189 protein-coding genes, 1 tRNA gene, 2 other RNA genes and 2 riboswitches (1 of these 194 cut by a window edge) are annotated in these 227,808 nt (G+C 38.5%); of the genes, 115 read left to right on the top strand and 77 right to left on the bottom strand.

Annotation, left to right across the window (positions count from 1 at the left end):
• The first annotated feature begins 43 nt into the window (after nucleotides 1-43).
• The 12 genes from C3K47_RS13200 to C3K47_RS13140 all read left to right on the top strand — a co-directional run bounded on the left by C3K47_RS13200 (nucleotide 44) and on the right by C3K47_RS13140 (nucleotide 25,969).
• Nucleotides 44-7,141, top strand: coding sequence for a SprB repeat-containing protein (locus C3K47_RS13200; protein WP_207765297.1), 7,098 nt, complete (start codon nucleotides 44-46; stop codon nucleotides 7,139-7,141).
• A complete protein-coding gene (locus C3K47_RS13195; RefSeq protein WP_103789606.1) occupies nucleotides 7,104-7,718 on the top strand; it encodes a SprB repeat-containing protein in 615 nt (204 codons plus the stop codon). Before C3K47_RS13200 ends, C3K47_RS13195 begins: the two co-directional genes overlap by 38 nt.
• A 2-nt stretch (nucleotides 7,719-7,720) precedes the next feature.
• Nucleotides 7,721-9,670, top strand: coding sequence for a SprB repeat-containing protein (locus C3K47_RS13190; protein WP_133159386.1), 1,950 nt, complete (start codon nucleotides 7,721-7,723; stop codon nucleotides 9,668-9,670).
• On the top strand, nucleotides 9,637-10,671 hold the full coding sequence (locus C3K47_RS13180; RefSeq protein ID WP_449441365.1) for a SprB repeat-containing protein: 1,035 nt from the start codon (nucleotides 9,637-9,639) through the stop codon (nucleotides 10,669-10,671). The genes C3K47_RS13190 and C3K47_RS13180 overlap by 34 nt, the downstream gene beginning before the upstream one ends.
• Nucleotides 10,659-15,770, top strand: a complete 5,112-nt coding sequence (locus C3K47_RS13175; protein ID WP_103789603.1) for a beta strand repeat-containing protein — start codon at nucleotides 10,659-10,661, stop codon at nucleotides 15,768-15,770. Before C3K47_RS13180 ends, C3K47_RS13175 begins: the two co-directional genes overlap by 13 nt.
• On the top strand, nucleotides 15,661-17,067 hold the full coding sequence (locus C3K47_RS13170) for a SprB repeat-containing protein (protein ID WP_394341688.1): 1,407 nt from the start codon (nucleotides 15,661-15,663) through the stop codon (nucleotides 17,065-17,067). Before C3K47_RS13175 ends, C3K47_RS13170 begins: the two co-directional genes overlap by 110 nt.
• A 40-nt stretch (nucleotides 17,068-17,107) precedes the next feature.
• Nucleotides 17,108-17,971 carry a hypothetical protein gene (locus C3K47_RS13165; protein ID WP_449441364.1) on the top strand — a complete coding sequence of 288 codons (864 nt, stop codon included), beginning with the start codon at nucleotides 17,108-17,110 and terminating at the stop codon, nucleotides 17,969-17,971.
• On the top strand, nucleotides 17,958-18,626 hold the full coding sequence (locus tag C3K47_RS13160; protein ID WP_103789600.1) for a SprB repeat-containing protein: 669 nt from the start codon (nucleotides 17,958-17,960) through the stop codon (nucleotides 18,624-18,626). Before C3K47_RS13165 ends, C3K47_RS13160 begins: the two co-directional genes overlap by 14 nt.
• Entirely contained in the window at nucleotides 18,589-20,979 is a 2,391-nt protein-coding gene (locus C3K47_RS13155; protein ID WP_103789599.1) for an Ig-like domain-containing protein, read from the top strand. Before C3K47_RS13160 ends, C3K47_RS13155 begins: the two co-directional genes overlap by 38 nt.
• Before the next feature lie 135 nt (nucleotides 20,980-21,114).
• Nucleotides 21,115-23,037 carry a right-handed parallel beta-helix repeat-containing protein gene (locus C3K47_RS13150; RefSeq protein WP_103789598.1) on the top strand — a complete coding sequence of 641 codons (1,923 nt, stop codon included), beginning with the start codon at nucleotides 21,115-21,117 and terminating at the stop codon, nucleotides 23,035-23,037.
• Between the two features lie 113 nt (nucleotides 23,038-23,150).
• Nucleotides 23,151-25,442 carry a patatin-like phospholipase family protein gene (locus tag C3K47_RS13145; RefSeq protein ID WP_103789624.1) on the top strand — a complete coding sequence of 764 codons (2,292 nt, stop codon included), beginning with the start codon at nucleotides 23,151-23,153 and terminating at the stop codon, nucleotides 25,440-25,442.
• Nucleotides 25,439-25,969, top strand: coding sequence for a hypothetical protein (locus C3K47_RS13140; RefSeq protein ID WP_103789597.1), 531 nt, complete (start codon nucleotides 25,439-25,441; stop codon nucleotides 25,967-25,969). The genes C3K47_RS13145 and C3K47_RS13140 overlap by 4 nt, the downstream gene beginning before the upstream one ends.
• Here C3K47_RS13140 and tamL read toward each other — a convergent pair.
• Nucleotides 25,966-28,332 carry a translocation and assembly module lipoprotein TamL gene (tamL, locus tag C3K47_RS13135; RefSeq protein ID WP_103789596.1) on the bottom strand — a complete coding sequence of 789 codons (2,367 nt, stop codon included), beginning with the start codon at nucleotides 28,330-28,332 and terminating at the stop codon, nucleotides 25,966-25,968. The two genes, C3K47_RS13140 and tamL, sit on opposite strands and share 4 nt — an antisense overlap.
• On the opposite strand from tamL, the gene C3K47_RS13130 reads away from it, so the two are divergent.
• The 3 genes from C3K47_RS13130 (at nucleotide 28,323) to C3K47_RS13120 (ending at nucleotide 29,561) form a co-directional block, all read left to right on the top strand.
• Nucleotides 28,323-29,084: a TrmH family RNA methyltransferase gene (locus C3K47_RS13130; protein ID WP_103789595.1), complete on the top strand. Its 762-nt coding sequence runs from the start codon at nucleotides 28,323-28,325 to the stop codon at nucleotides 29,082-29,084. The two genes, tamL and C3K47_RS13130, sit on opposite strands and share 10 nt — an antisense overlap.
• A 135-nt stretch (nucleotides 29,085-29,219) precedes the next feature.
• Nucleotides 29,220-29,290, top strand: a tRNA-Cys gene (locus C3K47_RS13125).
• Between the two features lie 91 nt (nucleotides 29,291-29,381).
• Nucleotides 29,382-29,561 carry a spore protein gene (locus tag C3K47_RS13120; protein WP_103789594.1) on the top strand — a complete coding sequence of 60 codons (180 nt, stop codon included), beginning with the start codon at nucleotides 29,382-29,384 and terminating at the stop codon, nucleotides 29,559-29,561.
• 446 nt (nucleotides 29,562-30,007) lie between these two features.
• Here the strand turns inward: C3K47_RS13120 and C3K47_RS13115 are convergent, their stop codons facing one another.
• Entirely contained in the window at nucleotides 30,008-31,039 is a 1,032-nt protein-coding gene (locus C3K47_RS13115) for a quinone-dependent dihydroorotate dehydrogenase (RefSeq protein WP_103789593.1), read from the bottom strand.
• A 169-nt stretch (nucleotides 31,040-31,208) separates the two neighbouring features.
• Between C3K47_RS13115 and abc-f the strand changes: the two genes are divergently transcribed.
• Nucleotides 31,209-33,131 carry a ribosomal protection-like ABC-F family protein gene (gene abc-f, locus C3K47_RS13110; RefSeq protein ID WP_103789592.1) on the top strand — a complete coding sequence of 641 codons (1,923 nt, stop codon included), beginning with the start codon at nucleotides 31,209-31,211 and terminating at the stop codon, nucleotides 33,129-33,131.
• A 377-nt stretch (nucleotides 33,132-33,508) separates the two neighbouring features.
• On the opposite strand, the gene C3K47_RS13105 is transcribed toward abc-f, so the two are convergent.
• Nucleotides 33,509-34,078, bottom strand: coding sequence for a Crp/Fnr family transcriptional regulator (locus C3K47_RS13105; RefSeq protein WP_103789591.1), 570 nt, complete (start codon nucleotides 34,076-34,078; stop codon nucleotides 33,509-33,511).
• 201 nt (nucleotides 34,079-34,279) lie between these two features.
• On the opposite strand from C3K47_RS13105, the gene C3K47_RS13100 reads away from it, so the two are divergent.
• The 8 genes from C3K47_RS13100 (at nucleotide 34,280) to C3K47_RS19685 (ending at nucleotide 43,759) form a co-directional block, all read left to right on the top strand.
• On the top strand, nucleotides 34,280-35,836 hold the full coding sequence (locus tag C3K47_RS13100; protein ID WP_103789590.1) for an alkaline phosphatase D family protein: 1,557 nt from the start codon (nucleotides 34,280-34,282) through the stop codon (nucleotides 35,834-35,836).
• Between the two features lie 82 nt (nucleotides 35,837-35,918).
• Nucleotides 35,919-37,208 carry a type IX secretion system plug protein gene (locus C3K47_RS13095; RefSeq protein WP_103789589.1) on the top strand — a complete coding sequence of 430 codons (1,290 nt, stop codon included), beginning with the start codon at nucleotides 35,919-35,921 and terminating at the stop codon, nucleotides 37,206-37,208.
• Nucleotides 37,209-37,354: 146 nt separating this feature from the next.
• On the top strand, nucleotides 37,355-37,753 hold the full coding sequence (locus C3K47_RS13090) for an HYC_CC_PP family protein (protein WP_103789588.1): 399 nt from the start codon (nucleotides 37,355-37,357) through the stop codon (nucleotides 37,751-37,753).
• 77 nt (nucleotides 37,754-37,830) lie between these two features.
• Nucleotides 37,831-40,053, top strand: a complete 2,223-nt coding sequence (locus C3K47_RS13085; protein WP_103789587.1) for a TonB-dependent receptor plug domain-containing protein — start codon at nucleotides 37,831-37,833, stop codon at nucleotides 40,051-40,053.
• Between the two features lie 26 nt (nucleotides 40,054-40,079).
• Nucleotides 40,080-40,994, top strand: coding sequence for a heavy-metal-associated domain-containing protein (locus tag C3K47_RS13080; RefSeq protein WP_103789586.1), 915 nt, complete (start codon nucleotides 40,080-40,082; stop codon nucleotides 40,992-40,994).
• Between the two features lie 485 nt (nucleotides 40,995-41,479).
• Nucleotides 41,480-42,691: a parallel beta-helix domain-containing protein gene (locus C3K47_RS13075; protein WP_103789585.1), complete on the top strand. Its 1,212-nt coding sequence runs from the start codon at nucleotides 41,480-41,482 to the stop codon at nucleotides 42,689-42,691.
• Between the two features lie 32 nt (nucleotides 42,692-42,723).
• Nucleotides 42,724-43,626: an SO2930 family diheme c-type cytochrome gene (locus C3K47_RS13070; RefSeq protein WP_207765296.1), complete on the top strand. Its 903-nt coding sequence runs from the start codon at nucleotides 42,724-42,726 to the stop codon at nucleotides 43,624-43,626.
• Nucleotides 43,616-43,759, top strand: a complete 144-nt coding sequence (locus tag C3K47_RS19685) for a hypothetical protein (RefSeq protein ID WP_207765295.1) — start codon at nucleotides 43,616-43,618, stop codon at nucleotides 43,757-43,759. The genes C3K47_RS13070 and C3K47_RS19685 overlap by 11 nt, the downstream gene beginning before the upstream one ends.
• 61 nt (nucleotides 43,760-43,820) lie before the next feature.
• Here C3K47_RS19685 and ychF read toward each other — a convergent pair whose 3' ends face one another.
• Both ychF and budA read right to left on the bottom strand, forming a co-directional pair.
• Nucleotides 43,821-44,918 (bottom strand): redox-regulated ATPase YchF, encoded by a 1,098-nt coding sequence (gene ychF / locus C3K47_RS13065; protein WP_103789584.1) that lies wholly within the window; start codon nucleotides 44,916-44,918, stop codon nucleotides 43,821-43,823.
• Nucleotides 44,919-45,021: 103 nt separating this feature from the next.
• Nucleotides 45,022-45,819, bottom strand: coding sequence for an acetolactate decarboxylase (budA, locus tag C3K47_RS13060; RefSeq protein WP_207765294.1), 798 nt, complete (start codon nucleotides 45,817-45,819; stop codon nucleotides 45,022-45,024).
• A gap of 131 nt (nucleotides 45,820-45,950) precedes the next feature.
• On the opposite strand from budA, the gene C3K47_RS13055 reads away from it, so the two are divergent.
• Nucleotides 45,951-46,964, top strand: a complete 1,014-nt coding sequence (locus C3K47_RS13055) for a N(4)-(beta-N-acetylglucosaminyl)-L-asparaginase (protein WP_103789583.1) — start codon at nucleotides 45,951-45,953, stop codon at nucleotides 46,962-46,964.
• A 66-nt stretch (nucleotides 46,965-47,030) separates the two neighbouring features.
• Complete coding sequence (locus tag C3K47_RS13050) at nucleotides 47,031-47,606, top strand: TetR/AcrR family transcriptional regulator (RefSeq protein WP_103789582.1); 576 nt, start codon at nucleotides 47,031-47,033, stop codon at nucleotides 47,604-47,606.
• A 58-nt stretch (nucleotides 47,607-47,664) separates the two neighbouring features.
• On the opposite strand, the gene C3K47_RS13045 is transcribed toward C3K47_RS13050, so the two are convergent.
• Together C3K47_RS13045 and C3K47_RS13040 are read right to left on the bottom strand one after the other, a co-directional pair.
• On the bottom strand, nucleotides 47,665-47,988 hold the full coding sequence (locus C3K47_RS13045; RefSeq protein WP_103789581.1) for a DUF3276 family protein: 324 nt from the start codon (nucleotides 47,986-47,988) through the stop codon (nucleotides 47,665-47,667).
• A gap of 190 nt (nucleotides 47,989-48,178) precedes the next feature.
• On the bottom strand, nucleotides 48,179-49,972 hold the full coding sequence (locus C3K47_RS13040; protein ID WP_103789580.1) for an ABC transporter ATP-binding protein: 1,794 nt from the start codon (nucleotides 49,970-49,972) through the stop codon (nucleotides 48,179-48,181).
• 229 nt (nucleotides 49,973-50,201) lie between these two features.
• Between C3K47_RS13040 and C3K47_RS13035 the strand changes: the two genes are divergently transcribed.
• The 9 genes from C3K47_RS13035 (at nucleotide 50,202) to C3K47_RS13000 (ending at nucleotide 56,417) form a co-directional block, all read left to right on the top strand.
• Complete coding sequence (locus C3K47_RS13035; RefSeq protein ID WP_103789579.1) at nucleotides 50,202-51,302, top strand: Glu/Leu/Phe/Val family dehydrogenase; 1,101 nt, start codon at nucleotides 50,202-50,204, stop codon at nucleotides 51,300-51,302.
• Between the two features lie 120 nt (nucleotides 51,303-51,422).
• Nucleotides 51,423-52,361: a transcription antitermination factor NusB gene (gene nusB, locus C3K47_RS13030; RefSeq protein WP_165784701.1), complete on the top strand. Its 939-nt coding sequence runs from the start codon at nucleotides 51,423-51,425 to the stop codon at nucleotides 52,359-52,361.
• Nucleotides 52,362-52,377: 16 nt separating this feature from the next.
• Nucleotides 52,378-52,797, top strand: coding sequence for a DUF1573 domain-containing protein (locus C3K47_RS13025; protein ID WP_103789578.1), 420 nt, complete (start codon nucleotides 52,378-52,380; stop codon nucleotides 52,795-52,797).
• A gap of 23 nt (nucleotides 52,798-52,820) precedes the next feature.
• Nucleotides 52,821-53,141, top strand: a complete 321-nt coding sequence (gene yajC, locus C3K47_RS13020; RefSeq protein ID WP_103789577.1) for a preprotein translocase subunit YajC — start codon at nucleotides 52,821-52,823, stop codon at nucleotides 53,139-53,141.
• Between the two features lie 81 nt (nucleotides 53,142-53,222).
• Entirely contained in the window at nucleotides 53,223-54,182 is a 960-nt protein-coding gene (locus tag C3K47_RS13015) for a CdaR family protein (RefSeq protein WP_103789576.1), read from the top strand.
• On the top strand, nucleotides 54,182-54,778 hold the full coding sequence (gene coaE, locus C3K47_RS13010) for a dephospho-CoA kinase (RefSeq protein ID WP_103789575.1): 597 nt from the start codon (nucleotides 54,182-54,184) through the stop codon (nucleotides 54,776-54,778). The genes C3K47_RS13015 and coaE overlap by 1 nt, the downstream gene beginning before the upstream one ends.
• Nucleotides 54,771-55,709, top strand: a complete 939-nt coding sequence (locus C3K47_RS13005; protein WP_103789574.1) for an MBL fold metallo-hydrolase — start codon at nucleotides 54,771-54,773, stop codon at nucleotides 55,707-55,709. Before coaE ends, C3K47_RS13005 begins: the two co-directional genes overlap by 8 nt.
• Nucleotides 55,710-55,880 (top strand): DUF5522 domain-containing protein, encoded by a 171-nt coding sequence (locus tag C3K47_RS19570; RefSeq protein WP_165784700.1) that lies wholly within the window; start codon nucleotides 55,710-55,712, stop codon nucleotides 55,878-55,880. It begins immediately after the preceding gene.
• 90 nt (nucleotides 55,881-55,970) lie between these two features.
• Nucleotides 55,971-56,417: a MarR family winged helix-turn-helix transcriptional regulator gene (locus tag C3K47_RS13000; protein ID WP_103789573.1), complete on the top strand. Its 447-nt coding sequence runs from the start codon at nucleotides 55,971-55,973 to the stop codon at nucleotides 56,415-56,417.
• Nucleotides 56,418-56,446: 29 nt separating this feature from the next.
• Here C3K47_RS13000 and C3K47_RS12995 read toward each other — a convergent pair whose 3' ends face one another.
• The 3 genes from C3K47_RS12995 to C3K47_RS12985 are packed head-to-tail and all read right to left on the bottom strand — an operon-like array spanning nucleotide 56,447 to nucleotide 58,490.
• Nucleotides 56,447-57,184, bottom strand: a complete 738-nt coding sequence (locus C3K47_RS12995; RefSeq protein ID WP_103789572.1) for a ZIP family metal transporter — start codon at nucleotides 57,182-57,184, stop codon at nucleotides 56,447-56,449.
• The gene (locus tag C3K47_RS12990) at nucleotides 57,171-57,746 is read right to left on the bottom strand and encodes a phosphatase PAP2 family protein (RefSeq protein WP_103789571.1); all 576 of its coding nucleotides are present in this window, start codon (nucleotides 57,744-57,746) and stop codon (nucleotides 57,171-57,173) included. The genes C3K47_RS12995 and C3K47_RS12990 overlap by 14 nt, the downstream gene beginning before the upstream one ends.
• A gap of 3 nt (nucleotides 57,747-57,749) precedes the next feature.
• Nucleotides 57,750-58,490 (bottom strand): class I SAM-dependent methyltransferase, encoded by a 741-nt coding sequence (locus C3K47_RS12985; protein WP_103789570.1) that lies wholly within the window; start codon nucleotides 58,488-58,490, stop codon nucleotides 57,750-57,752.
• A gap of 187 nt (nucleotides 58,491-58,677) precedes the next feature.
• Here C3K47_RS12985 and glmM point away from each other — a divergent pair, with 187 nt between their 5' ends.
• Together glmM and C3K47_RS12975 are read left to right on the top strand one after the other, a co-directional pair.
• The gene (glmM, locus tag C3K47_RS12980) at nucleotides 58,678-60,057 is read left to right on the top strand and encodes a phosphoglucosamine mutase (protein ID WP_103789569.1); all 1,380 of its coding nucleotides are present in this window, start codon (nucleotides 58,678-58,680) and stop codon (nucleotides 60,055-60,057) included.
• Between the two features lie 113 nt (nucleotides 60,058-60,170).
• Nucleotides 60,171-61,307 carry a cysteine desulfurase family protein gene (locus C3K47_RS12975; protein WP_103789568.1) on the top strand — a complete coding sequence of 379 codons (1,137 nt, stop codon included), beginning with the start codon at nucleotides 60,171-60,173 and terminating at the stop codon, nucleotides 61,305-61,307.
• Nucleotides 61,308-61,450: 143 nt separating this feature from the next.
• Here the strand turns inward: C3K47_RS12975 and C3K47_RS12970 are convergent, their stop codons facing one another.
• On the bottom strand, nucleotides 61,451-63,172 hold the full coding sequence (locus C3K47_RS12970; protein WP_103789567.1) for a BamA/TamA family outer membrane protein: 1,722 nt from the start codon (nucleotides 63,170-63,172) through the stop codon (nucleotides 61,451-61,453).
• A 295-nt stretch (nucleotides 63,173-63,467) separates the two neighbouring features.
• Between C3K47_RS12970 and C3K47_RS12965 the strand changes: the two genes are divergently transcribed.
• The 6 genes from C3K47_RS12965 to C3K47_RS12940 all read left to right on the top strand — a co-directional run bounded on the left by C3K47_RS12965 (nucleotide 63,468) and on the right by C3K47_RS12940 (nucleotide 65,992).
• Nucleotides 63,468-64,034, top strand: coding sequence for a helix-turn-helix domain-containing protein (locus tag C3K47_RS12965; protein WP_165784699.1), 567 nt, complete (start codon nucleotides 63,468-63,470; stop codon nucleotides 64,032-64,034).
• A gap of 97 nt (nucleotides 64,035-64,131) precedes the next feature.
• On the top strand, nucleotides 64,132-64,344 hold the full coding sequence (locus C3K47_RS12960; RefSeq protein ID WP_103789565.1) for a general stress protein CsbD: 213 nt from the start codon (nucleotides 64,132-64,134) through the stop codon (nucleotides 64,342-64,344).
• A gap of 128 nt (nucleotides 64,345-64,472) precedes the next feature.
• A complete protein-coding gene (locus C3K47_RS12955) occupies nucleotides 64,473-64,886 on the top strand; it encodes a hypothetical protein (RefSeq protein ID WP_103789564.1) in 414 nt (137 codons plus the stop codon).
• An 84-nt stretch (nucleotides 64,887-64,970) separates the two neighbouring features.
• Nucleotides 64,971-65,126: a lmo0937 family membrane protein gene (locus tag C3K47_RS12950; RefSeq protein WP_103789563.1), complete on the top strand. Its 156-nt coding sequence runs from the start codon at nucleotides 64,971-64,973 to the stop codon at nucleotides 65,124-65,126.
• A 96-nt stretch (nucleotides 65,127-65,222) separates the two neighbouring features.
• On the top strand, nucleotides 65,223-65,735 hold the full coding sequence (locus C3K47_RS12945) for a DUF1003 domain-containing protein (RefSeq protein WP_243392549.1): 513 nt from the start codon (nucleotides 65,223-65,225) through the stop codon (nucleotides 65,733-65,735).
• Nucleotides 65,736-65,755: 20 nt separating this feature from the next.
• Nucleotides 65,756-65,992 carry a hypothetical protein gene (locus tag C3K47_RS12940; RefSeq protein ID WP_103789561.1) on the top strand — a complete coding sequence of 79 codons (237 nt, stop codon included), beginning with the start codon at nucleotides 65,756-65,758 and terminating at the stop codon, nucleotides 65,990-65,992.
• 171 nt (nucleotides 65,993-66,163) lie between these two features.
• Here C3K47_RS12940 and accD read toward each other — a convergent pair whose 3' ends face one another.
• The gene (gene accD, locus C3K47_RS12935) at nucleotides 66,164-67,012 is read right to left on the bottom strand and encodes an acetyl-CoA carboxylase, carboxyltransferase subunit beta (RefSeq protein ID WP_103789560.1); all 849 of its coding nucleotides are present in this window, start codon (nucleotides 67,010-67,012) and stop codon (nucleotides 66,164-66,166) included.
• Between the two features lie 266 nt (nucleotides 67,013-67,278).
• Here accD and fbaA point away from each other — a divergent pair, with 266 nt between their 5' ends.
• The 8 genes from fbaA (at nucleotide 67,279) to C3K47_RS12895 (ending at nucleotide 79,026) form a co-directional block, all read left to right on the top strand.
• Nucleotides 67,279-68,370 (top strand): class II fructose-bisphosphate aldolase, encoded by a 1,092-nt coding sequence (gene fbaA / locus C3K47_RS12930; protein WP_103789559.1) that lies wholly within the window; start codon nucleotides 67,279-67,281, stop codon nucleotides 68,368-68,370.
• Nucleotides 68,371-68,569: 199 nt separating this feature from the next.
• Nucleotides 68,570-70,423, top strand: coding sequence for a glycoside hydrolase family 13 protein (locus C3K47_RS12925; protein ID WP_103789558.1), 1,854 nt, complete (start codon nucleotides 68,570-68,572; stop codon nucleotides 70,421-70,423).
• Nucleotides 70,424-70,500: 77 nt separating this feature from the next.
• Nucleotides 70,501-71,169, top strand: coding sequence for a beta-phosphoglucomutase (gene pgmB / locus C3K47_RS12920; protein WP_243392548.1), 669 nt, complete (start codon nucleotides 70,501-70,503; stop codon nucleotides 71,167-71,169).
• A gap of 83 nt (nucleotides 71,170-71,252) precedes the next feature.
• A complete protein-coding gene (locus C3K47_RS12915) occupies nucleotides 71,253-73,580 on the top strand; it encodes a glycoside hydrolase family 65 protein (protein WP_103789556.1) in 2,328 nt (775 codons plus the stop codon).
• Nucleotides 73,581-73,673: 93 nt separating this feature from the next.
• Complete coding sequence (locus tag C3K47_RS12910) at nucleotides 73,674-75,512, top strand: alpha-amylase family protein (protein ID WP_103789555.1); 1,839 nt, start codon at nucleotides 73,674-73,676, stop codon at nucleotides 75,510-75,512.
• Between the two features lie 135 nt (nucleotides 75,513-75,647).
• Nucleotides 75,648-76,958, top strand: coding sequence for an MFS transporter (locus tag C3K47_RS12905; RefSeq protein WP_207765293.1), 1,311 nt, complete (start codon nucleotides 75,648-75,650; stop codon nucleotides 76,956-76,958).
• Between the two features lie 215 nt (nucleotides 76,959-77,173).
• Nucleotides 77,174-77,596, top strand: coding sequence for a GNAT family N-acetyltransferase (locus C3K47_RS12900; RefSeq protein WP_103789554.1), 423 nt, complete (start codon nucleotides 77,174-77,176; stop codon nucleotides 77,594-77,596).
• Nucleotides 77,597-77,613: 17 nt separating this feature from the next.
• Complete coding sequence (locus tag C3K47_RS12895; RefSeq protein ID WP_103789553.1) at nucleotides 77,614-79,026, top strand: alpha/beta hydrolase family protein; 1,413 nt, start codon at nucleotides 77,614-77,616, stop codon at nucleotides 79,024-79,026.
• Nucleotides 79,027-79,093: 67 nt separating this feature from the next.
• Here the strand turns inward: C3K47_RS12895 and C3K47_RS12890 are convergent, their stop codons facing one another.
• Nucleotides 79,094-80,149, bottom strand: coding sequence for a class I fructose-bisphosphate aldolase (locus tag C3K47_RS12890; protein WP_103789552.1), 1,056 nt, complete (start codon nucleotides 80,147-80,149; stop codon nucleotides 79,094-79,096).
• A 60-nt stretch (nucleotides 80,150-80,209) separates the two neighbouring features.
• Nucleotides 80,210-82,723 (bottom strand): cation-translocating P-type ATPase, encoded by a 2,514-nt coding sequence (locus tag C3K47_RS12885; protein WP_103789551.1) that lies wholly within the window; start codon nucleotides 82,721-82,723, stop codon nucleotides 80,210-80,212.
• A gap of 199 nt (nucleotides 82,724-82,922) precedes the next feature.
• Between C3K47_RS12885 and C3K47_RS12880 the strand changes: the two genes are divergently transcribed.
• The 6 genes from C3K47_RS12880 to C3K47_RS12855 all read left to right on the top strand — a co-directional run bounded on the left by C3K47_RS12880 (nucleotide 82,923) and on the right by C3K47_RS12855 (nucleotide 93,289).
• Nucleotides 82,923-84,524, top strand: a complete 1,602-nt coding sequence (locus C3K47_RS12880) for a DUF6377 domain-containing protein (RefSeq protein ID WP_103789550.1) — start codon at nucleotides 82,923-82,925, stop codon at nucleotides 84,522-84,524.
• A 222-nt stretch (nucleotides 84,525-84,746) separates the two neighbouring features.
• The gene (locus tag C3K47_RS12875; protein ID WP_103789549.1) at nucleotides 84,747-87,722 is read left to right on the top strand and encodes a SusC/RagA family TonB-linked outer membrane protein; all 2,976 of its coding nucleotides are present in this window, start codon (nucleotides 84,747-84,749) and stop codon (nucleotides 87,720-87,722) included.
• A gap of 20 nt (nucleotides 87,723-87,742) precedes the next feature.
• Nucleotides 87,743-89,341 carry a RagB/SusD family nutrient uptake outer membrane protein gene (locus C3K47_RS12870; protein ID WP_103789548.1) on the top strand — a complete coding sequence of 533 codons (1,599 nt, stop codon included), beginning with the start codon at nucleotides 87,743-87,745 and terminating at the stop codon, nucleotides 89,339-89,341.
• 74 nt (nucleotides 89,342-89,415) lie between these two features.
• Nucleotides 89,416-90,489 carry a SusE domain-containing protein gene (locus C3K47_RS12865; protein WP_103789547.1) on the top strand — a complete coding sequence of 358 codons (1,074 nt, stop codon included), beginning with the start codon at nucleotides 89,416-89,418 and terminating at the stop codon, nucleotides 90,487-90,489.
• Nucleotides 90,490-90,604: 115 nt separating this feature from the next.
• Entirely contained in the window at nucleotides 90,605-92,014 is a 1,410-nt protein-coding gene (locus C3K47_RS12860) for an alpha-amylase family glycosyl hydrolase (RefSeq protein WP_103789546.1), read from the top strand.
• A 117-nt stretch (nucleotides 92,015-92,131) separates the two neighbouring features.
• Nucleotides 92,132-93,289 (top strand): acyltransferase family protein, encoded by a 1,158-nt coding sequence (locus C3K47_RS12855; protein ID WP_103789545.1) that lies wholly within the window; start codon nucleotides 92,132-92,134, stop codon nucleotides 93,287-93,289.
• Between the two features lie 125 nt (nucleotides 93,290-93,414).
• Here the strand turns inward: C3K47_RS12855 and C3K47_RS12850 are convergent, their stop codons facing one another.
• Together C3K47_RS12850 and C3K47_RS12845 are read right to left on the bottom strand one after the other, a co-directional pair.
• Nucleotides 93,415-93,681 carry a hypothetical protein gene (locus tag C3K47_RS12850; RefSeq protein WP_103789544.1) on the bottom strand — a complete coding sequence of 89 codons (267 nt, stop codon included), beginning with the start codon at nucleotides 93,679-93,681 and terminating at the stop codon, nucleotides 93,415-93,417.
• Nucleotides 93,682-93,844: 163 nt separating this feature from the next.
• Nucleotides 93,845-94,201: a hypothetical protein gene (locus tag C3K47_RS12845; RefSeq protein WP_103789543.1), complete on the bottom strand. Its 357-nt coding sequence runs from the start codon at nucleotides 94,199-94,201 to the stop codon at nucleotides 93,845-93,847.
• A gap of 135 nt (nucleotides 94,202-94,336) precedes the next feature.
• Between C3K47_RS12845 and C3K47_RS12840 the strand changes: the two genes are divergently transcribed.
• The 5 genes from C3K47_RS12840 (at nucleotide 94,337) to C3K47_RS12820 (ending at nucleotide 97,959) form a co-directional block, all read left to right on the top strand.
• Nucleotides 94,337-95,050, top strand: coding sequence for a YqjF family protein (locus C3K47_RS12840; RefSeq protein ID WP_103789542.1), 714 nt, complete (start codon nucleotides 94,337-94,339; stop codon nucleotides 95,048-95,050).
• A gap of 115 nt (nucleotides 95,051-95,165) precedes the next feature.
• Nucleotides 95,166-95,555: a VOC family protein gene (locus C3K47_RS12835; protein WP_103789541.1), complete on the top strand. Its 390-nt coding sequence runs from the start codon at nucleotides 95,166-95,168 to the stop codon at nucleotides 95,553-95,555.
• A 9-nt stretch (nucleotides 95,556-95,564) separates the two neighbouring features.
• Complete coding sequence (locus tag C3K47_RS12830; RefSeq protein ID WP_103789540.1) at nucleotides 95,565-95,918, top strand: hypothetical protein; 354 nt, start codon at nucleotides 95,565-95,567, stop codon at nucleotides 95,916-95,918.
• 18 nt (nucleotides 95,919-95,936) lie between these two features.
• Nucleotides 95,937-96,785: an SDR family oxidoreductase gene (locus tag C3K47_RS12825; protein WP_103789539.1), complete on the top strand. Its 849-nt coding sequence runs from the start codon at nucleotides 95,937-95,939 to the stop codon at nucleotides 96,783-96,785.
• Nucleotides 96,786-97,188: 403 nt separating this feature from the next.
• Entirely contained in the window at nucleotides 97,189-97,959 is a 771-nt protein-coding gene (locus tag C3K47_RS12820) for an alpha/beta hydrolase (RefSeq protein WP_103789538.1), read from the top strand.
• A gap of 18 nt (nucleotides 97,960-97,977) precedes the next feature.
• On the opposite strand, the gene C3K47_RS12815 is transcribed toward C3K47_RS12820, so the two are convergent.
• The 3 genes from C3K47_RS12815 to secDF all read right to left on the bottom strand — a co-directional run bounded on the left by C3K47_RS12815 (nucleotide 97,978) and on the right by secDF (nucleotide 103,354).
• A complete protein-coding gene (locus C3K47_RS12815) occupies nucleotides 97,978-98,838 on the bottom strand; it encodes a hydroxymethylglutaryl-CoA lyase (RefSeq protein WP_103789537.1) in 861 nt (286 codons plus the stop codon).
• Nucleotides 98,839-98,900: 62 nt separating this feature from the next.
• Nucleotides 98,901-100,229, bottom strand: coding sequence for an NAD(P)/FAD-dependent oxidoreductase (locus C3K47_RS12810; RefSeq protein ID WP_103789536.1), 1,329 nt, complete (start codon nucleotides 100,227-100,229; stop codon nucleotides 98,901-98,903).
• A 152-nt stretch (nucleotides 100,230-100,381) separates the two neighbouring features.
• Complete coding sequence (secDF, locus tag C3K47_RS12805; RefSeq protein WP_103789535.1) at nucleotides 100,382-103,354, bottom strand: protein translocase subunit SecDF; 2,973 nt, start codon at nucleotides 103,352-103,354, stop codon at nucleotides 100,382-100,384.
• A gap of 292 nt (nucleotides 103,355-103,646) precedes the next feature.
• Between secDF and C3K47_RS12800 the strand changes: the two genes are divergently transcribed.
• Together C3K47_RS12800 and C3K47_RS12795 are read left to right on the top strand one after the other, a co-directional pair.
• Nucleotides 103,647-104,552: a C1 family peptidase gene (locus C3K47_RS12800; RefSeq protein ID WP_103789534.1), complete on the top strand. Its 906-nt coding sequence runs from the start codon at nucleotides 103,647-103,649 to the stop codon at nucleotides 104,550-104,552.
• Nucleotides 104,553-104,722: 170 nt separating this feature from the next.
• Nucleotides 104,723-105,031, top strand: coding sequence for a protease inhibitor I42 family protein (locus tag C3K47_RS12795; protein WP_133159383.1), 309 nt, complete (start codon nucleotides 104,723-104,725; stop codon nucleotides 105,029-105,031).
• A 3-nt stretch (nucleotides 105,032-105,034) separates the two neighbouring features.
• On the opposite strand, the gene C3K47_RS12790 is transcribed toward C3K47_RS12795, so the two are convergent.
• A complete protein-coding gene (locus C3K47_RS12790; protein ID WP_103789532.1) occupies nucleotides 105,035-105,520 on the bottom strand; it encodes a dihydrofolate reductase in 486 nt (161 codons plus the stop codon).
• A 29-nt stretch (nucleotides 105,521-105,549) separates the two neighbouring features.
• Nucleotides 105,550-106,344, bottom strand: coding sequence for a thymidylate synthase (locus C3K47_RS12785; RefSeq protein ID WP_103789620.1), 795 nt, complete (start codon nucleotides 106,342-106,344; stop codon nucleotides 105,550-105,552).
• A gap of 182 nt (nucleotides 106,345-106,526) precedes the next feature.
• Between C3K47_RS12785 and ispE the strand changes: the two genes are divergently transcribed.
• The 13 genes from ispE (at nucleotide 106,527) to C3K47_RS12725 (ending at nucleotide 122,481) form a co-directional block, all read left to right on the top strand.
• A complete protein-coding gene (gene ispE / locus C3K47_RS12780) occupies nucleotides 106,527-107,330 on the top strand; it encodes a 4-(cytidine 5'-diphospho)-2-C-methyl-D-erythritol kinase (RefSeq protein ID WP_103789531.1) in 804 nt (267 codons plus the stop codon).
• A 120-nt stretch (nucleotides 107,331-107,450) separates the two neighbouring features.
• Entirely contained in the window at nucleotides 107,451-108,269 is an 819-nt protein-coding gene (locus tag C3K47_RS12775) for an energy transducer TonB (protein WP_103789530.1), read from the top strand.
• Nucleotides 108,270-108,564: 295 nt separating this feature from the next.
• Nucleotides 108,565-109,272, top strand: coding sequence for a phosphoadenylyl-sulfate reductase (locus C3K47_RS12770; protein WP_103789529.1), 708 nt, complete (start codon nucleotides 108,565-108,567; stop codon nucleotides 109,270-109,272).
• Between the two features lie 95 nt (nucleotides 109,273-109,367).
• Nucleotides 109,368-110,258: a sulfate adenylyltransferase subunit CysD gene (gene cysD, locus C3K47_RS12765; protein ID WP_103789528.1), complete on the top strand. Its 891-nt coding sequence runs from the start codon at nucleotides 109,368-109,370 to the stop codon at nucleotides 110,256-110,258.
• Between the two features lie 93 nt (nucleotides 110,259-110,351).
• The gene (locus C3K47_RS12760) at nucleotides 110,352-111,599 is read left to right on the top strand and encodes a sulfate adenylyltransferase subunit 1 (protein ID WP_103789527.1); all 1,248 of its coding nucleotides are present in this window, start codon (nucleotides 110,352-110,354) and stop codon (nucleotides 111,597-111,599) included.
• Nucleotides 111,600-111,689: 90 nt separating this feature from the next.
• Nucleotides 111,690-112,103, top strand: a complete 414-nt coding sequence (locus tag C3K47_RS12755) for an OsmC family protein (RefSeq protein WP_103789526.1) — start codon at nucleotides 111,690-111,692, stop codon at nucleotides 112,101-112,103.
• A 140-nt stretch (nucleotides 112,104-112,243) separates the two neighbouring features.
• Nucleotides 112,244-112,351: riboswitch (SAM riboswitch) on the top strand.
• Nucleotides 112,352-112,479: 128 nt separating this feature from the next.
• Nucleotides 112,480-113,661, top strand: coding sequence for a trans-sulfuration enzyme family protein (locus C3K47_RS12750; RefSeq protein WP_103789525.1), 1,182 nt, complete (start codon nucleotides 112,480-112,482; stop codon nucleotides 113,659-113,661).
• Nucleotides 113,662-113,897: 236 nt separating this feature from the next.
• Nucleotides 113,898-116,828 (top strand): TonB-dependent receptor, encoded by a 2,931-nt coding sequence (locus C3K47_RS12745; protein ID WP_103789524.1) that lies wholly within the window; start codon nucleotides 113,898-113,900, stop codon nucleotides 116,826-116,828.
• A gap of 218 nt (nucleotides 116,829-117,046) precedes the next feature.
• Complete coding sequence (locus tag C3K47_RS19565) at nucleotides 117,047-117,190, top strand: hypothetical protein (RefSeq protein ID WP_165784698.1); 144 nt, start codon at nucleotides 117,047-117,049, stop codon at nucleotides 117,188-117,190.
• 280 nt (nucleotides 117,191-117,470) lie between these two features.
• Nucleotides 117,471-119,573 carry a HEPN domain-containing protein gene (locus C3K47_RS12740; RefSeq protein ID WP_103789523.1) on the top strand — a complete coding sequence of 701 codons (2,103 nt, stop codon included), beginning with the start codon at nucleotides 117,471-117,473 and terminating at the stop codon, nucleotides 119,571-119,573.
• A gap of 23 nt (nucleotides 119,574-119,596) precedes the next feature.
• Nucleotides 119,597-120,388: a uroporphyrinogen-III C-methyltransferase gene (gene cobA, locus C3K47_RS12735; RefSeq protein ID WP_103789522.1), complete on the top strand. Its 792-nt coding sequence runs from the start codon at nucleotides 119,597-119,599 to the stop codon at nucleotides 120,386-120,388.
• Nucleotides 120,379-121,932, top strand: a complete 1,554-nt coding sequence (locus C3K47_RS12730; RefSeq protein ID WP_103789521.1) for a TSUP family transporter — start codon at nucleotides 120,379-120,381, stop codon at nucleotides 121,930-121,932. The genes cobA and C3K47_RS12730 overlap by 10 nt, the downstream gene beginning before the upstream one ends.
• 102 nt (nucleotides 121,933-122,034) lie before the next feature.
• A complete protein-coding gene (locus C3K47_RS12725) occupies nucleotides 122,035-122,481 on the top strand; it encodes an RrF2 family transcriptional regulator (RefSeq protein ID WP_103789520.1) in 447 nt (148 codons plus the stop codon).
• A 57-nt stretch (nucleotides 122,482-122,538) separates the two neighbouring features.
• On the opposite strand, the gene C3K47_RS12720 is transcribed toward C3K47_RS12725, so the two are convergent.
• From C3K47_RS12720 to tgt, 6 genes are all read right to left on the bottom strand, one after another.
• Nucleotides 122,539-122,805, bottom strand: a complete 267-nt coding sequence (locus tag C3K47_RS12720) for a hypothetical protein (RefSeq protein ID WP_103789519.1) — start codon at nucleotides 122,803-122,805, stop codon at nucleotides 122,539-122,541.
• 62 nt (nucleotides 122,806-122,867) lie between these two features.
• Nucleotides 122,868-125,717: a TolB family protein gene (locus tag C3K47_RS12715; protein WP_103789518.1), complete on the bottom strand. Its 2,850-nt coding sequence runs from the start codon at nucleotides 125,715-125,717 to the stop codon at nucleotides 122,868-122,870.
• Between the two features lie 543 nt (nucleotides 125,718-126,260).
• Nucleotides 126,261-127,154: a DMT family transporter gene (locus C3K47_RS12710; protein WP_103789517.1), complete on the bottom strand. Its 894-nt coding sequence runs from the start codon at nucleotides 127,152-127,154 to the stop codon at nucleotides 126,261-126,263.
• Entirely contained in the window at nucleotides 127,141-128,256 is a 1,116-nt protein-coding gene (locus C3K47_RS12705) for an LptF/LptG family permease (protein ID WP_165784697.1), read from the bottom strand. The genes C3K47_RS12710 and C3K47_RS12705 overlap by 14 nt, the downstream gene beginning before the upstream one ends.
• A 90-nt stretch (nucleotides 128,257-128,346) precedes the next feature.
• Nucleotides 128,347-129,627 (bottom strand): LexA family transcriptional regulator, encoded by a 1,281-nt coding sequence (locus C3K47_RS12700; protein ID WP_133159382.1) that lies wholly within the window; start codon nucleotides 129,625-129,627, stop codon nucleotides 128,347-128,349.
• A 55-nt stretch (nucleotides 129,628-129,682) separates the two neighbouring features.
• On the bottom strand, nucleotides 129,683-130,813 hold the full coding sequence (gene tgt / locus C3K47_RS12695; RefSeq protein WP_103789514.1) for a tRNA guanosine(34) transglycosylase Tgt: 1,131 nt from the start codon (nucleotides 130,811-130,813) through the stop codon (nucleotides 129,683-129,685).
• 123 nt (nucleotides 130,814-130,936) lie between these two features.
• Between tgt and C3K47_RS12690 the strand changes: the two genes are divergently transcribed.
• The 5 genes from C3K47_RS12690 to C3K47_RS12670 all read left to right on the top strand — a co-directional run bounded on the left by C3K47_RS12690 (nucleotide 130,937) and on the right by C3K47_RS12670 (nucleotide 135,835).
• A complete protein-coding gene (locus tag C3K47_RS12690; RefSeq protein ID WP_103789513.1) occupies nucleotides 130,937-132,067 on the top strand; it encodes a glycosyltransferase in 1,131 nt (376 codons plus the stop codon).
• Nucleotides 132,058-132,663, top strand: coding sequence for an RNA polymerase sigma factor (locus tag C3K47_RS12685; protein ID WP_103789512.1), 606 nt, complete (start codon nucleotides 132,058-132,060; stop codon nucleotides 132,661-132,663). Before C3K47_RS12690 ends, C3K47_RS12685 begins: the two co-directional genes overlap by 10 nt.
• Nucleotides 132,663-133,286: a 16S rRNA (guanine(527)-N(7))-methyltransferase RsmG gene (rsmG, locus tag C3K47_RS12680; RefSeq protein ID WP_103789511.1), complete on the top strand. Its 624-nt coding sequence runs from the start codon at nucleotides 132,663-132,665 to the stop codon at nucleotides 133,284-133,286. Before C3K47_RS12685 ends, rsmG begins: the two co-directional genes overlap by 1 nt.
• Nucleotides 133,287-133,298: 12 nt before the next feature.
• On the top strand, nucleotides 133,299-134,396 hold the full coding sequence (gene dprA, locus C3K47_RS12675; RefSeq protein ID WP_103789510.1) for a DNA-processing protein DprA: 1,098 nt from the start codon (nucleotides 133,299-133,301) through the stop codon (nucleotides 134,394-134,396).
• A gap of 89 nt (nucleotides 134,397-134,485) precedes the next feature.
• Nucleotides 134,486-135,835 carry an ammonium transporter gene (locus C3K47_RS12670; protein WP_103789509.1) on the top strand — a complete coding sequence of 450 codons (1,350 nt, stop codon included), beginning with the start codon at nucleotides 134,486-134,488 and terminating at the stop codon, nucleotides 135,833-135,835.
• 61 nt (nucleotides 135,836-135,896) lie between these two features.
• Here C3K47_RS12670 and C3K47_RS12665 read toward each other — a convergent pair whose 3' ends face one another.
• From C3K47_RS12665 to sppA, 4 genes are all read right to left on the bottom strand, one after another.
• Nucleotides 135,897-136,388, bottom strand: a complete 492-nt coding sequence (locus C3K47_RS12665; RefSeq protein WP_103789508.1) for a SixA phosphatase family protein — start codon at nucleotides 136,386-136,388, stop codon at nucleotides 135,897-135,899.
• Between the two features lie 43 nt (nucleotides 136,389-136,431).
• Nucleotides 136,432-138,111, bottom strand: coding sequence for a DNA polymerase/3'-5' exonuclease PolX (locus C3K47_RS12660; RefSeq protein ID WP_165784696.1), 1,680 nt, complete (start codon nucleotides 138,109-138,111; stop codon nucleotides 136,432-136,434).
• Nucleotides 138,112-138,240: 129 nt separating this feature from the next.
• Nucleotides 138,241-138,651: an OsmC family protein gene (locus tag C3K47_RS12655; protein WP_103789507.1), complete on the bottom strand. Its 411-nt coding sequence runs from the start codon at nucleotides 138,649-138,651 to the stop codon at nucleotides 138,241-138,243.
• 32 nt (nucleotides 138,652-138,683) lie between these two features.
• Nucleotides 138,684-140,456: a signal peptide peptidase SppA gene (gene sppA / locus C3K47_RS12650; protein ID WP_103789506.1), complete on the bottom strand. Its 1,773-nt coding sequence runs from the start codon at nucleotides 140,454-140,456 to the stop codon at nucleotides 138,684-138,686.
• A 139-nt stretch (nucleotides 140,457-140,595) separates the two neighbouring features.
• On the opposite strand from sppA, the gene folK reads away from it, so the two are divergent.
• A complete protein-coding gene (folK, locus tag C3K47_RS12645; RefSeq protein ID WP_103789505.1) occupies nucleotides 140,596-141,081 on the top strand; it encodes a 2-amino-4-hydroxy-6-hydroxymethyldihydropteridine diphosphokinase in 486 nt (161 codons plus the stop codon).
• A gap of 116 nt (nucleotides 141,082-141,197) precedes the next feature.
• On the opposite strand, the gene purS is transcribed toward folK, so the two are convergent.
• The 3 genes from purS to rho all read right to left on the bottom strand — a co-directional run bounded on the left by purS (nucleotide 141,198) and on the right by rho (nucleotide 143,913).
• Complete coding sequence (gene purS, locus C3K47_RS12640; protein WP_103789504.1) at nucleotides 141,198-141,449, bottom strand: phosphoribosylformylglycinamidine synthase subunit PurS; 252 nt, start codon at nucleotides 141,447-141,449, stop codon at nucleotides 141,198-141,200.
• A gap of 50 nt (nucleotides 141,450-141,499) precedes the next feature.
• Entirely contained in the window at nucleotides 141,500-142,204 is a 705-nt protein-coding gene (locus C3K47_RS12635) for a CDP-alcohol phosphatidyltransferase family protein (RefSeq protein ID WP_103789503.1), read from the bottom strand.
• A gap of 89 nt (nucleotides 142,205-142,293) precedes the next feature.
• Nucleotides 142,294-143,913 carry a transcription termination factor Rho gene (gene rho, locus C3K47_RS12630; RefSeq protein WP_103789502.1) on the bottom strand — a complete coding sequence of 540 codons (1,620 nt, stop codon included), beginning with the start codon at nucleotides 143,911-143,913 and terminating at the stop codon, nucleotides 142,294-142,296.
• 318 nt (nucleotides 143,914-144,231) lie between these two features.
• Between rho and pyrF the strand changes: the two genes are divergently transcribed.
• The 3 genes from pyrF to C3K47_RS12615 all read left to right on the top strand — a co-directional run bounded on the left by pyrF (nucleotide 144,232) and on the right by C3K47_RS12615 (nucleotide 146,663).
• Nucleotides 144,232-145,062, top strand: a complete 831-nt coding sequence (pyrF, locus tag C3K47_RS12625) for an orotidine-5'-phosphate decarboxylase (protein WP_103789501.1) — start codon at nucleotides 144,232-144,234, stop codon at nucleotides 145,060-145,062.
• A gap of 105 nt (nucleotides 145,063-145,167) precedes the next feature.
• Nucleotides 145,168-146,454, top strand: a complete 1,287-nt coding sequence (locus C3K47_RS12620) for a DUF2851 family protein (RefSeq protein WP_103789500.1) — start codon at nucleotides 145,168-145,170, stop codon at nucleotides 146,452-146,454.
• Nucleotides 146,400-146,663, top strand: coding sequence for a PspC domain-containing protein (locus C3K47_RS12615; RefSeq protein WP_394341686.1), 264 nt, complete (start codon nucleotides 146,400-146,402; stop codon nucleotides 146,661-146,663). The genes C3K47_RS12620 and C3K47_RS12615 overlap by 55 nt, the downstream gene beginning before the upstream one ends.
• 4 nt (nucleotides 146,664-146,667) lie before the next feature.
• Here C3K47_RS12615 and C3K47_RS12610 read toward each other — a convergent pair whose 3' ends face one another.
• The 4 genes from C3K47_RS12610 to C3K47_RS12595 form a co-directional block, all read right to left on the bottom strand.
• Entirely contained in the window at nucleotides 146,668-147,318 is a 651-nt protein-coding gene (locus C3K47_RS12610; protein ID WP_103789498.1) for an ankyrin repeat domain-containing protein, read from the bottom strand.
• A gap of 114 nt (nucleotides 147,319-147,432) precedes the next feature.
• Entirely contained in the window at nucleotides 147,433-148,674 is a 1,242-nt protein-coding gene (locus C3K47_RS12605) for a homoserine dehydrogenase (protein ID WP_103789497.1), read from the bottom strand.
• A gap of 157 nt (nucleotides 148,675-148,831) precedes the next feature.
• A riboswitch (SAM riboswitch) is annotated at nucleotides 148,832-148,946 on the bottom strand.
• A 179-nt stretch (nucleotides 148,947-149,125) separates the two neighbouring features.
• A complete protein-coding gene (locus tag C3K47_RS12600; protein WP_103789496.1) occupies nucleotides 149,126-151,168 on the bottom strand; it encodes an OPT family oligopeptide transporter in 2,043 nt (680 codons plus the stop codon).
• A 31-nt stretch (nucleotides 151,169-151,199) separates the two neighbouring features.
• Nucleotides 151,200-151,619, bottom strand: a complete 420-nt coding sequence (locus C3K47_RS12595; protein WP_103789495.1) for a DUF1761 domain-containing protein — start codon at nucleotides 151,617-151,619, stop codon at nucleotides 151,200-151,202.
• Between the two features lie 126 nt (nucleotides 151,620-151,745).
• Here C3K47_RS12595 and C3K47_RS12590 point away from each other — a divergent pair, with 126 nt between their 5' ends.
• Complete coding sequence (locus tag C3K47_RS12590) at nucleotides 151,746-152,234, top strand: D-glycero-alpha-D-manno-heptose-1,7-bisphosphate 7-phosphatase (protein ID WP_103789494.1); 489 nt, start codon at nucleotides 151,746-151,748, stop codon at nucleotides 152,232-152,234.
• 3 nt (nucleotides 152,235-152,237) lie between these two features.
• Entirely contained in the window at nucleotides 152,238-153,335 is a 1,098-nt protein-coding gene (locus tag C3K47_RS12585; protein WP_103789493.1) for a DUF3810 domain-containing protein, read from the top strand.
• 234 nt (nucleotides 153,336-153,569) lie between these two features.
• On the opposite strand, the gene fsa is transcribed toward C3K47_RS12585, so the two are convergent.
• From fsa to C3K47_RS12565, 4 genes are all read right to left on the bottom strand, one after another.
• Complete coding sequence (fsa, locus tag C3K47_RS12580) at nucleotides 153,570-154,235, bottom strand: fructose-6-phosphate aldolase (protein ID WP_103789492.1); 666 nt, start codon at nucleotides 154,233-154,235, stop codon at nucleotides 153,570-153,572.
• 89 nt (nucleotides 154,236-154,324) lie between these two features.
• Nucleotides 154,325-154,418, bottom strand: an RNA gene (gene ffs / locus C3K47_RS12575) — signal recognition particle sRNA small type.
• Between the two features lie 71 nt (nucleotides 154,419-154,489).
• Nucleotides 154,490-155,155: a YdeI/OmpD-associated family protein gene (locus C3K47_RS12570; protein WP_103789491.1), complete on the bottom strand. Its 666-nt coding sequence runs from the start codon at nucleotides 155,153-155,155 to the stop codon at nucleotides 154,490-154,492.
• Between the two features lie 4 nt (nucleotides 155,156-155,159).
• Nucleotides 155,160-155,690 carry a TrmH family RNA methyltransferase gene (locus tag C3K47_RS12565; RefSeq protein ID WP_103789490.1) on the bottom strand — a complete coding sequence of 177 codons (531 nt, stop codon included), beginning with the start codon at nucleotides 155,688-155,690 and terminating at the stop codon, nucleotides 155,160-155,162.
• Nucleotides 155,691-155,871: 181 nt separating this feature from the next.
• Here C3K47_RS12565 and ygiD point away from each other — a divergent pair, with 181 nt between their 5' ends.
• Nucleotides 155,872-156,690 carry a 4,5-DOPA-extradiol-dioxygenase gene (gene ygiD / locus C3K47_RS12560; protein WP_103789618.1) on the top strand — a complete coding sequence of 273 codons (819 nt, stop codon included), beginning with the start codon at nucleotides 155,872-155,874 and terminating at the stop codon, nucleotides 156,688-156,690.
• 23 nt (nucleotides 156,691-156,713) lie between these two features.
• On the opposite strand, the gene C3K47_RS12555 is transcribed toward ygiD, so the two are convergent.
• Nucleotides 156,714-157,571 (bottom strand): hypothetical protein, encoded by an 858-nt coding sequence (locus tag C3K47_RS12555; RefSeq protein WP_103789489.1) that lies wholly within the window; start codon nucleotides 157,569-157,571, stop codon nucleotides 156,714-156,716.
• Nucleotides 157,572-157,777: 206 nt separating this feature from the next.
• On the opposite strand from C3K47_RS12555, the gene C3K47_RS12550 reads away from it, so the two are divergent.
• Both C3K47_RS12550 and mutS read left to right on the top strand, forming a co-directional pair.
• On the top strand, nucleotides 157,778-158,077 hold the full coding sequence (locus C3K47_RS12550; RefSeq protein WP_317043031.1) for a four helix bundle protein: 300 nt from the start codon (nucleotides 157,778-157,780) through the stop codon (nucleotides 158,075-158,077).
• A gap of 184 nt (nucleotides 158,078-158,261) precedes the next feature.
• Nucleotides 158,262-160,883 carry a DNA mismatch repair protein MutS gene (mutS, locus tag C3K47_RS12545; protein ID WP_394341685.1) on the top strand — a complete coding sequence of 874 codons (2,622 nt, stop codon included), beginning with the start codon at nucleotides 158,262-158,264 and terminating at the stop codon, nucleotides 160,881-160,883.
• A gap of 60 nt (nucleotides 160,884-160,943) precedes the next feature.
• Here mutS and C3K47_RS12540 read toward each other — a convergent pair whose 3' ends face one another.
• Together C3K47_RS12540 and C3K47_RS12535 are read right to left on the bottom strand one after the other, a co-directional pair.
• A complete protein-coding gene (locus tag C3K47_RS12540; protein ID WP_103789488.1) occupies nucleotides 160,944-162,515 on the bottom strand; it encodes a M28 family metallopeptidase in 1,572 nt (523 codons plus the stop codon).
• Nucleotides 162,516-162,650: 135 nt separating this feature from the next.
• Complete coding sequence (locus C3K47_RS12535; protein WP_103789487.1) at nucleotides 162,651-163,685, bottom strand: TolB family protein; 1,035 nt, start codon at nucleotides 163,683-163,685, stop codon at nucleotides 162,651-162,653.
• Between the two features lie 27 nt (nucleotides 163,686-163,712).
• Here C3K47_RS12535 and C3K47_RS12530 point away from each other — a divergent pair, with 27 nt between their 5' ends.
• Together C3K47_RS12530 and C3K47_RS12525 are read left to right on the top strand one after the other, a co-directional pair.
• On the top strand, nucleotides 163,713-164,288 hold the full coding sequence (locus C3K47_RS12530) for a C40 family peptidase (RefSeq protein WP_103789486.1): 576 nt from the start codon (nucleotides 163,713-163,715) through the stop codon (nucleotides 164,286-164,288).
• Nucleotides 164,289-164,336: 48 nt separating this feature from the next.
• A complete protein-coding gene (locus C3K47_RS12525) occupies nucleotides 164,337-164,831 on the top strand; it encodes a YdeI/OmpD-associated family protein (RefSeq protein ID WP_103789485.1) in 495 nt (164 codons plus the stop codon).
• A gap of 6 nt (nucleotides 164,832-164,837) precedes the next feature.
• On the opposite strand, the gene C3K47_RS12520 is transcribed toward C3K47_RS12525, so the two are convergent.
• From C3K47_RS12520 to rnhA, 4 genes are all read right to left on the bottom strand, one after another.
• Nucleotides 164,838-165,299 (bottom strand): cupin domain-containing protein, encoded by a 462-nt coding sequence (locus C3K47_RS12520; protein ID WP_103789484.1) that lies wholly within the window; start codon nucleotides 165,297-165,299, stop codon nucleotides 164,838-164,840.
• Between the two features lie 117 nt (nucleotides 165,300-165,416).
• Complete coding sequence (locus C3K47_RS12515; protein ID WP_103789483.1) at nucleotides 165,417-167,699, bottom strand: TonB-dependent receptor; 2,283 nt, start codon at nucleotides 167,697-167,699, stop codon at nucleotides 165,417-165,419.
• 194 nt (nucleotides 167,700-167,893) lie between these two features.
• Nucleotides 167,894-169,174 carry an MATE family efflux transporter gene (locus C3K47_RS12510; RefSeq protein ID WP_243392547.1) on the bottom strand — a complete coding sequence of 427 codons (1,281 nt, stop codon included), beginning with the start codon at nucleotides 169,172-169,174 and terminating at the stop codon, nucleotides 167,894-167,896.
• Between the two features lie 49 nt (nucleotides 169,175-169,223).
• Nucleotides 169,224-169,685, bottom strand: coding sequence for a ribonuclease HI (rnhA, locus tag C3K47_RS12505; protein ID WP_103789481.1), 462 nt, complete (start codon nucleotides 169,683-169,685; stop codon nucleotides 169,224-169,226).
• A gap of 387 nt (nucleotides 169,686-170,072) precedes the next feature.
• Here rnhA and C3K47_RS12500 point away from each other — a divergent pair, with 387 nt between their 5' ends.
• From C3K47_RS12500 to miaA, 3 genes are all read left to right on the top strand, one after another.
• A complete protein-coding gene (locus C3K47_RS12500) occupies nucleotides 170,073-171,380 on the top strand; it encodes a BamA/TamA family outer membrane protein (protein WP_103789480.1) in 1,308 nt (435 codons plus the stop codon).
• Between the two features lie 81 nt (nucleotides 171,381-171,461).
• The gene (locus C3K47_RS12495) at nucleotides 171,462-172,307 is read left to right on the top strand and encodes a hypothetical protein (RefSeq protein WP_103789479.1); all 846 of its coding nucleotides are present in this window, start codon (nucleotides 171,462-171,464) and stop codon (nucleotides 172,305-172,307) included.
• Nucleotides 172,307-173,227, top strand: a complete 921-nt coding sequence (gene miaA / locus C3K47_RS12490; protein WP_103789478.1) for a tRNA (adenosine(37)-N6)-dimethylallyltransferase MiaA — start codon at nucleotides 172,307-172,309, stop codon at nucleotides 173,225-173,227. Before C3K47_RS12495 ends, miaA begins: the two co-directional genes overlap by 1 nt.
• 11 nt (nucleotides 173,228-173,238) lie before the next feature.
• Here miaA and C3K47_RS12485 read toward each other — a convergent pair whose 3' ends face one another.
• The 6 genes from C3K47_RS12485 to C3K47_RS12460 all read right to left on the bottom strand — a co-directional run bounded on the left by C3K47_RS12485 (nucleotide 173,239) and on the right by C3K47_RS12460 (nucleotide 180,758).
• A complete protein-coding gene (locus C3K47_RS12485) occupies nucleotides 173,239-174,015 on the bottom strand; it encodes an enoyl-CoA hydratase/isomerase family protein (RefSeq protein ID WP_103789477.1) in 777 nt (258 codons plus the stop codon).
• A complete protein-coding gene (locus C3K47_RS12480) occupies nucleotides 174,016-176,106 on the bottom strand; it encodes a ComEC/Rec2 family competence protein (RefSeq protein ID WP_103789476.1) in 2,091 nt (696 codons plus the stop codon). It lies immediately after the preceding gene.
• 2 nt (nucleotides 176,107-176,108) lie between these two features.
• Nucleotides 176,109-178,145 carry a hypothetical protein gene (locus tag C3K47_RS12475; protein WP_103789475.1) on the bottom strand — a complete coding sequence of 679 codons (2,037 nt, stop codon included), beginning with the start codon at nucleotides 178,143-178,145 and terminating at the stop codon, nucleotides 176,109-176,111.
• The gene (locus C3K47_RS12470) at nucleotides 178,135-178,944 is read right to left on the bottom strand and encodes a PorV/PorQ family protein (RefSeq protein ID WP_103789474.1); all 810 of its coding nucleotides are present in this window, start codon (nucleotides 178,942-178,944) and stop codon (nucleotides 178,135-178,137) included. The genes C3K47_RS12475 and C3K47_RS12470 overlap by 11 nt, the downstream gene beginning before the upstream one ends.
• A gap of 502 nt (nucleotides 178,945-179,446) precedes the next feature.
• Entirely contained in the window at nucleotides 179,447-179,785 is a 339-nt protein-coding gene (locus tag C3K47_RS12465) for a MerR family transcriptional regulator (RefSeq protein ID WP_103789473.1), read from the bottom strand.
• A 1-nt stretch (nucleotide 179,786) separates the two neighbouring features.
• Nucleotides 179,787-180,758 (bottom strand): M23 family metallopeptidase, encoded by a 972-nt coding sequence (locus C3K47_RS12460; protein WP_103789472.1) that lies wholly within the window; start codon nucleotides 180,756-180,758, stop codon nucleotides 179,787-179,789.
• A gap of 380 nt (nucleotides 180,759-181,138) precedes the next feature.
• On the opposite strand from C3K47_RS12460, the gene alaS reads away from it, so the two are divergent.
• Both alaS and C3K47_RS12450 read left to right on the top strand, forming a co-directional pair.
• Complete coding sequence (gene alaS, locus C3K47_RS12455) at nucleotides 181,139-183,805, top strand: alanine--tRNA ligase (RefSeq protein ID WP_103789471.1); 2,667 nt, start codon at nucleotides 181,139-181,141, stop codon at nucleotides 183,803-183,805.
• Between the two features lie 116 nt (nucleotides 183,806-183,921).
• Nucleotides 183,922-184,353 carry an META domain-containing protein gene (locus tag C3K47_RS12450; protein ID WP_103789470.1) on the top strand — a complete coding sequence of 144 codons (432 nt, stop codon included), beginning with the start codon at nucleotides 183,922-183,924 and terminating at the stop codon, nucleotides 184,351-184,353.
• A gap of 5 nt (nucleotides 184,354-184,358) precedes the next feature.
• On the opposite strand, the gene C3K47_RS12445 is transcribed toward C3K47_RS12450, so the two are convergent.
• Nucleotides 184,359-184,703 carry a diacylglycerol kinase family protein gene (locus C3K47_RS12445; protein WP_103789469.1) on the bottom strand — a complete coding sequence of 115 codons (345 nt, stop codon included), beginning with the start codon at nucleotides 184,701-184,703 and terminating at the stop codon, nucleotides 184,359-184,361.
• A 15-nt stretch (nucleotides 184,704-184,718) separates the two neighbouring features.
• Nucleotides 184,719-186,059 (bottom strand): sensor histidine kinase, encoded by a 1,341-nt coding sequence (locus C3K47_RS12440; RefSeq protein WP_165784695.1) that lies wholly within the window; start codon nucleotides 186,057-186,059, stop codon nucleotides 184,719-184,721.
• 178 nt (nucleotides 186,060-186,237) lie between these two features.
• Between C3K47_RS12440 and gatB the strand changes: the two genes are divergently transcribed.
• The 5 genes from gatB to C3K47_RS12415 all read left to right on the top strand — a co-directional run bounded on the left by gatB (nucleotide 186,238) and on the right by C3K47_RS12415 (nucleotide 190,967).
• The gene (gene gatB / locus C3K47_RS12435) at nucleotides 186,238-187,704 is read left to right on the top strand and encodes an Asp-tRNA(Asn)/Glu-tRNA(Gln) amidotransferase subunit GatB (RefSeq protein ID WP_103789467.1); all 1,467 of its coding nucleotides are present in this window, start codon (nucleotides 186,238-186,240) and stop codon (nucleotides 187,702-187,704) included.
• Between the two features lie 67 nt (nucleotides 187,705-187,771).
• Entirely contained in the window at nucleotides 187,772-188,305 is a 534-nt protein-coding gene (locus tag C3K47_RS12430) for a TlpA family protein disulfide reductase (protein WP_103789466.1), read from the top strand.
• A gap of 101 nt (nucleotides 188,306-188,406) precedes the next feature.
• On the top strand, nucleotides 188,407-189,093 hold the full coding sequence (locus C3K47_RS12425; RefSeq protein ID WP_103789616.1) for a response regulator transcription factor: 687 nt from the start codon (nucleotides 188,407-188,409) through the stop codon (nucleotides 189,091-189,093).
• Complete coding sequence (locus C3K47_RS12420; protein WP_103789465.1) at nucleotides 189,090-190,127, top strand: sensor histidine kinase; 1,038 nt, start codon at nucleotides 189,090-189,092, stop codon at nucleotides 190,125-190,127. Before C3K47_RS12425 ends, C3K47_RS12420 begins: the two co-directional genes overlap by 4 nt.
• A 120-nt stretch (nucleotides 190,128-190,247) precedes the next feature.
• Nucleotides 190,248-190,967, top strand: a complete 720-nt coding sequence (locus C3K47_RS12415; RefSeq protein ID WP_103789464.1) for an RluA family pseudouridine synthase — start codon at nucleotides 190,248-190,250, stop codon at nucleotides 190,965-190,967.
• A 73-nt stretch (nucleotides 190,968-191,040) separates the two neighbouring features.
• Here the strand turns inward: C3K47_RS12415 and C3K47_RS12410 are convergent, their stop codons facing one another.
• Nucleotides 191,041-192,132 carry a mannose-1-phosphate guanylyltransferase gene (locus C3K47_RS12410; protein ID WP_103789463.1) on the bottom strand — a complete coding sequence of 364 codons (1,092 nt, stop codon included), beginning with the start codon at nucleotides 192,130-192,132 and terminating at the stop codon, nucleotides 191,041-191,043.
• 537 nt (nucleotides 192,133-192,669) lie between these two features.
• On the opposite strand from C3K47_RS12410, the gene recQ reads away from it, so the two are divergent.
• Nucleotides 192,670-194,859, top strand: coding sequence for a DNA helicase RecQ (gene recQ / locus C3K47_RS12405; protein WP_103789462.1), 2,190 nt, complete (start codon nucleotides 192,670-192,672; stop codon nucleotides 194,857-194,859).
• 5 nt (nucleotides 194,860-194,864) lie between these two features.
• Here recQ and C3K47_RS12400 read toward each other — a convergent pair whose 3' ends face one another.
• The 14 genes from C3K47_RS12400 to C3K47_RS12335 all read right to left on the bottom strand — a co-directional run bounded on the left by C3K47_RS12400 (nucleotide 194,865) and on the right by C3K47_RS12335 (nucleotide 210,696).
• Nucleotides 194,865-195,269 (bottom strand): thiol-disulfide oxidoreductase DCC family protein, encoded by a 405-nt coding sequence (locus C3K47_RS12400; protein WP_103789461.1) that lies wholly within the window; start codon nucleotides 195,267-195,269, stop codon nucleotides 194,865-194,867.
• Between the two features lie 5 nt (nucleotides 195,270-195,274).
• A complete protein-coding gene (locus C3K47_RS12395; RefSeq protein ID WP_103789460.1) occupies nucleotides 195,275-195,709 on the bottom strand; it encodes a DUF6526 family protein in 435 nt (144 codons plus the stop codon).
• 14 nt (nucleotides 195,710-195,723) lie between these two features.
• On the bottom strand, nucleotides 195,724-197,643 hold the full coding sequence (locus C3K47_RS12390) for an OmpA family protein (RefSeq protein ID WP_103789459.1): 1,920 nt from the start codon (nucleotides 197,641-197,643) through the stop codon (nucleotides 195,724-195,726).
• A gap of 99 nt (nucleotides 197,644-197,742) precedes the next feature.
• Nucleotides 197,743-198,366 carry a 7-carboxy-7-deazaguanine synthase QueE gene (locus C3K47_RS12385; RefSeq protein ID WP_103789458.1) on the bottom strand — a complete coding sequence of 208 codons (624 nt, stop codon included), beginning with the start codon at nucleotides 198,364-198,366 and terminating at the stop codon, nucleotides 197,743-197,745.
• A gap of 172 nt (nucleotides 198,367-198,538) precedes the next feature.
• On the bottom strand, nucleotides 198,539-199,420 hold the full coding sequence (locus tag C3K47_RS12380) for a bifunctional 5,10-methylenetetrahydrofolate dehydrogenase/5,10-methenyltetrahydrofolate cyclohydrolase (protein WP_103789457.1): 882 nt from the start codon (nucleotides 199,418-199,420) through the stop codon (nucleotides 198,539-198,541).
• Between the two features lie 82 nt (nucleotides 199,421-199,502).
• On the bottom strand, nucleotides 199,503-201,290 hold the full coding sequence (lepA, locus tag C3K47_RS12375) for a translation elongation factor 4 (protein WP_103789456.1): 1,788 nt from the start codon (nucleotides 201,288-201,290) through the stop codon (nucleotides 199,503-199,505).
• A gap of 131 nt (nucleotides 201,291-201,421) precedes the next feature.
• A complete protein-coding gene (locus C3K47_RS12370) occupies nucleotides 201,422-203,629 on the bottom strand; it encodes a DUF4954 family protein (protein ID WP_103789455.1) in 2,208 nt (735 codons plus the stop codon).
• 17 nt (nucleotides 203,630-203,646) lie between these two features.
• The gene (glmS, locus tag C3K47_RS12365; protein WP_103789454.1) at nucleotides 203,647-205,482 is read right to left on the bottom strand and encodes a glutamine--fructose-6-phosphate transaminase (isomerizing); all 1,836 of its coding nucleotides are present in this window, start codon (nucleotides 205,480-205,482) and stop codon (nucleotides 203,647-203,649) included.
• Between the two features lie 491 nt (nucleotides 205,483-205,973).
• Nucleotides 205,974-207,350 (bottom strand): sigma-54-dependent transcriptional regulator, encoded by a 1,377-nt coding sequence (locus C3K47_RS12360; protein ID WP_103789453.1) that lies wholly within the window; start codon nucleotides 207,348-207,350, stop codon nucleotides 205,974-205,976.
• A 56-nt stretch (nucleotides 207,351-207,406) separates the two neighbouring features.
• Nucleotides 207,407-207,821, bottom strand: an RNA gene (gene rnpB / locus C3K47_RS12355) — RNase P RNA component class A.
• A gap of 13 nt (nucleotides 207,822-207,834) precedes the next feature.
• Nucleotides 207,835-208,257: a c-type cytochrome gene (locus C3K47_RS12350; RefSeq protein WP_103789452.1), complete on the bottom strand. Its 423-nt coding sequence runs from the start codon at nucleotides 208,255-208,257 to the stop codon at nucleotides 207,835-207,837.
• Between the two features lie 25 nt (nucleotides 208,258-208,282).
• A complete protein-coding gene (locus tag C3K47_RS12345; protein ID WP_103789451.1) occupies nucleotides 208,283-208,945 on the bottom strand; it encodes an SCO family protein in 663 nt (220 codons plus the stop codon).
• Nucleotides 208,926-209,396, bottom strand: coding sequence for a hypothetical protein (locus tag C3K47_RS12340; protein WP_103789450.1), 471 nt, complete (start codon nucleotides 209,394-209,396; stop codon nucleotides 208,926-208,928). The genes C3K47_RS12345 and C3K47_RS12340 overlap by 20 nt, the downstream gene beginning before the upstream one ends.
• Before the next feature lie 403 nt (nucleotides 209,397-209,799).
• Nucleotides 209,800-210,696: a LysR family transcriptional regulator gene (locus C3K47_RS12335; RefSeq protein ID WP_103789449.1), complete on the bottom strand. Its 897-nt coding sequence runs from the start codon at nucleotides 210,694-210,696 to the stop codon at nucleotides 209,800-209,802.
• Between the two features lie 101 nt (nucleotides 210,697-210,797).
• Between C3K47_RS12335 and C3K47_RS12330 the strand changes: the two genes are divergently transcribed.
• Complete coding sequence (locus C3K47_RS12330) at nucleotides 210,798-211,418, top strand: NAD(P)H-dependent oxidoreductase (protein ID WP_103789448.1); 621 nt, start codon at nucleotides 210,798-210,800, stop codon at nucleotides 211,416-211,418.
• A gap of 179 nt (nucleotides 211,419-211,597) precedes the next feature.
• Here the strand turns inward: C3K47_RS12330 and C3K47_RS12325 are convergent, their stop codons facing one another.
• Complete coding sequence (locus C3K47_RS12325) at nucleotides 211,598-211,771, bottom strand: phosphatidate cytidylyltransferase (RefSeq protein WP_103789447.1); 174 nt, start codon at nucleotides 211,769-211,771, stop codon at nucleotides 211,598-211,600.
• Between the two features lie 213 nt (nucleotides 211,772-211,984).
• On the opposite strand from C3K47_RS12325, the gene C3K47_RS12320 reads away from it, so the two are divergent.
• The 7 genes from C3K47_RS12320 to C3K47_RS12290 all read left to right on the top strand — a co-directional run bounded on the left by C3K47_RS12320 (nucleotide 211,985) and on the right by C3K47_RS12290 (nucleotide 218,219).
• Nucleotides 211,985-212,350 (top strand): DUF2200 domain-containing protein, encoded by a 366-nt coding sequence (locus tag C3K47_RS12320; RefSeq protein ID WP_103789615.1) that lies wholly within the window; start codon nucleotides 211,985-211,987, stop codon nucleotides 212,348-212,350.
• Between the two features lie 80 nt (nucleotides 212,351-212,430).
• Nucleotides 212,431-213,291 (top strand): CPBP family intramembrane glutamic endopeptidase, encoded by an 861-nt coding sequence (locus tag C3K47_RS12315; RefSeq protein WP_103789446.1) that lies wholly within the window; start codon nucleotides 212,431-212,433, stop codon nucleotides 213,289-213,291.
• A gap of 4 nt (nucleotides 213,292-213,295) precedes the next feature.
• Nucleotides 213,296-214,327, top strand: a complete 1,032-nt coding sequence (locus C3K47_RS12310) for a serine hydrolase domain-containing protein (RefSeq protein ID WP_103789445.1) — start codon at nucleotides 213,296-213,298, stop codon at nucleotides 214,325-214,327.
• A 158-nt stretch (nucleotides 214,328-214,485) separates the two neighbouring features.
• Nucleotides 214,486-214,710, top strand: a complete 225-nt coding sequence (locus C3K47_RS19560) for a hypothetical protein (protein ID WP_103789444.1) — start codon at nucleotides 214,486-214,488, stop codon at nucleotides 214,708-214,710.
• 416 nt (nucleotides 214,711-215,126) lie between these two features.
• The gene (locus C3K47_RS12300) at nucleotides 215,127-215,558 is read left to right on the top strand and encodes a hypothetical protein (RefSeq protein WP_103789443.1); all 432 of its coding nucleotides are present in this window, start codon (nucleotides 215,127-215,129) and stop codon (nucleotides 215,556-215,558) included.
• Nucleotides 215,559-216,132: 574 nt separating this feature from the next.
• On the top strand, nucleotides 216,133-217,128 hold the full coding sequence (gene tdcB / locus C3K47_RS12295; RefSeq protein WP_103789442.1) for a bifunctional threonine ammonia-lyase/L-serine ammonia-lyase TdcB: 996 nt from the start codon (nucleotides 216,133-216,135) through the stop codon (nucleotides 217,126-217,128).
• 632 nt (nucleotides 217,129-217,760) lie between these two features.
• Nucleotides 217,761-218,219 (top strand): tungsten formylmethanofuran dehydrogenase, encoded by a 459-nt coding sequence (locus C3K47_RS12290; protein WP_103789441.1) that lies wholly within the window; start codon nucleotides 217,761-217,763, stop codon nucleotides 218,217-218,219.
• A 698-nt stretch (nucleotides 218,220-218,917) separates the two neighbouring features.
• On the opposite strand, the gene C3K47_RS12285 is transcribed toward C3K47_RS12290, so the two are convergent.
• A complete protein-coding gene (locus tag C3K47_RS12285; RefSeq protein ID WP_103789440.1) occupies nucleotides 218,918-220,327 on the bottom strand; it encodes a phosphohexomutase domain-containing protein in 1,410 nt (469 codons plus the stop codon).
• Nucleotides 220,328-220,543: 216 nt separating this feature from the next.
• On the opposite strand from C3K47_RS12285, the gene C3K47_RS12280 reads away from it, so the two are divergent.
• The gene (locus C3K47_RS12280) at nucleotides 220,544-221,857 is read left to right on the top strand and encodes an aspartate kinase (RefSeq protein ID WP_103789439.1); all 1,314 of its coding nucleotides are present in this window, start codon (nucleotides 220,544-220,546) and stop codon (nucleotides 221,855-221,857) included.
• A 7-nt stretch (nucleotides 221,858-221,864) separates the two neighbouring features.
• Nucleotides 221,865-223,019 (top strand): diaminopimelate decarboxylase, encoded by a 1,155-nt coding sequence (gene lysA / locus C3K47_RS12275; protein WP_103789438.1) that lies wholly within the window; start codon nucleotides 221,865-221,867, stop codon nucleotides 223,017-223,019.
• A gap of 115 nt (nucleotides 223,020-223,134) precedes the next feature.
• Here the strand turns inward: lysA and ruvB are convergent, their stop codons facing one another.
• The 3 genes from ruvB to C3K47_RS12260 form a co-directional block, all read right to left on the bottom strand.
• Complete coding sequence (gene ruvB, locus C3K47_RS12270; protein WP_103789437.1) at nucleotides 223,135-224,160, bottom strand: Holliday junction branch migration DNA helicase RuvB; 1,026 nt, start codon at nucleotides 224,158-224,160, stop codon at nucleotides 223,135-223,137.
• Between the two features lie 236 nt (nucleotides 224,161-224,396).
• Nucleotides 224,397-225,362 carry an MlaD family protein gene (locus tag C3K47_RS12265; RefSeq protein WP_103789436.1) on the bottom strand — a complete coding sequence of 322 codons (966 nt, stop codon included), beginning with the start codon at nucleotides 225,360-225,362 and terminating at the stop codon, nucleotides 224,397-224,399.
• A 219-nt stretch (nucleotides 225,363-225,581) separates the two neighbouring features.
• Entirely contained in the window at nucleotides 225,582-226,379 is a 798-nt protein-coding gene (locus C3K47_RS12260) for an N-acetylmuramoyl-L-alanine amidase family protein (protein ID WP_243392546.1), read from the bottom strand.
• Nucleotides 226,380-226,472: 93 nt separating this feature from the next.
• Between C3K47_RS12260 and C3K47_RS12255 the strand changes: the two genes are divergently transcribed.
• A protein-coding gene (locus C3K47_RS12255; RefSeq protein ID WP_133159381.1) for a putative LPS assembly protein LptD crosses the window boundary here: on the top strand, nucleotides 226,473-227,808 show its 5' portion. It continues 1,289 nt past the right edge of the window; only the first 1,336 of its 2,625 coding nucleotides appear in the window; the start codon lies at nucleotides 226,473-226,475; the stop codon falls past the right edge of the window.

Genomic DNA, 227,808 nt, shown 5'->3' with positions numbered 1-227,808 from the left:
AATTACGATTAACCTGAATGATCAGAACGGTCCAACGGTTTCGGTGGATAACCAAACGAATGTGAGCTGTAATGGCGCATCGGATGGGGCGATCAATGTGACTGTTAGTGGCGGTACTGCTCCATATACCTACAGCTGGTCGAGCGGACAGTCGACCGAGGATTTAGCAATATTAGCTGCAGGAACGTATACGTTGACGGTAACGGATGCTAATGCTTGTCAGGCCACGGCCAGCGTAACGCTTACTGAACCTTTAGCAATTAGTCTTTCAGAAACCCATACTGATCCTTCTTGTAATCTCTCAAACGGTTCGATTGATATCAGCGTAGTTGGAGGAACCGCGCCTTATACTTATAGCTGGTCTAGTGGTGAAACTACCGAAGACCTTTCGGCAATTGCTGCAGGCTCGTATACCTTAACCGTGACCGACGTGAATAACTGTTCGCAAATTATTACGGTGAACCTGAATGATCAGAACGGTCCTGTTATTACGGTGGATAATCAAACAAATGTCAGCTGTAACGGCGCAGCAGATGGCGCGATCAATGTGACAGTCAGCGGCGGAACGGCTCCGTATACCTACAGCTGGTCGAGCGGCCAGGCGATAGAAGACTTAGCAACACTAGCTGCAGGCACCTACACCTTGACGGTAACCGATGCGAACAACTGTCAGGCAATGGCCAGTGTGACACTAACTGAACCTGAGGTAATCAGTCTTTCAGAGACTCATACTGATCCGGCTTGTAACCAGGCAACAGGAGCAATTGATATTTCGGTAACAGGTGGTACAGCACCGTTCTCTTATGCCTGGTCAAGTGGTGAAACTACCGAAGACCTTTCGGCAATTGCTGCCGGGGCGTATACCTTAACCGTGACCGACGTGAATAACTGTTCGCAAATTATTACCGTGAACCTGAATGATCAGAACGGTCCTGCTATTACAGTGGATAACCAAACCAACGTCAGCTGTAATGGAGGAAATGATGGAGCGATCAATGTAACGGTAACGGGCGGAACGGCTCCGTATACCTACAGTTGGTCGAGCGGCCAGGCAACAGAGGATTTAGCAACACTTGGTGCAGGCACCTACACCTTGACGGTAACCGATGCTAACAACTGTCAGGCAATGGCCAGTGTGACACTAACTGAACCTGCAGCGATCAGTCTTTCAGAGACTCATACTGATCCGGCTTGTAACCAAGCAACAGGAGCAATTGATATTTCGGTAACAGGTGGAACCGCGCCGTATACCTATGCTTGGTCAAGTGGTGAAACTACCGAAGACCTTTCAGCTATTGCTGCCGGGGCGTATACCTTGACAGTGACCGACGCCAATAACTGTTCGCAGTCAATTACTATTAATCTGAATGATCAGAACGGTCCGGCTATTACAGTAGACAATCAAACGAACGCGAGCTGTAATGGCTCTTCGGATGGCGCAATCAATGTGACTGTTAGTGGCGGTACGGCTCCATATACCTACAGCTGGTCGAGTGGAGAGGCGACTGAGGATTTAGCAACACTTGGTGCAGGCACCTACACCTTAACGGTAACCGATGCTAACAACTGTCAGGCAATGGCCAGTGTGACACTAACTGAACCTGCAGCGATCAGTCTTTCAGAGACTCATACTGATCCGGCTTGTAACCAAGCAACAGGAGCAATTGATATTTCGGTAACAGGTGGAACCGCGCCGTATACCTATGCCTGGTCAAGCGGTGAGGCCACCGAAGACCTTTCGGCTATTGCTTCTGGAAACTATACACTGACTGTGACCGACGCGAATAATTGCGTGCAAAGTATTACGGTGAACCTGAATGATCAGAACGGTCCGGCTATTACAGTAGACAATCAAACGAACGCGAGCTGTAATGGCTCTTCGGATGGAGCGATCAATGTGACTGTTAGTGGCGGTACGGCTCCATATACCTACAGCTGGTCGAGCGGCCAGGCGATAGAAGACTTAGCAACACTAGCTGCAGGCACCTACACATTAACGGTAACGGATGCTAATAACTGCCAAGCTACAACCAGCGTAACCTTGACTGAACCTCAAGTGATCAGCCTTTCAGAAACTCATACTGATCCGGCTTGTAACCTGGCAACAGGCACAATTGATGTATCGGTTACAGGTGGTACAGCACCGTTCTCTTATGCCTGGTCAAGTGGCGAGGCTACTGAAGATCTTTTGGCTATTGCTTCCGGAAATTATACGCTGACTGTGACCGACGCCAATAATTGCGTGCAAAGTATTACGGTGAACCTGAATGATCAAAACGGTCCTGCTATTACGGTGGATAACCAAACGAACGCAAACTGTAACGGCGCAGCAGATGGCGCGATCAATGTGACAGTCAGCGGCGGAACGGCACCTTTCTCTTATAGTTGGTCGAGCGGACAGGCAACCGAGGACTTAGCAACATTAGCTGCCGGAACGTATACGTTGACGGTAACCGATGCTAATAACTGCCAGGCCACGGCCAGCGTAACGCTAACTGAGCCTTTAATAATCAGTCTTTCAGAGACCCATACTGATCCCGCTTGTAATCAATCGACTGGAACCATTGATGTTTCGGTTACTGGTGGCACGGCACCATATTCTTACAGCTGGTCAAGTGGCGAGGCTACTGAAGATCTTTCGGCTATTTCTGCCGGGGCGTATACTTTAATCGTGACCGATGCGAATAACTGCTCGCAATCAATTACCATCAACCTGAATGATCAGAACGGTCCGGCTATTACGGTGGATAACCAAACGAATGTGAGCTGTAATGGCGCTTCGGATGGCGCAATCAACGTAACCATAACGGGCGGAACGGCACCTTTCTCTTACAGCTGGTCGAGCGGACAGGCAACCGAGGACTTAGCAACATTAGCTGCCGGAACGTACACCTTAACGGTAACCGATGCGAACAACTGTCAGGCAATGGCCAGCGTAACGCTAACTGAACCTCAAGTGATTAGCCTTTCAGAGACTCATACTGATCCCGCTTGTAACCAATCGACTGGAACCATTGATGTTTCGGTTACTGGTGGCACGGCACCATATTCTTACAGCTGGTCAAGTGGCGAGGCTACTGAAGATCTTTCGGCTATTTCTGCCGGGGCGTATACTTTAATCGTGACCGATGCGAATAACTGCTCGCAGTCAATTACCATCAACCTGAATGATCAGAACGGTCCGGCTATTACGGTGGATAACCAAACGAATGTGAGCTGTAATGGCGCTTCGGATGGAGCGATCAATGTAACGGTAACGGGCGGAACGGCTCCGTATACCTACAGCTGGTCGAGCGGACAGTCGACTGAGGACTTAGCAACACTTGGTGCAGGAACGTATACGTTGACGGTAACCGATGTTAATAACTGTCAGGCTACAGCTAGCGTAACCTTGACTGAACCTGCAGCGATCAGTCTTTCAGAGACCCATACAGATCCTGCTTGTAATCAATCAACTGGAACCATTGATGTTTCGGTTACTGGTGGCACGGCACCATATTCTTACAGCTGGTCAAGTGGTGAAACTACCGAAGATCTTTCGGCTATTGCTGCCGGGGCGTATACCTTGACCGTGACTGATGCCAATAACTGTTCGCAGTCAATTACGATTAACCTGAATGATCAGAACGGTCCAACGGTTTCGGTGGATAACCAAACGAATGTGAGCTGTAATGGCGCATCGGATGGGGCGATCAATGTGACTGTTAGTGGCGGTACTGCTCCGTATACCTACAGCTGGTCGAGTGGAGAGGCGACTGAGGATTTAGCAACACTTGGTGCAGGCACCTACACCTTGACGGTAACCGATGCTAACAACTGTCAGGCAATGGCCAGTGTGACACTAACTGAACCTGCAGCGATCAGTCTTTCAGAGACTCATACTGATCCGGCTTGTAACCAAGCAACAGGAGCAATTGATATTTCGGTAACAGGTGGAACCGCGCCGTATACCTATGCCTGGTCAAGTGGTGAAACTACCGAAGACCTTTCGGCTATTGCTTCTGGAAACTATACACTGACTGTGACCGACGCGAATAATTGTTCGCAGTCAATTACGATCAACCTGAATGATCAAAACGGTCCTTCAATTACGGTGGATAACCAAACGAACGCAAGCTGTAATGGCGCATTGGATGGCGCAATCAATGTGACTGTTAGTGGCGGTACGGCTCCGTATACATACAGTTGGTCCAGCGGACAGGCGACCGAAGACTTAGCAACATTAGCTGCAGGCACCTACACCTTAACGGTAACCGATGCTAATAACTGCCAGGCTACAGCCAGTGTAACACTAACAGAACCTGCAGCGATCAGTCTTTCAGAGACTCATACTGATCCGGCTTGTAACCAAGCAACAGGAGCAATTGATATTTCGGTAACAGGTGGAACCGCGCCGTATACCTATGCCTGGTCAAGTGGTGAAACTACCGAAGACTTTTCGGCAATTGCTGCAGGCTCGTATACATTAACCGTGACCGACGTGAATAACTGTTCGCAAAGTATTACCGTGAACCTGAATGATCAGAACGGCCCTGCTGTTACGGTGGATAACCAAACGAACGCGAGCTGTAATGGCTCTTCGGATGGCGCAATCAATGTGACTGTTAGTGGCGGTACGGCTCCATATACCTACAGCTGGTCGAGTGGAGAGGCGACCGAAGACTTAGCAACATTAGCTGCAGGCACCTACACCTTAACGGTAACGGATGCTAACAACTGCCAGGCAATGGCCAGTGTGACACTTACCGAGCCTTTAGCACTGGTACTTTCAGAAGCCCATAATGATCCGACTTGTAATCTCTCAAACGGTTCAATTGATATCAGCGTAGTTGGCGGAACCGCGCCTTATACTTATGCCTGGTCAAGCGGTGAGGCCACCGAAGACCTTTCGGCTATTGCTTCTGGAAACTATACACTGACTGTGACCGACGCGAATAACTGCGTACAAAGTATTACGGTGAACCTGAATGATCAGAACGGTCCGGCTATTTCGGTGGATAACCAAACGAATGTGAGCTGTAATGGCGCATCGGATGGCGAAATCAACGTAACCATAACGGGCGGAACGGCTCCGTATACCTACAGCTGGTCGAGCGGCCAGGCGATAGAAGACTTAGCAACACTAGTTGCAGGCACCTACACATTAACGGTAACGGATGCTAATAACTGCCAGGCTACAGCCAGCGTAACCTTGGCTGAACCTTTGGTGATCAGTCTTTCAGAGACTCATACTGATCCCGCTTGTAACCAATCGACTGGAACCATTGATGTTTCAGTTACTGGTGGCACGGCACCATATTCTTACAGCTGGTCAAGTGGTGAAACTACCGAAGATCTTGCAGGCAAAGCCTCCGGCTCGTATATCTTGACCGTGACCGATGCCAATAACTGTTCGCAGTCAATTACGATCAACCTGAATGATCAGAACGGTCCAACTGTTTCGGTGGATAACCAAACAAATGTCAGCTGTAATGGCGCATCGGATGGAGCGATCAATGTAACGGTAACGGGCGGAACGGCTCCGTATACCTACAGTTGGTCGAGCGGACAGGCGACTGAGGACTTAGCAACACTAGCTGCAGGCACCTACACCTTAACGGTAACCGATGCGAACAACTGTCAGGCCACAGCCAGCGTAACCTTGGCTGAACCTTTGGTGATCAGTCTTTCAGAGACTCATACTGATCCGGCTTGTAACCTGGCAACAGGCACAGTTGATGTATCGGTTACAGGTGGTACAGCACCGTTCTCTTATGCCTGGTCAAGTGGTGAAACTACCGAAGATCTTTCAGGCAAAGCCGCTGGCAGCTACACTTTAACCGTGACCGATGCCAATAACTGCTCGCAATCAATTACGATCAACCTGAATGATCAAAATGGTCCTGCTATTTCGGTGGATAACCAAACGAATGTGAGCTGTAATGGCGCATCGGATGGCGCAATCAACGTAACCATAACGGGCGGCACAGCACCTTTCTCTTATAGTTGGTCAAGTGGCCAGGCAACAGAAGACCTAACTGGTCTTTCTCAGGGAGCCTACACCTTAACGGTAACCGATGCGAACAACTGTCAGGCCACAGCCAGTGTGACACTTACAGAGCCTTTAGCATTGGCACTTTCAGAAACTCATACTGATCCGGCTTGTAACCTGGCAACAGGCACAATTGATGTTTCGGTTACTGGTGGCACGGCACCATATTCTTACAGCTGGTCAAGTGGTGAAACTACCGAAGATCTTGCAGGCAAAGCCTCCGGCTCGTATACCTTGACCGTGACCGACGCCAATAATTGCGTGCAAAGTATTACGGTGAACCTGAATGATCAAAACGGTCCTACAGTTACGGTGGATAATCAAACGAATGTCAGCTGTAATGGCGCATCGGATGGCGCAATCAACGTAACCGTAACGGGCGGAACGGCACCTTATACATACAGCTGGTCGAGCGGCCAGGCGACTGAGGACTTAGCAACACTTGTTGCAGGAACGTATACGTTGACGGTAACCGATGCTAACAACTGCCAGGCTATGGCCAGCGTAACGCTAACTGAACCTGCAACGATCAGTCTTTCAGACACTCATACTGATCCTTCTTGTACACAGTCAAATGGCGCGATAGATATTACCGTAGGTGGGGGAACCGCACCTTATACTTACAGCTGGTCAAGTGGTGAAACTACCGAAGATCTTTCGGCAATTGCTGCAGGCTCGTATATCTTGACCGTGACCGACGCCAATAACTGTTCGCAGTCAATTACGATCAACCTGAATGATCAGAACGGTCCCATCGTTACGGTGGATAATCAAACCAATGTGAGCTGTAATGGCACTTCGGATGGCGCGATCAATGTAACAATCAGTGGTGGCACAGCACCTTTCTCTTACAGTTGGTCGAGCGGACAAGCAACAGAAGACCTAACTGGACTTTCTCAGGGAACCTACATCTTAACAGTGATCGATGCCAATGCTTGTCAGGCTACAGCCAGTGTAACCTTGACTGAACCTGCAGCGATCAGTCTTTCAGAAACTCATACGGATCCTTCTTGTGCACAGTCAAACGGATCAATTGATATTACTTTAACCGGCGGCACAGCACCTTATACGTATGCCTGGTCAAGTGGANCAAACGAATGTCAGCTGTAATGGTGCATCGGATGGTGCGATCAATGTAACGGTAAGTGGTGGTACCGCTCCGTATAACTATAGCTGGTCGAGCGGTCAGGCGACAGAAGACCTAACCGGTCTTTTTCAGGGAACCTACACCTTAACGGTAACGGATGCTAATAACTGCCAGGCTACAACCAGCGTAACCTTGACTGAACCTTTGGTAATCAGTCTTTCAGAGACTCATACTGATCCTTCTTGTACACAGTCAAATGGCGCCATAGATATTACCGTAGGTGGGGGAACCGCACCTTATACTTATAGCTGGTCAAGTGGCGAGGCTACTGAAGACCTTTCGGCTATTGCTTCTGGAAACTATACACTGACTGTGACCGACGCGAATAACTGCTCTCAAAGTATTACGGTGAACCTGAATGATCAAAACGGTCCTGCTGTTACAGTGGATAACCAAACAAATGTCAGCTGTAATGGCGCATCGGATGGAGCGATCAATGTAACGGTAACGGGCGGAACGGCTCCGTATACATACAGTTGGTCGAGCGGACAGGCGACTGAGGATTTAGCAACATTAGCTGCAGGCACCTACACCNTTTGACCGTGACCGACGCCAATAACTGTTCGCAGTCAATTACGATCAACCTGAATGATCAGAACGGTCCAACGGTTTCGGTGGATAATCAAACAAATGTCAGCTGTAATGGCGCATCGGATGGAGCGATCAATGTAACGGTAAGTGGTGGAACAGCTCCGTATACCTATAGCTGGTCGAGCGGCCAGGCGACCGAAGACTTAGCAACATTATCTGCAGGAACGTATACGTTGACGGTAACCGATGCTAACAACTGCCAGGCTATGGCCAGCGTAACGCTAACTGAGCCTTTAATAATCAGTCTTTCAGAGACTCATACTGATCCTTCTTGTACACAGTCAAATGGCGCGATAGATATTACCGTAGGTGGGGGAACCGCACCTTATACTTACAGCTGGTCAAGTGGTGAAACTACCGAAGATCTTTCAGCTATTTCTGCTGGGGCGTATACCTTGACCGTGACCGACGCCAATAACTGCGTGCAAAGTATTACTGTGAACCTGAATGATCAAAACGGTCCGCAAGTTACGGTGGATAATCAAACAAATGTCAGCTGTAATGGCGCATCGGATGGCGAAATCAACGTAACCATAACGGGCGGAACGGCACCTTTCTCTTACAGTTGGTCGAGCGGACAGGCGACTGAGGACTTAGCAACACTTGGTGCAGGAACGTATACGTTGACGGTAACCGATGCTAATAACTGCCAGGCTACAGCCAGCGTAACACTTACCGAACCTTTAGCATTGGCACTTTCAGAAACCCATACTGATCCTTCTTGTACACAGTCAAATGGCGCGATAGATATTACTNCGATCAACCTGAATGATCAAAACGGTCCTGCTATTACGGTGGATAATCAAACCAACGTCAGCTGTAATGGAGGAAATGATGGCGCGATCGATGTAACGGTAACGGGCGGAACGGCTCCGTATACCTACAGCTGGTCGAGCGGACAGGCGACTGAGGACTTAGCAACACTTGGTGCAGGAACGTATACGTTAACAGTGACCGATGCGAACAACTGTCAGGCCACGGCCAGTGTAACACTAACTGAGCCTCAGGTGATCAGTCTTTCAGAAACTCATACTGATCCGGCTTGTAACCTGGCAACAGGCACAATTGATGTATCGGTTACAGGCGGAACTGCACCTTATACTTATAGCTGGTCAAGTGGCGAGGCTACTGAAGATCTTTTGGCTATTGCTTCCGGAAATTATACGCTGACTGTGACCGACGCCAATAATTGCGTGCAAAGTATTACGGTGAACCTGAATGATCAAAACGGTCCTGCTGTTACAGTGGATAATCAAACGAACGCGAGCTGTAATGGCGCATCGGATGGAGCGATCAATGTAACAATCAGTGGTGGCACAGCACCTTTCTCTTATAGTTGGTCGAGCGGACAAGCAACAGAAGACCTAACTGGTCTTTCTCAGGGAACCTACATTTTAACGGTGACCGATGCCAATAACTGTCAGGTCACAGCCAGTGTGACACTTACCGAGCCTTTAGCACTGGTACTTTCAGAAGCCCATAATGATCCGACTTGTAACCTCTCAAACGGTTCAATTGATATCAGCGTAGTTGGCGGAACCGCGCCTTATACTTATGCCTGGTCAAGCGGTGAGGCCACCGAAGACCTTTCAGCTATTGCTTCTGGAAACTATACACTGACTGTGACCGACGCCAATAATTGCGTGCAAAGTATTACGGTGAACCTGAATGATCAAAACGGTCCTGCTGTTACAGTGGATAATCAAACGAACGCGAGCTGTAATGGCGCATCGGATGGAGCGATCAATGTAACAATCAGTGGTGGCACAGCACCTTTCTCTTATAGTTGGTCGAGCGGACAAGCAACAGAAGACCTAACTGGTCTTTCTCAGGGAACCTACATTTTAACGGTGACCGATGCCAATAACTGTCAGGTCACAGCCNTGGAGCGATCAATGTAACGGTAACGGGCGGAACGGCTCCGTATACCTACAGCTGGTCGAGCGGACAGGCGACTGAGGACTTAGCAACACTTGGTGCAGGAACGTATACGTTGACGGTGACCGATACTAATAACTGCCAGGCTACAGCCAGCGTAACCTTGACTGAACCTTTGGTGATCAGTCTTTCAGAGACTCATACGGATCCTTCTTGTACACAGTCAAATGGCGCCATAGATATTGCCGTAGGTGGGGGAACTGCACCTTATACTTATAGTTGGTCAAGTGGTGAAACTACCGAAGATCTTGCAGGCAAAGCCTCCGGCTCGTATACCTTGACCGTGACCGACGCCAATAACTGCGTGCAANTAGCACTGGTACTTTCAGAAGCCCATAATGATCCGACTTGTAACCTCTCAAACGGTTCAATTGATATCAGCGTAGTTGGCGGAACCGCGCCTTATACTTATGCCTGGTCAAGCGGTGAGGCCACCGAAGACCTTTCAGCTATTGCTTCTGGAAACTATACACTGACTGTGACCGACGCGAATAATTGCGTGCAAAGTATTACGGTGAACCTGAATGATCAAAACGGTCCTGCTATTACGGTGGACAACCAAACGAATGTCAGCTGTAACGGAGGAGCAAATGGCGCGATCAATGTAACGATTAGTGGGGGCACAGCACCTTTCTCTTATAGCTGGTCGAGCGGAGAGGCGACTGAGGATATTTCGAGTCTTTCTCAGGGAGCCTACACCTTAACGGTAACCGATGCTAATAACTGTCAGGCCACAGCCAGTGTGACACTTACAGAGCCTTTAGCATTGGTACTTTCAGAAGCCCATACTGATCCGACTTGTAACCTGGCAACAGGCACAATTGATGTATCGGTTACAGGTGGTACGGCTCCTTTCTCTTATGCCTGGTCAAGTGGTGAAACTACCGAAGACCTTTCGGCAATTGCTGCCGGGGCGTATATCTTGACCGTGACCGATGCCAATAACTGCTNATGGCCAGTGTGACACTAACTGAACCTGCAGCGATCAGTCTTTCAGAGACTCATACTGATCCGGCTTGTAACCAAGCAACAGGAGCAATTGATATTTCGGTAACAGGTGGAACCGCGCCGTATATCTATGCCTGGTCAAGTGGAGAAACTACCGAAGACCTTTCGGCTATTGCTTCTGGAAACTATACACTGACTGTGACCGACGCCAATAATTGCGTGCAAAGTATTACGGTGAACCTGAATGATCAAAACGGTCCTTCTATTACGGTGGATAATCAAACGAACGCGAGCTGTAATGGTGCATCGGATGGCGCAATCAACGTAACGGTAACGGGCGGAACGGCTCCGTATACATACAGTTGGTCGAGCGGANCGGCACCTTTCTCTTACAGCTGGTCGAGCGGACAGGCAACCGAGGACTTAGCAACATTAGCTGCCGGAACGTACACCTTAACGGTAACCGATGCGAACAACTGTCAGGCCACAGCCAGTGTGGCTCTAACTGAGCCTCAGGTGATCAGTCTTTCAGAGACTCATACTGATCCCGCTTGTAGCCAATCGACTGGAACCATTGATGTTTCGGTTACTGGTGGCACGGCACCATATTCTTACAGCTGGTCAAGTGGTGAAACTACCGAAGATCTTGCAGGCAAAGCCTCCGGCTCGTATATCTTGACCGTGACCGACGCGAATAACTGTTCGCAGTCAATTACGATCAACCTGAATGATCAAAACGGTCCTGCTATTACGGTGGATAATCAAACCAACGTCAGCTGTAATGGAGGAAATGATGGCGCGATCGATGTAACGGTAACGGGCGGAACGGCTCCGTATACATACAGTTGGTCGAGCGGACAAGCAACAGAAGACCTAACTGGACTTTCTCAGGGAATCTACATCTTAACAGTGATCGATGCCAATGCTTGTCAAGCCACGGCCAGCGTAACGCTAACTGAGCCTTTAATAATCAGTCTTTCAGAGACTCATACTGATCCTTCTTGTACACAGTCAAATGGCGCGATAGATATTACCGTAGGTGGGGGAACCGCACCTTATACTTATAGCTGGTCGAGTGGTGAAGCAACAGAAGACCTTTCAGCTATTGCTTCCGGAAATTATACGCTGACTGTGACCGACGCCAATAACTGCGTGCAAAGTATTACGGTGAACCTGAATGATCAGAACGGTCCGACTATTACGGTGGATAACCAAACGAATGTGAGCTGTAATGGCGCATCGGATGGCGCAATCAACGTAACCATAACGGGCGGAACGGCTCCGTATACCTACAGCTGGTCGAGCGGCCAGGCGATAGAAGACTTAGCAACACTAGCTGCAGGCACCTACACCTTAACGGTAACGGATGCTAATAACTGCCAAGCTACAACCAGCGTAACCTTGACTGAACCTCAAGTGATCAGCCTTTCAGAAACTCATACTGATCCGGCTTGTAACCTGGCAACAGGCACAATTGATGTATCGGTTACAGGTGGTACAGCACCGTTCTCTTATGCCTGGTCAAGTGGCGAGGCTACTGAAGATCTTTTGGCTATTGCTGCCGGGGCGTATACCCTGACTGTGACCGACGCCAATAATTGCGTGCAAAGTATTACGGTGAACCTGAATGATCAAAACGGTCCTGCTATTACGGTGGATAATCAAACGAACGCGAGCTGTAATGGCGCATCGGATGGAGCGATCAATGTAACAATCAGTGGTGGCACAGCACCTTTCTCTTATAGTTGGTCGAGCGGACAAGCAACAGAAGACCTAACTGGACTTTCTCAGGGAACCTACATCTTAACAGTGATCGATGCCAATGCTTGTCAAGCCACGGCCAGCGTAACGCTAACTGAGCCTTTAATAATCAGTCTTTCAGAGACTCATACTGATCCTTCTTGTACACAGTCAAATGGCGCGATAGATATTACCGTAGGTGGGGGAACCGCACCTTATACTTACAGCTGGTCAAGTGGCGAGGCGACCGAAGACCTTTCGGCTATTGCTTCTGGAAATTATACACTGACTGTAACTGACGCGAATAATTGTTCGCAGTCAATTACGATCAACCTGAATGATCAGAACGGTCCTGCAGTTACGGTGGATAATCAAACGAATGTCAGCTGTAATGGCGCATCGGATGGCGCAATCAACGTAACCATAACGGGCGGAACTGCTCCTTATACCTATAGCTGGTCAAGCGGCCAGGCAACAGAAGACCTAACTGGTCTTTCTCAGGGAGCCTACACCTTAACGGTAACCGATGCTAATAACTGCCAAGCTACAACCAGCGTAACCTTGACTGAACCTCAAGTGATCAGCCTTTCAGAAACTCATACTGATCCGGCTTGTAACCTGGCAACAGGCACAATTGATGTATCGGTTACAGGTGGTACAGCACCGTTCTCTTATGCCTGGTCAAGTGGCGAGGCTACTGAAGATCTTTTGGCTATTGCTGCCGGGGCGTATACCTTGACTGTGACCGACGCCAATAATTGCGTGCAAAGTATTACGGTGAACCTGAATGATCAAAACGGTCCTACTGTTACGGTGGATAATCAAACGAACGCGAGCTGTAATGGCGCATCGGATGGAGCGATCAATGTAACAATCAGTGGTGGCACAGCACCTTTCTCTTATAGTTGGTCGAGCGGACAAGCAACAGAAGACCTAACTGGACTTTCTCAGGGAACCTACATCTTAACAGTGATCGATGCCAATGCTTGTCAAGCCACGGCCAGCGTAACGCTAACTGAGCCTTTAATAATCAGTCTTTCAGAGACTCATACTGATCCTTCTTGTACACAGTCAAATGGCGCGATAGATATTACCGTAGGTGGGGGAACCGCACCTTATACTTACAGCTGGTCAAGTGGCGAGGCGACCGAAGACCTTTCGGCTATTGCTTCTGGAAATTATACACTGACTGTAACTGACGCGAATAATTGTTCGCAGTCAATTACGATCAACCTGAATGATCAGAACGGTCCTGCAGTTACGGTGGATAATCAAACGAATGTCAGCTGTAATGGCGCATCGGATGGCGCAATCAACGTAACCATAACGGGCGGAACTGCTCCTTATACCTATAGCTGGTCAAGCGGCCAGGCAACAGAAGACCTAACTGGTCTTTCTCAGGGAGCCTACACCTTAACGGTAACCGATGCTAATAACTGCCAAGCTACAACCAGCGTAACCTTGACTGAACCTCAAGTGATCAGCCTTTCAGAAACTCATACTGATCCGGCTTGTAACCTGGCAACAGGCACAATTGATGTATCGGTTACAGGTGGTACAGCACCGTTCTCTTATGCCTGGTCAAGTGGCGAGGCTACTGAAGATCTTTTGGCTATTGCTTCCGGAAATTATACGCTGACTGTGACCGACGCGAATAATTGCGTGCAAAGTATTACGGTGAACCTGAATGATCAGAACGGTCCAATCGTTACGGTGGATAATCAAACGAACGCGAGCTGTAATGGCGCATCGGATGGAGCGATCAATGTAACAATCAGTGGTGGCACAGCACCTTTCTCTTATAGTTGGTCGAGCGGACAAGCAACAGAAGACCTAACTGGACTTTCTCAGGGAACCTACATCTTAACAGTGATCGATGCCAATGCTTGTCAAGCCACGGCCAGCGTAACGCTAACTGAGCCTTTAATAATCAGTCTTTCAGAGACTCATACTGATCCTTCTTGTACACAGTCAAATGGCGCGATAGATATTACCGTAGGTGGGGGAACCGCACCTTATACTTACAGCTGGTCAAGTGGCGAGGCGACCGAAGACCTTTCGGCTATTGCTTCTGGAAATTATACACTGACTGTAACTGACGCGAATAATTGTTCGCAGTCAATTACGATCAACCTGAATGATCAGAACGGTCCAACGGTTTCGGTGGATAACCAAACGAATGTGAGCTGTAATGGCGCTTCGGATGGAGCGATCAATGTAACGGTAACGGGCGGAACGGCTCCGTATACCTACAGCTGGTCGAGCGGACAGGCGACTGAGGACTTAGCAACACTTGGTGCAGGAACGTATACGTTGACGGTGACCGATGCTAATAACTGCCAGGCTACAGCCAGCGTAACCTTGACGGAACCTTTGGTGATCAGTCTTTCAGAGACCCATACTGATCCTTCTTGTACACAGTCAAATGGCGCCATAGATATTACCGTAGGTGGGGGAACCGCACCTTATACTTATAGCTGGTCAAGTGGTGAAGCAACAGAAGACCTTTCAGCTATTGCTTCCGGAAATTATACGCTGACTGTGACCGACGCCAATAACTGCTCTCAAAGTATTACGGTGAACCTGAATGATCAGAACGGTCCGACTATTTCGGTGGATAACCAAACGAATGTGAGCTGTAATGGCGCTTCGGATGGAGCGATCAATGTAACGGTAACGGGCGGAACGGCTCCGTATACCTACAGCTGGTCGAGCGGACAGGCGACTGAGGACTTAGCAACACTTGGTGCAGGAACGTATACGTTGACGGTGACCGATGCTAATAACTGCCAGGCTACAGCCAGCGTAACCTTGACGGAACCTTTGGTGATCAGTCTTTCAGAGACCCATACTGATCCTTCTTGTACACAGTCAAATGGCGCGATAGATATTACCGTAGGTGGGGGAACCGCACCTTATACTTACAGCTGGTCAAGTGGCGAGGCGACCGAAGACCTTTCGGCTATTGCTTCTGGAAATTATACACTGACTGTAACTGACGCGAATAATTGTTCGCAGTCAATTACGATCAACCTGAATGATCAGAACGGTCCAACGGTTACGGTGGATAACCAAACGAATGTGAGCTGTAATGGCGCTTCGGATGGAGCGATCAATGTAACGGTAACGGGCGGAACGGCTCCGTATACCTACAGCTGGTCGAGCGGACAGGCGACTGAGGATTTAGCAACATTAGCTGCAGGCACCTACACCTTAACGGTAACGGATGCTAATAATTGCCAGGCTACAGCCAGCGTAACCTTGACTGAACCTGCAGCGATCAGTCTTTCCGAGACTCATACTGATCCTAGCTGTAACCAGTNATGGCGCGATAGATATTACCGTAGGTGGGGGAACCGCACCTTATACTTATAGCTGGTCAAGTGGTGAAGCAACAGAAGACCTTTCAGCTATTGCTTCCGGAAATTATACGCTGACTGTGACCGACGCCAATAACTGCTCTCAAAGTATTACGGTGAACCTGAATGATCAGAACGGTCCGACTATTACGGTGGATAACCAAACGAATGTGAGCTGTAATGGCGCATCGGATGGCGCAATCAACGTAACCATAACGGGCGGAACGGCTCCGTATACCTACAGCTGGTCGAGCGGCCAGGCGATAGAAGACTTAGCAACACTAGCTGCAGGCACCTACACCTTAACGGTAACGGATGCTAATAACTGCCAAGCTACAACCAGCGTAACCTTGACTGAACCTCAAGTGATCAGCCTTTCAGAAACTCATACTGATCCGGCTTGTAACCTGGCAACAGGCACAATTGATGTATCGGTTACAGGTGGTACAGCACCGTTCTCTTATGCCTGGTCAAGTGGCGAGGCTACTGAAGATCTTTTGGCTATTGCTGCCGGGGCGTATACCCTGACTGTGACCGACGCCAATAATTGCGTGCAAAGTATTACGGTGAACCTGAATGATCAAAACGGTCCTGCTATTACGGTGGATAATCAAACGAACGCGAGCTGTAATGGCGCATCGGATGGAGCGATCAATGTAACAATCAGTGGTGGCACAGCACCTTTCTCTTATAGTTGGTCGAGCGGACAAGCAACAGAAGACCTAACTGGACTTTCTCAGGGAACCTACATCTTAACAGTGATCGATGCCAATGCTTGTCAAGCCACGGCCAGCGTAACGCTAACTGAGCCTTTAATAATCAGTCTTTCAGAGACTCATACTGATCCTTCTTGTACACAGTCAAATGGCGCGATAGATATTACCGTAGGTGGGGGAACCGCACCTTATACTTACAGCTGGTCAAGTGGCGAGGCGACCGAAGACCTTTCGGCTATTGCTTCTGGAAATTATACACTGACTGTAACTGACGCGAATAATTGTTCGCAGTCAATTACGATCAACCTGAATGATCAGAACGGTCCTGCAGTTACGGTGGATAACCAAACGAATGTGAGCTGTAATGGCGCTTCGGATGGAGCGATCAATGTAACGGTAACGGGCGGAACGGCTCCGTATACCTACAGCTGGTCGAGCGGCCAGGCGACTGAGGACTTAGCAACATTAGCAGCAGGCACCTACACCTTAACAGTTACGGATGCTAATAACTGCCAGGCTATAGCCAGCGTAACGCTTACTGAGCCTTTAGCAATTAGTCTTTCAGAAACTCATACTGATCCAGNGCGAGGCTACTGAAGATCTTTTGGCTATTGCTTCCGGAAATTATACGCTGACTGTGACCGACGCCAATAATTGCGTGCAAAGTATTACGGTGAACCTGAATGATCAAAACGGTCCTGCTGTTACGGTGGATAATCAAACGAACGCGAGCTGTAATGGCGCATCGGATGGAGCGATCAATGTAACCATAACGGGCGGAACGGCACCTTTCTCTTACAGCTGGTCGAGCGGACAGGCGACTGAGGACTTAGCAACACTTGGTGCAGGAACGTATACGTTGTCGGTGACCGATGCTAATAACTGTCAGGCCACGGCCAGTGTAACACTAACTGAGCCTCAAGTGATCAGCCTTTCAGAAACTCATACTGATCCTAGCTGTAACCTGGCAACAGGTACAATTGATGTATCGGTTACAGGTGGTACAGCACCATATTCTTATAGCTGGTCAAGTGGAGAAGCCACCGAAGACCTTTCGGCTATTGCTTCTGGGGCGTATACCTTGACTGTGACCGATGCCAATAATTGCTCGCAGTCAATTACGATCAACCTGAATGATCAAAACGGTCCAACGGTTTCGGTGGATAACCAAACGAACGCAAGCTGTAACGGGGCAGCGGATGGGGTGATCAATGTAACCATAACGGGTGGCACAGCTCCTTATTCGTATAGCTGGTCGAGCGGTCAGGCGATAGAAGATTTAACTGGACTTTCTCAGGGAGCCTACACCTTAACAGTGACCGATGCGAACAACTGTCAAGCCACAGCCAGTGTGACACTTACCGAGCNCGGCACCTTTCTCTTACAGCTGGTCGAGCGGACAGGCAACCGAGGACTTAGCAACATTAGCTGCCGGAACGTACACCTTAACGGTAACCGATGCGAACAACTGTCAGGCCACAGCCAGTGTGGCACTAACTGAGCCTCAGGTGATCAGTCTTTCAGAAACTCATACTGATCCGGCTTGTAACCTGGCAACAGGCACAATTGATGTATCGGTTACTGGGGGCACGGCACCATATTCTTACAGCTGGTCAAGTGGTGAAACTATCGAAGATCTTGCAGGCAAAGCCTCCGGCTCGTATATCTTGACCGTGACCGATGCCAATAACTGCGTGCAAAGTATTACTGTGAACCTGAATGATCAGAACGGTCCAATCGTTACGGTGGATAATCAAACCANCACCGAAGACCTTTCGGCTATTGCTTCTGGAAATTATACACTGACTGTGACCGATGCGAATAACTGCGTACAAAGTATTACGGTGAACCTGAATGATCAAAACGGTCCTTCTATTACGGTGGACAACCAAACGAATGTCAGCTGTAATGGCGCTTCGGATGGAGCGATCAATGTAACAATCAGTGGTGGCACAGCACCTTTCTCTTATAGTTGGTCGAGCGGACAAGCAACAGAAGACCTAACTGGACTTTCTCAGGGAACCTACACCTTAACGGTAACGGATGCTAACAACTGCCAGGCAATGGCCAGTGTGACACTTACCGAGCCTTTAGCACTGGTACTTTCAGAAGCCCATAATGATCCGACATGTAACCTCTTNTGTGAACCTGAATGATCAGAACGGTCCAATCGTTACGGTGGATAATCAAACCAACGTCAGCTGTAATGGCGCTTCGGATGGCGCGATCAATGTAACCATAACAGGCGGAGCAGCTCCATATACGTATAGTTGGTCGAGTGGACAATCATCCGAAGATATAAATAATATACCTGGAGGAAATTACACCTTAACAGTAACTGATATCAATGGATGTAAGGCTACTGCTGATGTGATAATTACTCAGCCAGAGATTCTTAGTGTTTCAGAAATACATACAAATTCAATCTGTACCCAAGACAATGGTACCATCAATATTTCGGTTGTGGGAGGTACTGAGCCGTATGTTTACAGCTGGTCGAACGGACAAACAACCGAAGATCTGAGCAATCTTTCGCTGGGTACCTATACCATTAATGTAACTGATGCTCATAATTGCTCGGCAGATCTAACAATAACTATAATTGATGAAAATGGGCCTGAGATTACTGTCGTTAAAAATGATGTAAGCTGTAATGGCAAATCGGATGGTTTAATTACTGTTAATGTTACTGGCGGTAAAGCGCCGATTGAGTATTCAATAGACGGAGGTTCATTTAAAACCGCCAATATTTTCGATAACCTTGTTGCAGGCACCTACAATTTATTGGTCAGAGATGCTAATGGTTGCCAGGCTCAAATATCCACCCAAATAATTCAGCCTGAAATAATAACTATTTCATCTGTTACAACTGCTGCCGGTTGTAATGGCGAAAGTAAAGGAGCTGCGATTATAGATGCTATTGGAGGATCTGGCTCTTATGTATTTGGTTGGACTGGGCCAAACGGATTTACAGCTTCAACAAAAGATATTTCGAATGTTAAGGCGGGCAATTATACTTTGAAAATAACGGATGCAGGAAAATGTGAATATTCATTTGATATTACGATTGTTGAATCAGAATCGTTTCAGGTTAATGCCAGCATAACGGATGCGGCTTGTAATGGAGCTGCCACCGGAGCAATATTTTTAACAGTTTCAGGAGGAAAAAGCCCGTATAGCTATAAATGGTCGGATGGAACAAGTGCTTCTAATTTGCAAAATCTTGCGCCAGGCTCATACTCAGTTATTGTTTCCGATGCAAACGGTTGTGAATCGACAATGGATGCTGTTGTGAGTATAAATAAAATTTATCCAATAGCAACAAATGATCAGTACTCGGGCTTGGAAAACAATCCTATTACTGGAAATGTAATCGTTAACGATTTTGATACTGATGGTCAGATAGTAAGCGTGGATCTTATATCAAATCCACAGAATGGGACATTAACGATCGATAAAACGGGGGCATTTCAATATAAACCGAATACCAATTTTAATGGTACCGAAACATTCAGTTATTATGTGACCGATGATTGTGGATTACGGGATACGGCCATCGTAGACATAAACATTAAGCACACAAATCATGCTCCTATAGCGGTCAATGATACTTACTCGACAGAAAAAAATGAGACTTTAATTGTTCCGGCCTCTAAAGGCACCGTAATAAATGATTTCGATGAAGATAAAGATCAGTTATCTGCCACTTTAGTTAGTCAAACGCAGCATGGTTCATTGATATTTAATGCCGATGGATCATTCACTTATACACCGGATAAAGATTTTGTGGGAACAGATACCTTTACCTATACGGTAAGTGATGGGGCCTTGACCAGTAATGTGGCAACAGTAGTAATTAATGTGTTAGAAGTGAAGGTTGTTACTATGGATCTGGCAATCAAGAAAACTGCCGAAAGCAAGGAAGTTGTTGTGGATGATATATTTTCTTACACCATAGTTGCCAGCAATTTATCAACGGCTACGGTCAGCAGTATTTTGGTAAAAGATATTATTCCTGAAGGGCTGGATTATGTAGATGCATCGTCGTTAAGTGGAGTTATTACTTATGATGCCGCCGAAAGAAGGTTAGAGTGGACAATTGATAGTTTAAAAGCTGGCGAACAGCTAACCTTAAACTTAAGGGTGCGGGTGAAGGAAGTTGGTACATTTACAAATGTGGCTACCATTACCGCTCCGGGCGAGGATAAGAATTTGAGCAATAACGTTTCTTCGGCGCGTAAGACAGTTTTGGGCTTTATTATTCCAAATGCATTTTCACCTAATAACGACGGTATCAATGATTTCTTTGTCATAAAAGGAATTGAAACTATGGATAGTGAACTAACAATCTTCAATCGTTATGGAATAGAAATAATCAGAAAACGGAATTACCAGAATGACTGGGATGGATCATCGCTTCCTTCTTCAACCTATTATTACGTATTAAGCATTAGGGATGAAAATAATAAAATTGAAAAGTTTGCAGGTGCTGTAACCATCGTTAGGTAAGTACTTACATTTAAGAGGCACTTTTAATGGTTTTAAAAAAGAAAATTTTTGGGTAAATTTAATAGAGCACTTCACCTCTGTATTAAGCTTTAAACCACTCAAGAATTTTCTTTTAACTATTAAAAACCAATTCAAATGAACTCACCTATACCTACTCCTCAAGAGTATCAAATGAAATTAAATGAGCTGGGAATTTATCCTCCTAAGCAACAACCTGATAATCCAAAGGAGTCAATTCCAAATTATGGTGTGCGTCCGGAGCAGTTTGGCGCGGTTGGAAACGGGCAAACAAATGACACCCAGGCAATACTCGATGCTATTAGTCTTGCCAAATCAATAAAGGAACCAGTGATTTTTTCCGGAGGCAAAACTTACAAATTTCTTCCAAGTTCAGTAGTTGATATAACCGGTATTCCTGAATTTATTGGTTATGCTACTATTGATTGTACAGGAGTAAATACAGGTTCTGTTAAAGCGCTGTTTCAAATTAAAGGAACCGCTCAAACGATTGCAACAGGAATTAGAATAACAGCTTTAACCCTCAGCGTAAATATTGGCTCAGGAAAAGACCTTAAAACTTCTGACTTTATTTATGTGACCTCTAATGAGATAAATGATAACCCTGACAGACCTAATTATTTGAGAGGCATGCTCGTTCAGGTTAAGTCATATGACAAGGCTACTGGTATTTTAGTGCCTTTTGAAGCCTTCCGAACATCTATCGTTTCAGCCACTCTGCAAAAGGCAACTTATATGCCTTCTTTTAAATGCGATAAAAATCTTACTTACCGAACTACTGAAAATGCTTTTATGGATTGCTATAAGGTTGATATGGCAAACGTAGAAATACATGGTGATTATTACAATTTTGGCGATGCGACTTTGTATATAGGCTATTCACTGGCTCGTATTACAGCTAATATCTTCAATCCCTTTGCATCGGGTCAAAACACCAATTATGGAATTGTTATAGTGGACCTTTCAAAGGTGATTATAGATAATTGTTATGTTGTAGGAGGGCGGCATGCTGTTGCCGGAGGCGGCACCTATCCCTGTGATTACGAAATCAGCGGTGGCGCTTTTGTTGTGTATAATAATAGTGGTTGTATTGATGCTCACGGTAATGTTTGGTCGATCAAATGTTCTGATTGTATTATCTACGAAGGGGTAGTGGTAGCAGCTAACTATGCCTATTTTTCAAATTGTAATATTCTTTTTGATCAGGGCGAAGGTTTTACTATTGCCAGCATCACTTTACTTGATCGTAGCTGGGGGCACTATGATATTATTGATTGCTCAATCACAAGTGTCGGGCCAACTTCAATGGGTGCTTTTAATTGTAAGGTTTCATCACTCACCAGATTATATATTAGTAATTTACGTGTTAAAACTGACCATAACAGCACAAACTATCCTTTCAAAATAACAGCCGATATTGATGATCTTGAGATTAATGGTTTAAATTGTTATGTGCAGAATGCACCGTCAGGTGTTGTTAACCTTATAAATGTTTATGCAGCTCACACTGTTTGTAACAGGTTAGTAGCTTCCGGTTGCGAATTTAGGTTTATATCCAAAAATAGTGATGTTATACTACTTGTAGAAAATTGCCGGTTTTCGGGATCACCCACCTATGGTGTTTATTTCGATTCCTTCAGGCTTGTAGAGGTAATTAATTCGTTTATGACTTTGAATGGATCTTCAGGAGCATACATTCTAAATTGTGTGACCGCAATTGTTAGAGGCACAGTTATGAGAAATAATGCTAATACTGTTTCCAATACAGCCAATAAAACAGGGGCGTTTATAAATGGACAAACAGACGTGGTAATCCAAAATAACATGTTTCAAACAACCAATAGCCCATCTCCTAATGTGGGGCAATGTTTTGGCGTTTACTGCAATAACACTAAGTCGTATATATTACAAGGCAACGATGCCCGCGGATGTAAAGGCGGAAGTGGTTCATTGGCCAATTCCTTTATTATGGCCGGAACGAGAATTTCGCAATTGGGCAATGTTGGTGAGTATCCTATTCCTGATTTTATAAAGACCTGATATGTTTCGTTTTTTAATATAAATAGAATTACAAAGGCCGGTTTATTCGGCCTTTTTGTTGATATTCATATTTTGTAACATTGGCAAATAACATTTTAGAGCGTTACTTTTTAATGAAGCATTACCTTTTTCTTTTTTTATTTTTCATCAGTTCAACTGTTTTTGGCCAAAAAGTGGGCTTGGTTTTAAGTGGAGGTGGGGCAAAAGGCCTGGCCCATATAGGTTTACTTAAGGCTTTGGAAGAAAATAATATTCCGATTGATTATGTGGCGGGAACCTCAATGGGGGGAATTGTGGCCGCCATGTATGCCGCCGGTTACTCTCCCTCACAAATTGAATATGTCGCCACCAGTCCTGATTTTCAAAACTGGGTAAATGGACGATTAAAAAGTGATTACAAGCTTTTCTATCAAAATAAACCTGATAACCCCTCATTCATTACCGCACGGATCGCGGTTGATACCGCGTTTCAGGTTAAATTACAGGCCAATCTGATCAATGATGTTCCATTAAACTTTGCCTTGTTAGAATTGTTGTCGCAGGCATCGGCAAGTGCTAAATATGATTTCGATAGTTTGTTTGTTCCCTTCAGGTGCGTGGTCTCCGATATCCTTTCGCAGGAACCGATCATTTTGAAAAAGGGTAATCTGACTGATGCGGTAAGAGGAACCATGAGTGTTCCATTTGTTTATCGACCGATAAAAATTGATAATAAATATGTTTTTGATGGAGGTGTTTACAACAACTTTCCGGTTAATGTGGTTAAGGAAGATTTTAATCCCGATGTTTTAATTGGCTGTAATGTTTCTTCAAAAGTTTATAATGATTATCCGAAGGAAATTGATGAGCGGTTGATGTCGAGATTTGCCGTTTTTTTGTTTTTGTCTAAGTCCGACTCTACCCAACTAGGGCAGAACGGGGTTTATATTCAGCCCGATCTTAAAGAATTCAGTGTAACCAATTTTGAGCCTGTTGCGGCCCTGATTCAGCGTGGTTATGAGGCGGCGATGAAAAACATGCCGACAATAAAAGCCCGAATCTCCAACCGGACTACTGCTGATGGCCTTGAAGCCAGAAGAGCTGCCTTTCGTAAGAAAAATAAGATCTCCTTTATTCAGGATGTGGTAATCTCAGGGGTAAATAGTAAACAACGATCGTATATTAAAGATGTTTTGGGCAAGAGCGCGAAAGAGTTGAGTATGTCTGATCTGAAAAAAGGGTATTATAAATTGATGGCTGATGATATTTTCGAAACTGTTTATCCGCGCATTGAATACGATTCAACAAAAAAAGCCTATGACTTTCATTTGGGTATTAAACCCGATCGGAATTTTAAAATTGATTTCGGAGGTAACCTGGCTACACGACCAATCAGCAATATCTTTTTAGGCCTTCAGTATAATTTTGTAAACCGTGAAGCATATACGCTTTGTGCCAATTTCTATTCGGGCAGGTTTTACGAATCTATGCAATTGGGTTCACGAATTGATATTGGAGGGCATTTTCCATCATTTGTTGAATTGGATTACACCTATAACCATTGGAACTATTTCAGAACTTCAGAGATCTTTGTTGAAGACTTAAATACAGTTCCACTGGATCAGTCGGACAAAAAGCTGGCACTGCGAGTAGGTTTTCCATATAAAGGAAATACCCGGTTGGTTTTTGAAGGTGCCCTTTTTAGAAATTTTGATAAATTCAGTCCAACCGAAAATTTTTCTACTACCGATATTTTGGATCAAACCAAGTTTGAAGGACAAAAATATTCGTTTACGATTGAGCGAAAAACCTTTAACCGCAAGCAATATCCAACACAGGGTTCATGGACCTACTTATCCGTTGGCTATGTCAATGGTTCGGAAGATTTTAGTCCAGGTTCGGTTTCAACGGTACCGACTGTAAATAACAAATTTCAAGAATGGCTATTTATGCGGGCAATCTCCGAGCGGTATTTCAAAATAAGTAAACGTTATACGTTAGGATATGCTTTGGAGGGGCTTTTATCCAATCAATCCACTTTAACTACTTACAGAGGTTCACTGATTGAACAACCAGTTGCTTATCCTATCCAAGATTCAAGGTCCTTGTTTTTAACCAATTTCCGGTCCTATAATTATATCAATACGGGCATAAGAAACGTCTTTACCTTTCGCCGAAATCTAGATTTCAGAGTAGAGGCTTATGGTTTTATTCCCTTTGATCAGCTGCAGGAAAAGAATAATCAGCAGGCATTTATAACTGATCCAAGCCAGTATTTTCGATTGGCAGCCACCGCGGGTGCGGTGTATCGCAGCTTCATCGGACCTATTGGTTTAAGTGTAAATTATTATGACGATCCCCAAAAAAGATGGGGAGTTCTGTTACATTTGGGCTTTCTGTTATACAATAAAAAATCACTTGAATGAGATTATTGGCAATTACCTGCACCCTTTTTTTGTTAACCATTACCACCAGTTTTGTTTCGGCACAATCGAAAGAACAAGAAAAAATTGAAGATTTTAAGCTTGTAGAAGAAAATGGTAAGCTGAAAATTAAGGCTTTGGAAGAATCGGATGAGCAACAGGTGAATGAAAAAGTGAATGGTGAATATATCTTCGGAATAAACGGAATGGATGTGGCTTTAGAATTCAGAAGGGGAGAAGCTAACCTCAGTCAACAGTTTTCGGGTTCAACATTTGTATATTTTAGTCCGAAACACCAACCGGTAAGTTCAGTAAAACTCTATTACCTTCAGGAAATAAGCGATTATTATGGGCCCTTTAAAATTCCTATTTCGTTATTGCTCATAATTCCATTGATCTTTATTATCATAGGTTATTTTGTGAGAAAGCTGATTTTTCTTTTTATCGGGATATTGGTTGCTTTCTTTCTGTTTAACAAAGGCCTTGATATCGGCAATTATTTCGCAGTGCTATGGAGTTGGTTAACTTAAAAAGGGTAACCAATTCCGATGTTATAGTTCATAAACCTAAAGCTTGGGTATTGATCCTTGAAACGTTTATCAAAGATCTTATCAATTACCCAACGATCATTCTTGAATTGCGGGTCATGAAGTTTTAGGCCTGCGTCAACCCTAAATATTAAGAAACTCATATCTAAACGAAGTCCTAAGCCTGTTCCTACGGCCAGTTCTTTATAGAAACTATTAAAACGGAATCTTCCTTGCGGATACAGCTCGTCAAAATAACTGGTGATATTCCAAACGTTTCCTGCTTCCAGGAACGTGGCTCCATTTAGTTTGAAACCAAATAAGTTATTGGTAATGTTAAACCGGTACTCCACATTGGCCTCAATTTTCATCTCGCCTATTTGTTCCAGCTGTATAGCCACACTGTCGATAAAATTGTTGGGCTTAATATCATTTCTAGGAAAAGCCCCAGGTCCGACCTGTCGAGCTCTCCAGCCTCTTAAGCTGTTTGCACCTCCTAAACCATAAAGTTTTCCGTAGGGCATTGTTGGCGTATTGCCGTAGGCAAAACCTGTTGCAATATTAAACCGTGTAACAAGTTGGCGCTTATTAATTAGTTTATAATTACGTATTTCAAGCTCCGGACGGGCATATTGGTAAAATGGGCGACCCAATGTTTGATATTGGCCCTGTTTATTCTTTTTCGCATTGAAAGCCTCATAACCTAAATATAAAAGGTTGCCTGCCAAATCAAGGCTTCCTTTGAAGTAGGTGAAATTCCCTCCAAAACGTAAACGATAATCATTCAGTAAAAAAGTGTACTGGCTGCTTAGTGAAAAGTAAGACTCGTAACGGCTTAGGGCGGCCCTGTTGCCTGATAGAATATATGCTGCAGCAACAGCACTGTCAAGTGTTGAGTTTACAAGCGATACATTGATAGGCGTGTAATAATGGCTTTTTTGTAAAGTTTCTTTCCACTCATATTGTATGTTTGTGTAGGTATTACCGGTGGTAAATAAATCTTGCCTGCCCTCGAAGGTAAAACCAAGGGTAACCTTTGTTTTAGGAAGAGAGTATTTACTGATATTGATGTTAAAAGGAGCCAGCAAGCGCGGAAATAAAATACTGGCGCTGGTTTCGAATGTTTTTTCGCGTATTGCCGGCTGAGGAACCCCGTTGAAATTGGTGGGCTGAAACTCCAAACCACCTTTTATCCGGTATTCAAAGATCTCCCCACCGCCAAAAAAGTTCTTATTTAAATAGGAAATTCCGGCGTTTCCTCCTAAATAGCTACCACTTAATGTAATTTCTCCTTCTACCGTTGCCGACTTTTTCTTAGCCGGTATCAATTCTATATAGGTGTCCAGTTTTGAACTATCTCCTTCAACGGGCCTAAACTCCGGATTGATAAACTTGAATACGTTCAAATCGCCAAGACGTGTATACGTTTTTAAAAAGTCTTCACTGTTGTATAAGGTTCCTTTCTTAAAAAAGATCAGGTCCGAAAATCTTTTAGGTTTAAAACGGCCCTCTTTGTCAAGGAAATAGAGATCTTCACGAGCTTTTAAGGTATCGGCTTTTATTTCCCTTCTTCGTACCCCTGGAGTAATAGTTACATAGGTGTCGTTCATGGTGAACACCTGGTGATGATCTTTTCCTTTTGGGTTATTGATATTAGTTATAATATCAGTTTGATGGCTTTCTTTTCCAGTTTGAATTCGCAAGCTGTCATTAAAGAGGGTATCTGCTTTAAACCTTACGTATGATTTTTCAAAATCTTTATAGCCGTTCTTTTTAAATAAATTGTTGGCACTATTCACTTCACGTTCAAGCAAATAGTAATCGTAATATTTGCCCGAATCAATAGGCGTTTTGTAATTCTTTAGGTAAAGGGAATTTAATGCGGTATCAGGTATGTTAACCTTAAATTTTCTTATTGTAAACCTGGGGCCCTCATTAGCTTCATAAACCAGTTTTATCTTTTTTTTGCCCAGGGAATCAATTTTAACACTTACCTTATTGTTGAAATAACCCCTGTTTTGCAAATATCTACTCATCTTTTGTGCTGCCTGTATGGCTTTTGCGCTATCGAAGATGGCAGGGGGCTGACCAATGTTTTTTGGTTTGGTTTTGTATTGACCATTTTTAGTGTTGAAAGTATTGTAAAGCCCTAATCCCATTTTTTGTCCCAGGATCTTTGAGTTTGCCTTAGGGATAAATGATTTAGCATCTTCTTCCAGAGCTTTGTCAACACCTTTTACTTCAACCTTATCAATTAATGATTCATTCTGTTTTAAATAGCGAGAAGGTTTACATCCCAGAACAATTACCGGGATTAAAAATATAAGTATAGTTTTGTTTAAATTTTTCGATGTAAATGATTTCAAAGTCGCAATTGAGTTTTATTAAATCACTTCATAATAAAAAATACCGCGATGAACACGGTGTATTTATTGTTGAAGGCGTTAAAATGGTGAATGAACTGCTAGATTCCTCTTATCGTATTCAATCTGTTTTTTCGACTGAAAATTATTTAAAAAACCTCACAAATATAACTCAGGCGGGTAAAAAAATCGAGGTTAATTTAGTTTCGGAAGCTGAATTGCAAAAGATAAGCTGTTTACACACTCCAAATGAGGTTTTAGCGCTGGTTGAAGTGCCAAATGATTTTAAGGCTAATACATGGAATGCCGTTGATATTGCAGGGAAATGGACTATAATGCTGGATGATGTACAGGATCCGGGCAACTTGGGCACTATTATCCGCATTGCCGATTGGTTTGGTATTAAAACCCTGATTACCTCACTAAATTCGGTAGAAGCCTATAATCCAAAAGTTGTACAATCAACCATGGGTTCCATTTTTCGGGTAAATGTATTAAGAGTTGATATTGAAGAGGTGCTTTCGGGTATTCAGGTTCCGGTTTACGGGGCGTTGCTAGAAGGGGAGAATCTCTACAATGCCGAATTTAATGAGCCGGGAATTATTCTGATGGGTAATGAATCAAAAGGAATTTCCGATCGTATAAAAAAATACATTACCTCACCCTTGTCAATTCCGGCGTATGGCAAAGCCGAGTCGCTGAATGTTGGAATAGCAACGTCTATTTTTTGTTCTGAAATGCGCCGGCGACAATAAAATTATGGGTATTTCTTAATCAGTATAAAACTTAAAATAAAATAGTAGTTTGATAATCAATGAGACAGAAAATATTTGAAAACAGCTCTTGTCAAACAAATTTTAATTCTTAAATTTGCAACCTCGTTGAAATAAGGTCGGATGGCCGAGTGGCTAGGCAGAGGTCTGCAAAACCTCGTACAGCGGTTCGAATCCGCTTCCGACCTCAACTTGTTAATCGATGTGGTGAATTGTTAATTTAATAGAAGTAAACCGCGATTAACATTAACTATTAACAATATTAACTTCAGGGAAATCATGGCAGTTACAAGATTAAAAAGAAAAGACAGAAAGAATAAAACTGTTTCGCGTTTAGAGGTTCAACATTTGAAATTAGCTACTAACATTGAGTTAGGTAGCCGTTCATTAGAAAAAGCGACTAGTCAGGTTGTTAAAAACCGTAATATCATCGCTGAGCTAGAAAAAGCTGCGAAATAATTTCTGCTTTAAAATGATACTTTGAATCCCGGTCAGTTTTTGATCGGGATTTTTTGTTTTACAACCACAGGGTCATACAGTGTTACACAAAGTGTTATTTTCTCTGAGAAACTCTGTGCTACTCCGTGGTTGAATTATTAAAATTAAAAAAGGAGCAATGTGATTTCTGCTCCATAACAATACTTTGAATCTCGGTCAGTTTTTGATCGGGATTTTTTGTTTGAATTATATTGTCAAATTGCTGTATTGTTAAAATTGTTTAAATGTTACCCCAACAATGAAACAATAAAGCCTTGAAAAAAATAGCCACAGAGTCACACTGTGTTACACAAAGTATTATTTTCTCTGAGCAACTCTGTGTTACTCCGTGGTTTTAATTACTGTTAAAATCGTTTCATTGTTAGGTTTAACAATCCAACAATAGAACAATTTATCAATTAAACAATTTATAACCCTTGTTCCAAAATCTTCTGATTGATCTCCCTCACCAGTCCCGGACCTTTGTAAATAAAACCGGTATAGATTTGAACCAGGGAAGCTCCGGCTTTTAATTTTTCAATAGCATCATCGCCACTGTGAATACCTCCAACACCAACAATAGGGAACGATTTATTCGACTTTTGCGACAGATAACGAATAACTTCCGTTGAGCGATCTTTCACCGGTATGCCGCTTAATCCACCCATTTGCTTTACCAGTTCTGGGTTTGATTGTAAACCATCGCGTGAAATAGTGGTGTTGGTAGCAATTACACCTGCAATTTTCGTATCCTGGACAATCTCAATAATATCGTCAAGTTGTTCATTGGTTAAATCAGGAGCGATTTTTAATAAAATAGGTTTTGATTTAACTTTTGCCTGGTTAAGCTGCTGTAAGCGGAAAAGTAGTTTTTTCAATGGTTCTTTATCTTGTAAATCGCGCAAACCAGGGGTGTTTGGCGAACTTACGTTAACCACGAAATAATCAACATAATCAAAAAGCTTTTCAAAGCATTTTACAAAATCTTCATCAGCTACTTCATTAGGTGTAACCTTGTTTTTGCCAATGTTTCCACCAATAATTAACGAACTGTTTTTACGGTTTTTTAATCGGATAACCATTTCGTCAACACCTTCGTTATTGAATCCCATTCGATTGATCAGCGCTTCATCATCAACCAAACGAAACATACGAGGTTTATCATTTCCTGGTTGACCCACCGGCGTAATGGTTCCCACCTCAATAAAGCCAAAACCAAAATTGTTGAGCTCTTCAAACAATTTGGCATCCTTATCAAATCCGGCAGCTAAACCAACCGGGTTCTTAAACTTGATCCCAAATACTTCACGTTCCAGCTTTTTGTTTTCTAAACAATAAATTCCCCTGATAACTGAGGATACTCCTGGAATTTTGTTAACAGTTTTGATCCAGTTAAATACCTTATGATGAATTACTTCCGGATCATATTTAAAGAAAATAGGCTTAATTAGATTATACATGGCGCAAATATACATGATTGAGCGAGAGATTAACAGAATGATTGAAGGAGAGAATGAGAGAATGATTGAATGAGAGAATGATAGAATAAGCATATAATTGATTAAGATTTTTAAACTCAATTTTTCAAATTGCCTCATTTTCAAATTGTATAGCCCTATCTTTGCGCCAATGATTGCACTGAACGACATTACGTTTGAATTTGGAGCCCGAGCACTGTATGATGAGGCTAGCTGGCATATTAAACCGGGAGAGAAAATTGGATTGATTGGTGCCAATGGAACTGGTAAAACTACTTTGTTAAAATTACTGGTAGGGGATTACAAACCAACAAGTGGAACTTTATCTAAGTCTAAAGACCTTAAAATAGGTTATCTGAACCAGGACCTGCTTTCAGTTCACTCTGACTTTAGCATTTTGCACGTGGCAATGGAGGCTTTTGAGCGCCAAAACCAGTTACATGATGAAATTGAGATTTTACTTAAAAAGCTCGAAACCAATTATTCTGATGATCTACTTCATAAATTAAGTGATAAGCAGCACGAGTTTGAAAACCTCGATGGCTATAATATTCAGTATAAAGCCGAGCAGATCTTAGCCGGTTTAGGTTTCAGTGCTGAAGATTCAATTCGTCCATTAAAAGAGTTCTCAGGAGGGTGGCGCATGCGTGTAATGCTGGCAAAGATTCTTCTGCAACAACCTGATCTGTTATTACTCGATGAGCCTACCAACCACATGGACTTACCTTCCATTAAATGGTTAGAGAATTATTTGACAAGTTTTGAAGGCGCTTATATCATTGTCTCTCACGATCGATATTTCCTTGATCGAACTGTTCAAAAAATTGTAGAATCAAAAGGCGGACAGCTGATTCAATATGCTGGTAACTACAGCTTCTATCTTGAAGAAAAAGCGCTACGTGAAGAAATTCAACGTGGTCAGTTCAAAAATCAACAACAAAAAATAAAGGAGGAGGAACGTTTAATTGAACGTTTTCGTGCTAAAGCATCTAAAGCAAAAATGGCTCAATCACGCATTAAAGCTTTGGACAAGATGGAACGTGTTTCGGATGTTGACGATGATAATCCATCAGTTTCTTTCCGTTTCAGCTTTTCGCGTCCTTCCGGCCGTAGTGTTGTGCAGTTGAGAAATATATCAAAAGCATATCCAGGACTTGAGTTGCTCAAGAATACCAACGGTGATATTGAAAAAGGCGATAAAATTGCATTGATAGGTGCCAATGGTAAAGGAAAATCAACCTTGTTACGTCTTGTGGCAGGAACCGATAAAGCTGAAGGTGAAATTAATAGGGGCCATAACGTTTTCCAGTCATTCTTTGCGCAGCACCAATTAGAGTCGTTGCATTTAGAAAATACCATTTTAGCAGAATTACAGGCCTTTGCTCCAACGCGTACCGATACGGAATTACGCTCATTATTAGGTTGTTTCTTATTCACCGGTGATGATGTATTTAAAAAGATCAAGGTATTGTCGGGAGGGGAAAAGTCACGGGTAGCATTGGCTAAAACCTTAACCTCTGATGCTAACTTTCTGATTCTGGATGAGCCTACCAACCACCTGGATATTCAGTCGGTCAATATTCTTATTCAAGCGCTACAACAATATGAAGGAACTTTTATATTGGTTTCGCACGATCGTTACCTGATCGAGAATGTGGCCAATAAAATATGGTTCATTGAAAACAAGGAAATAAAGGAATATCCGGGCATTTATCATGAATATGAAGAATGGCAGGAGAAACGATTGAAAGAGCAGTCGAAAGAGTCTCAAGAGCCGAAAAAGCAAGCTGAACAAACAAAGGTGGTGAAACAGGACAATCGTTTGGAGAGCAAAGAGAAATCAAAGGAGCTTAAAAAACTGAATCAGGAACTTGAGCGATTGGAAAACTTAGTGATGGATTTGGAGAGTAAGAAAAAAATCCTTGAAGAAGAAATGGCGAAAGAAGAGGTGTTTTCTGATAGTAAAAAATTAAGTGCCGCCAATACTTCATATGAGGAGGTGAAAGATCAGTTAGTTACTGCACAGGCCGAATGGGAAACGCTGGCTGAAAAAATAATGGAGCTGGAAGCGTAGTTGTTAAAAAGTTTAGTTATAGGTTTCTATATATCAAAAATGCTCTTGATCATTCATCAAGAGCATTTTTTGTAATTCTTCTCCCATAAAAAATCCCTGCTAGCCCAGACCAACAGGGAACCCATCTATAATTACCCGATTACGAGTTATTTTAATTCACTAATGTTTTACAATTGTAATATTCTCGTTCTTTGTATTGCTTTGACGCTGGATCATTTTGGATATTATAAAGGCCACCAAAATCACACACAAAAAAAACGCTGAATACTTGTTCAATACTTTCCGAAGCTGTCTCATACATTTTACCTTGAACAGGTCAAAAGTATGGACAAGCGGAATGGTAATAAATGATTTAAATCATTTATTCAAAAAACACCTTAAATTTTAGCCCGGATACGGCTTAGGGTTTCTGGGGTAATATTTAGATAAGACGCAATAAATTTTAAGGGAGTACGCTGAATCATTTCAGGTTCATGTTCAATCAGGTACCGATATTTCTCTTCAGGTGTGGAGTAATGTAAAATTTTAATGCGACGATAAAGCCGCTGTACGTTCGCCTGGCTTATCAAACGACTGATGCGTTCAATTTCTGGATATTCATTAAGTAATTTGAACCAAGCCTCATAAGATATATAAGTGATTTCAGAAGGCTCAACCGTTTCAATATTAATTTCACTGGGAATTTGTTGAAAGAAGCTTTCTGAATTACCAAAAGGACTGGGCTCATAATTAATCCATAAAGTAACTTCCCGGTCGGCCATATGAAAATATCCTCTTACTAAACCTTTATTCAGATGGAAAATATCTTTTTCAACGCTTCCTTCGCTTAGGAGCGTGCTTTTAGCAGGTAAGGATTTAAATTTAGAAACATTTGATATAGCATCTTGCGCCTCTTTACTCAATGGTTGGAACAAGGATAAATAAGAATCGAATCCAAAAGAAACCATAAATAGAATTAAGTGTATATGAATATACAAAATAGAATTTAAAGGATTTTATCACTTTTTTTTTAACTAATTATTATTAAAAATGCTTTTTAGTTGATAAAAAGGAAACAATATGATAACTAAATAATAAATATTTATAAATTTCAACTTAACATACAATAGGGAAGTTTGTATTAAAAACAGGAAGCAAACTTCTCGCTCATGAAACATTTTACTAAGTCCTTATCATTCTACATTCTCTTCGTTTTTTTATTTGCTTATAACAGCTCTTTTGCTCAAATCAGACACATTTCTTATATCGATTATCTTCGAAATCAGGGTTTTCAACTAAATGACGATTTAGCTCCATTTTACCATGGGGTTGCGTCTGGCGATCCTTTGTCAGACCGGGTTATCATTTGGACAAGGGTTACTCCAGACAGAAATGAGGCCTCCAATACCAATTGGAAGCTGGCTTTTCCGGTTAGTTGGAAAATAGCGACTGATACTGCCTTTACTCAAATTGTTAGATCAGGTGATATTGCAACCGATGTGTTAAAAGATTTTACCGTAAAAATTGATGTAACCGGTTTATTCCCAAACACTATTTATTACTATCAGTTTGAAGCCTTTGGAAAAAAATCGATGATCGGAACCACAAAAACACTGGGAGATGAAGAGTCGATGGAGCCGGTTAAGTTGGTACTTGTGGACGGTAACAATTATTCCGCAGGTTATTTTAATGCGTATCAGCGAATTAACGAATTAAAAAATGTTGATGCTGTAGTTATGGTTTCAGGCTATATAAATGAAGGAGCAACTGATGAAGCTATTCTAAACCGCAGGGAGATTCCTGCAGCTGAGCCCTCATCTCTTCAGGATTTTAGATTTAGATATGCACAATATCATCTCGACCATCAACTGATGAAAACACATGCTAAGCTGCCTTTTATTGCCATTTGGAAAAATCAAGTCGTAAATAAGGCAACCCCTCAGTCATCAAACTGGGATAATAAACAACAAGCTGCAGAGCAAGCTTTTCTTGAATGGATGCCTGTGCGAGTTAATAATGGTGAGCTTCAACGTAAAATCAGTTTCGGTAAGCTGCTTGATTTAGTGATGATGGATACCAACCCGACATTGCAAAACGGAGTTGTGGCAAGCACTGAAGCTTCAGTCGAAAAGGTTGCCCCTTTTATGGAAGCATCACATTACGATTGGTTAAGTAAGCAATTGATTAATTCAGACGCAACCTGGAAAATTTTGACCACCAACAGCTTTTTTGGTTCAGTATACAATGCAGGCCTAGATTCAGGAACGGGAACTGATGTTGATCGTTGGGATAATCACCTAAATGAAAAAAACAGAATTTTGGAAATGCTGCAAGCCTTTAACTTAAAAAATATTGTTGTGGCATCTTCTGGTTTTAAAACGGCAATGGCCAATGAAGTGGCCGAAAGTCGGTCGAGCTATAACCCGGCAGCCGGTAAGTATGCTCAGTTGGTCGAAGTGTCGTTGCCTACGGTTAGCTCACCCGGTTTAATTGATCCCTATTCCTCTTCAGGTATCCAAACGGAGATCCGTAGTCAAAATAAAACCGATAACCCACATATTAAATTGGCCAATTTTAAAGATCACGGTTTTGTGGAAATGAATATTTCGATGAAAAAAATCGATGTTAAATGGAACTTCATGAAAGATATTACAGTAGAAGATCAGTCAAAACCGAAATCAACGGTTCTGTTAAGTATTCCAAGTGGTAAGTCAATCTTAGAATAAAAAATCAATTACCTGACCCTAATGTAAACCGTTGTCGTTTGATAGCGGTTTTTTTATTAGGTTAGCTAAAATTTCTGCTGTAATGAAACTAAAGCTAGCTTTCTTTATCCTAATTTTTATTTCAGTTTATGCAAAGGCTCAAAACGAAGATCTAAAGTATCAGGATTGGGTATATAAACCTTATATAAAAACCGTTCGGTTCGATAATATTACCAGCCAGGATTCCCCGGCCCCGGTGATCCCTTTAGTAAGTTCTGAAAAGCTATTACTTCAGTTTGATGACTTAAATGCAGGTACGCAAGATTATTACTATACCATCGTACATTGCACTGCCGATTGGAAACCCAGCAACATTTCGTCAATTGATTACCTGGAGGGGTATACCGAAGACAGGATCATTGAGTACAAATATTCATTTAACACCATTCAATCGTATACGCATTATGGCCTGGTGTTTCCTTCAAGTACCATGAAGCCTATGATCCCGGGTAATTACCTGTTAAAGGTTTACCTGAATAATGACCCCAACGATTTGGTGTTAACCCGAAGATTTTATGTAAACCGCCAACAAGTAAATATTATACCCGAAGTAGTTCGTGGAACAGTAATTAAAAGCCGAAATCAAACACAAAAGGTCAACTTTACTATTCAGCATCCGGCGCTGAATGTTTCTAATCCAATGGCCGAGATCAAAACGGTAATCACCCAAAATGATCGACCGGATAACATGATCCTGGGAATGCGTCCCACCTTTATTCGCACCAATGAATTGGTGTATAACGATATGGATTTTGGCACATTTACCGGAGGAAGTGAGTTTAGGAATTTCGATACCCGAAGTTTGCGGTTTTTCTCACAGCACATCCAGGATATTCAAAAGGAAAAAGGTCGTACTGATGTTTATCTTTTTGGAGACGATAATTATAGCCAAACAGCTTATTCGACCCTGGCCGATTTAAACGGTAACTACGCTATCCGAAATCAGGATGGGGGAGGAGATGCGGAGGTTGATGCCGATTATACACGTGTGCATTTCGCTTTAGCCAAAACAGAACCTTCAACCACGGGCGACTATTACTTGTTTGGAAAACTTACAGATTATCAGATCAAAGATGATTATAAGCTTTATTTTAACGAAGTAACTCGCGCTTTGGAAACCCAGCAAATGATTAAGCAAGGTTATTATGACTATTCGTATGTGTTTGTTCCAAACGGACAAAAGGTGGGAGATGAGTGCGCCTCCGAAGGTTGCCATTATGAGACAGATAATGTGTACACCATCTATGTTTATTTTAAACCGCCCGGTAAACGTTATGATGAACTGGTAGGAGTGAGAAGGTTTAATTCAAAGATGTTTTTTATAATAAGGTAAGAATCTGCAGCTTAGAGAATAAAAATATAGTATAAGTTAGGATCTTTTTTTTATTGTTTATTTTGAAAAGAGCCTTCCTAAAACACTTATTTTCAGTAACAAAAACATTACTTTCTTATAATTGTATAATTTTTAGTTTTGGGCCGATGAAAAAAATTGTAGCCATAATAATGTGTTTATTCTTTCTCCTTAATACAATAGGAGTAGGTGTATACACGCATTATTGCGGTACTACAATGCAGGATACAAGCATTGCTGTTAAGCCTGAATGTTGCTGTAGCAAAGGTGATGATGATAAAGATAGTAGCGTCCCTGAGGATGACTGCTGTCGTAACGATGTTAAAATTGTTAAAATTGAAGACAGTTATCTTTCATTAGCACATGCTGAAACGGTAAAATTGTTTCCAGTACAGTTGTTTTTAGTTGCATTCCATTTTACGCTTGATGCACAATTAGCGCCTGAAACACTCGTTTCATTTAATTTAAAGAGTCCTCCTCTCCGAAGTTGTTCTATTCGGCATCTCACACAAGTATTTCTTATCTGATCATTTCTGTTTTAAACTTTAGGGTAAACCTTATGGACTTACCTGTATTTTATTGTTAAAACAGAATTTGATTTTTAATGAAAAGATTTTTAGCTATTCTTTTATGTTTAGTTGCGTTTGGGTTTGAGGTTTTCGCGCAACAAACAATAAGCGGCACTGTGTTCGAGCGCAACGCCAGCAAAAAGGAACTTCCCCTTGCAGGAGCAAGCATTGTTTGGATAAACTCCAATGTGGGAATCCTGTCTGATACCCATGGCAAATTTGTCCTGAAAACAACTAATATTACCGATCGCAGATTAGTGGTCTCGTGTTTGGGCTATCAACCTGATACTATAAAAGTAATCTCTAATACTCCTCTGCGCATTGTTTTAATTGAAACAGGAAAGCAGTTAAATGAAGTGGTTATTACGCAGCAGCGGGAAGCTTCAATGGTTTCTATTCAACCGCGTAAAACCGAGATCCTTACTTCGAAAGAGCTTAAAAAAGCAGCCTGCTGCAACTTAGGCGAAAGCTTTCAAACCAATACCACGGTAGATGTTACCTATCGCGATGGGGTTACCGGCAGCAAGGAATTGCAGGTGTTAGGTTTGGCTGGAGCCTATACCCAATTATTAACTGAAAATGCACCGATTATTACAGGCTTAGGTTCTACGTATGGCTTGTATGGAATTCCGGGAACACAAATTGATCAAATTCACGTGGTAAAAGGCCCCGGATCTGTGATTTTTGGCCCCGAGTCGATCAGCGGAATGATCAATGTAGAGTTGAAAGATCCGATGCGTGCCGATAAGCTTTTTGTAAATGGTTATGTTGATGGTTTTGCCCGTGCCGAATTAAATGTGGATAAAACACTTAAGGTTACGAAAGATCTTAATACTTTATTCTCGTTTCATATCGATCGTTATAAGCAAAAAATGGATCAGAACGGCGATTCATTTTTGGATAACCCGATGCTTCAAAACATCAATGTGCTGAATAAGTGGAAATATGAGTCTGGAAATGGCTTGTTTTCGCAAAACTCTATTAAGTACTTGCATGAGGATCGTCAGGGCGGACAAGTGGATTTTAACTTTGATCAACCTCATGCTGATCATTCTATGTATGGCCAGCAATTGGTTACCAACCGTCTCGAGTTTTACGGTCGTACAGGATTTGTGATGCCATCAGATAATTATAAAAGCCTTGGCTTGCAATACACCTATGTAATGCATAACATGGATGGATATTATGGTTTAAGAGAAGATGATGGCCAGCAACAAAGCTTAAACCTACGCTTGATCTACAATCAAAACCTTGGTAAATATAATTCAGTAAATTTTGGAGCCAGCTATCGTTTAGATAAGATCAAGGAGCAATTTGGTGATCTTTATCTCAACAATGATTTAAGTATGCCCGGTGTATTTGCCGAAAATACCTTTACAAGTAAAGGTAAGCGCCCGGTTTCAGTTATTGTGGGTTTGCGTGCTGATGTAGCTAACGGTGAATTGGTGTTTACTCCTCGGGGTAATGTAAAATGGGAGTTTGATAAAAATACTGATGTTCGATTTTCAGTAGGAACCGGATTCAGATCAGCGAATATTTTGGCTGAAAACTCCAACATCAAGGTAAGTAACCGGGAAATTGTAATCACAGAACCTTTAGAACTTGAAAAGGCGTTGAATTATGGTTTTAACATCAACCGAAAATTCGAACTTAATTATCGCAAGGGTAGTTTAGGATTGGATCTTTACAGAACGCAGTTTGCTAATAAAATCATTCCTGACTATGATACGGATCCAACCAAAGTGTACTTCTCAAATTTAAGTGGGCACTCCTTTGCTAACAATGTTCAGGTTGAAGCTTCTTATTATATCTTAAAACCTGTAGAGCTTAAACTTGCTTATAAATACCTTGATGTATTCCGTGAATCTGATGGCGTTCGAATAACTGAACCTTATGTGCCTCGTCATCGCGCGGTTGCTTCCTTATTTTATGAATCTTTCAATCGTAAATGGAATGCCAATGTTACTTGGCAGTGGTTTGGCAGCAAAAAGATGCCATATTTGGATGAGGCTTATCGTGGGGAGATCAGTAACTATAAGGAGCTATCAAGACCATATTCAATGGTTAATTTGCAGTTAACCCGCCATTGGAAAAATTTTGAAGTGTACTTAGGTGCTGAAAATCTATTTGACTTCCGCCAGCAAAACTACATTGTGGGAGCATCTAACCCTAATGAGGGCTTCTTTGATGCTTCTTACATTTGGGGGCCTTTGGAAGGAAGAAGAGTGTACACCGGTTTCAGATATAAAATAAATTAATTAACAAAGATTAAGAAAGATATAAAATGAAGAAGATAAAATTTATAGCATCGGTTATCATTGCCTGTTTTGTTTCTCAACTAGCTTTTGCTCAAGAAGTAAAAACCGAAAGTTTTAAAGTGTGGGGCAATTGCGGTATGTGTGAAAACAATATTGAAGGAGCTGCCAAGAAAGTTAACGGTGTAGTTTCAGCTGATTGGGACAAAAATAGTAAGCAATTGAAGGTGAGTTTTTCTGCTCCGGCCAATAAAGCTGTTATTCAAAAAGCGATTGCGGCTGTAGGTTACGATACTGAAGGTGAAAAAGCAACTACAGAAGCTTATAGTAAATTACATCAATGCTGCAAATATCCACGTGATGGCTTTCAAGAAACTTCAGTTGCTCCAGAGAAACAGGATGGCAATACCGAAAGTTTTAAAGTGTGGGGCAATTGCTCAATGTGTAAGAATAATATTGAAGGAGCAACCAAAAAAGTAAAGGGGGTTACTTCAGCAGATTGGGATGAGGAAAGTAAGCAATTGAAAGTGAGTTATGTGGCTCCTGCAAATAAAGTAGCAATTCAAAAAGCTATCGCTGCTGCAGGTTACGATACAGAAGGTGAAAAAACAACTATTGAAGCTTACAGTAATTTGCATTCTTGCTGTCAATATCCTCGTGATGTACAAGCAAGTTCAGCGACCGTTATTCCTGCTTCAAAAGGAAAAATCCAAACGGTATATTTTAAAGTAGGAGGCATGACTTGTGCTGATGGTTGCGCGAAAGGTATTGAGAAAATGTTGTACAAGCAAAAAGGAATTAAGTTTAGTGAAGTGAATTTTACAACCTCAATAGCAAAAGTAATTTATGATTCTACAAAAGTTTCTGCTGATCAAATGAAAAAGCTTATTCAGGAGTTTAGTACTCCTGATGGTAATAAGTACACTGCTGCGGTATTACAGTAGAGGGTTTGCCGAATGGCGTTTGAGTTTTCTTAACAGTCATTCAAAACCTCAATTACTCAAAAGGCCATTCTTGTAATAGAGGAATGGCTTTTTTAATATCGACTTAGTACCTGTAAATAGTAGTTTAATACCTTTGAAAGAGAATTTAGCTGTTCAATGGGAGTAATTAGTACTTCGGAAGGAGAATTTAGTGCCTCGAAGGTATTAATTAGTACTTGAGAAAGAGGATTTAGTACTTCCGAAGTATTAATTAGTACTTAAGAAAGAGAAGTTAATACTTCTGAGGTATTAAATTGTTGTCCGGAACAGGATAATAATTTATCAAGCAAGCAATTTAACATTCAAATGTAACTGAAGCTCAAATAGATGAACTGATAGTTGAAATAATGAAATACAGTGAAGAAACCGTTCTTTTATTGAAGCGATTGGAACTCACAAAACAATGGATATATTTACCCCTTAACCAATTTATTGTAGCCAACTTTATGAATAGAGTTTTACTATCCGTATGCTTTCTCGCTCTTACTATTCCTGCACTTGCTCAGAAAGATGTTCAGAAGAAACTTCAAACAAAATTTATAGAAGCTGAAAATGGCAGCGTGATTGAATTGGAAGAAGGAACCTTTCATTTTGATGCGAGCCTTTCAATTGATGGGAAGAAAAATCTGACCATTAAAGGAAAAGGAATGAATAAGACCATTTTATCATTCAAAGGACAAATTAGTGGTGCTGAAGGTATTAAAGTTACAGATGGTTCAAACATCGTTTTGCAGGATTTAACTGTTCAGGATTCTAAAGGCGATTGCATTAAAACCCAAAAAGTAGATGGAATAGTTTTCAGAAACATAAAAGTGGAGTGGACAGGTGGCCCAAATAAAGATAATGGGGGTTATGGTTTATATCCGGTGCAATGCAAAAACGTATTGATTGAGGGTTGCGAAGCGATAGCAGCATCCGACGCAGGTATTTACGTTGGTCAGTCACAAAATGTAATTGTTCGTAACTGTAAAGCGCATGAAAATGTAGCAGGTATCGAAATTGAAAATACCCTTTATGCTGATGTTTACGATAATGAAACAGTAAATAATGTTGGAGGTGTTTTAGTATTTGATTTACCGGGTTTGATGCAAAAGAAAGGCGGATTTGTTCGTGTGTTTAACAATAACATCCACGATAATAATCATGTGAATTTTGCTCCTAAAGGAAATATTGTTGCCAGGGTACCTCAAGGTACGGGTGTAATGATCTTAGCAACGAACAATGTGGAGATCTTCGATAATAAAATCATCAATAACCGCACTGTTAGTACAGCCATAAGTAGTTATTACATTTCTGAAATTCCTATCAAGGACAAAGAATATTACCCTTATCCAACCAATATTTATATTCATGATAATGTGTTCGAACGCAAACACGAGCGTACTACAATGAAAGGACGGATGGGTAAAATGTATCGTTTTAAATTGAAGTTTGGTAAAGATGTTCCGTTCATTCAATACGATGGAATTGTTGATGCTAAATTTAAAAATGAAGACGGGAGCTTAAAACCGGAACTGGGTATATGTATTCTTAATAATAAGAATCAATCCTTTGCCAATATCGATGCTGAAAACAGTTTCAAAAATATTTCCAGAGATATAAAACCTTTTGAACGTGAAGGAATAAAGCAAAAGGAAGTGGTATTGAGTATTCAATAATTTTTTAGTGGCGTTTAAAGATTTTGAGTAGTATGAGAAAAATTATTGTTATTGCTTGTTTGCTTGTGGTTGCTTGTACATTGAGTTTTAAGGTGGTTAAAACTCCTTCATTGGATAAAAAAGACAAGCTATCTGAATATGGATTTTTTAGTGGTAAAATGGCCGATCTCGCACCTGTAAATGGGGTTGTTCCTTATAGCTTAAATACCACATTGTTTTCAAACTATGCTGAAAAGCTACGTTTTGTTCGAATACCAGAAGGAACAAAAGTCACTTATACAGCAGATGGAGCATTGGAATTTCCTGTTGGAACCATTCTCATTAAGAATTTCTATTATCCCAATGATTTTCGGAATCTGAAGAAAGGTAGAAAAATTATCGAAACTCGTTTATTAGTAAGGCAAGAGAACGAATGGGTAGCCTGGCCATACATTTGGAACGAAGATCAAACTGATGCGGTTTATGATGTAGCCGGTGAAACTCGTCAGATTTCTTATGTTGATATTAATGGAAAAAAGGTGGTGACCAATTATGTCATCCCAAATAAGAATCAATGCAAGGGTTGCCATAGTAAAAATCAAAGTATGCAGCCAATTGGGCCTTCAGCAATGGAATTGAATCGCACACAACAGTATGCTTCAAAAGCTGAAAATCAATTAATGCATTGGCAAAAGATGGGGATGTTCGATAACCTGCCCGACTTAAAAGATATTCCCAAACTAGCAGTTTGGAATGATCCAAAAAAAGGAACCCTTGATGAACGCGCACGTGCTTATTTGGATATTAACTGTGGTCATTGTCATCGAAAAGAAGGTCCGGCCAATACCTCCGGATTATTTTTGAATGTAGGAGAAAATCAGCCCGCAGTTTTAGGAGTGATGAAAGCTCCAATCGCAGCAGGGAGAGGTTCGGGTAATCGGAGTTATGATAGGTAAACCCGAAGAATCTATTTTGGTTTATAGAATGGAATCAACAGACCCGGGAGTTGCTATGCCTGAATTGGGAAGAGAGCAAGTGCATAAAGAAGGTGTAGAATTGATTAAGGAATGGATCAAGAAAATGAAATAAAATTAAAAACGCCTTTTCGATCTACTCGAAAAGGCGTTTTTAGTATCGTTATAACGTAGTATTAAACATTAAAGCGGAAGTGCATAATGTCACCGTCTTCAACAATATAGGTTTTACCCTCAACACCAAGTTTACCGGCTTCTTTACAGGCGTTTTCTGAACCCAGGTTAACGTAATCATTATACTTAATGACCTCTGCACGGATAAAGCCTTTTTCGAAATCAGTGTGGATAACACCAGCTGCCTGTGGAGCGCTCATTCCTAAGGTAATTGTCCAGGCTCTTACTTCCTGAACACCCGCAGTAAAGTAAGTTGCCAGGTTTAATAAACGATAAGCAGCCTGAATCAGTTTATTAACACCTGATTCTTGCAAACCTAAATCAGCTAAGAACAATTGTTTATCCTCATAGCTTTCTAACTCGGCAATTTCTGCTTCAATTTTAGCTGAGATGATCAAAACTTCGGCATTTTCACTTTTTACCGCTTCACGCACAATATCAACATATTTGTTGCCGGTGTTTACTGCAGCCTCATCAACGTTACAAACGTACATTACCGGTTTTAAAGTTAACAAGTGAATATCTTCTAAATGTTCAAGGTCTTTTTCTTCTAATTGAGCTGCACGAGCCGATTTGCCTTCTAACAATAGGTTTCTAACCTGAGTTAAAACTTCAACGGCTTTTTTAGCGTCTTTGTCACCAGTTTTAGCTGATTTTTCAACCTTCTGCAGTTTTTTCTCAACCGACTCAAGGTCTTTTAACTGAAGTTCTGTGTCGATAATTTCTTTATCGCGGATAGGATCAACAGAGCCATCAACGTGAACTACATTAGGGTCATCAAAACAACGTAAAACGTGTAAAATGGCATTTGTATTACGAATGTTGGCCAAAAACTGGTTGCCCAATCCTTCGCCTTTACTGGCACCTTTTACCAATCCGGCAATATCAACGATCTCAACCGTGTTAGGAACTACACGTTGAGGATTAACAAGTTCAGCAAGTTTATTTAAACGTTCATCAGGAACGGTAATTACACCCACGTTTGGCTCAATGGTACAAAACGGGAAGTTTGCCGCCTGCGCCTTAGCATTTGAAAGAGAGTTAAATAAAGTAGATTTTCCTACGTTTGGTAATCCAACGATACCACATTGTAAAGCCATTTCTTGTACGGTTTTTTAAAATCAGGCGCAAAGATAAGTTTTTATTAATAAGGATGAGGAATGACTGCTAAAGAATATCAAAGCCTAACTTATCTAAAATTGATTAATGGCCTTTCTCAACTTTTTCCAATGATTCGTTTGCTGTTTTCTTAAACTCGAAATGCTGCAGTGCGGGATCGTTTTGCTCATCTAGTTGAAATCCATAAAGTCTTGCTATTTCAACTTTAAAACCGTTTCCTTCATAATCCAACACGTGCCCTCCATGTTTTTTATCATTTGATAGAAAATGAAAATGTAAGCCTGAAATGCTTACTCCGTTTAAATAAGAGGGTAAATAAAATCCAACGAGCGTACCTTCAATATTCTCGAAATTAAAGAATTGCTGCTTGTCCAAAATGGATGATAACGGTGGAAATGGCTCCTGTTTGAAAGGAGGGAATGCCCTTGTTTTAATTTTATTAAACCGACCTGTGATTTTAATGGCATACATACCGTTTTTGTTGCGCAGAAAATTCATAATGGTGGTCGATGCGTTCTTTTGACTTATCAAATCGTTGACAACAAAGCTGGTATCGGCCTTAAAAAAGGTAACGAATGAAAGTGAAGTGGTAGATGAATTATAGGCTTTAACGGTTTCTCCATTAGCTTTTGTCTGATATACTTTTCCATCTAAAATGATCAGCTCTCCATCAAGTAGATCAGGCGCTCCAAGTCCAAAATTACCGTGCTGCTTTAAGTCTTTTAGCAGTAGAGTTCCCTTGTATAGTCCGCCAATAAACGCATCAGCAACGCCATATTGATAAAATTTGTTAAAATGCGTTGAGTGGTTGGTAGTTTGTTGAGCAAAACTGCTAAAGGCGCTTATCAACGCGCAACTAAGTAGAAATAGTTTAAGTTTCAAAGGATGTTTGTTTTATATGATTCAATATTAGCAATATTGAATGAATCGATCGGAAATAAAATTATTTTAGAAAGATTGCCCAATTGAAAAATGGACTTTATTTTTATTGGAATCAATAAAAACCTTTAAACATGATCAACAGAAGAAAATTTGTTAAAGCTGCAGGGTTAGCTGCCGTTTCCTCGGGTTACGTTTTTGAGGCTTTAGCTTCAACAAAAAACACAGTTGAGGCAAAGAAGCCGGTCGTTATTTCCACCTGGAACTTTGGAAAGGAAGCCAATGCTGCTGCCTGGAATGTGCTAAAGGATGGAGGACGAGCTCTGGATGCTGTAGAAAAAGGTGTTCATGTTCCGGAGGCTGATCCCACTAATCAAACTGTTGGTTATGGTGGTTTCCCTGATCGTGATGGAAGAGTAACACTTGATGCCTGTATAATGGATGAGCATGGAAATGCAGGATCAGTAGCAGCTTTAGAGCATATTATTCATCCCATTTCTGTGGCCCGTTTGGTAATGGAAAAAACTCCGCATGTAATGCTGGTAGGAGAGGGAGCTTTGCAGTTTGCACTTCAAAATGGGTTTAAGAAAGAAAACTTACTGACTCCTGCTTCAGAAAAAGCCTGGAAGGAATGGCTGAAGACCTCAAAGTATGAACCTGTTGTAAATATTGAGAATAAAGCCGCTGCACCTAAAAAGTTACCTGGTGGAAAAGACAACCATGATACAATTGGAATGATTGCTCTGGATACAAACGGTAATTTGTCGGGTGCCTGTACTACCAGTGGGATGGCTTTTAAAATGCATGGGAGAGTTGGAGATTCTCCAATTATCGGGGCCGGAATGTTTGTTGATAACGAAATTGGAGGTGCCGCTGCAACAGGAGTAGGTGAAGAAGTAATAAAGATTGTGGGTTCATTTTTAGTAGTTGAGCTGATGCGACAAGGCAGATCGCCTCAACAGGCCTGTCAGGAAGCTGTGGAACGCATTGCCAAACGCGACCCTAAAAAGGCAAAAGAGGTACAGATCGGCTTTATTGCGCTGAATAAACAAGGGGAATATGGTGCTTTTTGCCTGCAACCGGGTTTTACTTATGCCGTAAAATCAGCGGATGAAGAACTTGTTATAAACGGAAAGAGTTTGTTTTAATTATATTCTGAACGGTGGTTCATTTTTGATGAAAACTATTATCTTTATTAGAACCAATCCTTATTTATGAAACAACAAGTTGCTGATAAGCGTCAATCAATCTTAAATTCTTCTTTAGAAATAATTACTGAGCATGGTTTTCATGGTTCATCAATGAAAATCATTGCCGAAAAGGCAGGAGTAGCTTCCGGAACCGTTTACCTTTATTTTAAAAGTAAAGATGAACTGATCAATGAACTGTTTCTGGAAATTAGAAGAAGAATTAACGATGTAGTGCAAAATTCTTTTGATGAAGAGGAAGAATACAAAAAGAACTTTGCCAATGTATGGCATAGTTTATATGATTTTTACCTGAATAATTTACAGGTATTCAGGTTTATAGAGCAATATTCGAGTTCTCCCTTTATTGTTGAAACCACCAAAAGAAAAGGAGAGAAGATATTGGCTCCTGTTTATGAAATCTTAGGAATGGGTATTGACCAGGGGTATTTAAAACCAATGCACTCAACCGCTCTATTATCATTGGTATACGGACCTATTGTTGCCCTTGTTCGTTTTCATCAAACTAATGAAATTAACCTTAATGAAGACGTGCTAATAGACGAAATAATAGAGTCGTGCTGGCTAGGTGTTAAAAAGTGAAAACAAAAAAAATGCATGAACTCAAATTCATGCATTTTTTATTTAAACTATCTTTGGTTTAGAATGAAAAATCGTCGTCAATTTTGTCATGCACACCGTTGCTTTCAAAAGCTTCGTAGCGTTTCTCAACAACTTCCTGGTTAGATTTGATATAATCCACCACTTCGTTCAGCCCTTCTGCGAATTTTTCGAAGTCTTCTTTGTAAAGGAAAATTTTATGTTTAACAAACACTCCGTCTTCCATACGTTTTTTACTCTCAGTAACGGTAATGTAATAATCTCCAGCACGAGTCGATTTAACATCGAAAAAATAAGTACGTTTTCCTGCTCTTACTTTTTTAGAGAATACTTCTTCGCGTTCTTTGTTATCAAAATCTCCCATTGTTAGTGTCAATAAGTTTAGCTTGGCGTAAATATAAAGTAATAATTTTCAAAATTCCAAATATAAATAGCCCGTATTTAACTATCTTTTTTCTTGCAATTTAATCATCTATAACATAAAAGAAAAGAGTTTGTAATTAAAAGACCAGTAAATATTATAAGGAAAAAATATCTTTTGTCAAAATTTACCGTTAATTGTCTAAAACTTCTTCTTCTTCCAGCAATTGTTTTTCATAAAGTTCAAAATATTCGCCTTTTTGGGCTATCAAAGTTTCATGATTTCCACTTTCGATGATCATTCCTTCGTCAATCACAAATATTTTATCAGCATTTTTTATAGAAGACACCCTATGGCTGATTATAATACTTGTTTTATTATGCATTACCTGGCCTAAGTTTGAAAGAATCTCTTCTTCGGTTTTAGTATCTACTGCCGAAAGGCAATCGTCGAATACCATAATTTGAGGTTCTTTAATGATGGCACGGGCAATTGAAACCCGTTGTTTTTGTCCACCTGAGAGTGTGATACCCCTTTCTCCAATAGTGGTTTCAAATCCATCCGGAAAAGCCTGGATATTATTGTAAACTGCGGCCTTTCGGGCAGCTTCATAAACTTGTTCCTTGTCAACCTTATTTAAACCGAAAGCAATATTGTTGGTAATGGTATCTGAGAACAAGAAAACTTCCTGCGGAACAAAACCCATATTTTCGCGCAAATTATTCAGGTCATAGGCCTTAATATTTTTGTTGTCGATAAGAATTTCACCGGAATTAACATCATACATGCGGGCAATAAGATTGGCAATGGTTGATTTTCCAGAGCCGGTTCGGCCAATAAAGGCAATAAATTCTCCTGCCTTGGCATTAAAACTCACGTTTTTTAAGGCTTGAATTCCCGTATCGGGATAGGTAAAGCTTACATTTCTGAATTCGAGATCACCTTTAATTTCGCTAGCGTTTTCGGTTGATGAAGTAATTTCAGGCTTTGTATTGAGAAACTCATTTATCCGTTTTTGAGATGCCGCTGCACGTTGAATAAGTGAGGTAACCCAGCCTAATGACATCATAGGGAAAGTTAGCTGATTTATGTAAACGATAAACTCGGCTATATTACCCGGAGTGATATTTCCATTTTTAACCTCAATGCCCCCAATGTAAACGGTTAACACTACACTCATCCCAACTAATAACAATACAGTTGGGTAGAAAAATGCCTGGACTCGGGCAAGGCTCATCGAACGTTTTTTATAGGCTTCGCTTTGGGCCTCAAAATCCTCCCTGATTTTTTCCTCTCGTACATAGGCTTTTAACACGCGGACACCTGAAAAGGTCTCTTGTGTAAAGCTCGAAAGATTTGACAACTGCTCCTGAATATGCTCACTTTTATGGTGAATAATTGAGTTTACATAGTAAATAACAACGGCCATTACAGGTAAGGGCAGTAGTGAAAATAAGGTCAATTTAAGATTAATATTTGCCATGGTAACAATCACCAGTAAGAAAAGCACTAAGGTGTTGATGGTATACATGATGGCAGGCCCCAGGTACATTCGTACTCTACTAACGTCTTCGGTGATCCTGTTCATTAAGTCACCGGTGTTGTTTCGGCGGTAAAACGAAAGAGAAAGCTGCTGGTAATGATTGTAAATTTCATTTTTTAAGTCATACTCAATAAGGCGAGATACCACAATAATGGTTTGACGCATAAAGAATAGAAAAACACCCCGTAATATGGCCGTTAATAATACAGAAAGACCGAAAATGAGCATTGTTTTGCCAAAAATGCTGTAAATGGTGTCCTGACTGTTAAATCCCGAAAAAAGCTTATAAAGTGTTATGTTTTCATTTACAAGGTCAAATGCCCGTCTGATGATTTTTGCCGGAATTACACCGAAATAATTGGAGATAATGACGAACACAATTCCAAGAATCAAACGGTATCGGTATTTGAAAAGATATTTATTTAGATACTTTAATTCACCCATTTTTATAATTCTTCAAAGCAAAAATATCGATTTCTTAAGTCTCCTTGAGTAACGATTTTACTGTTCTTTTAATTTATCTTTTATCTTGATTTTATATCCCAATAACTAAAAGTGAAAATTCCTTATAAATTATTAATGTTTTGGTGCGGCTTTTGTTTAAAAAGCGTGAAATTTATTTAGATTTAATATTAATGGCACTGATTGCCAACCAACTAAAAACCTCGCCCTCATGTTCGAAACCAAAGAAATTAACTCTGTTGATGCAAATTCTGTATTTGATAAAATGGCTGAACAATCGCACAAAAACGTTGTGTTTTGTTCTGATAAGGCAACAGGATTAAAAGCGATTATTGCAATTCATGATACAACTTTAGGTCCGGCAATAGGAGGAACTCGGATGTGGCATTATCGAAATGAGGCAGATGCCCTTGACGATGTTTTGCGATTGTCTCGTGGAATGACCTATAAATCGGCAATTACCGGGCTGAATTTTGGTGGTGGTAAAGCGGTTATTATTGGTGATTCAAATCGAGATAAATCAGAGGCCTTAATTCGTCGTTTCGCTCGTTTTATCAATAATTTAAATGGAGAGTTCATTACCTCACAAGATGTTGGTACAAACGCTCGCGACATGGAGTACATTCGGATGGAAACTCCGCATGTGGTGGGACTTTCAGAGTCAACTGGAGGAACAGGGCATACTGGTCCCGTTTCGGCGTACGGCGTATACATGGGTATGAAAGCCAGTGCAAAGGAGCAATGGGGAAATGATAGTCTTTCTGGAAAATCGGTTGCTGTTCAGGGAATTGGAAACGTAGGAGAATATTTGGTTAAATACCTTAGAGACGAAGGTTCACGCGTGTACATAAGTGATTTGGATGAAGAGCGGTTAACTTATGTTGCACGCAAACACGACGCGATCATTGTTCCGAATAATCAGATCTATGACTTGGATGTAGATATTTATGCGCCTTGTGCACTAGGTGCCACGGTGAACTCCGATACCATTAAACGCCTTAAATGCTCAATAATAGCTGGTTCAGCAAATAATCAATTGCAGGATGAAGAATTACACGGGCAAATGCTCTTGGAAATGGGGATTCTTTATGCTCCTGATTTTTTAATTAACGCCGGGGGCTTGATCAGTGTACACTCAGAAATTTCAGGTATTGGTAAAAAGAGAACCATGCAATTAGCCGAGAGTATTTACGGAGTAACCCTTGATATTTTCCGAAAATCAAAAAAAGAGCAGATTACTCCATATAATGCAGCCTTAAAAATTGCTGATAAGCGTATAGCCGATATTCGTCAGTTAAAGGCAAATAGCTAAATGATTTAAGAAGTAAGAAGTAAGAAGATAACGCTTGTAAGCTAAAATTTTAAAGGGGTACTTCTGAAATCTAACTTTTAAGTTGTACCTTTGCGGCCTTATTTTTAATTGTTCTTTTAGATGCTTAACAGAAGGCACTTGCGCATTAAAGCATTACAAACATTGTATGCTTTTTACCAGGCAGAAACCAAAGACATTCAGGGTTTCGAGAAGAGTTTGTTACAAAGTGTGGCTAAAGTAAATGAAGCCTACCTAACTGTGTTAAACCTTACTATTGAAGTTGCCCAATACTCAATAGTTGATGCTCAGGAACGAGCTTCAAAATATATTCCAACAGAAGAAGACCTTAATGCAAGTACTCGTATAGCTGAGAATAAGCTAATTAAGCTCCTTCAAACATTTCCATCTTATACCGAAGAGGTTAAAAAATTGAAAATCGACTTTTCGAATGATCAGGAGGTTATCAGAACGCTGTTTAAAGATTTTTGCGCTACGCCTGAATACAAAGCTTATTGCACAGAAGCTGAGCATACCATGAGTGTGGATCGAGAGATTTTGATATTTTTTGTCAAAAAGCTATTGCCTCAATCGGTATTGTTCGAGCAAATGATGGAAGATCGTTTTATTAACTGGCCAATTGATAAAGAATCAGTTATTAGCATGATGGTTAAAACGCTGAAAGAATTTGGCGATACTAAGCAAAAGCTGGCTCCTATTTCGGCAAACTGGTTGGATGACAGAGAGTTTATGATGGATCTGTTCAAACTAACCATTCGTAATAATGGCGAATATCAGGATTATATTTCCTCAAAAACACAAAACTGGGATCCGGAGCGAATTGCTTACATGGATACTATTTTGATGAAAATGGCGATTTGCGAATTGCTGAACTTTAACGAAATTCCGGTTAAAGTTACAATTAACGAATACATTGATCTATCAAAAGAATTCAGTACCCCTAAAAGTAAAGTATTTATTAATGGGATTCTTGATAAGATTCTGATAGATTTGAAGGCTGAAAAGAAGATTAGAAAAGTGGGGAGAGGATTAGTAGAATAATCACCATTTATCCAATATGAAAAAAACAATATTAATTTTAGCCCTTGCTGCCTCTGCTGTAGCATGTAACAAAGGAAATAAGAATCAGGCTTCATCAAATAATACCGCGGTAGCCGATACCAGCCAGTTAACCACAATTAAATTTGTAGAAGACAAATTTGATTTTGGTAAAATCGCAGCGGGAGAGGTTGTTGAACATACCTTTAAATTTGTGAATACCGGCAAATTTCCTTTGATTATAAAAAGTGCTACTGCAAGCTGCGGATGCACTGTGCCAAGTAAACCAGATGAACCTATTGCTCCGGGTGCTACTGGCGAGATTGATGTGAAATTCAACAGCGAAGGTAAAACAGGATTACAGGATAAACATGTAACCATTATAGCCAATACAAATCCAACGGCTACAATGTTGGAATTGATAGGAGAAGTACAATAAGTTTTTAAACCGATAAATTTAAAATGATAGCTAGCGTTTTATTACAAGCAGGAGGTGGCAATATGAATTCATCAATAATTATGATGGTACTTATTGCCGTAGTATTTTACTTTTTCATGATCCGCCCTCAAACCAAAAAAATGAAGGATCAGAAAAAATTTATTGAAGAGTTGAAAAAAGGAGATAAAGTGGTGACCATTGGCGGTGTTCATGGTAAAATTTCTGAGGTTGGAACCGATTATTTTATCGTTGAGATCGATCATAATGTTCGTATTAAGATCCAAAAGTCAGGTATCTCTTTAGACAATTCTAAAGCTGTAAACACTCCTGAAAAAGAAGCATAATTACAGATCATATTTTTTTTTAAGCCATCTCTTTATCTAGGGGATGGCTTTTTCAATTATATTGCAAGTAAAACCGCTTAAATGACGAATAAAGAAAGATCATTATTTGACTTAAATAAAAGAGAACGTCGGAAGCTCGGCCTGTTCTTTATTTGCCTTTTTTTTGCAATATGTTTCTGGCTCATCTCATCTCTGTCAAATAAGTATTTCTTTAAGGTTAATACGCAGCTTCTTTTAACTAATATTCCTGCCGACAGGACCTTAAACGTTAAAACGGTTGAAGAGGTTGTGCTCAATGTTGAAGGAACGGGATGGCAATTGTTGTTTTCGAGGATAAACTTGCTTAACAGGCCATTAAAAATTGATATTTCCAAAATCGCTGATAGTAATATTCTGCTTTATAAGCATCTTGAGGCTTTAAACAGGCAATTGCCTAAGGGTATCAAAATAAAAAGTATTAAACCCGAAATTATTAATCTTGATTTCTCAAGCCGGATTGTTAAAAAGATTCCGTTGGAGTTGCTTGCAGATATAACTTTCAAAAAGCAATACTTTTACTCATCAGATCTTATCCTAAATCCGGACAGCGTTACCATAAGTGGTCCTATTGATGAGGTTGCAAAAGTTAAAGGCTGGGTTACTCGTAAAATTGTTCTTCATGATTTAGCCGATAGTGTTAAAATGTATATCAGGCTCGATGGAAATCAAACAAATAATATTACCATAAAACCGAGCTTGGTGATGTTAAGCATTCCGGTTGAAAAATATACTGAAGGCTCTATAATGGTTAAGTTACATCTAGCTAATAATGATCGCAATTATGATGTAAATTTGTTGCCAGGCAAAATAAATATCAGGTACCTATGCCCGGTGAATAAATATCCCTTGGTTGATGAAGATATGTTTTATGCCCAGGTTGATTTAAACCAGTGGAAAACCATGGGGCGAAACCGTTTGGATGTTAAACTTTTGCGTTCACCTGATTTTATTCGCGTGATCAATATAAATCCTCATATTATTGACTTTTTAGTAGCTAAGTAATGTTTAATGTTGGAATAACCGGTGGAATTGGTAGTGGTAAAAGCACCGTTGTCAAAATATTTGAACAATTAGGTATACCGGTTTTTATTGCTGATACTGAAGCTAAACGCATAATGGTGGAAGACGAGACTCTTGTAAATGGAATTAAGCAACATTTTGGAGAATCGGTTTACTTTGAAGATGGAAGCTTGAATCGCAAATTATTGGCCGAAATGGTATTCAATAATGCGGAGAAACTTGCCCTACTTAATTCAATGGTGCATCCTGCCGTGTTTAGAGCTTTTGACAAATGGAGCAAACAATACCAGTATAAACCCTATTTATTAAAAGAAGCAGCCTTACTGTTTGAAAGTGGCAGCTACAAGCAAAACGACATTAATATTTTGGTAACGGCACCCGAAGAATTGCGGATCAAGCGTGTAATGACGCGTGATGGAAGTTCTGAAAATGAGGTTAAAAGCAGGATAAAAAATCAGCTTAATGAAGAGGAAAAAGTAAAGCTTGCTGACTTTATAATTTTAAATGATGAATCTAAAGCCATTATACCCCAGGTTTTGCATTTGCATCAACAGTTTTTGAATAGAGTAAATGGTTGAAGAATATTTTAAACTAACAGAAATAGGGTTGTATTGCCCACGCTATAATTTTTATCTCGATCCACAAAAGTCAGTTAAAAATGCCGTAATATCTCATGCTCACGGCGACCATGCTGTGGCCGGATCAGAAAATGTTTATTGCACCGAATCTACCCGGTCGGTAATGGAACTTCGGTTTAAGAAAAATGCAGGTAAAAACTTTCAGGTCAGAGATTATCATCAGTCATTTATGATTGATGATGCACGCATCACTTTCTATAGTGCAGGCCATATCTTAGGTTCTGCACAGATTTTGGTTGAAATTGATGGCAAACGAATTCTTTATACAGGCGATTTTAAATTAGATGCTGATCCAACAAATGAGCCTTTTGAGTTTGTAAAAGCAGATATATTGATCACTGAAACAACGTTTGCATCGTCAGAAACGGCTCATCCCAATGCCGAAAGTGAAATTGTAAAGCTTAATAAATTCAATAACAATATAATTTTCGGTGCCTATGCTTTAGGCAAGGCCCAGCGCATAACGCAGTTAATAAATGAGCATTGCAGTAACTTAAATGTGCTTGTACATTATTCTATTGCTCCAATACATCGTATTTATGAACAGTACGGCATTGATTTAGGGAAATGGCAGCTATATGATCGCAAAACAATGAAACATTCATCAAACAGTGTTTATATTGTTCCCCCATTAACTTTCTCAAGTTATAAGCATAGTCGTGATGTTTATAAGGTCTTTGCATCCGGTTGGGGGAATTTGCAGGAGTACTGTGATGAAAAACTTTTTATTAGCGATCACGCAGATTGGAACCAAATACTTACTTTGATTGAACGGTCGGAAGCTAAGGAGATTTGGACCCTCCATGGAAACGGCCATGAGTTGAAACAACATTTGAAAGATTCTCATGCCGTAAAAATTTTAAATGAATAAATGTTAAAGGTTGGCGAAGATTATATTATCAATGAACAAGGGCTAATGGTTTTTACCAGGCAGTATCACCTTAATAGAGGGTATTGCTGTAAAAATCAATGCTTGAATTGCCCATGGGATTATAAAAAGAAGCTGAAAGAAGGTTATCAAAACGATAATCAAAGTAAATAATTTTAACAATTTCTTAATAATACACCCCAAGCAATAACAATTAATGTTATTGCTCTATATATTTGTATGTCAATGTCTAGCTAACAAATTATGCAAATCGAAAAGGAAATAGTTCAGGATAGGTTTGAAAACAACTATCAAAAATCAATTGTAAATATTGTTTTTACACAAAGTTGGGTGATGTCAAACATGCGTCAGATTCTGGAACCGTATGATATTACTCCACAGCAATTTAATGTTTTAAGGATTTTACGGGGGCAGTTTCCCAGGCCTGCAACACTTAATTTAGTAAAAGAGCGGATAATAGATAAAATGTCGGATGTATCACGCATTGTCGATCGCTTAGTAAAGAAAGATTTGATCGAACGTAAAACCTGTAAAAGTGATAGGAGAGCAGTTGACCTTTTGATTACTACCAAAGGTTTGGATCTCTTAAATATTATCACCACCGAAAAAATCCAGGAATTTGTTAATGAAAATCTTACGGAAGAAGAATTACAAACCTTGAACTTCCTATTAGACAAATTCAGAGGTTAGGCTTTTTCAGTCTTCAGTTAGGCTCCTTATTAATGGCTATGCGCTCCTTGCTGGCTAAAAAATAATGAAATGGCAATTCCGGCCCCAAGAAAGATTGCAATGGTTTTATAGAAATTGAATTTGTGATCTTCGCTTGCCTCAAATAAAATGGTAGTTGAAATATGGAGGAATATACCTATCACTACTGCCATGATATAATCGAAATACTGCGATAATACTCCTGATGTAGCAGGTCCAAGATTTTGGCTAAGAATAAAGCCCATAGGCGACATAATAGCGAACAAAACCAGCATTACAATGGTTTTTTGCTTGCTTACATGGCTCTGCAATAAAATGCTGCCTAATGCAAACGCTGCCGGAATATGATGAATGGCAATACCAAACAATAATTCATTCTGAGCCGCTGAGCTGGCCAATGGTAAGGCTTCAAGGAAAGCATGTAAACACAAGCTGATCATTAAACCGTATGGAAAGGCAGGGCCATGATGATGCTGATGCACATGAATATGGCCATGTTCCACTCCTTCAGAGAATTGTTCCAAAATGATCTGAAATGCAAATCCAACCAACACAAAAACGCCAACCAAAGGATTATGCGATTCGTATACTTCGGGCATTAAGTGTAATGCACATATGGCAAACAGATAAGCTCCACTGAACGACAAGATAAGTTTCAGTCGTCTGTTACTACCTTTTTGAACAAAAAAAACAGACAAGCCGCCGATAAATGCGCTTGAAAATAATATTAAGCTCTTAATTAATTCCATCAATTGGTACTAATGATTTTCGAAGTTTAGAAACACCATATCCCACACTAGCGCCAAAAATACCACCGCAAGTAACATCGAATGGGTAGTGAACACCTACATACACTTGTGCAAAACACACTAATGCAGCCCAAAGAAGTGCTGCTGGCAATACCCATTTCCAACGCTGATAAAAAGTGCTGATAAGAAAAACAGCAATAGCGAAATGATTAGATGCATGTGATGACACAAAACTAAATCCTCCGCCACAACGAGATAACCGCAATTTAACCAGGCCAAATAAAGCCGGGTCATTGCATGGACGTAATCGCTGAAAATATTCTTTAATGATGCTGGCGCTTACAAAATCAGCGATGGCAAAAGTCAGTAACAAGAAAGCAATAAGCCAAAGTCCTTTATTCTTGTATTCCTTAATGAAGAAAATGATCAGGAATAAATATAATGGAGCCCAGAATGCAGGAAGGCGCATTAATGGCATTAACCAGTCGAAGAAGGAGTTTGATAAATCGCTGTTAACAAAAAAGAACGCTTTTTGGTCAATTGAATTTAATTGTTCTAGCATTTGTTATTTTTTTCTGCACACAAATAGTAATCGGTCAGATGTTTCGGGTTTAAATGGCCCAAGGTTATAATCGCCAAAAGCAGTTTCTATTTCAAATCCTGCCTTTTCAAAATACCTTTTGAAATCATCGGGCATCAGTGCTTTTACTTCTTCTTTAAAAGCAAAATGACGTCCCTTGTCTTCAAAATCAATCTTTTTTATAATTGCTCCATTTTCAATTTTACGTTGAATGTGGAATTCGATATTTTCAATATGCTGAACCTCGCGTTGCACCAAATTGTTTTTGAGTTTTTCGGCATTCATAAAGTCCAATACCAACACACCACCTTTTTTTAATGAGCGGGCAAACATATTCACTGCATGCTGATGGTCCCTGTCTTTTTCGAAAAATCCAAAACTGGTAAACAGGTTAAAAACAATATCGAAATAGTTGATAAAAAACAGATTCCGCATATCGTGTACATAAAAGTGCAGTTTCGCATTCTCATGAATATTAGCAAGTCTTATGTTTTCTTCCGACAAGTCGATTCCCGTCACTTCATATCCCTTTTTATTCAGGTAAATGGCATGACGACCTTTCCCACAGCCAACATCCAGCATCCGCTCACTCGAGGAAGGCGTCAGATATTCGCAGAGATTGTCCATTAAATGCTCCGCTTCGCGCTCATCGCGTTTATTGTAAAGTATATGATAATAAGGTGAATTGAACCAATTCTGGTACCACTTCTGTTGTTTATCAGGCATAGCAGCAAATATATAAAACCAATATGAGCAATTTTAAAGCAATCAAGAATAATTCAAAATCGTAAAATAGAACTACTGATTATCTTCATTCGAAAGTCGATTTACCTCTATTAAATCTTTTACAAACCTGAAATTGCCTATTCTGATTTAATATTCTAATTTTGTTGGCAATAAATCAAAAGAAATCTTGACACTTATAAAATCTATTTCAGGCATTAGGGGCACAATTGGTGGTGCTCCAGGCAGCGCTCTTACTCCTTTAGATGTAGTGAAATTTACTTCGGCTTTTGGTCAATGGGTAATTAATAAAACAGGAAATAAAAAAATAGTTATTGGCCGCGACGCTCGTATTTCTGGCGAAATGGTTAGAAACTTAGTGGTTGGAACATTACAAGGCTTAGGCATTGATGTTATTGACCTCGATCTTTCAACTACTCCAACTGTTGAAATTGCTGTTCCTTTAGAAAATGCTGGTGGAGGTATTATTCTTACTGCAAGTCATAACCCTAAGCAATGGAATGCATTAAAATTGTTAAATGGTAAAGGTGAATTCATTTCTTCAGCCGATGGACAGGAAGTATTGGATATAGCAGAAAAATCAGCCTTTACTTATGCTGATGTTGATGAATTAGGTTCGTATAAATTAGATCATTCTTATGTCGAAAAGCATATTGAAATGATTTTAGCATTGCCATTAGTTGATGTTGATGCGATTAAAAATGCCAATTTCAGCGTTGTGGTTGATGCAGTAAACTCAACCGGAGGCATATTTGTTCCTAAATTATTAAAAGCCCTGGGCGTTGAAGTTATTCATGAACTTTACTGTTCGCCTGATGGCAAATTCCCTCATAATCCCGAGCCTTTAGCAGAGCATTTAACGGAACTTTCGAAAACAGTAACCGATAAAAAAGCTCATTTGGGTATTTCTGTTGACCCTGATGTTGATCGTTTGGTATTCATGTGCGAAGATGGAAATCTATTTGGAGAAGAATACACATTGGTGGCGGTGGCTGATTATGTTTTGAAACATAATAAAGGCAATACGGTTTCTAATCTTTCTTCAACACGTGCTTTACAGGATGTGACGGAAAGTCATGGAGGAAAATATAGTGCTGCTGCAGTAGGAGAGGTGAATGTGGTGGAAATGATGAAAGCTACAAATGCGGTTATAGGAGGAGAAGGTAATGGCGGTATTATCTATCCTGAATTGCATTATGGTCGCGATGCGTTGGTGGGAATTGCACTATTTTTAACGCATTTGGCGAAATTTGGCAAGAGCATTTCAGTATTGAAAAACGGTTATCCAGCTTATCATATTTCAAAAAATAAGATTACTCTGACTGCTGAAATGGATATTGATTCATTAATGCAGAAAATTCAGGATAAGTATAAACAACAACCGATAAATACCATTGACGGAGTTCGTATAGAATTTGATAAACAATGGGTACATTTGCGTCGGTCAAATACGGAACCAATCATTCGTATTTACTCCGAAGGAAATTCAGAAACTGTTGCGGATGCTTTAGCAAACAAGATTATTTCTGATTTCAAGGAAATGATTTAATTTAAGTAGGAAGGACACCGAAAGAAGTACAAAGGTCACTGGGAAATATTTTGTATTTTGTCATTCTAACTTCAATTTTTATTTAACCTAATTACCAATATAATAACCTAAAAATGAGAGTTTATTTAGACAATGCTGCTACCACTCCTATTGATAAGGAGGTATTAGCGGTGATGTTTAGCGTGATGGAGAAGCAATATGGGAATCCTTCTTCCATCCATGCACACGGTCGAGAGGTACGCTCAGTAGTCGAGCTGGCGCGTAAATCTGTTGCAAAATTGCTAAACGTTTCACCATCAGAAATTTTCTTCACTTCAGGAGGAACCGAGGCTGATAATACAGCTATCCGTTGTGGAATTCACGACAATGGAATTACCCATGCAATTACTTCCAAAATTGAGCACCATGCGGTGGGTCATACATTGACAGCCCTGGAGAAAAAAGGTGTTATTAAATTGAGTTATGTAAACGTTGATGAAAAAGGCAATGTTGATTATAACCACCTGGAAGAGCTATTGCAAAACAATGAACGTAGCTTTGTTTCATTAATGCATGCCAATAATGAAATAGGCACCTTGCTGGATGTTGAGCGTGTTGGTAATATTTGTGAAAAATATAACGCCTTGTTCCATTGTGATACTGTTCAAACCATGGGTCACTACGTTCACGATCTTAGCCATTTAAAAGTGCATTTCGTTGCTTGTGCAGCGCATAAATTACATGGTCCTAAAGGAATTGGTTTTCTGTATGTAAATCATAAGGTGAAAATTAAACCATTGATTTATGGTGGATCTCAGGAGCGCAACATGCGTGGCGGAACAGAAAACGTTTACGGTATTGCCGGCTTAGCCAAGGCTCTTGAAATTGCGTATCATGAAATGGATGAGCATGCAAGCTATGTTCAGGAATTGAAAACCTACATGAAGGAGCAGTTACTGGAAAACTTTGATGACATTGAGTTTAATGGCGAAACAGACCCTGAAAAGAGCTTATATACAGTTCTGAATGTATCTTTCCCTGAATCAGATATGGGCGATATGATGCTGTTCAACTTGGATATTAATGGAATTTCAGCTTCTGGAGGAAGTGCTTGTTCATCAGGTTCAAATATTGGCTCGCATGTATTAACTGGTATTGGAGCCAGTCCAAACAGACCTTCAGTTCGTTTTTCTTTTAGTAAAATGACAACTAAAGAAGAGATTGATTATACCGTTGAGAAACTTAAACAGATTGTTCCTGTAGCAGTATAATTTCAAAATAGAAGATTAGAAAACGGATAGGTGTTTCATCTATCCGTTTTTTTATTGAGTTTTTCATCCACTTGAATATTCTCTCTTGTTAGGTTTCTTAGTCACGAAAATGCTTCAGTATCCCTTGATTCGTTTCTTAAGTTTTATTCAAAGCTGATAAATTCAGGGCGCTGGATGGGGGTGGTTCGGAACCGTATATTGGGTATGCTTTTCAACGTAAGCCCAACTTTTTTCATATCCGAAGGCGCTCCCGGATAAAAATAAGCTCCTATTTCCAAGGTCCTGAATACAAGACTTTCGTTTTTGATACGTATTCCTGTTCCAAGTACAGAGTACAAACGATTACCAAATAAGAGTTCACCTTTGTCCCCAAGTTGTGCAACTTGGGCAACAGTGAAAAAATTAAACCTAAACCCTAAAAACCGAAACGGAGCATAGAAATCTGCTTCGCCACCAAGGGTAAGACGCTGATAACCTTGTAGCAACTCCGAATTATAACCAATGATGCCTCTTTCAGTGTTTAAGTTGATCGCCTTATTAAAGTGTGGGTTAATGCCAATTAGATAATTCAAACCGATTTGATAACGAAGCCTCCATGTGGTAAGCGTGTAAAGCTCGCTGTAATAAATATTATCGACGGCAAACACTATATCTTCAATTCCATTTTTAAAAAAACCGCCAAGGCCTATTCCTGTGACCATGAAATTGCCTTTGGTATAGATCTTAGAGCGTTCATATTGTGCTCCGGTGTAAATCCGTTTTCTATTGATCCATTTTTCCACACCTGCTGTTAGAGCCAAATTATACCCACTTGGAATATCTTCAATCCTGCCAAATTCAAATACATAACGGGTTTTAAAATACCTTTGCTGGAAAAGATTGTATTGGCCAATGATATACTGCCGGTTATTATAATTGGGATCTAGCCGGTAAATATCTTGGTGGGGTTGTCGGGTAAAATCAAGTATGCTATACCTTAATGATATTGCTTTGCGGGTACTATTTTCAAAACCTGTTTTAAGTAGTTTCTTCACATTAAATGCCCAGGCTCCCCAAACGTCAAAATATCTATAAGCGTAGTTGCGATAATAACCTGATGAACGGGAATAAACATCCATTGAATAGTTGTACGAAATAGTTAGTCCTCCTCCCCAGCGTACTGTCGGCTTATAGAGTTGTCTGTCCAGGTGGACAAAGAAGGAAGTTTCATAAACGCCGGTATCTATTGGTGCCGCATTGTTTATAGTGGTGTAGCCAATGGAAGCATCGACAAAAGACCCCCCAATATTGTATTTTACATAGGAAGCAGCTGTTCCTATCTTTGGTGAACGATTTTTGTCGAGACTTACAGCCAAGTCAATCCGCTGGCCTCCACCCAAAAAATTTACATTATAAAGTCTCAGATTGGAATGAGCAATGCTTGCCCCGAACTCAAAAGCATCCTGAGTAATGATTATTACATCAACGGAGTCTTTTGTATCTGTAAGAGGTTGTATATAGATTTCAGCCGTTTGGAGAAAAGGTAAATGACGAAGATAATAGGCATTATATGCCATCAGGTATGCACTCACCGTATCTTTCTTTTCACTGAAAAACAATCCCTCCCTGATAACGTTCGATTGGGTGTTTACATGCAAAAAATCCAGAAGATGCTGTAGTTTTTGAATGCTATTCCGTGACTGTTGGATATCGTCTGAGACACGGTTGAAAACGTTCACCTGCCCAATAATTATATTCCGGATAACCTTGCCCTGGTACCGCTTATAGGGTCTTTCACTAAGAACATTATATGGTGCGTCTTTCAATATTTTAAAGAGGGTGTCACCCGGGTTTTTATGCTTAAGAGAGTCGATTCGAAAGTTCATTTTCTTCCCTGACTCGGAGCCAATTAGATTATCACAAAAAGAAAAATTGTCATCCCTTGGTGTATCATAAATGGCAGAGGATAAGAGAGAAAATGGGTGAATGGACAGGTATGCAAAAAAAGCGAGCCACACAATCGACATTTTCCTATTGCTCTTTAGCTTCATAACATATAGATATACGCAAATAGCTCTCCATTTACAGTATATTCTGTTACATAGGTTAATCTTATCAGCCTTATTGTTTTTGTACATTTATAGGATGCTCTCAAGACATGTATTATAAACAAAAGCTGCCATGAAGCTCTTTATCAAAAACATGGTTTGTATTCGCTGTAAAATGGCATTGAAGTCCGAATTGGAAAAGCTGGGCTTACAATACACCCAGCTCCAGCTTGGGGAGGTGGAGATAAAAGGGAGCATTTCAGAGGATCAATTAAAACTGCTTGATAAAGGATTGAGAAAATATGAGCTGGAGCTAATGGATGATAAAAGGAGTATGCTTATTGAAAAGATCAAAAGTGCAATAATTGAATTAGTACATTATACAGATGATCAATTGAAAGTAAATCTATCTGACTATCTCAGTGAAAAACTCGATTACGACTATACTTATCTCGCTAACCTATTCTCAGAAGTTCAAGGTATCACAATTGAAAAGTTTTTTATCTCTCAACGTATAGAAAAGGTAAAAGAACTACTGGTGTATGACGAACTCAGTTTAACGGAAATTTCGTACAAGTTGCATTTTAGCAGCGTTGCACATCTTTCTAATCAATTTAAAAGAATCACCGGATTAACCCCTTCCTATTTTAAACAATTAAAACATAAAAGAAAAGGTATAGTTGACATTGATAATGTGTGAATTATGTAACTATTAGCTTTAGTTATGTAACATTCTTCGCGGTTTATATGGGTACATTTATGTTGTAATTGTTAAACCACCCACTTAAATTAAAATCATGGGAACAACACCATCATCATCAAGACCAACAGGAACATTCGGACAGCAAAAGTGGAGCGAACAGAAAGTTAAGCTTATTGCGAAATATCCTGTACTTACAGAAGCCGATGTGCATTATGAACAAGGTAATAGAGAAGACATGATGCGAAAAATTGAAACCAAATTGGGTAAAACCAAACAAGAATTGGATTTAATTATTCAAAAATTGTAAGTATTGCAATAATGGGTCAATGCCTTTTGGCTCATTGTTTTTTAAACTATTTCTTAAATGCTAAGAAGGTATGGTAAGGGCCTAAGTAATAGTTAAATAAATGTTTTAAACAATTTTATTTAAATAGTATGAAAAAGTTAATACCATCCTTAATTATAACAGGTTTTATAACAGGATTTAGTATGATGGCCTACAGTCAAGTGGGCGCCCAGGAAATAGTTGAGCCACAAAATGTTAAAGTAGTAACAAATACAGATTCTTTAGCAAGCTACACTCAATTTAGGGCAGACGCTCAACAGAAGATTATAAATAACGATAAAGACATCGCTGCTTTAAAAGCAAAAATGATAAAGGGCAACGCTAAGGCAGATAACAGATATCATAAAAAAATAGTAGTTCTGGAAAATAAAAATGACGATTTACGGAAACGGATAGCCAATTACAATTATAATGAAAAGGATTGGCCACAATTTAAACAAGAGTTTAATCACGACATGTTTGAGTTAGGTAAAGCGTTTAAAGGATTTACTTCTAAGAAGTAAGTACAACTTAAGGTTCACTTTTAACTAGTGAACCTTTTAATGCGTTTAGAATAGATCGGACAGTGCCCCTAAAATTTTAAAATTATGGGAAATTTATTGTATATAATAGCTGTACTGCTGGTTGTAGTATGGCTAATTGGTTTTGTCGGTTTTCATGCCGGAGGCCTCATTCACCTACTGTTAGTAATCGCCTTCGTGGTAGTAGTTATAAGATTGACTCAGGGTAGGAGGGTTATTTAAGGATGAATGAATTAGGTAAGAAGGATTAATTAGTATTGTATTATGAATGTTTTGGCTAAAAACGGGATCGGGAAATCCAGTGCGGAAAATGATCAAATGAAGAAGCTGCATCAGTTAGTAATCGATGCTATCAAAGAAGAAAAATTGATTATTGATAAACTCCAGCACCCTCCGGAAGAACTCTTTACTAAAGGGCAAAAACTTTCTGATAAAGTAGCGCAGTTTGGTGGAAGCTGGAAGTTTATTATCCTCTTTATGGTAATTCTTACCGTTTGGATCTTTTATAATGTTTCAATGGGAGGCAAGGAGAAGTTTGATCCTTATCCATTTATATTGATGAACCTAATCCTTTCCTGCATTGCGGCTTTACAGGCTCCAATTATAATGATGAGCCAAAATAGGCAGGAAGATAAAGACCGGAAAAGAGCAGAAGATGATTATCTGATTAATCTTAAAGCTGAAATTGAAATTCGAAATCTTCATCAAAAAATCAATCTTTTAATGGAAGAACAGATTGATAAACTGATGAAAACGCAGGAAATGCAGATTAAATTGCTTCAGCAGCTCTTGAAAAAAGACAATCAGGAGCAACTTAAAAAGATAACCTGAAAATTAAACTAAAGAAAATTATGAATACGATCGGTATAAATAAAAGTTTAATGCAGGATATTATATTAGTATCCGTTGAAATGGAAGAACTTTGTCCGGAGATATATTTGTTTTTGGATGAAACACCTCAATTACGGAATGAAGTAACTGAAAAAACTCCCAGTACTGTTGCTCTGCAAGATTATTTAGAAACATTAAAATGTCAATTATTGAAATATTTAATTGTTTGCCGACCGATTATTGCTTCTGTTGAATAAGTCTATTGTGATTTCATAAACAATGGATGAAGATTAATCTTCATCCATTGTTCATTTATAAATATCTTCAGTATCCTCTATTTGTCCTGTAAGTATAATAATCACCTACCCTTAAAACAAAAAACGGATAAAACACCGCTTTATCCGTTATAAAATCATTTTAATTAATTGTTAATTATTGCTTACAATACGCAAAAACGAAGCGATTTTAGCTTTCATTTCACGACGATCAACAATAAAGTCAAGGAAACCGTGCTCCTTTACAAATTCAGCACTTTGGAATCCTTTAGGAAGATCTTTTTTTATGGTTTCTTTAATTACACGTGGTCCAGCAAAGCCAATCATAGCGCCAGGCTCCGATATGTTGATATCGCCAAGCATTGCATAAGAAGCCGTTACTCCACCCGTGGTAGGATCTGTCAATAATGAAACATATGGGATTTTAGCCTCAGCAAGTAAAGCCAATTTTGCCGATGTTTTGGCCATTTGCATTAATGAGAATGCAGCCTCCATCATACGCGCTCCACCTGATTTGGAGATCATCAGGAATGGAATTTTATTCTTTAACGAATAATCAATTGAACGGGCAATTTTCTCCCCTACAACTGATCCCATAGACCCCCCTATAAATTCGAAATCCATACAGGCAATAACCAGGTCTTGTCCTTCAATTTTTCCAACTCCGGCACGAATAGCGTCTTTTAAACCTGTTTTGGCCATTGTCTCTATAATACGATCCGTATATTTTTTACTGTCTACAAAGTGCAGCGGATCTCCTGAAGTTAAATTTGAAAAAAGTTCGGTAAACTCATTATTGTCAAATAGTACTTCAAAATATTGTTTAGAGCCAATTCTGATATGGTAACCACAGTGGTGGCAAACGTATTTGTTTTCTACCTGTTCAGAATTATGTAATACCTTTTTGCATGAAGGACATTTATTCCAAAGCCCGTCAGGAGTTTCCTTCTTCTCTTCGGTTTTGGTGGTAATTCCTTCGCTTTTGCGTTTAAACCAACTCATAGTTTCTTTATGGAATGTGTTTACTTTAAAGTTTTACTAATTTTCATGTTTTTTTAGTTTAGGTTAATCATGAAAACTGCCTTTATTAAAAAGGGCTGCAAAATAGTAAAAATCTGTAACTCGACATTCATTAGCGTCAAAATTAATCAGTATTCCAAAGGTTGGGTGTCGTAAAACCAATGTCATAATATCAAAAAAGCGCTTGTAAAATGGTTTTAATCACTATCTTTAGCCTCTCAATTTAATCCTCATTAAAATTAATCTCTATGTCAGACCACACTCAAACAGCCATTTCAAAAGGCGTTTTGCACGGTGATGCAGTGCAGGAATTATTCGAATTAGCAAAACAACACAAGTTTGCTTTGCCGGCTGTAAACACCATTGGTACTAACACTATAAACGGAGTGATGGAAGCAGCGGCCGCTGTAAATTCTCCAGTTATTATTCAGCTATCAAATGGCGGCGCCCAATTTTACGCGGGTAAGTCATTGAACAACGATAACCTGAAGGCTTGCGTAGCGGGAGCAGTTTCTGCAGCACAACATGTGCATTTATTAGCTGAAATGTATGGTGTTTCTGTTATTTTACATACAGATCACGCTGCTAAAAAACTATTACCATGGATTGATGGAATGCTTGATGCAGGTGAGAAATTCTATGCTCAACATGGTAAACCATTATTCTCTTCTCACATGATCGACCTTTCTGAGGAGCCATTACATGAGAATATCGAAATTTGTAAAACTTACCTTGAGCGAATGAGCAAAATGGGTATGACTTTAGAAATTGAATTAGGTGTTACCGGTGGAGAAGAAGATGGTGTTGACAATTCGGACGTTGACAGCTCAAAATTATATACTCAGCCGGAAGAGGTTGATTATGCCTATACTGAGTTAAGCAAAATCAGTCATCGTTTTACCATTGCAGCAGCATTTGGTAACGTTCACGGTGTTTACAAACCAGGAAACGTTAAACTTTCCCCAGTGATCTTGAAAAATTCACAAGATTTTATCAAAGCAAAACATAATTTAACAGCTGAAAAACCGGTAAACTTTGTTTTCCATGGTGGTTCAGGTTCATCGCAAGAAGAAATTCGTGAGGCTATTTCATACGGCGCCATTAAAATGAATATCGATACCGATTTACAATGGGCTTATTGGGAAGGCATATTAGGGTTCTACAACGATAAAAAAGATTATTTACAAGGACAGATCGGTAACCCAACAGGTGAAGATGCTCCTAACAAAAAATATTATGACCCTCGTGTTTGGTTGCGTAAAGGCGAAGAGACTTTCGTTAAACGTTTAATCCAGGCATTTGAAGACCTGAACGCAAAAGACGTACACGGTCGCGTTTAATAATAGAATTCAAACTTTGGTTTAAAGGCTTTCCGCAAAACGGAAGGCCTTTTTTGTTGGGTTAAAAAACGGAACTCACAATGGTTTAGCCTTTTAATTATGTATTTTTAATAATTACTCTACTAAAAAAATAAAAATGGTATGCCGATTAAATTATATTTTTATATTAGCGCACTTAATAACTTTATAACAGCCAGTAATGAAGTATTTCTTTAAATTGCTCCTTTGCCTATGGGCTGGGGCGACCTTTAATGCGTATGCCCAAGCGCCAGCATTAAAGCGGGTTGATCCTGCTTTCTGGTGGGCAGGCATGAAAAATGCCAACCTGCAAGTGTTGCTTTATGGTGACAACATTGCCTCAGCAACTATTTCTGCAAAGTATCCCGGATTAATTCTTAAAAAAGTGAACAAGGTTGAAAATCCAAACTATTTGTTTGTTGATTTCGACATTGCCTCCGCCAAGCCAGGTAAATTTGATATTGTATTAGCTTTTGCCAACGGAGGTAAAACCACTTATTCGTACGAACTGAAGCAACGCAGTTCAGAGAATAAAAAATTGATGGGGGTAACTAATAAGGACCTTATTTACCTTATTATGCCTGATCGTTTTTCTAACGGTGATACCGGGAATGATAAAGTAGCAGGCCTGCGCGATCAGTCATTAAGCCGCGATTCATTGTACACCCGCCATGGTGGCGATATAAAAGGAGTGATCAATCATCTTGATTATCTGAAAGATCTAGGTGTAACAGCCATATGGATGACACCTGAGGTTGAAAATGATATGAAAAATGCTTCTTATCACGGATATGCAGCCACCGATTTCTACAAAATTGACCCTCGCTACGGTACTAATGAATTATATAAAACGTATGTAAATGAGTGCCATGCCAGAGGCCTGAAGGTAATTAAAGATGTGGTTCCTAATCACTGCGGCAGTGAGGCTTGGTTCATGAATGATTTGCCTTTCAAAGATTGGGTGCACCAATGGCCAAAATATCAGCAGACAACTTATAAAGACCAACCGGCAATGGACCCTTACCGTAATGATAAGGACTGGAAATTACAAGTTGATGGATGGTTTGTTCCTTCAATGCCTGATTTGAACGAAGGTAATCCTTATGTAGCCGCTTATCTTACCCAAAACTATATTTGGTGGATCGAATATGCCGGTTTGGATGGCTTCCGTATAGATACTTTCCCTTATAACGATCTTCAGTTTATGGCTAACTGGATGGATGCCGTTCATAAAGAATATCCACAGTTCAGCATCTTTGGTGAAACTTTAGTTAATTCGGTGGTAAGTCAGGCTTTTTATACCGCCGGAGCTACTATTAATCAAAAGTTTGACACAAAGCTTCAGGGAGTTACTGATGTAGCTGTTAAAGAAGGAATTTATGAAACGCTAAATGGCCATTTCGGCTGGATGAGCGGAGCCAGTAAATTGTACGACGTTTTATCCCAGGATTTTATTTATAAAGACCCTTCCAAAAATGTCATTTTCATGGATAATCATGATATGAGCCGCTATTTTTCGATGGTGGGTCAAAATTTTGATAAGTACAAGTCGGGATTATCTATTCTATTAACCACTCGCGGTATTCCACAAGTTTATTATGGTGTTGAAGTGTTAATGAAGAACTACTCTAATCCGGATGGATGGGTACGTGAAGATTTTCCAGGTGGCTGGCAAGGAGATAAGCAGAATAAGTTTGCTGCCGAAGGACGCACAGGACTGGAAAATGAGGCTCACACCTTTTTTAAAACATTAGCAAATTACCGTAAAAATAGTGATGCGCTGCAAAACGGAAAGCTTATGCAATATGTACCTGAGAATGGTATTTATGTATACTTCCGTTACACCGCTAATCAAACGGTAATGGTGGTGGTTAATACAAATGATACCCCTCAAATACTAGAAACAGCTCGCTTTACAGATCGCGTTTCAGGGTTTTCAAAAGCTAAAAATGTACTCAGCGGCGAATCGTTAAATCAATTAGATAAAATAAAGCTTCCGGCAACAACTACCCTTGTTCTGGAATTAGGAAAATAAAATTAGTTAATGGATGATGATTCCTGGACAATAACGATTGGAAAGGAAATGGTCTGGCGAATCATCATCAGGAAACTATGGATTTAGAAGAAGTTATGAAAGAATTAAAAGCCTGCATTTTTGACCTAGACGGAGTGATTGTAGATACAGCAGTGCATCACTATAAAGCTTGGAAGCGCTTAGCCAATTCATTAGGTTTTGATTTTACTGAAGAGCAGAATGAACAGTTGAAAGGTGTAAGTCGTGTTCGTTCGTTAGAGATTATTTTAGCTATTGGCAATCACGCTGCAACAGCAGGCGAGCAGGAAAAAATGGCTGCTCAAAAGAATGACTGGTACTTGGAGTTAATTGGACAGATGACTCCGGAAGATATTTTACCGGGTGCAAAAGAATTTGTAGAAGCTTGTAAAGTCGAAGGCATTAAAACAGCTATTGGTTCAGCAAGTAAAAACACACTTACCATTTTATCTAAAATAGGCTTGGATAAGCACTTTGACGCCATTGTTGATGGAAATAAAGTAACCAAAGCTAAACCAGATCCTGAAGTTTTTTTAAATGCAGCAAAGGAATTAAATGTAGAGGCTTCGGCCTGTGTGGTATTTGAAGATGCCATTGCAGGAGTTGAAGCTGCTAATAATGCCGGAATGCGTTGCGTAGGTATTGGACAGCCAGCAGTACTTACGCAGGCCAATGCAGTAGTTCCGTCGTTAGCCTCAATTACATTAAATGAAGTAAAATATTTATAAACAGCCAGTTAAGAATGAGTAAATCAGTAAATTAGGTAGGTAAAACTTATCTGAATTACTGATTGCTCTCAAATAAAAGTATCATGAAACAGTATCTTGAAATTAACGAGTGGAGCATTGTTGAAGAAGGCTTCCATCGTGAACACAATAAGATTTCAGAAAGTGTGTTCAGTTTAGGGAATGGTCGTTTTGGTCAACGAGCTAATTTCGAAGAGGATTTTACCGGCGAAACCATGCAGGGGAACTATGTTGCTGGTGTATATTATCCTGACAAAACCCGTGTGGGATGGTGGAAAAACGGTTATCCGGAGTATTTTGCCAAAGTATTGAATGCTACTAACTGGGTTGGAATTAAAGTTGAAGTTGAAGGGGAAAACTTTGATCTTGAGCATTGTGAAGTAAAAGAGTTTACACGTGAGCTGAACATGCGCGAAGGCTACTTACTGCGCAGCTTTGTTGCTAAGCTCAAAAATGGAAAAGAAATAAAGGTTATAGCACAGCGTTTTTGCAGTATTGTAAACGATGATTTGGGTGCCATCCGCTATTCAGTAACTCCTTTGAATTTTTCGGGCAGCATAAAGTTTACTCCTTATTTGGATGGAGATATAAAAAACCAGGATGCTAATTACGATGAAAAGTTTTGGGATGAAGTAAGTAAAACTGCTGATGCAGGATCTGCTTATATCACATTGAAAACCCGCAAAACAGGATTTGAAGTTTGTACCGGAATGCGTTTTTCTGTTTCTCAAAATGGTCAAACTATCAACTTCGAAAGCAAACCAATAGCCCGCGAAAAATTTGTGGCCAATGAAATCATCGTTCAGGCACAACAAGGTGAAGAAACTGTATTGTACAAGTACGCGGCAATAGTTTCTTCGTTGAATCATGCTCCTGCAGATTTGCTGGCAGCTTGTAAGAAAGGCCTTGATCTGGCCGAACGAAAAGGATATGAAACACTTCTTCAGGAACAGGCAGCAGCCTGGGCCACCAAATGGGAGGAATCAGATATTGTTATTGAAGGAGATGCCGCCGCTCAGCAGGCAATCCGCTTTAATATTTTTCAATTAAACCAAACTTATACCGGCGAAGACGAACGCTTAAATATTGGGCCAAAAGGTTTTACCGGTGAAAAATATGGAGGTAGTACCTATTGGGACACTGAAGCCTACTGTATTCCTTTTTACTTAGCCACTGCCGATCAAAAAGTAGCTAAAAACTTACTGCTTTATCGTCACAAACAACTCGACAGAGCCATTGAGAATGCCGGAAAACTCGGCTTTAAAGATGGTGCGGCTTTGTATCCAATGGTAACCATGAACGGTGAGGAATGCCATAATGAATGGGAGATCACCTTTGAAGAAATTCACCGCAATGGCGCAATTGCCTATGCTATTTATGATTATATCCGTTATACCGGTGATGAATCGTATTTGACTGAGGCAGGTGCAGAAGTGTTGGCAGGTATTGCACGTTTTTGGGCCCAACGGGTTAACTGGTCTGAAGACCGCCAAAAATATGTGATGTTAGGTGTTACCGGTCCAAATGAATACGAAAACAACGTAAACAATAACTGGTATACCAATTACATTGCTAGCTGGTGTTTGGAGTATGCTGCATATGCCTTGAATTATGTGAACGGACAAACTCCTGATAAATATGCTGCCTTGGTTTCAAAGATCAACTTTAAAACTACTGAGCTTGAAAAATGGGCGCATATTGTAGAAAATATGCACTATCCGGAAGATAAGAAGCTAGGCGTTTACCTGCAGCAAGACGGATACCTGGATAAAGAGCAGATTTTGGTAAAAGATTTACCGGCTGCTGATCGTCCTTTAAATCAAAAATGGTCATGGGACCGTATCCTTCGTTCGTGTTTCATTAAACAGGCTGATGTTTTACAAGGATTATTCTTCTTTGAAGATAAGTTTGATGTGGAAACCATTCGCCGCAATTTCGATTTTTATGAACCACGTACGGTGCACGAGTCATCACTTTCACCTTGTGTGCATGCGATTTTGGCAGCTAAACTAGGCGATGAAAAACGTGCTTATGAATTCTATTTACGCACTTCTCGTTTAGATTTAGATGATTACAATAATGATACGGAAGATGGTTGTCATACCACCAGTATGGCCGGTACCTGGATGTCGGTAGTGCAAGGGTTTGGTGGTATGCGTGTTCGTAATGGTCAGTTGCATTTCGCACCATTTATTCCTGGTAAATGGAATTCATTCTCATTTAAAGTTGGTTTTAGAGGAGCTTTGTTAAAAGTGAAAACGCACAGAAACGGAACATCAATTCAAAATCAAAGCAATAAACCAATTTCGTTGTTCGTGTATGAGCAGGAATATACAGTAGGAGCAAACAGCGAGGTAGAGATAAAAAAAGAAGACCTGGTATCTTCTAAATAAAAACTAACTGTTAGCAAACTGCGATTGTCATGGGTAAGGTGAAAGGTCGTTAACACGACCTTCACTACCACCCAAAATCTTATTGACCATACAATGAAGAAACAGCTTTGTGCCGGCGCTGCTATACTACTAATGTTTGGCGCTCATTTAACCTACGCTCAAACAATGAATTCAAAATCTTCATCACCTGATAATAAGTTGATCATTTATCAAATAATGACCCGATTATTTGGTAATAAAAATACAGCCAACAAAGTTTATGGCTCTATTGAAGAAAATGGAGTAGGTAAGCTTAACGATATCAGCGATAAGGCGTTATTGGAATTAAAGAAAATGGGAATTTCCCATGTTTGGTATACGGGAGTTATTGAACATGCCATCATGACCGATTACTCTAAATTCGGTATTAAACCTGACGATCCGGATGTTGTAAAAGGAAAGGCAGGCTCTCCGTATGCTATCAAAGATTATTATGATGTGAATCCTGATCTTGCCGTTAACGTAAATAAACGTATGCAGGAATTTGAAGCGTTAATCAAACGCTCTCATAAAGCGGGTTTAAAGGTTATCCTGGATTTTGTTCCCAATCACGTTGCCCGAACCTATCACTCAGATGCGAAGCCCGCAGGGGTTGTTGATTTGGGCGAGAAAGACGACCTCTCTAAAAGCTTCGACCCTAATAACAACTTTTACTATTTCCCTGGTCAGTCACTTGTTATTCCGGCCGGTTATAATCCCGGAGGGAATGATTATCGTAATTCCTTGAAAGACGGAAAGTTTGATGAGAAACCCGCAAAAGCAACCGGAAACGATGTTTTTTCACCCTCACCAAATGTCAACGACTGGTTTGAAACCATTAAACTGAATTACGGTGTGGATTACATGAATAACAGAACCACTCATTTTGATCCGATCCCAAATACCTGGAAACAGATGAAAGATATTTTATTGTTTTGGGCGGGTAAAGGTGTGGATGGCTTCAGATGTGATATGTGTGAAATGGTTCCTGTTGAATTTTGGAACTACGCCATTTCAGAGGTTAAAGCTGTTAAGCCTGAAATAAAATTCGTGGGTGAAGCCTATAATCCTAAAGTTTATGGCTTATACTTGGATAAGGGGAAATTCGACTACCTATATGATAAAGTTGGTTTATACGATACTTTAAAATACGTTATTCAGAATAAAACAAATGTTGAGGCTATTTCTCAGTCATTGAATAAGGATATTAAAGGGTATTCGGCTCATATGCTCAATTTTCTCGAAAACCATGATGAACAGCGTCTTGCAAGCAAAGACTTTGCTGGGGACGCCAAAAAAGGTATTCCGATGATGACCGTTTCGGCTACTGTTTCTGCAGGGCCTGTGATGGTGTATTTCGGTCAGGAAGTTGGCGAACCAGGCTTAGGAACAGAAGGCTTTGGAGGAGAGGATGGGCGTACCACTATTTTTGATTACTGGGGTGTACCTGAACATCAGAAATGGATGAATAAAGGCAAATTTGATGGTGGCGGATTATCAGCTGAACAGAAAAAGCTCCGTTCATTTTACAGCACTTTGTTAAACATTTGTGGAACAGAAAATGCCATTAAAACAGGTGCTTTTTACGAGTTGCAGTCGGAAAATGGGTATGGTAAAAGTGAAGGATTTAACCAATATTTAAACTATTCTTACTTGCGTTATACAGCCAATGAATGTTTGTTGGTAGTAAACACGTTTGATCAGGCAGTAGGTATGGATGCCCACATTAAGTTTGGAAAAGAAGTAGCAGGTTTACTGAAAATCAATCCTGAAAAGGATTACACGTTTACTGATTTATTAGGATCGGGATATAAAATAACGGTAAAAGGCGCTGATTTAGTGAGTACCGAAGCAGCGAAAGGCGTGCATGTTAAAATGCCTTTTATGAGTAGTATGGTTTTGAAAATGAATTAAAAAGATGTTCAGGAATACCTGATCATCAAATGCAATAATAATAACCAATTTATCATTTAACTGATTTAGCAGCTTATAACATAAAGGAGAGTAAATGTTGTAATTGCGAAGATCTTTCAACTTAAAAATGTAATTATGAGTGTAAAAGTATTAGTAGAAAAACCAAGATTAACCTTTTGGCAAATCTGGAACATGAGTTTTGGTTTTTTGGGAATTCAGTTTGGCTTTGCTTTACAAAATGCGAACGTCAGCCGTATTTTTGAAACACTGGGTGCCAAAGTTGATGACATTCCAATTCTTTGGATTTTTGCACCATTGGCCGGTTTGCTCGTACAGCCATTAATCGGTTATATGAGTGATAATACATGGGGAAGATTGGGCCGCAGAAAGCCTTATTTTTTGCTTGGTGCCATTTTATCCTCCTTCGCCTTATTTATAATGCCAAATTCCTCGGTTTTATGGATGGCTGCCGGCTGTTTATTGATCCTGGATGCTTCTATTAATATATCAATGGAGCCTTTCAGAGCATTGGTAGGAGATATGTTGCCTTCATCACAACGTACCGTTGGTTTTGCCATGCAAAGCTTTTTTATTGGCGTTGGTGCTGTAATAGCATCCGCCTTGCCGTATCTGCTCCATAATGTGTTTGGTATGTCAAATACTGCTGGTGTAGGCGAAATTCCTGAAACTGTTAAGTATTCATTTTACTTAGGCTCAATAGTTTTTCTTGCAGCAGTTTTATGGACGGTTGGGAATACGAAGGAGTATCCTCCTGAACAATTTGAAAGTTACGCGTCGCAAGAAATGGTTGAAGAAAAAGGATCATTTATTAAAGATGTTCTTTCAATGCCAAAAACCATGAAGCAGTTGGCAATTGTTCAATTCTTTACCTGGATTGGCCTGTTTGCTATGTGGATATACACTACATCTGCAGTTACCAGTTCAATTTATGGTACAACCGATACCACATCGGCTGCCTATAATGAAGGTGCTGATTGGGTTGGGGTTTGTTTTGCTGCTTATAATGGTTTTGCTGCAGTTATGGCTTTCTTGCTTCCTATGTTGGCCAAATCAATGAGTAGGAAACAAGTACATGCTATTTCATTGGTTGCTGGTGGTATTGGATTGATTTCGGTATTCTTTATCAAAGACCCTAAGCTTTTATTGGTTTCAATGTTAGGCGTGGGTCTTGCCTGGTCAAGTATCTTATCAATGCCATATGCAATTCTAGCGGGCTCTTTACCTGTTAAGAAAATGGGATTCTTCATGGGGGTTTTTAACTTCTTTATTGTAATTCCACAGATCATCAGTGCAGTGTTATTGGGATACCTTACTAAACATGTTTTCGGTGGTCATGCTATCTATACGTTAGTATTAGGAGGTGTTTTAATGATTCTGGCAGCTTTATTGGTTTTGCTGGTAGATGATGTAGATGAAGCTAAATAGTGGAATTTCCTAAGTTTATTGAATAATTGGTTGGAAGCCGTCACAAGTGACGGCTTTCTTTTTTTTGTGTTTTGGTAGAGTTCAATAAGGAGGCTGGATTATAAATTCAACATCTATAGCGTAAATTTTAAAATTGAAAGTTGTTAGTTATTACTTCGATTCTTTTTATGGTGTAACCTAAAGATAAAACTGTCCAATTTTTATATTTTTAAGCCATGATAACAGTAAAGCAAGCTCATTCACGAACCGATCTGGAAGAAGTTTTCAAGATAAGACGAAACGTTTTTGTTGAAGAACAAGGTGTGCCTGCTCATTTGGAGTATGATGAATATGATGATGAGGGAGCAACACATTATCTTGCCGATCTAGATGGTAAGCATGTAGGAGCCGCTCGTTGGATTACAACGGATGAAGGTTATAAATTACAGCGTTTTGCGGTTAATGCCGATGCAAGAGGATGCGGAGTTGGTTCGGCATTAGTGATTAAGGTTTTAGAAGACATCCCGAAAGATGGTAAGAAAATCTATTTACATGCTCAGGAATCAGCGGTCGGTTTATACCTTAAGCATAATTTCGAAACGGTAGGCGAAAGATTTGAAGAGGCAGGAATCGGACATTATAAAATGATTTTAAAATAGCTGCATCCAAAACCACTATGAAAAATATTTTTTTTGCGATCTTCTTTTTTGGAATAATTAATCAGCTATCGGCCCAAACCAACAATATTGCCGGCTCGTGGCATGGCGCGATCAATGTTGGCGTGCAATTACGGATTGACTTTCACATTACCACTGAAAACGGTTCATTAAAAGCCACGATGGATAGTCCTGATCAGAAAGTATTTGGGATTCCGGTGGATGAGATCATACTAACTGCAGATACCTTAAGGTTGAAAATCAACAGCATTGGTTTTTCTTATAAGGGCAAATATGACGATAGCAGACAAGCTATTGATGGAAAGTTCGCACAGGGAGGTTTAGTAAAAGAGCTTAATTTTACGCGCTCTGAAGTTGGTGCAGCGTCTGAAAAACATTTTTCACAAGAACCTTTACCACCTTTTACTTATTATACCGAAACCATAAGCTTTACGAATGCAAAGGATAAGGTAACCCTGGCCGGAACCTTTAGCCGTCCTCAAAAAGAAGGAAAATATCCTGTAGTGGTACTCATTTCTGGCTCCGGTCCACAAGATAGGGATGAAAATATAAGTAGTCATAAGCCTTTTCTTGTAATAGCAGATTATCTTACAAAGCAGGGTTTTGCTGTATTGCGATTTGACGATCGTGGTTTTGGTAAATCTACAGGCAGTTTTGCGAATTCTTCGCTATATAACTTTGCCGAGGATGTAAAAGCTGGTATAACCTATTTAAAAAGCCGAAATGATGTTGACGCCCAAAGAATAGGTTTAATTGGTCACAGTGAAGGAGGCTACATTGCACCTATGATCGCCGCCGAATCAAAAGAAATAGCTTTTATTGTACTGTTAGCGGGCCCGGGAGTGAAAGGGGAAGAAGTATTATCAACTCAAAGTCGCCAGATCTTAGAGGCGAACAATGTAGGGCAGGATCGAATTAATGCCGAGTTGCAAACCATTAAAAAGTGCTCAGCGGTTTTGGCCACATCAAAAGATTCACTAACAAAGGCCGCGGAATTAAAGCCGATTTTTGAACAGCATTGGACGAACGTTTCAGAAGAAGAGAAAAAGGCATTTCCGGAAGAGGAAGCCTTTGTTAGAAGCCGGATTCGGATTTGGTTATCGCCCTGGTTTTCGGCCTTCGTAAATTTCGACCCAAAAACGTATTTACAAAAAGTGAAATGCCCGGTTTTGGCTATGAATGGAACAAAAGATATCCAGGTTTATTACAAAGACAATTTGGAAGCGTTGAAAAATGCCCTTGATAAAGCAGGAAATAAACGCTGCACTTTTGCTGCAATGGAAGGCTTAAATCATTTGTTTCAAACAGCCAATAAGGGAACTGTTGATGAATATGGTATGTTAGAGGAAACCTTTTCGCCAAAGGCTTTGCGGTTATTAGGCGATTGGTTGAAGCAGGAAGTTGTGAAATGATAGTATTAGTGAATGATAGAATAGACCTTTTATTCAGTCATTCTATCATTCAATCATTCATTCATTTTTAAGCTATCGTAATTTCTTTATTCAAATAAACATCTTGCACCGCATTCAGTAGCTCAATTCCTTCTTTCATTGGCCGTTGGAAGGCTTTGCGACCCATAATCAATCCTTGGCCCGCTGCGCGTTTATTGATAATAGCGGTAGTTACAGCTTCAGCCATATCACTGGCACCTTTAGATTCTCCTCCTGAGTTGATTAAGCCGATCCTTCCAGAATAACAGTTTAAAACCTGGTAGCGGCATAAATCTATAGGGTGATCCGAGCTTAGCTCCGAATACATTTTGGGATTGCTTTTGGAGAAGTTAATGGCTGTAAATCCCCCATTATTTTCTGGGAGTTTTTGTTTGATGATATCAGCCTGAATGGTAACTCCTAAATGATTGGCCTGAGAGGTGATGTCGGCAGCTACATGATAATCGATACCCTCTTTTTTAAAAGCATTATTTCGTGCATAGCACCATAAAACGGTTGCCATACCCAGCTCATGAGCTCGTTCAAACGCTGCCGCAATTTCAATGATTTGCCTTGATGATTCTTCCGAACCGAAGTAAATGGTAGCTCCAACTGCTACAGCACCCATGTTCCAGGCATCTTCCACACTTCCAAATAAAATCTGATCGAATTTATTAGGGTAGGTTAGTAGTTCGTTATGGTTTATCTTAACCAGAAAAGGGATCTTATGTGCATATTTCCGTGAAACGGCAGCCAGCACTCCAAAAGTAGAAGCAACCGCGTTACAGCCACTCTCAATGGCTAGTTTTACAATATTCTCCGGGTCGAAATAGATAGGATTGGGGGCAAATGAAGCCCCTGCAGTATGTTCAATCCCCTGATCTACAGGCAAGATTGATAGGTATCCACTGTTAGCCAAACGTCCGTGCCCATAAAGGGTTTGTATACTTCTTAATACCTGATTCGAACGATTTGTTCCATTAAATAGTCGGTCAACAAAGTCGGGGCCTGGAAGATGAAGGGTTTCTTTAGCAATTTTAGGTTGATGATTTAATAGAAATTCGGCTTTCTCGCCTAAAAGGTCGTTGATTTTTGTGAGCGTCATGATGTTTATTGATTGATTGGTAGTTGAAATTAAATAAAAATCATTCCTAAATATAGATTCTCAGCTTCTTTTTGATAGAATTTTTATTCGTTTGGCGAGCTTATAAAGTTCAAACGGGACAATGGTTAAGAGTCCGACCAAGCAGCATTTGCCAGTAAGGAGCAGACTTGGTTTTTCGAAATTGAAAAGATGTAACAGGTAAGGAACGTTTAACAACAGGAATAAAAGCAGTAAAGTAATTGCAATAACAATTGGGATAAGGTTGTTCTTGTACCGAAAAGTATAAACAAATGAATAATAAAATGAGCGATTGGCCAACGTTAAAAACACATTGGAAAAGATTAGTGTGGTAAACACCAATGTGCGGGTGAGGTCTTCGGTAAAATTGTTGGTCACGCAAAACTGATAAAGGTAAAGAACCCCGGCTGTTATCATCAATCCCTGGAAAATACTGATGCTTAGTTCTCGCATTGACAAGAACGTTTCAGCCATTTTACGAGGTTTTTGAACCATCAGGTTTTTCTCAATAGGCTCATTTTCATAAATAATGGAGCAGGTTGGTCCCATGATCAATTCCATGAAAATTACATGTACCGGACTAAAAATATTAGGGAACTTCCATCCAAGAAACAAGGGTAATGAAACAGCGAGAATAATAGGTATGTGTATAGAAATAATGTATTGAATGGCTTTTTTAAGGTTGCTATAAATCTTTCTGCCCATAGCAACTGCATCTACCATTTTGCTCAGATCGTCATCAGCCAAAATTAGGGAAGATGCCTTTTTTGCAATTTCAGTTCCGCGTTTCCCCATAGCAATTCCAATATGCGAAGCTTTTAGCGCAGGGCCATCATTTACACCATCTCCGGTCATGGCTACAATTTCGCCATTAGCCTTTAAGGCTTTAATTATTTTAAGCTTTGCTTCTGGAAACATGCGGGTAAACAAATTGGTGGTTTTTACACGGCATTTCAACTCTGCGTCATCCAATTGCATGAGCTCATTTCCGTTCAATGAGTTTTCTATTCCTTTAAAGCCTGCCAGTCGGGCTATCGCTCCTGTGGTTTCGGCATTATCACCGGTAATAATTTTAACATTGATGCCAGCATGGTAAAAGTTTTCAAATGTTTGTTTGATATTGTCCTTTGGCGGATCGAAAAATGCCACCAGTCCAATGAATGTAAAACTCAGCTCTTGTTGTGTGGCAGGAAAGTCTTCTCCTTTAAAATCGTTTTCGGCAACAGCCAAAACACGATAACCCTGAGCCGATAAACCCCTGGCCATTCGTTTAATTTCTTCCCTTTCTTTTTCTGTTAAATCACTGTATGTAATAATGGATTCCACAGCACCTTTGGCGGCTACAATTCGCTGCCTGTCGTTGCTTTCGAAAATATGCGTCATCATAGGAGGCTTCCCTGAAAGCGGGTACTCATAATACATGCTGAACTGACTGCGAACATCGGTAGTAGTGTACTTTTGGTAGATGCTATGCAATGATTTTTCCATCGGATCAAAAGGAATCGGTTCGCTGGCCCACATGGCTACAGTAATTACCCTGATCGCCTCCGGATCATCAAATTGATTTTCAAGAAAAACCTTTTTGGCATCGAATGAATAAACCCTGGCGAGTTCCATCCGGTTTTCGGTAATAGTTCCGGTTTTATCAGTGCAGATTACGGTTGCCGAGCCCAAGGTTTCAACAGTTTGTGTTTGCTTAACCACAATACCCATGTTCATCAGGCGCCATGCACCTATGGCCATAAAAGTGGTAAAGGCAACAGGGATTTCTTCGGGAAGTACCGACATGGCCAACGTTAATCCTTTCAATAAGCTTTCAACCCAATTATATCCGTTTAAATAATTGACCAGGCAAACAAGTATAAAAACAATCAATCCGGCAATGGCCATTTTCTTTACAAAGTTTTGAATCTGCTTTTGCAATGGCGAATACTCCGTTTTTATAGCGGCTATTGATCTTCCTATTTTTCCCAATTGCGTATTTAGCCCAATTGCATTTACCCGCCCAATTGCAAGTCCTGAAACTACAGTGGTGCCCTGGAATAGTTGCTTATTACCATCCTCAGCATTCTTTTGAACAGAAAAGGATTCTCCGGTTAAAATGGATTCATTTACTGAAAAGTCGTTCGACTGAATGATATCAGCATCGGCAGCAATAAGGTCACCTTCTTCGCTTACCAGTAAATCGCCAATTACAATTTCTTCGGGGTCAATGGTTATCCTGTTTCCATTTCTGATCACGCTTGCTTTATTACCCGTAAGCTTTTTCAAGGCGTTCAGTGCATTTCTACTTTTATAATCCTGCCAAATTGATATGGTTAGCACCATAACAATGGCCGCTAATAAGAAGAAGCCTTCCTGGGGTTCGTTCATGATAAAATACAGAACTGCAGCAGCGGTAAGTATCAGAAACATGGGTTCCAAAACCGCATCTTTAAGAGCCATAAAAAAGCCCGAACTTTCTTTGTGTTCAATCACATTACTGCCATATTGTTTCCTTGCGTTAATTACTTCATCATTGGTTAGGCCTGATTCGGGAAACGGTACTTGATGCATGTATGTATGAGTTGAAAAGGTTTACGCCTAAAATTAATTCGGGAAAGTTTATCCGAAATAAGGGTAAGTTAAAGCTAAAGCAAGATAATGTAAATGATAAATATCAACCTAAGAACAAAAAATATTGAAGGAATATCTAAAAGGATTTTAATTTAGTCCCTTTAATTGTTTTTGTAAAAAACAGCCAACCAAAATAAGTATGAAGTATATTTTCCTTTTCGTTTTCGGATTTTTAATAAGTGAAACCAGCCTTGCCAATTCAACCGACAGTTTATTCAAAGAACTTAACGCTGCCTTGGAGAAAAAAACCGAATATGAATCGGTAAAACTGATTCGAATTAATGAAATCAAGAAATCCCTGGCGAAGCCTTCATCATTAACTGTTGAACATTTGTACAATGCCTATTCAAGCCTGTATGAAGAATATAAAACCATTAACTATGATTCGGCCTTTAACTATGCTCAAAAGCTGCTGGATGTTTCCTATAAGCTCAATGACAAATCGAATGTTGAAGAGGTAAAGCTGAAAAAAGGATTTATTCTTTTATCCTCAGGCATGTTTAAGGAAACGTTTGATGTGCTTCAATCGATTCAACTCGCTTTTTTAACTCCACAGGCTAAGGTTGAGTACTATTCGCTGTTTGCCCGCTATTATTATGATCTGGCTGATTTTCATAAAGACAAATATTTTACGGTTGAATATAACCAGAAAGGAAATGCATTTGCTGATTCGGCAATGCAGCTGAGTAATAAACGGTCATACGACTATATATGGTTACAAGGGCTTAAAAATTTACGAAACGGCGATATGAGGGCTGCTGCTCGCAGTTATGAGCAAATTCTTGGTTTTAAAAATTTAACTCCACATCAGTATGCCATTAATGCCAGTAGCTTAAGCTATGCTTACGCTAACGCAGGGCGTGAAAATGAATCGGTTGATCTCTTGATTAAAGCAGCCATTGCCGATGTTAAATCGGTCACAAAAGAAACAGTGGCTATTTTAAACCTTGCTGATATTTTATACAAAAAAGGCGATACGCAAACTGCTTACAATTATATAAAACATGCCTTAGATGATGCGACCTATTACGGTGCCCGTCACCGGGAATTGAAAATTGGAGCTATTTTGCCAATTATTGAAGGTCAGCAGTTAAGTACTGTTGAGCATCAGCGTAAATTGCTTTTAGGGTATTCTGTTTTAGCTACGGTACTTTTCCTAACGGTTGTCGTTTTCATTTTCATCACTATAAAACAGCTTAAAAAATTAAAGGCTGCTGATAAGATCATAAAGATGGCCAATATCAGCTTGCAGCAAACTAATGACCTTTTAAAGGAGGCCAATAAAATTAAAGATGAATACATCGTTTACTACTTCAATATTTGTTCAGAATTTATTGATAAGCTGGAACGCTTTAAAAAATCGATAGAGCAAAAAATGCTGCTTGGTAAACCAGATGATCTGAAAAGCACGCTGGCTAAAGTAGACCTTCATAAAGAACGTGAAGGCTTGTTCTTAAGTTTCGACAAAGTGTTCCTGAAACTGTTCCCCAACTTTGTTGAAAGTTTTAATAATTTGTTCAAAGAGGAAGATAAAATTAAGCTGGAGGAGGGACAACTGATGAACCCCGAACTTCGCATTTATGCCCTTATCAGAATTGGTATAACCGACAATGATCGCATTGCTAAAATCTTAGACTATTCGGTAAATACAATTTATGCTTACAAAACCCGAATCAAGAAAAAATCACTCATACAAAACGATGGTTTTGAAGATCAGATCATGAAAATTCAATCAGTATAACTCAATATTTCCATTTTAAAAATCTATATTCTTTAGTGTTGGTACTCTTATAATGTATTGATTATAAGAGTATTGTGTTTAATATTTTTTGAATTCATCAATATCGCCCTTTATATTGATTGTATTCAATCCTTAAGCTCCCTTCTTTTGATTTTGCAAAGCGGAACCGATTACGCTTAAGCAAAAAAAATTATTCGACCAATTTTTAATGTATTACAACCAATGAGAAAACTTTACTTATTTAAGTATGGATTGACATTGTGCCTGTTATTAGTTTCGCTGGTAACATTTGCACAAAACGGAACACTCTCCGGTCGCGTATTCGACGACGAAAATTTACCCATGCCATTTGCTGGGGTCGCAATTAAGGGCACAACCTTGAAAACAGGTACTAATGCCGATGGTGACTTTAAATTTACAGGTTTGCCATTAGGCCAAACCACCGTTATTGTAACCGTTTTAGGTTATGAACTTCTAGAAAAAACGGTTAATGTCACCGCCAATACCCAAGTTTATTTCACACTAAAACCTTTAACAAAAACCTTAACCGAGGTGGTTGTTGTGGGTTACGGTACCGCTAAGAAAAAAGACCTTACGGGAGCTGTAGGAACCTTATCAAACAAAGATTTTAATGTTGGTGCAGTAAACTCGGTGCAGGACGCCATTTCGGGCCGAATTGCCGGTGTGAGCGTTACTTCTATCAGTGGAGCTCCGGGTAATACCTCAACCATCCGTATTCGTGGTGGTGCGTCATTAAATGCAAGCAATGATCCTTTGATCATTGTTGACAATGTGCCTATTGATAACACCGCTATGGGAGGAGCACCAAATATTCTTTCTTCTATCAACCCAAATGATGTTGAAAATGTAACGGTGTTGAAAGATGCTTCGGCAACTGCCATTTATGGTTCACGTGCATCAAACGGTGTAATTCTAATCACTACTAAAAAAGGTGGAGACAAGTTTAAATTAAGCTATGGATTAACCACTTCATTGTCGACTGTACCAAACAAAGTGCCTGTTTATACCGGCGATGAGTTTAGAGCTTTAGTAAATAAGGTATATGCCGGACAAACTCCTGTACTTTCATTATTAGGTACAGCCAACACTAACTGGCAGGATGCCATCTATCAGAATGCTTTCGGACAGGATCATAATTTGGCTTTTTCGGGTAAACTGAAAACTATGCCATATCGTGTGTCTTTTGGATATAACAATACCGATGGAACACTTAAAACCTACAATTTCGAAAGAACCACTTTGGCACTTAATGCTACTCCTAACTTCCTTAAAAACTCATTGAAAATGACGTTCAACGTGAAGGGGATGTATAATAACAACAATTTCGCCGATCAGGGAGCCATTGGTAATGCGATTTTTTATGACCCGACTAAACCGGTTTACAACGGCAATGAGCGTTGGAGAGGCTATACCACCTGGACCCAGGACAATACTTTAAATGGTGATCCGGTACCATTGGCAACTGCCAATCCGGTTGCGCAGTTAGAACTTACCGACAATACCTCAACTGTAAAAAGAAGTATAGGAAATGCACAGGCTGATTATGAAATGCCTTTCTTAAAAGAGCTGCATGCCAACCTGAACGTAGGTTATGACTATGCTAAATCACAAGGCCATAACAACGTAATGGATAATACACAATGGATCAATTCACCTTCGGTTTCAGGAGGAAGAGTTAATCCTTATGAAGAAACACGCAGAAACCAGCTGCTTGATTTCTACCTGAACTATTCAAAACCTTTGCAAAAGATTCAGAGTAAGGTAGAAGTAATGGGCGGTTATTCATGGTCGCATTTTTACCGTGAAGGCGCTGATTCGGCCACTAACGTTTCAGGAACGGCTAAAACCGAGCCTAATATTTACAGCTCTGAATATTACCTGGTGTCATTCTTCGGAAGGTTGAATTATACTTTTAAAGACAGATACCTGGTAACCTTTACCTTGAGAGATGATGCTACTTCTCGTTTCTCTTCTGAAAATCGTTGGGGGTTGTTCCCATCAGTTGCTGTTGCCTGGAAAATGAATGATGATTTCTTCAAAGACAGCAAAACGATCTCTGATTTAAAATTACGTGTTGGTTATGGTACTACCGGTCAGCAAGATCTGAACAATGGAAATAACTATCCGTATTTAGCTAAATACACCATTTCCGATAATGCTTCGCGCTATCAGTTTGGTAATTCATTTTATAATACCTTACGACCAGACGGTTATGACGCCAACATTAAATGGGAGTCGACCAAAACCGCTAATATCGGTTTAGATTATGGTTTTTGGGATAATCGAATTACAGGTACATTGGATTTTTACCAGAAGAAAACCGAAGACCTGTTGAGTATTGTTGATGTTCCGGCCGGAACTAACTTCTCGGCTCGGGTACTTACCAACGTTGGTGATATGGAGAATAAAGGGGTGGAGTTTACCGTAAATGCTAAGCTGCTTTCAAAATCGGCTTTAAAATGGAATGTAAACTATAACATTTCTTATAACAAAAATAAAATTTCCAACCTGAGCCTTACCGATGACCCGAACTACGAAGTAATGGTGGGTAACATTGCCGGAACAACTTCGGGAACTATCCAGGTTCAAAAAGTTGGTCATCCGATAAACTCTTTTTATGTATATGAGCAGATCTATGACCGCGATGGTAAACCAATGGAAGATGTGTACGTTGACCGTAATAAAGACGGTGTGGTTAACACCAGCGACCTGTATGTTTTCCATAAACCGGATGCTACCGTTTTAATGGGCATAGGTACTACCTTAAATTACAAACGCTGGGATTTTTCGGCCTTTGGAAGATGGAGCCTTGGCAACTGGAACTATAACAACGTTGCAGCAAACAGTACTTACCGTGGTTTCTATTCAACCCTTGGTTATTTAAGCAACCAAACCACTTCAGCTTCTGATACCCGTTTTACTACGGCATTAAAGACCAATACTTCTGATTATTACATTCAGGATGCATCGTACTTCCGTTTGGATAACGTGAGCCTGGGCTACCACTTGCCAGCAATGTATCATCAAAAAGTTAACCTGCGCCTTAACCTAAATGTTCAGAATGTATTTGTGATCACTGATTACAAAGGTTTGGATCCAGAGATCAGCGGTGGTTTGGATAATAATTTCTTCCCACGTTCGAGAACGTTCCAATTAGGTCTTAACTGTGATTTTTAATCATCTAAAAGCTTATTCAAATGAAACCATATAAATTTCTCACGATCGCATTTATGTCAACGGGGCTGCTCATGTCATCGTGTATAAACGATCTGGATACTGTTCCTACTGATAAAAAGATAATTTCCTCGGCTACCGTTTTTAACGATCCGCAGGCTTATAAACAAATATTGGCAAAACTTTACGGTGCTTTCACGTTAACAGGCCAGCGTGGTGAGTTCGGACAACCCGAGTTATCCGCTCCCGATGAAGGAACCACTTCATTTTTGCGTGGTTATTTCAATGTGCAGGAAGTAACTACCGATGAGTGTATCAACGCCTGGGGCGATGGTGGTTTGGTGGAATATCATGGTATGTTATGGTCAGACGCAAACGGTTATGTGAACTTGATGTATCAGCGCATTTTCATCAACATATCCTACTGTAATGAGTATATCCGTTCGGTGCAGCCGCGTGTAGCCGGTCTTTCGGAGCCATTGAAAACAGAGGTTACTAAATACCTGGCCGAAGCCCGTTTCTTGCGTGCCTTGTACTATTACTATGCGATGGATCTGTGGGGTAATGTACCCTTTGTGACCGATGCCGATAAAACAGGAGCATTTATTCCTAAGCAAATCAGTCGTCCGGAGTTATTTGCCTATATCGAATCAGAATTAAACGCTATTGCTCCAACAATGGCAGCACCACGCTCAAATGAGTATGGCCGTGCCGATCAGGCCGCTGCCTGGATGCTTTTAGCCAAAATGTATTTAAATGCCGAAGTGTATTTAGGCAAAGGTCATCCGAAATACAGCGAGTGTATCGATAACTGTAAGAAAATCATTAATGCAGGTTATACGCTTCATCCTAAATACAATGAGTTGTTTTTGGCTGATAACCACAAATGGAGCAATGAGATCATATTGCCTATAGCCGAAGATGGCAATAACACCCGTAACTACGGTGGTATGACCTATATCATTCATGCCGAAACTGGTGGAACGATGGATTATGCGAATGTTTACGGTATTCCGGCTGGTCCTTGGGCAGGTAACCGTTTTACAGGGGCTTTTGTAAGCAAATTTCCTGACGTAACCGGAACTGCTGATAAACGCGCAATGATCCATACCGATGGACAGGTTTCATTAGAGATCGACCACCCGAATCAGTTTCAGGAAGGTTACCTGTGTACTAAATACCGCAATGTTACTTCGACTAATCAACCTGGCCAGAATGGAACTTTTGTTGATACTGATTTTCCTTTATTCCGACTTGCTGATGTGTATTTAATGTATGCTGAGGCTGTTAAAAGAGGTGGCGCTGGAGGCGATTTGGCTACAGCTGTTTCATTAGTGAACAAAATACGCGAACGCGCTTATGGCAATACATCAGGCAATATCACGGCTGCCAATTTAACCCTCGACTTCCTTTTAGATGAACGTGGACGGGAGCTGTATTGGGAGTGCCATCGCAGAACGGACCTGATCCGCTTCGACAAGTTCACCGGTTCGGCTTACTTGTGGGATTGGAAAGGAAATGTGAAAGCAGGGGCTGCAACAGATGCACATTTTAACCTGTTCCCAATTCCAGCTGCCGATATGGCCATTAATACCAATTTAGTTCAAAATACTGGTTATTAAGACTTATGCCGATGGCAGCAATTGTTTGGATAACAAAGCTGTTGCTGCCATCTAATTATAAAAAGATATAAAAGATGAAAAAGCAATTTTATACACTATTGCTGCTTAGCGCCACACTGGTTTCGTGTCAAAAAGATACGGAAGTGGGCCCTATGATCGCTGAAAATATTACCGTTCCGGAAATTACTAATCCTTCAACCGGCAGCACGGTTGAAATAACGGAAACCAACTTAACCGACACCGTTAAGATCAAGTGGAAAGAAGCTGATTACGGGGTTACAACCGCAGTAAATTATAATGTAGAAGCCGATTTGGCGTCGAGACACTTTTCGCAGCCCATTTCGTTAGGTTCAAGTAGTAACAACCAACTGGCAATAGTAATGAGCGATCTGAATAAAAAATTATTGGATCAGCTTCAATTGCCTGAAAATCAGGCTTCTGAAATTGAACTTCGCATTGGTGCGTCGATCAATAATCAGAAATTAGTTATATCCCAGATTGTTAAGTTAACAGTAACTCCTTTCAAAGCTATTATCGAAGAACCTACAATTCCTGAACCTGTTCGTTTATGGGTTCCTGGAGGTTATCAGGGATATAAACCTGCTGAGGCACCAAAATTGACAGATATAGGAGACGGTAAGTTCGAAGGTTATGTATATATCAGCTCTGGAACTGATTTGAAATTTACCTCAGCACCTGACTGGAACCATATCAATTATGGCTATGCTTCTGATGGTAAATTATCCACCGATGGCGGCGCAGGTAGTATGTCAGTTGATAAAGCTGGGGTGTATAAGCTTGAAGCAAACATAAACGACCTAACTTATAAGATCACTTATATCAGTACATGGGGACTAATTGGAACTGCTACTCCAGGCAATTGGGATAATTCAACTGCAATGACCTACAATGCTAATAAAGACGAATGGTCTAAAACCCTCAACCTAAAAGCTGGAGCTTTAAAATTCCGTGCAAATGATGGTTGGGACATCAATTTTGGTCCTGCCTCAAGTGGCGATCTGGAAGGTGAATTAATTCAAACCAATGATGCGATCAATATTACTGCAGATGGAAATTATACGGTTACCATTAGCCTAAATAAAGCTAGTGCACCATACAAATACACCTACACTGTTCAAAAAAATTAGTGTAATGTTAGGGCGGTTTCGCTGGCTGTGATCCGCCCTTTTTTAAAAAATCTATTGTTTAACGATTATTTCCTATAAATAAATTTTCTTTGTGTTTTAAACTGTACTTGTTTATATGAAATATATAACCATTCCAAGCAAGATGACTTTAGTATATGCGCTATTGGCATTGTCGTTCTCTTTTTTCGATTGTAAGAAAGGTGATGATCCTGCACCTATAAAACCACCTCCTGTTCAGCAAGTTGATCCACCGGCTTATGCAGCACCTTATCAGGGTGTGCCCGACACTAAAGATGTAGTGATGTACGAGGTGAATATTAGGGCCTTTAGTAGTGAAGGAAATTTGAAAGGCGTACAAAAGCGTCTTGATAATATAAAGGCTTTGGGTGTAAATGTTATTTGGCTGATGCCTATTAATCCGGTTGGTCAACTGAAATCAGCAGGTGGTCTGGGTTCTCCGTATGCCGTTAAGAATTATAAAGAGGTTAATCCTGAATTTGGTAACCTCGAAGATTTAAGAACGCTGGTGAAGGAAGCCCATAACAGGGGTATGTCACTGATCATTGATTGGGTGGCCAATCATACTGCATGGGATAATCCTTGGATCGCCAACAAGAGCTGGTATAAGCAGGATGCTAGTGGTAATATCATTATTCCTCCAAATACGAATTGGAATGATGTGGCTGCACTTGATTATAACAACCAGGATATGCGCAAAGAAATGATCCGCTCAATGAAATATTGGGTGCTGGCAGCAAATATTGATGGTTTCCGTTGTGATGCAGCCGATTTAATGCCTTACGACTTTTGGAAACAGGCGATTGATACGTTGAAAAAGTTTGATGACCGCAAGCTCGTATTGCTTGCCGAAGGAAGTAGAGCTAATCATTTTAATGCCGGTTTTCAGTTAAACTATGGCTGGGATTACTACAAAACCCTGAAAGACGTTTTTAAAGGCACACAAGCAGATGGAAACTTATTTACCACCAGTGCTCAGGAGTTCTTGAATATTCCGCAGGGCTCAACAAAACTGCGCTTTACCACCAACCATGACGAAACGGCCTGGGATGATACACCGGTAGGTTTGTTTAGTGGTAAACGTGGCTCAATGGCGGCTTTTGCTCTGACTTCATATATGGGAGGCAGCACCTTGTTATACAATGGTCAGGAAGTTGGGAGCACCAAAAAGCTTTCGTTCTTTGAGCGTGATCCGATCAACTGGAGTGAAAACCCCGATATGGTAACGGAGTACCAAAAGTTAATTGCGTTTAAAAAGAGTAGTGAGGCGGTAATTAACGGAACGATTCAAACCTTTGCCGATCCTTCAATAATTGTGTTTAAGCGCGCTTATAATGGTAAAGAAGTACTGGTAATTGTTAATACTAATAATTCGGCAATTAACTATAATGTAGCGGCAGCGCTTCAAAATACTACCTGGACCAATGCTATGAGCAATAGTGATGTTACTTTAGGAACCTCGCTTAGCCTGCAACCTTATGATTATTATATTTTGAATAAAAAATAATACAATTGATCATCAAACCTTATAAAGCCTTTAGTTTTAACTGAAGGCTTTTGTTTTGGTATCTGTTCTATACACTTGCTTGTAGCGGTTACAATTAACATCTTTGTCGGCGTAACTATGTCGAAAACCATTAAATACTTTCCCGGCTTAAGTGCCCTGCGTTTTTTTGCTGCCTATTTGGTTTTAATGCATCATACCGAAACCATCCGAAGAAAATACTCACTATTTAACCTCGAGGAATATTCACTATTCAGGAATGGGAGTACAGCGGTGTCTTTCTTTTTTGTGCTTAGTGGTTTTTTAATCAGCTACTTATTGCTCAAAGAAGATAAAGAACAGGGTGATATAAGTGTGAAGGGCTTTTATTGGCGTCGGGTGGTACGCATTTGGCCGCTTTATTTTTTGTTAATAGTTATTGGTGTTTGGTTAGTGCCGGCTGCACTTAAAGTAATAGGTTTTGCTTATGAAATGCCTTTTCAGCCCGGTCAGGTGTGGTGGATGTATCTTTTGTTCTTTCCTTTTTTAGTTAATATTTTATTCGGAAGCAGCTTGTTGGAGCCTTTATGGTCTATTGGGGTAGAGGAATGGTTTTACATTATTTGGGCGCCATTGATGAAGTTCTTTCGCAGGCATATGTTAATGCTTTTTTGGCTGATCATTCTGATTAAAACAGCTTTGGTATTCCTTTTTCAATTTATGAATATCGAACAAGGATCAACACTATCAATAATACAACAGGTGATAGACACTTTAAAGTTTGAAGCAATGGCCATTGGCGGAATCGGTGCTTATTATGTCTTTCACGGAACCAAGACGTTTTCAAATTGGAAGATATTTACACACTCAATTCAGGTTATCGGCTATGGATTGATCGTTTTGCGATTGGCTTTTCATTTGGAACTGGTTAATTCAGAAACTGCATTAGGTGCCATTTCAGGTTACCTGTTTAATACTCCGCTACTTTCAAATTTGATTTTGTACACGCTCTTTCTATGGCTGATCTTAAATACCGCTTTAAATCCAATTGCCTGGTTTAAGTTTGATAAAAAGTGGCTGAACTCCTTAGGCGATGTTTCCTATGGAATTTACATGTACCAAATGCTGGTAATTTTCGGGGTGATTTTAGTGCTCAAAAAGCACCTTGTTGGATTATCTCCGCTTACATCAACCATATTGTTCTATGGAATAATTTCGACTGGAGTAATTGCTGTTTCCTACATCTCCAAATATTGGTTTGAGAATTGGTTTTTGAGGTATAAGGATAGGGTGAAGTAAACAGGTTAGATTGTTAAATGGCTAAATTGTTCTAGTGTTAAAGGGAGTTAAATGCTTAATATTTAACAATAAATCAATAGAGCAATAATGCAATTTAACAATCCAACCGTATGTCAATTTAAAACTTAAGCTCTTGCCCTGGTAACCAATCGGCCAATAAAATAGCCGATTGCAGCGCCAATAACAGCACCTCCTAAAACGGCAGCCCAATGGTTGTCGAACATAAAGAAGCCTATTACAACGCCCATAAATCCAAAGAAAGAGGCAAAAAATAATTCAGTGTTTTTTCTAACCGGTGCGCTTGTTGACGAATGCATTACTGATGATTGTCCTTGATGGTTACGATGAGGATGATATCCGTGGTTTTTCTTTCTACTTCTACTTTGTGGCATCTTTAAAAAGGTTAATTTAACGATCAGAAGTTATATAGCTTTCTATTAATCAGTAGTTAATAGCTCTGGCAAGATAATAAAAAGTGTAACATTCAAAAATGACGAAAATCAATTTTTAAAACATTAAACACCTGTTTTGAAGAGTAGTTTGCGGACTAGAATGTTAGAATAATGAATGCTCAATAGCGGTCATTTCGAAAAAGCTTTGAGTTTTTGAAAGGGCAATCTGTTCGTCGAATTCGGCACAGGTGTAAATGATCATCGAAAGAAACTTATAACCAGACCAAACCGCTATATAGATCCCTGAATCAATTAAAGGTACAAAGGCATCGTAACCCTGGTTTTCTTCTTTGCCTAAACCACCAGTAGAATGAATGATCGGCTCTCCATAAGTTCTGAGTTGTAGATTTTGGGTAATGAACCTGAAAAAATCGATCAGTGTGTTTTCGCTGACTTCAGTTGTAAAAAAGCCTTCGATCAAAAGTCGTTTTCTGAAAATCTGAGGAGCAAGGTCTTTCATCTTTCTGGTTTTATATAAACTTAATGAAAAGAAGGTTAAACGGTTCAGAGTAAATTGATAAATTCGTCCTGAAAGACGAATTGCACATCTCAACAGTTTAAACAATTTAAGATTTAAAGTTAGCTGCGAGCATTTATGAAAGCATCTGAATTTTTAACCGCAGAATGGCGGAAACTAGCCATTGCAAACTACGCCATTGATAAGAGCTTATTGCAGAAATTCTTACCCAATAGAACCGAACTTGATTTATGGAATGATACCTGTTACGTGAGTTTAGTTGGTTTTAAGTTTGAAAACACCCGTTTAAAAGGATTTCGAATTCCGTTTCATTCCAATTTTGAAGAAGTTAACCTGCGTTTTTATGTCAGATACAAAGAAAACGGTCAATGGAAACGTGGAGTTACGTTTATAAAGGAATTAGTTCCTAAATATGCCTTAACCTTTGTTGCCAATACCATTTACGGAGAGAAGTATGAGACATTGCCCATGTTTCATAAATGGGAAACCTTGGGAGATCAATTACATGTGGAGTATAAATGGAAGAAAAACGGTTGGAATCAATTTAATATTAGTGCCCAGCAAACTCCACTTGATTTGGGGGTAAATTCAGAAGAAGAATTTATAACGGAACATTATTGGGGATATACAAAACTGAGCGAATCAAAGACTTCTGAATACGGTGTGGAGCACCCTAAATGGCAAATGTACAAGGTAAATGACCATTCAATTAATGTTGATTTTGCTGCTGTTTATGGTCAGGAGTTTTCTTTTTTAACTGATCAAAAACCGGTGTCAGTAATGCTGGCAGAAGGTTCCGAGATAATTGTTAGGGCTGGAAAGAAGCGGTAAGCTCTCACAATGTAGTTCTTTCAATCAAATTAATAACTTTATAGTAGGCAAGGTTTTTATTGATAAGTAACCTTGAGCTTTAAAGTAGTTTAATTCAAATTGTAAAGAATATAGAATGACTGTCAAACCTTTTTTTGCACCCCAACTGTTCATTCCTGGAGGTGTAACAGATATTTCTTTTTATTCAAAAGCATTTGATGCCGTTGTGCTTAGATCATGGCTTAATGATGATGGAAGCATTCATGTTGCTGAACTTTCATTTGATGGCGTTCTTTTTCACTTACATGAAGAACGGTCGTTTAAAGCTCAACTAACGCCGGTTGAAGCAAAGGGCGTAACAGCTCTCATTGGACTCTTTGTTAACGATGTAGACGTTGTAATAAATAAAGCGCTGCAGGCTGGGGCCATCCTTTTAAGTCCGGCCCAAGACTATGATTATGGCTACCGGCAGGGAAGTATTCAGGACCCGTTTGGTCATCATTGGCTGATTGAAACGAATATCTAATCCGTATAAATGAAAAAAATACCAATTCCTGTTATCATTGTTGCTGTACTGTTTATACTTACCGGATCTATAGGTTTGATCTATCATAGAAGTGATTTCAACGGGTCTAATTTTATGTCAAGAGAAGCGATCTGGATATTTTCTGTTCGCCTTTTAGCTGTGATTTGCGGCGTGCTTTTACTTTGCAGAATTAATTGGGCAAGGTGGCTGGCCATCGCCTGGTTGTTGTTTCACGTAATATTAAGTGCATCTCATTCAACAGCTGAATTAATTACCCATATTGTGTTTCTAATATTAGTGGCGGTGCTTTTGTTTTTACCTAAATCATCGGCTTATTTTCAAAGCAAAAACTCCATTAGCTAAGCGTTTAAATAGTTGTTTATGATTGTAAAGTCAGAAAATGTGATCGTTGTTTTAGGCGCGGGTTCAATTGGTCAGGCTATAGCACGTCGGGTGGGCGTTGGAAAGCACATTCTGTTAGCGGATATACGGCCGGAAAACAGTGCAGCTGCAGCCAAAGTATTATATGATGCCGGATTCAAAATAAGCACAGCTATAGTGGATGTTTCCTCTCGGGAATCGGTTCAAGCCCTGATAAAAAATGCAGCAGCAATTGGTCAAATCACAGGACTTATCCATACTGCAGGAGTTTCTCCTTCTCAGGCTTCGCCCGAAACTATTTTAAAAGTTGATTTATACGGAACCGCTCTTGTGCTCGAAGAGTTCGGTAATGTTATTGCCGAGGGTGGTAGTGGGTTGGTTATTTCCTCACAATCAGGTCACCGTTTGCCCGCTTTAACAGCTGAACAAAATCGTTTACTGGCCGTTACACCTGTTGAAGAATTGCTTGCGCTTGATATGCTTAAGCCCGATCAGATAAAAGATCCACTCCAGGCTTATCAAATTTCTAAAAGAGGAAATTCCCTTCGCGTAATGGCTGAGGCTGTTCGCTGGGGCAAACGTGGGGCTCGGATAAATGCCATAAGTCCTGGAATTATAATTACACCACTGGCCAATGATGAGTTAAGGGGTCCCCGAGGAGAAGGATATAGACGAACGATTAATGTGAGTGCAGCAGGACGAGCCGGTACTCCGGATGAGGTGGCGAATGTGGCGGCCTTGCTAATGGGACAGGAGGGTGGATTTATTACAGGAAGTGATTTTTTAATGGATGGAGGAGTAACTGCTGCTTATTGGTTTGGAGAGCTGTCTCCAAATTCAAATGAATAAATTATAAGAAAGAACTTAATCACTGTTTCTTATGATACCTAAAATGTTCTCTTTTTAAATTGTTTCATTCAACTATTTCATATGATTGAAATATTTGATCTGAAATTCACTGTAAATACTCGTTATAGATAAATAAGTTCAATAGATATTTTTGAATATTTCTATTATTTGTTGGTTTTTTTTGTTTGTATTTTGTAAATGCCTTGCATCTAAATCTATTCAGAGTGAAAATTGTATTTATTTTTTGTTATTTTATTGTTAACTATTAGAATTTTGGATTATAAGTTGTAATTTATTGAATTTATAAGCAATTAGAAATAAAATATATAGTTTATTAAGCAGGCCTAAACAAAAATCAATGAATTTTTAAAAGACCCCTATTAAATCATAACACTCAACTACTATGGCAAAATCTAAATCGATTATTCTTATTCATGGCAATTTTGTAAACAATACAAGCTGGACTGATTGGAAAGGCTACTATGAGCAAAAAGGATATACCGTTTATACCCCGGCCAATCCGGGACATGAAGGAAGCCCTGCTGAACTGCGAAGCAAAGTTCATCCTGATCTTACTAAAACAGGCTTTGTTGATGTGGTTAATAACATCGCCAAAATTATCGACCGGCTGCCGGAAAAGCCATTGGTGGTAGGTCATTCTATGGCCGGAATGGCAACTATGAAATTAGTGGAAATGGGTAAAGCTGCAGCCGGTGTTAGTATAGATGGCGCTCCACCAAAAAATGTATTTCCACCGTTTACAACGTTAAAGTCAGTTATTTCTGCTTTCGGTTTCTTTTCAAGTACTGATTACTTTATGGGTAGTGGAGAATGGTACAACACACGGTTTTTTAATACTTTGCCCGAAAGCGAAAGACCCAAGGCGTTTGATCGAGTTGCTGTACCCGAAAGCTATAAGGTAAGTCGCGAACTGGTATTAAACTCATTCTCAAACATAAATTTTAATCGACCTCATGCACCTTTATTATTTATAGGAGGTGGTAATGATCATATATTCCCTGCTTCGCTTACCAAAACACTGGCTAACAAATATTCAGATAAGGCTAGCAAGGTAGATCTGAAGATTTTTGACGATAAAAGTCATTTTATATGCGGAGAACCGGGCTGGGAAAAGGTAGCCGATCATATTTTAAATTGGTACGAAAACTTGTAATGCCGGCTTGCGGGTGGTTTAATGAAAGATATGATTGGAGAACTCCATAGCCTCTGTCCAATAATCCATATTAAGCCCGGTATTGATTTGTTGGTCATTCAAGTAGGAAAGTATGCTTTCAGTGGAGATATTTCCTGTGAGCTCGTCTTTGGCCATCGGGCAGCCTCCATATCCCTTTAATGCTGAATCAAATCTTCGGCAACCGGCTTGCCAGGCTGCATCGATTTTTTCCAATCGTGTAGTCGGGGTAGAGTGGAGGTGAACGCCTAATTCTATTTTAGGGTGGTCATTCGTTACGTTTTTAAACAGATAGTCAATGTTTTGGGGATTGGAAACACCGATAGTATCCGATAAGGCTATAATTTTCACCCCAATACGGCTCATTTCTTTCACCCATTTAGAAAGAATGTCGGCGTCCCATTCATCGCCATATGGATTACCAAAGCCCATGGAGATGTAAATGACAAGTTCTTTACTATTTTTTATACAAAGCGATTGAATTTGCTGAACGGTATCAAAGGCTTCAGCTATAGAACTGTTTGTATTTCGTTGTTGGAATGTTTCTGAGATCGAAAATGGAAATCCGAGGTAAGTGATCTCCGGATGGAGAACGGCTTCTTCAGCGCCTCTTAAATTGGCAATTATCGCCAATAGTTTTGATCGGGTAGAACTTAGATCGAGCAATTTCAGCACCTCACGAGTATCTTTCATCTGAGGAATCGCTTTAGGTGAAACAAAACTGCCGAAGTCAATGGTATCGAATCCAACCTTCAACAGTTTGTTAATATATTCAGCTTTTAATTTAGTAGGAATAAATTCCTCAATTCCCTGCATCGCATCACGAGGGCATTCTATTAATTTTAAAGGAGTGTTGCTCATGTTTGTAGTCAATCGTCTTTAGTTCCCAGTCTCCATTCTCCAGTCTCCAATACTCAGTCTGCCTAATGCTGACTATCTACTGCGTAATGCCGACTGTCTACTGCGGATGGAGCTGCTTCTTTTTCAAACCTTCTGATGATCAATCGCGTGCCCCGGTCGTAACTGAAATAACTCCAAACCCAATTCACAAAAACCACCACCCGGTTACGGAAACCAACTAAAGTCATCAAATGAACAAACATCCATACAAACCAGGCAAATGTTCCCTGGAAACGAATAAATCCCATATCAACCACTGCGCGGTTTCTGCCAACGGTAGCCATTGAGCCTTTGTCAAAGTATTTAAAGGGCTCCATGGGAATATCGTTTATCTTTTTAATAATGTTTTTGGCAAATAGTCGACCTTGTTGTATCGCTGCAGGGGCAACTCCCGGGTGACCTTTAGGAAACTCATCGGTGATCATTGCCGCCACATCGCCAAGCGCAAAAATGTCATCGTAGCCTTCAATCTGGTTAAATACATTTACTTTAAATCGATTGCCACCAACAATCACCTCTTTGTTTATTCCGGGTAAGGTAACGCCTTTAACTCCAGCCGACCAGATGACCACTTTTGTTTCAAGTGCTTTTCCGCTGCCTAATTGCACTCTTTCACCATCAAAACTTAATACACGTTCATTCAAACGAACGTTTACACCCATGCTTTTCAAGAAATCAGCTGATTTTTCTGAAGCCTGAACCGACATCGCTCCAAGTAAACGATCTCCACCTTCAATCAAGTTAATTTGCATGCGTCGTATGTCTAACTCAGGATAGTCATGCGGCAATACATGGTTTTTAAGTTCTGCTAGTGCTCCTGCAGTTTCAACCCCTGTTGGTCCGCCACCAACCACCACAAAGTTCATGTAGGCTTCCTGCTCATTTATACTGTCGGTTAGTAATGCACTTTCGAGGTTTTGTAAAACCAAACTGCGCATATCCAAAGCTTCCGGAATCGTTTTCATTGGCATGGTGTTATCTTCCAGGTCTTTCATTCCAAAGTAATTAGAACTTGAACCTGTAGCGATTACCAGGTAATCATAATGGATTTCGCCAATATTGGTTTTCAGTACCTTTCTATCTGGAATAACTTCCTGCGCTTCCGCCACTCGGAATATAAAGTTCTTTTGATTTTTGAAGATCTTACGTAGTGGGTGAGCAATGGAGTCGGGTTCTAAACCACCGGTAGCCACCTGATAGAGTAGGGGTTGAAAAGTATGGTAATTGTGCCGGTCGATCATAATTACCTGTACTTCTTTGTTGTTTAGTTTTTTAGCAGCCTGAATACCGCCAAATCCGCCACCAATAATTACAACTCTTGGGAAATTAGTTTCTGGGATATCAATTGACATAAGCTTGTTTAGTAGAGTTATTCAATATTAAATAAAAACCACCGAACCAGCTATTAAGTTTTCAATAAAAATTAAAATATAGCTCAGGTCAGTTAACAAAAAAAGGCGCAAACCTTACGATTTGCGCCTTTAAACTACATTAAGTAGCACTATTATTTTTTATCGTCCTTACGGATAAAGTCAACAACAATTGGAGTTGCCACAAACAGTGATGAGTAAGTTCCTACCACAATACCTACCAGTAATGCGAAAGAGAAACCACGAAGAATTGCACCACCGAAGATGAACAATACGATCAACACTAACATGGTACATAAACCTGTTACAACGGTACGGTTTAAGGTGCTGTTTAAGGCACTGTTTATAACCTGACCCATCGTTTCGTTTTTACTATGGTGTAAGCCCATATACTCACGTACACGGTCAAATACTACTACGGTATCATTCATTGAATAACCCATAATGGTTAAGATGGCCGCAATGAATGTTTGATCAACATCTAACGAGAATGGTAATAAACCGTTAAAGATCGAGTAGATAGCAATGATAATTAACACGTCGTGGAAAAGGGCAACTGTAGCACCAATACCAAACTGCCATTTGCGGAAACGGATTAAAATATAGATATAGATAATTACCAACGCTAAGCCAATTGACCAGAACGCTGAAACTTTAATATCATTCGCAATGGTAGGACCTACCTTACGTGAATCCATGATTTCCGATTTGCCACCAATTTTAGCTAAACCATCTTTTAATTTAGATTCAACCTCTTGGTCAACATGATCCGATTGATTATCAATTTGATAGGAAGTGGTAATACGAACTTGTCTGTTATCACCAATTCCTGAACCACCAAAGGTTTTAACCTCCGGAGCATCTCCGCCAAATGCAGGAGTTAACGCTTCACGGATTTCACCAACTTTAACATCTTTGTCGAAACGAACAGTATAAGTTCTGCCGCCTTGGAAATCAACTCCTAAGCTTAAACCTCTTGTTGCCAATGAAACAGCACCTGCTAAAATGATAACAACAGAGATGATATAGAAAACTTTACGTTTCGATACGAAATCGAAATCAGTGTCTTTGAACCAGTTTTTAGAGAACTCATTGGTGAATTTAATCACTTTGTTTTTAGCTAACTGCGCTTCAAAAATTAAGCGGGTGATGAAGATAGCTGAGAACAATGAAGTGAAAATACCGATGATCAATGTGGTTGCGAAACCTTGGATCAAACCTGAAGAGAATACATACAGGATGATACCCAATAATAAAATGGTTACGTTAGCATCGATAATGGCTGAGTAAGCATGTTTAAAACCATCGGTAATGGCCATACGTAGGCTCTTACCATGGTCAAGCTCTTCTTTGATACGTTCGTAGATCAATACGTTGGCATCAACCGCCATACCAATGTTAAGCACGATACCAGCAATACCCGGTAAAGTTAACACAGCACCAAATGAGGCCAATACACCAATCATGAAGAATAAGTTCACAATTAAAGCGATATCAGCAGAAACACCGGCTTTGTTATAGTAAACCGCCATGAAGATGAACACAACGATTAAACCAGCTAAACATGAGATTAAACCGTTGTTAATAGCTTCCTGACCTAAAGTTGGGCCTACAGTTGCTTCTTCAACGATTTTTGCAGGAGCAGGTAATTTACCCGCTTTTAAGATGTTGGCTAAGTCTTCAGTTTCTTTTGGAGTGAATTTACCAGAGATTGATGAAACACCGCCTGAAATTTCATTTTGAACGTTAGGAGCTGAATAAACCGCATCATCCAATACAATAGCAATTGGACGTTTGTTAGCAGCAGCAGCTTCTGCAGTAATCCTTCTCCATTCTTTAGCTCCATCAGCATTCATGTACATGGTTACTTCCGGAGAACCGTCCTGGTTGAAGTCATTACGTGCATTTGATATTACATTGCCACCTAAAGCCGCTTTTCCTTCGCGACCGCTAGATTTCAATGCAAACAATTGGAAAATATTCTTTTCGTTAACAGATTTAACTGACCATGCAAATCTGATGTTTGATGGGAAATTAGCTTTAACGGCAGGAATTGCTAAGTATTGATTGATCTTAGCGGTATCTTTTAATGCAGCATAACCAATTACAGCACCTGGAGCCAATGACTGTTGGCCATTTTGAGCCTGGTAAGTACTTGGAATTAATACTGAAAATAATGGATTTTGTTTAGCCATTAACGCCTGAGCAGCAGCTGAATCTTTTTTGCCAGCTTCAGGTTTCATTTTATTTAAAAGCGCTAAATCGCCTTTTTTCTGAGTAGTATCTGCTTTACCGGTTGAATCAACTTTAGCAGCACCTTTGTCTGTTAAAGCTAGTTGTGAAGCTATAGCTGTATTAGCAGCTACTAAACCTCCATAAATCTCACCGTTATCATAAGTTTCCCAGAATTCCAATTTAGCCGAACCTTGTAAAAGCTTACGAACACGCTCTTTGTCGTCAACACCCGGTAATTCAATTAAAATGCGGTTACCGCCAATTTTCTGAATATTTGGCTGGGTTACACCGAATTTATCGATACGAGTACGAAGAATTTCAAAAGAACGATTAAAAGCGTTTTCCGATTCTGTTTTTAATATTTTAATTACATCAGCATTCGAAGTGCTATAATCAATACGGCCTTTATTTTCTGCAGTTGCAAAAATTGAAGCTAATTTTCCGGCTGGAGCAACTTCGTTATAAGCAGTAGCGAATAATTCAACAAAATCTTTTGAAGATCCTTGTGTAGAACGTTGCTTAGCTAAATCGAGTGCTTTGTTGAACGCAGCATCAGTACTGTTACCTGACATTGAACGGATCAAATCAACCATGGAAACTTCCATAGTAACGTTCATTCCGCCTTTAAGGTCAAGACCCAGGTTTAACTGTTTCTCTTTACACTCTCTGTAGGTAAACTTTGCTACACCTAAATCATACACTGGTTCGGTAGCAATCGAATCCAAATAATAACTCTCTTTGGCTGCGTTGCCGTTGGCATATTCTTTTGCCTTTTTCTCCACTCGGCTCGTTACCACTGTAAACGAAATGTGGTAAATACAAGCAAGCGCTAGAGCAATTGCCACAAACCTGATGACACCTTTTCCTTGCATAATGCGGTTAATTTAAATAAAGCGTTGTTTATAAAGTTTTCTTGGTTTTTTTACGAAGTCGCAAATCTAAATAAATTTTGATTCTACGCAAGTTTATGTTAAACATTCAGCCAATCGTATAAAATATTATTAGGCATATATTCTACTTAATGATTATTTATTTGTTGTGCTTTCTTAATACATTAATCTATAATATACTTTTGTAAGTATCAGTAATTCAATATTTTATATTTTATATTGAAAAATATATTTTTAATTTTAATCATACCAACCGATCTAACATTTACATACAATGGAAAACTCTAAAAATTATGCATTAGGATGGTTAAGAGACCTTCCTAGTTTTAAAGATTATACTCCCGACACCAAAGACGTGCCCAATAGCTTAAAAGTTTTAGGTGAATCAGATTCAATTAAAACGATGTTGAAAACTGCAGGGGTTACCGCATCTAAACCTGCTTTACCTGCTTCTAAAGATTTACGAAAATGGTGTTCTCCGATTGAAGATCAACAGAGCATTGGTTCATGTACCGCCAATGCAGGCGTTGGCATAATTGAATATTATGAGCGTCGTGCCTTTGGAAAACACATTGATGCTTCACGGCTTTTTTTATACAAGGTTACACGTAATTTACTTAAATGGACAGGTGACACAGGAGCGTATTTGCGTTCAACCATAGGTGCAATGACCTTGTTTGGGGTTCCCCCTGAAGAGTTTTGGCCCTATCAAATCAGTGATTATGATATCGAACCATCGGCTTTTTGCTATGCATTTGGGCAAAATTATAAAGCAATTACCTATTACCGGCTCGATCCTCCCGGCACAAAAGCAACGGAACTTCTTACAGCTATCAAATCTCATTTAAACTCGGGTATACCAAGTATGTTCGGTTTTTCGGTGTACAATTCTATTTATTCTGCCGAAAACGGCCGCATTCCATATCCATCAGCAAGTGATCCTCTGGTTGGAGGTCATGCCGTCCTTACAGTGGGCTATGATGATAAATTGGAAATTCCTACTGCCGCGGGCGATAAGAAAACCAAAGGAGCTTTGCTGATTCGCAACTCCTGGGGTAAGTCATGGGGAGAAAACGGTTACGGCTGGTTACCTTATGAATATGTTTTAAATGGGATTGCTGTCGACTGGTGGGTCTTGCTTAAAAATGACTGGATCAATACCGGCAATTTCAAGGCTTAAAAGCGCTGCTTGTTTTATGAGATATCTTACTGTTTGAGTAATTTTTAAAATAGATGACTTTAAGATCCGGGATGAGAAAAATTCATTTTCCTTCCCGGATCTCTTTTATATCCTAGGCATATTTATTGTATCCTAATAAATCGGATGAAGTACCCTTCAACCCAAAAATTATGGAAACTAAAATTCTCAGACTGAATGACAGCATTTTTATTGCCTTGCCAGGAAAAGGTACCTCGGGCTTGGTTTGGCAATTTAAAGTTGATAATGAAGGAATAATTGAAGTTTCAAAAGTGGATTATGAGGATGATGTTCATGAAATTGACAAAAACATTCCTGTAGGATCATCTATTCCGGAAGTTTTTAAAGTAATAGGGAAAAAGAAAGGGAATGCTAAAATCCATTTTGAACAAAGACGCCCGTGGGAACCATCATCCACTCCAATTGATACAGGCGATTATGAAATTACTGTTGAAGAATAGGATTTAAGCTTTTTTATAAGTTACAAAGGAATAATCGATCTTGTTTTTTTCATCGGCAACATGGTCTTCCCTTTGCACTTCTGTCCATTCGTTGTTTGAAATTTCCGGGAAAAAAGCGTCTCCATCAAAAGAAGACTTTACTTCGGTAACATACAAAGTGTCACTGCGATCAATTGCTTGTTTATAGATCTCAGCGCCCCCAATAATAAAGACCTCATTGTCACTTTCGCTAATCGAAATAGCTGCATCCAAAGAATCGGTTACTTCGCAACCTTCCAGCTTTAGATCTTTATTTCTACTTATAACTATATTTCTGCGGTTGGGTAATGGCTTGCCAATCGAATCATAGGTTTTGCGACCCATAATTATAGTATTGCCTGTCGTCAGTTTTTTGAAGTACTTTAAATCAGCCGGTAAATGCCAGATAAGAGTGTTATTATTTCCGATAACGTTATTCTTAGCTTTAGCTACAATAATGCTTAAGGTCATATATGGACTATGTATTAACTACCATTCAATTAAACAGCTACAGCGGCTTTTATATGTGGATGTGGGTCATAACCGGTTAGTGTAAAATCTTCAAACTTGAAGTCGAAAATATCTTTCACTTCCGGATTTAACTCCATTTTGGGCAAAGGTTTGAAATCACGGCTCAATTGCAGTTTGGTCTGTTCAAGATGATTCAGATATAAATGGGCGTCGCCAAAGGTGTGAACAAAATCTCCTGGTTTTAATCCGCAAACCTGGGCCATCATCATGGTTAATAAGGCATACGAAGCAATATTAAACGGAACTCCTAAAAAAATGTCGGCACTACGCTGATATAATTGGCAAGATAATTTTCCGTCGGCCACATAAAACTGAAAGAAGCTATGGCATGGTGGTAAAGCCATATTATCTACTTCTGCCACGTTCCAGGCACTTACTATAATTCTGCGTGAATCAGGATTGTTTTTAATTTGATTCACTACTTTTTCGATTTGATCGATCTTTCCTCCATCAGGAGTAGGCCATGAACGCCATTGTGATCCATACACAGGGCCTAATTCGCCGTTTTCATCTGCCCATTCATCCCATATACTCACGCCGTTTTCTTTCAGGTAGGCAATATTAGTTTCACCCTTTAAAAACCAAATCAATTCATGAATGATCGACTTTAAATGCACCTTTTTAGTGGTAACCAACGGAAAGCCCTCACTTAAATCAAATCGCATTTGGTAACCAAAAACACTAATAGTTCCTGTTCCGGTACGGTCATGCTTTTCAACTCCGTTATCGAGCACATGCTGCATTAAATCGTGGTATTGTTTCATTGACTTAGATCTGAGTATGGAGATTTGTGTATTCAGATAAATTAACTCTGGCAAATCGTCTTGCAAAGTAACGAAGCTTTCAAGTTCTGCCAAAATACTTTTAAACAATTCGTGTAATTTGTTAAAACATTTTAATTCCTGTTTAAAAATTGGGAATAATTCGTGTAATTCGTATTCTTCTTATGATACTATTCCCTAACGCTAAAATTAATCTCGGTCTTAATATCGTTGAAAAACGTGCTGACGGCTTTCATAATATCGAAACCGTTTTTTATCCTATTAAGATCAATGATTCATTGGAGGTTATTGAAGCTACTGAAACCAAGTTTAATGTTCATGGTGTTGATATTCCCGGGAATGTTAAAGACAATATTTGTTTAAAAGCGTATGAGCTTTTGAAACATGATTTTGATCTTCCTGCAATTGAAGTTCATCTGCTAAAGAACATTCCGGTAGGAGCAGGTTTGGGTGGCGGTTCTGCTGATGGCTCTTTTATGCTGAAGCTGCTTAATCAAAAGTTTGAACTCGGCTTAACTGTCCAACAATTGCAAAATTATGCCCGCCAATTGGGTAGCGATTGTGCTTTTTTTATCGAAAATAAACCTGTTTTTGCTTTTGGTAAGGGTGATGAATTTGTTGAACAGGAAGTAAATCTTGATACCTACTATTTGGTGTTGGTTAAACCAGCAATTCATGTTTCCACGGCCGACGCTTATGGGGGATGCCTGCCTTCGAAGCCCCAAACTTCATTGCAAATGCTTTTACATTTACCCGTTGCTGAGTGGAAAGCACTAGTAATGAACGATTTTGAATCCACTGTTTTTCCAAAATATCCTGAAATAAGAGCTATTAAAGAGCACTTATATAATAATGGAGCCTTATATGCCTCAATGAGTGGAAGCGGATCATCTGTTTTTGGAATTTTTCATAGTCCTGTTCAATTACCTGAATTGGGAAAAATACATAAGGTTTTCTACGGAGTTTAATTCTTTCTGGACACCATAAAATCTATTCTCAATTTTTTAACTAATAATTAAAAATATTGTGAGTGTTTTATGGAATAAGTTTCCTGTGTGCATCTAATAAGAAACTTAATTCTTATAGCCATGAAGAACCTGTTCACTAACTCCAACGATTTAACAGAAATTGTTTTCGAAAACCGTCATAAAGAATATGGCGCTTACCAGCTACGCACTCGTTACGACAGAACCATGCGTCGTTCATTATTTACTTCCGTAGGTGCTTTAGCCATTTTAGGTATCACTTCACTCATGTTTCGCTCAAAAGCCGATGAAGGTCCGGTGGTTCTTTCTATTCCGTATTTTATTGATAATAATAAATATGTAATAGTGCCTGATGAGCCTAAGGAAGTGGAATTGCCGCATAAATCGGATGTAAAACCAATGGCCTCAACCATAAAGGATGTAATTCCGGAAGTGGTACCTGATAATCAGGCAACCGGTACGGTTCCAACAGCTGAGGAACGAGAGGGAAAGGTAGCCGCAACCACTACTACCGATGTTCCAGGAGGTAGCCAGGTGGCCAATGTAATGCCCGATGGATCCTCAAATGGAGGAGAGGGTGTTGGAAATACTGCTGAGCCTGCAACAGAAACACCATTTAATCATGCCGAAGAAATGCCTGAATATGAAGGTGGTTTTCAAAAAATGTTCAAGTTTATTGGAAGGAATATGAATTATCCAGGCATGGCGGTTGAGAATCAGATTGAAGGAAATGTGACCGTTCAGTTTATAGTTGATAAGGATGGAAGTGTTTATAATGCGACAGTTTTAAAAGGAATAGGAGGTGGTTGCGACGAAGAAGCTATTCGCGTAGTGAAGTTGCTGAAATTTAAACCCGGAAGGCAAAACGGGCAACCGGTAAAGGTTCGCTTTAGCTTGCCTATCCGTTTTACGCTAAATTAAATGAATTTCAAACCATCTGCCTTTTAATGTGTTAGTGTGTTGGCGTCGATATTATCGGCGCTTTTTTAGTTTTTAATGACCAGTCTTTAAAATTTTTGTTCATAAAAGATACATTTCTACTTTTTACCCAAATTTTGATTTTTTAAATGAGATAAATTGTTTGGTGTTAAATTTTTATACAAACACGTGTTTTTTAATAATTTTTTCATTTTTTGTTCTTTATATTAGAAGTAACTCTTGTTTGGAACGATTTTTTTAATATTTTTGCAAATAAACTACTAAGCCAATAGGATTTATGTACAACGAGCTGATTGACAAACTTCAGGAAGAAACACAGAATTTAGGTTTGGCTGAAGCACTGGTATTCGTTGCTGAAAAATTTAAAGGTAAAACTGTGTTTTCTACTTCATTTGGAATAGAAGACCAAGTGATTACTGATGCGATTTTCAGGTCGAAAGCAGATGTAAAACTATTTACTCTTGACACTGGCCGTTTATTTGAAGAAACCTATGAAGTTTATTCCAGAACAGTTTCTCGTTATAAATTAGCTATTGTACCGTATTACCCAAATCAGGATGAAATCCAAGAATTTGTGGTTAAAAAAGGCATTAATTCGTTTTACGAATCAGTTGAAAACAGGAAAGAATGTTGCCGTATACGAAAGATTGAGCCTTTAAAAAAGGCATTGGCCGGAGCAGAAATCTGGATTACCGGTATCAGGGCTGAACAATCCGAAAATAGGAAGGATTTTCATTTGTTTGAATACGATGAAAGTTTTAAGTTAATAAAATTCAACCCTTTGCTATTGTGGACAGAACAGGAAGTAACTGATTATGTAAAAGCTAATTCAGTTCCTTATAATCCACTGCATGATAAAGGTTTTGTTAGTATTGGCTGTGCTCCTTGTACCAGAGCCATTGAACCGGGAGAAGATTTCCGCGCAGGACGTTGGTGGTGGGAAGACTCGAAAAAAGAATGTGGCCTACACAGTCATCAGAATTGATAATTAACCATGGCATATTGCCCCATGGAGCTTAACAAAGGAATAGATATTAGCTATGGCATAGGTCTATAGTCTAAGGACTAAAAATTATAAATATGAACAACCATTTAAAAACATTAGAAGAAGAGTCGATATACATTTTGCGTGAGGTGGCGGCTCAATTTGAGCGCCCGGCTTTATTGTTTTCGGGTGGAAAAGATTCCATTACCTTGGTCCATTTGGCTCGGAAAGCTTTTTTTCCGGCTAAATTCCCTTTTCCTTTAGTTCATATTGATACCGGTCACAATTTCGAAGAAACTATTGTTTTCAGAGACTGGCTGGTAAACAAAGTCGGAGCCCAGTTAATTGTGGGTTCTGTCCAAGATAGTATTGATCAGAAAAAAGTAGCTGAAGAAACCGGTAAATACGCCAGCAGAAATGCATTGCAAACGGTTACTTTACTTGATACAATAGAAAGAAACAAGTTTGATGCTTGTATAGGCGGTGCTCGTCGCGATGAGGAAAAAGCTCGTGCTAAAGAACGTATTTTCTCTGTTCGCGATGATTTTGGCCAGTGGGATCCAAAACGCCAGCGCCCTGAAATTTGGCATCACCTTAACGGTATGATCAATTTTGGTGAAAACGTGCGTATTTTCCCTATCAGCAACTGGACAGAATTAGATGTTTGGAGCTATATCAAACAAGAGAACATGGATCTTCCTAGTATCTATTTCACGCATAAACGTAATGTTTTTGAGCGCGATGGATTGATCTTCCCAGCTTCACCTTATATCAATATGGATGGAGAAGAGATCTTTGAAACCGATGTTCGTTTCAGAACCGTAGGCGATATGAGCTGTACGGCAGCAGTATTGTCAACTGCCGATAATGTGGATGATATCATCAGCGAGATCAAAGCCTCTACCATTTCTGAAAGAGGTGCCCGTTTTGATGATAAACGTTCGGAGGCAGCTATGGAAAAACGTAAATTGGCTGGGTACTTTTAGCCATAGTCTATTAACGATAGATCATAGAAAAGAAAGCAAAAACAATTTGATGACAGATGCGGCGTTTAATGGAGCTGCAAAAACATATAAAACATGGAACTACTTAAATTTTCGACCGCTGGAAGTGTAGATGATGGTAAAAGTACATTGATCGGTCGTTTATTATACGATACAAATTCACTTACAACCGACCAAATTCAAGCGGTTGAGGCAGCAAGTAAACGCAAGGGTTTTGATTATTTGGACCTTTCATTACTAACTGACGGATTAAGTGCAGAACGAGAGCAGGGCATTACAATCGATGTTGCTCATATTTATTTTAATACCGACAAACGTAAATTCATCATTGCCGATACTCCTGGTCACGTTGAGTATACCCGTAATATGGTTACTGGCTCGTCGAACTCTCAACTGTCGATTATTTTGATTGATGCCCGTAAGGGAGTAATCGAACAAACACACCGCCACTTTTTTATTGCCAATATGCTGCAAATACCAGAGGTAATTGTGTGTGTAAATAAGATGGATCTTGTTGATTACTCTGAAGATACTTTTAATAATATCCGTATTGAGTTTGAAGAGTTTGTTCGAGGTTTTGACCGCCTGCATCAAAATTTAACTTTTATTCCGGCTTCGTCGTTAAAAGGCGACAATATTGTGAATAAAGGTGAAAGCATGAATTGGTATAACGGTCCAACCTTATTAGAATATCTTGAGACTGTACAAGTAAACCAGGATGTAAACAGCAGGGATGCACGTTTTCCTGTTCAATATGTAATTCGCCCACAGTCGGAAGAGTTTCATGATTACCGTGGTTATGCCGGAAATGTGGCCAGCGGTAAATTCAGCGTTGGAGACGAGGTGGTAGCTTTCCCTTCTGGTTTAAGCTCAAAAATTAAACAAATAACCACTTTTGATGGCAATTTGCAATCAGCTGAAGCAAAACAGTCGGTTACTTTATTGCTCGAAGATGAGATCGATATTACACGTGGAAATTTAATTGCCAGAGCCGGTAATGAACCTCGGGTTGAAAAAGAATTTGCAGCTCAATTGTGCTGGATGGATACAACCGCTTCTGTTCCTGGAGGAAAATACATCATTCAGCATAGCAACAACCGTGTAAAAGCCATGTTGAAAGAGGTGGATTACATTGTAAATACCAGTACCCTGGAAAAGGATACGGATCGTAAGCAACTGAAGCTTAATGATATTGCACAGGTTCAAATTAAAACCGCCCAGCCTTTATTTTTTGACTCATACGAGCAAAACAAAGCGAACGGTTCTTTTATTATTATTGATGAAGGCACAAAAAATACCGTTGCTGCCGGAGTAATTTTATAGATAAAACTTAAGGACAAGATAGCAAGCACAGAAGATAATCATTGTTTGGATTCCATCTTTGCTCCAATATCTTTGTTCTAAATTGTGATTATGAATATTAAACTCGAACGTAAAAATAATGCCTATCATTTTGAAGCTGTAAATGAGCAGGGGAATGTGTTGGCAATGGATGCAAATCCGGCAATTGGTGGCGAAAACAAAGGTTTTCGTCCAATGGAGACGCTGTTAGCAGGTTTAGGTGGATGCAGCGCTATTGATGTGATCTCTATCCTTACTAAACAAAAAGAGCCTATTGCAGACCTGAAAATTAGCATTGATGCTAAAAGGATAGAAGGTGAAGTTCCTTCACTATTTGAAATTATTAATGTTGAATATCACTTTTTTGGTGAATTAAACACCGATAAAATTGAACGGGCTTTAGCTTTAACTTTTGATAAATATTGCTCTGTTGCTCAAATTTTAGGCAAATCGGCTAAGTTAAGCTATACCTATAAACTGAATTAAATTATTCAATTCAAAATCATAAGGCCTGTCGGAATTAAATTTCCGCAGGCCGATTTAAAATATTGTTTGCAGTTTAAAATTAGGCTTATATCTTTGCAAACACTTTGAATTACTCCTTTACTTGTTCTAAGTAATTGTAATTCTTATACAGAAGAGGCGAGAGAACAGGCTCTGAGACCCTCTGGCAACCGCCAAAATGGAAAGGTGCCAATTCCTGCCTGAATCGAAAGATTTGGGAACTATAAAAATTACATGATAATGATTACAGCAAAAATTTCATTTTCGGATACTTGTACGCTTTTGCCTGATGGCACCAAAGCCTTGTTTTCATTTTCATCGTTTTCTTCATTTAATCACTCATTTATTTTAAGAACATATGTCAAATTTTGAAACTAACGCCATAAGAATTCAAGCAGAGCGTTCAGGAGCGAAAGAGCATTCGGCTCCCATTTATCTTACATCTAGCTATAAATTTGATGATGCTGAAGATATGCGTGCCCTGTTTGCCAATGAGCGCGAAGGAAATATCTATAGTCGTTATTCAAACCCTAATACTTCTGAATTAATTGAGAAAATGGCCATTTTGGAAGGCACTGAAACGGGTTGGGCTACATCGTCGGGTATGGCAGCAATTTTTACCACTTTCGCTGCTTTTTTAAAATCAGGTGACCATGTGCTTTCGAGCCGGTCTATTTTCGGTTCCACTCATCAACTGTTGGTAAATGTTTTTCCAAAATGGGGTGTAACTTCATCTTATGCTGATTTGGACAAGCCGGAAGAATGGGAGTCATTAATTCAGCCAAATACTAAGCTGATATTTGTTGAAACTCCGTCTAACCCAGGAATAGATATTATCGATCTGGAATGGTTGGCTAAATTGTCTAAAAATCATAATGCATTGCTGGTGGTCGACAATTGCTTTGCTACCCCGTATTTGCAACAACCGATTAAATTAGGTGCTGATTTATCTATTCACTCAGCAACTAAATTTATTGATGGTCAGGGCCGTACGTTAGGAGGACTGATTTTGGGAAGCAATAAACTGATAGCAGACATTGAAGCATTCGCCCGTCATTCAGGTCCCGCAATGTCACCATTTAATGCCTGGATATTATCTAAAAGCCTTGAAACACTGGCTGTTCGTATGGATCGTCATTGTGAAAGTGCTTTAAAAGTGGCTGAGTTCTTAGAGCAAAATGAAGAAATCGAACTAGTAAAATACCCGTTTTTGAAATCTCATCCTCAATACGAAATTGCTAAAAAACAAATGAGAGCAGGAGGGGGCATTGTTACTTTTGTAGTTAAGGGTGGATACGAACGCGCCAGCAAGTTTATGGATTCATTAAAAATGTTCTCTATTTCAGCTAATTTGGGTGATACCCGCTCAATTGCAACACACCCGGCTTCAAGTACACATTCTAAGCTTACAGAAGCTGAACGTTTACAGGTTGGTATTAGTCAGGGAGCAGTTCGCGTCTCCATTGGTTTAGAACATATCGACGATATTTTACAAGATATTAAGCAAGCACTTGAAGTTTCAAAGCTTCAAATAGCGTAAAAACGGTGTTTTTAGGGCATTTTATAAAATGTCCTAAATTTTTTTTAAAATAGTCTACTAGTTCTGTAGGATTTATATATATTTGTTTTCGAAAGATTATTATAATGAAAAACAATCAACTTATAAATAAGCAACCTATGTGTTGTTGTTGTTGCTAAAAGGATTCAACCACTTCTAGCAATGGTTAGCAGCTTTCTGTAAATCAACTTATTAAATATCAACTTATTATTAATAGAATGAAGAAATCATTACTACTGGCTATTCTTTTGACCCTTTCGCTGAGTGTTTTTGCTCAGGATGCAATTGTGATCAGCGGCACAATCAGAGATAAAGATTCTAATGATCCCCTGAGCGGAGTATCAGTTCACATTAAAGGTACCAATGCTGGTACTGCAACTAACAACGATGGAAAGTTTGAGTTAAAAACCCGAAGAAAACTTCCTTTTATTTTACAAGTGGCTTTGGTTGGCTTTCAAACCCAGGAATTTGAAGTGAAAGACATAAATCAGTCTATTGCCCTAAATCTTTCGAGTATCAATATTCAGGCAAATGAGGTGGTAGTAACGGCTTCTAGGGTGGAAGAAAATATATTGAAGTCGCCTGTTGCCATAGAAAAACTGGATATAAGAGCAATTAAACAGTCTCCGGCTCCAAGTTTTTATGATGCTTTGGAAAATGTGAAGGGGGTACAAATGACAACATCCAGCCTAACCTTTAAAGTTCCTAACACCCGTGGTTTTAATATTCCTAACAATTTTAGGTTCATGCAATTAGTAGATGGTGTTGACATGCAGGCGGCAACGCTTGGTGTACCTTTGGGTAATGCCATTGGCCCCACAGAACTGGATATTCAAAGCATAGAAATAACTCCTGGTGCAGCCTCAGCTCTTTATGGTATGAATGCTATTAACGGTATGTCGAATTTATTGACCAAAAGCCCATTTGTATACCAGGGATTAAGCATTTATACACGTACAGGTTTTAACCATGTGGGTGAAGGAACAGGAAGAGATATCAGTAATTTAACGGAAACAGCAGTTAGATATGCCAAGGCGTTTAATAATAAATTCGCCTTCAAGGTAAACGCAAGCTTTATGCAGGGCACCGATTGGCTGTCGGATACTCGTCTTGACCAAAATCCAAACAATTTAAAATCGGCTAATCCGGGATATCCTGCCTTAGATGGGCCTAATAATATAGTTTTCGATGGATGGAATAAATATGGAGATGATGCGCTTGCAGGCAGTAATACGGTTTCTGTTACCGGCTTAACCATCGATGGAAAAGCAAATCAAACGTTAACAGTTGGTCGTACCGGTTATTGGGAAAAGGATCTGGTAAGTCCTAAAGTGGATAACCTTAAGGTGGACGCTTCTTTTCATTATCGAATTAATGACAAAGTAGAAGCTTCTTATTCTTACCGTATAGGACGAATGGATGGAGTTTTTCAACGCGGTAATAAGATTCAGCTGGATAATGTAGTTGTTCAAAATCACAAGGTAGAGGTAAAAGGGGCTAATTTCTTGTTAAGAGGTTATCTTTCCTTGGAAAATACCGGCGATTCATTTAACGTAAAGCCATTGGCTGATAACCTTGACTTATCCAGTGGAGGAAGTGCTTCCGTTTGGGGAGCTAAGTTTAAAACCGCACTTAATAATTATTCTGCCGAACATGGTGGGGCTTTAACTTCTGAAAATTTAGCGGCAGCTACTCAATTTGCACGCCAAGCGGCCGATGCAAGTCGTGTTCAACCCGGTACACAAGCATTTCAGGATTTAAAAAACACCATTATCGGTATTAATAACTGGGATATTAAGTCTTCTACCATTCCTGATGCACCGGAGACAGGAGGTGCAGCATTGGTGCAAAATAGCCGTATGTACAACCTTGAAGGTCAGTGGGATCTGTCAAAAGAAGTGAAGTTTTTCGATCTGTTGATCGGTGGCGATGCCCGTTTCTATCAGATTATTCCTGACGGAAATAACTTCGTAGACTTTTCACGCCCGATTGAAGAGCGAAACAAACCATTGCCAGATGGAAGTTTTGGCGAGGATGTATCCTATAAGAAATTTGGCGGTTTCGCGCAGATTACCAAAACATTTTTCCAGGAAAAACTTAAACTTTTTGCCTCTCTACGCGGAGATTACAATCCTGAATTCGACCCTAAATTTACACCACGTATAGCCGCTGTTTACACCGTTGCTAACAAACATAACTTCAGGGTAACTTATCAAAAAGGATATCGTTTCCCAGCATTATTTGAAGCACTATCATATGTAAATAACGGTAGGGTAAAACGCGTGGGCAGCTTGCCATATATCAATGAAGGCTTAGGTTATTTGGATAATAGCTACACACAATCATCGGTTGTAAACTTCAATGCTGCTGTTAAAGCTGGGGGAAATACTGATGCAGCTGCATTAGCCAACAGAGGCTTATTGAAAGTGGCTAACCTTCCTGATGCCAGCCCTGAGCAGATTAATTCATTTGAAGTGGGTTATAAGAGTATTTTATTCGACAATAAGCTGGTGGTTGATTTTGACGCTTATACTAATACTTATACAGGCTTTTTAGGTCAGGTACAGGTATATGTTCCCAAGGGAGAAACTGTTGGGTCAGATGCAGCAGTATTAGCAATGGTCGATAGAAACCGTGATCCTAACCCTGGAAGCGGAGGAAATGCAGCGAGTAAAGGTCAGGATCGTTACCGTGTTTATACCAATGCTAAAAACAAGTATAATAACTATGGATCGGCATTGGGTTTAACTTATAATTTTTATAAGAAATACACTGTAGGAGGGAATGTAAGCTACAATAAAATGAAAGCCAACTCCACTTCCGACATATTTGTAACAGGTTTTAATACGCCTGAATGGTCGGGAAATGTTTCCTTTGGTAATAGAGAGATCATTAAAAATGTTGGATTTAGCGTTATCTACAAATGGCAAACTTCTTTCTTATGGGAAAGTCCGTTGGTAACCGGTCAGATTAATGCTATTCACAATTTTGATGCTCAAGTTTCATTGGCAATTCCACAGGCTAAAGCTAGTGTTAAAGTTGGCGGAACAGATTTGTTCAATAAAGCTTACTTGCAATACGCCGGAGGGCCAACAATTGGCGGTTTATATTATGTTGCCATTTCGTTTGATGGCTTATTAAATAAGTAAATGATTTAATTTGATGACTGCTGATCCATTCCAAAGGAACTGCAACTCATCTTAAATAAAGATGTTTTTAATTGCGTAGGGCGTAATTAATTACGATTGGTTGATAACAGAAGCATGGTTGACTAATAATCAACTATGCTTTTTTATTGTAACTGGTTGAAGTATAGTTAATTACATTTTTGTGACAACTTTTCTTTTTCAGGCTCGTAAAAAAGAGCATGAGAAACTTCAAAGACATAGTTCAGGCCTTAAAAAGAGGAGAAGAAGTGACCATTGAAATTAAGCTCGAATTTGACGAACGTCATATTTTGTTGTTGGCGGGCATTTTAACGGTTACGGTTCTGAATCTCATGATCTTCTAAACAATTCTTCTAATAAAATTATAAGTGTTCAGATTTAACGAATAGTTGAATTTGAATTGCTACGATATCTCATTTTTCCTGAATTCCTTCCGGTTTAAAATATTTTTCCATCTTTTAGCTCTTATTGTTAAAATTTCAATAATTTCATCATATTGTTAACTATTTGATAAAAAGAGGTTCTGTTTATTAGAACTATTTTACATTTAGTTTTGATTAGTCAAAAAAAGGACTTATAATTGTATTATAATCCCATTAAATCTATAGACTATATAAATAGGATATGCAAAGCTTTAGGACAGAACTGGAAAACCCAATTGTTGAACGTGATATAATTGAATTAGAGCGAAAAATTCAATTGTTTCGTGAGGGTAAAATAGATGAGGAGAAATTCCGTAGTTTACGTTTAGCCCGTGGTATTTATGGCCAGCGTCAGCAAGGAGTTCAAATGGTGCGTATTAAATTGCCTTATGGTAAAGTAAGCACCGAGCAGCTAGAGCGTATCTGTCAGGTTTCTGATGAATATTCACGTGGTAATCTGCATATTACAACCCGTCAGGATATACAAATTCACTATGTTAGCTTAGATCGTACTCCTGAATTATGGGCCGAATTGGAAAAGGATGATATTACCCTTCGCGAGGCTTGTGGAAATACCGTACGAAACGTAACAGCTTCATCAATGGCCGGTATTGATCCTGCCGAGCCATTTGATGTTTCGCCATATGCACAGGCGGCTTTTGAATACTTTTTACGTAATCCGGTGTGTCAGGAAATGGGACGCAAAGTAAAAATCGCGTTTTCTTCTTCTGAATCAGATACTGCCTATACTTTTATGCACGATTTGGGCTTTATTCCTAAAATAAAACTAATTGATGGTAAAGAGGTTAGAGGCTTTAGAGTGATGCTTGCCGGCGGTTTAGGTTCACAACCTTACCTGGCAGAGTTAGCCTACGAATTTTTACCAGTTAACCAGGTCATCCCGTTTGCAGAAGCTGTTTTACGTGTGTTCGATCGTTATGGCGAACGTACAAAACGCCATAAAGCCAGAATGAAATATTTACTTCAGGATCTTGGTTTGGAAGGTTTCATGAAATTGGTGGAAGAAGAACGCATTTCCATTAAAAATAAAGTTTATGAAATTGATGGCACCGTTGCTAACGAAATTGTTCCACCTGCTGTTATCAATTTACCTGATTTTGAAATACTTGACTGGGTTAAATATGAAAAATGGCTTACAACAAATGTGTATAAACAAAAGCAAGTAGGCTATTTTGCAGTTGGTTTGAAGATCGCCAATGGTGATATCAAAACTCCGGTAGCCCGCAAATTAATTGATATTATTAAGGAACTGGCCACTGATGAGATCAGGCTGACTATTTCACAGGGAATGATCCTAAAATATGTTCCTGCCCAGCACTTGCCATACCTGTTCTATAAACTTGATCTGCTAGGTTTAGCCGAAATTGGTTTCGAAAGCACTGCAGATATTACCTCCTGCCCAGGAACCGATACCTGTAATCTGGGTATTTCAAACTCAACAGATATCACCAAAGAGCTCGAAAAAGTTATTTATGAAGAGTATCCCGAATTTATTTATACAAATGATGTGTCAATAAAAATTTCCGGATGCATTAACTCATGCGGGCAACATGCCATGGCGGCTATTGGTTTTCATGGTTCAAGTTTGAAAAAAGATAAATTGGTATTGCCTGCTCTTCAAGTATTAATTGGAGGAGGTGTTTTGGGTGACGGTTTAGGTTCGGTGGCCGACAAGGTTATTAAAGTACCTAGCAAACGCGGTCCTGATGTATTGCGTTATCTCTTAAATGATTACCAGGAAAACAGAGAGCAAGGAGAGTATTTCTTAAGCTATTATCAGCGTAAAGGAAAGATCTATTTCTATGATCTTTTAAATCCGCTTGCTGATTTGAGCAAAGTTACTGAGGATGATTTTATTGATTGGGGACAAACTGCTCCTTACGTTCAGGCTATTGGAGTGGGGGAATGTGCCGGTGTAGCGATCGACTTAGTGGCTACTTTGCTGCTTGATTCGGATGAAAAGGTTGCAAAAGCTCAGGAGGCGTTTGAAAAAGCTGATTATTCGGATAGTATTTATTATTCGTACACTTCATTTATCAATACTGCTAAAGCCTTATTAACATCAGAAGGTGTCAAAACCAATACCCAAAGTTGTATTGTTAAAGACTTTGATGTGAACTTTATTAATCAGGGTAAATTAAAACTCTCAGTAGGATTCGAAGAGCTTGTTTATCAGATCAATAAGAATGAGCCTGAAGCTGATTTCGCTGCTTATTATTTAGATCAGGCCAGAGGTTTTACAGCATTGATAAAAGAATACCGCGAATCAGTTTTGGTTCAATAGGTTTAAGCTAAAAGAAAGAGAGAATGGCCTTAATTAACAAAAATATAACACCTAAACTTACATTAGTTGGAGCAGGTCCTGGAGATCCGGATTTGCTTACAATTAAGGGTTTAAAGGCTCTTGCGGATGCTGATGTTATCTTATTCGACGCTCTGGCGAATGAGGAGCTTTTAAAATATGCCTCGAAAAATGCAGAATTGATTTCGGTGGGTAAGCGTGCCGGCAAGCATTCGATGAAACAAGATGAGATCAATCAATTGATTGTGAATAAAGCTTTTCAACGGGGGCATGTAGTAAGGTTAAAAGGCGGTGATCCTTTTATTTTTGGAAGAGGTTACGAAGAAATTGACTATGCAGAAGCTTTTGGCATCACCACTACAGTTATACCCGGAATTTCATCATTTTATTCAGTTCCTGAGCTTCAAAAGATACCAGTTACTGCTCGGGGCACCAATGAAAGCTTTTGGGTAGTAACCGGAACAACCGCATCAGGTGCACTTTCAAAAGATATAGTTCATGCCGCACAATCATCAGCAACAGTAATTATTTTGATGGGAATGCATAAGCTGGATGAAATTGCAGAGTTGTTTAGCCAAAATGGAAGAAAAGAAACACCCGTTGCCATTATACAAAATGGTTCTTTGCCTGAAGAGAAATCCGGCTACACAACAGTTGAATCAATGGTTGAAATGGCAAAAGCACAGCAGTTGTCAAATCCTGCAATTATAGTAATTGGAGAAGTGGTTCGTTTGGGCCGCAACTCTCACTTGTTTGAACAATTAGCATCACTTAAGACAGAACGAGGATGGAAATAGCAGAAATCGAAAAAACAGAACAGTTGCAGGAATCAACTTCCCATCATCCATATATTGGCCACGAACGTCCCAGAAATAATCTGTTTCCTGTTTTTTTAAAACTGGAGAACTTAAATACCTTAATTCTTGGCGGTGGTAATGTAGCTCTTGAAAAACTTCGGGCAGTGGTAAGTAACAGTCCTGATGCGCAAATTGAGGTAATTTCAAAAGAGTTTAATCAAGAGGTTAAAGAGTTTTTGGAAGAATATGAGATTCCTTTTAAAACCAAAGAATTCGAAGAGAAGGATTTGGACGGCAAAGATTTAGTAATTGTTGCCGTTAATGATAAAGTTAAGAGTGCTGAAATTCATCAGCTAGGCCAACAAAAAAATATATTAGTTAATGCTGCTGATACTCCTGAATATTGCGACTTCTATCTTAGCTCTGTAGTACAAAAAGGTAATTTAAAACTTGCCATTTCAACTAATGGTAAATCACCCACGATGGCCAAAAGGGTGAAAGAAGTGCTAAATGATGCCTTTCCGTATGAGATCGATGATGTATTGAATGACATGGAGGTTATCCGTAAAAAGCTAAACGGTGATTTTGCCGATAAGGTTCGACAACTAAATGATATAACAGCTGTATTAGCAGTAAGAACACAGGCTGAAACTCCTAAAAGAAGAAAGATCATAAACATTTTAACTTATGTTTTTTCAGCTGTTGGTTTGTTGATATTAGGTTTTTTAGCTGGTAAATACGCTACAATTGATAATTTTACAGCTGCTGGCGACTGGTTCGGAAGTCATGTTACTTCAGAAATATTCATTTTCATAATTGGTGGTTTTATTGCGCAAATGATTGATGGAGCCTTGGGTATGGCCTATGGAGTCAGTGCCACAACATTTTTGATGTCGTTTGGTATAACTCCGGCGGCAGCAAGTGCCAGTGTACATGCTTCTGAGATTTTCACTACGGGGGTTTCCGGCATCAGCCATCTTAAATTTGGTAACGTAAACAGTAAGCTCTTTAAAACATTGGTAATACCTGGAGTTCTAGGTGCCATTGCCGGCGCGTATATTCTTTCTTCATTACAAGATTATGCTTATGTAATGAAACCAATAGTGGCTTGTTATACGCTTGTTTTAGGCATTATCATTATCAGAAAGGTGATCAACAAAACCCAAAACAAGAAAAAAATGAAGAAAATTGGCTGGTTAGCAGGCTTTGGAGGCTTCATGGATTCTGTTGGAGGTGGTGGATGGGGGCCAATTGTAACCTCAACATTAATAGCAGGTGGTAGAAACGCCCGTTACACAATTGGTTCTGTAAACTTAACTGAATTCTTCGTTTCGTTCGCTAGTTCAGTAACCTTCATTTTAATGTTGGGTCTTGACCATTTTCAGGTTATTGCCGGATTAATAATAGGAGGATGTATTGCAGCTCCTATTGCAGCTCGTTTATCAAGTAAATTACCGGTTAAAACCATCATGCTAGTGGTTGGAATTGTGGTTATTCTTGTTTCATTACGTATTATTTTAATGATGGTAGGGAAATTAATTTAGTAGTTCTTTATTATTAAACTATAAAATTAATGGATTAAGTATTTTTTTCTTGGTTTACATTTGGTTAATTTGCATTAATTAACCTTATAAAACGGTAAAAACTTGTTATCCAAAAAAACAAAATACGCGATTAAAGCGCTCGTAGCTCTAGCTAGAAATGACTCAAATCAGCCAATGTTGATTGCGGATATAGCTAAAAATGAACAGCTTCCCAAGAAGTTTTTAGAAGCTATTCTCTTAGAGCTTAAACATAATGGCTTTGTAAGCAGCAAAAAAGGAGCTGGGGGTGGTTACTATATGCTTAAATCAGCTGAGGAAATTAGCCTTTCGGCAATTATCCGGATTGTTGACGGGCCGATTGCCATGCTTCCCTGTGTTAGTTTGAACTTTTACGAGCGTTGTGAAGAATGTAAAGATGAGGTAACCTGCGGGATAAGAGATGTGGCAAAAGAGGTGCGCGACGCAACACTAAAAATTCTATTAGAAACCAGCATTGCTGATATAATTAAAAGAGAAAATGATCTGGAAATTCATTCTAAGGTCAATTAATTATTAGATTCAATAAATTAGAAAGGCTTCAATTTTAGATTGAAGCCTTTCATCGTTTTATTCAAGATAGTTTTTGTCTTCTTGACTTAAATCTTTATCGTTTGTTGGCGTACCTGGAATGGTCACATTTGAAGTTCTTTTTTTCCTAAAGGCTGCTAAATATCCTGCTATAAAGCATAAAATAGCTATTGATGCCATTAGAAGGATAAATGAAACCCTTACATCCCACATCAAGATCCTAACGTTTACTTCACTGGTATTTTGCATTAATATTATCGTAAGCAAAACGGTAACCGTAATAATAAATATAGTTTTAAAGCTCATGCTATTATGTTTTGGTGAACAGGTATTGTTTAATTCAAATCTTAATATAAGCAATATCTCATTTAAAGGCTAAAGTTAAATACTAATTCGAAAACTGGAGATTTAACTGTTTTATCAGTTAAAAAGATCATTTTAGTTCCGATGTCGTAATTGGGCAGGTAAAACCTTAACAGATTACAATCAGCTCGTAATTCAAGTCCGTACGACTTTAAATTTCCCTGGCTTGATATATTCTCAAAATCGGTAAAGAAACCTCCTTTAAATCGTTTAATATAGGCAAATCGGCCCAGCTCCCAATCAGGATAAAACAATGGAAATCTATATCTAAGTAACAATGAATTTTCAAGAGGGGCGCTTCGATCGGTATAAGAGGATCCACTAGCTTCTGGAATTTCATTAGCATATTTATATACGCCTGTATTATTCTGATAGTTGAAAGATGTAACGAATGAATGATGTTTTAATAAACCGGGGAAAATAAAACTGCTCTCGAAAGCAAATATAGAACCATCCAGCTGATCGTCAAATGGCAATGAATTATATCGAATACTGATTTGTTGTCCCCACCTAGGATTAATATCCCTGGCTGTTCGTCTTGATGTACGATAGAAATAAATGGTATTATCAATCGGAAAGTTGATATGACTTATAAAATCCTTAGGTTCATTTTCAACGTCATACCTTGATATATAACTAACTTCAGAACTTAATCCAATATTATAATTGTAATTATTCTTGTAGAAACTCAAAGGTACCGCTACCTCAAAGCTCAGGTCGTTTTGACGGAATGAGAGTTCGTGGTAAACAGGTTTATTGTTAACAATTGTCTGATAAACGGCTTCTTTTTTACTGTTTGTATAATTTAAGCTGAAAATCGGATAAAACTTTTTGTAGGCAAGAGAAACGCCATATTCTCCTGCCTTTACCGAGTTATCATAAGCATAATTTATGCTTAATGCCATGGTGTTTAACAGGTTGTTTGATTTAAGGCTGATTCCAGCCATGTAGTTATCGTTGTCTGGAGTTTGAGTATAAGGACTCAAACTGTGGAAGTTAATTAAATGAGCGGCTTCTTTATAGGGTGTAATTTCGTAAGAAGTAGTAGGAAAACTGTCCAAAACTGATTTCCCTTGCTCTCTGCTTACCATTGGTTGGTAAAATTGAATAAAGCTACTTGTATCGATTGTTTGATCAACTGTTTTTAAAGAAGTGATTTTAGTTGCTGTAATATTTTGTCCTCTTTGCTCGAAATCATTAAACAGCAATTGCTCATTAAATGGATCGAAGGAAGCATTATAAGCGCCAAGTGCCGTATTGGTCAACTGCTCAATGTTTTTTGTTTGAATATCTACTGCATAAATATTATCGATGCCATTGTATATCGAATTGTAAATAATTCGGTTACCCAAGAAAGCAGGTCGAAGGGATTGTTTAAAACTCCATGGAAGCAATAATTTTTCTTCACCTGTCTTTAGGTCTGTTAAAGCCAGGTTACGCCCCTTATTAGCCGAAACTACGTAAACCAATTGGTTCCCACTGGCATCAAACGAGGGTGTTTGCATAAAGAAATTCTCCGGGTTGGGCAGCTGCTTTATTTCTAATCCGCTTGCCACATCCAGTAAAATAATATTGAAGCTATTGCTGTTCGATATTTTTACTGCAGCAATGGTTTTACCATCGGGCGAAAGGCAAGGGGAAAAATACTTCGAAGTATTGCTGAACTGTTTAAAGGTTTTTGAACTTAAATTGTAAGTACAAATGACCGAGTAAGTTCGATACTGGAAACGCGGATCGAACCGGATCTCATCCCAAACAATGAGACCATTTTTAATATCAAAATGAGGAGTTAATTGCGGACCGATGGTGAAGAGCTTTGTTTCTTTTCCTTCTTTATTGATCTTGTAAAAAGCCGAAAGATCTCCCAAACCTGATTTTAAACAAATGATTTCATCCTTATTTAAAGCTTTTGGTAGAAAATAATCCGTTGTTACCTTATCATCCCTTTTATTTATCACCTCATATTTAGTAAAATTCAGGCTTTGCTGTTGCTGCTGCCATTTTTGCTTTAATTCCTCAATGGTTTTGTTATAAAATTGACTGGTTGAATAACCTGAAAAATGCCTTAATGAGTTTGAAAACGGCCAGGGAATGTACAGTTTATTTTTGGCGCGGGTAAATAGTTGGTTATAAACCGAATCTCCCAAATCGCGACGCATTTTAGCGGCCATAAAATAACCAAGTCGGTAGTAATCCGGAATGTTATCTTTTAGCGAACCAAAATAGTATTTAGAATAACTGTATTTAGCATCGGCAAGGGTATTCGCTCTTAATTCTTTTTCCCAGTGGGGCACACGTCCTCTTCCTGAATTACTAAGCACGGTTTCATTAATTACCGCATCGCCTTCAATAAACCAAATGGGAAACACACCGCCAAAAACGGCAAACTGAATTTCCTCAATTAAGGGAATATTTATTCCGGTAGTCGTCTTATCCATTTGCACCACATGCCTGAGTTCATGCACTGCCAAACTGTTGATCCAATCGTTTGGCTCAAGGTCTTGCGGAGGGGTGGTGTAAAACTCCGAGTGACGTGGTGCTAAAGTGACGAACCCGTTTGATACCACCGCTTGATTTTGAAGTATGATCGAAATTTTCCGGGGCTTTGTTTGAAGTGACTTTCCCACATAGTTGTACAGATGTTCCAACACGTTAGCCGTTCGTTCCGCTTCCTTTTCAAAGCCGGCAGGGAAGATGACCTGAAAGTTTTCCGCCTTGATCTGTTTCCATTTGAGACTGGATGGGTTTTGTCCGTAGTTGAAAACCTGTGCAAAAATTGAATATGAACTTATTGTTGAAATAACTAGTGTTAAAAAGCTGATAAATAGAATGTTATTCTTTTGTAAATGCCTCATTTTAAGGTTTTTGCTAAAAATATTTGTTTTGACGTCATTTTTATTTAAAGTTTTTATAAAAATAAATTATATAACAAATTGATTATATGGTTATTGTTTGATAAAAGTTTAGTAAAATATTCATCTGTAAAGCTCTAAAATAAGTCAATTTTATTGAATTGAAGGATTTATTAATCAACGGTTGTGAGTTAAAATTTTAACTGTGAAAGAGTAGGTAATTAAAAGAAAAATGTAACTGGCTGAAGAACGTCAAGTAATTAAAAAGCTCGACTCCAAATCGAAAGAAATCATATTTATCAATCTGAATCATTTAGTAGGAAATCAATGAAGGTCATCAAAGTATGCAGGATTAATTGATCCAATTGAAAAGGGAGAGAAGAGTGCAGATGAACCTGAGAAGGGGAAAAAAGAGAGAAACAGTAAGCAGGCTAGCCCCTTAAGTAGTATTGTTAAATTGTGTTTCTGCTTGGTTTGGATTACACTTACCCACTCTGATCAGCATTCAAACAATTTAACAATAGAGCAATAACTCAAAATACAGAATTAATTGGCAACCTGCTTATATGATTGGCTTTTACGTTTAGCCAGGGGGTAAAGCGCTACCGATAAAATAACGATAGCGGCGCCAATATAAAACCCGGTTGTCATTTTCTCACTGTCTTTAAAAATAAGCAAGGCTAAAATAACACCGTATACAGGCTCGAGATTAGTAACCAACGCAACGGTATAGGCTGTTAGCTCCTTCATCACAGCAACTCCAACCACATAGGCCACAGCGGTACAAATAATGCCTAAAATCAGTAAGTAAATAATATCGGAACTGGTTAATGCTAAATTCTGAATATTGCTAAAATGCCCGGAAAGGGCCAGAAACAAGGTTAAAGCGAGCCAGCCTCCACCTAATTCATAAAAACTGATCAATACAGGATCTTTACGTTTAACTATCTTCGAATTAAAAATATTGAATAAACAAGCTAATAATGAGGCGGTTAAGCCGGTAATTATTCCCCAGGTATATTGGCTCTCGAAATGAAAAATACAGGTAATACCAATTACAATTAGAATGCCGGTTAAAATATCAAGTTTAGATATTCGGGTTTTAGTAAATAAGGGCTCTAAAATGCCGGTGAACAGGGTTTGAGACGACAAGCAAACCAGCGCAACGGAAACAGTTGAAATTTTAATGGAATGAAAGAAACACACCCAATGTAAGGTAACCATTAAACCAATTCCAATTAACTGAAGCAGGTCTTGTTTGCTTACCTTAAAACTACTTTTCTTAAACTTTAAAAAGATGAATAGGGCCGTAGCAGCAATTATAACCCTGTACCAAACCAATGAAAGAGCTGATACGGAAATAAGTTTGCCTAAGATGGCCGTAAAACCCCAGATAAGTACTGTTATGTGAAGTTTGAATAAGTTATTATTTCGGTGCAATTTTATAAAGATACAAGGCTAATGAGCCAAAAACGATATGCGGTACCCATGCAGCTATATAAGTAGGCAAGCCTCCCTTGGTAGAGAAGATTACTGCAAACTGCATTAGAATGATATAAGCGAACGAACAACCGATCCCAATTCCCAATGGTAATCCAACTCCACCTCGTACTTTTTTCGAGGAAAGGGTTACGGCAATAACCACCAGAATAAAAATAGAAACAGGAGTGGTGATAATTCTCCAACGATCCATTTCATATCTCGAAACATTTCCCGTGCCTCTCAGTTCTTCGAGTTTGATCTGCTTGTTAAGTTGTGTAAGTGTCATAGAACCGCGGTCATCATCTTGTTTCTCGAAATCGCGGGGACTTAAATTTAACTTCATATGAAGTTCATTGCCGGCTTCCATTCGTTCCTTGAGGCCATTAGTATAACGGATAGTATAGTTCTCAAGTTTCCATTCATGTTTAAGTGTGTCCCAGGCAATGCGGTTGGCAATAAGTTTATAATAAAGCGAATCTCCTTTAAACTTTTCAAGTGAGAATTTATATCCGCTGTTTTCTTTAATGTTATAACTCTGAATGTAAGCGTAGCTTGTATGATCGAGTTTAAAGTGCTTATTCTGGCCCTTGAACTCATATTTAGTGTCGATATACTTATGCTCAAATTCGAGTTTGTTACGTGTGGAGGGTGGAATGATGTAAGCGTTGGCGATAAAGCTTACAATAGCCAAAAATGCACCCGTAATAAAATAAGGGTAGAGGAAGCGCAAGTAACTAACGCCACTGCTTAAAATGGGCACAATCTCAGTGTTATTGGCCATTTTGGCCGTAAAAAAGATGACCGCAATGAAAATAACCAAAGGGCTTAAAACACTAACATAAAATAAAATGAAGTTTAGATAGTAGTTTACAACGATCTCTTGCAGGGTGGCATCAGCCTTTAAAAAGTTGTCGAGCTTTTCAGAAATATCAAAAATGACGATGATAATGATGAAAATGGTTAACCCAAAGAAAAAAGTGGTTAAAAATTTCTTGATGATAAACTCATCCAACTGAGTGATATTCAGTAGTAATTTAAGTTTTTTGATTAAATTTTTCAAAAGCGAACAATTTTTTGGCGAATGGCAAATTTAACAGTAAATACCGAATTGCAAATCACGTTTTGCGGCTTAAAAAAAACCATGGGTATTTTATAGCTTACTTTTGATGAGATCAAGGTCTTTCTGAATTTTTAAAAGCTGGAAATAAAGCTCATTGAAACTGTTTTTTAGCTGATCAACCGATGATGTAATTTTTACGCTAAACTCCCAAACTTCTTTTAAACTACTTGCTTTGATCACTTCATTGGCAATTGATTCATTGTCGGTTAAAAGAATTAGTTCACCGGAAGCTTTAATACAGTTGATAATGCGACGCATGGCTATTCTTTTATCCGTAACCAGAATGTATAGCCGATTATTTTTTATGGATTCAAAATCTTCGGTTTTAACACCAATTGCCAGATCACCCTCAAAAAATAATGGTTCCATTTCTCGACCAGCTATTTCAAAAGCTCTTAAAGTTTCGGCTTCTATTCCTGGTATAGAAATAATCGGCAGAGAATTGATAAATGCCGTTTGAGTGAATCTTTCCAGATAATTTTTTTGATGAATAACATTTACCAAAGCCACCCCTTTTGCTAAAACCTGCTTAGGAATTGGAGGGGGTGGGATGGGAAGCTCTTCCTTCGTTTTAACCTCTATCTTTTCAGGAGCTTTTTCTACAGTGGATAAACTGTTCACTGTTTCACTTAACAAATTGATAGAATTACTAGTTATGGGAGTTTCTTTAAGTGTTAATTCAGGTAGATTTTCAGAGCCTTTATGCGTAGAATATCCTGTATCAATGCTCAGCTGATTGTCGAATATTCGATTCTCAGGGGCTTTGTTTTGAACCGTAAAATTGGGCTTTTTAAGCGGTAGATTAGCATTATTCAGGGTAGAGGAAGTGCTAGTGGTTCCTGAAGTCTCATATTTGAATACTTCATTTAGATCAGCCTTTATAAGGCTCAGGTATTGAATAAATTGAAAAGGGATAAATTTCTTTAGACCTGCTTCTAATTGAGATATATCACGCTGTGAAAGCCCAGACTTATCAGAAGCCTGTTTTTGCGTTAATCCAACCCGTTCACGGGTAATTTTGAATATTGAATAATCAAACTGAATAGAATCGGGGTTTATAGAACGGATTCTGCCCAATCGGTTTAAGATCAAATTTTGAATATTCAAATTATTCGAAAACAGAATATTCAAATTTACACCATTAACATTCAAAAAAAGAATATAAGCCAAAGGAAAGAACTTCTTAAGCCCCGATTCGAGCTGAGAAATGTCCCTTTGGCTTATTCCTGAGGCATTAGCGGCCTCTTTTTGTGTTAATCCCAGTTGTTCCCTAACAACCTTTAGATGGCTAAAATCAAATTCTGTATTCATATATTGAATATTCAAATATTGAAACTTATTCGATTCAATAAATGAATATTCAAATTTATAATCTTTTTGCCATATCAACAACCATTTTATTCTTCCATTGAATAAAATCTCCTTGAATAATATGCATACGAGCTTCCTTAACTAACCATAAATAAAAATTCAAATTATGCAGCGAGGCAATTTGAGCCGCTAAAATCTCTTTTGACTGCATTAAATGCCTTAAATAAGCTTTAGTATAAACCTGGTCGGCATACAGATCACTGGTTTCATCAATGGGCGAAAAATCGTTTTTCCACTTTTCATTCTTAATATTGATAATTCCATTTTTGGTAAACAACATGCCATTACGGGCATTACGTGTTGGCATTACGCAATCAAACATGTCGATCCCTAAGGCTATACATTCTAAAATATTCATAGGGGTTCCAACGCCCATTAAGTACCGAGGCTTACTTTTAGGTAGGATATTGGTAACCACCTCTGTCATTGCATACATTTCCTCTGCAGGCTCTCCAACTGATAGTCCACCAATGGCGTTGCCTTCCCTTTCAAAAGAAGCAATGGTTTCTGCTGAACGTATACGCAAATCCTTATAGGTGCTTCCCTGAACAATTGGAAATAAAGTTTGATTATATCCATACAAACCTTCAGTGCTGTCAAAGCGATCGCAGCAACGCTTTAACCAGCGGTGTGTCATCTCCATTGATTTACGTGCATAAGTATAATCGCATGGGTATGGTGTACACTCATCAAAGGCCATAATAATATCTGCACCAATGATACGCTGTATATCCATTACATTCTCGGGAGTAAACAGATGCTTAGATCCATCAATGTGTGATTGAAAAGTAGCGCCATCTTCTTTGATCTTTCTAATGTCAGACAATGAGTAAACCTGATAACCACCACTGTCGGTTAAAATGGGTCGCTCCCAGCCATTGAATTTATGTAAACCACCTGCTTTTTGAATGGTGTCTAATCCTGGTCGAAGGTATAAATGGTAGGTATTTCCTAAAATAATTTGCGCCTGAATATCATCTCTCAATTCGCGCTGATGTACTGCTTTAACCGTTCCTGCGGTTCCTACAGGCATAAAAATAGGGGTTTCTATTGTTCCGTGATCGGTTTGCATTAAACCCGCTCGTGCACTTGAACCGTTGTCGGTTGCTACTAATTCAAACTTCATTTATGCTTTTTTATGAACCTGCAAATATATAAAGTTATGTTCAGCAGCTAGTTATTATTATTTTATCAACAATGCTTAATTAGATGATTAAAAATGTTTTCTTTGCCCTTAATTTTTTAACCCATGCCAATAGATTATACGCCCTTATCGATCATATTATTGTCGGTGTTAGCCGTTAGCTTTATTGTTAATTGTACTTATTTATTCCTGTTATACAATAAGTTTGCATTTAATGAGCAGCAGCAAAGCGAAGCGAGCGGTTCTACTGAGCCGGTTAGTATTGTCATTTGTGCACGCAACGAATCTGAAAATTTACAAAAGAATTTAGCTGCGATCTTAGAACAAGACTATCATACGTTTGAGGTTATTGTGGTGAATGATTGTTCTTACGACAATTCAAAAGAAATATTGGAAGGGTTTCAGGCTAAATACCAAAACCTTAAAATTGTTCATCTGGAAGAGGATGATAAGTATAAACATGGTAAAAAGTTTGCCCTAACCCTGGGGATAAAAGCTTCTAAATACGATCTGTTGTTATTAACCGATGCGGATTGTTTGCCAAATAGTAACCAGTGGATTTCAAAAATGATGGAAAACTACAGCGGGCAAACGGAGATCGTATTGGGCTATTCACCCTATGTTCGTCAATCAGGGTTTTTAAATAAGTTTATCCGTTTCGAAACTTTCATGACGGCTTTAAACTACTTTTCGTTTGCTATTGCAGGCAAACCATATATGGGCGTAGGCCGCAACCTTTCTTATCGAAAAGATCTATTTTTTAGAAATAAAGGCTTTGCCGCACATATGCACTTACCATCAGGCGACGATGACCTGTTTGTTAATGCACATGCAAATGCCACCAATACACGTATTGAAATTTCTGAAGAGGCTACAATGTTAAGTGAACCTAAGCGCACCTTTGCTGACTTTTGGCGTCAAAAACGCCGTCATATGAGTGTAGGTAAACTTTACAAGCCTTATCATAAAATAATGCTTTCCATCAGAACCATAACAACTTTAATTTTTTATGGGGTAGTAATCGCAAGTTTAATAATACAAGTAAACCAACACGTAATTCTGGGTGTGTTGTTGGTATATTTAATTTGCTTAACGGTTACTTACAAAAAAGCCATGAAGAAATTACAGGTTTATGATTTATGGTTCTTTTCTTTTTTGTATGATTTTGTTTATAATTTGTACCTGGCATTAATAAGCCTGGTAAAACCTTCAGCAAGTAAAGTAAGATGGAAGTAAATCCGAATTTCTCCAGTAATGCAGTTAACGATCTAAATTTAGTAAAACAGGCAATGGTAGGCGATCAGAAGGCATATGGATCTTTAATGTCGCGTTACCGTGATTCGATTTATTTTATGCTCCTCAAAATGGTAAACAATAAGGAAGATGCCAACGATCTGACTATTGAAACCTTTGCCAAAGCATTTCGTAATCTCGATAAATACCAGCCTACTTTCGCATTCAGTACCTGGTTGTTTAAGATCGCTACCAACAATTGTATCGATTTCTTAAAAAAGAAGCGAATAGCCACTTTATCTATTGATGAACCGATGGATGAAGATGAAGATTCCGGTAAAAGCTTTGATGTAGCCGGTTACACCCCAACTCCCGAAGAAAGTATTATTCGTAAGCAAAAGGCAGCTTTATTGAAAACAGTTGTTGAAGGACTACCGGTTCGATACAAGCGCTTGGTTATTCTCCGTTATTTCGAAGAGTATTCTTATGAAGAAATTGCCCGTGAATTAGACCTTCCTTTGGGAACCGTTAAAGCGCAGTTGCTTCGAGCACGCGATCTATTGTATAATACACTTAGAAATACGAAAAACAATATCTAGTGGAAACCATCCTTAACTATTTTCCAGCACTCTCGGAAACTCAAAAAAAACAGTTCGATCAGCTTTCTAAGTTGTATGCCGAATGGAATGAAAAGATCAATGTGGTTTCTCGTAAAGATATCGAAGAACTTTATGAACGTCATGTGCTTCATTCGTTGGCTATAGCAAAGGTGATGTCTTTTGAACAGGGTACCAAAGTGTTGGATATTGGAACCGGAGGTGGCTTTCCAGGTATTCCACTTGCCATATTATTTCCTGAAGTTTCATTTCATTTAGTTGATTCGATTGGAAAGAAGATAAAGGTGGTTACTGAAGTAGCCAAAGCGTTGGGATTGAAAAATGTTATAGCCGAACATGCCCGCGCCGAAACAATAACCGAAAAGTATGATTTTGTTGTTTCAAGAGCTGTAACCCGCTTGGTTAATTTTTGTCCATGGGTAAAAGGTAAATTTTTAAATGAATCAAAAAATAAGCTGGCCAACGGTATTTTGTATTTAAAAGGCGGCGATTTGGAAGAAGAAATTGCTGAAATCGAAAGACAGGTAGTGCAATATCGGATAAGCGATTTTTTTAAAGAAGAATTTTTTGAAACCAAATATGTTTTGCATATTCCATATGCTTAAACATATTCTACCTTGTCGTTATTACATCAAATTGCCCTAACTCTCATTCCTGGTGTTGGAAGTGTTAACGGTCGTACTCTATTAAGTTATTGTGGATCGGAAGAGGAGGTTTTTAAAACAAAAAACACTGCATTAGTTAAAATTCCAGGCATCGGTCTTAAAGTTGCATCTGCCATTCATGATCCATCCTTTTTTAAAAGGGCAGAAGAAGAGCTTGAATTCATTAATAAGTTTAAGATAGATTCTCTTTTTTTTACTTCCCCTAATTATCCCAAGCGATTAAAAAACTGTTCCGATGCACCCTTACTGTTGTATTCAAAAGGTAATTGCGACTTTAATAGGCAAAAAGTTATAAATATTGTTGGAACCCGGAAGGCCACCGAATACGGAAAAGAAATTACCAGGCAATTTATTGAAGGGATACAACATCACCAGCCTATTATAGTTAGCGGATTGGCTTATGGTATTGATATAATCGCTCATAAAGAGGCACTGAAGCAAAATTTGTCCACTGTGGGTGTTTTAGCTCATGGTTTGGATAAAATTTATCCTGCAATTCACCGGCCCATCGCACAAAAAATGCTCGAGCAAGGCGCGTTAATTACTGAATTTGTTTCCCGTTCAAAACCAGATCGTGAAAATTTTCCCAAACGTAACCGTATTGTAGCTGGAATGTGTGATGCCACCATTGTTATAGAAGCAGGTGAATCGGGAGGAGCATTAATTACTGCTGATATTGCCAATAGCTATAATAGAGACGTGTTTGCTTTTCCGGGGAGAGTTTTTGATGAATTTTCTGTCGGATGCAATCAATTGATCAAAAGTAGCGGCGCACAATTAATAACAGGAGCCAAAGATTTTGAGTTTTTTATGGGTTGGGCGCAAAATAAAATCAAGAAGATAAGTCAGAAAGAGTTGTTTTATGAATTAAATACTGACGAAAAGGTAATTTTCGACATCATTAAATCTGAAAACTTAATTTCTATTGATGATTTGCTTCTTAAATCTCAATATTCTTCAGGTAATATTTCTAAAATACTTCTTAATCTGGAGGTTAATGCAATAATAAAGCAGTATCCAGGGAAAATTTATTCTATTTTTGACTGTTAACTCAAAAAAAATTAAATTTTTATTTTGTTTTTTCTTAAAAATTAAAATTTTGTCTTATTTTTACGATGTAAACAAAAAGAAATAGGGTTATGTCGAAAAAATGGTCATTCTTTTTAACAATTCTTCTACTAATTTCAGTAGCCGGCCTGTTTGCTCCAATTTCTGGTGAGAATCCAAACAAATCTTCTATTGTTCCTGCCGATGTAGCCTGGATTTTAACAGCTTCTGCTTTTGTTTTCTTTATGACTCCTGGTTTAGCCTTCTTTTATGGTGGAATGGTTAATAAAAAGAACATAATCTCAACAATGTTATCAAGTTTTATTGCATTGGGAGTGATAACTGTTCTTTGGGTGGTTGTAGGTTTCAGTTTGGCCTTTGGTGATGACATTGGAGGATTTATTGGAAATCCGAAGACCTTTTTTATGTTTAGTAATGTTTTTAGCGGTGACCCATGGAAACTCGCTCCAACCATACCTTTGTTATTGTTTGCAGTTTTTCAATTAAAATTTGCAGTTATTACTCCGGCTATTGTAGTTGGAGCCGTTGCAGAGCGCATAAAATTTGCCGGTTACCTGGTAGTAATGATTTTATTCTGCCTGTTTGTTTATGCGCCACTGGCGCACTGGACCTGGCATCCGGATGGTTTTCTCTTTAAAATGGGCGTTTTAGATTTTGCTGGTGGAACAGTTGTGCATATTTCGGCGGGTTGTGCGGCTTTAGCAGGTGCACTTGTGTTAAAACCCCGTCAGGACCTGTTAAAAGGTAACAGTATTTTCCCTGCCAATATACCTTATGTAATACTTGGAACCGGAATGTTGTGGTTCGGATGGTTTGGATTCAACGCCGGTTCCGCTTTATCGGCATCATCACTGGCTGTGTATGCTTTTGCCACCACCGCTGTTGCTTCTGCCGCAGCAGCGCTTAGTTGGATTTTCTTCGATGCTGCCCGAGGTAGAAAACCTTCTGCCTTGGGAGCCTGCATCGGTGCAGTTGTAGGATTGGTGGCCATTACACCTGGAGCAGGCTTTGTTGCCATCGGCCCCAGTATATTCATCGGTGCAGTTACCAGCATTATTTCAAATTTAGCGGTTCACTGGAAATCAAAAACTTCTATTGACGATACACTCGATGTATTCCCTTGCCATGGCTTGGGAGGTATTGTAGGTATGCTGTTGACAGGTGTTTTTGCTAGTAAAACAATTAACCCTAATGGCGCCGATGGCTTGTTCTACGGTGGTATTGATCTGTTTAACAAACATTTGATTGCCCTTTTAATTGTAGTGCTGTATAGCTTCTCAGTTTCGTGGGTAATATTTAAAATAGCGAATGCCTTAATTGGGCTACGCGTAAATGCTGAGAATGAGAATATTGGACTTGATCTTAGCCAACACGATGAAACGTATTCGAGTCGTCGTAATGTATTTGTTCCTCAACCCTAAGGTTTATTGATAAATTGGTCGAAGCCCTAATACCAACGCCCGTTGGATTAGGGCTTATTTTTTAGTTATTCTTCGGATAATCAATATAGGTTGAAACGCCGGTTCCGTGGCTGATCATTTCCCAGCTTTCTAAATCAAAATCTATCTTAACAATGCCGCAAGTAGGCAGGTTTATCAGGTTATTATCGGTTAAATAATTAAAAAAATCAGTAAACCCCGGATTATGGCCAAACATTATAATCGTATTGAGCTCATCTTCAAGGTTGTTCACAAGTTTCAGTAATGAAGAAACACTTGCTTCATAAATAGTTTCACATAAACGAATATTATCGACAGGATATACCAGTTTTTCGGCAAATAATTTTGCCGTGGTATGTGCTCTCAGGGCAGGGCTAGAAATGATCAGGTCTGGTTTTGTAATTTTTCGGGCAAGGATTACTCCCATTGCCGGCGCATCTTTTAATCCTCGTTCATTCAGAGGCCGATCAAAATCAGGCATATTATAAACCGACTTATCCGATTTTGCATGTCTTATCAGGTATAGTGTCTTCATCGCTAAAGTTAAATGTTACTTATTCATGCATTAATCTGTTTGATTAGGATTTAATTAACGATTTTTTTGAGACAAATTTTTCAGCGATTTCTACTGCTGATAACGCATTAAAACACATGTTTTTAGTTAATCCACCTTTTCTAGCCACATTAACTCCATATTTCATATCGTGATAGCCTTCTTTTCGGTGGGCATCAGGGTTGATAGAGATCATTACATTTTTGCTAAGTGCATAATCTATCCAGCGCCAGTCTAAATCAAGTCTAAGCGGATTCGCATTCAATTCAATAACTACGTTATTGGCGGAACAGGCATCAATAATTAATTGATGATCAATAGGATATCCTTCACGTGCAAGTAATAATCGACCGGTAGGGTGGCCTAAAACAGTGGTAAATGGATTTTCAATAGCTTGAATTAAACGTTCGTTCGCTTTTTCTTTTGTCATTTTTAATAGTGAGTGAACTGAAGCTACAACCAAATCAAAACTTGCCAAAATTTCGTCCGCATAATCCAAAGATCCGTCGTACAGAATATCCGATTCAATACCTTTAAAAATCCTGAATGGTGCAAGTTCCTGGTTTAATTTATCAATTTCCTGGTGCTGGAGAAGAAGACGGTCTTCTGTTAATCCATTTGCATAAAAAGCTGATTTAGAGTGATCACAGATACCTAAATATTCATAGCCCAATTCCTTACAATAAACAGCCATTTCTTTTAGGGTATGTATACCATCGCTGTAAGTACTATGATTATGAATCGTACCCTTAAGGTCTTCTAACCTAATTAAGTTTTGCTGATCTATTGATTGTAATTTTTCCAGGTTCCAGTCTTCCCGAAGTTCCGGCAGGATATACGGCCAGTTTACCGATTTGTATATTTCTTCTGCAGTTGTTAAAGATTTAAGAGATTCCAGTGGTTTAACATTGGCAATTTCATTTAGATGAGTTTCGCTGCTGGTAGAAACGAACATATTCCAGGCATAATCTGCCTCATTGCAAAACTTAAGTTCGATGGAAAAGTTATGGTAAGTACCAAGCCAGGTATTTTCTGAAGTTAGACTGCCAGCAAAATTTTCATCATTTTGAAGAATCGAAACAACTTCAGCCTCATTACTCGTTTCAAGTACAAAAATCAAATTGTCAATGATATCGCATTTTCTGGCAAATTGACCCGCAGTACTAACTTTATTAACTGAAGGAATTGTATTGAGCCCCATTAATATCGCATCATTTAAAACTTCGGCTTGAGAATAAAGCAGTTTACCGACATTCGACATGGTAAACTCTATGACCTTTTTAATCTCTTCCTGGGTTTTTAATCCGAAACCTTTTGCTTCAACTAAACGATTCTCATTGCAAGCGTAATAAAGCTCACCAATGCTTTCAATATTTAGCTGTTTCCAAATGATCTGAACTTTTTTGGGTCCCAATCCTTTAATGGATAGCATTTCTACAATACCGGCAGGGGTGAGGGCTAAAAGCTGCGTTAACTCCTCAATGGTGCCGGTCCGGTTCAATTCATCAACTTTTAGAGCGATACTTTTGCCAAGACCATCCACCTTTTCAAGTTGTTCGAGGCTTAGATCGCTTATTTTTACTGGAGATTTATCCACTTTAAAAGCTGCATTTGCAACAGATTTTATCTTAAAAGGATTTTCTTCCTGTAATTCCATTAATTGCGAAAGTAGTCGCAATGTGCGAGCGATCATTTTGTTCTCCATGTCACAAAAATAGATTAATTCCTAAAACAAAAGTATGAATGGCGACTAGTTAGATTTCATTTTCCTCGGAAATTAAATAAAAAAGGCCGTTAATTACGGCCATTTAATGTTTTTTAAAAATATTTGAAGCTAAACCAATTGAGCATCAAGCGTAATTTTTGTATTTAATAATTTTGAAATAGGGCAGTTCTTCTCTGCATCTTCAGCACAGGCCGCAAACTTATCGGCATCAATTCCCGGAACCTTAGCCCTTAAGGTTAAATGACTTTCGACAATCGCACCATTCTCAAAGCTTATTGCGCAATCGGTATGAATTTCATCAGCGGTAAAGCCGGCTTCATTTAGCGAAAAACTAAGTTTCATACTAAAACAACCTGCATGTGCGGCAGCCACCAGTTCTTCGGGATTGGTTCCAATTCCTTCGGCAAATCTGCTGTTAAATGAATACTGCGTATTATTTAAAACTGTACTTTGTGATGAAAGAGTTCCTTGGCCTTCTTTGCCTGAACCTTTCCAGATAGCGGTTGCTGTGCGTTTCATGAGCGATTTGTTTATTATAAATTAAGATTTAATTAATTAACAGAAATTTCAAATGGGAGACGGGCCTGAACACCGTTCAATTGAGATATTTTCCTGATCTGTTTATAGATCTTATATTCTTCACCCAGCTCTTTTTTCATAATTGAGGTTTGAATATCGTCGGAAACATTGCCAAAGAAACTTTCTAAAATGGATTTCTGTGAAGGATAGCTTACTGTACGATATGATTTAATGTTGGCAAGTTTTGCTGCATCGGCAATAGCGTCGGAAATACCGCCCAGCTTATCAACCAATCCGATTTCCAAAGCTTCAATACCACTCCAAACTCTTCCTTGGCCAATACTGTCGACACCAAGGGCTGTTTTTTTGCGTCCTTCAGCTACTTTTTTAGTAAAAGTTCCATAAGTATTGTTCACTTGTTGTTGTAAAATTGCCCGTTCCGATTCTGTTAACGGACGGCTGATGGTTCCCATATCAGCATATTCACCGGTTTTAACGCCATCAAACGTAACGCCCAACTTATTATTGAAAAACTTTTGAGCATTTGGAATAATGCCAAATACGCCAATGGAACCTGTAATGGTATTAGGATCGGCATAAATTTTTGTAGCGGCACACGAAATATAGTAGCCACCCGACGCTGCGTAGTCGCCCATCGACACTACTACCGGTTTAACTTTACGGGCAAGTTCCACCTCTCTCCAAATAACATCTGATGCAAGGGCGCTGCCTCCGGGCGAATTAACCCTAAATACAATCGCTTTAACCTTTTTATCTTCTCTAACATCCCTTATTGCTTTCGATATACGTTCTGAGCCAATCGTATTATCATCGCCTTCACCGCTGATGATTTCACCGGTTGCATAAACTACCGCGATACGATCGGTTGGCAAGTCATCCTTGATCTCTGTTTCAGCGCTTTTGTATTTTTTTAAGGTTATTACCTTTAAGTCATCTTCAGGTTTAACATTGGTCCGTGATTTTAGATCAGCCATCACTTCGTCCTTATACTTTAAACCATCAGCCAGCTTAAATTTAACAGCATCTTCTGCACGCTGAATTAATAACTTGTTAGCGATCACTCTCAATGAATCCGCATTTATACCCCTTTCGTTGCTGATTTTAAGTAGAAAATGGTTATACATCGAGCCTAAAAACGAAGCAGTTTGCAAGCGATTAGCATCACTCATTTTATCTAAAACAAATGGTTCAACGGCACTTTTGTAGGTTCCTACTTTAATTACCTGAGGCTCAATTTCTAACTTATCTAAAGCACCTTTTAAAAACATAATTTGGGTTCCGAAACCTTTAAATTCAATATCACCTGCAGGGTTCAGGTAAATTTTATCAGCAACGGAAGCTACGTAATAACCCTTTTGCGTGTAAAACTCACTGTAGGCAACAATGAACTTCTTTGATAGTTTAAAATCCAATAATGCATTTCTGATCTCTTCAGTTGTAGCAAATCCTCCACCTACAGATGAGGTATTAATATAAATTCCGAGAATCTTAGGATCTTCTTTAGCCTTTTTAATACCACTTAAAATATCATTAAGACCTACAGTATTTTTACTCTGGAAATCATTATAGTTATAATCCGAAAATGGATCAATAGGTGAACGTTCCGGAATATCATAGTCAAAGTCAAGCATAAGAATTGAATCATCGCTTACCTGAACATTTTTTTCCTTACTTGCCGAATTAACAATCCCAACTATTATAGATACAAATAATATGGAAGCAATAACCAAGGTAAGGAACGTACCCAGCATTGAGGCAAAAACAAACTTAAAGAATTGAGCCATAGCGTACTATTGAAATAAAAGCGTATATATTATATATTAAATTTTTGCAGGTGGATGTTTGAATAATCAAATTGCTATACAATTATACTAAATAAATTATTATTAAAATTGCTCTTCATTTTATATTTATAACGACTTGATGAGCGATTTATATGTATTGCTGGGAGGGAATTTAGGCAATAGAGAGGAAAATCTGACGAATGCAATTAATTTGTTAGGAAAGAGAGTGGGAGAGATTGAAAAAATATCGTCGGTTTATGAAACTAGTGCCTGGGGAAAGATTGATCAACCTGATTTCTTAAATCAGGCAGTGAAAATCCAACCTTTCGAAGTTGATCCGACTAAGATTTTAACGGAGATTTTACAAATTGAGCTTGATTTAGGCCGGCAACGTATAGAGCATTGGGGAGCCCGAGTTATAGATATTGATATTTTACTGTTGGGTAGTTATATTACTAATTCACAACGATTAACAATTCCCCATCCACAGTTACAGTTTCGAAAATTTGCTTTAACGCCTTTAAATGACATTGCTTCTGATGTTATCCATCCTGTTTTCATGAAGTCAATTCAAGACTTGTTGAAGGAATGCATTGATCCATTGGAGGTAAGGAAATTTAAATAGTTATAAAAGAAACATGCCGATATTACTTATATCGGCATGTTTAATTTCTTAAATAGGAATATTATTCCTTTTCAAGAAGTCCTGTTCTTTTATGTCAATAATCTTTGTGGTAAAGATTAGGCCTGGTGCAAAGTGAAATGATATTGCTCCATAATTAAGTTTGCCAGCAATTTTTGGCAAGCTAAATCAACTTTTTCTTTAGCTGCAGCTTCGGTTTCAGCGTCAATTTCTAAAGTAATGTGCTTTCCGATACGTACATTATGAATTTCACTTAAACCTAAGTTTTTCATACTTCCGGTTACAGCTTTTCCCTGAGGATCAAGGATTTCCTTTAGAGGCATTACGTCGATTTCAGCAATAAATTTCATGAGTTATATTTAATTTAATTTGTGCGTGTTGATCAAATCAATCAACAACATTATAATGAAAGTTTATATTGAACCAGTGATAATAAGATGTAAACAAATAAGATCAACGGAACGGCGGCAAATTTAAATAAAATGATGAACACCACCGAAGAGATGATTAAAATATACCTAAGTTTATTTGATTGCCAATCGAACGACTTAAACTTAAGTGCTATTAACGGTAGTTCCGAAACCAGTAAATAACTTTGCACAATGATCAGCAAAAAGATAAAATAAGGAGGGTATTGCAGTGCCCATTTTATAATTGGATAACTGTCAAAAATAAAAGTGAGCGAACCAATAAATAACGCATTTATCGGCGTTGGAACACCAATGAACATATCAGTTTGCCGGTCGTCATTATTAAACTTTGCAAGTCTGAGTGCTGAAAATACAGTAACTATATATCCGGAATAGGCCCAATATTGATAATCAGGCAATAATGAATGTTTTAAAATAGAGAACAGGATCGTTCCAGGAACAAACCCGAAGCTTACCATATCGGCAAGTGAATCAAGATCTTTACCAATAGCTGAAGGTGCTTTTAATAGGCGGGCGGCAAATCCATCAATAAAATCGAAAAATGCTGCCAGCAACATTAAATAGGTAACTATTTTAAGGTCAGAAATCTCCTTTGCTTCAATTGCATATACCGCTGCTATGCATCCGCAAAAAAGATTTAAGCAAGTAATAAAATTTGGAATGTGCTTTTTCATTAGGAAACAGATTTAAGAAAAGAGACATAAGACTTTGAATGCTTTCATTCTTATCTTATGTCTCTGATCTTATTTCTAAATCGGTTTACTTATCCATTCATTGAAACCAGGAACTCTTCATTTGATTTCGTTCCCTTCATGCGCGAGAGCATGAATTCCATAGCCTCTTGTGAGGTCATATCAGCTAAGTGGTTACGTAAAATCCAGATACGTTGAAGCATGTCTTTATCCAACAGCAGATCTTCACGACGAGTACTCGAAGCAGTAAGGTCGATAGCAGGGTAAACTCGTTTATTAGATAGTTTACGATCTAACTGAAGTTCCATGTTACCGGTTCCTTTAAACTCTTCAAAGATCACCTCATCCATTTTAGATCCGGTGTCAATTAATGCGGTAGCTAAAATGGTTAATGAACCACCGTTTTCAATTTTACGGGCCGCACCAAAGAAACGTTTGGGCTTATGTAAAGCGTTGGCATCAACACCACCCGATAAAATTTTACCTGAGGCAGGTTGAACAGTGTTATAAGCACGGGCTAAACGCGTAATTGAGTCTAACAGAATCACAACGTCATGACCACATTCAACCATACGTTTTGCTTTTTCCAATACGATGTTGGCGATTTTAACATGGCGCTCCGCTGGTTCATCGAAGGTTGATGAAATTACTTCGGCCTTAACGTTACGAGCCATATCTGTAACCTCTTCCGGACGTTCATCGATCAATAAAATGATCAGGTAAACCTCAGGGTGATTGGCAGCAATGGCATTAGCCACATCTTTCAATAACGAAGTTTTACCGGTTTTTGGTTGTGCCACGATCATACCACGTTGTCCTTTACCAATAGGAGTGAACATATCCATGATACGGGTAGAGAAATTACCTGTATTGGTAAATAAGTTCAAGCGTTCGTAAGGGAAAAGCGGGGTTAAGTAATCAAATGGAACACGATCGCGAACCTCAGCTGGAACTCGTCCGTTAATTGATTCTACTCGCACCAAAGGGAAGTATTTTTCACCTTCTTTTGGTGGGCGAATACTACCGCGAACGGTATCGCCGGTTTTTAAGCCAAAAAGTTTTATTTGTGACTGAGATACGTAAATATCGTCAGGTGAAGTTAAATAATTGTAATCAGCAGAACGAAGAAAACCGTAACCATCAGGCATGATTTCTAAAACACCTTCATTTACAATAACATTCTCAAAATCAACAGTTGAAAGGGCCGATGATTCTAGGCTGGTTCTTTGAACGGGTGGCTGATTAGGATTTTGACGCTCCTGACGTGGAGCTCTTTCTGCGGTTGGTTCGGTACGACGACGTTGAACGCGGTTTTCTTGTTGTGGTTCCTCTGTTGAAATGGCAGCTGGAGTACTTTGGGCAGGGGGAGTTTCTGATTCAGGAGCTGGTTTTCCTCCGTAAACTACTTTTTCAGGTTCTTTGGAAACTTTACGGGTAATGCGTTTGCGTTTGGATACTTCTTTCAGCGAATCATCATCAAAAACTGGCTCATCTCCATCCATCTCAGTATCCGCAATTGGATATTCTTCTGCCGGAGATTCGGTGCTAATACTCGAAATAGCCTGATTATCAAGGATGCGGTAAATTAACTCCTGTTTCCTTAATTCGTCGTAATCAGAAATCCCAAGTCCCTTAGCAATTTCTCTAAGCTCCGAAACGAGCTTATCGTTCAGTTCAATAATGTCGTACATCAATTATAAAAAAAAATTAGGAATCAGTTTAGATTGTTTATTAAAAGGGATATTAACTAAATGTTAAGTAGTATGAATTTTAATATTGATTTTTTATTCAGAAAAGTTATTGAATTTTTCCTCTCAAATAGAGTTTAGAAAGAGATAACATTGCAATAGTAGTTATTAAATTTTATTAATCAAATTTTTTATTCGATTTGTTTTAACTTTTTAATATAGCGGTTTTTGGCATTAACTACCATATTTAGTTTGGTCTTAACAAGTATTATATAATTCTTCAATACCAAAAATATCCTAAATTTGCCCAAATCTTTAAAAATGAACAGGCAACAGCTTTTTGATAACATTCTGAAAAAAAGATCTTTTTTGTGTGTTGGACTTGATACGGATCTTACCAAAATACCTAAACATTTACTGAAATATGAAAATCCTGTAGTTGAATTCAATAAACAGATTATTGAAGCAACGGCAGAATATTGTGTTTCATTTAAGCCTAATACAGCTTTTTATGAAAGCAGGGGAGTACAGGGCTGGCAAGATCTTCAGCAAACTATGGATCTTATCCCGTCGGATATATTCACCATAGCTGATGCAAAAAGAGGGGATATTGGAAATACTTCAGAAATGTACGCCCGGGCATTTTTTAACAAGAAAGAATCAGGTTTTGATTTTGATTCAATCACCGTTGCTCCTTACATGGGTATTGATAGTGTAAGTCCATTCTTAAATTTCGAAAATAAATGGGTCATTTTGCTGGCTTTAACCTCTAATAATGGCAGCAAGGATTTTCAGTTTTCGTTGGTGAATGCTGAGGAACGGCTGTATGAAAAGGTGATAAAACAGGCTCATACATGGGCCAATGCCGATCGATTAATGTTTGTTGTGGGGGCTACACGAGCTAGTGAGCTGGAAGTTATACGCAATATTGCTCCTGATAATTTTTTATTGGTGCCGGGTGTGGGAGCCCAGGGCGGCAGTTTGCAAGAAGTGGCCCAATACGGAATGAATGATAAATGTGGATTGCTGGTTAACTCATCCAGAGGTATTATATATGCGTCAAATGGTGAAGATTTCGCGGAAAAGGCACGTGTGGAGGCTAAAAAGCTTCGTGATGAAATGGATATCCTGCTTGATAAATATTTAAGATAATCTAAAATCAGATTTCGAAAAAGGCTCAATGTTTAAATACGTTGAGCCTTTTTTGTTTTATACTATTCAGGATTATTATATTTAGTAAACACAGCCTACCTATCTATGAAAGAAGAACTTTTACATTTTATATGGAAGTATAAACTTTTTGATGTACTTCATTTACAAACAACGGATGGCGATCCTATTGAAATTATTCATACGGGTGTTCACAATAAAAATGCCGGTCCTGACTTTTTTAATGCAAGGCTAAAAATTGGAAAAACAATTTGGGCCGGAAACGTTGAAATTCATCAACAAGCTTCTGATTGGAACAAGCATCACCATACTAATGATAAGTTGTATGACAATGTGATCCTTCATGTTGTGTACAAAAATGATTGCCAGGTAAAAAATACTGCCGGCTATTTGATACCAACACTGGATATATCCCAATACATTCAACCGCAGTTGTTAAACAGGTATCAACTCTTATCAGAGAATGATCATTATTTTGCTTGTGATGCTTTAATCGGCTCTATAGATTCATTCACTTTTGATAATTGGTTAGATCGGTTAATAGTTGAGCGTTTAGAAGAAAAAGCCGTAATAATTGAAACTGAGCTTGATTTAACCATACAAAACTGGGAAGAAACTTTTTATCGTTTAATGGCCCGGAGTTTTGGATTTCACGTTAATGCCGAAACTTTTTTATTGCTTGCACGATCCATTTCTTCAATTATTTATGCAAAACATAAAACTAATTTATTGCAACTAGAGGCCTTACTGTTTGGGCAAGGGGGATTTTTAAGTGACCATTTTAATGATCCCTATTTTTTATCACTGAAAAAGGAATATGCCTTTTTGCAGAAAAAATATTCATTAAGTCCAATTGATAATTACTTGTGGAAATTCTTACGCTTGCGGCCTTCAAATTTCCCAACCATACGTATTTCACAGTTTGCGGCTTTAATTTATAAATCGAGCCATTTATTTTCGAGAATTATTGAGAGCAATAGTCTTAAGGAACTCGAGGAATTATTTGCAGTTGAAGCTAATGATTACTGGAATGCTCATTACTTGTTCGGAAAAACAACATTATCAAGTCAAAGAAAAACATTAGGGAAAAAATCAATTTTTATTATTTTAATCAATGTGGTGATACCGTTTATGTTTGTCTATGGCAAAAAAATGGGAGATGAGACACTTGCAACAAAGGCCTTAAATTTGCTACAAACTATTAAATCAGAGCAAAATTTGATTGTTAAACAATTTGCAGAGGTTGGAATTAAAAGCAAGAATGCAGCCGACTCACAGGCCTTACTTCATTTAAAAACAAGGTATTGTGATAAGAAAAAATGTTTAACTTGCGCCATTGGAGTAAAACTATTGAAGAAATGCTACAACGAATAATTTGTTTTTTCGAACGTCAGTCGTTCGGTGTTTGTAATTATATTGCCGAGCGATTTAATATTTCAACATCAAAATTGAGATTGTTTTTTATTTATGCTTCGTTTATAGCAGTGGGTTTTCCTATAATATTTTATCTATTCGCGGCTTTGGTGCTAGATTTACGATTATACCTTAAACAGAAAAGAAAAAGCAGTATCTGGGAAATGTAGTTTATTAAACCAGGAAGGTTTCCAGTTCTTTATATTTTTTCTCCAATGCCATTTCAAGTGGTGTTCTTCCATCATTCATTCTTGCATGCTTATCGGCTCCGGCTTTTAACAGGATTGAAACCAATTGGTGATTTCCGTTATGGGCCGCAGTATGCAATGGAGTTGCACCGAGAGCCTGCATTACATTAACATTCGCATTATTGCTAATAAGCAGGTTGGTAATTTCAACGCTGTTACAAGCAACCGCCGAATGAATAGGAGCAACTTTAAAATCGTTATCAGATGCCAGGTTGACATCGGCCCCACAATGAATCAATAATTTAGCCGTATCATAATGGTTGAAATAACAGGCATAACCCAACGGTGTAAATCCATCCGCCGAAAATGCATCAACCGAAAAAGGATTACAATCGAGTAACTCATCCACCAAACCGGTTTGTCCTATGGCTGAGGCTTCATGTAAATCAATTTGAACAAGATTCTTTAAAAGTAAGTCAACCATTTCCTGGTGGCGATAATAAGAAGCTAGCAAGAGAGTTGACAGGCCAGAGGAGAGGGTTGAACTGGCTAATTCAGGGCTTAATGAAATTAAAAGTTCAACAGTTTTCTTTTGATTGGTCTCAATGGCTTTAATTAATTCTGCGGTCGCTTCCATTGTTTATTGTGTTAGTGTGAGCGTAAAACATTGTTAGAGAGTTGAATATAAATAAAAATGCCCGCGTAGCAAAACTGTTTCACGGACATTTTCTTATTTATAAAGGTTTCTAAATTAGCAGATCTCCACTGCTTCTTTAGAACTTGCAACATTATTTTGAATGGCTTCAAATTTCGAATCGGCGGCGACGATCAAATTAATGTCCTTACGTTTTAATAAATCTGATTTACGTAAGTCGGAAAAATTAATGGTTCCTACTACGTAAGCCGAATCAGTGTTGGCATATGATTCCTTGATTTTTGAGAACAGCTTAGTGTCAATAGGGTTAGCGGTTGAATAGCGAACATATAAATCGACTGAAAAATTATCAGTTAACTCAACTTTAGCACCACGGTTATGTTTTTTGTATTCGTACTTGTAGTTGTAGGTAAGGGCTGATATGTCTGAAAGAACTGCAGAACCAGTAGGATTGCTTCCAGCTCCTTTACCGGCAAAAAACTGTGATTCAGTAAAAGCACTTTCTACTAAAATACCGTTGTATTCATTTTCAATATTGTAAAGTTTGTTTTCCGGTTTGATAAAACGCGGCAACACTCCGGCAACAATCTTGTTATCTACCTTACGACAGAATGCAACCAGTTTAATTTTGTAACCTTTTTCATTTGCATACTGAATGTCGAAAGTTGATAAGTTCTGAATTCCGTAGTTAAATACTTCTTCAGGTTTTACAAATAATCCGAAGGTATGAGCTAAAATTATACATAGCTTATACTTTGGATCATAAGCTTCAACATCCAGTGTGGGATCAGTTTCGGCAAAGCCTATATCCTGGGCTTGCTTTAAAGCGGTAGCAAAATCAATATTATCTTTAAAGATTTTGGTTAAAATATAATTGGTAGAACCATTGAAAATACCTTCAACAGCACCTAATAGATCATTGTCGTAATATTCTTCAAGGTTTCTGATAATTGGAATACTGGCGCAAGCAGAAGCTTCATACAACAATGGAACATTGTATTGTTGTTGCAACTCATACAATTCAACAAAATGATCGGCAATCATCTTTTTATTGGCGGTTACCACAGCTTTACCATTTTGAAGCGCTGTCTTAACAATTTCAAAAGCAGCCTCCGCATCGTCAATCATCTCAACAACAACATTAATATCGTCGTTAAACAGAATTTCGTTTTTTTCAACTGTGAAGTATTCGGCAGGAAGAGCACGTTTTTTATCTGCATTTTTAATACAAATTTTAAGTATCTCTGCTTTAATGCCTTCTGTTTGATTTAATACATTGTACAAACCCTGACCCACGCAGCCAAATCCAAATAAACCTAATTTAATTTTTTTGCTCATAAAAAGTTGTTGATGAATAAGTTATGAGTAATAGTTTAATTCTAAATCAGAACGAGTTTTCGAAGTGCAATACGAATCGTCAATTATTATCTATGACGGTGGCAGTTTGTTGAAGAAATAAAATTGGATTTTATCAGCGTAGGTTAAAATTGCTACTTGCTTATCTTCATGACACAAACTGTTGCGTCACAGGAATTAGCACCTTTTAATGCAAGATCATTAAGGTTGCTAAGACTTCATCGGGCCTGTCCCTCCGTCTTTCTGGATAAGAATTTTAAAGAACTTTTACTGCCGCAAAGAAAAGGAATTAGAAAATATAAAGCAAGAGTAATTTGAGAATTAGGAAATTTGATGATTTGAGAATTGGGAAGTCCCTGTTTCCTAAATGAATAATTTGAGGATGTGGCAAAATATTTTCAAATTTCCACATCCTCAAATTATTAAATTAATTTCATTCTTTTTTCATAGCTACCCTGTAGAGTACATATCCCATGAAAGCAAAAATTAAGGTTCCCAAAAGCATATAACCTCCGGATCCCATTGTTTTTTCAAGGGAGGATTGCCAGCTGATGGCTTGCAATGGTTTTTCAAATAAAACCTGGGCAAAAGCAATTAAAACACCCGCAACTGCCCCTCCAGCAACAAGTCCGGTGGCAAACAAACTTCCTTTACCAAGCTCTTCATCCTCATGACGGCCCTGTTTTTTCATTTTAAAATCAACCAAACCTTTAATGGCTCCACCCACAAAAATTGGAAGAGTAGTTGACAGCGGCAGATAAGCGCCAACAGCAAAAGAAAGTGCGTTGACTCCACAAAGTTCAATAGTAATAGAAAGAAATGCACCCACCAAAACAAACTGCCAGTCGAGGTTAAAGGATAACAATCCGCGGATTAAAGTGGCCATTAATGTTCCTTGTGGGGAAGGGAATGCTTTAGTACCAATCATATGTGTAATACCTTCATGAAGAGCAGCATCGGTAGGAGTGTCCAGCATTTTTATAGTGGCACCAATAACAATTGATGAAACAACTGCTCCAACAAATAAAGCTATTTGCTGATATTTTGGGGTCGCTCCAATAATGTAGCCGGTTTTCAAATCCTGAGAAGTAGCTCCGGCGTTTGCTGCAGCAATACAAATAATAGCACCCACTACCAATGCCATTGGTTCAAATAATTTACCTGTCCAGCCAACACTAATAAAGATCAGACAGGTGCCCATTAAAGTCGCAATGGTCATACCCGAAATAGGGTTAGAACTCGAACCAATTAAACCCACAATACGACTGGAAACCGTAACAAAGAAAAATCCGAATACAATTACCAAAATTCCAATAAGCAATTTGCCAATAATGGTGCTGCTTGGGATTTGTGGCATACAAAGTATTAAAAGTACTAAAGCAATGCTACCCACAATTACCACCTTAAAAGAAAGATCGCGTTCGGTTCTGGAAACGTTTTCGTCCGTTTGACGGTCATTAAGAGATCCTAAACTTTCTTTAAACGAGCGTACAATGGTAGGAATGCTTTTCAACAAGGTCATTAAACCGCCAATCGCAACTGCTCCGGCTCCAATTTGACGAACGTATGCATAGTAAATAGCAGATGCCGTGTCTTCAAAAGTTTTAGCAGTAGGATTCCATCCTAAATCACCACCTGCAGTCATCAGATCTTTCATGTATCCCAGCTTGATCAACTGGGTGGCTACGGTTTCTCCGGGTACTAAAAATGCTAAAAGCGGAATTAAACCCAACCAAGCCAAAACACCACCGGCAACTAAAACACCTGCTATACGAGGGCCAATGATATAACCCACACCTAAGTATTCGGGAGTTATTTCACCATTAACGGTAGCTGATGGAAAAAACTTATTAGTTTGTTGAGTTGTCCATGCTGGTACAGCTGCAATCAGGTTGAAGATTTTTTGAAAAATGGCATAGATGATGGCAAATCCTAGACCCTGATAAGCGGTTTTAGAAAAGTCACCGCCTTTTTCACCGGCAATTAATACCGAAGCACAGGCCGTTCCTTCGGGGTAAGGGAGATTTCCATGTTCTTTAACAATCAGGGATCTTCTCAGCGGAATCATCATTAATGTTCCTAAAATTCCGCCTAAAGCCGCTAATGTGAAAATTGTAACGTAATTAAAGTAATCGGCTCCCACACTTTTACCACCTTCGGTTATGGACAGGAATAAGAATGCAGGTAATGTAAAAGCAACTCCAGAAGCAATTGATTCGCCTGCCGAACCGGTTGTTTGAATGATATTATTTTCTAAAATGGTGGTTTTAAAAAGTTTGCGGCCCAAAGAAATGGCCATCACGGAGATAGGAATGGAAGCAGAAACAGTAAGCCCGGCTTTTAGTGCCAGATAAACGTTAGCCGCTCCGAATATGATTCCGAAGATACCACCTAAAATAACTGATTTAACAGTAAACTCAGCCATTTTAGTGTTGGCCGAAACATAAGGTTTAAATTGATGAGTAGATTCTTGCATGCATTAAATCTTAAAATATTTTCAAAGGTAACTATTGCCAAATTCCGATAATAAAACCGGCCAAAGAAAGTCCGAATGCATGATACCCCAAATCAATGTAAAATAGTGCTCGGGGACGGTCTGCAAACAGTGAGTTTATTAAAGAGGTAGTTCCGGCAAATGCCAGCGTTAACAATAAGCCTGTCTTTAACCCGGCAATGCCATCATTGATGTGTAGCACCTGAAGCACCAAAGCAAGCGTTAACACAGATAAGAATATTCCAATAAAAGTTAGGAGATAGGTTACCCCCATGCCATGTCTTACCAGCTGATCTTTTGTTTTTCCCAATGCAGCCATCCATTTATTACCAAATAATAAAGGAGAATACCAAACAGCGCCGGTGAAAAAATAGATGATAGATGCCAGAAGCACAGCCAGATAGTTTACTTCTGAAAAGAAATTTAACTCCATAAGATAGTTTTAGGTTTATACAATTGTGTTTTAGTAAAGATATTTAATTCTACATATTTGCAAAACAGAAGTACAAGGCGAGCGGAATTCTCCGCTTCCTAATGCTTCCGTAGATACATCAGCAAAATGAATAAAGCAATTTTCCTCGACCGTGATGGCGTTTTAAATAAAGAGTTAGGTGATTATGTATGTACCATGCAAGAATTCCAGGTGCTTGAACATAATTTTAAACCTTTAAAAGAGTTGCAGGACAGGGGATTTTTATTGATAGTGGTTACCAATCAAGGCGGTTTGGCCAAAGGATGGTACACTGAAAAAACGCTTCAAAGCATGCATACTGAACTTCAGAGGCAATATGCAGCCCATGGAGTGGAGTTTACAGAGATCTATTACTGTAATCATCATCCGGAGTATACCAGTAACTGTTTTTGCCGCAAGCCGGGTTCCTTGCTTTTAGAAAAGGCCATTGCCCGTTTTGATATTGATAAATCTAAATCATATTTTATTGGTGATCGCGACCGTGATGTTGAAGCAGGAGAGAAGGCTGGCGTAACAGGCATTCTTATTGACAGTGATCAACCGATTTCAGAAATTCTTCATTTAATTACCGCTTAGTTTATGGATAAACAGCTTAAGAGAAATGTTTACTGGTTAATTACCTTACTTCTTTTACTGTTTATTTTCCGGCTTATTGGGGGTTACACTATCCTCGTAGAGCATGTTTATTTCAGATACATCTATACCGCAATTTCAGCTACTTTACGCTTAATTACTGGTTGGTTGCCTTTCAGCTTTGGTGATATTCTTTATACGGTAGTGATCTTAATTGCTTTGCTAAGCATTTTTAAGTTTATACAGAAGCTTGTAAGGACGAAAGAAAAGAAAGGCGTGTTTTTATTCTCGGGTTTAGCTAAAGGACTAGGCATTTTCATCGGAGCTTACCTGATTTTTCAAATTTGCTGGGGATTTAATTATTTCCGGGAGCCTCTTAGTGAGCGATTGAATATTACAACAGATAAAGTCGAAAAAGAACAGCTTAAGCAACTAGCTTTATTTTTGGCACAAAGAGTAAACGAAACACATTTAAAGCTTACCAATGACTCGTTAAAGCAATATAAATCCACACTCTCAACTAAAGATTTGTACGAGATCGCTAAAACAGGTTATCAGGAATATCCATCCTTTAATTTTAAGTTTTATTCTACCAAAACCTCCCTGTATAAAAAGTTGTTGAACTATTCGGGTATAGGTGGTTATTATAATCCGTTTTCTGGTGAGGCTCAGGTAAATACCGACCCTCCCAAATTTTGCCTACCTTTTACCATTTGTCATGAAATGGCTCATCAAAGCGGTATTTCAGCCGAGGAGGAAGCTAATTTTGTTGGTTATTTAACCGCACTGAAGACCAATAATACTTTTTTTATCTATTCAGCAGAACTCGAAGCCTTTATGTATACGGCCGGTGAATTGGGCAGAATGGATTCTGTAGCGCGAAGGCAATGTTATAAAAGCTTAAATAAAGGTGTTAAAGAAGATATTAGAGAATATAAAAAGTTTTGGTTGAGCCATTCAAGCGCTATTGAGCCTTATTTCGAGTGGTATTACGACTGGTTCTTGAGATCCAATAATCAACCTAAAGGGATTAGAAGTTATAACGAGTTTGTAAACTTACTGGTTGGGTATTACGATCAGAAGAGAACGGCTCAAAATAAATAACTAGCGGATTAGGGAACAAGACTAAATAATAGGTTTCAAAGGACAAAGATAGAAGTACAAAGTAGAGACTTTAATAAATTCTCAACTGATCAACCTGAGTAGTGCTCGGTGAAATTCCTTGTCTTCCATAATTTATAACAATGAAAATAAATTTTCACATATGACTTAAAAAGAAAAGGTCGATTCATTACGAATCGACCTTTTTAATTATATAAACTTATAATAAAAACAGGCTTATTTAACTGTAGCTGCTGCTTTAGCGTGATCAGCTAAAAACTGCTGCAAACCGATATCGGTTAAAGGGTGTTTTAATAAAGCTTTGATAGCCGAAAGAGGTCCGGTCATAACATCAGAACCAATTTTAGCACACTCAATAATATGCATTGGGTGACGAACCGAAGCTGATAAAATTTGAGTTTCGAAACCATAGTTATCGTAAATCAAACGGATATCTTCAATTAACTGTAAACCGTCAGTTGAAATATCATCTAAACGACCTAAGAAAGGTGATACGTAAGTTGCGCCTGCTTTAGCAGCCAATAATGCCTGACCAGCAGAGAAAACCAAAGTACAGTTTGTGCGGATACCTTTTTTAGAGAAGTATTTTAATGCTTTAACACCGTCGGCAATCATTGGAACTTTAACAACGATTTTTTTGTCGATGGCAGCTAAACGCTCGCCTTCTTCAATCATACCTTCAAAATCAGTAGCAATTACTTCGGCACTTACATTATCATCAACTAAATCACAAATAGCTTTGTAGTGAGCCATTACATTATCGTCGCCGGTGATACCTTCTTTAGCCATTAATGAAGGGTTAGTAGTAACACCGTCTAATACTCCTAAATCTTGAGCTTCTTTAATTTGCGCCAAATTGGCTGTATCGATGAAAAACTTCATTATTTAATTAAGATATGAGATTTTGCAAATAGAATTTTAAGAATTGTTGGGGTGAGGATTTTTGACTTGCCCTAAAATAAAAAAATGGGTAAGCACCTTATATCGCACCGCTACAACCATCTACCCTTGCTTCCTTCCGAACCTGGGGGAGTTCAACGGGAGCTGGTCGTACAAGACTTACCCGGCACAAAAGTACGTTTTTTTACTAATTCTGCTAATAAATTTTAAAAAAAGCCTTTTTATCGGCTAAGTGACTATTTATCAGTGGGGTTTTTCTTTCCAAGCACCAGCTTTTCCACTGCTTTTTCTATACGGGCAACCCTGGTTTTATCTTGCTTGGCCGTTAAAATCCAAAGAACATATTCCTTTTTATTGGTATAAGATAGCTTTTCGAAATTGTTAATGGATGAGGCCTCAGCTTCCATGGCTGTTTTTAGATCAGGTGGAAGTGTGATCGTTTTGGTTTGAACATTGATAAATTCGGAATAATCATTCTGTTCAATCTTTTCGTTAGAAATTTCCGAACGCTTAACCTGCGATGCCGGTTTGAAACGTAAGGCGGTCCAGGTATCGTCAATTGACGCCGCAGCAACACCTTGTAAACCATATTGCTCGAGTTCCTGCCAGCTTTCCATCATGCCCAAATCCGATTCAATGCCTGAACTTTTCTTCGGATAGCAGATCCAAAAAACAGTATCAGGTCGTAATGTTTTTGAAACCTCCTTTAATTCCTGAACCAATTCCAAACGGTTCTTTATAAAAAGCTGAACAACGTCAAACGTACCTTTTACTTCAAAACTCAGAACAGTATTTTCGGGCAAAGGTTCAATGCTGGCTGCATAATTTGCAGGGGCATTAACTAGTAAAATGTTGCTACCGACTTTTATCTGAAGTTTTTTGTGAAGCGGATGTTCGGGCATGCTATTAATATTTAAGTTTCAGACTAAAATCCCAACCAACAATTCCCATGCTCACTACAATGTTAAAAGAGTGTTTGGTGCCAAACTGAGGAATTTCAATACAGCCATCAACCAGTTTCATTACTTCATCACCCACTCCATTTACTTCGTTTCCAAAGATCAATGCATATTTTTTCTCTTTAGAAGGTTTGAATTCTTGCAGCATGGTGCTGTTTTCGGCTTGCTCAATGGCTAGAACTTCATAACCCTCAGTGTGTAGATCTGCAACAGCTTCTTCGGTGCTTTGAAAATAGTACCAATCCACTGATTGGGTAGCGCCAAGAGCTGTTTTTTCAATTTCGCGATGGGGTGGCTGCGCCGTAATTCCGCATAAATAAATACCCTCTAAAGCAAATGCATCAGAGGTTCTGAAAATAGAACCAATGTTGTTCATGCTTCGCACATTGTCTAAAACGATGACAATAGGCAATTTATCCTGTTCCTTAAATTCTTCTACGCTTACACGGTTCAGTTCATCAAGCTTAAGTTTCCGCATTTTAAATTTTTATGATTGGGCAAAGGTAATAAGATTTGAGATTTGAGATTTGAGATTTGAGATTTGAGATTTGAGATTTGAGATTTGAGATTTGAGATTTGAGATTTGAGATTTACCGCGGTCAAAATTAAATGTTATAACATATAATTTGTATCTTTGTGAAACAACAATGGTAACTAATATGGAAAGCTTAAAAAATTGGGCGAAACCGTTTTTGACTCAACGTTCAAATGATATAATGCCGGCTTTATTTGTAGGGCACGGCAGTCCGATGAATGCCATAACCGACAATGAATACACACAGGCCTGGAGTGCTATAGGTTCATCAATGGAAAAACCCAAAGCTATCCTGGTTGTTTCAGCGCATTGGTTAACCTACGGCACGCATGTTACAGCAATGGAAAAGCCTCGGACTATTCATGATTTCGGTGGCTTTCCCCGTCCATTGTTTGAGGTACAGTATCCGGCGCCCGGTAGTCCCGAAATGGCTGAAGAAACCAAACAGCATGTTAAGCTGGCCCAAATTCAGCTCGATCATGAATGGGGATTGGATCACGGAACATGGTCGGTATTAGTTAAGATGTTTCCTAAGGCAGATATTCCTGTTTTCCAGTTAAGCATTGATTATTCAAAACCCTTGAGCTGGCATTATGAACTGGCAAAAGAATTGGCTTTTCTTCGTTCAAAGGGTGTTCTAATAATGGGAAGCGGAAATATTGTCCATAACCTTCGAATGGTTGATTTCCAGGGAAAAGGAGGTTATGATTGGGCCGTAGACTTTGATGAAACTGCTAAAAAATTGTTGCTGGAAAACAATCACCAGGAGTTGATTCAATTCGAAAAGCTAGGAAAGGAAGCATTGTTATCAATACCAACTACCGAACATTTCATTCCATTGATCTATACCATGGCACTAAAGAACGAAAATGAGCAGGTTTCATTCCCAATTGAGGGCTTGGATCTTGGCTCTATTTCAATGCGATCAGTATTGTTTAACTAAAAAATACTAGTCTCATTTATCTACTACGGAAGATCAGGTGTTCTTGTGAACGTAAAATAAACATAAGTGTTTATCCGAGCACCCAAGGTAGTTCCGGGTTCAAACTTAATCTTGTTTTCAACAAAGTGCTTAATATACTTATAAGTGGCTGGTAAAATTTCTTCGCCTCCCCAAGCCATTAAACCCACATCAAAAGAACCGATCTGGCCATTTTCTCTTACAATGAACTTACCTGAGTACAAATGTTGATTTTTAACATCGGCATTGTATTCGGTGATTTTAAATTCCATACGTCCATCATCTGAAACAGCGGTATCAATTTTGGTAAATCCATCCAGTGATCTGGCTATTGGCTGTTTTTCGGCTGAAAAAAAGTAGTTGGGTGATCTTTTACAGGAATCACTTAACTTTTTCAAAAACAGGGTATCATTTTTAGTAAGCGTTAGAAGACCAGCTAAGGTTTCTTTATCGGTTTTCTTAAATGTTTTTTCACTAACAAACATTAGGTGATGGGGTTTATTGATCGAATCACCTCTGTTTGGAATATATTCAAGCACAAGCGTATCGGTTTTAATTTTGATGATACGGTATTTGTACTTATCCCATTTCATAATTGAGTCTGGGCGAACGAAAATATTACGGTAATAATCTTTTGGTGTTTTAACGGTCGCATAACCATTTTCGTCAATAAACATCAACCAGTCGGCCTTGTAACGTTCACCGTAGGTACTGAATAAACCGCCTTTTAAATTACAGCGTTTAATTTCAATCCAATTGTTATTCAACGTTTTTCTAAAGGAAGCATCCTTATCTTCTTGATTTGAAGAGCAAGCAGCCATACCTAAAGAAATAATTATAAGCGCAAAGTGAAAAAATTTCATGGCGCCGAAAATAATAATTTCCGACAAATAGTTGGCAGTCTGCAGTCTGCAGTCTCCAGTCTCCAGTCAGTGGCTACCAACTGGCAGTACGTTGTAATGTTTTCGGAATTCAGTAAATTAACTAGTATATCATCTTACTTATTACCTATGGGAAAATATAAAGAATTGGCAGTTTATAAAACGTCATTTGATTTGGCAATGGATGTATTTTATTTAAGAACTTTCCAAAAGAAGAGATTTATAGTTTAACAGATCAAATCAGAAGAAATTCACGATCTACCAATATTAATATTATTGAGGCTTATAGAAAACGAAAATATACCAATCATTTTGTAAGTAAACTTACTGACGCCGATAAGGAAAATAGTGAAACTCAGGGATGGCTTGAGTTTGCAAAGGCATGTTGTTATATCGGCGATGATGAATTCATGAGATTAAATTCAAAATGCTTAGAAACAGGTAGGTTGATAGTCTTTATGATAAGAAACCCTGAGAAATTCTCTTAAAGAATTATCAGGTGCTTACATCTAACTGCCTACTGCCGACTGTCTACAGCCGATCGCCGACTGTGTACTGTTGATTGCAGACTGTCCACAGACTACTGGCAACCGTTTATAACAAATTGTGAAAAACTCAATGTTGTCTAAGCAGTTAAACCTGCTTATTTTCGCTGTCTTAAATTAAAAACACTTGGCAAAAGGAAAAGACGGTAAGGAAACGCCTTTAATGGCGCAATACAACCAGATAAAAGGTAAATATCCGGGTGCAATTTTATTGTTTCGCGTAGGTGATTTCTATGAAACCTTCGGTGAAGACGCAATAAAAGCTTCGGAAATATTAGGTATTACGCTTACCAAACGTGCCAATGGTTCAGCCTCACACATAGAATTAGCTGGCTTTCCCCATCATTCGCTCGATACTTATTTGCCAAAATTGGTTCGTGCAGGACAAAGAGTGGCTATTTGTGATCAGCTTGAAGACCCGAAAACTGTAAAAACAATTGTAAAGCGCGGAGTGACCGAAATGGTTTCTCCGGGTGTGGCTTATAACGAGAATATACTTAACAATAAGACCAATAATTACCTTGCGGCTGTCCATTTTGATAAGGAGATTTTGGGAATTGCCTTGCTGGATATTTCTACAGGAGAATTTTTAACGGCGCAAGGCGAAGCCGATTATATCGATAAATTGCTGCAAAGCTTCCGACCTTCGGAGGTTATCTTTTCAAAGTCAAAATCACGTGATTTTGTAAGTCAGTTTGGCGATAAGTTTTACACGTTTAACATTGATGATTGGGTTTTTGGCTTTGACTATGCACATGAGACCCTGTTAAAACATTTCGGAACGGTTTCTTTAAAAGGTTTTGGTATTGAGAATCTGCCTCAGGGCATTATCGCAGCTGGAGCCTGTTTGCATTATATTTTCGAAGCGGAACATCGCAACGTGCAGCACATTGCTCAAATTTCGAGAATAGAAGAAGATCGCTACGTTTGGCTGGATCGGTTCACCATTCGCAATCTCGAATTGATCTATTCGCCCAATGAAGGGGCAACACCATTAATTTCCATCCTTGATCAAACCAATACCCCAATGGGAGCCCGTTTGCTTCGCAAATGGATGGTGATGCCATTGAAGGAAAAAGTATTGATTGAAGAACGATTGAATGTTGTTCAGCATTTAACAAGTGATGCTACATTATCAGCAGATCTTCAATCGAAGCTAAAACCAATTGGCGATTTAGAACGGTTAATCTCGAAAGTAGCCTTGCAGAAAGCCAATCCACGTGAACTGGTTCAGTTGGGAAGGGCCTTGGCAGCAATTGCTGAGGTTAAAACTGTTGCAGAAAGTACTGGTCAGGATAGTCTTTGTAAGATTGCCGATCAGCTTAACCCCTGCAAATTCATCAAAGAAAAAATTGAGCAGGAGCTGAATCAGGAACCACCGGTTTTGATTCAAAAAGGAGGTGTTATCGCACCGGGCGTTCATGAGGAGTTGGATCAGTTGCGTAAAATTGCTTTCAGCGGAAAAGATTATTTGCTGGATATGCAGCGTCGTGAAAGCGAAATTACCGGCATTCCATCGTTGAAAATCGCCTTTAATAACGTCTTTGGCTATTATTTAGAAGTAACACATACGCATAAGGACAAGGTTCCGACTGAATGGATCCGCAAGCAAACTTTGGTTAATGCCGAGCGATACATCACTCCGGAATTAAAAGAGTACGAAGAAAAGATACTAGGGGCTGAAGAAAAGATCTTTGCTCTTGAAAATAAGCTGTATTCGGATTTATTGATGAGCATGTCGGAATATATCCGACCAATTCAGGTAAACGCTTTAGCAATTGCCCAATTGGATGTTTTATTAAGCTTTGCAATTACCGCAGTAAAAAATAACTATTGTCGTCCGGAAATGGTGGATGACAATGTTATCGACATAAAACTTGGCCGCCATCCGGTTATTGAAAAAAGTTTGCCAATAGGTGAGCAGTATATTCCCAATGATGTGTTGCTGGATGATGAAAATCAACAGATCATTATGATCACCGGTCCGAATATGGCGGGTAAATCAGCTTTGCTTCGTCAAACAGCATTAATTGTGTTGATGTCGCAAATAGGAAGTTTTGTTCCTGCCAAAGGAGCAAGGTTAGGGATCACCGATAAAATATTTACAAGGGTGGGTGCTTCGGATAATCTTTCATCAGGCGAATCAACCTTTATGGTGGAGATGAATGAAACGGCTAGTATTTTGAATAACCTTTCTAACCGGAGTTTAGTACTACTAGATGAAATTGGTCGCGGTACCAGTACCTACGACGGTATTTCTATTGCCTGGTCAATTGCCGAATATATTCATAACGATCCTAAGTCTAGGGCTAAAACTTTATTTGCCACCCATTATCATGAATTAAATGAGATGGAAGGGGAATTTGAACGGATCAAGAACTTTAATGTTTCCATTAAAGAGATCGACAATAAAGTGATATTTCTTCGCAAACTAGTTCCGGGAGGTAGCGAACATAGTTTTGGTATTCATGTAGCCCGTATGGCCGGGATGCCGCCAAAAGTTGTTCGCAAGGCCGAAGAAGTGTTGAAGAAGTTGGAAGACGAACGCAGTTCGGGTGAAGGAGCTGCAAGTATCAGAAACGGCGTAAAAAAAATAAAGAAATCAGACCAAATGCAATTGAATATCTTTTCGCTCGACGACCCGATTTTGATCAAGATCAGGGATTCACTCGCTGATTTGGATGTAAACGTGTTGACTCCGGTGGAGGCGCTGATTAAGTTGAATGAGATTCAGAAGCTGATAAAGTAATTGAAGAGATAAGCAAAAGCAAAAACTCCCGTCATATTATGGCGGGAGTTTTTTAGTTTATTACTTGCTGCCGGTAGCTTTTTCTGTTGCTTTTGGCAATTCTTTTCTTGGCATTTTAGCCTCGCGAACAGCCGTATTGTAAACAAAAGCGGCCATAATTATGGAAGCTTGCTTTAAGTCTTCAGCGGACAGGCGGTCATAAGTATCCATATTGGTATGGTGGGTACGTGTGCCGTAATCCATCTCATCTTGTATAAATTGAAAGCCGGGTAGTCCGAGGGCATCATACGAAAGGTGATCAGTTCCGCCGGTGTTGCTTAAGGTAACAGTGCTTGCGCCTAGATTGGCAAATGGCTCTAACCATTTGCTGAAAATGGGCATAATGGCTTTGTTTCCTTGAGTGTAAATACCACGGATCTTTCCGGTGCCATTATCCAGGTTATAATAAGCAGAAAGCTTTTGATGCTCAGGCATTAAGGTCATGGTTGTCTTATCTCCAAAATGTTGTTTAACGTAACCCTTCGAGCCAAACAAGCCCTGCTCTTCCGATGACCATAAAGCAACTCTGATCGTTCTTTTGGGTTTCAGATCCAATGATTTAATGATACGAACAGCTTCCATTACAACAGCGCTTCCCGCAGCATTATCGGTTGCCCCGGTGGCGGCAAACCATGAATCCAAGTGAGCGCCAAGCATTACAACTTCATCTTTCAGTACTGGATCGGTTCCGGGGATTTCGGCTATGACGTTATAACCTTTCAAATCATCCTGTATAAATTTGGTTTTAGTATCGATCTCCAGTTCTACAGGAATATTAGCGTTCAATAAACGGATCATTCGTTGGTAGTGCTCGGCCGAAACTTCCATTTCCGGAAGGGTAGGCTTAGCATCAACTGCGTAGGAGGCTCCATTGCTGGTAAAATAAGTTCCGGTATTTCCACGACCGTAGCTGATGATCATAGCCGCCTTTTCGTTCAAACAAAATTCACGGAACTTGTTCTGCATGGTATTACGGGCACGGTAATCCTGAATCGCCTTAGGAGAATAAGTGTCTTTTGCGGCAGGGTTCGCTTCAGCATAAGAAGCCATTTTTTCAAGATCTTCGTCGGTATAGCGTTTTGCATCAGCCTCAAAACCAATTTTAATGGTGCTGGGTACATCCATTATTACAATTCGGCCTTTCAGTTGACCTGCATATTTTACAAAATCGCTATCCGACTTAATTTTAACCAACATTACATTACCCTTAATTTGCTTATTGGTTCCATTGGTCCATGCTTTTGGTGAACCAATCATTACCTGGTAATAAGGTTTAGTCATGGCGATATATGATTTTTCAATCTCCCAACCACGGCCAAATTCACCCCATTCTTCTTTATGAGGGTTTATTAATCCCCACTGTTTAAAGGTTTCAACAGCCCAGTTTTGAGCATTTTTTAAACCGGTTGAATTCGATAGACGAGGCCCTGAAACATCGGTCAGGTAAAAGGCAATGTCCATTACTTTCGAATGGTTCATTCCTTCATTTCTGATTTTGTCGATCACTTCCAGATCGACTTTTTCGTCCTGTGCAAAAGCCGTGGATAAACCGGTGATGAACAGGAACATGGTTAATTTGTAAACTTTCTTCATATATATTGTGGATTGTAAATCTTAAACTTAAATGGAATACACAAAAAGTAGTGTAACAATTTTGTATCCATGAAAAAAACAAAAGGTACAAGCTTTAGCTCGTACCTTTTGTTGATAGCTTATTGTGACAAGTTCTTAGTTAACAATCATTTGCGGATTAATAATACTGAAATTACTTCCCTGGTAAATGATCGAAAAGCCGGTACCATCAGATTTTATACGTGCAATGCAAGAATTACCGGTTAAACCTGGGCGGTACTGAAAATAGATATAGCCATCTTCAGCTCCCATAGTATTGGTTTTAACCGATTTATCGGTTTTTAAATCGTATGATTTTCCACTAATGTTTACCAATTGCAAATCAACATACTCAACTTCATTTACGCAGCCAGGCGAAATGCTGTAAGCAATGTGTTCACTATCATTCAAAAAACAGGGTCTGCCATCAAGATATTCGTTTGAAGTTAATTTACGTTCGTTTTTAATTTTTTGGCTTGCCGAATCAATCTGAGAGACATAGATCTCCATAAACTTCGTCGGACATAAACTGTAGGGTGTTCCGGTTGGCAGGGCAGAATAGGCAATGTATTTACCATTTGGTGAAAATACAGGATCAGAAAAGGAGGTTGAGCGTGTGCTAAGCTGAACCGGCTTTTTTCCAACAGAATCTGTTAAAAACAGATGCCAATGGTTACGGTTGAAATCATCTTTATCACTAATTTCTGCCGCCATTATAAGGTGTTTCCCATCCGGTGACCAACTTGCGGAGCTTTGTGCCCGCCATTTATTATCACTTAATCCAATTAGCTTTTGTCCATTGCCTCCATCCATATTAAACAGCCAAAGCTCGGAGTTCCGTGAATTGTTATCTTTTATAATTAGTCCTTTTGCAGCTCGGTAACAAAGGAATTTTTTCTTGTCAGGAGCTACTTTTATACCCCAATAGTTAAAGGCATCATCCTGGGTGAGTCTGATTTCTGCCGAATCGGTTTTTTTATAGATCTGATAAGTACCGGTTTTATTCGAACTATAGTACAAGGCTTTGTTGGCTTCTAGAGGGATATCTACCAGGGTTTTGGGTTCTGCTTTTTGTGCCTTCAGTTGAAATGTGGAAATTAAAAAACAAGAAATTAAACTGAACTGCGCTATTTTCACGTTGATTTTGCTCATGAATCAAAAATATTAATTAGATCTAGAATGAAAAACGTTAAAACCAAACTGTACGTATTTATTTGCTTAATTTCTTTTTCAGCCTGTTCTACTAAAAAGAATGTTAGTAATACCCATCTCAAACCGAACTCAAATCAATCTGTTACCGAGTTAAATGCTTCAAATTATTCAACAGTTAAAGACAAGTATATTATAGGTTATTATGCACAAGAGTTAGGAGTAAAGGAAAATGAGCTTAATAATGTGTTATTATTCCGATTTATTGATGAATGGATGGGAGTGCCTTACCGTATTGGTGGAATGACAAAATCAGGGATCGATTGCTCGGGTTTTACCAACCTTTTATACAAAAATGTTTACCATCTTGTAATTCCGAGAACAACCGGAGAAATTTATAAAGAACTTGATGTAAAACCTTATACCAGCTTAAAAGAAGGGGATGTGGTGCTTATGAATTACGATGGGAAGAAAAATTCACATGTTGGTGTTTATCTTAAAAATGGCCGATTTGTACACGCTTCAACCAGCAAAGGTGTAATGATCAGTGATTTTAACCAAGCTTGGTATCAAAAGGCCTATAGTGCCGGTGGGGAAGTGAAGTAAAGTTTGATTTTAGAATTTAGATTTACGATTTATAGTAATAAAATTCTGATGGCGTCTCTCAATCTTATTATTGATAGTACCGTGCAGCTTCAAAGGTTTCCGATGAAGGGCGGCTGGACCTTTGCCCCAATTGAACTTGAAGTGGTTAATACCAAACCTTTTAATTATTTAAAGGTAAAGGGATTTATCGATGAGTATGAAATAGTTGAAAGCCATCTGATGCCGCTGGGTAATGGCAAATTGTTCCTGCCGGTTAAAGCTGAAATTCGAAAGAAGATCAAGAAGGAAGTAGGAGATTGGGTAAAGCTTGTGCTCTATAAGTTCTTGGATATTGATGTCTCAACTGATACTTTTTTGGAATGTTTAGAAGACGACCCGGTTGCCTGGTCCAAATTTCAACAGTTTACCAGTGAGGAGCGATCTCACTATGTTCAATGGATATTTTCATCAGCATCCGAGGAAATTCAAATTCAACGAATGGCAAGTGCCATTAATAATATAGCCCAGGGAATTAAATTGCCAAAGCCTGGTAAGAAGAAATAAATTTAGTTAATCAAGAAAATTTGGAGGATAAAACCGTATTCCATACTTTTTCTCACCAATGGATCTTGCTTCCTCTGGACTAGCAACTTTGCTTATTTCTTTAAACATATTATCCAGTCCAGCCGGTATAACCGTACAAATTAATAGTGCAGTAGTGTCCGAAATATTTTTAAAAGCATGTGCACCACCTTCCAACGGAATATTTATAAAATCTCCTTTTCGGGCTAATAGTTTTCCAGATTCTGTACTAAACTCAATTTCACCTTCGGCAACATAAAAGCTTTCTTGAATCTGATCGTGCGAATGCGGGGCAGGGCCTCCATTGGAAGGTATCCTCATTTCAATTACTGCATAACTGCCATTTGTTTGTTCTCCACCTATTAGTATTCTGTATTTTCCCTTAGCTACCGAAAGTTCTTCTCCATCAGTTGTGCTAATTCTCGAAATGGTTGGGTTTGATTTTTCCATTGCTCAAGGTAAGCTTAAATTCATAATAGATTACAAGCGCGCAATTTTTTAAATAGATCGGATTATAAGTTTTTTATATCAATGATTTACAAATTCAAAGAAGTCTTATCATTCCCTTTATTTTAAATTGTATCTCACTCCTAAGAATCCTTTGATGCCCTGCATTGGTGCATAGTTATACGATGGATCAAAGGTGTAATTATACGGATTGGAGCTTGGGTTAGGACTACCATTTGACAAGAAATATTTACCTCCAGGTTGATTGAATGGATCGTCGGGATGAAGAATTGGGTTTTTAGGAAGAAAATTCAACAGGTTCTTACAACCTCCGTAAATCTCCAACCCATTTTCTAATTTCTTCGTGAGTTGCAAGTTCATGAGGTTGTACCATGGTGATTTTTCGGCTCTGTAGTCATCAGGTACCACCGGTAAATACATTGGACCGTTTACCTTCCCGGTTATATCAATTGATAATTTCCATGGATTGATGGTATAGCTCACCGCATAGGTTCCAGATAGTTTTGGTGCAAATAATTGAGGAGTGGTTTTCAGATAGCCTTCGGCATCCTTGTCTTTTTGGTAAACATCCATATAGGTTGCCCCAATCATTACCTTAAAACCATTGGTAAAACTGAAGTCGGTGTTTAAGGTTAGTCCTTTGGAGATTGCATACCCTGATAAATTATCATAAATGATCTTTTGCGGGTCAGATAAAAAGTCGCCGGTAATTTTGTTAGTAAAGTATGTGTAAAATATAGTTCCATCCAAACTAATAAAACCATTTCGATGGCTAATAAGCGTAGAGTAGTTAAAATTTGCATTCCATGAACGTTCCGGCAACAGATCATTGTTGATAACTACCTCTCTTGCACCGGTTAAGGCGGCGTGATCTTCGGTAAATAAGTTCACAACACGGTACCCATTTCCGCTACTTAATCGAAACGTATTGCGATTATTCGGCGAATATTTAAAGCTTAAGCGTGGAGTAAAAATACTGCCATGTTCATTGTGGTGGTCGTACCTTAAGCCGGCTAAAATGCTAAGCTTTTCTGAGGATTTCCATTCATCCTGAAGAAAAATTCCCGGTAAAAAAGTCTTAGCAGGAGTATTGTTTCTACTTAAAGTTTGGGTTCCACTGGTGTTGTCATCGTAATAGGTATATCGTAGAGGTAAGCCCGAAAGTAACTCATGTTTACCTAATGTTTTTGTCCAGCGTAATTGTAAAAAGGCCACCTGCTGATTCGCATAAAACTTGGTCACTCCATAATAAGAATCTTGTAAGTGATAGTTATAGGAGTAATCAATTACAAACTGTTTAGGTAGTTCAAAATTTCCTAATAATTCAAATCGGTTAGTTTTGATTGATTCGCCGTAAATACTGTCGCTACCCCGAAAGTTTTGATCCCAGTTCACCTGGCCACCCCAACGGTTTTCAAATACATAGCGAGTGGCTAAACTTGCCATGCGGTTCTGTGATAATGGAATGGTCCATTTATTAAATATGGAAGCTCGGTTTTGCAAGGTTATATCTGTGAAGTCGTCCAGGTTCTTATCGTATCGCCCCGAATAATTGAAATAATTAATGCCAACCAGGGTACTCGATTTCCCTACCTTCAGTTTTCCGGCAATGTCCGCATTGTACTCTCCATAACCTGTACCCGATAAATCAGTGTTTAATCTGGGCGAGGATGCGGGTTCTTTGGTAATGATATTTACTAAACCACCAACTGCTTCGGAGCCGTAAAGTGTAGAAGCCGGACCTTTAACCACTTCAATTCGTTTAACCATACTGTTGGGTATGCCCGATAGACCATAAACCGTTGCAAGGCTACTTACAATAGGCATTCCATCAATTAAAATCATGGTGTAGGGGCCTTCCATGCCGTTAATATGAATATCACCGGTATTGCACACATTACAGTTTAGTTGCGGTTGAACGCCGTTGATCATTCCCAATGATTCGAATATGCTTGGACTGGGGTTTTTCTTGAAAAGCGTTGGAGTATACACTTCAACAGGTATAGGAGAGTTTAATTTCGAAACTTCTTTCATCGTTCCGCTTACTACCACTTCGTTTAGTTGATGAGTAGTTTCTGTTATTAAATTGATATTGACAATAACAGTATCATTCGCTTTTACCTCTACAATTTTAAACGCATCACTATATCCAAATAAGCTATAGTACAGTTTGATTTTACCAATTGGCAAGCTATCTATTAAATAGGAACCATCTGCCGAAGAGAAAAAAGCTTTTTTAGTCCCGTTATAGCTAATCTGTACATTTTCTAAAGGTTTTTTTTCTGAACTGATTTTACCTTTTACAATCCCTGTTTGTGCATAGGTAGATGCTGCAAGAAATATAAAAGTTAGAGAAGCTAAAAAGTAGATATATCTGATCATTTGGATAATGTTTGTCCAAATGTAAATATTTTATTAGTTATGTTGAAAATAAAATTTAGGGAAGTCTAAAAATTTTAGATTTTAGATTTAAGATTGTTGATTTCAGATTACGAGTTTGGCATTGATTATTTATTCGTACATCTAAAATCGTACATCTAAAATTGAATTGCCCTTCTAAAATCGTACTTCGTACATTACTGGTATTTAGCTTTAAATTTCCAGATGGAACCAATACAACGGTAAAGCATAAAAATGGTAAAGGCCGCCCAAATGCCATAAAGCTCCATGTTTAAATGATCAAATAACCATAAGGATGGAATAAAAGCCAGGAAAGTAGAGCCAATAAGTAAGTTTCGCAAGAAAATAGCTTCACCCAAGCCTTTATAAATTGCATCAAATGAGAAGGCGAGTGCATTAATGGGTAACATCAGAATTAATATCCAGAATGTTTGGTAGAAGAATTTTAACACATGAACATCCGAAGTAAAAATTTTTCCAATATAAAAATAGCCGGCACCACAAAAGACCATAATAACCAATGCTACTACCAGCACTATTTTTGAAAGGTCAATGCCCAATAACCATAACTTTTTGAAATCTTTCGAGCCGAGTAATTTACCCGAAATGGCATTACCTGCATTTCCGTATCCATCTATCACAAAAGCTATCAGTAAAAATATGTTAGCAATAATGGCATGAGCTGCTATCTGTTCTTTCCCATATCCGGTCGCATAACGATTAGCCAGATAAAAAGAAAAATTTAGGGCCGCTGCTCTTAGAAACAGGTTGATGCTTAGACTCATCAGGTTATATAATTCCGGGTTAATAGATTTACCGGGATTGAGTTTAAAGGGTGTTTTTTTAATAAAGAAATAAATGGCCACCATGCACATTAACACTTGCGTAATTAAACTGGCGTATGCTGCCCCTTCAATATTCATTGCGGGAATAATTCCGGGAATTCCAAAGACCAATAAAATATCAAGGAAAATATGCAGGAAACCGCCAATTAATCCAATATACATTGACCAGATTGTATTTTGCAGTCCTCTGAAAACTCCGTAAAGCGTAAAAGTAATCAAGCTAAAAGGGAAGCCCCAGATCCTGATCCTAAAATAATCAACTGCATAGTTCAGAATTTTTCCGTTTGCATTGTACAGCTTAAATATTTCCACAGAAAAGTAGCGTGTAGCAATAACTACCACTGAACTCATCATTAAGCTGAAAATGAAGGTTTGTACCACCAAACTATCAAGTTCATGGAGTCGTTTTGAGCCAAGGTAGCGTGAGACAATTGAAGAAATAGCCGAACTGGTTTGGGCCAGGATCCAGGTAATGGCTGATATCAACGAAGCAGCAATACCTACTGCAGCAATTATTTCGGTTTTATCAAAAGGGATACGACCAACAATCACAAGGTCGGTAAGTGAAATAACAGGTTCAACAACACCAGCCAGTAAAGCGGGTATTGCCAATCTATTTATTTCTCTAAAGCTTATTTTATTTGTAAGGGTGGCTTCCAAACTATTTATTTAAACTTTCTTCGCGTTCAAAAACGGTATCTACAAATTCTGGTTTTTTTCCGGCTGCTACAGCTAATTCATCACAACGTTCGTTTTCTGGATGCCCGGCATGGCCGCGTATCCATTGAAACTTAACCTGATGCTTGCGGTAAACCTTTAAGAAACGTTCCCATAAGTCAGGGTTTTTCTTGTCTTTATAGCCTTTCTTCTGCCAACCAAAAACCCAGCCTTTTTCAACTGCATCCACAACATATTTCGAATCGGAATAAATGATCACCTGTTGATTATCAGCTTTTAAGGCTTCTAATCCAACAATAACCGCCAAAAGTTCCATTCGATTGTTGGTGGTCTTTCTAAACCCTGCAGAAATTTCTTTATAATGTTTTCCTGAACGCAAGATGAGTCCGTAACCTCCTGGTCCGGGATTGCCACTTGATGCGCCATCGGTAAATAGTTCAATCATTTTAAAAATTTGAAGGGCAAAAATAGCAGGATTTAGTTAGAATTTCGGTGTTCAATTGTTTTAACCCATTGATTCCTATTTTCAATTTTTCTTAATAGAATAGCTTTAACAAATTGTATTTCAAGTATTAAAACTTTAAATTAATAGTTGAAACCACAATCTATATACGCTCGATGAAAATCCCTCTGTTCAAGACCATTTGCCTGATTTTTACTATAAGTTATCTTTTGGGGATTGTTTTTTATACCCATGACAAATGTGTTGAATGTTCATGAATGTATTAATTGTCAATTGAATGCCCTTAAATTGTAATTCACCGTTTATAGTTTAAACAATTGCTTAAAATCTAAATGGTAGTCATATGTAACAATATTTACCAGTACGCTCATGATAAAAATATTCCATAAATGCTTGTTTAAAGTTAGCGCAGTGGTGCTAGTGACTGCTTGCCTTAATTTTGAAACAGGTTTAGCACAGTCAAAAACAGATTCAGTTAAAGTGAGAACAGATTCAATCAAACTTGCAACAGATTCAGCCGAATACCAAGTGAAAGATATTGGAGACGTGTTATTTAAAAAGAAGAAAGGGAAGAACCCGAAGCCGCAAAAAAATAGTTTCTTTTTGGCAATTCCTGTCATCGGATCACAACCTGCCACCGGATTTATGTTTGGGCTTACCGGACAGTATACTTTTAAAGGCCCCCGGCCAGAGGATAAGTATTCAACAGTTAACCTTAGCGCCACATACACCACAAAAAATCAGTTGCTTATAAACATGAAGAACAATGTGTTGCTTTCAGACAACAAGATTTTTTTGAGTGGTGACTGGCGTTTTTATATTTTTTCGCAACCCAATTATGGTTTAGGTACTGATATTATTCCTCCAAGGGATGAAGACCCGGATTTCAGTCTGGATGATCTGTCTGAACCGATGGATTATAACTATTTAAAATTCCATCAAACAGCATCATGGTTAGTAAGTGAACATTTTTATGTGGGGGCAGGTGTACACTTTGATGGATATTCAAGTATTGATGATAAAAAATTAGATACAGCAAATCAAATTTACACGGCTCACTATAATTATAATGTGAAATATGGATTTGATCCGAAAAATTATTCAGTGAATGGCGTTAGTCTAAACTTGCTCTTTGATTCGCGCGATAACCAGATCAACCCTAATCGCGGATGGTATGGTAATGCTAACTTTCGAATTAATCCGAAATTGGGTAAAAATCAGGCGGCAAGTAATGTCTTATTTGCAGAAATGCGCTACTTCAGGCCTTTAAGCAAACGCAACCTGCAGCATGTTTGGGGCATTTGGGCTTTTGGTCAGTTTGTTACTTCGGGTAAGGTACCTTATTTGAATTTGCCTTCCATTGGCTGGGATCAACGGAGTCGAAGCGGTAAAGGGTATACTCAAGGCGTGTTCCGAGGAGATAATATGCTTTATTTAGAAACTGAATACAGATTTCCAATTAGCAAGAATCAACTCTTCAGCGGAACCGTTTTTGGTGATTTTACCACTGCAAGTGATAAAGATAGAGGCATAAAGCTTTTTGAAACCATACAGCCTGCAGTAGGTGTAGGTTTCAGGATTTTACTGGATAAAGCTACCCGAACTAATTTGATATTTAATTATGCCTGGGCAAACCGCTCAAAAGCCTTCTATTTGAATGCAGGGGAGTCATTTTAGCTTATTTATAGCTTTTATGAGTTGCTGAATTTAAGAGATCAGTATTGATTCGAACTTCTTTTTTATTTTTGAGGATCAATAATGCATAATTTGATCTCAACCAACTTTCACGATTGGACTTCTCGCCTTGCCGCTGAAAATAATTTCAGTCTTAAGCTTTCACAAATTGAGGGTGTTTCAATCGTAATGGTCCCGGAAAAGACCGTTGCTTTTGCCTTTATCGAATTAAGAGACAATGAGATCGTTTTTAAAATGATCGAATTGTTTAACCATTTAAATAAAGGTTTTCAGTTAATTACAGTTTGGGAGGATCAATGGATCCAAAGCAATGAGGTAATTCGATCAAGAATTAGTTCTTTATTAGGCCAAACTAAACGAATCCACGGTCGCGCCACAAAAGTTAAACGCATTGACAGTCATCAGCTCAATAACTTTTTATCCATCCACCATTTAAATGTAATAACTGCAGCTAAGTATAAATATGGTCTTTTTTTTAAGGATGAACTGGTTGCCGTTGCTTCATTCAGTGCCGGAAAGCCAATGCCTTCGAGAGGGGAGAATTATCGGTCGTATGAACTGATCCGCTTTGCTAATTTTAAAGATCATACAGTAGTTGGCGGATTAAGCAAGCTGATCAAGTTTTTTATTGAGGAAGTGAAACCAAGTGATATCATGACTTATGCCGATTTGGAATGGTCGAATGGAGAAGGTTATGAGAAATTGGGATTTAAAAAAGAGGGGATAACAGAATCGCAGCAGTTTTGGGTGAAAGAAGGTGAATGGTTACGCTATTATGCTCATAAACTTCCGCATTCTGTTTTGTCGATGGCAGAATCCAATGAATCAGAAGAGCAACTCATGATACGCTTGGGTTATGTTCGCATAAAAAATCAGGGTAATTTAAAATTCCGTTTAGTGATAAAGTAATGGGCGAAACAGATTTAATAGTGATTTTGGGTCCTACGGCTTCTGGAAAAACCAGGTTAGCAGTTCGCCTGGCTTTTGAGCTTAACGGAGAAGTTATAAGTGCCGACTCTCGCCAGGTTTATAAGGATATGAACATTGGCACCGGTAAAGATCTACATGAGTTCGAAATTAATGGAACAGCTATTCCTTACCATTTAATAAATATTCGAGAAGCAGGAGAGAAGTACAATATTTTTGAATTTCAACAGGATTTTGAACGAGCATACACATCGATAAAAGCCAAAGGAAAGATAGCGGTTTTATGTGGTGGCACAGGTTTATACATCGAATCGGTTTTAAAAGATTTTCAATACACATCTGTTCCTATTGATGAAGATTTAAGGGCCGAAATGGCTGTTAAATCCAAAGAAGAACTTATTGTTATCCATCAGCAATTAACCTCTTCATATTCAGGGTTGGCTGATATATCAACGTTAAAACGGTTGATCAGGGCAATAGAGATTGGTACATACCTTAATAAAAACTCACATGATTTTCATTCCTTACCTCAGGTAAATGCAGTCATCTTCGGAATTGATATTTCCAGGGAATCGCGCCGTGAGCGCATTTCGGAGCGTTTACTCAAACGGATCAGTGAAGGTATGATCGAGGAGGTAAAGCATCTTTTAGCAAAAGGAGTTTCGATGGAAACCCTTGTTTATTACGGCCTCGAGTATAAATTTATTGCCCAATATTTAAATGCTGAACTAGATTATGAAACGATGCTGGAACGATTGGAGACGGGAATTCATCAGTTTGCCAAACGCCAAATGACCTATTTTCGCAAAATGGAACGCGACGGTTTAACGATCAATTGGATAAACGGCGAAGAACCTTTGGATGAACAGTTAAGGATTTTGGTAAAAACAATAAAACAATAAATCAATTTCCTTTACCACTTCAGCTTAGTTTTCGTTAAAAACGAATCCACGCCCTTTTTAAAATCTTCGGTACTTCTAACATGGGCATTGGTTTCTGCAGCAAATATTAAGGCCTCCTCAGTTTTCATAGATTGAACCTTTTGAATCAGATCTTTGGTAATGGCAATTGAATTGGCTGAGGTTTCATTACACATTTTTAATGCAAAGGTTTTTACTACTTCATCAAGTTCGTTGTGATCCACCATATCATTTATCAACCCTATTTCTTTTGCTTCTATGGAGGAGATCAGTCTTCCGCTTAACAAAAGGTCTTTAGCCTTTCCTTCCCCAATTTTTCTGATCAAAAATAAAGCAACAATAGCCGGAACAAAGCCAATTTTAACTTCGGTATATCCAAACTGGGCTTCGTGAGCGGAAAATACAAAATCACAAACAGTAGCCAAGCCACAGCCGCCTGCAATGGCATGGCCCTGCACTTTAGCAATGGTAATTTTACTTGAAAAATAAATGGCACTGAATAATTCACGCAGTTGATGGCTATCGGCAATATTTTCATTAACCGAATTTTGCTGTAATTTTTGGAGATAAGCCAGATCAGCACCGGCGCTAAAAACCTCGCCTTCAGCTTCCAGAACAATTACTTTTATATTAACGTCTTTTTCTGCCTTATAGATAAATTTCTTTAGCTGCTGAACCACCTCTTCATTCAAAGCGTTTCGTTTTTCAGGTCGGTTTAGCGTTATAAAGGCAATGCGATCTTCAATTGTAAATTTCACCAGTTCTTCCATCTAAATAGCTATTCTTAAGGCTGTTGATTGATAAATGTTTATGGTTTTAATACCCAGCTTTTTACACTGAAGCTCCATTTTATTGGCGTAATATTCAGCAACCGACTTGTCGATAATCAGGGTGTCGAATTCATACATGTTTATTAAATCAGAAATATTGAGGTTTTTTCTTCCACTGATCAATAAGTAATCAACTTTTAGCTTTTTTACAGGTTTAAAATACCGAAACTGATCATCAATAATGCTAATTCTTACATCATAAAACTGTATATAATTTTTATGTTTAACAAGATGTCGGGATTTTAAATTGCTACCCAACGAATCAATGTTTACTTGTGCATTTGACCGATCAACATACGGTTTAATTGAAAAGGCGTAGCTCTTTCCTAAATTTTCTTGATCAGCAATTAGTTGCAGTCGGTTTTGATTCTTACAAGCAAGGACAGTATTTCCTTTGATTGAAAATATTAACAACTCATTTTCCTGAAATTTCATCAGGTTTTCGAGGTTGAAAGAAATGATAAAACTGATGATCAAAATAAAGGTTAGGTTCCATGCTGCTTTGGATTTTTCCGATAAACGATAGCCAATGGTAATTATAATTAAGGTTAAGAGTAATAAGGAATAATTGTTTATCCATATTCCATTGAAAGTTGCAAAAGGCAAATGGCTAAGCTTTAATAAGATCCAATTCATTAGGTCGATAATATTTGTTAAGCACAGTCCTATTAATCCCGCTAAACTGGGCATAAACGAAACCGAAAGAAGTAATATTCCTCCAAATAAGATGACAGTAGCTAATGGAATGACAAGAATATTGGCAATTAAAAAATAGTTGGGGAACTGGTGAAAATAATAGATCGACAAAGGAAAAGTGGCCAATTGGGCAGCTAAGGATACGCTTGTCATTGACCATACATAATTCAGCAATTTGTTTTCGGTATAAACCCAACTGTAAATTTTAGGCTGAAAATAAATAATGCCCCAAACGGCTATGTAAGAAAGCTGAAACCCTACATCGAATAACAAATAAGGATCCAACAGAAGGAGGAAAAAAACGGAAACAGCAATTGAATTATAAATATTGGTATATCGATTCGTTCCCTCGGCTACGGCAACCACACTTATCATAAAAGCGGACCGGCACACCGCCGGAGACATTCCGGTTATAAGTGCATAAAGCCAAATCAAAATTAAAACTAAAACGGTTTTGATCAGTTTACCGCGCTTAAATCGATTTAAGAATAAAAGCAGGGTATTAATGACCAGGTAAATAATGGTAACATGAAGTCCCGAAACAGAAAGGATATGCAATGTTCCCGTATTGGTAAACCCATTCACAATTTCAGGACTTAAATCGGCACGGTAGCCTAATAAAAAAGCGGCTGAAATGCCGGCATTTTCGGTTTTTGGGATGTATTTATTAAATAACTGTACACACTGTTCCCGAACCCTAATTGACCATAAAGTAAGATCGAATTTTTCCTCATGCTTAACTATTTTGTATTCCTCAGCTTGTAAATAAGTTTGATAATGAATGTTTTTAAATTGAAGGTATCTTTTGTAATCAAATTCGAAAGGGTTTTGTGGGGGAGTAGTTTCCTTAAACTTAGCTTTAATCAGTATGTATTCGTTGTAGTTAAGGTCCTTTGGTGTATTTATAGTAACCAGTAAGTTGCCTGAAGCCTGTTTTTGAACATTATTTTTTACTGCCATTACCACATTTGCCTTAAACTGTAAATTCACCCCTTTTCGGATTGGAGGGTCGGTTATCTTTACCAGCAAATAATCGGAAGAGTGGGAAGTGAAATGGTCTTTATAAACCAGTTCATTGTGTAATCCTGAAGTGCAAAATCCGGTTAAAATAAAGCTGAAATTAATAGCTAGCCCTTTATATTTTCTCCATCGGGTTTTGTTGATTTGGCGGTTAAAATGGGTAGTTAGCACTAAAATTAATATGGCGACAGTTAACAGTAACCAATAAAGTATTGCATTAAATTCAGAAAAACAGCCAGCACAAATTCCTGCCATAAATGGGAAAAGAATTCGAACAAAAGTTAACTGGCGGGTTTGTAAACGAAAACTACTCATAGTTAAAAAGTTAATCGCATTTGAACCTTGGCTTCTGATTTTTTATTTCCCTGAATAAGGTCATTACCCGAGCCCAATTCATCTTTATTGCGGTAGGAATAAATGCTGTATCGGGCCCAAAAACTGAGCTTTTTTAACGGTGAAACTTTAACATTGATATAAAATCGGGCACCCGAATCCTGGTACATTGCATATGAGTAGGAATATAATATATCTCTTTCGGAAGCGTAAATGCGTGAATTGTATGAATCGGTGTCAAACAAGGTAAATCGGCTGTCCACACTTAGCTTTTTAGATCTGTTTTGGGCAGCAATACTTAAGGAGAAAGCTAACCCCTTTTCCGTAGTGTTTATTCCATTGTTAAAGTAAACTGCATCAGCACGGTTACCAATGGCTATAAACTCATTTAAACTGTAAATTAAACCTACACGATAAGCGTTTTTAACAACATCAATAACAGGAGTAATGGTCGATGCATCATTCGATAGATCAATCTCTTTTTGTTGTCGGCTATAACGACCCTCAATACTCAGTTTTTTGCTAGGAGAGTAGGTTAGCATACAAAAGTATTCATTGCCTTTTGAGGGGGCATCAACTCGATAACGCAGCCACGGAAATTCGAAGAAATCGCTAAAAGCACTGAGTGATAGTTTCGTTGAAAAGTTAACGGTGAGACCTGCGTAAAATCCTTTTTCATTATTGTTAGTAGATGCTTCACTCAAAGCCTGGCTATAAAACGAATTAAAGTTTTTGTCGAACCGCCGGTGAACCAATGTTAAGGTAGCCTTTGGGGTTAGACTCATCATTACTCCGTTTAAAAACGCCATGCCGCCATTGCTAACTTTGGTCTGTTCTCCAAAGAAATAAAATCGGACTAAGTTTAACTGATAAGCTAGAGCATAAACCGTTTGCTCTTTACCTTTAAATCCGAATTGATTATAAAGAGCAGTCTCTTGTTCAAGGGATTTATCAAACTGAAGATGGTACGATGTAAGCGAGAAATTAAGTCTTTTTAATGGAGATATCCATAGATTTCCGCCCACTAAGAGTTCATTTAAACTTTGTTTATCATCAAGTTCATTTGAAGAGCGATGATAGCCTGTTGTTTGCAAGGATGAAACCTTAACCTCATCAGTTGAATCTTTTTGAATCAGGTTACCATCTAAATAACGGTAGGAAAAGAAAGGAGTGATGCTAAGATGTTTGGATAAGGAAACACTTGCACTTAGCCCTCTGAAATAGCCGTTTTCAGCAATTGATCGGTAGGGTCGGGGGCCATTACCATTTTTAGCTATTGCGTTAACCAAAGCGCTTTTACCAATACTGTAGCCGGTCCACATGGCTAACCCTTGCCCAAATTGCAACGAATAATCGCCAATTACCAATTGTTTCAATCTTCCAATATTTCTAAAGCTGAGACTGGCAGAATAAAAATCGAAGCCTAATTTTTGATTTTTACCAAAAAATGGCTCACCCGGATCTTTTTCTACGGATAATGTAAAATTGATCTTATCAGAAAAATACATGGAGTAACGTCCAAAAATTCGGGCAGGACTTCCATTGTAAATTTTTGAAGTAAATCCTTTGGAGGGTTCAAGGTATTGAGAAACCCTTAAAACGAATTCATTTTCAGGTTTGCTCAACTTTAGCTTTCCTAAGAAAGAAGTGTTTTCTACCGTTACAAAAGGTTTGAGTTTTACCATGGTGGTTTTATCAAATAGTTCGATGGTCTGGAGCTCAGCAAAATCAATTAAAGGTCCGAAACGTGCAATATGCTTTTTTAAGTCTGTTATCTGTAAGTCAGAAAGAACATATAACAATTCTAATTCTGAAGCGGTTGCAGTGTTTAGATTTAAAGGATGACGATAGTAAAAATAGAGTTGCTGGGTAAGTTCATTCAGGTCTAAATCCTCCCGGTCAGTAGCTGTTGCAATTGCTTCAACAATATTATCAACCACCGGATCAATTTCTTTTTGTGCAAACGATCTTGAAAGCCAGGGGATAAGTAAAAAAACAAGTATAACACGCTTAAAATTCATAGCTAATACTCATTTGGGGTGAATAACCTACGCTAGGATGAATTGAAGCCGCAATGTTTATTTGAAGTTTTGAGGTGGTATAGCCAGCTCCAAAGTATTGCTGAAACGGATGACCGGATATGCCTCCCCGAAGCACTAATTGCTTAAAAACTCCAAATTCAAGTCCTGTTTTGAAACGGGTATTCATGGAAATAGGCTTTTCAACTTCTGAAACAATAAAGGTTTTTTCAGATAGATCATAGCGGGCTCCTAAACGGAATATGGTGAGCAAGGGATTTTGAAGTTCTTCGCCAAAATCAGATCGGGTGGGATTAATAATGTGGGTGGCTATAGTAAGGTTTGTCATTATCTTGGCCATCAAGCCAACTTCAATAGAATAAGTTGAGCTGTTGCCATAATTGGCAATGGCAACCGTATGATAATTAAATTTTAATCCAATAGAAAAATTACTTCCAAATGAACGCCCGTAGCTTAAACCGGTCGTCATTTCAGTGTAGGGGTTCTGTCCAAAGGAATTAAAACTTACACCAAAAAAGTTTGATTTTACAGGAAAACCTAAAATGCCAGCCTTGGTACTAAACTCAGGCGATGAAAACTGGTTTAGGTAGCCCATGGAGGCGGTAAAGGAATGAACAGATGTAAATGCGGCCGGATTGCCTGCAATATTCCAGGAATCGTTTATGGCTGAGCCGGCGTTTGCCAATGCACCAATTCGCGCTCCGTAAAATAGGTTTTGCGCATATAATTTGCCCGTAATAAAGTATATGGACAAAACGCATGCAACGATGTTTTTGAACATAAATAGATGTTAGGTAGTGTGTAGGGTATTACCTCTGTTTGAGATAATTAACTATTGTAAGATGTATTCTAAATATTGTTAAAAATTTTAACTAATACAAGAACTTGGTTCGGAAAATAATTAGGAGGAAGAAGTGTTAGGTTAGCGAAGAGCGAGATGAAAAGTGAGATTTTATGGAGATAAAGTAGCCTAAAAACAGGTGAAATTGAGTTATTGTAAAATTTAGTAAAAGGTGAGATAAAAACACCTAAAGTGCTGTTTAAAAGCCCATAAAAAAAGCTTTGTCCATATACCTTTGCGCAATTGAGATACAGGGACAAAGCACCCAGATGATTTTTCTGATCATGTAAAAAGAGGAAGATGTTTCGTAACACCCAAGTTACAAAAAAACTTCAAAAAAACAAGCTTTTTGATAGTAAAACAATGTTTTTAGATTGACCAGCGAGTCTATTGGTTTAAATTTGAGAATTTAATGATGGCCTGATTATCGTTGAAAATCCCTTTACTTCAATTCATCTTTTAATTGAAGCAAAAATGATTTTAAGCTGGTGAGTGAATCAATTACCTTTTGCTTATCCACTTCAATGTTTTTATTGCTTTTCAGGTAATCTTTGGCCCCTTGTAAAGTATAGCCCTTCTCTTTAACCAAATGATAAATGATTTTTAGGTTCTCAATATCTTCCGGTGAAAATAAACGATTACCCTTTTTATTTTTCTTTGGCTGAAGAATATCAAACTCTTTCTCCCAAAAACGAATGTGTGATGTACTTACATTAAACATATCAGCCACTTCGCCAATGGTGTAGTACAGTTTTTTTATTTCACGTTCTTTGTATGGCATTTTAGTCGAATGATTGATTGTTTCTTGATGAAAGTTCCAACATTTTATCGTATTCGGCAGGACTTAGGTCATTAAAGTAAAAGTTAATTGGGTTAACCGGCTGACCGTTTCTATGCACCTCGTAATGGCAATGAGGGCCTGTGGATGCACCGGTATTACCAACATAACCAATAATTTCTCCTCTTTTTACCTTGTGACCAATCTTTGCCTTTATCCTGCTCATATGACCATAAATAGTTGAATAGCCATATCCGTGATTTATTTGAACCTCGTTACCAAAACCACGTCCAAATTCAGCCTTTATTACCACGCCGTCGCCGGTAGAGTAGATCGGAGTTCCGGTAGGTGAGGTAAAGTCCATTCCGGCATGAAATTTACGAGTTTTATAAATAGGATGGATGCGATACCCATATCCTGAAGCCATCCTTGTCAGGTCTTTATTTGAAACCGGTTGAATAGCTGGTACTGAGGCAAGCATTTTATCTTTATTCCGCACCTCCCTGATCAGGTAATCGTAAGATTTTGATTGAACGTACATTTTTTTTGAAAGCTCATCGAGTTTTCGTGTTGCTTCAATCATTAAAGAAGAATAGTTCGATGATTCAAGTGCTTTATATCGCTTTATACCTGCAAAATTCGTTTGCCATTCATCCGAAGTTATTGGCTCCGATTCAAAAATAACCCTGTAAATGTTATTGTCACGTTCCTGTAGATCGGTTACCACTCCATCCAGCTGCTTCATTCGCTTATGTAAAATGTCATATTGAAGACTGAGCTGGGAGATATCGCGTTTTAACTTCTTTTCTTTTGGAGAATCTAAAATATTATAAGCGATGGTTACGGTAACCACCGAAAACACAGAAACCGTAGCAAGGTATCCTAATACACGAAGCAGTTTTTTTCCGAAAGAAAGCTCTACTTTTTCGTATTTAAGGGTACTCGAGTTATAGAAATATTTGACCTTTTTCGCCATAAGCAAGGCAAATCGTAAGTTTTTGGAATGAAAAAAATTAATGAGCTCTTGATTTAAGACTTGGCAGACTTAATTGGTTTGGCTCAGTATTTTTTACGATTTTAATAACACATTGGTTACAGTTAATATGTAACCAATGTGTTATTAAAACTAATTTCCAATTATCTATTTTATCAGCAGATATAAAGTATTAAACAACAATTCATCTTTTTAGTTTTTAGTTAAGTTTTAATAAATGATTTTAACCTTAACTCTTTCTCATTTTAAACAGTATTTTCCGTTTCAAACCCTTATTTTTGCCCGCTATCTATTTTTAGGATAAATAGCATTTAATCTGGTTTTTAACAGAAGACTTAATACTAAAACTCATAACTCAATACATGGATTCGAGATCAGTTCGTAAAGCATTTTTAGATTTTTTTGAGAGTAAACAACATAAAATTGTGCCCTCGGCACCCTTAGTTGTTAAAAACGACCCCACACTGATGTTCATTAATTCAGGAATGGCACCGTTTAAGGATATTTTCCTAGGTGTTTCTCCTGTAAAATTTCCTCGTGTGGCCGATACTCAAAAATGTCTTCGTGTTTCGGGGAAGCATAATGATTTGGAAGAAGTAGGTATCGACACTTACCATCATACCATGTTTGAGATGTTAGGGAACTGGAGCTTTGGCGATTATTTCAAAAAAGAAGCTATTGAATGGGCTTGGGAATTGTTAACAGATGTATACAAACTGCCTAAAGACCGTTTATACGTAACTGTTTTTGAAGGTGACGCTAAAGAGAATCTTGCCCCTGATAATGATGCAAAAGAGATCTGGAAGAAATACATTTCTGAAGATCGCATTTTATATGGAAATAAAAAGGATAATTTCTGGGAGATGGGCGATCAGGGGCCTTGTGGTCCGTGTTCAGAGATCCATATTGATTTAAGAACTGAAGAAGAACGTGCCCAACAGGATGGAAAGGAGTTGGTAAATAATGACCATCCACAGGTTGTTGAAATCTGGAACAACGTATTTATGGAGTTTAACCGTAAAGCCGATGGTTCCTTAGAAAAACTTCCAGCCCAGCATGTTGATACCGGAATGGGCTTTGAACGTTTATGTATGGCTCTTCAAGGCAAGCGTTCTAACTACGATACCGATGTTTTCCAACCAATGATTCAGTTCATTGCCTCGCAATGTGGTATTCCATATGGTAAAGAAGAGAAAACCGATATCGCTATGCGTGTAATGGCCGACCATATTCGTGCTATTTCTTTCACTATTACCGATGGACAGTTACCTTCTAATACAGGAGCAGGTTATGTGATTCGCCGTATTCTACGTCGTGCAGTTCGTTATGCATATACCTTCTTAAACCTAAAAGAACCTTTCTTATATAAACTTGTGGCTTTATTAGCTGATCAGTTTGAAGGTGTATTCAACGAACTAAAAGAACAAAAATCATTTGTTGAGAAAGTAGTTAAGGAAGAAGAAGCCTCTTTCTTACGCACATTGGCGGGCGGTATTCAGCGTTTTGAAAAGTATGTACAAGGCTTAGAATTACTTCCTGAACATTTAAGTTTAATAGGTCAAAAGATTAATGAGGGTGCACAATCCAGAATAGGAGGAGAATTTGCGTTCGAGTTGTATGATACAAATGGATTTCCTATCGATTTAACTCAATTACTGGCAAGAGAAATTGGATTGACAGTTGACATGGAAGGCTTTAATAAAGCCTTAACTCAGCAAAAAGAGCGTTCTCGTGCGGCTACTGCCATTGATACTGGCGATTGGGTTTTGGTTGGAACTGATAAAGAGACTGAATTCCTGGGTTATGATCAGTTAGAAGCAGAAGTTCAGATCTTAAAATATCGCAAGATCAAAGCTAAAGGGAAAGAACAATTCCAGTTGGTATTAGACAAAACACCTTTTTATGCAGAGGGCGGGGGCCAGGTAGGAGATACCGGCGTTTTGGAAAATGCAAATGAACTGGTTAGAATTAACGATACCAAAAAAGAGAATAACCTGATCGTTCATTTTACCGATGAATTACCTGAAGATCTAACAAAAGCATTTACTGCTAAGGTAGATGCTGATAAACGCAGAGATACAGCCAATAACCACTCGGCAACGCACTTATTGCATGCGGCGTTAAAACATGTTTTAGGCGAACATGTAAACCAAAAGGGTTCATTGGTAAACGATGATTACCTGCGTTTTGACTTCTCTCATTTTGCAAAAGTTACTGATGAGGAAATTGCTGCCATTGAGAAAATTGTAAATGAGAAAATTCGTGAAAACATCAATCTCGATGAGCAACGAAAGGTTCCTTTCCAACAAGCAATTGATTCGGGTGTAACTGCGTTGTTCGGCGAAAAATACGGTGATTTTGTTCGTGTAATTACTTTCGATCCAAGCTATTCAAAAGAACTTTGTGGTGGTATTCACGTTCCGGCAACAGGTCAGATCGGCTCATTTAAAATTGTGGCCGAAAGTGCTGTTGCAGCAGGTGTTCGTCGTATTGAAGCGATTACAGCTACAAAAGCGGAAGAGCTATACAATCAGCAGCAAGCTATTGTTAATGAAGTGAAAACTTTATTAAAGAATCCAAAGGATGTAGTTAAAGGTTTAGAATCTGTTTTAGAGGAAAATAACCGTTTACGCAAAGAGCTGGAGCAAATGATCATACAAAAAGCTTCGATGCTGAAAGATGATCTGGCTAAAAAAGCAGAAGCAATAAATGGGGTAAACTTTATCGCCGCAAAAGTGGATATTCCTTCAGCAGAAGCAATTAAAAACCTGTCGTTTGAAATGCGCGAAAAGCTTAATAACCTTTTCCTGGTTATTGCTGCCGAAATTGATGGAAAGCCAAGTATTTCAGTAATTATTTCTGATAACCTGGTTCAGGATAAAAAACTGAATGCATCGCAAATAGTAAGAGAGTTGGGTAAAGAGATACAAGGTGGTGGGGGTGGACAGCCTTTTTATGCTACTGCAGGTGGAAAAGACAGCAGCGGACTGGAAAGAGCTTTAGCAAAAGCTAAACAATTTGTTCAATAGTAACAATTACTAATAGACAATTAAACGCAACCCGAATAAAGATTCAGGTTGCGTTTTTTATTGCTCTTGAGCGAGCTTTTTTCCTTAAATTAATGCTCCATTAAACGCTCATAGTTATGAAATCTAAAATCCTCTTTACTGCCTTTTTAATTTCAATTGTTTGGTCAGGATGTAATACGGTTAAAACTTCAGGTTTAATTACACCCGAAAATATATCGGCCTTGGTTGGACACCGATGGAACCTATCACAACTCATATCGAACGGGAACGTCATCGACATTGGAAAAGAAAACATTCCTTTTATGGAATTTACTAAAGAGAACAAGGTAAGTGGTTCATTAGGCTGCAATAACATTACTGGTGGTTATAAGTTTGAAGAAGGGAAATTAAAATTGAGCCCGATGGCCACCACACAAAAAATATGTCCAGATATGAAAGTGGAGGATGCTTTTTCGAAAGCGCTGGGGGAAACTACCGACTTTAAAATGAACGAAGGAAAACTTCAGCTTTTTAAAGGAAAGGATTTGCTGGCTTCGTTTTCAAAATAAACTGTTTAACTGATTTTTGGTAAAAAAATAATCGCTCCAACAATAACTGCAATTAAAGCAGATAGAAAAACAGCACCGGCGGCAATATCCTTTATTAATCCAATTTTGGGATCATGTTCAACGGTAACGCGATCGGCAAGCTTTTCAATGGCTGTGTTTATCAATTCAAACCCTATAACCATTCCAATACATAACAGTATTACACACCATTCGATTGCACTTAGTTTAACTGCAAAGCCCGAAAAAACAACAATAATTGTAATGAATAAATGAATTTTGAGATTGGCTTCGGAAACAAAGCTGATTTTAAGGCCGTTGAGAGCATATTTAAAACTGTTGAGCAGTTTCATTGATTTCTGATTTAATTAAAAATGAGCTTTAGCCCGTGGCAGAGAAAAGCTGAATGTACTGCCTTTCCCCAATTCGCTGATCGTCCATATTTTACCGCCATTACGCTCAATAAAATCTTTGCATAATATTAATCCTAGGCCGGTACCGATTTCGTTAGCAGTTCCTTTGGTTGAGAAATGGTCCATACTAAACAGTTTCGTCTGATTTTCGTTACTTATACCCACGCCGTTATCTTCCACCGAAAAAACTACCGCCTCACCATCATTTCGGCAACTGATTTTAATCTTACCAAAAGGCCGCGTAAATTTTATCGCATTCGAAAGAAGGTTTCTAACCACCACCTTAATCATATTGATATCAGCAAAAGCCGAAATATCCGTTTTAACATTATTTTCAATAATAATGTGTTTACTTTCTGCTTCAGGTCTTAATAAATAGAGAAACTCATCCATTAGGTTGCTGAAAATAATTTCAGAGGCTTCTACTTTCAATCCCAGCATTTGACTGTTCGACCAATACAATAAATTATCCAGTAATTGAAGATTATGCCTTACTCGCTCTGTAATTTCAGAAGAAAGTTCAGTAAACTCTTCTGCTCCAATTAATTTTTCGTTAAAAAGGTTGAGTAAGCCCTGCAAAGAGGTTAATGGCCCCCGCAAATCATGAGAAATAATGGAAAACACTTTTATTTTGATCAGGTCCTGGTTCTCCAGATTTTTATACTGTTTGCTGATAAGCTCGTTTTGAAGGGTGATTTCTTCTTTATGACGTTCTGCTTTCTTTCGTTCATATTCATAATTGTTTCTGATAGAAAGTACCACCGTCAGAATACTTACCATAACTAAGATAAAAGTGCCTATAATATCAATAAACCTGTTTTCTCTTGATTTATAGGTGTCAACCCATTCGGGATGGAAATATTCAATGGTATAAAGAGATAAAGTGAAAACAACACAGGTGAAGATCCAGAAGGCCCTATATTTTATGTTAATAATGCTTATAAAAACGATCAGGAAAAAAGTAATGATATAAATGACAGGACCTTCGCTACCGCTGTTTAAAAACCAGCCAATACCCAAACTTATATAACAAAGCAGAATAAAAGCTACAACGGTTGATTGGAATTTATATTTAAACCTCGATAAGTAATAAAGAATAAGAATACCTGTTTCAACTATTACAACAATAATATTCAGGCGCCAGTCTATTCCATTTACTCCATTAAGAATAATTCCTCCAAAAGCAAGCAGAATGGTAACAATACAAGTTATGTTGAAAATTCTGTTTTCAAGTGAGAATCGATTATTATCACCTGCAATTAACGAGAGTGACTGCGAAAATAACTTTCTAAGCATCAATGGTCTAAACAAATCTATTGTTGCAATATAATTATTTCTTTTTCCTAACACTGCACTCATTATTAATAAAGTTCAGTTGAATAATTCAATGAAATAATATGGTTATTATAAAAATGATTACAAAATTTATAAAATGATGCGAAATTCATAAATTCTTATAAATTTGCGTAAAGCTATGATAAGAAATACCGTTTACGATAATTACGAATTAGTAGTTGGTTTAGAAGTGCATGCGCAATTATCAACCAATACCAAAATATTTTGTGCTGATTCTGCTGCATTTGGTGCCGAACCTAATTGCAATATCAGTCCAATTTCCCTGGGGCTTCCCGGAACTTTACCCAAGCTTAATCAAAAGGTTGTAGAATATGCTATTAAATTAGGGTTGGCAACTAACGGAACCATCAATAAATACAACGCTTTTGATCGTAAGAATTATTTCTACGCCGATTTGCCAAAAGGTTACCAGATCAGTCAGGATGCAAAGCCAATAAGTGTAGGAGGACATATTGAAGTAAATCTGAAAGACGGCACGCGTAAAAAGATCCATTTGCATCATATCCATATGGAGGAAGATGCTGGTAAAAGTATGCATGATCAGGATCCTTTCAACTCTTGTATAGACCTTAATAGAGCCGGAGTACCTTTGTTGGAAATTGTGTCAGAGCCTGATTTACGCAGCTCGGAACAAGCAGCCCAATATCTTACCGAAATGCGAAAGCTATTACGCTATCTGGATATTTGCGATGGAAATATGGAAGAAGGCAGCATGCGATGTGATGCCAATATTTCGGTTCGATTAAAAGGAAGCAAGGAGTATGGAACGCGCTGTGAGGTTAAGAATATGAACTCCATAAAAAATGTGCAACGTGCTATTGATTTCGAGTTTAAAAGACAGATTGATGTGCTTGAAGCCGGAGGTACAATAACGCAAAATACATTGAACTTTGATGCTAGTACCGGCGTTACTTCCGTTTTGCGCACCAAGGAAATGGCCAACGATTATCGTTATTTTCCTGAACCTGACCTTCTGCCGGTGGTTGTAACAGATGAATATATTAAATCGGTACAGGCTGAACTGCCATTGCTGCCTGAACAACTTATTCATAAGTATACAACAGAATACGGGCTTCCTGAATATGATGCTATTGTATTAACAGACAATAAACAGTTTGCACTGTATTTTAACGAGGTTGTAAAGTTTACCTCAAACTACAAAGCTGCCGCTAACTGGATGATGGGTGCCGTAAAATCGTATTTGAACGATCAGGTAATTGAGATCACCAGTTTTCAGCTTAAACCCAAACAGCTTGCAGCTATTATCAATTTAATAGATGATGGTAGAATTAATAATTCGGTGGCTAACCAGCAGGTGTTTCCGGAGTTATTAAAACACCCTGAAAAGAATGTCGAACAATTGACCCATGAATTAGAGGTATTTATTGAAGCTGATGATAATGAATTGATCGGGTTTATTGATCAAGTGCTTGATAAGTATCCGGAAAAGGTTAAAGAATACCATAAGGGTAAGAAAAACCTGATTGGATTGTTTATGGGCGATGTAATGAAGCTCTCCAAAGGAAAAATAGATCCAAAATCAGCTAATAAACTTATGATCGACCGACTAGAGCTGCATAAATAATATAAAATAAATAGATGAAAAGACTTTCCCGGCCTGAAAACCTGGAAAGTCTTTTTATTTTTGGAGTATGCGTTTAAACATCTTATGGCTTTTTATTTCGGTGCTTGTTTTTACATCATGTGCAAACGAAAAGAAAAGCCCAAAAACGGAGTTAAGAGCTGCCAATGGATTACCTATAGGTAATGTCGAAGGCTTTATGGCTCCAGAAATTCAATTAAACGATATTAATGGTAACCCAATATCCGTTTCATCATTGAAAGGAAAATATGTATTGGTAGACTTCTGGGCATCCTGGTGCGGGCCTTGTATGCAGGAGGTTCCTGAGCTTACAAACCTATATGCCACCTACCATGGCAAAGGTTTGGAAATTTATGGAGTTTCGCTTGATAATGATAAAAATCGTTGGCAGCAAGCTACTAAAAACCATCAAATGAACTGGATTCATGTGTCAGATTTGAAAAAATGGGAGTCTCAACCGCTCGAATCTTATGGGGTAGATGCTATTCCTGCTAATTTTATTCTCGACAAAGAAGGTAAGATCATCGCTAAAAACCTTCATGGGGTTCAATTAGAACATTTTCTTAAGAAATTGTTCAATTAATAACTATCTGATATTAACTCTTTTTTACTTCTTAACAAATTCTTAATATAGGATTAACAAATTCATTCAATTAGCAATTTACTTTTATGGAAAATTCAAATATGACTACACCGAAGCAGAAAATTCTAATTGTTGACGACGAACCGGATATTTTAGAATTAATTGAATACAACTTAAAGAAAGAAGGTTACCAGGTTTTTTTAGCTAACAACGGCCAGGAAGCAGTAACCATAGCAAAAAAGGTAATGCCCGATTTAATTATTTTGGATATTATGATGCCAAAAATGGATGGGATAGAAGCTTGCCGTTTAATGCGGAGCATGCCGGAATTTAAAAATACGTTCATGGTGTTTTTAACCGCTCGTAGCGAAGAATATTCGGAAATTGCCGGCTTTAATGTAGGAGCGGACGATTACATTGCAAAACCAATAAAACCCCGTGCTCTGATTAGCAGGATAAATGCCATTTTACGCCGCAATGTTTATTCAGATGACACCTATGAGAACAAAATTGAAATTGGTGATTTGGTAATTGACCGCGAAGCATTTGTTGTTTATCAACAGGGTAAAAAGGTTATTCTGGCTAAAAAAGAATTCGAACTATTGTATCTATTAGCTTCCAAGCCCGGTAAAGTCTACACTCGCGAAATCATCCTTAAAAATATTTGGGAAGACTCTGTAGTGGTGACCAATCGAACAATTGATGTACACATTAGAAAACTAAGAGAAAAATTAGGCGATTCTTATGTGACCACCGTAAAAGGAGTTGGATACAAATTTGAACTATGATTAAAAACCCAACGCCCCGCATTATTGCTTTTTTAACCGCTACCATTTTATCTTGCGTTGTAGGGCTTATTTCATTACTCTTTAAATCCACTTTTCTGGAGGTTATCCTTGAGATCGTATTAAATTTCTGCGTTTCATTTGTATTAACACTGTATGCGCTCGAATTTTTCATTTACCGTAAGATCAAACTGATCTATAAGAATATTCATCATCTGAAAACAGGAAAAAGTGATCCAATTTTTCCACCACTTTTTAGTTCAGGAGAAGATCCTATTGCTGGAGTTACAAAGGATGTTTTGACTTGGGCCCAGGATCAAACCGTTGAAATAGAGCAGCTCAAGCAAAATGAAACCTTTAGAAAGGAATTTTTAGGAAATGTTTCTCACGAGCTAAAAACACCTATTTTCAACATTCAGGGTTATATTAATACATTATTGGATGGAGCCATGGATGATGCGGAAGTTAATTTGCATTTTCTTAACAAGGCGGCCCGAAGTACGGATCGTTTAGCGGCTTTAGTGGAAGATCTTGAATCGATATCACAGCTGGAATCAGGCTATCTTACCATGGAAGTCGAAACATTTGATATTCATGACCTGGTAAAAGACGTGCTTGATTCAATGGAGTTTATGGCCCATGATAAGAACATTTCATTTGGATTTAAGGATGGCTCTGATTTTCCGTTTATTGTAGAGGCAGATAAATCGCGTATACGACAGGTTTTGGTTAATCTGGTTTCCAACTCAATTAAATATGGAAATAATGGAGGAGCAATCACTGTTGGCCTTTATGACATGGATGAAAACATCCTTGTGGAAATTACAGATGATGGCATCGGTGTAGAACCTGAAAATCTTCCACGATTATTTGAACGCTTTTATAGAGTTGATAGAAGTCGTTCAAGAACGGAGGGAGGTACGGGCTTAGGTTTAGCAATTGTTAAACACATTATAGAAGCCCATAGTCAAACGATTAATGTTAGAAGCAGTATTGGAATAGGAACCACTTTTGGATTCACACTTAGAAAAGGATAATAGATTTACGAACCGTTTTTCTCTAAACTCTTCTACTAATAGCTATAAGTCAAGTGCTGATAGCTATTTTCTTTTTACTACTTTTGTCGACTTTAAATTAAATACCGACAAAATCATTGCATGAAATTACCTTCTTTTAAAGACCTTATACTTTTTGAAAACGATGAAGTAATAATAGTTAACAAACCTCCATTAATAGCATCGGTTGATGAACGAAGTGGGGGCGAGGTTAATATGTTGCGATTGGCGAAAAGTTATTGGGATGATGCCCAAATATGCCATCGTTTAGATAAGGAAACTTCCGGAGCATTGATCTTTGCTAAAACACCTGAAAGCTATCGTTCAATCTCTATGCAGTTTGAGCATCGGCAGGTGAAAAAGGTTTATCATGCTGTAATTGATGGTACGCATGCTTTTGAAGATAAATTGGTGGATTTGCCAATTGCCAATCTTGGAAAAGGTAATGTTGTAATTGATAAGTACGAAGGTAAAAGAGCTGAAACTATTTTCAATTCCATTAAATTCTATAAGCATTTTACCTTGGTTGAGTGCCAACCAAAAACCGGTAGAATGCACCAGATTCGTATTCATTTAGCTACTCAAAGGGCTTCTATTGTAGCTGATGAAATGTACGGAGGCAGATATCCAATGCTCTCCTCGTTTAAAAAAGGCTACCGTTTGTCCAAAGATGAAGTGGAACAACCCTTAATCCGTCGTTTTGCTCTTCATGCGTACGAGGTAAGCTTTAAACTGCTCAATGAACAGGAAATAACCATAACAGCAGCTTATCCTAAGGATTTTGCAACACTTTTAAAGTTGCTTGATAAGTTTGATGCATAAGGTTTTAATAACACAACAAAGCCGCTCAAGTTCTTAATTTGAGCGGCTTTGTTATTTAAAGTATTCAATCTTATTAAAGGTACTTTTCGCCAAAGTTTTGCTTTATATCAGCAACAATTTGTTTTACTTCCTGCTCTTCTGATTTTTTGCAAATCATCAGTACATCATCAGACTCAACCACAATATAACCGTCCAAACCTTGTAAAACCACCAGTTTATTCGCCGGTGTTCTAACTATGCAATTGGCTGAATCATACATTACCACCTTCTTTGAATCAATGATGACATTACCAACATAATCTTTATCTTTTTTAACATCATAAACCGATGCCCAGGTTCCCAAATCGCTCCATCCAAATTCACTAGGTCGTACATATACATTTTCGGCTTTCTCCATCACCCCGTAATCTATTGAGATGTTTTTACATCTCATATAGGCGGTTTTAATGAAATCGATTTCCTTAACAGTGTTAAAATATATTTTCCCTTCAACAAAAATTTCATTGATTTCAGGTAAATGCTTTTCAAAAGCTCTTAAGATAGAGTTGGCGTTCCAAACAAAAATACCCGCATTCCATAGAAAATCACCACTGGCAATAAACGTTTTGGCGAGTTCAAGATCAGGCTTTTCGGTAAAGGTTTTTACCTTATAAAAATTATCGAAAGGAGATGAATTCTTGTATTGAATATAACCATAACCTGTATCCGGTCTGCTAGGAACAATTCCTAAGGTGATTAGAAAATCATTTTTTTCTGTAAGTTCTAATGATTCGCGAATAGCCTCTTTAAAGGCATCTTCCTGCAATATAAGATGATCGGAAGGAGCTATTACAATTGATGCGTTAGGATTCTTTTTTGCAATTTTATGGCAGGCATAAGCAATACATGGCGCTGTATTACGCATTACAGGCTCTCCCAAAATATTTTCATTCAGGGCTTCCGGTAATTGATCCTTAATTATAGAGCGGTAATTTTCATTTGTGACAAAATATATATTTTCGGGAGGGCAGATATCTTTAAAACGATTAAAGGTTTGTTGAATTAGTGTTTTTCCGGTGCCAAGTATATCAATAAATTGCTTTGGGAAATTGCTTCTGCTAACTGGCCAAAAACGGCTTCCAACGCCGCCAGCCATAATTACAACGTAATGATTATTGTTTTCCATTCTAATTTGTTACACGTGTATTAATCATTCTGCGTTAATCCCTTTCGGTTCATAAAGTTGAATGATACCTGCGTGTTTATTCTGTTTAAAAACGTGAAAATATTGTACCTAACTTTATTACAAGATATTAATAGGTTACAATGTCTGATGACAATTCATAATATCAATGACTCGCAAGTTATAAAAGTTTTCATTTGTTTTCATCATTGTGCTAGGTTTTTGACCGTATACAGATAAATAGGGTAAATAATTTCAATTAATCCGAAGAGTGAGGTAGAATTTATAGAAACCTTAGCAAACTTGATTTAAATCAAGCGACCTTTTGACTTTAGAATGATACTAACGATTGTTTCAACGGCCTTATTTATGTAAATTTGCAATTCTAATAAAACATCAGCTTCAATCGAAGCGTTCTTTTATAATACTTGCAGTTGTTTAAAGATTTGAATACCGGGTGTTTTATTATTGCAAAATTATGTTATTTTTAATTTAACAAACTAATCCAAACCATAACCTTACTTAATTTTTTCTCGAATAATGGAGATAAAAAAGTCGCTGTTTGATAACTTGCACAATTTTTTTGGGTTTGAAAAATTTAAAGGAGAGCAGGAAGCAATCATCACCAGCATACTTTCAGGGAATGATACATTCGTGATTATGCCTACAGGTGGAGGTAAATCCATGTGTTATCAGTTGCCAGCATTAATGAGCGAAGGCACCGCAATCGTAATTTCGCCACTGATTGCATTGATGAAAAATCAGGTCGATCAATTACGAGCCTTTGGAAGTTCAGATTCAATAGCCCATTTCTTAAATTCATCATTAAATAAAACTGAAACCGCCAAGGTAAAACAAGATGTTATAGCAGGAGAGACAAAGTTATTATATGTGGCACCGGAGTCACTTTCGAAACAGGACAATATTGATTTTTTAAGGGATATTAAAGTTTCATTCGTTGCTGTTGACGAGGCTCACTGTATTTCTGAATGGGGTCATGATTTTAGACCTGAATACCGAAAAATCCGTCAAATTATTGGACAGTTAGGTGAAAATATTCCAATTATAGCTTTAACAGCTACTGCCACACCTAAGGTTCAGCAAGATATTCAGAAGAACCTGCAGATGCAAAATGCAGTGGTCTTTAAATCTTCCTTTAACAGGACTAATCTGTATTATGAAATTCGTCCTAAAAAGAATGAATTAAAAGAAATCATCAAATACATTCGTGCTCAAAACGGTAAGGGCGGTATTATTTATTGCCTGAGTCGTAAAAAAGTTGAAGAAGTTGCCGAAACGCTTAATATTAATGGAATTCCATCATTACCATATCATGCGGGATTAGATGCAAACACCAGGGCGACTACGCAGGATAGATTCTTAATGGAAGACGTGCAGGTGATTGTGGCTACCATAGCATTTGGTATGGGTATTGACAAGCCCGATGTTCGTTTCGTAATTCATTATGATATGCCCAAAAGTATGGAGGGGTACTATCAGGAAACTGGACGTGCCGGTCGTGATGGAGGTGAAGGGAGTTGTATAGCGTTTTATGATCAAAAAGACATTGATAAACTGGCGAAGTTCATGAAAGACAAGCCGGTTTCGGAGCGTGAAATTGGCACCCAGATTTTAAATGAAGTAATTGATTATGCCGAGTCATCGGTGTGTCGTAGAAAGCAAATCCTGCATTATTTCGGCGAAAGTTTCAACGAACAGGGTTGCTCAAGTATGTGCGACAACTGTAGACATCCCAAAGAGCGTTTTGAAGCAGAATATGATCTTTTAGCTTTATTAAAGCTTATTCAGAAACTAAAGGAAAACTTTGATGCAGAGCATATTGTAAATATTCTTGCTGGGCGGGAAGATGCCGAAATGAATACTTTCAGCCATGATAAGCTTGAGGAATTCGGATCAGGAAAGGAAAGGGGAGCAGTTGTTTGGAAATCAGTTGTTCGTCAGGCGGTTATTCATAACTTTTTAGTAAAGGATATTGATAGCTACGGAATTTTAAAACTTACCAAGTCTGGTAAATCATTTATTGAGGCTCCTTACTCCATTCGATTTAGTATTAATACGGATTTTGACAAAGTTCAGACTACTGAAGAAGATGATATTAAAGCCGGAGGCGGAGCTTTGGATGATACACTCCTTGGTTATTTAAAAGAACTTCGTAAGAAAACGGCAAAACAAAAAAACATACCACCATTTGTCGTGTTTCAGGATCCTTCTCTTGAAGAAATGGCCAGTCAGTACCCTGTAAATCTTGAAGAGTTAAAGCAGATATCCGGAGTTGGAAATGGGAAGGCGATGCGCTATGGAGCTCCGTTTGTTGAATTAATTAAAAAATATGTGGAGGATAATGATATTGACCGTCCTCAGGATATGGTAGTTAAATCAACTGTGAACAAATCGAGCTTAAAGGTATCAATTATTCAAAATATAGATCGTCAGATTCCACTGGATGACATTGCTTCCTCTAAAGGTTTAGGTATGCCCGGATTGATCCAGGAAATTGAAAGTATCGTTTTATCAGGCACTAAATTGAACTTAGACTATTATATAGATGATGTGATAGATGAGGATCGTCAGGACGAAGTTTTTGACTATTTTAAAGCTGCTGAAGAAGACTCGATCGATTTAGCTTTAGCCGAATTAGGTGAAGAGGATTATTCAAGAGAAGAAATTCAATTAATGCGTATCAAGTTTTTATCTGAACTGGGTAACTAATTGGATTAATTGAGAAACCTCGATAAAAGTTCGGGACTGGGAATTAAACAGCTTTCCTGTTTACCAAACCATTTATATCTGTTCTTTGCTATTAAATCATAAATCCAATCTCTGATAAAGGTTGGTATCAAAATACAAATAAACAGCAGAGGAAACAGACCGTTAAGATTTTTTACAACATAACACACCCCGGTTGATTTCAATCGGGGTGTGTTGTTTTCAATCAAAATAAATGTGTTTAAATATTGCTTTTGAAGGTTGAATTTTTCAAGGAATTCTTGTCCTGCCGCTGATTGAAGAGCTGCAAATTTAAACTTCCCTTTAGGATCATTTTTGATGATAAACTGTACGGTAGTATTACATAAATTACATACCCCGTCAAACAAAACAATCAGATCCTTATTAGCCATACCGTTTAAACCCTATGGTAATCACCTTTCCAGTTTTTAATTAGTTGTTTGATCTGTTTATTACTTAGATGCTCATTAATGGCTTTTTGGGTTAGTTCAACTAGTTCTTCATCAGGTGCAAAGCGTAAGGCAATAATTTGCCCCATTCGAAGTCGAGAGTCTAAAAGTTTTCCGGTTAAAGCAAAATGCCGAAGACTTTCTTCAGCTCTTATTGCCCTATCCTGGGCCCTTAAGGCAAATGTCCGCAGGTAATAGAAAATTAACAATGAACAAATAAATAGCAGCAGTATTAGGGAAGCACTATATAAATTGCCATGTTCATTAAATGATCCAACAAGATTAACAATGGAGCCAACAAATCCGGCCACCAGTAATATTAACAATAAGCCATGGTAACCTTTAACGATTTGGCTGTGGTTGGAGTAATTTTGTGATTGCATAAAGAGGTTAAATTTTAAATACTCGTAATTTTTAATTCAGTTCTTCGGTTATTTGCTTTGCCTTGCGGCGTTTCATTTGTATCTATCGGCTGGCTTTCTCCAAACCCTTTATAAGTAAACCGCTTAGGATTTGGGATAGATCGCAGTAAATATCCATATACTACTTTAGCCCTGTTTTCTGATAATACCTGATTCGACTGATCCTCACCCACATTATCTGTATAACCTGAAATTTCTATTGCAATTTTCGGGTTACTTTTCATAAAAGCTATTACTTTTTGCAGTTCAATCATTGATTCAGAACTTAATTTGTAGGAGTTTGTTTCAAAAAAGATGTTTTTTAATACAATTTTTTCACCTACGGCAATTTCTTTCAAAGGGGCCTTAAGGCAAATAACATTTGTATTATTTGCTTCAAGTGTTGAGAAATATCCAGAATAAAATAAATAACCCTCTCGCGAAACATTCATTGCATATTGGTTCCCGTGCGGCAAGCTGGCGTAAAACTGTCCTGACTCCGAGTTAGATACAGATCGGTAAACAGTTTTTCCTGTTTTAAGGTTCTGAACCTCTACTAACGCATCTAAATTTTCTTTTGTAGTTTCATCAAATACAAAACCTTTTATAAATGTCAAGTTCTTAGGTTTTAGTTCCTGAGGAATATCGAATGAATAAAGGTCATGCCCCGCTTTTCCTGCTGTGTTATTTGTTGAAAAATATCCTTTATTGCCATTTCCGGTAACTACAAGGCAGAAATCGTCCATATTCGTATTTATTGGATAACCTACGTTTTCGGCCTGTGACCATGAACCATCTTCATTTTTTCTTGCAATGTAGATATCACTATTGCCCATTCCCGGCCAACCATTAGAACTAAAATACAACGTCTCGTTATCCGGGTGAATAAAGGGAGACTGTTCATCATAGGGTGTATTAATATTTGGGCCGAGATTCTCCGGTTCTGTCCATGTACCATCGTCCTGTAAATAGGATTTCCAAATATCAATTTTCCCTTGTCCTCCTTTACGGTCGCTGGCAAAATAGAGTGTTCGTCCATCAGAGGCCAGGCAAGGTTGAGATTCCCAGGCACCTGAATTCACCGGTGCACCAATATTCACCGGAGCAGCCCATTCACTTCCTTCTAAACGCGAATAATAGAGGTCGCATCGCCCAAATCCACCAGGAGCATTGCAGATGGTTAATAAAAGATATTGACCGTCTGATGATAAACTTTGAGCGCCTTCATTCAGATAAGGTGTATTAATATTTCCGCTCAGCTTTACTGCTGGGGTCCATTGATCATTAATAAATTGGCTGGTATAAAAATCTTCGTTGTTATGTTCCTTTCGGGTAAAAATCATTTGTTTTCCGTCGGCGGTTAAGCTTGGAAGGTACTCGTCGGCATCGGTATTAATGGCATTTCCAAGGTTTTTTGGTGTAAATGGTACCGGGTGTTTTTTAGCGTCAATTGCAAACTTGCTATCAGCAAGGTGCTTTTTGGCCATTGGAATAAACTGCTGAGGCTTATCAGCATACATCATGAATTTTTCGAGGAATTTTTTAGCATCAGAATAATTCCCATTTTTAAGCTCAATCTCGCCTAAAAAATAGTAGTTCTGTTTTGCAAAATCAGGGAAGATCGTTATAACCTGGAGGTAATTTTCGCGGGCTTTTTCATTGATTTTTAAAATTCGATAGATATCACCTAAGCGTTGATACGCATCGATAAATGATTTATCCTCTGCTATGGCCTTGTTTAAAACTTCGATGGCTCCATTATAGTTTTTTGAATTAAGATAGGTATCTGACTGTTCGTAAAACTTAATGGCTTGTTTTGATTGGGTTGAGTACTTAACCTGCGCTTTTACAATAAATTGAATCAAGCACAAGAATAAGGCTATAAATAGCTTCAACTTATGTTTCTCAAGCTTCATTTGTCAATAAGTTGTTACAAGATAAAACTTTATAACTTAAATCAAAATTAAAGCTTTTAATAGGTAGTTAAAATAGTAAAGTGAACTACTCCTATGAAACTAAGGAATATTCAAATATTTATGGGTTTGCAGTGAAATTTCCCATTTCGGATTGTTCATTACATATTCAACAATTAATGGGATCATTTCTTTGGCCTTACTCCATTCGGGTTGTAAATAAAGCTTACAATTAGCAGAAACATTTGCGGCATGCTGTTCAGCCCATTCAAAATCTGACTTATTAAAAACAATGACTTTTAGTTCGTCTGCTAATGGCAAAATATCCGGGCGGGGAGCCTTGAATTTTTTAGGAGACAAACAAACCCAATCCCAGCTTCCAGAAAGAGGATAGGCTCCAGAAGTTTCTATAAAAGTTTTTATTCCTTTATTCTGAAGTTCTTTGGTCAGGTATTCGAGATTGTAAATTAAAGGCTCACCGCCGGTAACAACTACTGCTTTTGAAGGGTATTGAGAGGCATGGTCCACAATTACATCGGCTTTAGTTAAAGGGTGAAGTTCAGCATCCCATGATTCCTTTACATCGCACCAATGGCAACCCACATCACATCCCCCCAAGCGTATAAAATATGCCGCTTTTCCGGTGTTAAATCCTTCTCCCTGTATGGTGTAAAATTCCTCCATCAAGGGTAATAATGTTCCATCTTCTGGTACCTGTACCGACATGCCTTAATTTTTTTGAGCCGCAAAGATAAGAATGTTTAGCCATACGGAAGCTATCTCTCTATAAGATCGGTAGGGATATTACAATCAGATGATCGATTATAATAGGTTTAAAGCAGAAAAGCTGTGAAGTTATCAACAACACAGCTTTCCAGTTTATCATATGGATCAATTCTTATTGATAGATCTCTTTTTTTGCCGCAGCTAAGGTGTTTTTCAATAAACTTACTATTGTCATTAATCCAACACCTCCGGGAACAGGAGTAATAAAAGAAGATTTTGGTGCTACTTCGTCAAATTTAACGTCACCTTTTAATTTAAAACCTGATTTGGTTTCACTTGATTCAACACGGTTGATCCCTACGTCAATTACAATTGCTCCGTCTTTCACCATATCTGCCGTAACGAATTCAGCTTTACCAATTGCAGCAATTAAAATATCTGCTTTTTTGGTGTATTCTGTAATATCAGGAGTTTTACTATGAACCATGGTCACGGTACAATTACCTGGTGTAGTATTACGTGCCATTAAAATACTCATCGGAGAACCTACAATGTTACTACGACCAATTACCACACAGTACTTACCTGTTGTATCAATTCCGTATTCCTGAAGCATTAATAAGATTCCGTAAGGCGTTGCCGGAATAAAGGCTGGCAAGTTACGCTGCATGCGTCCAAGGTTAATTGGGTGGAAGCCGTCAACGTCTTTGCGGTGATCAATGGCTTCTGTAACCTTCTCAGCATCGATATGTTTAGGTAATGGTAATTGAACAATGAAACCATCAACACCCTGGTCGTTGTTCAACTCATCAATTTTCTTTAGTAATTCAGCTTCTGAAATAGTAGCATCGTATCGAACTAGAGTTGATTTAAAACCAACCTTTTCACAGTTCTTCATTTTGCTGGCAACATAAGTTTCGCTGGCTCCATCGTTGCCAACTAAAACGGCCACTAAATGAGGTTGGCGACCGGTTTTTTCGGTAAAATCAGCCGCTTCGGCAGCTATATCATTTTTTAGTTTTTCAGAAACTAATTTTCCGTCTAGTAATTGCATTTCTTGTATTACGAATTGAGGGTTTCGGGTTACGAACTCTAAGTTTAAACTCGAAATCCGTAACCCATAACTCTAAATATTATTAATCTAATTTAAGTACGGCCATAAACGCCGATTGTGGAATTTCTACCGAACCAACTTGGCGCATACGTTTCTTACCTTCTTTTTGTTTCTCTAACAGTTTACGTTTACGCGAAATATCACCACCGTAACATTTAGCGGTTACGTCTTTACGCATCGCTTTCACCGTTTCACGGGCAATTACTTTTGCACCAATTGAAGCCTGAATAGCAATTTCGAACTGTTGACGAGGTAATAACTCTTTTAACTTTTCGCAAATCTTTTTACCAAAGTTATATGCATTGCTTCGGTGAATTAATGACGATAACGCATCAACCGGATCACCGTTAAGTCGAATGTCCATTCTTACTAAATCAGACTGACGATAACCAATTTGATGATAATCGAACGATGCATAACCTTTGGAAATTGTTTTCAATTTATCATAGAAATCAAATACAATTTCACCCATTGGCATCTCAAACACCAATTCAACACGGTCAGAAGTTAAATATGACTGATTTACAATTGTTCCTCGCTTTTGAATACAAAGCGATAAAACAGGCCCAACAAAGTCGGCTTTGGTAATAATATTGGCTTTGATATAAGGCTCTTCAATCAGGTCAAGCTTACTCGGATCGGGCAGGTCAGAAGGGTTATTTACAATAATTTCTTCTTTCCCTTTTGTCATGTAGGCTTTATAAGATACGTTGGGAACGGTAGTGATTACGGTCATTCCGAATTCTCGTTCTAAACGTTCCTGGATAATCTCCATGTGCAGCATTCCTAAGAAACCACATCGGAAACCAAATCCAAGTGCTGCTGAAGATTCCGGTTCGAAAACAATAGATGCATCATTTAACTGAAGCTTATGCATTGCTTCGCGGAGCTCTTCAAAATCCTCGGTATCAACAGGGTAAATTCCGGCAAATACCATTGGTTTAACCTCTTCAAAACCAATAATTGCTTCACCCGGGTTGTCTACTTTGGTAATCGTATCACCAACTTTCACTTCACGAGCTTCTTTAATACCCGAAATGATATAACCCACATCTCCGGTTTTAATAACGCTCTTTGGTTCTTGGTTTAGTTTTAAGGTACCAACCTCGTCGGCAATATATTCTTTCCCGGTAGCAACAAATTTTACTTTATCGTTTTTACGAATTTCGCCGTTAAGTACTTTAAAATAAGCGATGATACCACGGAATGAGTTAAAAACTGAATCGAAGATCAAAGCCTGAAGTGGGCCATCAGGCTCACCAACAGGGGCAGGAATACGCTCAACGATCGCTTCAATAATTTTATCGACACCTAATCCGGTTTTACCTGAAGCAGGAATAATTTCGTCACGATCACAACCAATTAAGTCAACAATCTGATCCTTAACCTCCTCAGGCATGGCGCCAGGAAGATCCATCTTATTCAAAATAGGAATAATATGAAGATCATGTTCTAATGCTAAATAAAGATTTGAGATTGTTTGTGCTTGAATTCCTTGCGAGGCATCAACAATTAATAATGCACCTTCACAAGCTGCAATTGAGCGAGAAACTTCATACGAAAAATCTACGTGGCCGGGAGTATCAATCAAATTGAAGATATAATTTTCTCCAGCCACTTTATATTCCATTTGAATTGCATGGCTTTTAATAGTAATTCCACGTTCTCTTTCCAGATCCATATTATCGAGCAACTGTGCCTGAGCATCGCGCGCACTGATGGTTTTGGTGTATTCTAATAAACGATCAGCCAGGGTACTTTTACCATGATCAATATGGGCAATAATGCAGAAGTTACGAATGTTCTTCACTCAAAAATTATTTAAGTTTAAGTTGATTTGTCTGGTTTTCAATTAGTTATATCGAAGCACAAAAATCAACAGGCTGCAAAAATACGCTTTTAACGCATATTTCCGCAGCCTGTTCAATATTTAATCTCTTGTTAAAGAGCGTTTACCGCAATTTTATATTGGGCTACCTGTTCTAAAAATTTCAAATAATTGTTCTGAACCGTTTTAATAAATTCATTATCGTTAATACTTCCTACTACCATTTCCATTTCTTTATCGTTGTCATATGGAAGTTTTCGGAACTCACTTATATAATCTTTATTGCGAGAATCAAAGGTCCGGTCTTTTACTTTAGCCGCAATTTCAATGGCCCAGTCTAACCAATTATTCCACAAATTTTCAATTTCATAAAGCGATTGTACCTGATGCAGTTCTTTCAACGCTGCGAATGCATATTCAGCCTTACGCTGCTCATAAAACCGTTGAAGATAATTGTAATGGTCATGGATCTTATTCCAGCTGCTTAAAGACCCATCCTTGATCTTGTTCTTTAATTCTACCAAATCATGCTCCGCCACTAACTGACCTCCAAGATTGATCCATTTACAACGTTTGGTTTCGCCAAGACGCGCGGTAATTTGTTGTAAAGTTGAAAGCTTATGAGTTCTGGCGTATTGGATAAGTGTTTTTATTGCAAAATAATGGATCATTTCGCGATATGAATCATAGGCTTCCCCAGGTTTTAAGATGATAGATTTGCGACTGTTGGCTTCAATAATTCCACCTAAAATCTCAATCTGATTCAGTTTCTTACTATGGTTTGTAATAACCGAACGTCCGATCTCTTTCAAGGGTTTACCAGCCAATCCATTTAGCTCTTTCTTACGGGTCTGGTCAGCTCCGGTCCAAATTTCGAGCTGTTCCATTGCGTTAAAGATCTCTTCTATGGTATCAGGTGCAAGGTAATCAAACTCAAATTCCTGGTATTTTACTATCCGTGCATCCCTGGCCAAATATTTCCATGAATTGCGGGCCAAGGCGTACATATTGTACATCCACCAGTATGCAGGAATAATTTGAAGAACATGATCACGTTCATTAACCGAAACTAATGAAAATGGAAGAATGATATTTAGCTCAGCAGGGTAGGATCCTTTGGCAAGTAAGGTAAAGGAAGCAAATTTGCTGTTATGCTTTAGGCTTACACATAACCCCGGCCAAAATCCACGTCCGGCCACAATCTCTCCGTCGTTTGCTCTTGAGTTATGGTTCGATCCAATTGTTGCACCAGCAGCAATATTACTTTGTCCTAAAACAGTGGCAGCAATTAAGAACGAATTGTTGTGATGCTGCTCATGTCCAGGATAGATCAGGCAATTTAAAACCTCACAACAAGAAATAGTAGAGTTTTCACCCAGGATTGAATTGATCAAACGGGCCCCGTATTTCAATGATGAGTTGTTTCCTAATGAAAAACGTACAGCTTTTACTCCATAAAATATTTTACAACCATAACCAATAATACCATTAACTAATTCTACTCCTTCACCGATTTGAGTGCAGCTTTCGAAATTACTGTTAATAGTAAGGTTCTTTAATTTATTAGCCCCTTTGATATAAGCTCCATCGCCAACTTTTACATCTTTTATGATCTGGCAATTTTTGATCACACATTGCTCTCCAATGGTTCCATAATAGCCTCGGACTAATGGAAACTGATGTTGTGTAAGTTCGATGAACTTTTGCATCAATTCTTCATCATCACGATATTTTGACCATAAGAATGCATCACTTGTAAGCATGCCGTCGAACGGTAAAATTTTGCGACCGCCATTTTCATTGCATACTTCCAGCCAAATACGAATCGATTCGTCTTCTCCTTCTTTTATAATTCCATTACCAAATTTTGAATGGTTGGAAACTTGCAATTCGTTTACATTAAAGAGAATACTTTCGTTGCCAATAATATAATGCGAAACATAGTTTACATTATTAAGGGAAACGTTATTTCCTAAATCGCAGGAAACGATAGTGGAGTTGTATAAACCAACCGGGTAACGCATATCATGGTATTCAAGAAAGTACTCTTCCAGATCGCCAATACGGATTAAGCCGTAAAAGTTACAGTTGCGTACATAACTTGGATTGAACTTATCGGTTACCCAAATGTTTGTCCATTCATCAGAAAGGTTATTGTTAGCTTGTAACAACTGAATTTCATCACGGCGCAGCTGACGATACTTTTTCGTTCCTGATTGTTGAAAACGAATATAGTATTCGTCTTTTCCATCAGGAATTTGGGCACCTGAAATGAAATTGTGTCCAAGCTGAAGCATGGAATCTCTTTTAATTAAAGCCATAGAGAGAGAGCGTTTTTTTATTCTACTGTTACTGATTTTGCAAGATTCCGTGGTTGATCAACATTGCAGCCTCTTAATACTCCTGTATAATAAGCGAATAGTTGTAATGGGATTACCGTTAATAACGGTGTTAAGATCTCATCAGTTTCCGGAATTTCAAAAACATGGTCGGCAAGTGATTTGATTACCACATCACCTTCGGTTACAATCGCAATTACTTTGCCTTTACGAGCTTTTACTTCCTGAATATTGGAAACAACTTTTTCGTAAGTGTGATCTTTTGGAGCAATGAACAATACCGGCATTTCTTCATCAATTAAAGCAATTGGGCCGTGTTTCATCTCCGCAGCCGGATAACCTTCGGCATGTATGTAAGAGATCTCCTTAATTTTCAACGCGCCTTCCAGAGCAATCGGGAAATTATAGCCACGGCCTAAATAGATCATGCTTGTGGCATCGAGATAAAGGCTTGCCAGCGATTGAGTTAAATAAGAATTGTCTAATATGGTTTGAACTTTTGAAGGGATCTGATCAAGCTCATTTAAAAGTGATCTGTACTTTTCATTATCAAGCGTGCCTTTTTCTTTGGCAACCTGTAAAGCGATCAGGTATAAGACAGTAAGCTGGGCAGTAAAAGCTTTTGTACTCGCAACGCCAATTTCTGCTCCGGCGTGAGTGTAAACACCTGCATGTGAAGCGCGAGGAATTGAGGATCCAACTACGTTACAGATACCCAAAATAATGGCACCCATTTCTTTGGCTTTTTCAATGGCTACCAGGGTATCAGCTGTTTCACCCGATTGAGAGATGGCAACTACTACATCGCCGTCTCTTATCACAGGACTACCGTATCTAAATTCAGATGCAAATTCAACTTCCACCGGAATTCGGCAAATTTCCTGAAATAAATACCTGGCCACCATGCCGGCATTTAATGAAGTTCCACACGCAATAATAATAATGCGCTTCGCATTGCATAATTGATCAATATACTCACGTAAACCGCCCAATCGTACTTTACCTTCTTCAGCTAATAAACGACCGCGCATACAATCTAAAATTGTTTTCGGCTGTTCAAAGATCTCTTTCAGCATATAATGCTCAAAGTTTCCTTTTTCAATAGCTGCAAGTTCTATATCCAATTCTTTGATATAGGTATCGTGAATATTATTTTGAAGATCAGTGATCGTTAATTTTCCATTTTTTATAACGGCAACTTCGTAATCTTTTAAATAAACCACCTGCTTGGTGTATTCGATAATTGGAGTTGCATCTGAAGCCAGGAAAAACTCATCTTTTCCAACACCAACTATTAAAGGTGAACTTTTACGTGCTGCAATAAGCAAGTCAGGATTTTTTTGTGACATAACAACAATTGCATAAGCACCAGTTACCCGTGTTAAGGCAATTCTTACTGCATCTTCAAGAGAACAGTTTAAATTTTCTTGTATGTCTTCAATAAAATGAATTAATACTTCGCTATCAGTATCGCTCTCAAAAAAATGACCCTTGCTTTGGAGTTCTTGTTTTAACGTCGCATAGTTTTCAATAATACCATTATGAATAATAGCAAGGTCTTTTTTATCAGACAGGTGAGGGTGGGAGTTACGGTCGCAAGGTTCGCCATGTGTGGCCCAGCGTGTATGTCCCATACCAATCGTACTATCTATTTTATTGTTTAAAGCATGCTCTTCAAGATTAATAACTTTCCCCTTTTTCTTATAGATTGTCAGATCAGGATTCATTACAGCAATACCGGCACTGTCGTAACCACGGTATTCTAAACGTTTAAGGCCGTTAATTAAAATAGGTAATGCTTGTTGATGTCCAACATAAGCGATAATTCCACACATAATACTAAAGTTTTAAAGGATTAGGTTGTTCCAATGCGAACTCATTCAAAAATTCAGATAAAAGTTAACAACTGATAACTTTTAGTAGAGCAATGAGACACAATGTATATGCCATTAATCAGGGCAAAATTATTTTATTAATAACTGTTGGAGAAAAGCATTTCAGAAGAGAAATTTAAGAAATATGAATGTTTTTTTCTTTTAACTAAAACTTAGTGAAATTTTCAATGTTTGCTCATATTGCATTATTAATTTTCATAAAATATAGTTAATTTTTTAAAATATTTTAATCAATTCTTTTAATATATTATTAAAGGTGAAAAAAAAGACAGGTAAAAATGAATTTTTAACTAGTTTTATAATTTGTTAATATATAATAGTTAAAATTATTGATTTGACAATAAAAATAACAAATCAATTAATTTTTAATAAATCAAAAAAGCAGGAATCACTTCCTGCTTTTTTAAAATGGGTTAATTAAAAGTTCATCTTTAGTTTATACCAATTTCCTCTCGTTTTAAACCGAACTTTTCTATTTTACTATACAAGTGACTTCGTTGTATATCTATCTCATCAGCTGTTTTTGAAACGTTCCAATTATTCTTTTCGAGTTTATGCTTGATAAACTGTTTTTCAATATGATCTTTGAACTCCTGAAACTTGGTAAAGTTTTCAAAATCAAATCCTTTTTCTTTCGTTGTCGAAGATTGCGGCGAATGAGAAAAAAGTTGCACTTCTTTATCCGTGATCACTTTATCGCTCATAATGATCAATCGCTCAATCATATTGTGTAATTCCCTGATATTTCCCGACCACTCCAAATTTTCAAGAGCTTTAAGTGCCTCTTTAGTCAGTTGTTTTCCAGGCATTCCATAATCAATGCAAATTTCTTCAAGAAAATTCTCTGCTATTAAAGCAATATCACTCTTGCGCTCTTTTAACGGAGGTACATTGACAATAATTACGCTTAAGCGGTGGTAAAGATCGAGACGGAAATTACCTTTGTCAATTTCTTTCAAAAGATCTTTGTTGGTTGCTGCAATTACGCGTACATCCACTTCAATTTCACGTTCACCGCCAACTCGGGTGATCTTGTTTTCCTGCAGGGCTCTTAAAACTTTGGCTTGTGCCGAAAGACTCATGTCGCCAATTTCATCCAGGAAAAGTGTTCCACCGTGGGCTGATTCAAATTTTCCGATCCGTTGTTTAATTGCCGAAGTGAAGGAGCCTTTTTCATGGCCAAATAATTCACTTTCTATTAATTCTGATGGAATTGCCGCACAATTAACTTCAATAATTGAGCTTGATGAACGATTGCTTTTTTCGTGAATCCAACGGGCTACCAATTCCTTACCGCTACCATTGGGCCCGGTTACTAAAACGCGTGCATCAGTAGGAGCAACCCGGTCGATGGTTTCCTTAATTTTTTGGATTGCTGGCGAATGACCAAGAATTTCACGGGTTTTGGATACTTTTTTCTTTAAAACCCTGGTTTCTGTTGCCAGTGCACCACGATCCAGCGCATTTCGAACTGTGATTAATAACCTGTTAAGATCAGGTGGTTTAGAGATAAAATCGAAGGCCCCTTTTCTGCTTGCTTCTACAGCTGTTTCTACAGTTCCATGGCCTGAGATCATGATGAATGGTAAATCCGGATTTGTTTGTTGAGAGCGTGTTAGCACTTCCAACCCGTCCATTTTGTTCATCTTGATGTCACACAGAACCAGGTCATAGCTGTTTTTGGCAATTAATTCAAGGGCAGATGCACCGTTATCGGTATCATCAACTTCGTAATTCTCATACTCAAGAATTTCGCGCAAGGTATTACGTATACTGCGCTCATCGTCAACGATTAGTAATTTTGCCATTTCGTAAATATATAAAACCCCACAACTATTCAAAATAATAATTGTGGGGTTTATATAAAAAATGCAAACGTGTAAGCCGGGTTCTGTTTCTCCCGAAATGCATTTCGGGGTTATCTGTCATTTATCTGGGCCAATCGTTGCCAATTGGCTCTAGCAACCTACCCTTCCCGACAAAGGCCTTACGGCATTAAGGAACGAGCAATTCCTGGATCGGGATTTATTTGGTCTTTCAACTCCTGAGGTTTACCGCGATGCCGGTCGCCCGACAAAGCCGTGAGCTCTTACCTCACGTTTTCACCCTTACCCCGTATCAGTTAAACGGACACAGGGCGGTATCTTCTCTGTGGCACTTTCTGTCCTCATCCTGATCATTGATCAAAATAAGTCCTTCCCGTTAGGAAGCAGGATGCTCTATGTTGCCCGGACTTTCCTCTCTTTCCGTTAGGAACTAGCGACAGACCAGTTTGCATTGCAAAATTATAAATTAAGGGCACTTTTTCAGGTCTTCTTCCACCTGATTTATGGTGTAAGCTGGATGATGGTTGCCCCAGGTATTGGTAATAAACGTAATAATTTCAGCTATCTCTATCGTACTCAGGCTGGTATAACCCGGCATTATTCCATCGTACTCTTTACCATTAACAACAATTTTACCTTTTTTTCCATGCTTAATCATGCATGCCAGTTCAGTTGTGTTATTTTTTAAGTAGTCAGAAGTGGCCAAAGGTGGGATCAATTCGCCTAAACCCTTGCCATTATCCATGTGGCAATTCTGACAATACTTTTGATAGAGGTATAATCCTTCTGCATAGTACTGCTTTTCTTTGATCTCTTTGGGATTGGAACAAGCCGCCATTCCGCCAATGATCGTTGAAATGAGCAATACGATGAGTGTTATTTTCTTCATTAGCTGTTTAAATTTAAAAGACCTTTTATTTTTTCTGACCTTCGTTTAAAAGATTGTCGATATCGATCATCATTTTATCTACAGCCTCCGGATTGGTGCCATCATAAACGCCGCGGATGTGGCGATTTTTATCAATTAAAATAAACGCACCTTGATGTACAATTCCTCCCGGAGCAGCGTTATCTTCCTTGGCGGTAGTTAAATAGCTATGTTCTGCTAAGGCATAAATAGTATCCCTGTTACCGGTCACAAAATTCCATTGAGTATCATCAACGCCGATTTTATGCGCAAATTTTTTCAGTACGGTTACCGAATCATGACGAGGGTCGATGCTGTGTGAAATAATGCCAAAATGCGGGTTGCCTTTAAACTTATTATATACCACCAGCATGTTTTTCTTCATAATGGGGCAAATTGTAGGGCAGGAGGTGAAGAAAAAATCGGCTACATAGATCTTGTCTTTAAATGTATCGTTGCTCACCCATTGGCTATCCTGATTTACGAAGCGAAATGATTGAATAGTTTGATAAACGGTATCAACCACTTCCTTTCCATTAACAATTTTTGAAACAGGTTCTCGTCTGCCTAAAATGGGCAATTGCTCAGAACTTGTATTGTTGCAGGCAATGGTAAAAAGTAAAATTGCAAGACTCGCCAAAGCAAGCAGATTATTTAATTTTTTGGTCATTTAAAAGTTGTTTTGCTTCTGAAATAGACTGATTGAACTCCTGTTTCACTTTTTCAATATCTTCTTTTCCATTTTTCAAATAGGTCATTATTTCTTTATGCGACTTATTTTGAAATTTCTCATCCAAATCGCTTGTGAAATCATGCATCCAATCAGACATATGATTACTTGCTGTATCAATTTTGGCTGAAATACCGTTAATATGGGCTCTTAATTGAGTGGTATCAAGAGCAGGGTTTGCTTTTTTCAAGCTATCCATTTTGGTACCTAATGTATTGATCTTATTTTTTAATGAGAAAAGCTCTTCCTGTTTAGGCATTACTTCGTCATGAAGTGCCATGCTTTCCGAAAACAGATTTTTTTCCTGTTCCTGATCTTTTTTCTTTTGACTGCCACAAGAAACCAATGCCAGCATTACGCAAGAGGCGATAAAAGGAGTTATTTTTTTCATGAAGGATTGTTTATAAATGTTGTTCCGAACTTCAGCGGAATATAGCCTGAAATTGAGCGAAGCAAAAATATAAAATTGTTATGGTAGATAGTTGTGTTAATTATGTAAGGATATTGTTAATAAGAGTAGTTTTGAAACGATTTAGTTTTATTCGAGTTTTGGCACTCCAGCTCGCACGCGTTGCAAACTCGCACGAGCTAAGAGGACGGAGCGATCTTTATTGTCTTAATGTATAAATTGTACTTTGGCCAATCAACTTCTTATTATTGATGTCTTATAAGTACAAAATCAATAATAAGAAGATTAGAATCGAGTTAAAATCTCAATGCAGAATTTCGCACGCGTTGCAAACGCGCGCGAGCATGGGACTGTTTCATTAACAATTATTTTCTTCAACGATTCTTCAAACCATCACTTTTTTAAACAAACCTTTAATCAATTCAATTTCTTTGGAATAAGAGGAATTTTTTCGGCATCCAAAATAAAGGGTGTTTTTAAGTGGTTGATGACCTTTCCAAATCAGTGCTATCTGACCATTTTCGATCTCTTTGCTACATAAAAAGTCGGGAACTACAGCCAACCCTTTTCCGCTTCCCAGGCAGCGTACAATGGAGCTGAGATTAGGAACAATAAAATTGGGCCGAAAGTCGGGTGTATGTCCAAAATTAAGTTGCCAAAAGCGGAACAAATGTTCCATATCTCCGGTAGTTCCGTACCACTTTTGCTGTTTCAGCCATTGCTCAGCATCTGCATAGTTTTTCTTCTTTACTGATTTTTTAAAATCTTCAAGGTCAAGGTCTTTTCCACCCACCAAAACAATCGTTTCTGAAGAAAATGCCTGCAGTTCAATATTGGCCGACCCGCCTTTTTGAGGCGTAATGATCAGGTCCAAAATACCCTTATCAAGATTTTCAAGCATTTGGTGGTAATCGCCAAAGCGGATAATTACATTAAATGGAAGCGTAGCGATGTATTGTTCAAGCGTGATCTGGAAGGTTTCAAAACACATACCGATGCTAATGGTTGGCGTATGCTTCTCGGTGCTGCGCTGGAAATTTTTCTCCGCTTCTTCAAGCGTTTCGAGACTTTCGGCAATAGCATTGTATAGTATCTTGCCTCGTTCGGTGGGTATCATTTTTCGCCCTGATCGCTCAAAAAGCTTGTAACCTACGTAGTTTTCTAACGAACTTAAATGAAGGCTTACGCCAGGCTGAGAGACAAACAGCGTTTCGGCAGCGCCGGTAAGGGTGCCTTGCTGAAAGATGGCTTTAAAAGTCCGATACCATTCCAGGTTGACCATTTTTGTTTCTATTATAATTCTGATACAAATGTATAAATTATCCTATTTTAATAATACAATAGTGTGCCGTAGTTTTGTCTTGTCATTAATAATAAAAGAAAATGAAGAAAATATTTGTCATCAATGCCGGTCAAAATTTCGGGCACTCAAGCGGAAGATTTAACAAAACCATTACTGCAGAAACGCTGGCTTTTTTTGAGAGCAGGGAGGATGTGCAGGTAATGAAAACCGATATTAGTAATGGATATATTCCAGAAGAGGAAGTGCAGAAATTTGTTTGGGCCGATGTTGTCATTTATCATACTCCAATATGGTGGTTTCAGCTACCTAATGGTTTTAAAAAATACATTGATGAGGTATTTACTGCCGGACATCAGAAAGGCATTTATTACAGTGATGGCAGAAGGTCTGAAAATCCTAAGATCAATTACGGTACGGGCGGTATGCTGAAGGGCAAACATTATATGCTTACCACCACTTGGAACGCTCCCGAAACTGCTTTTACCTTGCCAGGTGAATTTTTCAATGAACACAGTGTTGATGAAGGTCCTTTATTCGGATTTCACCGAATGAATGCTTTTACAGGAATGAAACCTTTGAAAAGCTTCCATTTTCATGATGTTGAGAAAAATGCCGATGTTATCAGGGATATGGAACGATACAGCGAACATTTAAGTAAAACCTTTTCAGAAGTGCAAAGCTTAGTTTCTGAAGCTTATTAATCACCATACGAAATAAAAAAAATTTAAGCCTTTGATAATCAAAAGAAGTTTCAGCATTGGTTAATGGTAAATAATAACCCAATTTGGGTAAAAACAAAACCCTTTATCCCTGAATTTTAAACCACAGAACTTCATAGAGTTACTCTGAGTAACTCTATGAAGTTCTGTGGTTTAATTCTTTATTTTCTTCCTATAAACATTCTTACCACAAATATTAATAATCCAATAAGCAAGGCAACCATTAATATTCCTGTCCATACACCGGCTTTAAAAATAGCTTCAATGGCAGCGCAGCCTGTTAACGATACTATTAGACAAAGAGCTAACAGTGGATAGATCTTAGATAGTTTCATACTGTTAAGTTTATATGTATTGTTACAAACCCTTAGCCAATAAATGGGGTGTATTATTCCCCATACAGCGAATCATCCCAATTTTTCTAAAAGACTAACAGATGATTCCTTGTGGCATTTGTTAAACTGAATAAATACTTAAATTCGGCAGACGGTAGCAACGTTATACGAGCTCCCAACCCGAAATCGAAAAAATCAACAAAAAACCAAGGTATGAAAACAACTCCCGAGCACGATGAGCGAATAGCCAAAATGAAATTTGCATCAGTATATCCACACTATATCACAAAAGTTGAGAGTAAAGGCCGGACAAAAGGAGAATTACATCAGGTAATAGAGTGGCTGACCGGTTTTGACGACAAAAAACTGCAAGAACTTATTGATGAGCAAGTAACCTTTGAAACGTTCTTCGAGCGGGCAAAATTGAACCCTAATGCTCAGTTAATTACCGGAGTGATATGCGGCTATCGTGTTGAAGAAATTGAAAATCCCTTAACTAAACAAGCAAGGTATTTAGATAAGTTGGTGGATGAATTGGCCAAAGGTAAAAAGATGGAAAAGATCTTAAGAGTTGGGTAAAGACGGATGGGCACTGAAAGATTATAATCCATAAAAAACTCTAGGGTAGTGCAAACAGCCTGTTATCATTATTAAATATTTTGACAAAACAAACTTTAGAACCGGTAAGCAAGAGCAGCAATTTGAACGCTTGGGTTAAAAGGCATCAGATAATAAGTTTTGTACTTCTTGCCTTTTTATTCTCCTACTTAATAGGTGGGGCTTTTAATGTATTTACGGCTCAATGGAGCTTCCCTGGTATAATTTCCATTTATTTACCAAGACTTTTGTTTGTTATCGGACCTTCCTTTGGGGCTGTTACAGTTTCTTTTTTAAGCCATGGAAAACCAGGTGTTCGAAATCTATTTCAGAAATTGATTCCGAGGAAAAAAGACATAGGCTGGTTTTTATTGTTACCTATTATTGGCACTGTAGTAAATATTTTATCTTTTTTAATGGCTGGTTTATCAATAAACAGGCTATGGGATATTTTTACTGATGGTTGTTTATTACTTGTGCTGCACCTGATGATTCAGCTGCTTTTCATTGGAATAGGGGAAGAATTAGGTTGGCGCGGATGGTTACTCCCAAAATTAACCGATAAATATTCGCTCACTGTTTCTATGTTGATCATTTTTATTGTGTGGGGCACCTGGCATGTTCCGATCTTATTTATGGGAGCGGATGTAGTTGTTCCATGGATGTTTGTCATAATTGCGGCTACTATTCTACTTACGTGGATATGGATTCAATTGAAAGGTAACCTCTTTGTTGTGGCCATAGCCCATGCCTCCATAAATAGTTCTCAATTTTTCATGGAGAGTCAAATTGGCAAAGCTGAAACGCAGCTTCTTTTGGATAGTTGGAGAATCAATGGCTATTTATATTTATTGATGGGTATGGTTTTTCTCTTTTTCATGAGAAAAAATTTAATAAAATCATATCCACCTGAAACAACTTGAATATATGAAATACAATAAACGCCCATTCAAAATAATTATCGTATCCATTGCAATCAGTTGCTCCCTGTTATTTGTACCCTGGGTTATGGTACGGGCATGGTTAACACCATTGCCAGATACTGTTCAGGAGCAGGTAAATGAGGCATTAAAATATAATTTAGATGGTATTATAGTGTATGTCGATCAGGCCGGTAAGCCACCTGCTTTTTACGCAGCAGGCTGGAAAAGCAAAGAGAATAAAGTTCGGGCCGATGCGAATGCATTATTCAAAATTGCCAGTATTAGTAAACTATATATCGCGGCAGCTACTGTTAAATTGGTAAATAATAAGAGTTTGTCGTTGGATAACACGCTTGCTGAACTTTTGCCCGATTTGGCTGGAAGGATCGAAAATTCAGATAAAATCACCCTGAAAATGATGATACAGCATCGAAGTGGTATTCCAAATTTTACTGATGATCCTAATTTCCCATGGTTCAAACCTTTTACGAGTAGCGAATCGTTAAAATTGGTTTTGGATAAACCTGCAGATTTTAAACCGGATAGCCGTTATCGTTATTCTAATACAAATTACCTGCTGATCGGGATGATCCTTGATAAAACATTGGGGTATAGCCATCGGCAATATATAAAAAAGGAAATTTTGGAGCCTCTTAAACTAACACACACTTATGGTTTACTGAGCGAGGTGAATTTAGAAGATGTTGCCAGCGGATACACCACCGGATATGCTGAAGATTTAAAGAAGTTTGATTATGTAAACGCAGGAGGATCAATGGTTGCCACAGCACAGGATGTTGGGATTTTCTTGCGGGCTTTGAATGATGGGTCTTTATTAAATGATAAGGAACAGGCTATTTATTCTTCAGTTTATACCTATGAACATACGGGTATGTTACCCGGATATCAAAGTATTGCACGATATCATAAGGACATTGATGCGGTAGTCATTCAGTTTGTAAATACCAGCGGCGGAAATTCCTGGACAACCTCCGAAATTGTTTATAATAAGATCTTGAAAATTCTTAGGAGATAAGAAGAACTGGCTTAAAACCTTTTCTGGAAGTTAAAATGCAGAACCAGCAAAGGAACGGTGCCAACAAGGCAACTTGTCGGAAACGGGGATTTATAGGAAATTGGATGGATGCTGATTTATTATTGATTATCCAAAATAAGCGATAGGAGAAATAATCTATGAAATACAATCTTGACTTTTATACTCAATACAGCCAATTCTACATCTGCGACAAAGATTCGCCTTGTAACACTGACTCTGACAGATTTTGGACTAATGAGGCTCATGAAGATAGAATGGCGATCGAAGAAGGAGTTTTAGGAATCGGAACAGAATGTTACGGACCTGTTAAAGCGGAACTTTTAGTTAGAGAGCTACCAAGAGAGAATATTGACTTAACCTGATTTGACCATGTAGTAGAAGCAAGCATAAAAATTGAGTCAGGTACTTTTCAAATTTTAGATTGTCCAAACTCTTCAGTTGAATTAGAATTTCAAGTAGAACCTGCAGACTATAGGGTAAGAGTGTATTCTTTTAATCTGGAATCCGTTGATGGCGATGAAGGTGAAGATTTTTATAGCATCGAAATATGGCCTGAGAAAAATTCAAACAGAACGGTCCTAAAAAGATTCGTAAGAAAATAACACTGCACCTAAAATGAACGGTGTTAAAAATCAAGAATAAACCACTCGATTTTCAGCATAATTCTCCTTGAAAAGAATTTCCGATTTATCTAAATGTTAGCATTAAGGCCAAAAGGAATATGAACCCAAACCACTTTATAGGCAATAAAATTTTTATACACTATTAACATAAGTAAATGAAGAAAACAATTATCGTAGCATTATTATCATTTTTTTTCATTCAAGTACAAGCCCAAGTGAAGTATTTGAAAGACGAAGCGGCCACACAAGATCTTTCAAAAAAAGTGACCCAATTATTCCTTGAAAATAAAATTTCGACATCATTTAGTGAGTTGATCTTATATTGGCCATTACCCAAAAATGAAGTTGATGCTTTGGAGGAAAAAACCATTAAATACCTAAATTTAATAGAGGAAAGATTTGGCAAACCCATAGGCTTACTTAAAATTAGCAATGAGAAAATAGCAGATATAGCTATCAGAGAAACTTACTTGATTCGATATGAAAACACTGCTATCAGGCTAAAATTCACGTATTATAAAAACAATAATGGATGGATTCTCAATGCCTTTAAATGGGATGATTCTTTTACAGAAGAATTCAAATAAATATAGATACATCCCAGCTCTTGATTTAAGTTTTCAATACTAGTTAGCAAAACCACCTTTTAAATGAGGGTGGTTTTGTTGGTTTTATAGAGTTGTTTTTTATAGATCTGGATGTGTTTATTGATTCTTATGACCTCAACACGCCATTCGTATACATATTAAACAGGTTTTTAAATCCACTATTTATTCATGTATTATTATTGATAAACTTCGATAAGACTTGGATTCTATTTAATTGAAATATTTTTTCACGAAATTTAACCAACCAATATTAGAGTAGGTTTATTCAATTCCAAACACATACTAATACTTCGATTTTGCCCCAAGCAATTAAAAGACCTTAATCGTATTGAAAAAAAATCACTGCTGAAACCAATGAGTGCTATTGCTGAGTGTCATTGTCATTTGTGGGGCCATTCTACTTAGAAATACAACACGAAGGACTAGGTGTTTTACTAAATGGAATAGATGACGTTGCTTCTGGAGATATGAATCCTTACAAAGGAACTATCACATTCGAACAAAATGTAACAACTTTAGACTTACAATTAATTGGGTTAGGAGGATTATTTTAATGGAAACTTTAAAGCAAATTCTATCAATTCAAGAAATCAAAGAAGCACACAAAACACTGAAAGGCATGGCACGTAAGACGCCAATTGTGAAATCTTTCTACCTCACGGCAAAAACCGGGGGAGAAGTTTACATGAAATTGGAAAATATGCAGCTTACAGGTTCTTTTAAATTTCGAGGTGCGTTCAATAAAATTTCTAGCCTTTCTGAATCAGAAAGAGCAAAAGGTGTGATCGCTTGTTCTGCGGGAAACCACGCCCAAGGTGTCGCGCTTTCTTCTAAGTTAGCAGGCATTAAAAGTAAAATTGTCATGCCTGAATCTGCCCCTAAAGCAAAGGTGGACGCGACTCGTGAATATGGTTCTGAAGTCATCCTGGCAGGTGCAACATTTGACGATGCTAAAGAGTTTTGCGGAAAAATTGTTGCTGAAACTGGCGAAACATTTTTACACCCCTATGATGATGTAAAAGTAATGGCTGGACAAGGAACCATCGGCATTGAAATTCTAGAGGATTTATGGGATGTGGAAACGGTTGTTGTTCCTGTTGGCGGCGGCGGCATCATTGCAGGTGTTGCTGTTGCTCTTAAATCATTCAATCCTAATATTAACGTAATTGGGGTTCAGGCCGAAAACGTTCATGGCATGAAGGCTTCAATAGACGCAGGAAAAATCGTGAGCCACTTTATCGCACCTACAATGGCTGACGGATGTGCTGTTAAAGTACCTGGTACATTGACTTATAATGTCGTACAGCAATATGTCAACGAAATCATCACGGTGACTGAAGCTGAGCTTGAACTCGCTATGAAAGACCTCCTTCAACGCGCAAAGGTAGTGGTTGAAGGTGCTGGAGCTTTGGCAACAGCCGCACTCCTTTCCGGAAAAATTGACAAGTATGTTAATGGGAAAAAAGTTGTTGGAATCGTTTCCGGGGGGAATGTTGATTTACAAAGGATCTCCTCCGTTTGTGAACACTTCTTTGGTGTAGATGCATAGCTTAAAAAAGCTAAATGGTATTATGAAATTCAGTTTTCAAACCGACCAGTCCTGTAAAAAGCAAATAAAAAGTTAGACCAAATTAAAAAGGCCTAATTAATTGACCTGTTTTCAAATGGTCGGATGTATGGTTTTGGTATATTGATAGGTATTATTGTATTATTCTTTCTAAGTACAAAATTTAGTGTAGTTGAACCTCTGATTTCATATGTTATTTATATAGTTTCAATACTTGTTTTTCTTATTGTGACAAGTATAATTTCCTATAGCAAACTTAAAGCAAATGATTTTCCAGATACTTATATAAAATCCTATTTGCTCTCAACTTCTTTGAGATTTATTGGATTAGTGATTTTCTTTGCCTTAATAGAATATTAAAGAAAAGCATAGCTTAAATGTTAAACCGAACCACCTTTTATATACAGGGTGGTTTTTTGTTTATCGGCCTAAACAAATCCAGGCAAATGAGTACGAATGATATTCTGTATGATCAGAGTTGTTTCATTTGAATGGGTTGGTCATTTATACTATAATGATTGGATTTGATGCAGCACCAGGTGCTCTAAGTTTTAATGATCGGGCATTTATTGAATTGAATAAATACTTAAATTGGACTTGTAAATATTAATATTATGAAAAAGTTGCAATTCAAAGTAAGCATCAATGCACCTGCGACCAAGATTTATGATTTTATGCTTGGCCTCAGCAGTAAATCAACTTATGAGCAATGGACTGCTTTGTTTAACCCGACATCGACCTATGAAGGCAGTTGGGGCAAGGGGAATAAAATTCTATTTATTGGAGTAGATGAGAAAGGAGAAAAGGGAGGTATGGTTTCAAGGATAGTTGAAAACATTCCCAACCAATTTGTTTCGATTCAACATTATGGTCTTTTTAATGCTGGCAAGGAAATTACAGAAGGGCCAGAGGTGGAAAAATGGGCAAACGGTTTTGAAAACTATACCTACGAAGAAAACAATGGAACTACAACCGTTACTGTTGATTTAGACACTACTGAAGATTTTTTAGATTATATGAACGAAACCTACCCAAAAGCACTCGAAAAGTTGAAAGAACTTTGTGAAAAATAACAATTTCGATAGCTATCGGGATTAAAAAGGCAAAGAAATAAACACAGCCTATAACAGCACCTCTCAGCTAGCGCGCGTTTGCAACGCGTGCGAAAAACTGGTTAGTGTTTGTAACACAAAATAGAAAACAAAATAATAGTGCTTGAGTATATCCTCGAGCATTATTATTTTTTAAAGTATGTATTATATTTTCGGCACCCGACAACCTATTACCAATGTCTGATTAGTATAAAGTCAAATAAAGAAGAATAGAATCGAGTTAAAACTCAAGAGGTTATTCCCACGAGTGGCAAACGCGCTCGAGCAAGGGTTTTAATCGTGTTATGAAGTTTTAGTTTTAATGAATTAAGCTTGAAAGCCTAAGCAGGTAACTCTGCTGAAATTGCAGGAGTTTTCTACCGCTGTTTTGCTTTAACGGATAGTACCTGGTTAAAGAAAAAGGCGTAATTCAGTTCTTATCATTAAACAAAGCAAACGTGGCTTTATGAATTTTTTATGAAGTTACTTTAGAAGGAAATTTTAAAAACAGGTAGGAAAGGAGTGATAAATCTGGTTTTTTGTGTTGAAAACCAATTATTTATCATGCGTAAAAAGGTGTGGATTTTTTTTTTTCATTATGACCATCATCAGATGAATCCTGAAGGAAAGAAAAAAAATAATAAAAAAAACCTCCTTTTTGAGAAGGAGGTTTTTATTGATTAAGCTAACAAGGTAGCTTTTGTTGCGTCTAATATTTTAAAGGCTGCTTGGGATGTTGGAGCCTCTGCGTACACCCTCAAAACCGGTTCGGTACCCGATGGGCGAATCATTACCCATGAGCCATCGCCAAAGTGGAATTTGAAACCGTCCATATCTTCCACCGAGCTTACTTCAAAAGAGCCAAATGATTTATATGATCGATTTTGGCAAGCTGAGATAATTGCCTGTTTTTTATCTTCAGTTAAATGCAAATCATAACGTTCAACAGCAAATGAACCAACAATAGCATAAACTTCTTCAATCAGGTCATCAAGAGATTTACCGGTTTTAGCCATAAACTCCCAAATAGTTAAACCGATCCAAATACCATCGCGCTCTGGAATGTAACCCGCAATTGCTAAACCTCCTGATTCTTCGCCACCCACTAAAACTTGTTTACCTGAGTTCACCATTAGATCGCAGATGTATTTGAAGCCAATCTTTGTAATGGTATGCGGCAGGTTATAGGCCTTACACAAATCGGCAATTTTTTGTGTACAAGAGAATGTCGTGATCACATCTCCATTTAAGCCCTGGTATTTATGCAGGTAGTGGATCAGTAATAAGAGGATATGGTGTGAATCAACGAAATTACCTTCGGAATCGTATAAACCAATACGATCGGCATCACCATCAGTAGCTAAACCAGAATCAATATCACCACTAAGCTTAATCAATTCCGAAAACTCTTCCAGGTTTTTATGAATTGGTTCAGGTGCCTGTCCGTCGAAACCCGGATTGTGCTCGCAATGTAAAAATGTAGCATCAGGGAACAAACGACGCATCACATTTTGACCTGCACCATACATTGCATCGTAAGCAAAGTTCATCCCTGAGTTACGGATCGCATCCAAGTCAAACTTCTCTTCAACATGCTTTACATACATGTCTTCAAGATCAATCAGCTCAATTAATCCTTGTTTTTTATATTCTTCAATTGATAAAAGCTCTAATGGTACACCACTTGGAATAAGGTTTTCCACTTGATCGATCATATCCGGAGTAGCAGGTCCGCCATATGAAGCTTTGATTTTATATCCGTTATAGGCAGGAGGGTTGTGGCTGGCAGTAATGATGACACCCAGATCAGCCTTTAAAAGCGTGGTTCCCAATGAAACCATAGGTGTTGAAACAAAATCTGTAGATGACAGAAACACTTTGATACCCGCGTTAGCAAACACTTTGGCGGTAGTTTCGGCAAATAGTTTACCTGCAAAACGAGGGTCGTTACCGATTACTACCGAGCTTTTTTGCTTATGCTCTTTTAACCACAATGCTGTTCCGTATGCAACTCTGGTAACGTTTTTAACGGTAAATTCCTGGGCTATAATGGCACGCCATCCGTCGGTGCCGAACTTGATGTTTATCATAAATTTTTAATTACACGGCTAAATTAATGAATCAATAAAAAAATATCAGTATTTTGGCGAAATTTTAATTTAAGGTAGTATTTAAACGAATCCTTTCAAGAAATTGTTGGTATAATTTATTAATGTTGAAATTTTATCAACCATCTGGCAATAAGGAAGAATACAAACCAGAACCATTACTCAAGTATAATTTTTTTTAATTATTCACCCCTAACAATGAAAGTATTAAAGTTTGGAGGAACTTCTGTGGGTAGTCCGGAGCGTATGCGCCGACTAATGGACATTATAAACCCTAATGAACGTCAAATTGTTGTATTATCGGCCGTATCAGGCACTACTAACAACTTGGTTGAGATCAGTGAAGCTTATAAAACTGATAAGAACAAGGCCGTTGAGTTAATTGACAATCTTAAGTCTAAGTACATTGTATTTATTCAAGACTTATTCCCCAAAGAAGATTTTTATAAGAAGGGTAGCGATGTAATTGAAACGTATTTTGGTACCTTATATTCATTTGCCAACGAATCATCATTTACCGTTGCACATGAACGAGCCATTTTAGCTCAAGGGGAACTGATCTCTACTAATTTATTTACTATTTATTTAGGTCAGATTGGCATTGAAGCGGTTCTTTTACCGGCCTTAGAGTTTATGAAAATTGATGAAGAGTCGGAGCCGATCGTTCCTTTCATCACCGAGAAATTAACTCCGATGTTGGAAGCTCACCCTGAAACTAAACTATTCATTACACAAGGTTTTATTTGTCGTAACCCATATGGCGAAATCGATAATTTAAAGCGTGGGGGCAGTGATTACACGGCTTCATTAATTGGCGCCGGCATTACCAGCGAGGAAGTTCAAATTTGGACGGATATTGATGGCATGCACAACAACGATCCGCGTATTGTTAAAAATACTCGCCCAATTGCACGTTTATCATTCGAAGAAGCTGCTGAGTTAGCTTATTTCGGTGCAAAGATCTTACATCCTCAAAGTGTATTGCCTGCACAGAAATACCGTATTCCGGTTCGTCTTAAAAACACGATGGATCCGACTGCACCAGGTACTTTAATTGATGCTCAACGCAGCGAAGGTGAGATTAAAGCTGTAGCAGCAAAAGATGGCATTACCGCTATTAAAATTCAGTCGAGCCGCATGTTAATGGCCTATGGCTTTTTACGTAAAGTGTTTGAAGTGTTTGAGCGTTACAAAACTCCAATTGATGTTATTACAACATCAGAGGTTGCAGTTTCGGTTTCTATTGATAAAACAGATAACCTGAAAGAAATTGTAGCAGAATTGAACGACCTTGGAGCAGTTGAAGTAGATAAAGATCTTACCATTATCTGTATTGTGGGTGATTTTGTTTCTTCAAAAACCGGTTATGCTGCTAAAGTGATCAACAGTATGAAAGAAGTTCCTATGCGTATGATCTCTTATGGTGGAAGTAATAACAATATTTCAATAATTGTTGATTCGAGTTTCAAACATTCGGCTTTATTAGATTTACACGAAGGATTATTCAATTAACAACCAAATGTTTTCAAACGAATTAGTAAATAAATTTCAGTCGCTCGAAACTCCGTTCTATTATTACAACGTAGCGTTGTTAAAAGAAACGTTGGAGGCTTGCCAAGCGGCATCATCAAAATATAACTTTCATGTGCATTATGCTTTAAAGGCTAATTTTGATGAGCGTGTGTTGCAAACTATCCGCTCTTATAACATTGGTGCCGATTGTGTAAGTGGTGGCGAGGTGAAAAAAGCAATTGAGATCGGTTTTGGGAAAGAAAAAGTGGTGTTTGCCGGTGTAGGTAAATCAGATGCTGAAATTAACTATGCGTTAGACCAGGATATCTTTTGCTTTAATGTTGAGTCGATCCAGGAGCTGGAAGTCATTAATGATTTAGCAGCAAAAAAAGGTAAAACAGCTCGTGTTGCATTACGTATCAACCCTAATGTAAATGCGTACACCCATAAATATATCACCACCGGTTTAGAGGAAAATAAATTCGGTATTAACCAATGGGAGTTTGACAAGGTGGTTGCTGCATTGCGCAACCTTTCGAACCTAAAATGCCTTGGTTTGCATTTTCACATTGGATCGCAAATAACTGATTTGAACGTTTTCAAAAGCCTTTGTATTAAGGTGAATGAAATTGTAAAATGGTTTGTTGATCGTCATGTAGAAATTAGCGTGATCAATGTTGGTGGTGGTTTAGGGGTTGATTATTATCATCCTGATACCAAGTCTGTTGTTGATTTTGAAACCTACTTTAAAATCTTCGATTCATTTTTAGAGCGCTCGGCAAATCAGGAAGTGCATTTTGAATTAGGACGTGCTTTGGTGGCCAACTGTGGTTCGTTGATCTCAAGAGTTTTGTATGTTAAAAATGGGCAGGTGACCAATTTCGCCATTTTAGATGCAGGTATGACCGAACTGATGCGCCCTGCATTATATCAGGCTTATCATAAAATTGAGAATATCTCTAAAACAAGTGGTGAAAAAACGAAGAACTATGATGTTGTAGGACCTATTTGTGAGTCGACAGATTGTTTTGCCAAAGCGGTGGAATTGCCTGAAACACAAAGGGGAGATTTGATCGCCATCAGAACTGCCGGTGCTTACGGCGAGGTTATGGCATCGAACTATAACTTAAGAGATAAAGTAAGAGTAGTTTACGGAGAATAGTTTAGTGATTTCGGGTTGAAAATTAGGAGTTACGAGTCAAGAATTCGTAACTCCTAACTCGCAACCCGAAATTATTTTAATTCGTGCAATTCGTCTAATTCGTGCAATTCGGTTTCTAAAATAGGGTATTTCCCTTCGAATGGTGCAGTCTTTTCAAATGCTTATAAGCTAATTCCGTAGCCTCACGACCCCGTGAAGTGCGCATTAAATAACCTTCCTGAATCAGATAAGGCTCATACACTTCTTCAATTGTACCTTCGTCTTCTCCTACAGCAGTAGCAATTGTTTTTAAGCCAACCGGACCTCCTTTAAACTTGTCAATAATGGTAACCAAAATCTTGTTATCCATTTCATCCAATCCGTGTTCATCAACATTTAATGCATCCAAAGCGTAGCGGGCAATTTCGGTATCAATGTTACCGTTTCCCTTCACTTGGGCAAAATCGCGAGTACGACGAAGTAGTGCATTAGCAATACGAGGTGTTCCCCGGCTTCGGCGAGCAATTTCAAAGGCGCCTTCTTCAGTAGTGGGTGTTTTTAAAATCTCAGAAGAGCGCATTACAATGCTGGTCAATAATTTTGCATCGTAATATTCCAATCGGGCGTTAATACCAAATCGAGCCCTTAAAGGCGCCGTTAATAATCCCGATCGGGTAGTGGCTCCAACTAAAGTGAAAGGATTAAGAGAAATTTGTACCGAACGTGCATTTGGTCCCGTTTCCAGCATAATATCAATCTTGTAATCTTCCATTGCCGAGTACAAGTATTCTTCCACCAAAGGGCTTAAACGGTGTATCTCATCAATAAATAGGATATCGCCTTCAGATAAATTAGTTAATAAACCAGCCAGATCACCAGGCTTGTCCAACACAGGTCCAGAGGTAATTTTAATACCGGTTCCCATTTCATTGGCGATAATATGCGAAAGAGTAGTCTTTCCCAATCCCGGAGGGCCATGCAATAAAACATGATCTAAGGCCTCTCCACGACTTTTGGCAGCCTTAACAAATATCTTAAGGTTCTCCAAAATCTTGGCCTGTCCGGTAAAGTCATCGAACTCCTGGGGGCGTAAAACCCTTTCAATTTCCTTTTCGTTAGGACTGAGCCGTTCGGCGTTTGGGTCAAGATTAGGATTCTGCATTAGTAATTTTTGATTTAGCCAAAAGTATTAAAATATGATTTTAGAAGTACAATTTTAGAAGTACAATTTTAGAAGTACAGTGTTATCCCGTTTAATTATTTATAGTGGAATACTTAGAGGAAATAATAGAATCGATCTTTGATAAAAGTAAACGGTTCACTGAATTGATCAATGAACCGTTCTCGAATTTTTTAGACGGAAGTTAGTTTTACTTTGTACTTCTAACTAAATACCTTTTATTTCTTGATTACGGTATCCGCTTCGTTATAAGTTTTTTGTTTTTTACCAAACATTGAGAAGTGAACATAACGTTTTGGATTTACACGGAAATCAACCATCAGTTTATCTAAGTCTGCCGCGGTTTTATTCAAATTATTGTAAAGCTTATCATCATTCAATAATAAACCAATCGAGCCTTCACCTTTTTGAATTTTTGCCATAATTGCACTAACCGAATTCATGGTTTTATTAGCATTTAACAACGTTTCCTGAAGGTTAGCTTTTGCTACCTGATCGGTGATATTATCTATATTAGCTAAAGCAGCGCTAATATGGTCGTTATTGTTTTTCAGGTTGTTAGTGATAGCCTCAACATTGGTCATTATGGTGTTCAGGCGCTTTGCGCTTTCATCAAATTTCGCTGAGGTGCCCTCCATGTTTTTCATTGTAATCTCAATGCTTTTGAAGCTATTTCGAACACTTTTTTGAAAGCCTGGGTTAAGGATATTATTAACCGCCGTTAAAACCGAATCGATCTTAACCAAAGCCATAGTAGCCTTATCTTTTACCGGGTTTAACGATTCCATTAACGAAGATTCAATAGAAGGCGTGAATATAAAACCCTCTTCCGCCATATCAGCTGAGTTGCCAAGTTTAAAAACTACAACTTTACCGCTTAACAGATCAGGGCTTTGGATTTCTGCAATTGAGTTTTTAGGAAGTTCGATATCGTTGGAAATATCAAATCGCGCTTTAATTTTATGATCAGGTTGAAGATCTAAACGGGCAACTCGGCCAATTTGAAAACCATTTACCAAGATTGGTCGTGAAACGGTCAAACCATCTACTCGCTCATACACCGCATAAAACTTACGGGTGCTCGAGAACACATCGTTACCACGCAAATAATTATATCCTAAAATTAAACATGTTATGGCAAGCGCTGTAAGAATGCCAATTTTAGTTTCGTTTGCTATTTTCATCAGATTTGTAAAAGAAAATTAAACAGGTTTAAATGTTATACCTCCTTAAATAGGTAGTTGCCAAGAATTAATTTGTCATTAAGCTAATTAACTTTCTTAACCTACAGGTGACAAAAGTAAGAAAAACCTTTATTCATTTACGCAGAATCTGCATTTGAGATTATATGTGTAAATAAAGGTTGTAAGGTAAGCTATTAAATTGCTGAAAATCAACTGTTGTTAGTTAGCCATTTCCAGCTCTTTTTTATACGATTTAAATGCGCGGAAAAGTGAAGCAGCTACTTCATCCTGACCGTCATCACTAGCTAAATACTTACCTTCCTCACGGTTGGATATAAATCCGGTTTCAACCAAAATAGCCGGCATATTAGTATAGCGCAACACTAAGAAACGTTCCTGGCGAACACCACGACTATAACGGTTATCATTATCCCCAAATTCGTTTTCTATTTTCGAGGCTATTGACAAACTCTTATCAAGGTTTTTATTTTGATAAAGGGAGAAGATGATATACGATTCGGGCGAATTCGGATCAAAGCCATCATAGCTTTTTTCATAATTGTCTTCTAAAAGAATTACCGAGTTTTCCCTTTTGGCTACATCCATTTTTTCCTTATTGGTTTTCGAATCAATACCAAAGGCATAAGTTTCGGTACCATAAGGCGAGCCGCTGGCGTTTGAGTTGCAATGAATCGACACAAATAAATCCGCTTTATTCCTGTTGGCAATATTTGCCCGCTCATATAATTCCACAAAACTGTCGTCTTTGCGGGTGTAAACAACTTTTATTTCAGGATATGCATTATCTATCAGTCTGCCAAATTTCAACGCAATAGACAGGGCTACTCTTTTCTCGGTGCCCCAGGCCCTGTTGGCTCCTACATCTTTTCCGCCATGACCGGCATCAATTACAATAGTTTTAAATTTATAATTACTCCGTTTTATCTTTTTATTTTGTTGGTTAACAGAGTCAAAGTTGAAGGAAGTTAAACTTATAAACAGAAACGAGAGAGTCAAAGTGTTAAAAATTATTCTCACTGCTCTAAATTTCTTTAACTTTGGGGGGCTATTAAATTCCATAATCGCAAAAATAATATTCAACTAAATATTTTGAAATTATTAAGTAAGCATTTTACACAAACCTTTACTGTTTTATTATTTCTATCCTTGATAAGCGCAATTACATCGAAGACAAACGCTTATGATAGAAAACTTCATTCGTTATCGTTTCATACTTCTGCTTTAACAGATACCATTCGAAAATCGGGTTCTAAAAAGGATTCTATTCGCATGGATACTGCCACGCAAAGAGTGAAGATTAACCCTAAGGCTGGCACTGCATTAAAATCTAAAGTTGAATATAACGCCAAGGATTCTATTCTAGCCGATATTTCAGGGAAATACCTCTATCTATATAAAGATGCAGAGGTAAAGTTTGAAGGGATGACCTTAAAGGCCGATTTTATACGTGTGGATCAGCAAACCATGATCGTATATGCAAAAGGAGCAATTGACAGTTCAGGTACCTATAGCGGTCGCCCATTTATGACGGGCGAGGGCAGCGATTTAATTGCCGACAGTTTGGCTTATAATTTTAAATCGAAAAAGGCTAAAGTTTGGTCGGGGGTTTCAAAAGAGGGAGAAGGCTTTATTAGAGGTGGACAAATGAAACTGAATGAAAACAAAGAAGGTTTTCTAAAAGGAGGAACCTATACCACCTGTAATGACCCTGATCATGTCCATTTTGGTATTAAAATCACTAAAGCCAAGGTAATGGAGAATCGGGTAGTGACCGGTCCGGCGTATATGTACATCGAAGATATTCCCACTCCATTAGTGGTTCCATTTGGCTTTTTTCCTAAAACCTCCAAACGCGCAAATGGAATAATTTTCCCATCAGTGGGCGAAGACCAGCAAAAAGGCTTTTTCCTACGCGACATGGGCTATTATTTAGGGTTAAGTGATAATATTGACGCAGCATTAAAGGCCAGCATTTTTACCAATGGTAGTTATGATTTAGGACTTTCTTCGCGTTATGTAGTTCGATATAAATACAGTGGAAACCTGAATTTTAATTATTCAAACTCACGTTATGGAGAAGAGGGTACCTCCACCTTCCAAAATACGAAAGATTTTCAGGTGATGTGGTCTCATGGTCAAAGCCGTCAGGGAACCGGTTCCAGTTTTTCAGCTTCTGTTAATTTAACATCCTCTAAATTTTATCAGAATACTGGAAATTTTGTTCCGCTGCCTAACCGATTTAATAATACGAGCAACTCTTCTATAAGCTATTCTAAAACATGGCAGGGGAAAATGCCTATAAACTTATCATCTTCGTTAAGTGCATCACAACAGTTTAATACAGGGGCTATCAATTTAACACTCCCAACCTTAACGTTGAATGGAATTCAGTTTACTCCATTTGACTCGCCCAGAAGAATAGGAC

Origin of the sequence: Solitalea longa (assembly GCF_002920915.1) — a bacterium.
Classification (GTDB): Bacteria; Bacteroidota; Bacteroidia; order Sphingobacteriales; family Sphingobacteriaceae; genus Solitalea; species Solitalea longa.
This window is presented reverse-complemented; position numbering and strand designations above follow the sequence as displayed.

Coding starts and splice junctions, on each gene's coding strand:
- C3K47_RS13150 (WP_103789598.1), top strand. CDS start 21,115: ATGAACTCACCTATACCTACTCCTCAAGAGTATCAAATGAAATTAAAT.
- C3K47_RS13145 (WP_103789624.1), top strand. CDS start 23,151: ATGAAGCATTACCTTTTTCTTTTTTTATTTTTCATCAGTTCAACTGTT.
- C3K47_RS13140 (WP_103789597.1), top strand. CDS start 25,439: ATGAGATTATTGGCAATTACCTGCACCCTTTTTTTGTTAACCATTACC.
- C3K47_RS13130 (WP_103789595.1), top strand. CDS start 28,323: ATGATTTCAAAGTCGCAATTGAGTTTTATTAAATCACTTCATAATAAA.
- C3K47_RS13120 (WP_103789594.1), top strand. CDS start 29,382: ATGGCAGTTACAAGATTAAAAAGAAAAGACAGAAAGAATAAAACTGTT.
- C3K47_RS13115 (WP_103789593.1), bottom strand. CDS start 31,039: ATGTATAATCTAATTAAGCCTATTTTCTTTAAATATGATCCGGAAGTA.
- abc-f (WP_103789592.1), top strand. CDS start 31,209: ATGATTGCACTGAACGACATTACGTTTGAATTTGGAGCCCGAGCACTG.
- C3K47_RS13105 (WP_103789591.1), bottom strand. CDS start 34,078: ATGGTTTCTTTTGGATTCGATTCTTATTTATCCTTGTTCCAACCATTG.
- C3K47_RS13100 (WP_103789590.1), top strand. CDS start 34,280: ATGAAACATTTTACTAAGTCCTTATCATTCTACATTCTCTTCGTTTTT.
- C3K47_RS13095 (WP_103789589.1), top strand. CDS start 35,919: ATGAAACTAAAGCTAGCTTTCTTTATCCTAATTTTTATTTCAGTTTAT.
- C3K47_RS13090 (WP_103789588.1), top strand. CDS start 37,355: ATGAAAAAAATTGTAGCCATAATAATGTGTTTATTCTTTCTCCTTAAT.
- C3K47_RS13085 (WP_103789587.1), top strand. CDS start 37,831: ATGAAAAGATTTTTAGCTATTCTTTTATGTTTAGTTGCGTTTGGGTTT.
- C3K47_RS13080 (WP_103789586.1), top strand. CDS start 40,080: ATGAAGAAGATAAAATTTATAGCATCGGTTATCATTGCCTGTTTTGTT.
- C3K47_RS13075 (WP_103789585.1), top strand. CDS start 41,480: ATGAATAGAGTTTTACTATCCGTATGCTTTCTCGCTCTTACTATTCCT.
- C3K47_RS13070 (WP_207765296.1), top strand. CDS start 42,724: ATGAGAAAAATTATTGTTATTGCTTGTTTGCTTGTGGTTGCTTGTACA.
- C3K47_RS19685 (WP_207765295.1), top strand. CDS start 43,616: ATGATAGGTAAACCCGAAGAATCTATTTTGGTTTATAGAATGGAATCA.
- ychF (WP_103789584.1), bottom strand. CDS start 44,918: ATGGCTTTACAATGTGGTATCGTTGGATTACCAAACGTAGGAAAATCT.
- C3K47_RS13055 (WP_103789583.1), top strand. CDS start 45,951: ATGATCAACAGAAGAAAATTTGTTAAAGCTGCAGGGTTAGCTGCCGTT.
- C3K47_RS13050 (WP_103789582.1), top strand. CDS start 47,031: ATGAAACAACAAGTTGCTGATAAGCGTCAATCAATCTTAAATTCTTCT.
- C3K47_RS13045 (WP_103789581.1), bottom strand. CDS start 47,988: ATGGGAGATTTTGATAACAAAGAACGCGAAGAAGTATTCTCTAAAAAA.
- C3K47_RS13040 (WP_103789580.1), bottom strand. CDS start 49,972: ATGGGTGAATTAAAGTATCTAAATAAATATCTTTTCAAATACCGATAC.
- C3K47_RS13035 (WP_103789579.1), top strand. CDS start 50,202: ATGTTCGAAACCAAAGAAATTAACTCTGTTGATGCAAATTCTGTATTT.
- nusB (WP_165784701.1), top strand. CDS start 51,423: ATGCTTAACAGAAGGCACTTGCGCATTAAAGCATTACAAACATTGTAT.
- C3K47_RS13025 (WP_103789578.1), top strand. CDS start 52,378: ATGAAAAAAACAATATTAATTTTAGCCCTTGCTGCCTCTGCTGTAGCA.
- yajC (WP_103789577.1), top strand. CDS start 52,821: ATGATAGCTAGCGTTTTATTACAAGCAGGAGGTGGCAATATGAATTCA.
- C3K47_RS13015 (WP_103789576.1), top strand. CDS start 53,223: ATGACGAATAAAGAAAGATCATTATTTGACTTAAATAAAAGAGAACGT.
- coaE (WP_103789575.1), top strand. CDS start 54,182: ATGTTTAATGTTGGAATAACCGGTGGAATTGGTAGTGGTAAAAGCACC.
- C3K47_RS13005 (WP_103789574.1), top strand. CDS start 54,771: ATGGTTGAAGAATATTTTAAACTAACAGAAATAGGGTTGTATTGCCCA.
- C3K47_RS19570 (WP_165784700.1), top strand. CDS start 55,710: ATGTTAAAGGTTGGCGAAGATTATATTATCAATGAACAAGGGCTAATG.
- C3K47_RS13000 (WP_103789573.1), top strand. CDS start 55,971: ATGCAAATCGAAAAGGAAATAGTTCAGGATAGGTTTGAAAACAACTAT.
- C3K47_RS12995 (WP_103789572.1), bottom strand. CDS start 57,184: ATGGAATTAATTAAGAGCTTAATATTATTTTCAAGCGCATTTATCGGC.
- C3K47_RS12990 (WP_103789571.1), bottom strand. CDS start 57,746: ATGCTAGAACAATTAAATTCAATTGACCAAAAAGCGTTCTTTTTTGTT.
- C3K47_RS12985 (WP_103789570.1), bottom strand. CDS start 58,490: ATGCCTGATAAACAACAGAAGTGGTACCAGAATTGGTTCAATTCACCT.
- C3K47_RS12975 (WP_103789568.1), top strand. CDS start 60,171: ATGAGAGTTTATTTAGACAATGCTGCTACCACTCCTATTGATAAGGAG.
- C3K47_RS12970 (WP_103789567.1), bottom strand. CDS start 63,172: ATGAACTTTCGAATCGACTCTCTTAAGCATAAAAACCCGGGTGACACC.
- C3K47_RS12965 (WP_165784699.1), top strand. CDS start 63,468: ATGAAGCTCTTTATCAAAAACATGGTTTGTATTCGCTGTAAAATGGCA.
- C3K47_RS12960 (WP_103789565.1), top strand. CDS start 64,132: ATGGGAACAACACCATCATCATCAAGACCAACAGGAACATTCGGACAG.
- C3K47_RS12955 (WP_103789564.1), top strand. CDS start 64,473: ATGAAAAAGTTAATACCATCCTTAATTATAACAGGTTTTATAACAGGA.
- C3K47_RS12950 (WP_103789563.1), top strand. CDS start 64,971: ATGGGAAATTTATTGTATATAATAGCTGTACTGCTGGTTGTAGTATGG.
- C3K47_RS12945 (WP_243392549.1), top strand. CDS start 65,223: ATGAAGAAGCTGCATCAGTTAGTAATCGATGCTATCAAAGAAGAAAAA.
- C3K47_RS12940 (WP_103789561.1), top strand. CDS start 65,756: ATGAATACGATCGGTATAAATAAAAGTTTAATGCAGGATATTATATTA.
- accD (WP_103789560.1), bottom strand. CDS start 67,012: ATGAGTTGGTTTAAACGCAAAAGCGAAGGAATTACCACCAAAACCGAA.
- fbaA (WP_103789559.1), top strand. CDS start 67,279: ATGTCAGACCACACTCAAACAGCCATTTCAAAAGGCGTTTTGCACGGT.
- C3K47_RS12925 (WP_103789558.1), top strand. CDS start 68,570: ATGAAGTATTTCTTTAAATTGCTCCTTTGCCTATGGGCTGGGGCGACC.
- pgmB (WP_243392548.1), top strand. CDS start 70,501: ATGGATTTAGAAGAAGTTATGAAAGAATTAAAAGCCTGCATTTTTGAC.
- C3K47_RS12915 (WP_103789556.1), top strand. CDS start 71,253: ATGAAACAGTATCTTGAAATTAACGAGTGGAGCATTGTTGAAGAAGGC.
- C3K47_RS12910 (WP_103789555.1), top strand. CDS start 73,674: ATGAAGAAACAGCTTTGTGCCGGCGCTGCTATACTACTAATGTTTGGC.
- C3K47_RS12905 (WP_207765293.1), top strand. CDS start 75,648: ATGAGTGTAAAAGTATTAGTAGAAAAACCAAGATTAACCTTTTGGCAA.
- C3K47_RS12900 (WP_103789554.1), top strand. CDS start 77,174: ATGATAACAGTAAAGCAAGCTCATTCACGAACCGATCTGGAAGAAGTT.
- C3K47_RS12895 (WP_103789553.1), top strand. CDS start 77,614: ATGAAAAATATTTTTTTTGCGATCTTCTTTTTTGGAATAATTAATCAG.
- C3K47_RS12890 (WP_103789552.1), bottom strand. CDS start 80,149: ATGACGCTCACAAAAATCAACGACCTTTTAGGCGAGAAAGCCGAATTT.
- C3K47_RS12885 (WP_103789551.1), bottom strand. CDS start 82,723: ATGCATCAAGTACCGTTTCCCGAATCAGGCCTAACCAATGATGAAGTA.
- C3K47_RS12880 (WP_103789550.1), top strand. CDS start 82,923: ATGAAGTATATTTTCCTTTTCGTTTTCGGATTTTTAATAAGTGAAACC.
- C3K47_RS12875 (WP_103789549.1), top strand. CDS start 84,747: ATGAGAAAACTTTACTTATTTAAGTATGGATTGACATTGTGCCTGTTA.
- C3K47_RS12870 (WP_103789548.1), top strand. CDS start 87,743: ATGAAACCATATAAATTTCTCACGATCGCATTTATGTCAACGGGGCTG.
- C3K47_RS12865 (WP_103789547.1), top strand. CDS start 89,416: ATGAAAAAGCAATTTTATACACTATTGCTGCTTAGCGCCACACTGGTT.
- C3K47_RS12860 (WP_103789546.1), top strand. CDS start 90,605: ATGAAATATATAACCATTCCAAGCAAGATGACTTTAGTATATGCGCTA.
- C3K47_RS12855 (WP_103789545.1), top strand. CDS start 92,132: ATGTCGAAAACCATTAAATACTTTCCCGGCTTAAGTGCCCTGCGTTTT.
- C3K47_RS12850 (WP_103789544.1), bottom strand. CDS start 93,681: ATGCCACAAAGTAGAAGTAGAAAGAAAAACCACGGATATCATCCTCAT.
- C3K47_RS12845 (WP_103789543.1), bottom strand. CDS start 94,201: ATGAAAGACCTTGCTCCTCAGATTTTCAGAAAACGACTTTTGATCGAA.
- C3K47_RS12840 (WP_103789542.1), top strand. CDS start 94,337: ATGAAAGCATCTGAATTTTTAACCGCAGAATGGCGGAAACTAGCCATT.
- C3K47_RS12835 (WP_103789541.1), top strand. CDS start 95,166: ATGACTGTCAAACCTTTTTTTGCACCCCAACTGTTCATTCCTGGAGGT.
- C3K47_RS12830 (WP_103789540.1), top strand. CDS start 95,565: ATGAAAAAAATACCAATTCCTGTTATCATTGTTGCTGTACTGTTTATA.
- C3K47_RS12825 (WP_103789539.1), top strand. CDS start 95,937: ATGATTGTAAAGTCAGAAAATGTGATCGTTGTTTTAGGCGCGGGTTCA.
- C3K47_RS12820 (WP_103789538.1), top strand. CDS start 97,189: ATGGCAAAATCTAAATCGATTATTCTTATTCATGGCAATTTTGTAAAC.
- C3K47_RS12815 (WP_103789537.1), bottom strand. CDS start 98,838: ATGAGCAACACTCCTTTAAAATTAATAGAATGCCCTCGTGATGCGATG.
- C3K47_RS12810 (WP_103789536.1), bottom strand. CDS start 100,229: ATGTCAATTGATATCCCAGAAACTAATTTCCCAAGAGTTGTAATTATT.
- secDF (WP_103789535.1), bottom strand. CDS start 103,354: ATGCAAGGAAAAGGTGTCATCAGGTTTGTGGCAATTGCTCTAGCGCTT.
- C3K47_RS12800 (WP_103789534.1), top strand. CDS start 103,647: ATGGAAAACTCTAAAAATTATGCATTAGGATGGTTAAGAGACCTTCCT.
- C3K47_RS12795 (WP_133159383.1), top strand. CDS start 104,723: ATGGAAACTAAAATTCTCAGACTGAATGACAGCATTTTTATTGCCTTG.
- C3K47_RS12790 (WP_103789532.1), bottom strand. CDS start 105,520: ATGACCTTAAGCATTATTGTAGCTAAAGCTAAGAATAACGTTATCGGA.
- C3K47_RS12785 (WP_103789620.1), bottom strand. CDS start 106,344: ATGAAACAATACCACGATTTAATGCAGCATGTGCTCGATAACGGAGTT.
- ispE (WP_103789531.1), top strand. CDS start 106,527: ATGATACTATTCCCTAACGCTAAAATTAATCTCGGTCTTAATATCGTT.
- C3K47_RS12775 (WP_103789530.1), top strand. CDS start 107,451: ATGAAGAACCTGTTCACTAACTCCAACGATTTAACAGAAATTGTTTTC.
- C3K47_RS12770 (WP_103789529.1), top strand. CDS start 108,565: ATGTACAACGAGCTGATTGACAAACTTCAGGAAGAAACACAGAATTTA.
- cysD (WP_103789528.1), top strand. CDS start 109,368: ATGAACAACCATTTAAAAACATTAGAAGAAGAGTCGATATACATTTTG.
- C3K47_RS12760 (WP_103789527.1), top strand. CDS start 110,352: ATGGAACTACTTAAATTTTCGACCGCTGGAAGTGTAGATGATGGTAAA.
- C3K47_RS12755 (WP_103789526.1), top strand. CDS start 111,690: ATGAATATTAAACTCGAACGTAAAAATAATGCCTATCATTTTGAAGCT.
- C3K47_RS12750 (WP_103789525.1), top strand. CDS start 112,480: ATGTCAAATTTTGAAACTAACGCCATAAGAATTCAAGCAGAGCGTTCA.
- C3K47_RS12745 (WP_103789524.1), top strand. CDS start 113,898: ATGAAGAAATCATTACTACTGGCTATTCTTTTGACCCTTTCGCTGAGT.
- C3K47_RS19565 (WP_165784698.1), top strand. CDS start 117,047: ATGAGAAACTTCAAAGACATAGTTCAGGCCTTAAAAAGAGGAGAAGAA.
- C3K47_RS12740 (WP_103789523.1), top strand. CDS start 117,471: ATGCAAAGCTTTAGGACAGAACTGGAAAACCCAATTGTTGAACGTGAT.
- cobA (WP_103789522.1), top strand. CDS start 119,597: ATGGCCTTAATTAACAAAAATATAACACCTAAACTTACATTAGTTGGA.
- C3K47_RS12730 (WP_103789521.1), top strand. CDS start 120,379: ATGGAAATAGCAGAAATCGAAAAAACAGAACAGTTGCAGGAATCAACT.
- C3K47_RS12720 (WP_103789519.1), bottom strand. CDS start 122,805: ATGAGCTTTAAAACTATATTTATTATTACGGTTACCGTTTTGCTTACG.
- C3K47_RS12715 (WP_103789518.1), bottom strand. CDS start 125,717: ATGAGGCATTTACAAAAGAATAACATTCTATTTATCAGCTTTTTAACA.
- C3K47_RS12700 (WP_133159382.1), bottom strand. CDS start 129,627: ATGAATACAGAATTTGATTTTAGCCATCTAAAGGTTGTTAGGGAACAA.
- tgt (WP_103789514.1), bottom strand. CDS start 130,813: ATGAAGTTTGAATTAGTAGCAACCGACAACGGTTCAAGTGCACGAGCG.
- C3K47_RS12690 (WP_103789513.1), top strand. CDS start 130,937: ATGCCAATAGATTATACGCCCTTATCGATCATATTATTGTCGGTGTTA.
- C3K47_RS12685 (WP_103789512.1), top strand. CDS start 132,058: ATGGAAGTAAATCCGAATTTCTCCAGTAATGCAGTTAACGATCTAAAT.
- C3K47_RS12670 (WP_103789509.1), top strand. CDS start 134,486: ATGTCGAAAAAATGGTCATTCTTTTTAACAATTCTTCTACTAATTTCA.
- C3K47_RS12665 (WP_103789508.1), bottom strand. CDS start 136,388: ATGAAGACACTATACCTGATAAGACATGCAAAATCGGATAAGTCGGTT.
- C3K47_RS12660 (WP_165784696.1), bottom strand. CDS start 138,111: ATGGAGAACAAAATGATCGCTCGCACATTGCGACTACTTTCGCAATTA.
- C3K47_RS12655 (WP_103789507.1), bottom strand. CDS start 138,651: ATGAAACGCACAGCAACCGCTATCTGGAAAGGTTCAGGCAAAGAAGGC.
- sppA (WP_103789506.1), bottom strand. CDS start 140,456: ATGGCTCAATTCTTTAAGTTTGTTTTTGCCTCAATGCTGGGTACGTTC.
- folK (WP_103789505.1), top strand. CDS start 140,596: ATGAGCGATTTATATGTATTGCTGGGAGGGAATTTAGGCAATAGAGAG.
- purS (WP_103789504.1), bottom strand. CDS start 141,449: ATGAAATTTATTGCTGAAATCGACGTAATGCCTCTAAAGGAAATCCTT.
- C3K47_RS12635 (WP_103789503.1), bottom strand. CDS start 142,204: ATGAAAAAGCACATTCCAAATTTTATTACTTGCTTAAATCTTTTTTGC.
- rho (WP_103789502.1), bottom strand. CDS start 143,913: ATGTACGACATTATTGAACTGAACGATAAGCTCGTTTCGGAGCTTAGA.
- pyrF (WP_103789501.1), top strand. CDS start 144,232: ATGAACAGGCAACAGCTTTTTGATAACATTCTGAAAAAAAGATCTTTT.
- C3K47_RS12620 (WP_103789500.1), top strand. CDS start 145,168: ATGAAAGAAGAACTTTTACATTTTATATGGAAGTATAAACTTTTTGAT.
- C3K47_RS12615 (WP_394341686.1), top strand. CDS start 146,400: ATGTTTAACTTGCGCCATTGGAGTAAAACTATTGAAGAAATGCTACAA.
- C3K47_RS12610 (WP_103789498.1), bottom strand. CDS start 147,318: ATGGAAGCGACCGCAGAATTAATTAAAGCCATTGAGACCAATCAAAAG.
- C3K47_RS12605 (WP_103789497.1), bottom strand. CDS start 148,674: ATGAGCAAAAAAATTAAATTAGGTTTATTTGGATTTGGCTGCGTGGGT.
- C3K47_RS12600 (WP_103789496.1), bottom strand. CDS start 151,168: ATGCAAGAATCTACTCATCAATTTAAACCTTATGTTTCGGCCAACACT.
- C3K47_RS12595 (WP_103789495.1), bottom strand. CDS start 151,619: ATGGAGTTAAATTTCTTTTCAGAAGTAAACTATCTGGCTGTGCTTCTG.
- C3K47_RS12590 (WP_103789494.1), top strand. CDS start 151,746: ATGAATAAAGCAATTTTCCTCGACCGTGATGGCGTTTTAAATAAAGAG.
- C3K47_RS12585 (WP_103789493.1), top strand. CDS start 152,238: ATGGATAAACAGCTTAAGAGAAATGTTTACTGGTTAATTACCTTACTT.
- fsa (WP_103789492.1), bottom strand. CDS start 154,235: ATGAAGTTTTTCATCGATACAGCCAATTTGGCGCAAATTAAAGAAGCT.
- C3K47_RS12570 (WP_103789491.1), bottom strand. CDS start 155,155: ATGCCCGAACATCCGCTTCACAAAAAACTTCAGATAAAAGTCGGTAGC.
- C3K47_RS12565 (WP_103789490.1), bottom strand. CDS start 155,690: ATGCGGAAACTTAAGCTTGATGAACTGAACCGTGTAAGCGTAGAAGAA.
- ygiD (WP_103789618.1), top strand. CDS start 155,872: ATGGAAAGCTTAAAAAATTGGGCGAAACCGTTTTTGACTCAACGTTCA.
- C3K47_RS12555 (WP_103789489.1), bottom strand. CDS start 157,571: ATGAAATTTTTTCACTTTGCGCTTATAATTATTTCTTTAGGTATGGCT.
- C3K47_RS12540 (WP_103789488.1), bottom strand. CDS start 162,515: ATGAAGAAAGTTTACAAATTAACCATGTTCCTGTTCATCACCGGTTTA.
- C3K47_RS12535 (WP_103789487.1), bottom strand. CDS start 163,685: ATGAGCAAAATCAACGTGAAAATAGCGCAGTTCAGTTTAATTTCTTGT.
- C3K47_RS12530 (WP_103789486.1), top strand. CDS start 163,713: ATGAAAAACGTTAAAACCAAACTGTACGTATTTATTTGCTTAATTTCT.
- C3K47_RS12525 (WP_103789485.1), top strand. CDS start 164,337: ATGGCGTCTCTCAATCTTATTATTGATAGTACCGTGCAGCTTCAAAGG.
- C3K47_RS12520 (WP_103789484.1), bottom strand. CDS start 165,299: ATGGAAAAATCAAACCCAACCATTTCGAGAATTAGCACAACTGATGGA.
- C3K47_RS12515 (WP_103789483.1), bottom strand. CDS start 167,699: ATGATCAGATATATCTACTTTTTAGCTTCTCTAACTTTTATATTTCTT.
- rnhA (WP_103789481.1), bottom strand. CDS start 169,685: ATGATTGAACTATTTACCGATGGCGCATCAAGTGGCAATCCCGGACCA.
- C3K47_RS12500 (WP_103789480.1), top strand. CDS start 170,073: ATGATAAAAATATTCCATAAATGCTTGTTTAAAGTTAGCGCAGTGGTG.
- C3K47_RS12495 (WP_103789479.1), top strand. CDS start 171,462: ATGCATAATTTGATCTCAACCAACTTTCACGATTGGACTTCTCGCCTT.
- miaA (WP_103789478.1), top strand. CDS start 172,307: ATGGGCGAAACAGATTTAATAGTGATTTTGGGTCCTACGGCTTCTGGA.
- C3K47_RS12485 (WP_103789477.1), bottom strand. CDS start 174,015: ATGGAAGAACTGGTGAAATTTACAATTGAAGATCGCATTGCCTTTATA.
- C3K47_RS12480 (WP_103789476.1), bottom strand. CDS start 176,106: ATGAGTAGTTTTCGTTTACAAACCCGCCAGTTAACTTTTGTTCGAATT.
- C3K47_RS12475 (WP_103789475.1), bottom strand. CDS start 178,145: ATGAATTTTAAGCGTGTTATACTTGTTTTTTTACTTATCCCCTGGCTT.
- C3K47_RS12470 (WP_103789474.1), bottom strand. CDS start 178,944: ATGTTCAAAAACATCGTTGCATGCGTTTTGTCCATATACTTTATTACG.
- C3K47_RS12465 (WP_103789473.1), bottom strand. CDS start 179,785: ATGCCATACAAAGAACGTGAAATAAAAAAACTGTACTACACCATTGGC.
- C3K47_RS12460 (WP_103789472.1), bottom strand. CDS start 180,758: ATGGCGAAAAAGGTCAAATATTTCTATAACTCGAGTACCCTTAAATAC.
- alaS (WP_103789471.1), top strand. CDS start 181,139: ATGGATTCGAGATCAGTTCGTAAAGCATTTTTAGATTTTTTTGAGAGT.
- C3K47_RS12450 (WP_103789470.1), top strand. CDS start 183,922: ATGAAATCTAAAATCCTCTTTACTGCCTTTTTAATTTCAATTGTTTGG.
- C3K47_RS12445 (WP_103789469.1), bottom strand. CDS start 184,703: ATGAAACTGCTCAACAGTTTTAAATATGCTCTCAACGGCCTTAAAATC.
- C3K47_RS12440 (WP_165784695.1), bottom strand. CDS start 186,059: ATGCTTAGAAAGTTATTTTCGCAGTCACTCTCGTTAATTGCAGGTGAT.
- gatB (WP_103789467.1), top strand. CDS start 186,238: ATGATAAGAAATACCGTTTACGATAATTACGAATTAGTAGTTGGTTTA.
- C3K47_RS12430 (WP_103789466.1), top strand. CDS start 187,772: ATGCGTTTAAACATCTTATGGCTTTTTATTTCGGTGCTTGTTTTTACA.
- C3K47_RS12425 (WP_103789616.1), top strand. CDS start 188,407: ATGACTACACCGAAGCAGAAAATTCTAATTGTTGACGACGAACCGGAT.
- C3K47_RS12420 (WP_103789465.1), top strand. CDS start 189,090: ATGATTAAAAACCCAACGCCCCGCATTATTGCTTTTTTAACCGCTACC.
- C3K47_RS12415 (WP_103789464.1), top strand. CDS start 190,248: ATGAAATTACCTTCTTTTAAAGACCTTATACTTTTTGAAAACGATGAA.
- C3K47_RS12410 (WP_103789463.1), bottom strand. CDS start 192,132: ATGGAAAACAATAATCATTACGTTGTAATTATGGCTGGCGGCGTTGGA.
- recQ (WP_103789462.1), top strand. CDS start 192,670: ATGGAGATAAAAAAGTCGCTGTTTGATAACTTGCACAATTTTTTTGGG.
- C3K47_RS12400 (WP_103789461.1), bottom strand. CDS start 195,269: ATGGCTAATAAGGATCTGATTGTTTTGTTTGACGGGGTATGTAATTTA.
- C3K47_RS12395 (WP_103789460.1), bottom strand. CDS start 195,709: ATGCAATCACAAAATTACTCCAACCACAGCCAAATCGTTAAAGGTTAC.
- C3K47_RS12390 (WP_103789459.1), bottom strand. CDS start 197,643: ATGAAGCTTGAGAAACATAAGTTGAAGCTATTTATAGCCTTATTCTTG.
- C3K47_RS12385 (WP_103789458.1), bottom strand. CDS start 198,366: ATGTCGGTACAGGTACCAGAAGATGGAACATTATTACCCTTGATGGAG.
- C3K47_RS12380 (WP_103789457.1), bottom strand. CDS start 199,420: ATGCAATTACTAGACGGAAAATTAGTTTCTGAAAAACTAAAAAATGAT.
- C3K47_RS12370 (WP_103789455.1), bottom strand. CDS start 203,629: ATGGCTTTAATTAAAAGAGATTCCATGCTTCAGCTTGGACACAATTTC.
- glmS (WP_103789454.1), bottom strand. CDS start 205,482: ATGTGTGGAATTATCGCTTATGTTGGACATCAACAAGCATTACCTATT.
- C3K47_RS12360 (WP_103789453.1), bottom strand. CDS start 207,350: ATGGCAAAATTACTAATCGTTGACGATGAGCGCAGTATACGTAATACC.
- C3K47_RS12350 (WP_103789452.1), bottom strand. CDS start 208,257: ATGAAGAAAATAACACTCATCGTATTGCTCATTTCAACGATCATTGGC.
- C3K47_RS12345 (WP_103789451.1), bottom strand. CDS start 208,945: ATGACCAAAAAATTAAATAATCTGCTTGCTTTGGCGAGTCTTGCAATT.
- C3K47_RS12340 (WP_103789450.1), bottom strand. CDS start 209,396: ATGAAAAAAATAACTCCTTTTATCGCCTCTTGCGTAATGCTGGCATTG.
- C3K47_RS12335 (WP_103789449.1), bottom strand. CDS start 210,696: ATGGTCAACCTGGAATGGTATCGGACTTTTAAAGCCATCTTTCAGCAA.
- C3K47_RS12330 (WP_103789448.1), top strand. CDS start 210,798: ATGAAGAAAATATTTGTCATCAATGCCGGTCAAAATTTCGGGCACTCA.
- C3K47_RS12325 (WP_103789447.1), bottom strand. CDS start 211,771: ATGAAACTATCTAAGATCTATCCACTGTTAGCTCTTTGTCTAATAGTA.
- C3K47_RS12320 (WP_103789615.1), top strand. CDS start 211,985: ATGAAAACAACTCCCGAGCACGATGAGCGAATAGCCAAAATGAAATTT.
- C3K47_RS12310 (WP_103789445.1), top strand. CDS start 213,296: ATGAAATACAATAAACGCCCATTCAAAATAATTATCGTATCCATTGCA.
- C3K47_RS19560 (WP_103789444.1), top strand. CDS start 214,486: ATGAAATACAATCTTGACTTTTATACTCAATACAGCCAATTCTACATC.
- C3K47_RS12300 (WP_103789443.1), top strand. CDS start 215,127: ATGAAGAAAACAATTATCGTAGCATTATTATCATTTTTTTTCATTCAA.
- tdcB (WP_103789442.1), top strand. CDS start 216,133: ATGGAAACTTTAAAGCAAATTCTATCAATTCAAGAAATCAAAGAAGCA.
- C3K47_RS12290 (WP_103789441.1), top strand. CDS start 217,761: ATGAAAAAGTTGCAATTCAAAGTAAGCATCAATGCACCTGCGACCAAG.
- C3K47_RS12285 (WP_103789440.1), bottom strand. CDS start 220,327: ATGATAAACATCAAGTTCGGCACCGACGGATGGCGTGCCATTATAGCC.
- C3K47_RS12280 (WP_103789439.1), top strand. CDS start 220,544: ATGAAAGTATTAAAGTTTGGAGGAACTTCTGTGGGTAGTCCGGAGCGT.
- lysA (WP_103789438.1), top strand. CDS start 221,865: ATGTTTTCAAACGAATTAGTAAATAAATTTCAGTCGCTCGAAACTCCG.
- ruvB (WP_103789437.1), bottom strand. CDS start 224,160: ATGCAGAATCCTAATCTTGACCCAAACGCCGAACGGCTCAGTCCTAAC.
- C3K47_RS12265 (WP_103789436.1), bottom strand. CDS start 225,362: ATGAAAATAGCAAACGAAACTAAAATTGGCATTCTTACAGCGCTTGCC.